The organism is Dietzia sp. IBK-p2-15D (assembly GCF_057773105.1).
In genome coordinates this window covers 57,672-283,422 of the sequence record NZ_JBYMTK010000001.1, presented here as the reverse complement: position 1 = coordinate 283,422, position 225,751 = coordinate 57,672, and the positions used below count along the sequence as shown (strand labels likewise).

The following is a 225,751-nucleotide window of genomic DNA, read 5'->3' as shown; positions in this document are numbered from 1 at the left end:
GACGTGGACCCGGTCACCGAGGACATCCTCATCGGCCAGACCGCGGAACTGGAGAAGTTCCAGTGGTTCGTGCGCGCACACCTGGAGAACGCCGCCGGCAGCCTGCCCACCGCTGACGACGCCTCGGAGAAGGCCGCCGCCAGGGACGCCTCCGCCTGAGCCGGGACACGCGCTGAGCCGCGACGCGCACCGAGCCGACGGGCCGGACCCCTCCCCGGGGTCCGGCCCGCTGGCGTCCCTGGACAGCCGGCGCCTCTGGACAGCCGGGGGATACTTGTGACGGACGTCACTCGTCCGGTGCGTCCTCCGGCGAAGCAGCGAGGTGCGCAGCCATGAAGGCAGTCGTGTTCGAGGGTTTCAAGACCTTCCCCGTACTCAAGGACGTCGATCGGCCCTCCCCCGGTCCCGGCGAGGTCCTGCTCAAGGTGGCCGGCTCCGGCGCGTGCCATTCCGACGTGGGCCTGTTCCACGACTTCCCCGGCGACCCCACGGGCTTTCTCACCCCGCCGTTCACCCTGGGCCACGAGGTGTCGGGCTGGGTGGAGGAGCTGGGCCCGGGCGTCACCGGGCTGACGAAGGGCGACGCCTACCTGGTCTACGGCCCGGTCGGCTGCGGCCGGTGCAAGCCGTGTTCGCGCGGACAGGACACCTACTGCCAGGACGTGCCGTCGGTCGGATACCTGGCCACCGGCCTGGGGCGCGACGGCGGCATGGCCGAATACATGACCACCTGCGCCCGCAACCTCGTCCCCCTCGGCGACGCCGACCCCGTGGCCGCGGCCCCGCTCGCCGACGCCGGCCTGACCCCGTACCACGCCATCAAACGCGCGCTGCCCCACCTGACCACGCCCGGAGCGAGCGCGCTGTGCATCGGCCTGGGTGGTCTGGGCCTGGTCGGGGTGCAGATCATCAAGGCGCTCACCGGGGCCACCGTCTACGCCACCGACACCAAGCCCGACGCGGTCGCCGCCGCGGAAGCCGATGGCGCGATCGGTGTCCCGACCGACGGCGCCGCCGAGAAGATCCGGGAGCTCACCGGCGGGCTCGGCGTCAACGCGGTGTTCGACTTCGTCGGCGCCGCCCCGACCCTCGAACTCGCCGCGGCCTGCGTGGCCCAGCAGGGCTCGCTGACGGTGGTGGGCCTGGCCGGCGACGACTTCGCTTGGAACGTCTTCAAGCTGCCCTACGAGGTCGACTTCTCCTCCACCTACTGGGGCACGCTCGAGGACCTCCACGAGGTGGTGGAGTTGTACCGGGCGGGCAGGATCTCACCGGAGGTCCACGTGTACCCGCTCGACCGGGCCCTGGAGGCCTACCAGCAGCTCGTCGACGGCCAGATCAGCGGGCGGGCGGTGATCGCGCCGCACGACACGTAGCCCCGCGAGGCGACCACGCCCACCCCGCCGAAGGAGCCAGCCGGCCCTAGCGGTTGTCCCGCTCGCAGGCGATGCCGTCGTTGTCGCCGTCCATCGACGGGTCGTAGTACTCGCTGCCGCGGTGGATAGGGGCCACTCCGAGGTCCCACGCCTCGCGGCACCCCGAAAGACGCCGGGCCGGCGTGGTCGCGGGCGCACTCTCGACCGGCGCGGGAATGATCTGCGGGGCCCAGACCAGCGGGAACGGCAGGAGCGGCAGGGCGGCGGCGTCGAATCCCATCGGGACCGGCACGACGATCGGCGCGATGTCCGGCACGGCGATGACCCCCGAACCGACGGTGATCTCGGCGGCGACGGCGGAGGGAGCGGCGCCGAGAGCGACGAGAGTCGCCAGGCCGAGAGCGGTGAGGGAACGACGGATCATGGTGAGAACCTCGAGGGGGAAGGCCATGGGAGTGGCGTTGAATAGTGAGCTCAGATTAACCGAGTCATGTTCACGTCGCTGACCGTTTCGCGCGGACGCATCACACGAGCATGCGCCGGGAATGCGACCGCGAGAGTTCGTAGGTCTTGACGATCCAGAACGTCGCGAAGGCGTAGAGCGCGGCGGTCTCGACCAGGAACAGCCACAGGGTGGAGTCCATCAGCCAGGCGATGAGCAGCGCGACGGCCGGGAAGAGCAGGACCAGCACCACGAGAATCCGATAGCCCAGGCGATAGCTACGCTGCAGCTCCGCGTTCGGAATGGAGGCGATCGTCTCCTGCCCGTAGAAGAAGATCGACAGTGCCGCCAGCACGAAGAAGGACGTGGCCGCCACCGCGTGGGTGATGCTCACCGCGTTCAGCCCGGGCAACACCGGGTCCTCGGTCGGGAACAGGGCGACGACGATCGCGAGCGTCCCGGCGGCGTTGAGCAGCCGGTTCTCACCGCGCGTGTAGCCGCGGTACGCCACCAGAGCGACCCCGATCGCCACCAGCGTTCCGACGAAAAGCCCGCGGGCCGGGGTGTAGTAGAAGGAGCTGAGCGAGTCCATCATCGCAAAATCGGGGTCGAGGGTCACCCACACCAGAAGAGCCACGGGCAGGCCGATGGCGGCGCCGGCGATCACCATCCGGAGTACGAAGTACGTCTCCACGATGTAGGCCGCCGGGGCCTCGCAGAAGGTCGCCCGATCGCCCGGGGCTTGCCGGTCGCTCTCTGACTGCTGCACGCGCACACCTCGAATCCGACTCGGCCCCCCGCGGTCTCAGCCTCGCAGTCGGGTGCCCGTCTTGGTGTAGATCCGGTTGAGGTGCCCCTCGACCGTCCGCTTGGACAGGTGCAGTTCGGCGGCGATCTCGGCGTTGGTCAGCCCCTGGCCGACCAGGTCGGCGATCTGGGATTCGCGGCGCGTCAACGAGACCCCGGCCGGGACCGAGACGGTCGGGGCACCGACGCGGGTGAGGCCGGCCAGTGGCCCGCCCAGCTCGGTGGTCGCGAGCATCCGCTCGGCCTGGGAGTGGAACTTCGATCCCGGCGACGCTGCGTCGCGGGCACGGTCCGCGGCGACCGCCGCCACCATGTGCAGCCCGTACGTCCGGGCCCGGCGGGCCGCGTCCAGCAACAGCCGGGGGTTGCGGGCAGACATCGCCACCGCCAGGTCGCGGACCAGCACCGGCACGTCGCCGGTGACGTCCACCTCGGCCAGTGCCCGGCAGATCTCCGGGTCCGCGGTGAGGACCCCGGCCAGGGCAGCGCGGGTGGCGGCACCGTTCAGCCCCTCGTCGATCAGCGACCGGACGACCTCGCCCGCCTCGTCGGGGCGGCCCAGGCAGACGAGCACCCCCGCCTCCACGCCGCGGATCTCGGGACCCACCGGCGAGTTGGCGTACCCCGGGATGGCGCGCATCCGCTGCAGGTACTCCTCCGCCGTGGCCGCCTGCCCGGACATCGCGGCGGCCAGCGCGTACAACGACAGCGCACGGGACAGGAAATCCTCGGGACCGTCCACCTCGACGATCGCCACCGCGTCGGACGCCGCACTGATCGCGGCCGGCAGGTCACCGGCGGCCAGTGAGATCTCGGCGTCGACCACCCGTCGCACGCCGTGATCGACGCGCACGGAATCGTCCTGCTCCACGGCGACGACCGGCGCCAACTCGGTGAGCAGCGCAGTGATCCCGAAGCCGTGCAGCGTCACCGACACCAGCGCCGCCAGGAACTCCTCCGACGCCCACGTCTGGTTGCCCATCGAGCGGGACCGGCGGGCCACGCGCCGGATGACCGCCAGGGCCGCATCGGACTGCCCCATGGCGTCCAGCGCGAGGGCGTGGATCGGCTCCAGGCGGCGCGCCCACTCGGCCGGAAGATCAGCGGTGAGCTCGCCGTAGGCGCGGGCCGCCTCGCGGTAACGGCCCGAGTAGCTCAGGTGCACCACGGCCAGCGCGTCGAGCACCGCGTGCCCCGGGTGGCCGGCGGGGAGCCACTGATGCGCTGAGGCGATCAGCGGCAGCGACTGCTCGGGGCCGCGGTCGCGGTAGTGCGCGAGGTCCGCGCGGGCCGTGACGTTCTCGATCAGCACCCGGGTGAACTCGGGCCCGCCGAGATCGCCCCGCAGACAGGTCAGCGACCGGTCGAGCATCGCGGCGGCCTCGGGCAGCCGGTCGAGCAACCGCAGGCACGAGCCCGCGATCAGCGACAGCTCGGCCTGCTGCAGCGGCGCGAGGGCGAGCCCCGCGCGATCGGTGGCGTCGTGGATCTCCACCCCGGTACGGTAGTCGTGGCTGTCGAGCGCGGCGCGGGCCGCGGCCAGCACGCAGCCGGCGGCCATCGGACGGGCGTTGGTCAGCGCCCAGGCCACGATCCGCGGATCCGGTTGGAACAGGGCTGGCAGGCCGGCGACGCCGTCGCGTGTCCCGTCACCGGCACGGTCACCCGCGCCTACACCCGCACCTGCGCCGTCCCCCTCATGGTGTCCCGCTCGTTCACCGGCGCGATCGAGGACGGCGTCGTAGACCTCGCGGCGCCGCCGGTGATCGGCGCCGGCCCGCAGCGTCCTGGCCAGGACCGGCGGCTGCACCGACAGCACCTCGATGCCGCCCTCGTGCCGCTCGAGCAGCATCCCGCGGGAGAGGAGGTCGCTCACCACGTCGGCATCGTGCAGCCGAACAAGGTCGTCGAGCGGGACACGTCGGGCGAGGGCCGCGGTGGTGAGGGGGCCGAGGTCCGCGGCGGCCGAGCGGGGGTCGATCCACAGGTGCGGGTCGACGGCCACGCCCGCGATCGCGGTCGCGGGATCCTCGACCAACTCCAGCCGATCGCGGGTGCGGCGGGTCAGCTTGCGGGCGGCCAGGTCGTCGTAGGTGGCGCGCAGCGCCGTGAGATTGCCGTGCGAGCACGCCCACAGCGCCTCGACCAGCCGCGCCGAGACGGGCATCCCGACGGCCGCCGAGACCACCTTCTCCGATTCGCCGCGCGTGAGCGGACGCAGCGGCAGCCGGGTGGTGCGGACGCTCACCTCGTCGTCGTATCCAGGGGGCAGTGCCGCGCCCACCCTTGCCGATGCCACCAGGACCGCACCATCGGGGACCTTGCGGGGCGGCGCACTCAGGCGATCCAGGTCGTCCCACACCACCACAGGGACCGCGGCGGCGCGAAGGCCTGCGGCGATGTCGGCCGCGCACCGGCTGGCGCCTGCGCCCGGAGGCCCCACCACGAGCACGCCGCGCCGCGTGTCGGCGCATCGCGCGGTCGCGCGTGCCACGGTGTCGGACCGCACCGCCGCACGGGACGTGTTCCACGCGGGCACGGGACCCTCCTCGCTGCGCCGGAAAAATCAGGTGTGACGCACTCTATCGACACCTGTCTGCGGCGGTACACGCTATAGGCAATCTGTTCCGTTCTCGTGGGGAGGTAACCGCATGACCCGCCCGTCGACCGTCACCGCCGCGTCGTGGATCTGGCTGTTCTGCGGCCTGTTCAGCACGCTCACCATCACAGGCGTGCTGGCGGCGACCGACCTGCTCGCGTTCGTCGTGCCGCTCGGCGGCACCGAGGACGCGTCGACCACCGCCCCGGGGGTCGCATGGATCGGCGCTCTCATCGCGATGGGCGTGGTGTCGGCGATAGCCCTGCAGGTGGTGTCGGCGGTGAAACTGCGCGACGGCGAGCGGTGGGCGCGGGCGCTGCTGACGATCGCGGCGGGCCTCACGCTGGTCACCGCGCTCTGGGACATCACCCTGTGGTCGGCGTGGGTGCTGCTCGGGGCCCACCTGGTGGCGTTCGTCCTGGCGTACACCGATTCCGCCACCGCGTACCTCGAGGTCCGGTCCCCCGACCCGGCGTGGGCGCCGGTCTACGCGTAACCCGGGCAACGAGGGCCGCTGGTCACACCGGCTGCCTACTGCTCACATTTCACGAGATCCGTCTCCTCCGTCGACATTCCCTCCGGGGTGAAGTGCGTGACCATCACTACCAGGTCCTCTGACCCCTCATTGACGGTCTCGTGCACGTACCGAGAGTCTTCGACGACCGAATCGCCGGCGCGGTAGACGTGGACGCCGCCGGGGTGGGCGTCGGCGTAGTGGGTGAGCTCGCCCTGCTCCACCACCACGACGAGTTGCCCGTGGTGGCAATGCGGGCCGGTGCCGACCCCGGGCGCGAGAGTGATCCTGCGATGCGTCACCTTCACCCCGTCGGCGCCGCCGTCCACGGCCAACTCGATGGGTTCGTCCTGCCGGCCTTCGACGATGTCAAGGGCGCGGATGGTATCCCGCTTCACTACAGGAGGCGCGGTCGATTGCGGGCTGCACGCGGCCGTCGCCAGCACGGGTACTGCGACGGCGAGTGCGACGCCGCCTCGGATCGATGGGCGCGTCATGGTCACTCCCCCGCGTCCGCTCGGACGGTCTCGACTCACAGGCTCGGCTCCACGCTAACGCACACCGAGCCCCGGGTGAAGGAACGATCACGAAAGGCGGTTGGGGACTGCCGGCCCTCGAGCTCTACCCCGTCCGCTGCCGCCCGGCGAGCTTGTGCCGGTCGAGTTCAGTCATCCCGCCCCAGACGCCGTAGAGCTCGCCCGCCTCGATCGCGAACTGCCGGCAGGTCTCGAGCACCGGGCAGGCGGCGCAGATCGCCTTGGCCGCTTCTTCCTTGCGACGACGCACACCCTTGGGCTCGTCCTCGGCGCTGTAGAAGAGGTCGGGGTCCCCGACGCACGCTCCGTCGTCCCTCCATGCCCAGTACTCCGATGTGGGTGTCAGATTCCTGAACCGTGGCACTCGTACTCCTGTCGCGGAAGGCGGAAGATCAACGACGAAGTGTCTCCCGGGACCACCCGGGCCCGCCTCACCCTTAGGGGTGTAAGCGCTAGCGCAGCCGATTGTCGTCCGTTGCTAGGCTCTGCCCATGCCGATCAGGGTCACAGTGGTCAATGACTACCTCGTCGTCGTCGCCGGGGTGAACGCCTTCCTGGCCCCCTACTCCGATCGGATCGAGATGGTGGAGAAGGAGATGGTCTCCAGCGGATCGGCCACCGTGGACGTGGCCCTGTACGACTCCTTCGCCTCGTCCCTGGGCAAGGACGACCGCCTCGAGACGCTCCTGCAGGATCCGACCATCGCGGCGGTCGCCGTCTATTCGTTCACCTCGGACCCCGCCGCGGTCCGCGACAGCCTCGACGCGGGCGCCCACGGGTTCCTGTCCAAGTCCCTGACCGCTCCCGAGCTGGTCAGCGGCATCGAGCAGATCGCCGCCGGCGAGCGCGTCACCCTCACGGGAACGGGCCCGCCGTTCATGGGTCCCGACAAGTGGCCCGCCAAGGAGGCCGGCCTCTCACCCCGTGAGGCGGAGGTAGTCAGCCTGATAGTGCAGGGGCTGTCCAATGAGCAGATCGCCGAGCAGTGCTACCTCTCGCTCAATACGGTCAAGACCTACGTGCGTTCGGCGTACCGGAAGATGAACGTGACCACGCGGGCGCAGGCTGTTGCGTGGGGCATCGAGAACGGCCTCAAGCCCGACCGGTAACCGTGGCTGCGAGGGCGACGACAAGAACGACGACGACGACGTCACCTGCCCGCCCCACCGGCGCAGACGCCGGGTTCGGCGCGAGAGCCGTCTATCTCACAAGTGACGGGACGGATCCATTCGCTGGTGCAGGACCTTCATGCCCACCCCGTGCCGAAGAAGTAGGCTCACCTGCCATGCACGATGTCGAGCCCGGCCTCTTCGACCTACCCGAACCCGACCCCGGGCCCGAGCGGCCGGTTCCGCCCAGCCGCCGCTGGAACAGTTGCCCTGGCTGATCTGGCCGACGCGCGGCCTGGAGGAGCTCCTCGAACAAGGCGCGTTCCGGGTTCTCGAGGTCGACAGCGCTGTGACCACCGAGACCGCCGGCCGGGGCACAATCACGAGGTGCATAGCTCGCTGAGTCCGCCATCGCTCAGGAGAGTTCGCACGTCGCGTGTCAACAACCCTGACCGGGCCGGCACAGTCCGGGAGGTCGTCAGCCTCCCGCACCTGGCAGCAGCCCCACAGTGCTCGGGTGTGGATGGCCTTCCGCGAGCTACCGGGGGACGAAGTTCAGATAGTCGGTGAACCGCCATATCGGGCCCGGGTTCGTTCGACGCACCTCCATGTCGCAGTAGTCCACCTGCCCGTTGCACGCGCATCACCGTATGCGCCCCGCCTACAAGCCGCTGGGCAACGACTCACCCATGGAGTTCGGCCACGTCATCGTGGGTTTTCTCGAGACCCAGGGGAAGCCAGCCGATTCGACCGCAGACCCGCCATCACTCCATGGGTGTTCGCCTTACCGAACAATTCCGCTTGTGTTAGCTATATCGAACGAATATGATCTGTTCGATACACCGAACATGGGAGCATCATGGCAGCGTTCGCCACTCGGGCCCGGACCCTTGCCGACATCGCGACGTCGGTCAGGGACGCCCGACTCGCTGCGGGGATGAATCAGGCTGATCTCGCGGCGGCAGCCCGCCTCAATCGATCATGGGTCAGCCTTTTCGAGAGCGGGCGCACTCCCAACGCGTCACTGAGCAAGGTGCTGGCGATGATGGACGTCCTGGGCATCACGATTCGGCTGTCGTACACCGTTCCTGACTCAGATCCCCTCGTACTCCACACAGCCCATCGCCCACGGCGCCCGCCAGAAGAACCCGAAGCGGTCGATGTCGAAGCACTCCCCGCTGCAAACGCGGCTCCGCTCAACGAGGGAGCGCTTGCGGCCGCTCGCGCCATCCGGGAATCCCACCGTGCCCGCGCCATTGCAGATGACCTCGACCGGCGATCGTCCAATGACTGACAAGGAGCTCGCCGTCCTACTGTCAGGCCAGCGACTGGGGACATTGACGGAGGACCGTCACGGCAAGCACTGGTTCTCCTACGATCTCGACGGCCCCGAACGGAATCTCTCGCTGTCCATGCCCAGACGCCGTCAGCCCTGGGACCCCGAGCGGGTCGAGCCCTTCCTCGACGGATTGTTGCCCGACAATCAGGGCGCGCGGGTCGAGATCGCCCGCCGTTACGGTGCCGTCGCCGGCAACACGTTTACCCTTCTCGCTGCCGTCGGTCGCGACTGCGCTGGCGCTGTTCAGTTCCTCCGCCCCGACGCGATGGACGAGCTCGACGAAGGCGCCCTCGTACCGATGTCCGACTCCGACATCGGCCAGAGACTCCAGGAGCTCATCACGAGCAGACAACCTTCCTGGCAGGCTCGCGGCGAGCACTGGTCGCTCGCGGGAGCTCAGGAGAAGGTCGCGCTCCACCGGCGAGAAGGCCAGTGGCACCAGGCGACCGGCGCGATCCCCACTTCGCACATCATCAAGCCCGGCGTTACTGATCTCCACTGCCAGGCGTACAACGAAGTCCTGTGCCTGGAAGCGGTCCGACTCCTCGGCGTGCCAACCGCCACCACGGACTACGTCGATTTCGCCGGCACTCCCGCTGTCGTCAGCCGCCGGTGGGACCGCTACGTCGCCGCGGACGGGTCCGTGACCCGCGTGCACCAGGAGGACCTCTGCCAAGCGCTAGCCGTTCATCCGGCGCAGAAGTATCAGGCCGACGGAGGCCCCACCCCCGGCGATATCATCGCCTTGCTGCGGTCGCTCCGCCTCGAAGAGGACATCTGGCTTTTCGTTCGAGCCCTCGCGATCAGCTTTCTCCTCGGCGCAACAGACGCCCATGCCAAGAACTACGCGATTCTCCACGCCGAGGACGCGCCACCCCGGCTCGCACCGCTCTACGACATCGCGTCGATCTACCCCTACTCGCCGGGACGAAGTCAGCGCAGACTCGCCATGAAGATCGGTAGTCGGTACGGCTACGACGAGATCACCCTCCGCCACTGGCTCACCTTCGCGGAAACCAACGACCTCGACCCGAGTGTCGTCACCGCGCAGCTCTACCTTGACGCTGACGAGCTGCCCGGGGCGCTCCGGTCCGCCATCGAGCTACATGCCCCGCGCACGGACGACGAACACCGGTTGGCCGGCACGCTCCTGGCCGAAGTCGAAGCTCAGTGTCGGCGGGTTCTCGCCTGGTTCGGGTGAGCTCTCCGGGTGGCGGCAACGACAACCGCCTCGAGACGCTCCTGGAGGATCCGACCATCGCGGCGGCCGCCGTCTACTCGTTCACCTCGGACCCGGCCGCGGTGCGCGACAGTCTCGAGGCGGGCGCCCACGGGTTCCTGTCCAAGTCCCTGACCGCTCCCGAGCTGGTGAGCGGCATCGAGCAGATCGCCGCCGGGAACCGCGTCACCCTCACGGGATCGGGCCTGCCGATCATGGGTCCCGACAAGTGGCCCGCCAAGGAGGCCGGCCTCTCGCCCCGTGAGGCGGAGGTGATCAGCCTGATCGTGCAGGGCCTGTCCAACGACCAGATCGCCGAGCAGAGCTACCTCTCGCTCAACACGGTCAAGACCTACGTGCGTTCGGCCTACCGGAAGATGGGCGTGACCACGCGCGCGCAGGCTGTCGCGTGGGGCATCGAGAACGGCCTCAAGCCCGACCGGTAGGCCTCGCTACGTCCCTGGGGACGAGGACGAGGACGACGACGGCAAGGGCCGCCTCTGCGAACCGGCCCGCGGGGGCGCAGTTGGCGGAACCGGCCAAGTAAGCCACAGAAATCGCTGGGCCCGTCGCCGACCACGCTGTCCCGCTAACCGCTGTTGCCCCTCTAGTTCGCCCGCCGTAAGACCGCTGCTATTGGTCTTCGGCAACCGAGTCCACAGCGAGCGCCGTGACAAGCAGGTCGGATGCGAGGTATGGGTTGTGGCTCGGAATCCACATCGATGGCTGCTTCGCCATCAAACGCTTGTTAAGAGCGTAAGCAAGGTCGAAGAGCTCGTTCTCATGGCGAAGGTGACGCTCGAAGATCGCCTCAAGTCGCGAATCTTCGGGGTCCGCGAGGACTTCTAGATCGAAGTTCCAACGCCACACGGTTTCGCTGCGGTAGGTCTTCACGGTGGCCTCGCAGATCGGGTACTCGATCTCAAGATCATCTAGAGTGCGGTCCTCCGGGACAGCGACGTTCATATAGACCCGGATCCGCGCGGCTTCAAGTGAGGGGCCCTCCAAGAGCGAATAGAGAATCTCCAAACCGCCCGCGTTCAGCGTAAGCAGCCGCGCATTGTCCCCTGTAGTGGGAAGCGCCGTACAGGTCCACATCGAACCTGCCGTCTCCTCTGGCGACGGCATCGCTTCGGAGAGGTACATACCGACGAACTTGGTAAGCAGCTCGGTCTCCGGTGCGTATGCGAACTCCATGTACCTGCGGAGTTTGCTGTTCTTCGGCGCGGCCTTGAGCCGTTGACGTTGGGCGCGATCGGCTGGAATCCGGATGGCGGACGTGCCGACCCTGCGGATCTCAAGGTCTCCGCGGCCTCCAGGCCAGTTCGTCAGACGCTTGTTGTGCAGTGTGACAGTCTGTTCGAGCTCAGCAACCATCAACTGTTCGGCCTTGTCGAGGTCCCCTTGATCACACGCCGCGAACTCGACCTTCTCGATTGCGATGTCCGGTAGTTTCCTGTTCCAATCGCGTGAGTGCTTGCTGAACCGGTTGACGACGTCGACGGTTTGACCGACGTAAGCGCTCCCGTTGACGAACCTCAGAACGTAAATCCCACACTTGATGGCGTCGCGCCCGAAGTACGGCGCCAAGCTCGACAGGTCAATCACGTCATAGCTCGTGAAGTTGAGCTTCACCCGACCGTTAGTCGCGGCGGTGGTGTCGGTCATCATGGCCTCCTCAGTAGTAGCGCCATGGCCCAACGCTGGGGCATCGATTGGCGTTCGACGCAGGACGCTACAGGGGCGATACGACGTAGCTGCGAGAAGCCAGACGTCGCCTGCAATCACAGGCTGTTGCCGATCTACTCAAAATCGAGCTCGCGTACCGAGTTGGCAAGTAACTCAGCGCCGGCCGCCGGGCGGCGCGGAACCGGCCCGGTCAGCCCGAAAGTCTGCGGAGCCAGCCGACGATCGCGCCGGCCAGCTCGTCCGGGGCCTCCACCGGCAGCATGTGTCCGGTCTCCGGGATCTCGACGTAAGTCACGGGACCATCCGCGTCACCGTTCGAGCCAGCACCAGCGCCAGCCCCGGCGCCGCTCGGCCCAGCCCCATTCGCCTCAGCCCACCGCCGCTGCTCCTCGGTGAGCACAACCTGGTCGTCCGACGCCCCCACGATCAGCACCGGGACACCAGCCTGCGCGGGGAACTCGCTGCGATCCGGCCGGGCGCCGATCGCCACCGAATGGGCAGCGAACCGCTCGGGCCCGTACACCCGCGCCGCGCGCAGCCGCTCGGCCCGGACCTGCGGATCGTGGCCGCGGTCTCCGTAGTACACCGCCTCCATGCCATCGAGCGCGATCTCCTCGTACGCCTCCGAACGCAGGCCTGCGGCGCGGTCGGCCCGCGCCTTCGCCGACTCCGGATCCTCGGCACCCACCGGGGCGGTGACCAGGACGAGCCCGGCCAGCAGCGAGGGGTGGCGCTCTGCGAGCTGCATGGCCACCACCCCGCCGAGGGAATGCCCCACGACGACGCTGCCGGGCACAACCCGCCCCGCCACTTCGTCGGCGAGTGCATCGAGGTCGGCCACGGCCGGAAGATCCAGCGGCGTGGCGTGGACGCCGTCCGGCAGTGCACGCATCACCGGCGCCCACGTCTGCGCGTCACCGTGGAGGCCAGGGAGGAGGACGAGGTCGGTCATGGCCGCGAGGTTACCTACCCGGAACGCGCTCCGCGGCCCGGTCTGTCGGGCGTTGCTCCCAGCCATGGACTCCGCGAGGACCGCGCCGGCGAGGCCTCAAGAGGTCGAAGCACTCCCCCGGTCAACCCTTGGGAACCGGCGACGACAAGGCTCGCCACCGCCCGGGTCGGCCCGCATTCTCCGAACAGCGCGGAACCGGCCCGGCCGGAACGTGTCGAGCGAGATGCCGTAGAGGCGGTCGTGGGGTAGACGCCGGCTGGGCCCTCTACGGGGCTCGTGCCGAACGACGCGGTGAACCGGTTCTTGACCGGCATAGCGACCATCCCTCGTTCCCAGCCTTTGTTCCTTTATACCCTTTGCGATTTTTGTCCAGGGGTTTCTCGCCCCGGAGATCCGTTCTTTGGCTCGTGGCGGGAGCGGTGAGCGCCGACCTGGACCTCACCGCCGTCACCGCGCTCGCCCACCGGGTGGGCGGCGTGGACCTGCGCCCGGGTACGTGGACGCCGCCGATGTGCCGGTGATGATCCGTTCCGCGCGGGTGGTGGTGACCCCGTACCTGCGCGACAGCCAGAGCGGGGTGATCCACCTGGCGTACACCCGCGCCCGCCCCGTGATGAGCACCGGCCTCGGCGACCTCGCCGAGGCGGTCCGCGACGGCGAGACCGGACTGCTCGTGCCCCCGGGCGCGGTGCTGGCGCTGGCGGGGGCGCTGGAGCGCCTGCTGCTGGACCCGGCCCTCGCCGCGCGCCTGGGCGCCCGGGGCCACGAGGAGCTGGCCGGGACCGGTGATGACGCGGCGCGGTTGGTGTCCGAGGCGCTGGACCGCTGCGTCGCCGCCGGGTCTGACCGATGACGACGACGAGGAGGTCCCGCTGGCGGGTCAGGGTGGCGGTGACCGCCCTCGCCCTCGCACTGGTGGCAGCACTCGCGGGGGTCGCGGCGATGTGGGCGGGTTCCGGTCCCGCCCACCGGGCGACGGCCGCGGAGCCGTTCGCCCCCGACAGCCCGTTCCGCACCCCGGTCCCCGCCGACACCCGGGTCGACCCCGCCAGCGACCTGGTGACCGCCCACCTCACGGGCGAGGGCCGGGTCTACGCCGGGCTGGTGGAGTTCGGCATCCCCGTCTACACCGCCACCGCCGACACCCCGCGGTACCGGGTGCAGTGCCTGCGGACCCAGTGGGGGCCCTGTCCCTTCGACGGGGTGGACACGCCGATCCCGGACGGGGCCCGGCCGCACACCGGCTCCGACGGCGCGATGGTCGTGGTGGACGAGGACGCACAACTGTCGTACGAGTTCTGGCAGGCCGCGCGGACCGTGCCGGGGTGGGTGGCCTCGTTCGGCGCGATCACCCCCCTGGCGGGCAGCGGCTGGGGTGGCGCGGCCACCGGAGCGGGCGCCTCCCGTTTGGCAGGCGTGGTGCGGGTGGCCGAGATCGAGCGCGGGGAGATCGAGCACGCCCTGGTCCTGCAGTCGGATAACACGTGCGCCCGCATGTACCGGGCGCCGGCGATCAAGACCGACGGCCGCTCGGACCGCCCGGACTGCGTACCGCAGGGCTCGCGGCTCCGGCTGGACCCGACCCTCGACCTGGACGCGCTCGGCCTGCCCGCCGCGCACCTCGCGGTGGCGCGGGCGATGCAGCGGTACGGCGGGTACGTGGTGGACCGGGGCGGGTCGCCGCTGAGCATCAGTTTCGAGCTCGCGCCGGACGCCGACGGTATCTACCCGGGCGCCGTGTACCGGCAGGCCGGCCTGGACTGGGACTACGACGGGCTCGAGCAGATCCCGTGGGACCGACTGCAGCTGCTGGAGGGGGAGACCCGATGAAGGTGCTCGTACTGATAGACGGGTTCCGGCTCGGCGGCGCGGAGACCCTGCTCATCCCGTTTGCCGCCGCCGCCCGCGAGGCCGGCGTGTAGGTGGACCTGGTGAGCCTCGTCCCGATGGAGGACGCCGCGCCCGGGTTGCTGGAGCAGTACCGGGCCGCGGGCCTGACGCCGCGCGCGGTGGGGATGCGTCGCCTGCTGCGCCCGGACGCCCTCCCGCGCCTGGTCCGGTTCATCCGCGCCGGAGGGTACGACGTGGTCCACGCCCACCTGGCGACGGCGATCACCCTCGGTGTGCCCGCCGCCCGCCTGGCCCGCCGGCCGGTGGTGACCACCTTCCACACCCTGGCCCCGGTGTTCGAGGGGCGCGCCCGGCTGAAGGAACGGCTGGCGGTCCTCACCGCCTCCCGGTCGGACGCCGCGCTGTTCGCCTCCCGCGCCTCCCTGGACACCTACGCCGACCTGCACTACGCGGGCCGACCGCCGGGGAACTGGCGGGTGGTGCACAACGGCATCGACGTCTCCGGCTACGAGCCCGGGCCGGCGGACCCGGCCGTGCGGGCGCAACTGAGCGCCGGCCGCGACGGGTTCCTGGCCGTGCTGCCCGCGGCGTTCCGGGAGCAGAAGGGCATCCCGCACGCGATCGCGGCATGGTCGCGCGTGGTCGCGGAGCAGCCGGGCGCGGTGCTCGCGCTGGTGGGCGGCGGCGACGAGGGGCCCGTGCTGCGGGCCGCGGTGCGCGAGCACGGTCTGGACGAGGAGGTGGTGTTCGCCGGCGTCCGCACGGACATGGCGGCGGTGTACCGCGCCGCGGACGTGGTGCTGTTGCCCTCGCTAGTGGAGAACCTGCCGACGGTGCTCATCGAGGCCGGCGCGACGTGCCGGCCGGTGGTGGCCACGACGGTGGGCGGTATCGGCGAGATCGTCGATGACGGCGTCACCGGCCTGCTGTGCCCGCCCGCCGACGCGGAGGCGATGGCCGAGCAGCTCCTGCGCCTGGCCCGCGACCCGCGGCTGCGGGAGGCGATGGGTGCGGCGGCCACGGAGCGGATCCGGTCCTCGTTCTCCGCCCGCGTGTGGGTCGAGCAGCTGGTGGAGATCTACCGTGAGGCCGCGCGATGACCCCGACCCGCATCGACTACCTGGTCTCGCGCTTCCCGCGCACCTCGGAGACGTTCATCGTCCGGGAGATCGACGCGCTCGCCAGTGCCGGTGACGGTGCCGGTGACGGTGCCGGTGCCAGTGCCGGGGCCGGGCCCCGATCGGCACCATCCGGTCCCTGTTCGCCTCCCCCGACACCACCGTGCACCCGGTGGCGGCCCGGTGGTCGGGCCGCGCGTGGCGGCCGGGGGCGCGCGACGTCGCCGCCGGCCTGGGATGGGCGCTGCTCCACCGGCCCGGGCCCCTGGCGCGGCTGCTGGGCGCGGTCGCGGTGGACTTCCGCCGCTCCCCCGCCATGCTGCTGCGCGCGCTCGCGACCCTGCTGGTGGCCACCGCGCACGCCCGGGATCTTTCGCGCACGAGCGGCGTCCACGTGCACGCGCACTACGCGACCTTCCCGCTGGTCGCCGCGTGGGCCTGCCACCGGCTGACCGGCGTCACCTACAGCGTCACCACCCACGCCCACGACATCTACGTGGACACCTCCGGGCTCGCCCGGCGCTGCGCCGGGGCGCAGTTCGTGGTGGCCATCTCCCGGCACAATCTGGACATGCTGCGCGGCCTGCTCGGCCCGGCCGCCCCGATCGAGTTGGTGCACTGCGGCATCGACACCACGGGCTACGAGTTCCGCCCGCGCCGGCTTCCCGAGACCGGCCCGATCCGCGCCCTGTGCGTGGCGTCCCTGCAGGAGTACAAGGGGCACCGGCACCTGTTCGAGGCGATGGCGGTGGCGGGCCCGGTGACGGCGCGCGTGGAGTTGGACCTCATCGGGGACGGTCCCCTGCGCGGCGAGTTGAGCGCCCTGGCCGGCGAGTTGGGTATCGCCGACCGGGTCCGGTTCCGGGACTCGTGCCCGGAGTCGGAGGTCGCCGGGGCGCTGGCAGCGGCGGACCTGTTCGTCCTGCCCAGCGTGGTGGCCGCGGACGGCCAGATGGAGGGATTACCCGTGGCCTTGATGGAATCGCTGGCGAGCGGGGTGCCCACCGTCTCCACCCGCCTGTCCGGCATCGGCGAGATCGTGGTGGACGGCCACACTGGGCTGCTGTGCGAGCCGGGCGATCCGGCGGACCTGGCTCGGGCCGTGGAGCAGCTCGCGGCCGATCCGGAGGCGACCCTGCGGATGAGCCGCGCCGGCCGGGAGCTCGTCGAGGAGCAGTTCGAGCTCCGGCGCAGCGCGGCGGCGCTCCTCGGGCTCCTCGACCGGGTCGACCCGCCGGCCGCCGCCCCTGCGGGTCCCGCCCCTGCGGTGGACGCCTTTCCCCCGCGGGACGCGCAGTGGTGGCGGCCGCGCGCCTGGGCGGTGTATCTCCTCGCGCTGGTCGGCCACTACCTGGGCGTGGACGAGCTGGTGCGTCGGCAGCAGGGCCCTGGTCTGGTGGTGCTCATGTTCCACCGGTTCAGCGAGGTGCCGGACCCGCACCCGATCACCGTCACGCCGCGGACGTTCCGGCGGATGGCGGCGTGGTGCCGGGACTGTGGGTTGCTGGTGGACCTGGACTCCGGCCTGCGTGCGCTGGACGAGGGTCGCGCCGGGACCCGGTACGCGATCACGGTGGACGACGGCTACCACGACAACCTCCAGGCACTCGCAGCCCTGGGGGCGCCGGTGCCCGCCACGCTGTACGTGACCACCGGCCACATCGGGGGCGCGACCCTGTGGCCGTATGCCCTGTCCGATGCGATCGCCCACAGCCGCCACGACTCGGTGGTGGTGGAGCTCCTCGGGCAGGACGCGCTGCTGCTGGACTCCCCCACTGCCCGGCAGCAGGCGCTCGAGCGTCTGGTCGCAGTGCTCAAGTCGGTGCCCTTCTCCGGGTTCGACTCCGCCCTGGCCGAGGTGCTGGCCGCGCTCGGCGCTGACGTGCCGGCGCGGGTCGGGGACATGCTGAGCTGGGATGATGTGCGGCGCCTGCACCGTTGGGGGGGTGGAGATCGGGGCCCACACGGTGCACCACCCGATCCTGGCCAACGCCGATGACGCCACGGCCGAGGCGGAGATCGTCGGCTCTCGGGACCGGATCGCCGCCGAACTGGGTGGCCGCCCCTGGCACTTCGCCTATCCCAACGGCGGGCCGACCGACTTCGGCGGGCGTGACGTCGCGACGGTCGTCGCCGCCGGCTTCTCCAGCGCCGTGACCACCATCGAGGGGATCAACCGCCCGGACACCGACCGGTTCCGGTTGTTGCGGTTCAACGTTCACGAGGACCGCTTCCGCGCCCCCACGGGCCTGCAGTCACGGGCGATGTTCTTCAGTTCCACGAACGGGCTGGTGTGGTGGCTGCGGGCGAGAGGTGGCCCGGACAGTCGGTGACGGGTGGGCGGCGCTTGACCTGCCCGGCCATACTCCTCGCACAGGCAGAACGGATGCCCCACCGGGTCGAGGTACACGACGAACCGCCCGTCGGGGCTGGGCCGGTGGTCGTGCCGGCGCGCGGAACGCGGGGACGGTCTGGCACGCTCGCCGGACGCCGTCGCCACACTTCTGTCGATGCGGCACCTCCCCGAGCACGGCCCGGGGCGCTCTTCCCCCACAGGGGAGTCACGCGGTGAGATCGACAAGCGAGGCGAGATCCGCCCGGTGCGCGTCCGGAGTACCGAGCGCCAACTGGTCGGATTTCGCCCTCTTGAGCCTGGTATGGACCCAGTGCTCCCAGGTCATGGCGATTCCGCCGTGCAGCTGCAGCGCTTCCTCGGCGGCACGGACCGCGACATCGGAGCACCACGATCCCGCGACGGCTTGAGCTATGCGCCCCTCGTCGTCGTCTTCCGCGAGACTTGCTGCAGCGTGACGCGCCGCGGCCTGCGCCTGGACGACCTGCAGGTAGAGGTCGGCCAAGCGGTGCTTGATCGCCTGGAACGACCCGATGGGCCGCGCGAACTGCACGCGGGTGCGGGTGTACTCGACGGTCCGCTGCAGGCACTCCCTGGCGAGGCCCACCTGCTCGGAGGCCAACAGCGCGGTCCCGGCAGCGAGTGCGGTATCAACGGCCTCGACCGCGGCGTCACCGGAGGCGAGGGGGCGGCCTTCCGCACGCACGGCGACGCGGGCGAGCGGCCTGCTCATGTCGAGGGAGGTGAGGCGCGTGATTTCCACATCACCGCGGCGAAGGAGGTTCAGCGAGACGGCCCCGTCACCGGAACCCACGGGAAGGAGGAAGTAGTCCGCCTCCAGAGCTCCGGCTACCGGCTCGATGACGGACTGCCCGGTCGGCCACGCGCCCCGGCGAGCGGTCCACGGGACCAGCAGAGCGGCCGTCGCCCGTCCCTCGGCCAGTTCCGGCAGGATCTCGCGGTCCCCGACACGGAGGAGGCACGTCGTCGCGATCACCGCACTCGTCAGGAACGGTACGGGAGCCGCCGTGCGACCCAGCTCCTCGAGCACCGTCGCCGCGTCGCGCGGGCCCGCGCCGGATCCTCCGAGCTCCTCCGGAATGAGGAGGCCAGCCAACCCCACCTGATCAGATAGAGCCCTCCACAGCGGGGAGGTGTCCGTGTCAGGGTCGTCGTAGATCTTGCTCACGAAGTCGTCGTCGATAAAGCGGTCGAGCGTCGAGCGGACACTGTCCCGAAGTGCCTCCTCCACGTCGCTGTACAACAGATCGGTCATCGGGGAACGTCCTTGAACGGGATGCCCTTGTCAGGGCGGTGGTCAGCAGGGAGCCCGAGCACACGCTCGGCGACGACGTTGCGCATGATCTCGCTCGTCCCTCCCTCGATGGAATTGCCTTTCGCTCGCAGGTACCGGAAGCCGGGTCCGCGGCCGAGGAACGACGGCCGCTCCGTGCGGGTCATGGTCCAGTCGTCGTACAACAACCCTTCCTCGGGCGCGAGTTCGAGCGCGAGTCCGCTGATCTCCTGAGCCTGTCGGGCGAACGCGAGTTTCATCGCGGAGCTCTCCGGCCCGGGAACCCCCGCCTCGAGCTGCTGGCGGAGCCGAAGTCCGGCGAGTCTCGTCACCTCCGTCTCGACCCACCAGGCGAGCAGTTCCGCCTGGGCGCCGGGTGTGCGTACCGAGGGATCACGACGCCAGCGGTCGGCGACGACCCCGATCTGGCCGGCTTCGCGCGCGGCCCCGGCGCCGATCGCGACGCGCTCGTTGTTCAGCGTGGCCGTCGCGACCTGCCACCCCTGCCCGACGTCTCCGATCCTGTCACTGTCCGGAACCCGGACACCGGACAGGAAGACCTCGTTGAACTCTGCCTCTCCGGTGATCTGTCGAAGGGGTCGGACCTCGACGCCCGGGTCGCTCATGTCCACGACGAAGTACGTCAGTCCGGCGTGCTTCGGGACCGAGGAGTCCGTGCGCGCGACGAGTATCGCCCGCTGCGCGTGGTGCGCGCCCGAGGTCCAGACCTTCTGCCCGTCGACGATCCACGTGTCGCCGTCCAGCCTGGCCCTGGTGGCGACGGCAGCGAGATCCGACCCCGCGCCGGGCTCGCTGAACAGCTGGCACCAGATGTCCTCGGAGGTGTAGATCCGGCGGAGGTAACGCTCCTGTTGGTCGGCGTCGCCGAAGGCGAGCAACGTCGGAGCCGCCATCCCCATGCCGATGGAGTTCCGGCCGACATCGGGTGCGGGTGCGCCGGCCGCGGCCAAGAGGGAATCCACTCGCTCCTGCTCACCGCGCGACACCCCCAGGCCGCCCCTGCCCCGGGGGAAGTGCACCCACGCGAGTCCCGCGTCGAACCGGGCCCCGAGGAACTCGGCCTCATCGGTGGTGGCCGGGTCATGGTGGGACAGTAGGTCGCGGACCTTGTCGTCAAGCTCCGGCATGGCTTCTCACCTTCCTGATCTCGTTCCGGGCGAGTGCGTTCTTGTGGACTTCGTCCGGTCCGTCGGCCAGGCGCAGAGTCCGGACCTGGGCGAACCATGCCGCCACGGGGAAGTCCTGGCTCACGCCTCCGGCACCGTGGATCTGTACGGCCTTGTCGAGGATCCACTCCACGGTGGCCGGTGCGGCGATCTTGATCGCCTGGATCTCCGTGTGGGCACCCTTGTTGCCGACGGTGTCCATCAGCCATGCGGCCTTGAGCGTGAGCAGCCGGATCTGTTCGATCCGCACCCGGGACTCGGCGATCCAGTCGCGGACGACGCCCTGATCGGCCAGCGATTTGCCGAACGCCTCCCGGCCGGAGGCACGCGTGACCATCAGTTCGAGGCTGCGTTCCGCGATACCGATGAGTCGCATGCAGTGGTGGATGCGCCCGGGGCCGAGTCGGGCCTGGGCGATCGCGAACCCGTCACCTTCCCGGGAGATCATGTTCTCCGCCGGTACGCGGGCGTCGGTGAAGACGATCTCGGCGTGCCCACCGTGGTCCCGGTGGTCGTAGCCGAAGACCTTCATCCCCCGGCGGATGTCCACGCCGGGTGTCTCCCGCGGGACGATGATCATCGACTGCTGGCGATGCCGGTCGGCATCCGGATCGCTCTTCCCCATCACGATGAGCAGTCGGGCATTCGGGTCCATCGCTCCGGAGATGTACCACTTGTGGCCGTTGATGACGTAGTGGTCTCCGTCCCGGACGATCGAGGTCTCCACGTTCGTCGCATCAGAACTGGCGACCGCCGGTTCCGTCATGGCGAAGGCCGACCGGATCGAGCCGTCGAGCAGCGGATCGAGCCACTCCTTCTTCTGCTCGGGCGTGCCGAACATGTGCAGCACTTCCATGTTGCCGGTATCCGGTGCCGCGCAGTTGGTCGCGAGCGGGGCGATGTGCGGGCTCCGGCCGAGGATCTCGCACAGCGGTGCGTACTGGAGGTTCGTCAGTCCGGCACCGGACTCCCCCGGAAGGAAGAGGTTCCACAGTCCCTGGCGTCGGGCCTCCTCTTTGAGCTCCTCCATGATCGGCGGTGGGTTCCAGCTGTCCGGCGTGCTGTCCAGCTGCTCCTCGAATCTCCTCTCCGCCGGATAGACATGAGTCTCCATGAAGGTGGTCAGTCGCTCTCTGAGTTCGAGCGTGGTCGGATCGAAGTCGAAGTCCATGTCGCTTCTCCTGATGTCGGGGCCAGTGCTTCTGTGACTTCTCGGTGGGGGTACCGCGCTCGGCTGGGCTGGGGCCCGGTGACGGTCAGTGCTCCGCGAGGGTGCGGGCGTACCGCTGCATGCCGCGAATCCACCGATCCGGGTCCTCGGACTTGCGTCTGGCGAACTCGCGGACCTCGGGGTGCGGCAGGATCAGGAACCTCTCTTCCGAGATCGCGACCAGCACGTCCTCGGCCACAGTGCGCGGGTCGAGGACGGCGCCTGCGCCGGTGACCGCACGGGCCGCCTGGCCGCCGCCCGGGGCGTCCTCCTGCAGACCTCCGTTGAGCAGGTCCGTGTCCACTCCCATCGGGCAGAGGCAACTCACGCCGATCCCCTTGTCGCCATAGGTGACGGCCAGCCACTCGGCGAACCCCACGGCGCCATGCTTGGTCACCGAGTACACCGCCGATCCGATCTGCGTGAGCAGACCCGCCGCGGAGGCGGTGGACACGAAGTACCCGCCACCGCGCTCGAGCCAGCCCGGCACCATCACGCGCGCGGCACGGACGTGCGCCAGCAGATTGACCTCGAGTCCCAGCCGCCACTGGTCCTCATCGGCTGCCAGACCCGCGGCTTCACCCACACCCGCGTTCGCCACGAAGATGTCCACCGGCCCGAGCTCACGCTCGGCAGCCGCCACCATCTCCGCGATCGTCCCGGGGTCCGCAGCATCTCCCGCGACCGCGGCGACGGTTCCGACGCCGGCGACCCGTTCCAGTCGCCCGGCGGTCGCGTGCAGCTTGTGGACATCGATATCAGAGACCAGCACGCGAGCACCGGCCTCCAGAAACCGATGCGTCAGTGCCTCCCCTATGCCCCCTGCGGCACCGGTAACGATGGCGACTGTGCCCCGGACCTCCATGAGTTGCTCCCGTCAGCCGATCGGCTCAATCGCACGGCGAGCCGGCGACGTAGATGACCTGCCCCGTCACGAAGCCCGCGCCTTCGCTGGCGAGGAACGAGGCGGTATGGGCGATGTCCTCCGGCTTTCCCGTCCGGCCCACGGCGGCCTTACCCGCGGCCGCCTTCTTCAGCTGGTCGAACTCGACACCGATCCGTTCGGCCGTCTCTGCCGTCATCTCGGTTTCGATGAACCCGGGGGCGATCGCGTTGGCGGTGACCCCGAACTTGCCGAGCTCGATGGCGAGCGTCTTGGTGAAGCCCTGCATGCCGGCCTTCGCTGCCGAGTAATTGACCTGACCCCTGTTTCCCTGCGCGGAGGTCGACGACAGATTGACGATGCGGCCGAACTTCTCCCGGGTCATGTACGCCTGGCAGGCCTTGGTCATGAGGAAGGCACCGCGGAGATGAACGTTCATCACGGCGTCCCACTCCGATACGTCCATCTTGAACAGGAGGTTGTCGCGGATGATCCCGGCGTTGTTGACGAGGACGGTCGGCGCGCCCAACTGCTCGGCGACCCGCTCGACCGCGGCGTCCACCTGGGCGGGGTCGGTGACGTCTGCTCCCACGCCGAGGGCTTCACCGCCGTCGCCGGCGATCCTCTCCGCGACGGCGCGGCAGGCGTCCTCGTCCAGGTCGAGCACCGCCACCGCCATCCCGTCCGCCGCCAGTCGCGTAGCGATTCCGGCGCCGATACCCCTGGCACCTCCGGTGACGATCGCGACTCGACGGCCCTGTTCGGGGTTCATGCTTCTCCTCGGGTGTGCGGGTGAGTTGGACCACACCGTAATTGAATCCGGGTTCGGTTTCAAGTAAATTCGCAACGGAGACCCCGACCCCGAGGAGTTCCGCCATGGCAAGCCCACAGCACCGTCCGTCGTCCGTTGAAGACCTCAAGAATCTCGTGGACGTGGAGATCGGCCCGACCGGCTGGCACGAGGTCGACCAGGCGGCGATCAACGCCTTCGCCGACGTCACGGGCGATCACCAGTGGATCCACGTCGACCGGGAGAAGGCGGCACAGAGCCCCTTCGGCACCACCATCGCCCACGGCCTCTACAGCCTCTCGCGGACGCCCGCACTGCTACAGGAACTGCTGGCCGTCGAGGGATTCGCGCACGCCCTCAACTACGGCTACGACCGCGTGCGCTTCATCCACCCGCTGCCGGTCGGTTCGCGGCTCCGGCTGCGGGCCCAGCTGACCGCTGTGGACGAGGTCGCACCCGGCCAGGTGCAGGTCGTCATCAGGCTCACGGTCGAGGGCGAGGGCATCGACAAGCCGATCCTCGTCGCCGACTCGATCAGCCGCTTCGGCAACTGACCGCGCTCCGGTGTCCGCGGGCGCCCGCGGACACCGGAGGATGCCGTCTTAGGTCAGCTCCTCACCCGGATCGTCCCGCTCAGCGGCGCCGGCCACGCCAGCGCATCATGGTCGCGGATGAGCGCATCGAGACGTTCGGCCGCCCCCGCCTCCCACTCGGACGTGCGTCGGCTCGTCAGATCCACGTGCGCCTCGAGCATCTCCAGAACGTTGACGACGGTGCCGGTGCGGTGGTTCACCACGAGCGATACCGCGTGGGCCACCTTCCTGCCCCGCGCGATCCACCGCACGTGAACGCTGACCCTGTCCCCCACGAGGACCTCACCCAGGAACCGGATGTGTTGCTCGATGCTGAACGTCCCGGCACCGGCATCACGGCGGTACTCGTCGTGCAGGTCCAGCGACCGGATCGACGCTTCGGCCGCGCGCAGATGCAGGGTGAAGTAGTGGCTGACGTTGACGTGGCCGTTGCCGTCCTCCCACTCGGGCGGAGCGACCTCGTCGACGAGGGCCGGGAGACCCGCGATCACCTGGTCGGCCGCGGGTAGGGTGGTCGGCTCGCTCATGGGACCAGGATCACCTTCCCCGTCACCTGGCGGGTGTCGAGTGACGTCAACGCCGCGCCGGCCTCACTCAGGGGGTAGGTGCCGCCGATGAGCGGCCTGAGCGCTCCACTACGCAGATGCGGTTCGAGTGCCTCCCATTCGGTGCGGATGTGGCCGGGACGACGGAGCGCGTAGGCGCCCCAACCGACACCGACCACCGTGACGTTGTTGAGCAGCAGGCGATTGACCTTGACGACCGGGATGTCGCCGGCGGTGAAGCCGATGACGAGGAGCCGGCCCTCCTCGCGCAACACCCGCAGCGAATCGGTGAAGCGGTCACCACCGACCGGATCGACGACGACGTCGATGCTGCGCCCCACGTCGTCGCGGAACCCGTCCGCGAACACGACCTCGTCGGCACCTGCCTGTCGGGCGATCTCCCCCTTGGCCTCCGTCGAGACCACCGCGACGACCCGGCCCGCACCGAACGCCTTGGCGACCTGGATCGACGCCGTCCCGATGCCGCCCGCCGCGCCGTGCACCAGGACGGACTCTCCTGCCCGCAGGCCACCGCGCTCGATCAGTGCGAAGTAGGCCGTGCAGTAGTTGAACAGGAACGCCGCCCCCTCCTCGAAGCCCACGTCGTCCGGGAGCCTGAAGGTCAGGTCCGGCCGTGCGAGGACCTTCTCGGCGAACCCACCGAGCATGCACAGTGACGCCACGCGGTCGCCCGGCGAGAGGTCGCAGCCCTCGGGCGCGCGGGTGACGACGCCGGCGACCTCGGCCCCCGGCACGAACGGGAGGTCCGGCTTCATCTGGTAGAGCCCCCGGGTCTGCAGTAGCTCCGGGAACGCGACGCCGGCCGCTCTGACATCGATGGCGACCTGATCGTCCGCCCCCGGGTCCGGCAGGTCGACCACTTCGACCGCGTCGGGCCCGTCAAGGGTCGAGATCTGAACAGCACGCATGGAGTCTCCTCTCTCTCTTTAGGTGAACCGGCTCAGACCTTGAGCAGGAGCTTGCCGGTGTTGACGCCCTCGAACAGGCCGAGCAGTGCCTCGGGAAAGGCCTCGACACCCCCGTCGAGAACGGTTTCGGTGGCGACCAACCGGCCCTCGTCGATGAGTCCGGCGATCGCGTCGACGGCTTCCCCGTAGCGGTCCCGGTAATCGAAGACCACGAAGCCCTCCATCCGCGCCCGGAAGACCAGGAGCGACATATAGCGCCGCGGACCTTCGGGCAGGGACTCCTCGTTGTACGCGGAAACCGCGCCGCACACGACCACGCGCGCACCGCGGGCGAGGTTCGCCAGCGCGGCGTCGAGGAGTTCTCCGCCCACATTGTCGAAGTAGATGTCCACGCCATCGGGAGCCGCTGTCCGTACCTGCTTGAGCAGATCTCCCTCGCGGCGGTCGATGACCGCATCGAGGCCGAGACCACGCAGCCATTCCGCCTTCTCCTGTCCACCGGCCACGCCGATGACCCGACACCCCCTGGCCTTGGCGAGCTGCGCCACGATGCTTCCGACCGCACCGGCGGCGGCGGACACCAACACGGTGTCACCGGGTGCGACGGCACCGACGTCGGTGAGCCCGAAGTACGCCGTCATCCCGGGCATCCCGAGCGCACCGAGCCACGTCTCCATGGGCGCGCGGTCGAGATCGAGCCGCGACACCCCGGCCCCGTCGGACACGGCGTACTCGCACACGCCGAACGTGCCGCTGACGACGTCGCCCACCGCGTAGCCGTCGTGCTTCGAGGCGGTCACCGTTCCGGCGGCGAGAGCGCGCATCACCTCACCGATCCCGACCGGCGGCACGTACGAACGAACATCGTTGAGCCAGCCCCGCATCGCCGGATCGAGCGAGATGAGCTCGACACGAACGACGAACTCGCCCGGTCCGGGCTCGGGCACCTCTACCTCGGCGACGTCCCAGGTGCTCCTATCCGGATAGCCCTCCGGGCGCTGCGCTAGTCGGACTTCCTTCGAGTACGTGGGCATGGCAACTCCTGGCGCTCCGGGGAAATGACTCTGACGACTGTCTCCACGGACGCTAACAAAGGACCCGAACCCGGATTCACATTATTGTTGAATCCGACTTCAGGTTCCGCTAGCGTCCGGAGTGTTGCGCGGCGCCGCGTCTGTCGAGCCGGTTGCCACCCCGACCCCAACCCCGACCCCAAGGACGGTTATGGATCCGAAAGCCCTGTTCTCGCTCGAAGGCCGCGTCGCGCTGGTGACCGGCGGCTCCCGGGGGATCGGTCGCATGATCGCCGAGGGATTGCTCGGACAGGGCGCACGGGTCTACATCTCAGCGCGGAAGGCCGAGGCCGCGGAGACCGCCGCGCGCGAACTGTCGGAGTTCGGGACCTGCGTCGCCCTCCCGGCCGACGTCTCCACCCTCGACGGAATGGAGGAACTGCTCTCCGCGTTCCGATCACACGAAGACCATCTCGACATCCTGGTCAACAACGCCGGGGCGGCGTGGGGTGCGCCGTTCGACGAGTTCCCCGAGTCCGGGTGGGACAAGGTCATGAACGTCAACGTCAAGGCGCCCTTCTTTCTCACGCAGAAGGCACACGACCTGCTTCTCGAGGCACACCGCCGAGGGGGCCACCTAGCGAAGGTCATCAACATCGCCTCGATCGACGGGATGTCCCTCAACCCCTGGGAAACGTACTCCTACCAGGCGAGCAAGGCCGGGGTCATCCATCTGACCAAGCGTATGGCCGTCAGACTCGCGCCCGAGGGGATCATCGTCAGCGCGATCTCGCCCGGCGCGTTTGCATCGGAGATGAACAAGAACGCCCGGGACAACGCCGACGAGGTGAGGACCGGTATCCCCTCCGGCCGCATCGGCAAACCCGAGGACATGGCGGGCGCGGCGATCTATCTCGCCTCCGATGCCGGCGACTATGTCGTCGGTAGCACCCTGGTGGTCGACGGCGGGGTCAACATCACCCGCTAGGACGCGACGCTCATTCCGGCTGCCTGGCGAGCTCGGGAGTGGTGAGGCCCAGCGCGTTGGTCCACAATCGCGTCGCGGTCTCGACCAACACACCGATATCGTGATCGGTACCGAAGACGAAGGCTTCGCTCGCGAGCCGACCCACCATGGCGGACAGCGAGATGGCGGCGAGCCTCGAATCGACCTTGAGGTCTGCCAGACCGCGCCTCTGCAGATCGGCGATCGCCCTCGCATTCCTCGACACGAACGCATCGGTGCGCGCTTTGCGCATCGCACGGAAGCGCGGGTCCACCGCGGCGACCTGCTGGAGCAGCTGGTTGAGCTTGGCGTTCCGCTTATACGCCTCGAAGTACGCCCTGTTGCTGGCGAGGATGATCGCGACCGGGTCGTCGGTCTCCTCGATCCTCCCGGTACCCGGGTGGAGCATATCGTTCTGCGCTTCGTGCAGGACGGCGGCAAAGATCTCTTCTTTACTGTCGAACCACGTGTAGAAGCTGCCGATCGAGCACTGTGCCTCGGTGACGATGTCGACGAGCCTGGACTCCACGAAGCCGTCGCGTTCGAACACGGTACGGGCACCCGAAATGAGACGGTCCCTCGTCCGTTTACCGCGAGCCGTCTGCGGCTGGTGTCCGAGCTTCTCGCTATCCACCAGCCCGGGAACCGCAAACTCGGCGTTGTCGTCGTCGAGCATGGTCACACCCTAGTACCGGCCGACCATGACGGCGTGGGCAGACCGACGGCATCGCCACGGTCACGCTTGAGGAGCTGGCCGGGTTCACCGGGCGATGAGGGGGTGCCCTGGGCTACCGGCCCGGCGCGCTCGGCGGACCGGACCGGTAGCGACAGGTGGATGGATGCCGCGGACCTCGGTCTTACTCTGCGGCTCCGGGGATGCCGTTGGCCGGCGGCGGGGCCTGTGGCGTGTCCACCTCCTCGATCGGGGCGTCGCCGATGTCCGTGATGTAGGTGGGTGTGATGGGCTCTGCGAATTCACCGCGGACCACCGAGATCGCCACGCCCGAGATGCCCAGGTGGGAGTCCTCGGAGTAGCGGAACGGTGCGAGCTGCGGGCCCTCGAACTCGCTGCCGCGCTCCTCCAGCACGTCGACGATGCCCTGTCGGGTGGGATCCGGGCCGGCGGCCTCAAGTGCCTGAACGAAGGTGTAGGCGTAGGACATCCCGTAGATGTGGTAGTTCGTCAGTTCGCCCTCGCCGTGCTCCGCCCACACGTCCTGCCACAACTGGGTCCACTCGTTGTCCGGCTCTTCGGTCGTCGGGAGGTAGTCGGCAGTGTAGGCGCCGTCGAGCATGGTCGAGCCGTCCTGGACCGCGCCCTCGGAGAACTCGGACAGCAGCTGGCCCACGAGCTGGGTATCGCCACCGATGGACGCGTAGAACCAGTCGGGGTCGTAATTGAGACGCTGAGCCGCGAGCTGACTGAGGGCGGAGTAGGCCGGCACGGTGAATCCGATGACGAAGTCCGCCCCGGAGGCCTTCAAGTTGGTCATCTGGGGCACGATGTCGGTGTTGCCCGAGGTGTAGCGCTCGACCGCGACGATCTGGTCGTCGATGAGCCGCCGGACTCCGGCCTCACCGTCGCGACCCATGTCGTCGTCCTGGACGAGCATGCCCACGCGGGCGTCCGGGTGGTTCTCCTTGATCCATTGGGCCGCGATCTTCGCCTCGACCTCATAGTCGGGTTGCCAGCCGAACGTCCAGGGGCGGTCCTCGGGTTGGTCGCCCCACTGCAGGGAGCCCGAGGAGACGAAGAGATCGGGCACCTCCTCGTCGTTGAGGAAGTCGACCACGGCGCCGTGCGTCGCGGTCCCGACGCCACCGACCATGGCGAAGACCTCGTCCTGGAGGACGAGCTCGTTGACGACCGAGCTGGTGTTGGTCGGATTGTAGGCATCGTCCCGGTAGAGGTAGTCGATCTGCCGACCGTGGACGCCGCCGTTGGCGTTGACGTAGTCGAAGTACGCGGTCGCTCCGACGGGGATCTCGCTGTAGCCGGGTGCGGCCACGCCGGTGAGGGGGAAGTGTCCGCCGATCTTGACAGACTCCTCGGTGATCCCGGTCTCGGCGGTCGCGCCGTCGCCGGCACCGTCGGCGGAACGCCCACCGGCCCCGCACGCGGTGACCATGCCTGCGGTCAGGACGAGGCTCGTCACGGTGGTGACGAGTCGATACTTACGTTTCATCGGACTTGTGCTCCTTGTGTGAGGGTTCGGAAGAGGTGTTCGAGTTGGACGGTGTCATCGGACGGTGTCATCGGACGATGTCGCGATCACGGGGTCAGGTCCGGGATCAGCGGGCGGCTGCGCGGCGTTCTCGCCCCGCCCGCAGGCGGGCACGGATCGACCCGACGATCCCGCGCGGCGCGAGGAGGATCACGATCATGAGGGTCAGGCCGTAGGCGAGAGTGGCCAGTTCCGCCGCCTGCAGGGCGGACAGTCCGAGACCGAGGCCTGCGTTGGTGGTCAGCTGGGGCAGGAACGTCAGAATGGCGGCGCCGACGAGCGCGCCGGTGAGCGAGCCCAACCCCCCGATGACCACGCCGGCCAGGAGGGCGAGCGAGAGGGTGAGGCCGAACCCGGCGGGTGCCGTGAGCCGGACCACCAGAGCCATGACACCGCCCGCCAGGCCCGCGCACCCGGTCGAGACCACGAAGGCGATCACCCGATCCCGACCGACGTTGATCCCGGCGAGTTCGGCGGCCACGCCGTCGTCACGGCCGGCCCGCCACCGCCGACCGGTCCGGCTGGCGGCCAGATTGGCCAGCAGGAAGAACACCCCGATGAGCGCGAACCAGCCGACATAGGCGACGTACTTGGAGGCTGTGATCTCCTGACCCGTGATGAAGAACATGACGCTGTCGAACCAGACCGGTACGTCCGGAACTCGGACGTTGAGGCCTTGGTCGCCACCGAGACTTTCAGAGAAGTAGAGGGCGATGCCCGGCACGGCGACCGCCAGGGCCAGCGTCACGCCGGCGACGTACGGACCGTGCAACCGGGCGGCGGCCACGCCGATCACCGCGCCCACGGCGATCGTGACAGCGGCTGCGATGAGGAGCACCAGCGGCAGCGGCAGCGCCCGGTCGGCGTCCTGGAGGAGCAGAGCAGTGGTGTACGCCCCGATCGCCATGAATGCGCCGTGGCCGAGGGAGAGCTGCCCGGACAGTCCGAGGAGCAGGCTCAGCCCGCCGGCCGCGATTCCGGTATAGGCCATGGTGGCCAGCTGAACCTGTCGGAATGAGCTGACGGACTCGATCACGAGGACCACCAGGAGCAGCCCGACGAGGGCCAGCAGCAGATGCCGCAGCAAGGGGGAGGCGCGCAGCCGATGCCGGGCGCGGCCTAGGACGGGCGTGAGGGCGGGGGTACGGGCTTTCAACATGTGTCAGACCCTCCTCGTGGCGGTGCGGGAGAAGATGCCGTCCGGCTTGAGCAGCAGGACGACGATGAGGACCGCGAAGGCGGTGAGCGGGAGCAGCTGACTGCCCACGTAGCCGGCCACGATGCTGAACACGATGCCCAGGGCGAGACCGCCGACCACGGAGCCGACGGGGCTGTCGAGTCCGCCGATCACGGCGGCGGCGAAGCCGTAGACGACGACGGCGTCCATATAGGCGGGGTGGATGAAGTTGCCGCCCGCGATGAGCACTCCCGAGAGCGCGCCGACCGCGCCGGCCAGTGCCCAACCGAGAGTGAGCATCCGCCCGACCCGCACTCCCAGCAGCCGGGCGACCTCCTGGTTGAAGGCGGAGGCGCGCATCCTCAGACCGAGCGTGGTGCGCTGGAAGAGGAACAGGAGCACAGCCATGACGGTGAGCACGGAGATGATCGTGAAGATCCCGAAGCCGGTCAGCGCGAAGGTCTGCTCCCCTATCTGGAAGCCCCGCATCCCGAAGGGTGCGGGGAAGGAGCGGAAGTCCGACCCGAAGACGATGGCCGCGAGAGCATGCAGTGCGGTGAAGAGGCCGAGGGTGAGGATGACGGCGTTGATGGGGGACTTGCCCTCCACCGGACGCACGATCACGCGCTCCACGACGGCACCCAGCACGAAGCCGGAGACCAGGGCCACCGCCAGGGCCAGCCAGTAGGAGCCCCCCGCCTCGATTACGGTCAGGGCGATGAAGGTGGAGACCATGGCCATGGGGGCCTGGGCGAAGTTGATGATCCGGGTCGCGCGGTAGATGAGGACCAGCGCGAGCGCGAAGGCCGCGTAGATCATCCCGAGCGACAATCCGTTCAGCACGATGTTCACGAACTGATGCACGTGAGGCTCCTGTCTTTCATGGTCGCTTCCGGCACGCTCGGTCAGAAACCGAGGTAGGCGTGGCGGAGCGTGCTGTCGGCGGCGAGGGCGGAGGCGTCGTCCTGAACCACGACGGAGCCGAGGTTGAGGACCACCCCGTGGTCGGCGATGGACAGCGCGGAGCGGGCGTTCTGCTCGACCAGCAGGACGGTGAGCCCCTCCTCGACGGACAACCGGCGCAGGGTCGCAAAGATCTGGGCGACGATGCGCGGCGCGAGCCCGAGCGATGGTTCGTCGAGCAGGAGCATCTTCGGGGTGGCCATCAGGGCGCGCCCGATGACGAGCATCTGACGCTCGCCTCCGGACAGGACGAGCGCCTGGGCGTCTCTGCGGTCGCTCAGCACGGGGAACATCCGGTAGATGCGCTCGATGTCCGCGGGCTTCGACCGGTCAGCGCGTCCCATCCCGCCGAGCCGGAGGTTTTCATCGACGGTCAGCTCCGTGATGACGCCGCGGCCCTCGGGGACCTGTGAGAGCCCACGCGGGGGCATGGCCTCGACCGGAAGCCTCGTGATGTCCTCTCCGTCCAGGGTGATCCGTCCGGATCGGGCGCGCACGAGCCCGGATATGGTGCGCAGAAGCGTCGTCTTGCCGGCGCCGTTGGCGCCGAGCACGGCGGTGATCCGGCCGCTCTCGGCAGTGAAGCCGACATCCCGCAGCGCGGTCGCGGGGCCGTAGTCGACTGTGAGGTCCTCGATGGTCAGCACTGCTCACTCACCGTCCTCTGGGGAGGATCCGGCGGCGTCCTCGTCCCCGACCGTCTCGCCCAGGTAGGCGGCGACGACGGCCGGGTCGTTCTGGACCTCCGCCGGGGTGCCGCGGGCGATCCGGCGGCCGAAGTCGAGCACGACGATCTCGTCGCACACGGCCATCACGAGGTCCATGTGGTGCTCGACGAGCATCACGGCCATCCGGTCGCTGAGTGCGCGGATGAGGTCGCCCAGCTCGTCCATCTCAGCGTTGGATAACCCGGAGGCGGGTTCGTCGAGTAGCAGCAACTCCGGTTCGACCGCGACCGCGCGGGCCAGCGCGACGCGCTTACAGATGGCATAGGGAAGCGACGACGGGAGCCGGTCGGCGTGGGCGTCGATCCCCAGTTCCTCGAGAATGCTCATGGCCCGTTCGCGCAGGGCCAGTTCCTCGCGGCTGCTGCGGCCGACGCCGAGCAGCCCCGCGAAGAACCCGGACCGGGCGTGCCGGTCCAGCCCGACCATGACGTTCTCGAGTACGGAGATGTTCTCGAACAGGCCCAGGCCCTGCAGTGTGCGGGAGATGCCGAGCCCTGCCAATTGATGTGGGCGGAGGCGGGCGAGCCGCTCCCCCTTCCAGGACAGCGACCCCTCCTGTGGCTGGATGAAGCCGCAGGCGACGTTGAACAAGGTGGTCTTGCCGGCGCCGTTGGGACCGATGACGCCCTGCACTGTCCGGGGTCGCACGTCGAGGGACACGCCGCTGAGGGCGCGGATCCCGCCGAAGCGCACGTCGATGTCGCTCATGCTGAACAGCGGGTCGTGGGCTGCGGTCCGGGGCAGGTCCGGTTCGGCGATCCTGGCGGTGTTCAATCGGCACTCCTGGTCGTTCGTGCTTCGTCGGGGGCCCGTCCGAGCTCTCGTTCTCGACAGCGAGAGGGCCGCCGCACCCCAGTATGTGCCGCAGATCACACCGACACTATGGGCCCCGTGCACAACAATGTTTGAGCACCCGGGGTGCCAGCGGCCCTGAAAGCGGCCTCTCCTGTGCGCCACGTGACATCCTGAGGAAATGGACGGGATGACGACGGGTGCTTTCGCCGAGTCGGGACAGGAGGACCGACTCAAGGCGGCATGGGCCGAGATGTTGGAGGATGCCGACCGCATCGCGGACGAGATCTCCGCCACGATGGTCGCCAAGGATGCGGGCTCCGGCTGGTCGACCCCGGAGTTGCAGGCCGTGCTGCGGCGTAGCATCCGCGAGCACGTCAGGCGGGGACTGAAGCGGCTCGGTGGCCAGGTCGACGACGCGGGCCGCGAGGTCAGGGTGGTCGATGTGTGGCGGGCGACGGGCATCGAGCGGGCGCGCCAGGGCGTCCCCCTGGAGGCGGTGCTGTCCGCGTACACCACCGGGAACCTGTCCCTGTGGGAGGCCATGACCGAGCGTGTGCGGGAGGGTCGGGCCGACGTCTCCACCGAGGAGCTGTTGGCCGCGGGCCGCCGGCTGTGGAGGGACCTCGGGATCCAGAGCGAGGTGATGAGCGAGGCCTACCGCCGTGAGGTGGCCAGGCAGGAGCTGCGGGACCTGCGTCGGCAGGAGAACTACCTCGCCGGCCTGCTCGAGGGCCGGGCCTCGAGTCCGGAGTTCGCCACGCAGGCCGAGGAGATACTGGGCATCCGCCCCAACGTCCCCCTCGCGTGCGTCGTCGCGATCCTGGAGGACACGCACAGCGAACCCCTGCGCCACCCCGAGGACCGCGTCGAGCGGATGGGCGGGACCTCCCGGTGGGGCGTGCGCGACGGCGCCCTCTACGGCGTGGTCACTCTCCAGGGCGTCGACGAGGCGTGGCTGACCGATGTGCTCCGCCCGGCGGTCGCGGGCCGGGTCGGCGTGGCCCTGGCGCGCCACGGTATGGCGGGGACCGCCGCCGCGTTCCGGCTCGCGGCGCGCGCGGCGGCCACGCTCCCGGCGGGCGAGCAGCGTCTCGTGTGGGCCTCGGCCCGGCTGCCGGAGCTATTGCTCGAGACGAGCCCCGAGGTCGGGGCGATGATCGAGGAACAGGTGCTCGGACCAGTACTGGCGTTGCCGGACCACCAGCGCACGACACTGCTGGAGACCCTCCGGGCGTTGTTGCGCCACGGCGGCTCGGCCACGTCCGCGGCCGGGGAGCTGTTCTGCCACCGCAACACCGTGATGTATCGCAGCCGTCAGCTGGTGGGGCTGACCGGCTGCGACCTGCAGGAGCCGCGCGGCAGACTGATGCTCGAGCTCGCGATCATCGCCCATGACCTCGCCGTGGCCTCCGGCAGGGGTGTGGCCTGACGCCCGGCGCGCTGCCGGCGATCCCGGTTCACCGGCAGCGCACCACGAGGTCAGTGGGCGAGCCGGGTCCGCAGCTCCCGCTTGAGGATCTTCTGGGAGGGCCCCATCGGGAGTTCCGGGAGGAAATGGACCACCCGGGGGTACTTGTGGTGGGCCAGGTGTTCCCTGGCCCAGGCGACGAACTGGTCGGAGTCGACGTCGCTCCCGGGCTTCGGGACGACGGCGGCGCAGACCTCCTCGCCCCGCTCGGGATCGGGGATACCGATGACGGCGACCTGGTCGACACCGGGATGACGGGCGAGCACCTCCTCGACCTCGCGCGGGTACACGTTGAACCCGCTACGGATGATGAGATCCTTGCTCCGGTCGACCACGGTGATGAAACCCTCGCGGTCCTTAGTGCCGATGTCGCCGGTGCGGAACCAGCCGTCGACCATGACCTCGGCGGTGGCGTCGGGCCGGTCGAGATAGCCGGCGAAGACGTTGTGCCCGCGGACGACGATCTCACCGAGCTCTCCGGGCGGCAACGGCTCGATCCGATCAGGGTCGGTCGGATCGGTGATCTCGACCTCGACCCCCCAGATCGCGTGCCCCACCGTGCCCGGCCGGGTACCGAAGATATCCTGGTTCAACGCACAGGTCGGGGAGGTCTCCGAGAGCCCGTAGCCCTCGTAGACGGGGGTGTCGAAGACCTTCTCGACCTGCTCCAGAACGGCCACCGGCATCGCGGCGCCGCCGGAGGTACACGACCTCAGCCGCGGCAGCTCGGTGGTTCCGTCGACAGCGCGGAGCAGTTGGATGAACATCGTCGGGACGCCGAGGAAACGGGTCACCCGCTCGCGCACCATGATCTCCAGCGCCGCGGCAGCGTCGAAGCGCGGCTGGAGGACCAGCGTCCCGCCGACGCGGAAGGTCGCGCCCATCACGGCGCTCTGCCCGAAGATGTGGAACAGCGGCAGCACTCCCATGACGACGTCGTCCGGCGACAGCCCGTTGCCGTCGAAGGCGTTGCTGGTCGCGTTCATCACCAGGTTGAGGTGGGTGAGCATGGCGCCCTTCGGCGCCCCCGTGGTTCCGCTGGTGTAGAAGATGACGGCGAGATCCTCGGCCTGCCGCGTGACGAAGGTCGGCAACGGCTCGCTGTCCCCGTGGAGCTCGTCGACGTCGTACGCCGTAGCACCGCTCGCCCGGGCGACGCCGGCCGCGGTGGCGGCGAGTGCTGCGTGGTAGACCACCACGTCGGCGCCGGAGTCGCGCACCAGGTGGGCGGCTTCGCCTTCCGTGAGGAGCGTCGGCACCGGCACCACGACCGCGCCGGCGGCCAGGATCCCGAAGTAGGTCCGCACGAAGCCGACCACGTTCGGGGCGAGCAGCGCCACGCGGTCACCGGGACGTACGCCCCGGTCCGCGAGGGCCGCCGCAACGCCTCGTGCGTCATGCCACAGCTCCGCGTACGTGACCCGGGTGTGCCCCTCGACGAGCGCGACATGGTCGGGTCGGCGACGGGCCGGTTCGGCGAGGACGGAAACTAGGGAGAGCGCCGTCATCACAGCCCCATGTTCTTGGCGATGATGGTCTTCATGACCTCGCTGGTGCCGCCGTAGATGCGGTTGACGCGGTTGTCCGAATACAGGCGCGCGATCGGGTACTCGTTCATGAATCCGTAGCCCCCGTGCAGCTGCAGGCACCGGTCGATCACCTCGCCCGCCACCTCGGTGCAGAACAGCTTTGCCGAAGCCGCCTCGGCGGCCGTCAGCTCTCCGGCGTCCAGCGCCTCGAGCGCCCGGTCGGCGACGGCCTGGGCGGCGTCGACCTTCGCCTGGCAGGCGGCGAGCTCGAACTTGGTGTTCTGGAACGAGGCCACCTCCTTACCGAAGACCGTGCGCTGCTGCGTGTACTCCTTGGCGAAGCGCACGGCGGCCGCGGCCTGGGCGTACGCACCGTAGGCGATGCCCCAACGCTCGGACGGCAGGTTCTGCCCCAGGTAGGAGAAGCCCTGGTTCTCCTCACCGAGCAGGTCCTCGATGGGGACCTTGACGTCGGTGAAGGACAGCTCGGCCGTGTCCGAGGTGCGCAGCCCCACCTTGTCGAGCTTGCGGCCCACTGCGTAGCCCTCGAGCTTCGTGTCTACGGCGAGCAACGAGATGCCGAAGCGACGGTCGTCCTCGCGGGGCGGCGCGGTGCGGGCACAGACGATGACGCGGTCGGCGTGGACGCCGCCGGTGATGAAGGTCTTCGCGCCGTTGAGGACGTAGTGCGAGCCGTCCTCGGAGAGCTTTGCGGAGGTCTTCATGCCCGCCAGGTCCGAGCCGGTACCCGGCTCGGTCATGGCCAGGGCCCACATCGCCTCGCCGGCGACGAACTTCGGCAGGTAGCGCTGCTTCTGCTCGTCGGTCGCGAACATCTTGAGGTAGGGCAGCGCGAGCAGCACGTGCACACCGGAGCCACCGAACGAGACGCCGGCACGCATGGTCTCCTCGTACTGGATGGCCTCGAACTTGTGCGACTCGAGCCCGGCGCCGCCGTACTCCTCGGGCACGTTGATGCCGAACAGTCCCAGGTCGGCCAGCTTGTAGTAGAACTCGCGCGGCACGATGCCGGCGTCGAACCACTCCTGGAAGTTCGGGACGACCTCGGCCTCGATGAAGCCTCGGAGGGTCTGGCGGAACGACTCGTGATCGTCGTCGAAAACGGTCCGGAGCATAGATTCCTCTCTTCCTGCCCGCGCCGTGCGGAGGGGCGGGCGCACAAACCAAACGGCGTTCGATTAAGGCCGACGGTACAGTAATGTGCTCTGGGTCACCGAGAAAAATGCGAAGGAGAGGGTGATGGGCCGACCGCACGTGGCGAAACTCGACCAGCCACGTATCCGCGCGGCCGCGCTCGCCCTCGTCGACGCCGAGGGGCTCGAGGGCATGAGCATGCGCCGGTTGGCTGCCGCGCTCGACGTCACGCCGGCCTCGTTGTACTTCCACTACGCGACCAAAGACGAGTTGCTCGACGCGGTCGCGGCCGAGGTGCTCGCCGACGTCGATACCTCCGGGTTCGACCTGGGATGGGAGGCCGGCCTCCGGTCGTGGACGCGCTCGTTGCGCGCGGCGCTCGCCGCTCATCCGCGGCTGGTGTCGGTGATCTCTCCGTCACCGGGGCGCCGGGCGGACTCGTTGCAGCGGGCGGAGGCGGTGCACGGCGGGTTGGTCGAGAACGGCTGGCCGCCTCGGGAAGCGACCATGATCGGTGCTGCGGGCAGGTACCTGGTGTTCGGTGCAGCGATGGGGTCGTTCGCATTGGGCTTCGCCGCCGACCCGCAGGTGTACGCCGACCGCTACCCGCACCTGGAATCGGCGCACAAGCTCGCCGACCGTGCCGCACAGATCGACCACGACAGTTTCGAGTTCGCACTCGACAACTTCGTCGTCGGCCTGCGCGAACGGTTCGAGCACGTAGCCGTGTCGTGACGCCGGGGGCCCGATCGCCTCGGGTCGGAGTGAGGCTCTGACCCCAGGAACGGATGACGAGGCTCTCGATCGAGAGGGCGCGCCCCGGCCTCACTCCTCACGCAGACAGAACGGATGCCTCACCGGGTCGAAGCACACCACGAAGCGCCCGTCGGGGCTGGGCTGGTGATCGTGCCGCCGCGCTCCGGCGGCGGAAGTTGGGGCGCTCCCCCGGTGCGCTCTGGGAATCGGCGACGACGACGAGGGCCCGCCGCCACTCGAACCGTTCCGCAGCCACCGGGCAAGGCTTATGAGCTTGGACTTATCACGCTAACCGCCCCATCAGGCCGACCGTCCACCCCGGCAGTGCCGCGAGAACTGAAGTTCGCACACCCTTTAGCTGCGAAAACAATCCCGGCTCGATCCCCAACCGCAACAACGAACTTTCATCCGATACCAACCAGTAACCATCCTCTCAACCCGTATACATCTTCGGGCGCGCCTCCCGGCGCCCGGCACACCGCCGAACCGTCCCCTAGAAGCCTCAGGAGTCCCATGCCCTCGAATCTCTCGCTGTCCCGTCGTCGCTTCCTGGCGAGTACCGGGCTGGCCACCGGCGCTGCAGCAGCTGCATCGCTGGTGTTGTCGTCGTCCTCGTCCGCCGCCCCGCTCCCCCACCGCGCGCTGGCCGACGACGACCGTCTCCCCGCCCTGGTGATCGGCAGCGGCTACGGCGGCGCCGTGGCGGCGCTGCGCCTGACGCAGGCGGGGATCGCGACCCACATCGTGGAGATGGGCCGCAGCTGGGACACGCCGGGCCCGGACGGCAAGATCTTCTCGGGGATGCTCAATCCGGACAAGCGCTCCACCTGGCTCGCGGACACCACCAGCCAGCCGGTAAGCAACTTCATGGGCTTCGGGATCGACAAGAAGGTGGAGCGCTACGTCGGGGCCCTCGACGCCGAGAAGTTCTCGGGGGTCAAGGTCTACCAGGGCCGCGGTGTGGGCGGCGGCTCGCTGGTCAACGGCGGCATGGCGGTCACGCCCAAGCGCAGCCACTTCGAACACATCCTCCCGAACGTCGACTCGGCCCAGATGTACCGCTCAAAAGCCACCGGATCGGCACCGAGGGACTAATGAGCTCAAGACGATTAAGTCGCCGGGGCCACGGAGGGGGAGCCCGCAGCCGCCGGCGACTCTGTCGCGCACGATGAAGGATCGCGACCAAACGCGGTCAGCGTAGTCCGCATCGTTGCGGAGCCGGCGACACCTCGAGGGGGGATAAGGCTACGCCACCGACTGCCAGCGACATTATCCGCAGAGTGGCTACTACACAACTGTCAAGTTTGTATGCATGCCTAACGAATCAAGGCCCGTCAGTGCGGGCCTCCGCCTCCCGCAGCGCGCACAGGCAGGCCCGGCCAACCTGTTGATTCATCAGCAGCGCGAGTCGATCGCGTCCTATTGTCAACCAACACCTCCGTATTCCCCTCACGAAGGACCGCCATGACCACGCAGACCATCGACATCCCGCACTTGGGCGGCTCGACCGTCGGCTACAAGTTCGGCCGCGACTACGACCCCTCACTGCCCACCCTGGTGATGGCCAACTCGTTCACCACGTCCGTGGAGCTGTACCGTCCGCAGTTCGCTGACGAGGCGCTCAGTTCCCGGATGAACCTGCTGGCGATCGAGCCGTACGGGCACGGCGCCACCCGCTCGCGGTACCGGCACTTCACCTACTGGGACAGCGCGATCGCCAACCTGCAGGTGCTCGACGCGTTGGGTATCGACACGGCATTCGCGCTGGGAACCTCGCAGGGCGGGTGGATCGTCACCCGGATGGCGTTGCTCGACCCCGACGCGATCCGCGGCATCGTCGTGGTCGGGACCTCGATGGACTACGAGAGCCAGGCCAGCATGGAGCGCGGCTGCTGGGACGGCTCCGACTTCTGCAGCCCGGCGATCGACGCACTCGCAGCGCCCGTCGGCGACGACTGGGTGGTCGACGACGACTTCGTCCTGGGCGTTCTCGCCGCCGGCCTCGGCGAGAACATCTCCGACGCGGAGAAGCAGTTCTGGCTCGACACCTACCGCACCAACTATCGCGGCGACGAGGGCCGGCATCGCCTGCGCACCGCCAGCATCAACCTCCGCGACCGCGACGGCCTCGAGGCCCGGCTCGACGGCGTCACCTGCCCGGCGCTGTGGCTCCAGGGCACGGCCGATCAGGTGTACTCCGTGGCCAACGCCGAGGACGGCATCACGCGCTTCACCAACTCCCCCTCCGCCGAACTGCAGATCGTCGACGGTGGCCAGCACTTCCTCACGGCATCAGATCCCGATACCGCCAACACCGCGACCCTGGCATTCGTCGAGAAGTGGAGCTGACGTCACCGGGCAGTGAGTGACTCCCCGATCGCCTGGACGTACGCGTACTCGTCGCCGAACAGCAGCTGATCGGCCTTCGCCCGCCGGAAGTAGTGGTGCAGCGGATGCTCCCAGGTGAACCCGATCCCCCCGTGCACCTGGATCGCCTCCTCCGCCGCCGTCATCGCCGCCCGCGAGGCCAACACCCGGGACGCCGCGGCGAGGTCGGCCACCTCCGCGGCGCTCGGCCCGTCAGAACCCTGCTCGGCGCCACCCGAGGCGTCCAGCACGGTGGCCTCGGCCAGCTCGATCGCGACGAGCAGGTCCACGAGCTTGTGCTTGATGCCCTGGAAGGAGCCGATCGTCCGCCCGAACTGCTGACGCGTCCCCGCGTACTCCACCGCCATCTCCAGGCACCTCCGCGCGAGGCCCACCTGCTCCGCGGCCGGCGCGATGAGGATGCGCGAGCGCACCCCCTCGAGACGAGACGCGACATCCGGCCCCGAGATACGGCGCGCCGTCACCCCGTCCAACTCGACGGTCGCGAGCTGGCGGGTGCCGTCCAGTTGCTCGCCGACCGTCCGCCGCACGCCGGGCGCCGAGCCCTCGACAAGGGCGAGCTCGTTCTCATCGAGGCCGTAGATCATGAACGAGACCCTCGGGCGGATCGTCGAGGCCCCATGGCCATGACGCCTTCCAATTCAGCTACGCCCTCCCTTCAACGCGCGATCTACGACGCTGTCAATCCCAGGCGGCTTATCCCGGTCGAGTCCCGCGAATAGCCCCTCGGATAACCCGGTTCCGTGCCTACTATCGCGAGGAGGTTGATCTCTTGCGCACGATCCCACCTAGAACAGAACGGACCTACCGTGACCTCTGCTGTCGCCAATATCGCCGCCTGGACCTTCGTCGCAGAGTGCCCGATTCCAGAAGATATCGGGCCTCTGCTCGTTCAAGGTGAGCAGCCGATCGCCGCGTACAAGACATTCCGTGACTCGGCGATCTTCACCACCAAGCGCCTCATCGTGCGGGACGCGCAGGGCCTGACAGGCAAGAAGGTCGAGATCTACTCCTTGCCGTACAACGCGATCAACATGTGGTCGTCCGAGAACGCGGGGCGAATGCTCGACTTTAACTCCGAACTCGAACTGTGGACACGGGCTGGCCACATCAAGATCAACCTGAACCGGGGCGTCGACATCCGGAAGCTCGACCACCTCATCGCGCACGTCGTACTGAATGGGTAGCCCATCGCAAGACCTTGCAGCTAGGCCGACTTCTTGGGCGGGGTCTTCCGCGCCGTGCTCTTCTTGGCGGTCGACTTTTTCGCAGTTGATTTCTTGGCCGGCTCCTTCTTCGCCGGCTCCTTCTTTGCCGCTGCCTTCTTGGCGGGAGCCTTCTTCGCCGCCGTCTTCTTGGCCGGGGTCTTCCTTGCCGAGCTCGAGCTGCGCTTCTTGGCCGACGACTTCTTCCCGGAGCCGGAGTCCTCGTCGTCGTCGTCTTCGTTGTCGCTGTCGTCTGCGTCGCCGCCGCGATCCTTCACACTCGCCCGCAGGGCGGCAAGCAGGTCGGCGACCTCGTCGTCACCGTCGTCGTCGCTCGCCTCCTCACGCTCCTCGACCGTGAACGCCTCTCCCCCGGCCGCCTTGGCCTCGATGAGCTCCTTGAGCTGAGTCTGGTAGTCGTCCTCGTACTTCTCCGGCTCAAAGTCCGCCGCCATCGTCTCGATCAGCGAGGCCGCCATCTTGACCTCCTGCGGCCGGACCTTCGCCTCCTTGTCCAGGCCCTCCAGGATCGCCGGGCGGATCTCATCCGGCCACAGCAACGTCTGCAACATCAGCACATCCTTGTACACCCGCAGCGCGCACAGGCGGGTCCGGTTTCGCAGGGTGAACGTGCAGATCGCCAACCGGTCCGTCGACTCGAGCGCCTCGCGCATCAGCACGTACGCCCGGTTCGACCGCGACGCCGGCTCGAGGAAGTAGGCGTTGTCGAAGGCCACCGGATCGACCTGGTCGGCCGGGACGAACTCGGTCACCTCGATCTCGTGGGACTGCTCCACCGGCAGACTCGCCAGATCCTCCTTGGTGAGGATGACCATCTCGCCGTCCTCCGACTCGTACGCCTTGGCGATGTCGGAGAACTCGACCTCCTCACCGTTGTCGTCCCGCACCTTCTTGTAGCGGATGCGCACGCCGTCCTTCTTATCGACCTGCCGCGCGTGCAAGTCGTGGTCCTCCGTCGCCGAATACACCTTGACCGGCACGTTCACCAGACCAAAGGAGACCTCGCCCTTCCAGATGGATCGCATGGGATGAGTATGCGATATCGGGGCGTGTGGCGCCGCCGGTCGCAGGCAGGCGCACCTGGAATGCTGTGGTGCATGCCCGCCGACGTCGGTCCTCTCCTCCTGCTGGTCGCGGCGGCGTCCGTCATCCTCGGCACGGTCCTGCAGCGGGTCAGCGGGATGGGCGTCGGGCTCGTGGTCTCGCCGACGTTGGCGCTGCTGCTGGGGCCCGTCGCCGGAGTGCTGCTGACCAACATCACGACCACCGTCTCCGCGGCCCTCATCGCGATCACGCTGTGGCGCGACATCGACTGGCGCCGCTACCTCCACCTGGCGCCGCTGATCGTCGTGGGGTCCGTGCCCGGCGCGCTCCTCGTGGGCGCTGCCGACCGCAGCTGGCTCGAGGTGGTGATCGGCGCCGCTCTGCTGGGCACGCTCGTCTTCACCGCTCTCGTGCGCATCCCGCCGGTGGGCGGTCGGTGGCCGGCCGCAGTCGCCGGGACGGCCGGAGGATTCCTCAACACCGCGGTGGGCGTGGCCGCGCCCGCGATGCTGGTCTACGCGCAGGCGACGGGGTGGAACCAGCGGTCCTTCGCCGCCACCCTGCAGCCAATCTTCTTCACCATGGGCGCGACGTCCGTCATCACCAAGGTCGGCCTCGGCGCCGCGCCGATCTCCGGACTGCCGCCGATCGGCGTGATCGGGCTCGTCGTGGCGATGGTTCCGGTCGGCATTCTCCTGGGCGGCATGGTGGCCACGCGAGTGTCCGCGATGGTGGGGCGACGGGTCGCCGTCGTCGTCGTCACCCTCGGGGCTCTCACCCTCCTCGGGCGAGGGATCGGGGGGTTGGCCGGGGTCCTCTGAACGGTGGGCCGACCTCGCCGTGACGGCCGACGCGCCGCGGGCCTGTTCGCGCCGAGGGGACACAATGGGGCCATGGCATCCCCGGAACAGCGCGCACAGTTCGAACGATTCGCCCCGCTCCTGGTCCGAGAGGGCGTCGACGTACAGACCGCGACCGTCGCCGACCTCCAGGCCGGCATGGAACGCGCGCAGCAGCGCCACAAGGCCGCCGTCGAGCAGGTCCGGGCCGTTCTCTACGCCCACGAACGGGGCGACACCTCTGCCGCCGGCGAGCTCCTCGAAGCCCTGGAGTTGACCGCCGAGGCCTCTCCCCCGCCGATCCCCGACGCCCTGACCGTGGCCTCCCGCTTCGCGCAGCTCGCTCAGTCGGTGGCGCCGGAGCTGCCCGCCGCCGTCATCGCCACGGTCCGCGACAGCGCACGGCTTCCCGACGCCCCGGACGGCATGGCAGGCCTGTGCGATGCGGTCCTGCTCGACTGCGACGCAACCTCCGGCATGCGCACCGTGATCGGCGAACACGGGCTGGCGTCCGCCCTCTACGCGGCCGCGGCCATGACCAGCGCGGCGTTCACCCTGTGGTCGAAGCAATCGGGGCGGTCGATGGACGACCTCATCAGTAGCCACGCCTGAGCGGCGGGGTGGCCACGCGGGTGTCCGCGACGGTCGCGCGACGGGTTGCCGTCGTCGTCGTCACCCTCGGGGCTCTCACCCTCCTGGGGCGAGGGACCGGGGGCCCGGCCGGAATGTTCTAGATGGGCGCGTGGTTACTCGGCGGGGAAGCAGTCACTCGTACCACCAATCCAGCGGAGCCGTCCGGACTCACGGGGACCGCGGGAAAGAGGAACAATGACCGTCTCAACCAGCACCGTCCGCGCCGTCGGAGTGACGACCTACGGGGGCCCAGACGCCCTGCAGGTCGTCGATGTCCCCACCCAGGAGCTCGGGCCGACCGACGTCCGCGTGCGCGTCACGGCCGCAACCATTAACCCCACCGACACCTACACGCGCAACGGTTCTCGTTCGAAGACCGGAACCCCGCGTGGAGCTGCAGACGTCCCGGGAATGGACATCGCGGGAACCCTCGTCGAGATCGGCGAGAACGCGCAGACCTCCCTGTCGGTCGGCGACCGGGTCATGGGGATCGTGGTTCCCCGCGACGAGCACGGTGCGTATCGCGAGGACATCGTCCTGCCTGCGCAGTCGATCGCCGCCGCGCCCCGCGATGCCGACGACGTCGCCGCGTCGACGCTCCCGATGAACGGGCTCACCGCTCGGCGCGCTCTCGACCTGCTGGGGTTGAAGCCCGGTGAGGTGCTGGCAGTCACCGGCGCGGCCGGATCGACCGGTGGATATGTGGTGCAGCTGGCCAAGCATGCCGGGCTGGTGGTTGTAGCCGACTCATCTGAGGCGGACGAGGAGCTGGTCCGGTCCCTCGGCGCCGATCAGATCGTCCGGCGGGGCGACGGCGTCGCCGACCGCATCCTCGAGCTCTACCCCGACGGCGTCGATGGGCTCTTCGACGGAGCCGTGCAGGACGCCGCCGTGCTCCCCGCGGTCAAGACCGGCGGCGGGGTCGCGACGGTGCGGTGGTACCAGGGCGACGGCAGCCGCGACCTCAAGGTCCACGCCGTGAGCGTGGCGGATATGGCCAAGGAGCAGGGCAAGCTCGACGAGCTGCGGCAGTTGGCGGAAGACGGCGTGGTCACCCTCCGTGTTGCGGACAGCTACGCGCCCGAGGACGCGTGGCGGGCGCACGAGCGGCTCGAAGCCGGCGGGACTCGGGGGCGGTTGGTTATCGACTTCACGCGGTGATGGTGGGGGCACGTTGCCTCGCGGATCGATGTCGCCTCGCGAATCAGTGATATGCACCGCGCCGCGCGGATGTTCATCTTGAGGGGACACAATGGAGCCATGGTTTCCTGGGAACAGCGCGCATAGTTCGAGCGTGTCGCGCCGCTCCTGGTCCGCGAGGGAGTCGATATGCGAACCGCGACCGTGGCCGACCTCGAGGCCCTGACCGTGACCTCCCGCTTCGCTCAACTCGCCCAGTCGGTTGCGCCGGAGCTGCCCGCTGCCGTCATCGCCAAGGTCCGCGACAGTGCCGGCGTTCCTGACGCCCCCGGAGGGCATGGCAGACCTGTGCGATGCGGTCCTGCTCGACTGCGACGCCTCCTCCGGCATGCGCACCGTGATCGGCGAGCACGGGCTGACGTCCGCCCTCTACGCGGCCGCGGCCATGACCAGCGCGGCGTTCGGCCTGTGGTCGAGGCACTTGGGGCAGTCGATGGACACACTCATCAGTAGCCACGCCTGACCTGACCGGAATGTGAAAATCCGGAACCTATGGAGACTGCGGCGCTCGCGGGGTGGACATATCTTGTCGTCGTCCCGCGCGCCCTACTAACCCCAGTGATTCACGGACCGTGAGGACTGCTGCTGCTGTGCGACCGCGGGGTTGATTTCGCGTGTGGGCGGGCGAGCGTGCCGGCTGGCGCTGCCGGTGGGCGGGTCTCCGGTGGTGCGGTCGAGGGCGGGCAGGTGAGATCAGGCGGGGCTGGGGGATCGCGGGGCGGTGACCTCATCAAGCGTGCGCCACACCGTCGGGGCCGACGCCACCGGACCCAGGACGCCGGATTGGTGGCGCATGAGAGTGGCACCCCACTGACGCCGGTCGACACCCCCAATGACGCCGATCGACACCCCCAATCCCGTCCGCTGAGTCGGCTGGGGGTCCCGCTGGCGCGCCGCTACTCCTAGCGTTTGTTCCATTCCGACGCCCCACTGTTCGACTTTCTCGTCGACGGCCCACCAAGGAGTAACTCCGATGCGTATTGCGCCTTTCCTTCTCCCAGCGACCCTCGCCGTGGTCATCGCGGGGGCGTCAGCCCCCATCGCGTCCGCTCAGGACCACAACCCGTTCAATAGCCCGTCCACCCTGACGCTCCTCGACGACACCGACCCCGACAAGGTGTTGTTCGAGTATCACAATCAAACTGACATGACGCTCACGTGCTGGGTTTACTTCTATAGCCCTGAGAGGGCCTCCGAACTACGGGACATCGTTAAGGACCTGACCGATCCCGTCGAGATCGCCTCGGCCTTCTCCACCTACGTGTCGTCGAACCTCCCCACTCCATCAAGTGTGGGGTTCGATGTTGCTGAGGGCGAAAAATACAACCGTGCCTTTTCAATCCGCAGCCCCCGCCCGGTCGCGTTGGCCTCGCGCTGCGGCGAATTGGGATATGTCGCCAGTCCTGAGCATTACCTCGAAGTCGAATTCGATACCACTACCGAATCGACCGACCCAGCGGAGACGGGACCCATCGGTTCACTTGACCTCGGTTCGGTAACAGCCCTGTTCGGCTCCTGACGCCGACACCAGAGCTTCACCTACCCCGGCCACGACCCGATGCCACCTAGAGTAAGGCGCTCACCTACTTCCGGAGGACTGAGACTGCAGTCTCCAACCTCGACCAACGTGCACTTGGCCTCCCGCCTCGCCACGCCTACGCTTAAGAAAAAGGTGAGCGTGGGCGGGGTGAGGCATGGCGCAGACGTCTGGCCGGGACTTCGTCTGGCCACTCATCGATCGCACAGAGATCTCGTCGGAGCTCACCCGGGCGCTGGAGTCGAGACGGACCATCGTTGTCTCCGGTCGCTCGGGCGTAGGCAAGACCCGGCTCGTAACTGATCTCACTGCGGAGCTCCCGGGGTTGGCGAGGATCGCGGGCACTCCCACATTCCCGGCGATCCCGGGAGCTGCGATCTCTGCATTGGTCCAGAGCCGGGACACCGTCTTCCCGACGGCGGGGCTTATTGCTGCGCTGAGTCAGATGGTTCTGCGTCGCAAGCTCGACACGATCGTCATCGACGATGCACACGACCTGGACGAGGTGTCCGCAACGGCTCTCCATCACTGCTCGGAGGTCCACGACCTGCGCATGGTCCTCGTAGTCAGGGAGGGGCGCACTCTTCCCGCGGCTTTCCAGTCTGCGATCCGCCGGGAGGGCACCGCGTGGATTCAGGTCCCCGACGCAACTCCGGACGAAGTCGAGGAAATCCTCCGGCGCGCGTTGGTCCCCGCCGTCAGCACTGCCGCCGTCGAACATCTGCGACGGGCCAGCGAAGGCAACCTCCTGTACCTGCGCCACCTCGTCGAAGGCTCCGTCCGCTCGGGGGCGCTGTCCGCGGACTACGACCTATGGTCCTTCCGACGCCCGCCCGAGGGCACGCCCCTACTCAAGAACATGCTGCGTCGGCGCTTCGCGTCTTTGTCCGCCGCGGCGCGGGAGCTCGCGGACCTCTTGGCCGTGGCCGGACCTGTGCCGCCTGACGTGCTCGCACTGCTTGGCCCGGAGGCTGCCGCGGAGGAACTCGAGGATGCCGAACTTCTGGCACCTCCGGACGACACCGACACCGTCAAGCTGGCGCATCCTGTGTATCGAGACTGGCTCGCCGCTGATCTCGGCGTGAGGCGTCGTCGCAGACTGCTCTCGACCCTCATCGACTCGGTGGAGTCCGGACCACGCGACGCCGGGACGGACCTTCGCCTAGCGGTCTGGCGCCGCGAGTCCGGCCGGCACACCCTGCCGGAAGAGGCACTGTCGGCTGCGAGCACCGCATTCGCCGGGCGACAGCCGCAACTCGCCGTCGAACTCGCCACTCACGCCTGGGAACAAGCCGACCCCGGGTGGGAGAATCGGGGCAGGGCGGGGCTTCTCGCGGCACGATGCCACGAACAGCTGGGGGACGCCCGCCGCGCCGTAGCCCTGTACCGGGACATCAAACGAGCAGACGTCCCAGCGATCATCAAAGCGAAGGCAGCTGCGCGCCGCGCGGAGTGCCTCCGGGCGCAACTCGGCGACCAGGCCTCGGCACAGCGCGTTCTTGCAGAGGCCGCTGCGGAGTTCACTGACAACCCCTCGGGCCACCTCCTGCAGACCCAGGTCGCGACCGGCCTGTTCTGCGACGGCGACCTGTCGGCGGCAACCGCAATCACTGCTCCGCTGCTCGACACAGTGACTGCCCCTGACGTGCAAGCGAGCGCCGCCGTGGTCGCCTCCCGTTGCCTCGTCCACCTCGACCGGCCCGGCGACGTCGTCAAGCTGTCCGCCCGGATGTCGGCACTGTTTGACGACCCCGACGTACTTGCCGTGACCACCCCGGAGATCGTCGTCCACGCAGAGGCGATGGCACTGGCCCGACTCGGACACCGAACCGCCGCCGACGAGATCATCGGCCGGCTGTCCCGGCTCGACCTCACGCTGTCGTCACCGATCGCCGGGGCGTTCGCCGACTTCGCGCGCGGGGCCGTCGCCCTGCTCACCGACCGACCGGCCGAGGCGGAGAAGGCCTTCACCCGCAGCGCCGCCGCCGCGTTCCACGAAGCGGAGCTCCCCGGGTACGCCGAATGGTGCGAGATCGCCGCACTGGTCGCCGCGACGGACCTTGGTCGCAGCGACCTCGAGGAGCGGCTCGCCCGCATCGTCGACCACCGGCAGCCCGACTTCAGCCTGTTCACACCGGAATTGCTGCGGGCCGAGGCACGCGTACGCTCCCTGGCCGGGGTCTCCGACGAGGCGAGACGCACGTGGCGTCGCGCGGCCGAAGTCGCGGCGTCGCGCCAGGACTGGTTGAGCGCAGTAGAGACGGGCTTGGATCTGCTCGGAGCCGGGCAGCTCGACGAGCTCGACAACGTACTACCTGCCCTTCCGCCGCCGACGTCGCCGTCGGCTCAGGCGCTGCGAGCCGGAGCCCGGGCCGCGCGGAGCGAGCCCACAGAGCTCGGACGAGTTGCAGACACGATCGCCCCATCACGACCGGCGCGGGCCGCGGATATGTGGGCGCTCGCCGCAAGGACCGCTTACTCGTGCGGCGATCCGGCCGCCGCTGCGTTCGGCGCCCGCGCCCGACGCCTCGCCGGGTCCGTCCCCGGACTCACCCGACCACGGTGCTGGCTGCCCGTGGTGCTCAGCGCCCGTGAGGAGGAGATCGCGGTACTGGCGGCGGAGGGGCTCAGCAACCCGGCCATCGCGCGCAAGCTCGGGCTCGCCACCAAGACCGTGGAGAATCACCTCGGCCACGCCTTCTCCAAGCTCGGTATCAGCGGTCGCGACGGCCTGGCCGAGACACTGGGCCTGGACGTCGGCTGCCTCACCCCGGACGGACAAATCCTTAGCAGGGCACCCATTAGCCCCGGTGATTCACGGACCGGGAGGACTGCTGCTGTTGTGCGACGGCGGGGTTGACTTCGCGTGTGGGCGTGCGAGAGTGCCGGCTGGCGCTGCCGGTGGGCGGGTCTCCGGTGGTGCGGTTGAGGGCGGGCAGGTGAGATCAGGCGGGCTGGGGGATCGCGGCGATCGTATTGAAGACGGCGACGATGGCGGTCGCCCCCGGCCACGTTTCGAGGATCTTCACAGCACGCCCGTCACTCACCGACGTACGGATTCGTCGCGGCGTGTCGACGCATCCGGGCGGGAACCACCATGAGCATCGCCACGACCAGCACGGCCATCACGGCAGCAGCCACGGACCCCAAACGGCTCCGAGGACCAACGTGAAGATCAGAGCCACCAGGCCGATCAACGCGATTGACAGGATCGCCAATCCGACGCGGGCGAGCGTCGCCGACAGTCGCAGGACCAGGTCCTTGCGGTGGGAGTGGAACACCGCGCGATGAATCATGACCGGCGCCAATAGGATCACGGTCGAGACCAGAGCGAGCGACAGGACCACCGGGTAGAGCACCCGGCCACCTCCGCCGATCTCGGAAAACCGCTCCTGGAAGGGCAGCACCAGCAGAAAGCCGGTCAGCACCTGGCCGCCGGTCTGGACGATGCGCAGTTCCTGGAGCAGCTCTATCCTGCGGTCGATCCGCTGAGCCTCGGTCTCGTTGCGTTCTCCGTCTGCCTCACCGTGCATGCCGGTCCTCTCACCGCGTGGCTGCCCTTTGTGGGATAGCTGATCGATTCCCTCGGCTGACCGCGGTGCGCTCGGCGCCCACGCAGAGACAACGGCGCAAAGCGCAAGGCTGCCGCAAATTTTAGATTGTTGGTAACCTCATCCACATTCGGCACGCGGCTTTTCTGGAGCTGAATTCGATCGCTCCCGTTCAAAGGAGTTTCATGGCTAATCGAGTGGACGGCGGCACCTTTACCGTCGAAATAGAACAAAAGGCCATGCAATGGTCTTCTACCCTGGTCAAAGCGACCTGGGCGATAATAGTGGTGGGCGTTATCGTGGGCGGCATCCTCTGGGTGACTATCGACGGTGCGACCGGGCAGGACGTAGGCGCGCTCGCCTGGGTAATCAGTTTCTCGGCCGCCATCGCCGTGATGTCCATCCGCCAGATTATTCTGGCAGAAAGGCAGTAGCGCGCCATGTTGATGCAAGGCATTACTTACAACACAACGATGGGCCTCGCGGTGGGCATCATCTTGATTCTCGCCGTGCTGTTCCTGCGCGTAATGCAGACAAACACCGGCCGGTCTGTGGCCGGTTTCGGCTGGGGATTCATCTTTTCCGGTGCATTCTTGGGGGCCACCGGCCTGCACATGACCCTGACCTGGCCACTCGAGCAGATCGACGGTGTCTTCTGCTGCGCAGTCGATAACGTCACCTTTGGCGAGCCGGCTGCCTTCTACGGGATACTGACATTGATCGCAGGCCTCGCCATCCTGCGCGCAGAAGACCGTGCGGACCGCGGTATCCGGGCAATGGACCTGGTCGGCACTCTCCGCCCCCTGCTTTACATTGCAGCCGTCGGTGGCTTTGGTCTGATCCTGTTCGGCATTGCTGGTCTGCACTTCGGTCAGTGGCGCCCGCCGGAGGTTGAGCCAATCGCCCGACTTCTCTCCGGTTCCCTGATCGAGCCGCTCATGGTCTTCTCCATGTACGTCTTCACCGGCATCGCGGCAATACTGTCGCCATTCGCGTTGACCAACAAGTTGGTCAGCCGCATCTTTATTGTGCTGGCCTGGGTGTTCGGCATGGCATGGATACTGCTCGGCCTGACGCTCTTTTACGGTCACGTCGGGTTCTTCCCGTACCCGTTCAATAATCCGGACGTCATGCACCCATAGCACAGATCAGGGTTCGCATTGCTCGTCGCGGTGCACTTCGGAACCGGAAGCGTCGTAAGCCATCCTCTGGCCGGTCGCCAGTGTCAGACCAAAGTGCCAGAGTGGACCCATGGCGAGCAAGGGTTCTAAGGAGTCGGTCGAGGTCGACGGGCGGACCATCCGGTTCACCCACGCCGACAAGGTGCTCTACGAGGCCACCGGCACCACCAAGGCCGATGTGCTGGAGTACTACCTGGCCGTCGCCCCGCTGCTCATGACGTACGCGGGGCGGCGGCCGGTGACGCGCAAGCGCTGGCCCGACGGCACCGATGACAAGTCCTTCTTCGAGAAGAACCTCCCCTCCCACGCGCCCGACTGGGTGCCGCGCGTGGCGATCGAGCACTCCTCGCGCACCGTCCGCTACCCGGTGCTCGACTCCCCCGCCACGCTCGCGTGGTTCGCGCAGCAGGCCGCGCTCGAGCTGCACGTGCCGCAGTGGACCCTGGAGAACGACGAACCGGGCCGGACGCGTCGGATCGTGATCGACCTCGATCCGGGCGAGGACGTGGATCTGGATACGACGGCGAAGGTGGCCCTCCGCGTCCGCGACCTGCTCTCTGCGGCTGGGCTCGACTCCTTCCCTGTCACCAGCGGGTCCAAGGGCATCCACCTCTACGCCCGCCTGGACAAGGCCGTCACCGCCGCCAGCGCCTCCAAGGTCGCCAAGCAGATCGCGCAGTCGCTCGCCAAGCAGACCCCCGACCTGGTCACCGCCACCATGAAGCGCTCCATCCGCGACGGCAAGGTGTTCGTCGACTGGAGCCAGAACAGCGGCGCCAAAACCACCGTCGCGCCGTACTCCCTGCGCGGCCGGGCCGAACCGTGGGTCGCCGCTCCCCGCTCGTGGGAGGAACTCGGCGACGGTGGCCTGGCGCATCTGCACTGGGACGAAGTCCTCAAGCGCCTGGACTCCGACGGCGACCTCCTCGACGGGCTCGAAGGCACAGCCCAGGAGAAGTCGACCTCCTCCACCGGTTCGGCATCGCGGGCGAAGAAATCGGGTGGCAGCAAGAAGGGCTCGTCGTCGTCGTCCGATGACGAGGACCCCGAGCCCGCCGACACCGATTCCACCGACGGCTCCGACGCCGCTCACTCCACGGACGTCGAGGGCTGCGACGCCGAACCCACCAGCGACGACGCCGTCGTCACCAGCCTGGCCGAGTACCGGCGCAAGCGGGATCGCCGCAACACGCCGGAGCCGTTCGAAGGCGAGGTCGAGACCGATCGCGACGACGTCGACGGACCGATCTTCGTGATCCAGGAGCACCACGCCCGCCGCCTGCACTTCGACCTGCGGCTGGAGCACCACGGGGTGCTGGCGTCGTGGGCCGTGCCCAAGAACCTGCCGACCGAGCCCAAGGACCGGCGGCTGGCCGTCAACACCGAGGACCACCCACTCGGCTACGAGACGTTCGAAGGCACCATCCCCAAAGGGGAGTATGGCGCCGGCCACATGACCATCTGGGACCGCGGCTGGTACGAGTGCGAGAAATGGCGCTCCGACGAGATCATCGTGTGGCTGCACGGCGAGAAGGTCTCCGGCCGCTACGTGCTCGTGCGCACCAGCGCGGAGAAGAACCAGTGGATCGTGCAGTACATGAAGGACCAGTCGCCGGACTCCTTCTACGGCGGGCGCGACAACCCGAAGTCGTCGTATCCCGAGGGCGATAAGCGGGCGCGGTCGGGCGGCTCGTCCCGCGGCTCGGGCAAGGCGTCGTCCCGCGACTCGGACAAGACGTCGTCCCGCGACTCGGACACGGCCGACCGCCCCGACGCTCCCCCGCTGCCGATGATCCCCACCGCCGCCACGGTGACCGAGCTGCCCGACGACAAGTGGGCGTTCGAGGGCAAGTGGGACGGCTACCGGGTAACCATCGCGACCAGCGGCGCCGGCGGGCAGGCACGCCTGGTCAGCCGCAACGGCAACTCGATGGACTGGCTGACCGACGGCTTCCCCGGGCTGGCCGACGCGCTCGAGCGGCCCGCGGTGATCGACGCCGAGCTGGTGATCCTGGGCTCCGACGGCGTCCCGGACTTCGCGTCGCTCGCCAAACAGGCCGCGGCGGAAGGGCAGGACTCGTCGCTGCCCGCCGTCGAGCTGTTCGTCTTTGACGTGCTGGAGGTCGACGGCGTGGACCTGCGGACGCAGGCGTGGGAGCGACGACGGGAGGTGCTGGACCTGCTCACCCCGGCGCTGACCGGCGTGGATCGGGTGCACGTCCCGGAGGTGCTTGACGGCCCCGGCGACCGCGCGCTGGCCGAGGCGGAGGAGTTCGGCTGGGAGGGCATCGTCGCCAAACGCCGGGACTCCCGCTACGAGTCGGGGCGGCGGTCCAAGGCGTGGCTCAAGGAGAAGCTGCTCACCACCACCGAGGCCGTGGTGGGCGGCTGGCGGCCGGGCAAGGGCGGGCGCTCCGGCTCACTGGGCTCGCTGCTGCTCGGCCTACCCGCCGAGACGGGCCTCACCTACATCGGCCGTGTGGGCACCGGCTTCTCCGACAAGCAGGCCCGCGCGCTGCTCGACGAGCTCGAGCCACTCAAGCGCAAGACCAGCCCGTTCGTCGAGCAACTGCCCGCCGACGCCCGCCGCGACGCCAACTGGGTTCTGCCCAAGCTCGTCGTGGAGGTCCGCCACCAGGGGTTCACCGAGGACGGCCACATGCGCCAGTCCTCCTGGCGCGACATCCGGCGCGACAAGCTGCCCGGGGATCTGTAAGGGCGCTGCGGGGGTTGGCGGAGGCGACCGGCCCTCGTCGTCATACCCGCGCGGTGATACCTGCGGCGCCGCCGATCGACGCTCCGGCCCGGAGATCGAGGTAGAGATCTGACTTGGCGTACCCTCCGCCGCTTGCCGAAGGCGACGCGACGCTCCTCCCCACGACGACGCCGGACCAAGCCGCAGATGCGCCAGCGGAGCACGGGGGGCCCACTTCTGGTACCGCTGACCAGTCAACAGGAGCCGCGATCACCGACCCCAGCGAGACCACCGAGCAGACCGCCGTGGCCGAGGGGCCGCAGGATCCCGAGTCGGTGCGCGTGGGGCGGGAGTTCGCAATCGTGAACCGCGACGGCGTCGAACTGGGCACCGCGAAGGTCGAGGACATCGTGCGGACGCCCGGCTGCGGAGTCGAGCTCACGCTGAGCATCACCACCTCCGCCGAAGCGGGCCCCGACAGGTGGACGTCCGTCGCCGCGGACGACTTCGCCGAGGTCCGCGCCGGCGGGTCCACCCGCGAGGCCACGACGCTCAACTCGGACTGCGAGCAGGCCGCCAACTCGACGACCACTCCCCTGTCACCGGGACGGGACTACGAGATCGTCATCGCCTTCCAACTCGACGACTCCGCGCAGCAGGCCATGCTCCGGCCCGACGGCACCGCCGGGTGGATCTTCGACCTGCCGCCGCTGACCACCGTCGCCGTGACGACGAGCCCGGCGGCGGCCCCCACCACCGGAGAGTCCGCCACCACGCCCACCGGCACCAAGCTGACGACCACCGACATCGCAGAGGCATAGACACCGTCGCGCGGGAAGCGGCCCCGGCCACGGGGGATCGTGGTCGGGGCCGCTCGTGCCCGCCGGTTCCGCACAGCGGGTGGGACGCTGGCGGTAGCTGGAGCTGACCTCGTCGTCGTCACAGTCTCTGTCAGTCCCACCCGCGTGCGGAACCGGCGCGCTTCACATCAGACGGTGATGACGCGGGGACCCACCGAGCCCGACTCGGGATACCCGAGCGAACCGCGCACGAACCTACTGAACTCCCAGAGCACCCGATCCCACCACCAGAACACCATCTCGGACATGGCCCTACCTCCTGCTCGGTGAGCCAGACGGCCTCCGGCCCGCTGGACCAAGTGTGTTCCGACATCCTGGGAATCGCCCCCGTGGCGGCCTGATAGTCCGATAGCAGAGTCCGAGGATCTCCTACCTCAGCTGTGCCCCCGCTGCCCCGGCGGGCGCCGTTCTGCGCTTCGGCCCCCAGGCCCGGCCAGGCCCGGCGTTCAGCCGGAGACGTACGGGTTCGTCGCGGCCTGGTGGCGGAGGCGGGCGGGGACCACGAAGAACATGACGACGACGAGCACCGCCATCACCGCCGCCGCCACGGCACCCCACACCGCACCCAGCACCAGCGTGAAGACGAGCGCGACCAGGCCGACCATCGCCACCGCCAGAATCGCCAGACCGACACGGGCGAGCGTCGCGGACACCCGGAGCACCCGGTCCTTGCGATGCGACCGGAACACCGCACGGTGGATCATCACCGGGGCCAACAAGATGACCGACGAGGTCAGCGCGAGTGACAAGACCACCAGGTAGAGGGCACGCGCGCCACCGCTGATCTCCACGAATCGGCCCTGGAAAGGCACCACCAGCAGGAAGCCGGTGAGCACCTGGCCGCCGGTCTGGACGATGCGCAACTCCTGCAGCAGCTCGATCCAGTTGCGGTCGATGCGCTGCGCCTCGGTTTCGTTGCGCTCAGCCCCGTTTCGCCCGGTTTCGTTGCGCTCAGCCCCGTTGGGTTCCCCGACTCCGTCGACGTGCATGACGCTCCTCTCGCCGAGTGTCCTCTCCCCGCGTGTACTCCATCGTGGTCGGCACGATGCGGCGGCGGGATCTATCCGGTAATTCACCCACCCTGCCGGTTCGGCTCAGCGGACACCGCAGCCGGGAACGCTTCCACCTCGCATCGCCGGGGAGCACGGCGAGCACCCAGCCACGCTGGTCAACGAGTCCCGGTCGTCGGATCCGGGGCACTGAGGAGGTCCGACTCAGGTCCGGACGTCGGCTGCGGGCCCGCCCGGGCCGCTGACCTGCGGTGCCCTGAACGGGGTCTGCAGGGCATCGCAGGTCAGCGCGGCTATCAGTTGTGGGACGCGAAACAGCGGCGTGGATCGGCGACCGCGGGCCCGGCGGTGCGGCACGATGAGGACATGGTCAAGCCGTCCAACACCGCCGCCATCGCCTCCGCCACCGGCCGCCCGTGGGTCGAGTGGGTCGAACTGCTCGAGCAGGCCGGGGCGCGGGAGAAGAACCACACCGCGATCGCCCAGCTGACGCTCGAGCACATGCCCGGGTCGGTGGAACGGGCCGAGTGGTGGGCGCAGGGCACGGCAATCGCCTACGAGCAGCACGCCGGCCTGCGGGTCCCGGGGCAGTCCTGCGACGGCGACTTCCAGCTCTCCACCTCGCGGACGGTCGCCGGGGACAAGGACTCGGCACTGCAGGCGTGGACCGAGCTCGTCGCCGGGCGCGAGGAGTTCGGCGGGATCCCGGTGGAGGGCGAGCCGTCGGTGACGCGGTCGGAGAAGTGGCGCTACTGGCGCGTCCCGCTGGCCGACGGCACACGCGTGGCGATCAACTTCAGCGACAAGGCCGGCGGCAGCTCCGGTAGCAAGGCCAGCGTGGGGCTGGCGCACACCAAGCTCGACTCGGCCGAGGCGATCGCCTACTGGCGGCCGGTGTGGAAGGAGCTGCTCGGACAGCTGTGACGAGTGCCGCTGCTACAGGTCAGCGGTACGCCTCGTGAGGCCGAGTCGGCCTGGCTCGAGCTCAGTGTCATCGCCGTCGTCATCGGTCAGTAGGTCCACGAGTGTTGTGGGATCCTTCAGGCGAGCCTGGCCGATAATTCTCTTGCTCTTCCGCCGCCATACCCACCTCCGATTCCGCACTCACGGTAACGCTCTGCGCCGCCGGGCGCGAGGTCGCGTTCACTCCCGTGGCCTGCCGACGCTACCGGTTCGGCCGGAGCGAGCGACTGCGTGCGGGGGCGGTGGCGGCCGTTGTCGTCGTCGTACTACCCCGATGGCCTCGCGCAGCCCACGGTGAGGTGCCCGCCCCCACACATGAACGCTCGCCCCGGCGAGTGCCGAGGCGAGCGTTCGTTATGGGGGGCGAGGCGGTCAGCCGGTGACCGCCGCCAACCGCTTCTCGTCGATGGTGCGGTCGAAGACGAACGCGTACAGCAGCCCCGCGCCGACGGCCGTGTAGGGCCAGACGAAGTAGACGATCACGCCCATCGCCATCGACAGGCCCCAGAGGGTGGAATCGCCGGCCTCGGAGAGCACCGACCACAGGACCAGCACGGCCAGTCCCGCGCAGTAGGCCACGATCGCCATCGAGGAGGCCTTGTCCCAGGTGCCGTTGGAGCGCAGTGAGCCCAGCAGCATGGTGGTCACGGCGAACAGCGGGACGGCGAGGAACACCATCTGCCACACGTCGAAGATCATGCCGAGCAGTGCGAAGGCGGCTACGCCGACGAACACGTGGATCAGGGTGCCGGCCCGCTTGTGCTCGGGCATGGGGACGCCGGCGCGGTCGAGTGCGGCGAGATCAGACATGGTCGGGCCTTTCGGTGGACGGGGCAGCCGGGCTGGTCGCGGGAGCCGAACTGGAGGCGGGAGCCGTGGCGGCGGCGGCGCCGGACGCGGGAGCAGCGGCGGTCGAGCCGGCGAGCGGACGGTCGGTGCCGGTGCCCGGGCCGCCGTAGAGGAACGCCAGGGTCGCGTCGGGGTGGCGGTTGGAGGTGACCAGCGAGACCACGTAGAACAGCAGGATCGACACGAGCAGCGAGATGCCGCCGACCTGCATGTACTCCGGCAGCGAGATGATGTCGCGGGCGGCCAGGGAGCTGATGATGAGGTTGCCGAGGATCGCAAAGACGACGGTCACGGTGGCGGCCGTCGCGGTGGCGCGCTCCCAGTAGATCGACATGACCACCGGGCCGACGATCGCCGCCGCGAACGCGGCCCAACCCAGCGCGCCGAGCAGGAACACCACCTGCGACAGGAACAGGGTGAGCAGCACCGAGAGCACGACCAGTGTCAGCGTGGCGATCCGGCTCCATAGCAGTTCACGGACCACGCGGACGCCGAACGCGGCGGGCAGGTCGCGCATCATCGACGAGGCGCCGATGGTGATGAAGCTGGAGGCCGAGGACATGATCGCGGCGAGTAGGCCGGTCAGCGCGATGCCGCCGACGATCGGGTGCGTGACCGAGTCGAGGAACCAGATGGCGGTGTCGTCGATGTTCTCCAGCTCGGGGGCGTCGCCGGTGATGGTCATCGAGCGGGTGGCCAGGCCGATGCCGACCGAGAACAGGGTGGTCACCGCGTAGGCGATGCCGGCGACCGCGGCGCCCCACTTGAGCTGCGTCATGTCACGGAGCATGAGGAACTTGGTGAGCAGCTGCGGCTGACCCACGGCGCCGACGAAGATCAACAGGCCGAAGGCGAAGATGTAGGTGGGCGACTTCACGCCCTCGATCGCCAGCATCTCGGCGCTGGTGGTGGAGATGGTGTCGAGCATGGGCACCCAGCCACCGGCCATCTGGACGGCGAAGAAGAACAGCCCGACGGACATGACCACCATGAGCACGCCCTGGATGAGGTCGGTCCACACGGCCGCGAGCATGCCTCCGGCCATCGTGTAGGCGGCCACGACGAGCGAGCCGATCCACGCGCTGGTCGACACCGACGTGCCCAGCAGCAGGGAGATGATCACGCCGATCGCCGTGACCTGCGCTGTCATGTAGGCGACCGAGGCGATGAACACCGCGGCCGACATGGTGGCGTGGGAGGTGCGGTCCTGGAAGCGGATACGGATGAGGTCGGGCACCGAGTAGACGCTGTGCTTCTTGCCGATCCAGTTCAGACGACTACCGAGGAGGAACCAGGCGACGGCGAAGCCGAACGGCGCGAACAGTCCGACGGCGATGAGTGCCTGGAAGCCCCACGCGTACGTCTGCCCGGTGCCGCCGACCATGCCCCAGCCGGACTGGATGGACGAGAAGCTGGCGATGGCCATCACGAAGAAGCCCAGCGACTGGCCCGCCACGAGGAATTCCTTGGCCGACTTCATCTTGGTGTTGGCCCAGGCGCCGATGGCGAACATGAGCACGAAATAGACGATGACCACGCCTATCACTACGGGATTGTTCATTTCGTGTCCTCTTCAGTGGGTGTCACGGAGTGCGCTGGATGACTAGCGCGCAGCTGCGCGCGGCGGATCTTGCCGGTGTTGGTGGTGGGGAGTTCGTCGAGGAAGACGACCTCCCGCGGGTATTGGTAGAAGGCCAGGCGCTGTTTGACGAAGGCCTGGATCTCGGCGGCGAGGTCGGCGGTGTGCTCGGCGGTGCGGTCGACTCCCTCCGCGGGGACGACGTACGCGACGATCGCCTCTCCGCGCAGCTCATCGGGCACGCCGATCACGGCCACCATCTCGACGGACGGGTGGCGCAGGATCTGGTCCTCGATCTCGCCGGGGCCCACGCGGTAGCCGGCCGACGAGATGAGGTCGTCGTTGCGGCCGGAGAACCAGAAGTTCCCCTCGTCGTCGACCTTCGCGAGGTCCCCGGTGTGCAGGACGCCGTCGGCGGTCTTCTCCGCGGTCTTCTCGGGCGCGTTCCAGTAGCGCAGGAAGGCGTTCGGGCTGGGCAGTCGCACGCAGATCTCGCCGACCTCCCCCGCCGCGACCGGCTCGCCGAGGTGCTTGCCAAGGCTGTCGAGCAGCACGAGGTCGAACCCGGGCGTGGGGCGACCCATCGAGCCGGGCGGGGTCGCGAACTCGGCGTGGCAGGTGCCCACGATGAGATTGCATTCGGTCTGGCCGTAGATCTCGTTGACCCGCACGCCCAGCGCCTCGCGCGCCCACTCGGCGACGGCCTCGCCCAGCGCCTCACCGCCGGAGAACGCGGCCCGCAGCCCGGTGCGCGAGTAGTCCACGTCGGACGCGCGCATCATCTTGAGGATGGTCGGCGGCAGGAACGAGCAGGTCACGCCGTGCCGCCGCAGGATGTGCTCGACGGCCTCGGGGCTGGGCCGCCGGGTCGACGCGACCACGGGCACCCCGCTGTAGAGGCTGGGCAGCAGCACGTCGAGCAGCCCGCCGGCCCACGCCCAGTCCGCGGGCGTCCAGAACACGTCGCCGGACTCGCCGGACTCGCCTGGCTCGGCGGGCTCGGCGTCCGCGGCGCCGCGCGGGAACCCGTCGAGCGCGCGGACCACGCCGGGCATGTGGCCCAGTACGACCCGGTGCCCGTGGAGCGCGCCCTTGGGCTGGCCGGTGGTCCCGGAGGTGTAGATGAGCAGCGCGGGGTCGTCGGGTCCGGTGTCCGCGACGACGACGGCGAGGTCCGCCTCCTCCGTCACCGCGAGCGGCAGCACGGTGAGCGCGCCGGTGCTCCCACCCGGGGCCGGAACCGCATCGCCGGTGACGAGCACGGTGCGCAGTTCGGGCAGCTCGGCGAGTTCGTCGGCCAGGCGGGCGTAGCAGTCGGCGTCGAACACGGCCGCGACCGCTCCGGAGTCGCCCATGCGGAACAGCGCCGCCTCGGGACCGAACTTCACCGACAGCGGCACCGCGATGGCGCCCATGAGGTACGCGGCCATGTGCGCGACGGCGGTCTCGGCGGACTGCGCGCACATCACGGCGACGCGGTCGCCCTCGCCGACCCCGCGCTTCCGCAGGAACGTGATGTGCCGGCGGGCGCGCTCGCCGAGTTCGCCGAAGGTGGTGATCTCCGGTGGGTCGTCGCCGCGGTCCACCACGATCGCGGGTGCGTTCTGGGGATGTGGGTCCATGCACGCGGCGCCGATGTTGAATCGTTCCGGGATCTCCCAGTGGAAGCCCTCGGGCCGCAGTGGCGGACTCCACGGGCGCCGCCTTGTGATCTCGTTCACGTCGTCTGGCATGCCCTGAACCGTAGGAGTGGTGTGGACCACATACAATGGAGATTTCCCCTAGCTTCGGAGTGTGCCCATGTCTGAATCTCCATCCACCCCGTCCACCTACGAGTTCCTCACGCTCGACGTCACCGACGGCATCGCGCTGATCACCCTGGGCCGGCCGCCGGTCAACGCCCTGTCCCGCGCGATGCAGGAGGAACTCCGCGCGGTGGCCGGCGAGGTCTCCGGCCGCGACGACGTCGACGCCGTGGTGTTCACCGGCAGCGAGCGCGTCTTCGCCGCCGGTGCCGACATCAAGGAGATGCGGAACATGCCGTATGCCCGGATGGTCGCCGAGGCCCGGGAGCTCCAGTCCGCGTTCACGGCCGTCGCCGCGATCCCCCAGCCCACCGTCGCCGCCATCACCGGCGCGGCCCTGGGCGGCGGCATGGAACTGGCCCTGTGCTGCGACCGGCGCATCGCCGAGGACAAGGCCAAGCTCGGCCAGCCCGAGATCCTGCTCGGCATCATCCCCGGCGCCGGCGGCACGCAGCGCCTCACCCGGCTCGTCGGCCCGGCCGTGGCCAAGGACCTCTGCCTCACCGGCCGCACGCTGACCGCCACCGAGGCCCTCGAGCTGCGCGCGGTCGAGGAGGTCGTGCCGGACGGGCAGGCCACCACCCGCGCCCTCGAGTGGGCCCGGCAGTTCGTCGGCGGACCCCGCATCGCGCTGCGGGCCGTCAAGGAGGCCGTCGACCGCGGTATCGAGGTGGACCTCGACACCGGCCTGGCCATCGAGCGCGCCCTGTTCGCCGGGCTCTTCGCCACCGAGGACCGCGAGATCGGCATGCAGTCGTTCATGGACTCGGGCCCCGGCAAGGCACAGTTCACCGGCCGCTGAACGCCGCTCGAGCCATGGCCGTCGACCTCGCCCTCGGGCTGCGCGACATCCTCGACGCCTCCGCCGAGCTCGCCTCGGCGGAGGACGAGGACGCCGTGCTGCACATCGCCATCCGCCGGGCCCGCCAACTCGTGGGCACCGACCTGGCGTACGTCATGTTGCTCGACCCCGAGCGAGGCGACACCTACATGCGGATGGCCGAGGGTGCCACCAGCCCCCGGTTCGACACCATCCGCCTGGGCATGGGCCTCGGGCTGGGCGGGCAGGTCGCCGAGGCCATGGCACCCCGCTGGACCCGCAACTACCTGGCCGACGAGCAGTACACCCACGTCATCGACCCGATCATCCGCGACGAGGGCGTCAAGGCGATCCTCGGCGTCCCCGTGCGCACCCACGGCCGGCTCACCGGGACACTGTTCACCTCCGACCGGCGCGAACGCGCCTTCTCCCAGGACGAGATCACCCTCGTCGCCCTGCTGGCCGACCAGGTCTCCGCCGCCCTCACCGCCGCCGAGCGCGCCTCCCGCCGCCAACGCGACCTCGACTCCACCCGCGACGCCCTCGACATCGCCCACGCCGAGACCGCGCGCCTGTCCGCCACCGTCGACCTGCACGAACGGCTCACCCGGCTGGTTATCGCCGGCACCACCGTCCCCGAGATCGTCGACCTCGTGGTGGACCTCGAGGGCGGCACCGCCGCCGTGTTCGACCTCGCTCACCGGGATATCGGCTCTGCCCGCTCCCCCGAGGGACCGCCCGCCGACCTGCTGCGGCAGGTGTTGGCCGAGGTCGGCACGGATTCCGAGCGATCGACCAGTGCGGTCACCCGGTCTGTGGACGGCCACCTCGTCGTCGTCACCCCTGTCGTCACCGGACCCGACCACCTCGGGTACGTCACGTTCGCCAGCCGCGGCTCCGTGCCCGCCATCCGGCCCGTCCTGGCGCGCGTGAGCTCGGTGATCGCGCTGATCCTGCTGGGGCACCGCGCGCGCGACGAGGCCGACAACCGCGTCCGCGGCGAGCTGCTCGCCGAGGTCCTGGCGCCCGGCGAGCACGACCTCGACGCCATCGCCCGGCGAGCCGCCCTGCTCGGGGTGGACGTGGACGCCGACCTCGTGGCGCTGGTGATCACGCCCGCCGAGGCCCGGATGACGCGGGCGCTGGAAACCGAGTGCCGCTCCCTCGCCCGCGCCGACGACGGGCTGGTCACCACCTACGGCGACCGCGGCGTGATGCTGCTCCCCGGCACCGACGCCGGTGCCACCGCCCGCGACGTCGCCGCCCGACTGGCCGCGCACCGGGCGACCGTCGGCGCCGCCGGACCGATCGCCGGCATCGCCGGGCTCGCGGAGGTGGGCGACCACGTCGAGCGGGCCGGACGCGCCGCACGACTGCTCATCGCGCTCGACCGGGCCGGCGACGGTGCCGCCACCGAGGAACTCGGGCTGTACGGGTTGCTGTTCAGCGAGGTCGACCGCGAGTTCGTCACGCAGTTCATCGAGCGCAACCTCGGCCCGGTGCGCGACTTCGACCGCACCCGCGGCACCGCGCTACTCGAGACGCTCGAGGCGTGGTTCGGCGCCGACGGCAGCCCCTCCGCCACCTCCGAGCGGCTGTTCGTGCACGTCAACACCGTGTACCAGCGGCTCGACCGACTGGACCACGTGCTGGGCACCGGCTGGCGCCGCGGCGACCGGGCGCTGGAGCTGCGGCTGGCGCTGCGATTGGCGGAGTTGCGGGGGGCGTGAACGCCGCGGGAGTACGAACCGCGCGGGGCGTGAGCAACACGCGTCCAGCTGCGGGTGCGCGTCCAGCTGCGGGTGCGCGTGCGGGTGCGGGTGCGGGTGCGCGTCGCGCAGCCCCGGCCGATGCCCAACTCGCACGCCCCTCGACGGTTGCGCGTCCTCTTCGCTCGAATTCGGCTGGGCCGCGCGCTGGGTTTGGTCCATTCAGGACGCGTAACCGCGGCCCGGCACGACCACCGGGCCGACTGCCGGGGAGTTGCTCTTCGCGTAGGTGGCGATCGATCGGATGGTCGCCGAGTCGGGTCCGCCCACCCGGTGCGCAGAACGCAGGGTCCGCGGGGCTGGGCCGGGTCGTGCACCTGCTGGCGGATCCCTCAGCCGACATTATCCACTCGCTCATTGAGAGCCGCTCCTCACCATGGCGTCTCGCGCGCACCTAGGTGCAGGCCAGACGCCATGGCGAGGAGCGCCGGCAGAGTGGGTGGTCAGGCGCGCCCGCGAGACGCCATCCGCGGGAGCGGGCCCGCGGCCGGGCCGGGCGGCAGCGGGACCCCGGCTCGGGCATCAGGGGTGGCCCGACCCGGGCGTCAGTTCAGCCCGGCGTAGGAGTGCAGGCCCGAGACCACGATGTTGATGAAAAACAGGTTGAACACCAGCACAGCGAAGCCGGCGATGTTGATCCACGCCGCCTTCTTGGGGCCCCAGCCGCTGGTCGCACGGGCGTGCAGGTAGCCCGCGTAGAGCACCCAGGAGATGAACGACACCGTCTCCTTGGGGTCCCAGCCCCAGAAGCGGCCCCACGCGCTCTCGGCCCACACGGCGCCGAGCAGGATGCCCACGCCGAAGACCGGGAAGCCGATGACCGTGGTGCGGTACGCGAGGCGGTCGAGGGTCTCGGCGGCCGGCAGTGGACGGGCCAGGCGGGCGCCCCACCCGTGCTCCTGCCCCTGCGGCTGCCACACGCGGATGAGGTACATGATCGACACGACACCGGGGATGAGCAGGATGCCCGAGCCCAGCGCGATGATCGACACGTGGATCGGCAGCCAGTACGAGCGCAGCGCCGGCACCACGGGAGCGGCGTCGGAGTACAGGTGCGTCCCGCCGAAGAACAGCAGCACCAGGATCGGCACCAACATGAACGGCCACACCACCTGCAGCGCGGGCTTGCGCAGCCAGATCAGCCCGGCCGCCATCGCCAACAGCGTGGAGCCAAGGATGAACTCGTACATGTTGCCCCACGGGAACCGCTCCGTGGACAGTCCGCGCAGCACGAGCGACGCGGCGTGGAACACGAACCCGAGCACCACGAACAGCTGCGCGATCCGCGCCCAGCGCACGTTTCCGGCCGAGGCCCGCTCCTCGTCGCCGGTGTCGGTGAGGGACCGCGACTCGGTCAGCCCGGTCCCGCCGGCCGTGACCAGCTCCTTCTCCGAGACCTTGGCCACGCGGAAACCCGCGTAGTAGATCAGCGACGCGATCAGCGCCAGTACGTAGATCCCGAAGGCCGTCCGGAACGCCAGGTCCGAGTAGGTGGCCAGCGTCTCGTCGATGGGCAGGCCCTGTGCGAGGGTCGAAGTGATCACCGGGTGTCGTCCTTCCGCGCAGCGTCGGCGGCGGTACCGCGACTAGTTGAAGTGTGGCCCGTGTCGGCCTCACCCGGCAACACGGGTGTGGCAGCCGCCGCCGAGACCAGCCGGTCCCGGAGCTCGTCGAACTCGCTCCCCCAGCCCGATCGGTCCGTCTTGGCCAGGCCACCCAGATCGACACGGGTGACCTCGTCGTCGTCGACACTCACCCGCGCCCAGATCCTCCGGCGCCGCACCATCAGGCTGAGCACCAGGCCCGCCATCATCACGGCGGCGGACACTCCGACCCAGATCTGCGTGGGGTCGGAGGAGACCTGGATGTTGACGAACTCCTCGGCGCCGTCGAACCGCACCTCGGTGCCGTCGGGGAGGGTGGTGGATTCGCCGGGCTTGAGGTTGACGCGGGCCTCGCGGTTGAGCGCGCCGGACTCGATGAGGTCCGGCTCGAGCGAGAAGACCGACTGCGGGCGGCCCGTGTCCAGGCCGGCGTCCCCGCGGTAGACGTCGATCGCCACCGCCGGGTCGTCCATGCGCGGGAACCGCGAGCTCAGCAGGGTGCCCTCGAACTGCGCGGTCGGCGCGAACAGGCCCTGGATGGCGATCTGCTGCGTCCGCCGCTCGGCCAGATCGGGGTACATGCCAGCGGGCGGGTCGAAGCGCATGATGCCCGAGGACAGGAACGTCTGCAGCTCGGTCGGTGACCAGTGCTGGGTGTCCGTGCGGGTCTCGCCGTTCGGGTACGTCACCGTGAACGTCGGCGCGAAGCCGTGACCCTGCAGGTAGACGCGGGTGGAACCGATGCGCAGCGGGTGGTTGACCCGCATCTCGAACGGCTCCCACGTGTCGGGGTCGGTCGTGGTGACCTCCTCCGTGTACCGCACGTTCGAGGTGAACATCTCGGCCTGACCGTTGGGCAGGTAGTCGGCGCGGAAGTCGGAGACCTTGATGCAGAACTGCTCGAGGTCCGTGCCGTCCACCAACAGTCCAGCGCGGAACGAGTCGTACGCGCTGGGCGTGGTGTTGCAGAACGCCGGCGACTCCTCGTTGGCGACGATGACGCGCATGCCCTCGGCGTAGACGAACTTGCCGGCCGCGAACATGACGAGCAGCGCCAGCAGGCCGAAGTGGAAGACGATGTTGCCGACCTCCCGCGAGTAGCCGCGCTCGGTGGACAGCTCGATGGTGCCGGGGACGCGACCGTCGCCGTCGTTGCGGCGGACCCGGCCCTTGAGCTCGCGACGGATCTGGGCCGCGGCCTGCTCCGGCGTGGCCGTGGTCCGGTACGCGGCGTGGTGCGGCAGGCGGGACAGGTTGCGCGGGGTCAGCGGCGGGGGCGTGCGCAGCTGGCGGACCAGCTCGAAGCAGCGCGGGGTGAGGCAGCCGACCAGCGAGACGAACAGCAGGACGTAGATGGCGGTGAACCACCAGCTGCTGAAGACGTCGAACAGTTGGAGCTTGTCGTAGGTCTCGCCCAGCCACCCGTTCTCGGCGATGTACTCATTGACGTTGCCCTCGTTGAGGCTGCGCTGTGGCAGGAGCGCGCCCGGGATGGCGGCGACGGCCAACAGGAACAGCAGGATCAGCGCCGTGCGCATGGCGGTGAGGGTGCGCCACGCGTTGCGGAGGAACGCGGTGACGGCAGCGGTTCTGGGCATGGGGTCCATCTGCGGGTCGCGGCGCGCCGAGGCGGCTCGGGGCCTGACTCGGCGCCGGTCGCACCCAGGCTAGTGGGGCGAACCTGAGCGGATCCTGGCAGGGTGTGGCCAACCACGGGGAGGTCGCGTCGGGTGTGGCGGGGGTCTCCGGCCGGCCGCCGGAGTCTCCCCCGCCGCGGGGGTTCCTGGTCGGTCGGGGCCGTCACCACCGATAGTCGAGAAACTTCCCGTCCAACGTGATCACCACCCGGTCGCCGTCGGGGTCGGCGCGACGGTTGATGTCGACCGTGAAGTTGATCGCGCTCATGATCCCGTCTCCGAACTCCTCGTGGATCAGCGCCTTGAGCGCCGGGCCGTACACCGACATCGCCTCGGTCAACCGATAGATCGTCGGATCGGCCATCACCTCTGCCGGCGTTCCGCGGCTCGGCTGCAGGGCGAGGCTCTCCGCCACGGTGTCGTCGAGGCCGAGGAGGTCGCACACCGACCGCGCCTGCTCGGTCGACAGCGGGTGCTGGCCGAGTAGCGCCGCGGTGGTCCACACCAGCGGGGTCGCCAGATGCTCGGCCAGGTCGGCCCAGGTGCGGCCCTGGCGGATGCGGGCGGAGTCCACGAGCGCCGCGGCCTCGTGCTTGGACATGATGGGGGTCATCGAACGGATCCTCTCGGTGGGCGGGTGGGCTGGCGGGTGGGCTGGCGGGCTGTCGGGCGTGCTCGCGGGCTGGCGGGCGGGCGTCCCTGCGGGGTCAGACTGCGGCGGGCTCGGTGGTCGTGCGCTCAGTTTTGGCGGTTCCGGTCGTCACGAGCTCGGTGTTGGCGCGCTCGGTGGTGGCTCGCTCGGTGGTGGCGGGCTCGCTGTCGGTGTCCGGAGCACCGACCGTTGCCGTGTCCGTGTCAGGGGACGACGTCCGCCGGGCCTTGGTGCGCGCGTGGGTGACGTAGAGGGTCAGGCCCACGAACAGCAGCCCGCCAACGAGGTTGCCGGCGACGGTCGGGATCTCGTTCCACACGAGGTAGTCGCCGAGGGAGAAGTCGCCGCCCAGCATCAGGCCGGTCGGGAACAGGAACATGTTGACCACAGAGTGCTCGAAGCCCATGTAGAAGAACAGCATCACGGGCATCCACATGGTCAGTGCCTTGCCGCTGACGCTGGTGGACATCATGGCGGCGACCACACCGGTGGAGACCATCCAGTTGCACAGCACGCCGCGGAAGAACAGTGTCAGCATCCCGGCTGCACCGTGCTCGGCGTAGCCCAGCGTCCGGGATTCACCGATCTCGCCGAGCCGCTGGCCCACCTCGTCCGGGGCGACGTTGAACCCGTAGGTGGTGATGAACGCGATGAGGAACGCCACGGTGAGAGCGCCGGCGAAGTTGCCGACGAAGACCAGTCCCCAGTTGCGCAGCATGCCCCCGACCGTGACGCCGCGGCGTCTGTCGAGCAGGGCCAGGGGCACGAGGGTGAACACGCCTGTGAGCAGGTCGAAGCCCAGCAGGTACAGGAGGATGAAGCCCACCGGGAAGAGCACCGCCCCGAGGAGTGCACTGCCGGTCTGGACGGTGACGGTGACGGCGAATGCCGCCGCGAGCGCGAGGATCGCGCCGGCCATGAATCCGCGGATGAGTGTGTCGCGGGTGGACATGTGGACCTTCTTCGCCCCGGCGTCGATCATCGCGCGGGTGAAGTCCTGGGGTTGGACGTAGGACACGGGTGCCTCCAGCTGTGCGGCGGTGGTGGTCGTACCGCGACAAGTCTGGGAGGTCTGTGTGTCTGGGCAGTGACCTCGTTGTGTGGGCTGGTTACCCTTTGCTCACCGCGCGGGGGATCGCCCGTGAGGCCGGCGCCGCCCGGCCGATGACGCAGGCCGGGCGGCGCCGATGTTCCCGGGTCGGCACACCGTGAAGGCTTCTCGTCTGCGCTCGCGTCGCCTAGTGCCGGTCCGCGCCTCCGCCGGTGTAGTCGCTGCCGATTACACGGCCTCGGAACGGCTCGGGCTGGTCCGACTGCCCGGCAGCAGTGGGGTCTTCTACGGGTCTGCGACCGAGCACCGCGGGCGCGACCTTGACCGGATCGCCGATGATCGCCGTGGTGTTGGTGGCGTTGGTCAGGTAGCTCGCGGGGGTGTGTCCGCGGCGGTCGTTGTTCTGCCCGGCCCCTGCCGCGCCCATCACTCCACCCATCGGCATTGCCCCAGCTCGCCCGGCCTGTGCCGCACTTGGTGACGACGACGAGAACGCCCCGGCGCCCGGTCCCGCGGCACCCGCGCCTGCCGAACCGGCTCCGGGGACTCCTCCCGACGGGCCGCCGGCACCGAATCCGGCCAGAGTGCCGGCGCCACCCATGCGTGATGCTCCTGCACCTGCGGCCGCAGCCCCGCCACCGCCGACCAGCCCGGCTGTCGAGCCGAACCCGCGATCCCGATTGCGGTTGCTGTCGCCGACGGTTCCGCCTCGGATCCCACGGATCCCGGCCGCGCCACCGGCCCCGCCGCCGGCCTGCTGACCGTGTGCACCCGGTATCGGCGCGAACGGCGCCCCAGCTGCGGTCGTCGTGGCGTTGACACCGCCTCCCGCCCCTGCCTGTCCCGCTGACGGCGCTGCCGCTGCTCCCCCGTCGGCCGCACCTGCCCTCGCAGCCAGGAGAGCCTGTTCAATGGCGGCATCTGTGGCCGAGGGGGGAGTGCTCGTCGTCGTCCCCGCCCCAGCGCCGCCCGCGGTCCCGGCGGCCACCGGCGCCTCGCTGCCCGCTCCGCTCGGACCACCTGTGATGGCGGCGATTGCGGCAGCATTCGGCGCCGCCGGCTGGGCCGGCCGCGGGATGCCCTCGGTGTTCCAGACGCGCGCCATGTCGATGCCGCTGGGCCCGCCCAGCGCCGAGGTCGACACCACCCGATAGGCGGCGGTGAAGTCGAGGTCATCGAGGTTGGCGTCCATGACTGCGGGGCTGTACTCGGTGTTGACGATCGCCCTGGCCTGCTCCTCCGCCGCCGCCATGCGGGCCCGCGACTCGGCAGCGGCGCTCAGCCCCGCAGGTCCGTGCTCCTGGCCGGAGAGCTGCGCGATCTTGGCTTGCACTGCCTGCTCGGCGACGTTGGTGCGGGTGGTGACGAACCCGTCGTGCGCGCGCCTGGCCTTGGCTGCGACCTGCTCCAACTCCCCTGACAAAGCGAACGCCGAGTTCACCAGGCCCGTCACCGAGTCCTGCGCACTCGACGCGAACTGCCCCTGCCAGCTGCTACCGAGGATGTTGTTGAGGTCGCTGTTGAGCTGTTCCGCAGCTGAGTTCAGTGCCTCCGAGACTCTGGTGGCCCGCTCATCGATGTCGCTGAACTGGCTCGGCTGCAGCCCTTCGGCACATTGTGCGATGCGCTCCAGCGGCGAATCCGACACATCCTCCGGCCCCACTCGCCCGTAGGCGCCCATGACGCACATGTCCTGGAGTGCGAAGACGTCCGATTCGCTTGCATGTATCAAGCCGAGGCTCTGCAACCCTGCCGGCTCCTCAGCCGCCTTCGACAACGCCCCCGCCAGCGCCTGATCCTGCGCCTCGATCAAACCTCCGGCGGCGGCGAACAGCATCGACATCGCCCGAGCTTGAGAGACGAAACCGTCAAGCAGTGTCCGTAGGTCTTCCGCAGCGAAGAGCGAGTACACCGCCCCCAATTGCCGAGCTGTATCGAAAGAACCGGCACCGACGGACTGCAATTGCCACAAGCGAAGCCTAGATGCCGACGAAATTTCATCGACGAACCGTTCACACGCACCGAAGCAAGCTTCAGCGACGCCCGGGTCAAGGTGAACCATCATTTGAAGTCTCCTTGTGGCAGGTACGGCATTACCGGGAGGATCGATTCATCCAGGGCGGCGCATGGGTCCGCGAAGTTGTTTCCCTTGTACGCGGATAGACCATGTATAAGGTCTACGCTCACAAAGAGTGTGCCCTTGTGCGTAAATAGAGTCCGCTGGCAGCCGTTTTCGCCCATGTCTGATTTGCTAACCAGTCTTAAACTCGGGCGACCTCGAATTTCGGACTCACTTGCATCAAATGATTGGTCTCGCAGATAATCGCTTCGCGACTTCCACGTCGACAGCACTCCGAAAATGACTTCGTCGTTCTTCCAACCGCAGGCAAGCAAGTCTCCGGGCTGATTAATTCGCAACTGCTCGTCCTGCCGCACAGGCGAGCCAACCCCCTCTTCGATAGCTTCGATCGGGATCTCGGCACACGGGTCAAACAGGGCAGGCCTCTGCTCGATCGGCAGATCCCAGGGATTGCCCGGCTCCCCGGCAGCGGCTGGGCTCGTCGTCGTCGACGTCTCTTCTCCCCCGTCAGCCGACGCGCACCCGGACAGCACCACACCGGCGGCCACCACCGCGGCTACGAACGCTCTACTTTTCCCCACAACCTGTACGACGGGCCGAGCCGCCGAACGGTTCCCCCGACCTGAGGTTCGCGGCGCCAAATCGCGTCGCCGCAGGTCGGAAGGGGCGTCGTCAGGTCGGTAGGCGCTCACGATCAGAGATCATCGCAGTCGTCGCCGGCCGACGGGTGGGTCATCACAGTGCCGGGCCCAGAGATTTCTGTGCCGGGTATGGAACCGAACGGTGGGCTCGCGACGTCGTACCTGGTGACGGACAAGCTGCAGGAAGGGCGAGGCGTGAGTTACACGATCGGGCTGATCAGTCGTTGGGACACCACCGCGCTGACCGCCGCCGGGGACGCCATTGCCACCCGTCGTGCCACTGCAGAAGGGTTACGGACATCCTTGGCCGACGGGCGGGACACGCTTTCCGAGGGCTGGTCCGGCGTCGCAGCAGACGCGGTCCTCGACGCGGCAGAGACCGAGAAGTCGCACGTCACAAAGCTCGTGGGCGGGCTCGAGGACCTCACCGACGCCCTGACCCGAGCCGAAGCAGCGCTGCAACCCGCAGTCCAATCGGTACGCGACCGAGTAAGGGACGCCGTCAGTGCCGGACTGGTCGTCGGCCAAGACTCCGTCGGCCCCGCACCAGGCCGCGACGACATCACCCAGGACACCGTCAACGCCCATGCCGAAACGATCCGCATGGCCCTGGACACCGTGCGGTCGCTCGACGAGCACTACGGTCGCGAGATCGACCTCGTGGCCACCCGGATCCACGATGCGATCCCGCCAGAAGTCGACCGGCGACCGATACCGGGAGGGTCACGAAACGGTTGGTTTGGCGCAGTCGACGCCGTGACCGGCGCGGCCGGCTACGGGTTCCCCATAGCGGCCGACGAGCTGGACCCCGAAACTCGTGGAAAACATAAGCTCAACCCTGTTGCGGACGCCCCCGGAAAGGCGTGGGCTGGCGTCCTACGCGGCCTCGGCAGAGCGGCCGGCCCTGCCGGCGCAGCCGTCACCATCTACGACGGCGTCGAGGGATACGCAAGGGGCGAAACCTCGGCTACTGAAGCGTCACTGGAGACAGTAAGCGCTCTCGCCGGTGGCGCCACAAGCGGTGCGGCGCTCGGGGCCATGACGGGCGGTGCTGTCGGCCCACTTGGCGCGATCCTCGGCGCTGGCGTCGGCGCAGCGGTCGGCAGCTACTTGGGAAAGAAGGGGGGAAGTGCGGTGTTCGACCGTTACTTCACCCCGTGACTAGGAGGAACCGAATGGACGACGACAAACCTGACGATGGCCGCAAAATTCGCTGGATCTGGTTAAGGCCGCCGACCTGGGCTGCATTCACTCACAACATCCGCCTAATAGTAGATAACGACCCCTCGGTTCTCGTTCGAATTTTCGGAGGCCTGGCGGTTATCGGCGGGGTGATCATCTGGGGCGAGTTCTTTGCCTAGTCTGGCCGGCAGCGGACAACATCGCTGGAATTGAAATTCCAGTCGCGAGATTCGGACCAGAGTCAGTCGTTGAGCAGATTCCTGCATTCTTCTTCAGCTGACTGCTAGGCGCGCTCCATCCGCTGGACCTGGTCGTCAAACCGGGGGTGCCGGGCTTCCCGCCCGACATAGTGTCGCCACCGGCAATTGTCACACGGGATCGCAACCCGCTGGTGCCAGCCGCCCTGCGGCCGATATCCGCTCGGATACAACTCTCGCCTAGTTGCCTTCTTGGTGGGAGGCCACTTGCACAAAACAGTTCGCGCAGTCCCCCGCAAGGCCAGCTGAGCCCGGAGGCAATCGGGCGAGTAGTCCGCGAGCACTCGGCGGTGATGGCATCGGCGTTCCTCTTTCGCCAGCGCGAACTGGGACGACGCGTTCGTGTCGTACCCGGGTGATCTAATCGAACACATGAGCGACACCGGGATGGGAGCCACGGCCAGCAGTGAGCTGAGCGCCATGCTGTCCGCGCTCGATTCCCACCTTGAGCGCGACTGGACGGGAGTGTCACCGGCGGAGCTGCATGCCGAACTGGTCGCCCTCGAACAGGCCCAACGCCGCATCCGCGCCTCCCAGGCCCGCGTCTTGGCCACCGCCCGCACCTCGGGTACCGCGCGGCAGATGGGATTCGTCAACGAGCGACAGATGCTCACCGGCGGCCTGGGCCTGGCCCCCGGGGAGGCGCGCGGCCGGCTCGATGACTCCGCCATCGCCGACACCGCCCGCATGCGCGCCACTGCCGAGGGCACCCTGTCCGCCGGACACCTCAAGATCATCAACACCGCCCTGGCCGCCCTGCCCGACGACTACGACGACGAGGCGCGCGCACACCTGGAAGCGCAGCTGATCGCCCTGGCCGCCGACCAGTGCACGACCCGCCGCCTCCAGGAACACGCGCACCAACTCCTGGACGCTGCCGATCCGGGGCGCACCGAGCGCGGCGCGCCCGAGCGAGCCCGCCGCCGCTCGGTCACGTGCGGCGGCCAGGGACTGGACCTGATGGCCCGCGCGGCGATGACCATGGACCCGCAACTGGCCGCGCTTATGCGCGAAGTCCACGCCCGCTGGGGCCAGCCCGGCCGCCTGTGGCCTGACCCCGAGGAGAAGGACACCCGCACCGACGGTCAACGCATGCACGACGCGCTCGTCCACGCCCTGACCCTGGCCCTGTCCGCAGATGCCGCCAAGACCGGCGCACCGGCGGCGATCGTGGTCCGCGTGGACCTCGACCAGCTCGCCACGCTCGCCGGCTGCGGCGAGACCGACGGCGGGATCCGCGTGCCCGTGCCGCAGGCGCTGGCCATTGCCCGCGGCAACCACTGGTTCCTGGCCCTGTGCGACAAGGAGATCGACCTGCGACTGTTCCGCAGTCGCCGCACCGCCTCCCGCTACCAACGCCTGGCCCTGTTCGCCGCGTACGGAGGCTGCACACACCCCGACTGCGACCAGGACGCCCGACACTGCGAAGCCCACCACGCGGGCAGACCCTGGGCCGCCGGAGGCCTCACCAACATCGATGAACTCGCCCTGGCCAGCGGCGACTGCCACACGATGATCCACGACACCGGCTGGTCCACCATCCCCGACCCGCACGCACCCCAGGGCGTCAGATGGATCCCACCCGCCGGAACCCCCCGCGCGGCCGACCCGCCACGGCCCAAACCCGGACCACCACCACCGTCACCACTCGAAGCGCCGATACTCCCGTTCGCGCTCCTCCACGACCTCGACGCCGCGATCACTCGACGCCATGACGCAGTCCGGGAGGCGGCGTGATGACGCCCGGCGTGGGTGGGTCAGATGGGCAGCGTGGTGTCCGAGATGGCGAAGTCGCGCAGCCAGTCGATAAACAGCGCCCACCCGCCGGACAGCAGCAGCAGGCCCACGATGATGAGCATGACGCCGCCGAACACCTGAATGGTCCGGGTGTGCTTCTGCAGCCAGCCGACGGTCCGCATCGCCCAGGTGGAACCGAACGCCACGATGATGAACGGGAGTCCCAAGCCGAGGCAGTAGGCGACGATCAGCAGCACTCCGCGCGCGGCGTCGACCCCGGTGCCCGCGGCGACCGAGAGCGCGGCGGCCAGCGTCGGCCCCAGGCACGGGGTCCAGCCGAGGGCGAACACGGCGCCGAGCATCGGGGCGCCGATCCAGGTGGACAGCGACTTGGGCTGCATGCGCGTGTCCCGCTGCAGGGTGGGAACGAGACCGATGAAGACGAGCCCCATGAGGATCGTCACCACGCCCCCGAGACGCTGCAGCAATTCCTGCTGGGGTGCCAGGTACTGCACTGTGCCCAACACCATCGCGCTGAGCATCACGAAGACCACGGTGAATCCGCCAACGAACAACAGCGACGCGCCCACCACTCGGGCTCGCGAGGATCGACGGGTGCGGCGCTCCTCAATCGTCAGGGTGGCGGTGGCAGCGCGTTGACGTTCGGCGGCGGCGGCGGTGACCGGCGGACGCTCGGCGCCCACGACGCTGGCGAGGTACGCCAGATAACCGGGCACCAGCGGGATGACGCACGGCGACGCGAACGACACGAGTCCTGCCAGGATGCACGCGCCCAATGCGAGCAGGATCGGGCCGCTGGCCACGGTCTGCTGGAACGTCTCCCCCACGCTCTGCGCGAGCAGGATCGCCTCCGGGTTCACGTCTGGTCGACCTCCTCGGCGAGGAGCTCGCTGACGGTCTCGCGCAGCTCGTCGTCGGTGATCTCGGCCAGGTACACGGCGGCCACCCGGTGCTGCTTGTCGAGGATGATCGTCGCCGGCACCACGGACGTCGGGAAGCCACGCAGCGCGGCGACCGCAGCATTACTGGGATCCCAGATCGAGGGGAACGTGATGCCGTTGTCCTTGACGAAGTCCACCGGCTTCTGCCGGTTGGGGTCGCGCAGGTTGATGCCGAACACGGTGGCACCCTGGGGCTCGAATTCCTCCTGCAGGCGCTGCAGGTCGTCGGACTCGGCCCGGCACGGTCCACACCACTGGCCCCACAGGTTGAGGATCACCACCTCACCGGCGAAGTCCTCCTGCACGGTGAGCGTGCGATCCGGGTCGAGCAGGTCGGGACCGGTGAGCGTGGCGACGGGCTTGCGCTCGGCCGGGGGGTCGTAGTGGATCTCGATCTGCCCGTCGGGGCTGACGAACTCGAACGTCTCCGGGCCCACCACCACGGCGTCGTCGCCGGTCGCACAGCCGCCGACGAGGGCGCCGGTCAACAGCAACGCGCCGAGGGCGGCCTTGGTCTTGCGCATGGTTCAGGCTCCAGTCTGCGACGGGTCGGACGCCCCCGCCGGTTCCGAGTAGACGATGTCGCGCAGCGTCGTACCCTCGAACACCAGCGAGGTGATCGAGGCCAGCGAGCACTGCCGCTTGCGCGGGTCGTGCCACAGGCGCCGCCCCTCGAGGAAGCGGCGCGTGGTGTAGACCGGCAGCTGGTGACTCACCAGCACGGCCTCGTGCCCGCGGGCGGTGTCGAGGGTGGAGTACACGGCGCCGATCATGCGGTGCGCGATCTGCAGGTAGGGCTCCCCCCACGACGGCCGCATCGGGTTGAGCAGGATCGGCCAGTACTGCGGGTCGCGCAGGGCGCCGCCGGGGCCGCCGACCTTGCGCCCCTCGAAGCGGTTGTCGGCTTCGATGATGTCGGCGTCGATCCCCACCGGGAGTCCCAGGGCCTCGGCGAGGGGGGCCGCGGTCTCCTGGGCACGCTGCAGCGGCGAGGCGACGATCGACACGATGTCGTGCCCCTGCCCCAGCACCCGGCCGACGGTCTCGGCCTGGCTCCGCCCCAGCTCGGACAGTCGGAACTCGGGCAGCCGCCCGTAGAGGATGCCCTCGGGATTGTGGACCTCACCGTGACGCACCAGGTGCACGATCGTCTGCGTCTCGCCGGCGCGAGCCGAGGTGTCGCGGGGGGTCGACGACGACGAGGTCGGCTGCCCCGGAGCGGCGATCGTCCCCGGCTCGGCCCCGTAGGCCGCGGACCCCTCCGGCTGCGACTCGAGGGGAGGCACAGCCGGGGCCGCGGTGGCCCCGGACCCGCCCAGCGACGGCGGCGCCACGGCGGGGGCGGGATGATCTCCCCGGAGGGGGATCGGCAGTGAGGTGGGTCCTGTCGACGGGACGGCGAGCCGCCCGCGCAGTCCTCGCCCGTTGCTGCTCATCGGCCCGTCTCCGGGGCGGACGCCGCGGCGGCCGCTTCCGCGGCCACCGGCAGTGCGTCGGAAATGTGCTGGAAGTCGTCGTCGGTGAGCGCGGTGGAGACGAACCAGGTCTCGAACGCGCTGGGCGGAGGGTAGATGCCGCGGTCGAGCAGCGTGTTGAAGAACGGCGCGTAGCGGAAGGTCTCGGCGGCCTTGGCCCCGGCGTAGTCGGTGACCTGATCCTCGGAGAAGAACACGCTGAGCATGGTGCCCGCCCGCTGGATGGTGTGCGCGACACCCGCGGCCTGCAGAGCGTTGCTGATCAGCGCCTCGAGCCGGTCGGCGTTGGTCTGCAGCGTGTAGTAGCAGGAGTGGTCGGCCAGCCGCAGGGAGGTCAGGCCCGCTGCCACGGCGACGGGGTTCCCGGACAGGGTGCCGGCCTGGTAGACGGGGCCGGCGGGGGCGAGGGCGGCCATGACGTCGGCGCGGCCACCGAACGCGGCGGCGGGCAGCCCTCCGGACATGACCTTGCCGAAGGTGGTCAGGTCGCCGGCGACACCGTCGATCCCCCACCAGCCGCGGTCCCCGGCGCGGAATCCGGTCATGACCTCGTCCATCACGAGCAGTGCCCCGTTGTCGGAGCACAGGGTGCGCAGTTCCTCGTTGAAGCCGGGCAGCGGCGGGACGGTGCCCATGTTGCCGGCGGCGGCCTCCGTGATCACGCAGGCGATCTCGTCGCCGTGGTTGGCGAAGACCAGCCTGACGGCGTCGGTGTCGTTGTACGGCAGGACGATCGTGTCGTGGGCGGTCGCGCCGGTGACGCCGGGCGAGTCCGGCAGCGCGAACGTGGCCAGGCCCGATCCGGCGTCGGCGAGCAGTGCGTCGACGTGTCCGTGGTAGCACCCGGAGAACTTGACGATCTTGGAGCGGCCGGTGAATCCGCGGGCCAGGCGCACGGCGCTCATGGTGGCCTCGGTGCCGGAGTTGACCAGGCGCACCTCGTCGACGGAGGTGCGGGCGACGATCTCGCGGGCGAGGTCGACCTCACCCTCGGTCGGGGTACCGAAGCTCAGTCCGCGGGTGGCGGCGTCGCGGACGGCGTCGACGATCTCGGGGTGGGCGTGCCCGTGGATCATGGGGCCCCAGGAGCAGACGAGGTCGATGTAGGTGTTGCCGTCGACGTCCGTCATGCGGGAACCCCGCGCTTCACGCATGAAACGCGGGGTTCCGCCGACGGAGTTGAAGGCACGGACCGGGGAGTTGACTCCGCCGGGGATCAGCACGCGGGCCTCGGCGAAGAGCTCGGCCGATCGGGTGGTGCCGGACATGCCGGACGGGGTCTTGAAGGCATCACTCGAAGAGGTCACCGGACCAGTGTCTCAAAGTCCGGCCGCGAGTACCCCCTCGCGGTCTCAGCCCTGCGGCGGAGCCGGCGGGGCGAGGGGGGCGAACAGCGACTTCGCGGCGGCGTCGACCTGTCCGGCGAAGTCGTGCACGGCCTTCTCCGCGTCGGCGACGGCCGTCTCCGCCTGCTGCTGCAGCTCCTGCGGCGTGGGCAGCGGTACGGGTGCGGGCGTCGGCGCGGCGACGGACCCCGAGGCGGGGGCGGGCGCGGCCGCGGAGCCGACCGCCGGGGCGCTGACGGACCCGGTCCCGGCCGCGTTCACGTCGCCGGTGCCGGCGTCGCGATGTGTGCCGTACCAGTCGTCAGCACCGTCGACGGGAGCGGACATGCCCTGCTGGGCGGCGGCGATGCGCTCGGCCTGGCCCCACTTCGGCAGGGGCTCCGGCGACGGCTTGCCCGCGACGTGGCCCGGCTCGGCGATCCCGGTCTCCAGGAACTCCATCACGAGCTTGTCGATGGCCTCGTTGCCCATGCGGAAGGTGCCGTGGTCGCCGCCACCGACGGTGACCAGTGCGCCACCCATGGCCTCGGCCACGCGGTGCGCGCCGGCGATGGGGGTGATGGCGTCGTCCTCGGAGTGCAGCACCAGCGGCTTCTCGTCGAGGGCGTCACCGTTGGGGCTGATGGTCTTGGCGACCGGCTGCCAGCCCACGCAGTCGTCGCCGGCGGCCTCGACGGCGGCGCGGGCGGTGAGGCGGTTGCCGCCGGTGTACTTGTCGGCCTTGGCCGCGATGACTCCCAGCTGGTCGGCCGGGGCAGCGGTCTCGTTGCAGGTGATGATCGAGTTCATCTCGATGTCGGTGCGGTACACCGGCGAGCGGTTCTCCTGCGCGGCCAGCATCAGGGCCACGGTCTCGTAGTCGGCACGCGCGATGGTGCCGCCGTCGTTGTAGTACTTGAGGACGTGGGCGAGCATCGGCCAGGCCTGCTCGGAGTAGGTGGCGCCGACCGTGGCGTCGTAGAGCCCGGTGGTGGCGTTGTTAGTCAGCCCCTGCAGCGCCGCGGCGCGGGCGAATCCCTCGACGCGTGCGCGGGCGGGGGCGGTCCCGTTGATCACGTCGAGCGCGGGCTTCTCGACGGCGCTGCCGCGGAGCTCCACGGGCAGGTCGCCGGTCTGCGCCGGCGGCGGGGTGAGGTTGGCGGGGCCGCCCACCTCCTGGTCGGTGACCCACTTCCAGGAGTGGAAGACCTTCAGCGGGGTGTCCCCGAGGCCGTAGTAGTCGTCGCGCTCGGCGATCCAGGCGAAGATGTCGTTGACCCGCTGCTCCTGGGCGAGCGCGCCCTGCTCTGCCTGTGTGTTCCAACGCCAGTCGGGGTGGGTGTTGGAGTCCAGCACCATGCGGCCGGTGGCCTCGGGGAACAGGGTGGCGAAGTCGGTGCCGATCGCGGTGCCGTAGGACACGCCCACGTAGTCGACCTCTGCGAGCTCGAGCGCCTCACGGACCGCGTTCATGTCGCGGGCGGCGTTCTCGGTGGTCATGGACTTCATGTACTCGGGGTCGGTTCCGTAGCACGCGTCGTGGAGCGGGTTGACCGTGTTCGGGCCCACATAGTCCACGTTGCAGACCATGGGGTTGGAGCCGTAGAGCCCGCGGGGCTGGACGGCCACGAGGTCGTGGTTCTCGTACAGGCCGGCCGGGTTGGCGCCGTCGAGGGCCGGGCTCCAGAAGTTCAGGGCGTAGTTGCCGGGCCCGCCGGGGTTGCCGAACACCGTGGAGCGCGCCTGACCGGAGGAGGCCTTGATGCGGGTGAGCGCGATCTGGGTCTTGGCGGCGTCCGGGGCGGTGTAGTCGACGGGGACCTCGACGGTTCCGCACTCGAGACCGGCGGGGACGTACTCGGCCTCGATGCCGAGCATCTCGGTACAGTCCTGCCATTCGACCTGGGCGGCCGAGGCCACTCCCGATCCCAGAAGTGCGATCGCTCCCACGACCGCGGTGGTGCCAACGAAAGTGCTGGAAGGCTGCACCGATCCCCGTTTCCCTGTGCTGTAGGCGTTACTCCGGCGAATCGGACGCATCGACTGCTCAATTTCACGAGCGTCACATGCGTCCGAACCGCCCCAAATGTAGCCTGTGGCCGACGCCACGACACACCGCCCCGGGCACACTCAGAAAACCGTCATCCGATCGTTACCGCGGCGTCCGCGTCGCCCGGAAAAGCCCTGGCAGAAGTAGATCTGTCAGGATCCGACCCGGGGGCGCGTCCGAGGACCGCGAGGGTGGTCAGGACCATCGTCAACCCCGCCAGGACCGTCGCGGCCAGGAGCAGCCGGGGATCGGTGTGGATGCGTTCGATGCTGCCCTCGACGGGCGGGTCGATGACCGGCGGCGCGCCCGTCACGATGTCCCTGGCGAACCACCACAGCACCACGGCGAGTACAGCGCAGGCGACCGCGGCCACGCCGAGGCGACGCGAGTTCACTCGGGTCCCGGCTCGCGCGGGAGACCGGCGACAGCGCCGGCCAGGGCGGCGTGCAGGGCCGCGGGGTTGCGGGACCAGGCGCGGACCTCGCCCCCGGTGTCGAGTCGCAGGCCCACGGCCGCCCGGCGGCGGGGCATCTCCCGCAGCTCGCCGAGGAGTCGGGCCGTCTCCCACGAGGCCTCGGAATCGTCGGCGGCGGGGAGGGGCAGCACCTCCTCGATCCGGCGCAGTTCGAGCTCCTCGGTGCCCTGGAGGTACACGTCTGGGGTCAGGCGGACGCGACCGTGGACGCGGGTGGCGCCGATCATCACGCCGTGGCAGAGGGCGGTCGCGATCGCGCAGACGGTGAGCATCAGCCAGTGCACCGGGGCGCCGGTGGCGAGCTCGAACCCTGCCGCGGCGGCGCAGAACGCGGGCGCCGCGAGGATCCAGGCCCAGCTCCAACCGTCCTCGGCGTACAGGATCGGTCCCTCGGGTTCGATTCCCGGCCGGGCGGCGGTGGGTTCACTTGCCGGCACGCGCGCCGCCTCCCGGGGTCGTGTACTGGATGGCCTCGGCCTTGTGCTGGCGCCACACGGCGGCTGCAGCGCACAGTCCGGCGAGGATCTGGAGTGCAATGACGACGAAGCTGATGACGTCTCCCCGCTCACCCGAGGTCGCGACTCCGCCGAACACACCGATCACCACGGACACGGCGTCGACGACGAGGAAGATGGCGACAATGTCGAGCATCGTGCGGGCCCACCCCTTGCCCGCTCGCAGCCGGAAGGCCAGCCACACGGTGACGGCGGCGACGATGAGCGCCAGCACCGCCCCGGCCGCCAGGGCGATGGAGAACATGCTCTCGACGGAGACGTCAGCGGACCCGGTGTTGGCGACCGCGTCGCGGAAGGCGTCCCGCGTGGCGGTGGGCAGGTCCCCGAAGCTGGCGGTCGCGGAATTGATCAGCATGCCGAGCAGTCCGAACGCGGCGGCGGCCAGCCACAGCACCCACGCGGTGTGGATCTCCTCCGGCGGCGGACCGGCCGGCTCGACGGGCGGGGCGATGCCGGGGTCGGTGGGCGGCTCGCCGGGCGCGGGGTTCCCACCCGCGGGGCCTCCCGCATCGGGGCCCGGTCCGGTCCGGGCGGGCGGGCGCCACGGCCCGCTGCCGCGGGTCACCGGGACCCCCACCCGTCGGCGAGGAGGCGCGCGGCGTGCAGGGCCCAGTAGGTCAGGACGATGTCCGCGCCCGCGCGGCGGATGGAGGTCAGCGATTCCATGACGGCCGGGTCGTGGTCGATCCAGCCGCGCTCGGCGGCGGCGGAGATCATCGCGTACTCGCCGGAGACCTGGTAGGCGGCCACCGGCACGTCGGAGATCTCGGCGGTCTGGCGCAGGACGTCGAGGTAGGACATGGCGGGCTTGACCATGACCATGTCGGCGCCCTCCTCGAGGTCGAGCTGCACCTCGCGCAGCGACTCGCGCAGGTTGGCCGGGTCCTGCTGGTAGGTGCGCCGGTCGCCGCGCAGGGACGAACCGACGGCCTCGCGGAACGGGCCGTAGAAGGCGCTGGCGTACTTGGCGCTGTAGGCCAACACCGCGACGTCCTGGTACCCCTCGCGGTCGAGGGCTTCGCGGATGGCGGCGATCTGGCCGTCCATCATCCCGCTGGGCCCCACGACGTGGGCTCCGGCGGCGGCCTGGGCGACGGCGAGGTCGTTGTATGCGGCGAGCGTGGCGTCGTTGTCGACGATCTGCTCGCCCCGCGGGTCGGTGCCGAGCACACCGCAGTGGCCGTGGTCGGTGAACTCGTCGAGGCAGGTGTCGGCCATGATCACGAGGTCGTCGCCGACCTCGGCGCGGACGGCGGACAGCGCGCGGTTGAGGATGCCGCCGGGGTCGGCGCCGCAGCTACCGGTGGCGTCCTTGTCCGCGTCGAGGGGCACGCCGAACAGCATGATGCCGCCCAGTCCCGCCTCGGCGGCGGCGACGGCCTCGCGCCGCAGCGAGTCGACGGTGTGCTGGACGACCCCGGGCAGCGACGAGATGTCGCGCGGGGCGTCGATCCCGTCGGCCACGAACGCGGGGAGCACCAGCTGTCGCGGGGCGAGCGTGGTCTCGGCGACGAGCCTGCGCATGGCCGGCGTCGAGCGGAGTCGACGCGGGCGCACCAGTGGCGCGGGAACGGACGTGGTCTCGTCAGGCGGTGTCGTCACGACCCCCACTGTACGAAAGTCGCCGGTGGTCGGGCGCGGCGCGGACCTTCGCTACGCCGCGACGCGGCCGCGCACGAGCTCGGCGCCCGGCCCGCCGAGGCGGTCGAGGTGCACTGTGCGGCCGGTGAGCGCCAGGAACAGGTCCCGCGTCGATCCGGTCACCTCGGGCCCGTCGCCGGCGGCCCAGGCGTGATCGTCGGCGACCATGCGCACCCCCTCGGTCGGCGGGGGGCGGAACACCTTGGCGTTACCCCGGCCGCCGTAGGACACGACTCGGTCGGCGGCCTCTGCGATCTCCTCGGCGGGGATCGGGATCTCGCGGCCCAGCGGGATGGTGATGTCCTGCGTGTGCCCCACCACGTCGATCAGCGCCTCGCGGCAGGTCAGGCCGGGGAACGGCCGGTGGTGTCCGATCATTCCGCGGAGGGCGGCGACGATCTGCTCGTCGGACATCCGTCGGGCCAGCGCGGCGGAGCCGTCGCGGATCATGCGGTTGGTGCTGCCCGGGTAGCGCAGGAACATCGGCACGAGGCGCCACCGCGGGAGCCCGGCGAGGGTGAGGTGCGCTGCGACCTCGCGGACGGTCCACGCCTCGCACAGCGAGGGCCGGTCCCAGTCGCCGGGCGGGAGCTCGTCGAGGCAGTCGGCGACCGCGCGGCGGCGCCGGTCGACGGCCGCCCAGACCTCGGTGTCGTCCATGACGACCCCTTCCTCCGGTGCGACCCGACCACCCGGGCCGCGACTAGTACCATGATAGGACTGTATTCGGTCGCCGGACCTGAGGAGTTGCCGTGGACCCCGAGACCCCGCCCGCCGGGCCGCCCGCGCCGACGAGCCTGCTCATGTGGCTGGGCTACCGCGCGGCGGAGGACCGGATCGCGGCGGCGCTGGACGCCGCCGGCTTCGGTGACATCACCCGCGCGCAGATCCGCCTGCTGGCGGGGATCGACGACGACGAGGGCACGCGACTCATCGTGTTGGCCGAGCGCGCCCGGATCGCCAAACAGACCGCGACCGCCCTGGTCGACAGGTTGGCGGCGGCGGGGTTCGTCCGGCGGGTGGCGGATCCGGATGACGGCCGGGCCCGGCTGGTCCGGCTCACGGCGCGGGGCCGGGAGCTCATCCCGGTCGCCCGGGCGGAAGAGCGACGCGTCGACGCCGAGTGGGAGGCACACCTCGGCGCAGAGCGGATGGCCGGGTTGCGGGCGGCGCTGGCCGAGCTCCGCGGGCTCGTCGACCCCTGAACACGCGCCTGCCCCGCGCGGCTGGTCGGCCGGGCGGGGCAGGCGGCGCTGGCGGTGCGGGTGGCGGGGCTGCGGCTCAGCGGCGCCGGGCGCGGCGGCGCGGGGGCGGCAGTTCGCCGGCCGCGCGCAGGTGGTCGGCGTGCGCGGCGAGGGCGTCGACCAGGTCGAGTACGGACGCGTTCTCGGGCTGGACGTCCACGCGCAGGCCGAACTCGGCGGCGGTCTCCGCGGTGCGCGGCCCGATGCAGGCGATGAGCGTGCGTGCGTGCGGCTTACCGGCGATGCCGACCAGGTTGCGGACGGTCGAGGAGCTGGTGAAGCACACGGCGTCGAACCCGCCGGTCTTGATCATCTCGCGGATCTCGGCGGCCGGCGGGGCGGCGCGGACGGTGCGGTACGCGGTGACGTCCTCGATCTCCCAGCCGCGGCCCGTGAGGCCCTCGGCGAGGGTCTCGGTGGCGATGTCGGCGCGCGGCAGCAGGACCCGGTTGACGGGGTCGAGCACGTCGTCGTAGGGCGGGAACACCTCGAGCAGGCCGAGGCTGGACTGCTCGCCGCTGGGCAGCAGCTCGGGCTGGATGCCCAGTTCGCGGACGCGGGCGGCGGTGCCCTCGCCGACGCAGGCGATCTTCACGCCCGAGAAGGCGCGGGCGTCGAGGCCGAACTCGACGAACTTCTCCCACACGGCGCGCACGGCGTTGGAGGAGGTGAACACGACCCACTGGTAGCGACCGTCGACGAGGCCCTTGACGGCGCGCTCCATCTGGGCGGGGCTGCGGGGCGGCTCGACGGCGATGGTGGGCACCTCGACGGGCACGGCGCCGTGCTCGGCGATGCGGTCGCTCATCTCGGCGGACTGCGCCTTGGTGCGGGGCACGAGCACGTTCCAGCCGAACATGGCGCGCGACTCCCACCACTGGTGGCGGTGACGCTCACCGGCGGACTTGCCAATGGTGACCACCAGGTCCCCGTCCATGTCGCGACCGACCTCGGCCATGGTGGCCAGGGTACCGTCGGCGGACTTCTGGGCACAGAGCGAACCGGAGCAGGTGACGGTCACCGGGGTGCCGGCGGCGAGGCCCTGCTCGGCGAGGCTGGAGGCGGCCTCGGCGAGGTGCCGGCCGGTGGTGCGCAGGACGATCGGGCCGGGCGAGCCGACGAGGGCGGCCCAGTCGACCTTGCCGCGGCCGTCGGCGAACACGTAGCCGGAACCGAGCGCGATGCCGGCGAAGGCGGGCACGGCGGTGGCCTCGGCGACGCCGGGGACGACCTCGAACGGCACGACGGTGCGGCCGACGGCGGCGATCTCGGTGACGGTGGCGTCGGTGGTCATGGGGTCGCCGGTGACGAGACGGACGACGTCGCGGCCCTTCTTGGCCTCGGCGACGAGCTGCTTGGCCACGGCGGCGGGCTCACCGAGCACGGGGCGGACGTCGGCGGCGGTGGGCGCGGGCAGGGCCTTGAGACGCTTGATCTCGGCCTTGTCCTCGGCGGCGACGGCGGCGTCCATCTCGGCCCGGCGCGCGTCGAGCAGTTCCTGCGGCACCGGGACCTCGGTGGCGACCAACGCCAGCACGTCGGCCGAGACGTCGGCGTCGGCGAACACCAGCGGGTTGCTGGTGAGGACCTCTTGGGCCCGGCAGGTGAGCATCCCCGCGTTGCCTGGACCGCCGCCGACGAAGCGGACGGTTCCGGGGCGGGTGGTGCGTGCTCGAGTCATTGTTCGTCTCTCCGTGGGGTGGGTGCCGCGCGCTGGCTGCGCGCGAGATGGGAGTTCGGGGATCAGGGGTCGGTGACGGTGGGTGGCGCCGTCGTGGATTCCCTCGGTACGAGTGGGGCGCGTTGCTCGGGCGATTCCCCGGCCATGAGGTCACGGGCGCCGCGGTCGAGCAGTTCGGCCGCGAGTCGGCGGCCCAGCTCGTCGGCGGCGGCGATCGGTCCGTCCGGGTGGTCTGCGGTGGCGGTGGTGCCGTGGGTGCGCAGGACGGTGGAGCCGTCGTGGGCGGCCGCCACCGCGTGCAGCGTCAGTTCGCCACCGCTGTCGAGTCCGGCGCCGTCGAGTTCGGCGCGCGCGCCGACGGGGGCTGTGCAGCCGGCCTCGAGGTCGCGCAGGAGCCTGCGCTCGGCGGTGATCCGGACCCGCGAGGGCAGGTGGTCGACGACGGTGAGGGCCTCGGCGGCCTCGGTGTCGTCGGCACGGCATTCGACGGCGAGGGCGCCCTGCGCGGGGGCGGGGAGCATCTCGTCGATGCCGAACCGGTGGGTGGCACGCTCTCCCACTCCGGTGCGGTCGAGGCCGGCCGCCGCCAGGACGACCGCGTCGAGATCGCCGCTGGTGACGTATCCCATCCGCGTGTCGATGTTCCCGCGCAGGGGGTGCAGGTCGAGGTCGGGGCGCAGGGCCGCGAGCTGGGAGCGCCGGCGCGGGGCCGAGGTCCCGACCCGGGCGCCCTCGGGCAGCGTGTCCATGGTGAGCCCGTCGCGGGCGATGAGCACGTCGGACGGGTCGACGCGCGGCGGCACGGCGATGGGGGCGAACCGGTCGTCGGGCGCGGTCGGCAGGTCCTTGTACGAGTGGACGGCGATGTCGCAGTCCCCGCGCTCGAGGGCGGCGCGCAGTTCGAGGGTGAACACGCCCACGCCGATGCGCTCGACCGGGGCCATCACCACGTCGCCGCGGGTCCGCACGATCACCAGTTCGGCCGGGTACCCGGCGGCGATGAGGGCGTCGCGGACGTGCCCGGCCTGGGTGGTGGCGAGGGTGCTGCCCCGCGTGCCCACCTTCAGGGTCCTGCTCATGACGCCTCCTCGCTTCTACCGTCCACGGTGTTGTCAAGGTCGAACAGTGTGCGTACGACCGCCGCGTAGTTCTCGCCGTCCGGTTGGGCGGCGAGTTCCCGGAACCGCACCGTGGGCGGGTGCAGAAGCTTGTCGACGACCCGGCGGACGGTGTTGGCGACCTCGTCGCGGACCTTCTCGTCCATGTCGGGCAGTCGGGACTCGAGCCGTCGCATCTCGGCCGCGACGACCTGCCCGCCGCGCCCGCGCAGCTGCCCGATGAGCGGCCCGACGCCGGCCATGCGCTCGGCCTGTGTGTACGCGGTGAGCTCGGCGTCGACGATCGTGCGGGCGGCGTCGGCGTCCGCGGCGGCGGCGGAGGTGGCGGGGTCGGCCTTGAGCGCCTCGATACCCAGGACGGTCACGCCGGGCAGGCCGGCGACGGCGGGGTCGACGTCGCGCGGCATGCCGAGGTCGCAGATGACGAGCGGGCCGCGGTCGCCGCGGCGGGCCAGCGCGGTGTGCACGTCGCCCAGGGTGACGACGGTGCCGACGGCCCCGGTGCAGGTGAAGAGGATGTCGGCGCGGGCGACGGCCTCGGCGAGCCCGTCGAGGGGGAAGGCCGTGGCCGGGGTGCCGGAGTCGCCGGCGATCTCGGCCAACCGGTCGGCGCGCTCCGGGGTGCGGTTGGTGATCTCGATGTGGGAGATCCCGCCGCGGCCGAGGTGGGCGACGGCCAGGCCGCCCATCGCGCCGGCCCCGAGCACGACCGCGCGGCGTCCGTCGAGACTGCGGCTGGCGCCGTCCGAGAGGATCTCCGCCGCGCGGTCCAGCGCGACGGACACGACCGACGCGCCGGCGGAGTCGATGCCGGTCTCGGTGTGCACACGCTTGCCCACGTGCAGCGCCTGCTGGGCGAGCCGGTGCAGGGTGGTGCCGGCCGCGCCGATCTCGGACGCCGACTGGTAGGCGGTGCGGATCTGGCCGATGATCTGCTGCTCGCCCACGACCATCGAGTCCAGCCCCGAGGCCACGGAGAACAGGTGCTCGGCGGCGGACTCGGAGTAGCGCACGTACAGGTGGCGGCTGAGTTCGTCGGCGCCCAGGCCGGAGTGGCGCGAGAGCAGGGTCACGACGTCGTCGAGCGCCGGGTGGAACGCGTCCACGGCGGAGTAGACCTCGACGCGGTTGCAGGTGGTGACGATCATCGCCTCGTCGACGTTCTCGCCGGCGATGAGTTCCTCGGTGAGCCCGTCACGCTCGGACTCGGAGACGGCGACCGCCTCGAGCAGTGACACCGGCGCACTGTGGTGGGACAGCCCCACCAGGAGAATGCTCACAACCGACCCCCGGACGCCAGGGCCTCGGGGGCCCATGCCAGAATGAATGCCAACTCGTCAACTCGGCGAGGAGACGGTCGGAGAACAGACGGGGCCCCGCAGGACGAACTCGCGGAACGCTGGTCCACAGTCGGTCGTCTCCCGTCGGTGTGCACGGCTGCGTACAAGGCGCTCCCATGCCGGAAACACCCTGCCGGGACGGCCGTGGCCTCAAGCCTGCGTACGACCCGTAACGGGCTCCACCGTAACCCGCCTGACACCCCGGGACAAAACCGTGACAGGGGCGGATGCTATATCCGGGCACCCTCCCGCGGGCGCCGTGAACAGCGCGGACCGCAGTACGGTGACATCCGTGCCCCCTCGCCGCAGGTCGTCGTCCACCATGTCCGCCGCGACCCGCGCCCGGTACGCGAAGCGTCGTCAGCGGCGTCTGTCCCGCGTCGACAACGACCTCACCGACCCGCAGTGGGCCCGGATCCTCGACGCGTGGAAAGCCTGCGCCTACTGCTCCGCGACTGGGCCCGCGCTGCAGAAGGACTGCGTCCAGCCCATCTCACGCGGCGGGCGCTACACCCTGGAGAACGTGGTCCCGGCCTGCGCGTCGTGCAACGCGAGCAAGCACAACAGCGAGGTCACCGGGTGGCTGCGGCGCAAGCAGCTCGACGAGGGCGCGTTCCTGCTCCGGCACGCGACCATCCTGCGAGACCTGCGCGACGCGCCGCAGGAGGGGTGACCGCCCACCGTCGCGGCCACCGCCGCGCGCACCCCCCGGCACCGCCCGCGCCCGTCGGCCGGTTCAGTCCCATCCCGGGAACGGGCCGGCCCCGGCGAGGGTGGTCAGCAGCTCGTCGTCGTCGACCTCCCAACACGAGTGCTCCGCGCCGTCGACCAACACCACCGGCAGGCGGTCGCCGTATTCGGCGGCGAGTTCGCGGTCCGCGGCGTGGTCGACGTCGGTCACCTCGAGCCGGGCGCCCGCACCCTCGCACAGTGGGATCAACTGGCCGTGGACGCGGACGCAGCTGCCGCAGCCCTCGCGGGTCAACAGGGTCACCGTGTGCACCATGGCTCGATAGTGCACCACCCCCTCGGGGCTGCCCTAGGATGGGGTCCCCGCGCCCTTCAGGAGGTCCCGCCCGGTGAACGACTCCCGCCCGGTGAACGACGACGCCGACGACAACGACGACGACAACGCGCCCACCCCCGGCGGCGAGGCCTCCGAGGACGCCGCCGAACCGGTGGAGTCCCACCGCTCCCGGTCCGGCCCGCGGCTTCCCGGTCGTGCCGATCTCGGCTCGGCTCTGGGTCGGCTGCTGTGGCGGCGCCGCGACGCGCGGATCCAGCGGCGCGCCGGTGAGGCCTCCGCCCAGCACGCCGTCAAACTCGAGCCCGGTGCCGAGCCCGGCCCGCCGCTGGCCGACTACGACCCCGCCGAGGGCGAGGGCGAGGGGTCCGGCGCGGGCGCGGGTGCCGGGACCGCCGTCGCCGACCGCCCCGCGGACGCCGTCGCGGAGCGTGCGGCAACCGACCGTGCCGCCGCCGACCGTGCCGCCGCCGAGACCGACGAGTCGCTCGAGCCGTTTGTGCCGGACCCGCAGGTCGCGGCGTTCTTCGACGTGGACAACACCCTCATCCAGGGCGCATCGATCATCCTGCTGGCCCGCGGGCTGGCCAAGCATCGCTTCTTCACCGCGCGCGACGTCGCCGGGTTGGCGTGGTCGCAGGCCAAGTTCCGGATCTCCGGGGAGGAGAACGCCGAGGACGTCGCCGCCGGCCGCGACAAGGCCCTGAGCTTCGTCAAGGGCCGCACCGTCGCCGAACTGACCGAACTGAGCGAGGAGGTCGTGGACACCTCGATGCTCGACCGCGTCTGGCCGGGCACGCGCTCGCTGGTGCAGATGCACCTGGACGCCGGGCAGCAGGTCTGGCTGGTCACCGCGACGCCGGTGATGCTGGCGCGCGTGATCGCCACCCGGCTGGGGTTGTCGGGGGCGTTGGGCACGGTCGCCGAGGAGGAATACGGCGTCTACACGGGCCGGCTCGTGGGCGACATCCTGCACGGGCCCGGCAAGGCGCACGCGATCTCCAAGCTCGCCGAGGCCGAGGGCTTCGACCTGACCAAGTGCTACGCGTACTCGGACAGCTTCAACGACATGCCGATGCTCACGATGGTGGGCAACCCGGTCGCCATCAACCCGGATTCCAAGCTGCGCAAGTACGCCTCGGAGAACGGCTGGAACATCAAGGACTTCCGCACCGTCCGCAAGGCCGCGAAGAAGGCGATGCCGGGCGTCCTCGCCGTCGGCGGGCTCGCGGGCGCCCGGGCGGCCGCGCGCTCGGACTACGCCAGCCGCGCGATGGACCGGGCACGCCGCATCTTCTGACGCGGGTCCGCGGCGGGGCGCTCCCCCGCCGCCGGCTCAGCCGAAGAAGACGCTGCCGCGGCGGGCGAGGTTGCGGAACAGCGTGTTCTGGATGGTCTCCCGGACCTGGTCGGTGATCTCGAAGACCACCATCGGGTCCTCTGCGGCGTCGGGCCCCAGGTGCGAGGTCTCGATCGGCTCGCCGAACTCGATCGTCCACTTGGTGGGCAGCGGGATGCCGCCGAGCGCGCCGAGGAGCGGGAACGCGGGCGTGACGGGCATGTACGGCAGGCCGAGCAGCCGCGCGAGCGCCGGGACCTCACCGATCTTGGGGTAGATCTCCTCGGAGCCGACCACCGAGCACGGGATGATCGGCGCACCCGCGGCCAGGGCGGTCGCCACGAACCCGCCGCGGCCGAAGCGCTGCAGACGGTAGCGGTCGGCGAACGGCTTGCCGAGCCCCTTGAAGCCCTCCGGCCACACGGCCACCACGTGACCGCTCTCCAGCAGGCGCTCGGCGTCGGCGGCACAGGCCAGGGTCGCCCCCGCCCGGCGGGCCAGCGGCGCGGACACCGGCAGCGACATGGCCAGGTCGGCGGCGAGCAGACGCAGGGCGCGTCCGGCGTGGTCGTGGACGGCGACGGTGGTCATCATCCCGTCGAGAGGCAGGACGCCGGCATGGTTGGAGACGATCAGCCCGGCGCCGTCGGCGGGGATGTTCTCGGCACCGATCACCTCGACCCGGAACCAGTGCTCGAACAGCGGCCGCCACAGGGGCAACCACACGTTGGTGTGGAAGTGCTCGTCGAACCCGAACTCGTCGACCTCGTACCCGCCGGTGACACGGGAGGCCAGGAGCTCGCCGGCGGCGTTGACGGCGTCCGCCAGGGTGGACAGGGCGCTGATGTCGCCGGTCGCGAGCATCGTGTCGACACCGCGGGTCAGTTCGCGGACTGGCGCCAGCACCTCGGCGTCGAGGGGCAGTGCGTCGACGACCTGCCCGAGCGAGCTGCGCAGGGAGGTGAGGAACCGGTCGACGATCCTGCCGAGCTCGGTGGCCGCGGCGTCGCTGCTGGTGGTCTCCCCGACGAAGCCCTCGCCGACCGCGCGGTCGCCGCGGGCGTCGCGTCGGCCCTCTCCCCAGCGGGGGCCGCCGAGTGGTTGGGACAGGTCGAATTCCGGGCCCTTCACGGCGCCCCCTCCTCGATCGGGTCGGGCTCGTTCGGTTCCGCCTCGTTCGGTTCCGGCACGCTCGGTTCCGGCAGGGCCCCTATCGACTCGAGCTCGCCGATGGTCGAGTTCACGCCCGCGCGCAGTCGGCTGGCCACCGGGCCGGGCAGTCTGCTGGCGATCTTGGCGGTCTTGCGCTCGAGTGCGGCGCGCGTGACGAGGGGCTCGGCCCCCGAGTCGACGAGGTAGGCGTGCAGCGCCTCCTCGGTGGTGTACCGGGGCGTGAACCCGAACCTGGTGCGCATCCGGGTGGTGTCCATGGTGCGGCCGTACCGCAGGTAGCGCAGCTGCGAGGGCCCGATGTCGCGCAGTCCCTGGCTGGAGAGCAACCGCGCCGCGAGTTTGAACGTCTGCGGCATCACCGGCAGCGGGATGTGGCCGGCGCGGCGGATGGCCTGCGTCAGGGTGAGGATGCCGTCGGCCGCGATGTTGTACGTCCCCGGGGGCGCGCCCGTCGCGGCGTGCAGCAGCGCATCGAGTGCGTCCTGCGGGTGCAGCAGCTGGATGCGCGGGTCGTATCCGGCCAGCACCGGTGCGACGGACGGCAGCAGCAGCTCCCCGACCACCGTGGGCTCGGGCAGCCCGAGGATGGCGGGGATGCGCAGGATCGTCACGTCGATGTCCGGACGCTTGCGGGACATCCCACGCACGTACCCCTCGACCGACAGGTGGTCGAGCGGGATGCCGCCACTGGGCTGACGCCGGGCGGCCATGTCCTCGGTGAACATCGCCGGGTCGACGCCCGAGGAGCCGTACACCGAGGTCGAGGAGATGAGCACGAATCGCTTGACCGTCGCGGCCCGCCCGCACGCGGCGATCACGTGCATGGAGCCCATGATGTTGGCCTCCTTGACGGCCGCGCGGCCGCCGGGGGCGAAGTCGGTGTGGTGCAGCCCGGCGTGCACGACCGTGTCGATGCCCGCCTCGCGCAGGATCCCCTGCAGGCGTGGGGACTGCGGGTCGAGGCGCACGAACTCGGCGTCGCGCATTCGTCGGCGGTGCTGCGGCGACGGCTTGACCGAGTCGATCGCCAGGACGCGCTCGACGGAGTCGTTGCGCAGCAGCATGCCGACCAGGTGGGCGCCGAGATACCGGCTGCCGCCCACGACCGCGACGGCGCGAGCCGGGCTACGGTCGGGCAGTTCGGTGTCCACCCGGCCGAGTCTAACTGCGGACCCCCCTGCCCATGTGCGCGGACCTCACAGCCCGCGCGATCCGGACGACGCCCCCCGCCCGAGTCGCTGCCCCGCCCAAGTCGCCGCCCCGCCCAAGTCGCCGCCCCGCCCCGCCCCGAAATACACCGATGCCCGCCACCACTGTCGGTGACGGGCATCTGCTACAGGCGTGAGTCCGGGCGCTACCGAGGCGCCGCCGGACTCACTTACCGAGTTTGCGACGCTGCACGCGGGTACGGCGGAGCATCTTGCGGTGCTTCTTCTTGGACATACGCTTGCGGCGCTTCTTGATCACAGAACCCATATCGGGGTCACCTACCTGTCGACTACTGGTCTGGGGCCTTACAGCCCGCGAAGGGCCTTGACTTGCGCTCCGGCGCCTGAGAGCGAGCTCGAAAGCCGGGACGGAACCCGTCCAGACTACCTCTCGCTCCCCGCGGCCACGAAAACGGGCCGGACACCGCCCCGCCGGGGCGGTTCAGTGCGTCAGCCCGCGGAGAAGTACGACGTGTCGAGGTACTCGTGCACGGCCTTGGAGTGGACCCGGAACGACCGCCCCACCCGCACGGCGGGCAGCTCACCCGAGTGCACGAGTCTGTAGACCGTCATCTTGGACACGCGCATCAGCGCGGCGACCTCGGCCACGGTGAGGAACTGCGAGCCCCCCGCCGCCTGTGCGCCGCTATCGGTCTTGTCGGTAGTCGCCATCGTCACAACCCTTCGTGGCACGCGTCGTGCCGCAGGCTTCCCCTCCTGCGGTACGGACACGCACGTGCTGGGTATGAGCCTAGCGTGAATGGTGTGATCAATGCGACGGGAGTGGGCGAATTACATCGACGACACGCCGCCCGATCCGCGCCTCACCCGCCCTGAACTGGGCTTGTGCTAAACGAGCGACCCGCCTGGTGGGTCACATCTCACCCGGCGGGTCGGTTCGGTACGCGCACACCCGGCCCGTTCGGTCGCGTCGGCGACGGGCCCGGGTGGCGGGTCAGTCGATCTCGTCGTCGTCGTCGCCATCGGTGGAGGCCAGTGCCAACGCCCGCGACCGCGACGCCGCCGCCTCGACCGCGTCCGCCACCGCCGAGCGCAGTCCCCCGGCCTCCAGCCTGCGGATCGCCGCCGCGGTGGTGCCGCCCGGGGAGCTGACGTTGTAGCGCAGTTCGGCGGGTCCCTCGCCACCGCCGGTGAGCATCGCGCCCGCGCCGAGCGCCGTGCCGGCCGCCAGCTTCAGCGCCACGTCGCGCGGCAGCCCGCGCTCCACGCCGGCGTCGACCATCGCCTCCGCCATGAGGAAGAAGTAGGCGGGGCCGGACCCGGACACCGCGGTCACCGCGTCCATCTGGGCCTCGGTGACGACGACGACGAGGCCCACGCTCTCCATGATCGTGGACACCTGCTCGAGATGCTCATCGCGCGCATAGCGGCCCTTGCAGAGCGCGGAGACGCCGTGCCCGACGAGCATCGCCGTGTTGGGCATGACCCGCACGACCGGCGAGCCGGCGCTGAGCTTGTTCTCCAGCACGGTCGTCGGCACGCCGGCCGCGAGCGAGACCACGATCGACTCGTGGACGCTGTCGGAGATGGCGTCGCCGATGCGGCCGACCACCGCCGGCACGTCCTGGGGCTTGACGGCAACCACGATCACGTCGGCGCCCTCGCAGCCGATGTCGAGGCTGGTGGACAGGATGTTGTACTTCTTGGCCAACTGGTCGGCGCGGGCCTCCACGGCCTCGATCACCACGATGTCCGACGGCTCGGTCCCGGCCTCACGGAGTCCCGCGATGAGGGCCTCGCCGATGCGTCCGCCACCGACCACTGCGATTCTCGTCATGCCCTTTACAGTGCCACACGCGTGTGCCGCCGCCCGCCGGCCGCGGGGGACGGGGCTGCCCGCTCGCGCCACCCATCGAATCGCGCCCGCCGCCACCGCCGCCTATTCGATGTCGCTCCACCTATCGCATCCGGTGGGTGGAGCGACATCGGATGGGCGGCGGGAGGGATTCGGTTGCCCGTCGCCGGGTCCCGCTCGCGCACCGCGGCTGAAACGGCCCCGCCCGCACCTGGAGCAGGCGCGGGCGGGGTGCGGGTCGTGGCCGGGATGCGGCTAGGAGACGAGTCTGAGCAGGAGTGGCCCGCACGTCACGCCCAGGCCGACGATCACCGCGAGGGCGATGCTGACGGAGTCGTTGCTCCTGCGCAGGACGCGGACCATGGCCACCAGTCCGACGATCACGACGATCGCCAGCGCAAAGGCCACCCACGGCAGGTCGCGCCAGAGCAATTGGAAGCCGATGAACAGTGCCGCGCCCGCGACCGCGGAGGCGAGCACCTGCGCGACGAGGATCAGCCACTGCGACGCCGGCGACCGCTCGGGCTCGGCCCCGCCGGGGGCGTAGTCGAAGTCGCGGTACTGCGAGCTGTCCGGCTCCGCCGGGGTCTGCTGCGACGCGGGTGCCGGGGTCGGGGCGTCGGCCCGGTCGGCGTCGGGCTGGTCTGTGCTCGTCCGGTCGGCGACGGGGGCGTCGGCCCGGGGCCGGGCGACCGGCTGCTGGCCCGCTGTCGTTGCGCCGGCCTTCGTCGCCTCGGCCTGCGTCGCGTCGGTCTGCGCCGCGTCGGACTTCGTCTCGTCGAGCTTCGGCCGCTCGGTTCCGGTGCCCGCGCCGGCCACTGCCGCGGCCATTCCCGCGACTCCCGCACCTCCGGCGGCGGCAGCGGTCGCCGCACCCAGGGCACCCCCGCGCGTGGCGGAGTCGGAATCGTCGGACTGCTCGGCGGTCGCCTCGGGGGCGCGGCGGGCGGTCGAGCCACTGCCCGACGGCACACCCCATGCGGAGGCATCGGCCCCTGCGGCGGGCTTGTCTGCGGCGGCGGGCTTGTCGGCCGCCGGAGCGGCGGAGGTCCCGGCGGGCTTGTCGGTGGTGCGCTTGTCTGCTGTGACGGCCGTGTCGGTGGCCCCGGAAGCCTTGCCGACCTCGGCAGAACCGGAGGTCGCGGCAGACTTGTCGGTACCGGACTTGCCGGTGGCGGGCTTGGCGGTGGCGGGCTTGGCGGTGGCGGGCTTGACCGCCGGGGCGGTGGACGAGGCCGGCGCGGCCTTGTCTCCGGTTCCGGCCGCTGCGGACGGAGCTGACTTGTCGCCCGAGCCCGGGGCTGCGGTGCCGGCGACACCGGCAGCAGCAGCGCCCGCAACACCTGCGGCCGCGGCGCCGGCGGGCCCCACGCCCCCACGATCAGCGGGCGTCGGGCGGGTGGCGGGAGCGTCGGACCCCGACTGCTCCGCATCCTTGCGCTTGCGGCCGAACAGCCCGCGCAGGCCGCCCTTCTTCACCTGCTGGGCCGCGTCATCGGAGGCGGAGCGCGACGGGGCGGGCGCGGACGGAGTCGCCGACGTCGGGGCCTGCTGCGGTGAGGCGGCCGGCATCCGCGTGGTGGCCTGCTGCGAAGCCGGCGGTGTGGTTGCCGACGGCGGGGTGGACGGCGTCGTGGTGGCCGTCGACGAGGCCGGCGGCGTGGTGGTGCCCGATGGCGTGGTGGCCTTCGCCGCGGACGACTTCTCGGCCGACCCGGCCGGCGTGGACGCGGGCGCCCCTGCCTCCGGGGCCCGCCGCCGTCCCGAGGGCCGCGGGGTCTGCGGGGCCTCAGAGGTGGACGACCTCGTCGTCGTCGTCCCCGGGGTCTCCCCGGCGCCCGTCGGGGCAGCACCGTCGGCACCCGACTCCGCGTCCCGCTCGGCGTCGCCACCGGCGGCCGCGGCCTCTTCGGCCTCCCGCGCCCGACGCCGCGCCGCGCGACCACTGAGCACGGTGTCGTCGGTGATCTTGGGGATCTCACCGGTGAGCTCGGAGACGCTGAGTCCGCCGCCCTCGTCGGCCCGGCGACGCCGACGCCCGGCCGGGGCGTCCTGCTGCTCCGCGCCCATGCGCTTGAGCAGCTCCGCCACGGTGATCTGCTGACCGTCTGAATCCTCGGCCATCGTCAGCTCCCCTTCCCGTCGCCGCCCACGTCCCGGTCGAGACGCTGCAGGATGAGCCCCTCTCGCAGAGCCCACGGACAGATTTTCACACTTTCCAGACCCAACGCACGCATGGACGCCTCCGCCACCAGCGCTCCCGCCACCACCTGATGCGAGCGGTCGGAGCTGATGCCCTCCAACTCTGCCCTGTCGGCGGCCGTCATGCGGGAGATAAACGCGATCACCTGCCGCAGACCGGCGGCTGTGAGCACCCGGTCCACCCGTGGGCCCTCCGACGACGGCGCCGCACCCGTGAGCCGGGCCAACATACGGAACGTCTTGGAGGTGGCGCACGCGAGGTCGGGCTCACCGGCCGCCCGGAGTTCCCGGGCCGGCCCGTCGAGCTCGGCGTCGATGTAGTCACGCAGCTGGTTGATGCGCTTGCGCTCCGGCGGGTCGGTCTTGAACCAGTCGTGGGTGAGCCGGCCGGCGCCCAGCTGCAGACTGAACGCCTGCTCGGGCAGCTCGTCCTCCCCGTGGGTCATTTCCAACGACCCACCACCGATGTCGAGGTTGATGATCCGCCCCGCGCTCCAGCCGTACCACCGACGCGCGGCGAGGAACGTCATGCGCGCCTCGTCCTCACCGGAGAGCACCCGCAGCTCGATGCCGGTCTCCTTCTCCACCTTGGCCAACACGTCGTCCGAGTTGGCCGCGTCGCGCACGGCGGAGGTGGCCAGCGCCATGACCTCGCGGCACTTGGTCGCCTCGGCGAGCTCGGCGGCCTCGTTGACCGCGTCGATGAGCCGGGCGATGCCGGTCTTGGAGATGTTGTTGTCGTCGTCCAGGTACTCGATCAGGCGTAGCCGGGTCTTGGAATCGTTCATGGGCGTGGGATGACCACCCCGGTGGGCATCGACCACCACGAAGTGGACCGTGTTACTTCCCACGTCCAGGACACCTAATCTCACACGACCACCCTAAACGGTCTACGGTCGCAGGTTGTGACCGCCACCGAACGCCCCCCGACCCCGGGCGCCCCTCAGCCCGAGGTCCCCCTCGACTTCCCGCGGGAGTGGTACACGTTCCCCGACCCCGCGAATGACGAACATCTGATCTCCGCCGACATGACCTGGCTGCTGTCGTCGTGGACGTGCGTCTTCGGCACGCCCGCCTGCCACGGCATCGACCGCGACCAGCCCGACTCCGGCTGCTGCACGCACGGCGCCTTCCTCTCCGACGACTCCGACCGGCAGCGGCTCGAGGCCAACGTCGCCCTGCTGCGTCCGGAGGAATGGCAGCACCGCGAGGCCGCCCACGCCGCCGCGACGGCGGAAGGGGCCGCGCAGGAGGCGTGGCTGGAGGAGGACGAACTGACCGGCGACGACGGCGAGATGGAGCCCGCTCTCAGGACGCGCCGCCTGGGCGGACGGTGCGTGTTCTTCAATGACGTCGGATGGCCGACCGGGTCGGGCTGCGCCCTGCACCACCTGGCCGGGCGGACCGGGCGGAGCCTGCCCGAGTCCAAGCCGGACGTGTGTTGGCAGCTGCCGATCCACGTGACCCGCGAATGGGAGACCCGTCCCGACGAGGTGGAGATCCTCCACACCCGCGTCGGCGAGTACGACCGCCGCGGCTGGGGCCCGGGCGGGCTGGACCTCGACTGGTACTGCACAGGCTCGCCCGAGGCTCACGTCGGCGTCGACCCCGTCTACATCTCCCTACGTGACGAGCTGGTCGAACTGCTGGGCGCCGAGTGCTACGAGGTGCTCGCCGCGGCGTGCCGGCGTCGGCGGCAGCTCGGGATCGTGGCCGTGCACCCGGCGACCGAGCGGGCGCAGACCCAACGAGCCAGCGAGACCTGACCGGGGCAGTCCGGAATCCGCTACCCTCCGTCCGGATCCGCTACCCGTGTAGGGGTAGCGGATCCGGACGGAGGGTAGCGGATTTCCAGCGGGGCGGTCAGCCCTCGAACTTGTAGCCCAGCCCGCGGACGGTCACCAGGTGCACCGGCTTGCCGGGATCGGACTCGATCTTCGAGCGCAGACGCTTGACGTGGACGTCGAGGGTCTTGGTGTCGCCGACGTAGTCCGACCCCCACACCCGGTCGATGAGCTGTCCGCGCGTGAGGACCCGGCCCGAGTTGCGCAGCAGGTACTCCAGCAGGTCAAACTCCTTGAGCGGCAGCGTGACGGCCGTGCCGCGGACCAGCACCGTGTGCCGCTCGATGTCCATCCGCACCGGCCCCGACTCCAGGACACCGATGTCGCTGACCGGCTCCGCCTCGGCCTCGGCGCCGCGGCGCAGCACCGCCCGGATGCGGGCGATGAGTTCGCGGGCCGAGTACGGCTTGGTCACGTAGTCGTCGGCGCCCAGCTCCAGGCCGACGACCTTGTCGATCTCACTGTCGCGGGCGGTCACCATGATCACCGGGACGGTCGACGTCGTCCGCAGTCGCTTGCACACATCGGTGCCGGACATCCCGGGGAGCATGAGGTCCAGCAGCACGATGTCCGCGCCCTCGGACTCGAAGTTCTCCAGCGCGGTCGGGCCGTCCCCCGCGACGGTGACCTCGAAGCCTTCCTTGCGGAGCAGGAACGCCAGCGGATCCGCCAGCGAGTCCTCGTCCTCCACGATCAGCACCCTGGTCACGGCACCTGGTCCTCTCCTTGGTCGGCGTGCTCGGCGCCGGGGGTCCCCCCGGCGCCACCCGGCTCCACATGAGCCGGAAGTTCGAGTGTGAAGGTCGACCCCGTACCGGGGCGGCTCCACAGGCTGACGGCGCCGTTGTGGTTCTGGGCGACGTGCTTGACGATCGCCAGACCCAATCCGGTCCCGCCGGTGGCGCGGGAACGGGCCTTGTCGACGCGGAAGAACCGCTCGAAGACGCGGGCCTGGTGCTCCGGGGCGATGCCGATCCCGCGGTCGGTGACCCGCAGCGTCACGGTGTCCCCGGTCGCGGACCGGGTGATCGACACCGGGGTGTGGTCGGGCGAGTAGTTGATGGCGTTCGAGATGAGGTTCGACACCGCCGTGACCAGGAGGGTCCAGTCCCCCTTGACCTCCAGCCCGGACGGCGCATCGGTGATGAGCTCGATCCCGGCCGCCTCCGCCGCCGACGCGGACCGACGCAGGGCCTCGGCCACCACGTCGTCCACGTCCACCGGTTCCGGGTCGCGGATCCGCTCGGCGCCCTGCAGGCGCGAGAGTTCGATGAGCTCGGAGACCATCTTGCCGAGCCGCTGGGCCTCGCTCACCACGCGTCCGCCGAAGTACTCGACCGACTCCGGGTCGTCCTTGGACTCCAGCAGCGCCTCGGCGAGCACCGCCATCGCCCCGACCGGGGTCTTGAGCTCGTGGGACACGTTGGCGACGAAGTCGCGGCGGGCCGCCTCCATACGACGGTGCTCGGAGTCGTCGTCGGCGAAGACCACGACGAACTGCTCACCGTTGCCCTCGAGGATCTCCCCGCGCCCGCTCACCGACGGGATGCGGCGGCGGCCGGGGGCCATCTTGGCGGGCAGGTCGAACCGGGTGGGGTGGCCGTCCGTGAACGTCGACCGGGCCGCGCGCCACACCGGCTCCACCAGCAGGCGGTCATCGACGATCCCCAACTCCGCCGCACGACGGTTGTAGAGGACCACGTCCTGGTGGCGATCCACGACCGCCAGTGCGTACGGCGCCTGTTGGTAGACGCCCCGCAGGACGTCCAGCCGGCTGGGTCCGGTCTGCTCCGCGCGCCGACGCTCACCGCGTCGGTTGAGCAGTGGGACGACGAAGCCGCCCACGAGGAAGCCGATGATCCCGGCGACGATCGCGAGGAAGATCCCCAGACTGACCTGCACGACCCCGATCCTACGGTGTGGAGTTTCGACGCCCGAATCGCCAAACCCCCGGCCACCTGCGCGAAGTTCGCAGGCTGCCGGGGGTTCGCGACCCGTTCACCGGGCCTTCACCTACTACTTGCCGCCCTGGTTGGCCACGGCGGCAGCACCCGCGGCGGCGGCCTCCGGATCGAGGTAGGTACCACCCGGGTTGGCGACCAGGCCGGTCTCGTCGAAGTGGTAGACCAGCGGGATCCCGGTGGGGATGTTCAGGCCGGCAATATCCTCGTCGGAGATGCCGTCGAGGTGCTTGACCAGGGCGCGCAGCGAGTTGCCGTGCGCGGCCACCATCACGGTCTTGCCCTCCGCGAGCTTGGGGGCGATCTCGGCGGCGTAGTACGGGATGAACCGGTCCACGACGTCCTTGAGGCACTCGGTCAACGGCACCTCCGGCAGGTCGGAGTAGCGCGTGTCGGAGGTCTGCGAGTACTCATTGTCCGGGTCGATCGGCGGCGGCGGGGTGTCGTAGCTGCGGCGCCAGAGCATGAACTGCTCGTCGCCGAACTGGTCCTTGATCTCCGCCTTGTTCAGGCCCTGGAGCTTGCCGTAGTGGCGCTCGTTGAGCTTCCAGTGCCGGATCACCGGCACCCAGTGGCGGTCACAGGCGTCCAGCGCGATGTTCGCGGTGGTGATCGCGCGACGCAGCAGCGAGGTGTACAGGATGTCCGGCAGGATCCCCGCCTCGGCGAGGAGCTTTCCGCCGCGGACCGCCTCCTCCCGCCCGAGATCGGTGAGGTCGACGTCGACCCAGCCCGTGAACTGGTTGGATGCGTTCCACGTGGACTGCCCGTGACGCAGGAGGACGAGAGTTCCGTAAGCCATAAGGCCATTATGACCCGCGTGCGGAGGACTACGGTGCAGACATGACCACACACGCCGGAGACACCCCCGAATCGACCGAGCGGCCGTGGACTGTCCACTACACGCCCGGGACCACGCAGGACCTCGACTACGGCACCACCACGCTGATCGACCAGTTCGACGACGCCGTCAGCACCTATTCGTCCCGGCCCGCCACCGAGTTCTTCGGCCGCCTGACGACCTACGCCGACCTCGGCCGGCACGTGCGCCGCGCCGCCGAGGGCCTGCGCCGCCTGGGTGTAGCGCCCGGCGACCGTGTCGCCGTGCTGCTGCCCAACTGTCCCCAGGGCGTCGCGGTGTTCTACGCGGCCCTGCGCATCGGCGCCATCGTCGTGGAGCACAACCCCCTCTACACGGCCGACGAGCTGGAGGGCCCCTTCTCCGACCACGGGGCGAAGGTGGTCGTGACCTGGAACGTCGTCGCGCCCGTGGTGCGGGACCTCGCCGACCGGCCCGGCACCGCGATCGAGCACATCATCTCGGTCGATCTGCTCGACGAGCTCCCCGCCGTCAAGCGACTGGCGCTGAAGCATCTTCCGGTGCCGTCCCTGCGCGCCTCCCGGGACAAGCTCTCCCGGCCGGCCCCCGGCACGCTGGACTGGGCGGACCTCGAGACGGGCGCCGAGCTGGACTTCTCGTACCCGCGGCCGGCGGCCGGCGACCCCGCGCTGATCCTCTACACCTCGGGTACGACCGGCACCCCGAAGGGCGCGGTGCTCACCCACGCCAACCTGGTGGCCAACGCGAAGATGGGCCGGGCGTGGGTGCCCGAACTCACGCCGGGCGAAGAGAAGTTCCTCGCCTCGCTGCCGATGTTCCACGCCTACGGCGTCACGCTGTGCGTGGTGTTCGGCATCGCCGAGGGCGCACGGCTCCAGCTGGTCCCGACCCCGGACATGGACCTCATCATGCCGATCCTGAAGAAGGACCTGCCGACCTTCATCCCGGCCGTCCCGCCGATCTACAGCAAGATCCTCGAGGAGGCCGACAGGCGGAAGATCTCCCTGCACGGCATCAGGCACTCGCTGTCCGGCGCCATGAGCCTGCCCGCCGAGCTCATCGAGAGGTGGGAGTCCGCCACCGGTGGACTGCTCGTGGAGGGGTACGGGATGACCGAGACCTCCCCCATCACCGTGGGCAACCCCATGTCGACGGCGAGGCGGGCCGGCTCCATCGGCGTCCCGTTCCCGGACACCGACATCCGCGTGGCCGACAAGGACGACCCCTCAGTCGACGCACCGGCCGGCGAGCCCGGTGAACTGTTGGTCAAGGGGCCGCAGGTGTTCCCGGGCTACTGGCGCAACGAGAAGGCGACCGCCGAGACCTTCCACGACGGCTGGATCCGCACCGGTGACGTCGTGGTCCAGGACGACGACGGCTTCCTGCACGTGGTGGACCGGATCAAGGAGATGATCGTCACCGGCGGGTTCAACGTCTACCCGTCGGAGGTCGAGGCGGTGCTGCGCACGGCCCCGGGCGTCGCGGACTGTGCCGTGGTGGGCCGCCCGAGTTCCGACGGCGGCGAGAAGGTCATCGCCGCGGTCGTACTGGAGCCCGGCGCCGCACTCGACCCCGACGCCCTGCGCGCGCACTGCAAGGGCTCGCTGGCCGGGTACAAGGTCCCGCGCGAGTTCGTCGAACTGGACGAACTGCCCACCAACCCCATGGGCAAGGTCCTGCGCAAGAAGGTCGCGCAACAGATCAACTCTTGACCGGCGCGCTCTCCGGGAGTCCGGTACTACTCGGGCTGGGGCAGGTCCTCGGTGAGGTGGCGGAACGCGTCGAGGTTGCGCAGCGGCTCGCCCCGGGACACCCGCCACTCCCACTCGCGGCGGATGGAGGTGTGGAAGCCCAGCTCGATGAGGACGTTGAAGTCGTGGTCGGCGGCCTCGAGCACCTGACCCAGCACGCGGTCGAGCTCCTCCTCGGTCACCGCGACCAGCGGCATCCGGCCGACGAGGTAGATGTCGCTGTTGTTGTCCAGCGTGTAGGCCACCTGGTAGAGCCGCCGGTTGCGCCGCAGCAGGTAGTTGTAGACCTTCTCGAAGTCCTCGTCGGGTCGGCGGCACACGAACGCCTCGATGCGCACGCTCTCCCGGTTCACCGTCAGGTGGCACGCGGTCTTCAGGCGCTTCTCCCCCGGCAGGATCACGACGAAGGTCCGGCCGTCGGCCAGCGTCGACTCGATCTCCCGTTCCACCAGGAAGTTGCGGATCCGCTCGACGGTGGGGGCGTCGACATCGTCCCGGTGCGGGGCCGGCCCGTCGTCGTCCATGCGCTTGCTCTCGGTGGGGTCGATCATCGTGACTCCTTCGGGGTGGTCGGCTGTGGCTTGTCGTCGGCGGGGACTTGCCGTCGGCGGGGACTTGCCGTCGGCTGTGGCTTGTCGTCGGCCGGTGCTCGGCGTCGACCGCGCCTCGTAGGCGATTCGACGCCGCGGCTCCCGCGGACGGGAGATCAGGACGCGGTGGCCTCCGCACGCCGGGCCCGGTATGCGGCCATCGTGCCCGCATACGAGGACAGCAGTCCGTCGGCCGTGGAGTCCCAGGAGAACCCGGAGGCGTGTACCGGGGCGGCCCGCGACATCGACAGGCGCAGCTCGTCGTCGTCCAACAATCCCGACAACACGCGCGCCCATTCCCGCGGATCGTGCCCGTCGACGGTGATCCCGGTCCGGCCGTCGGAGACGGCCGTCGGCAGCCCGCCCACCGCGGCCGCGACCACGGGGGTGCCGCACGCCTGCGCCTCGAGCGCCACCAACCCGAACGACTCCGAGTACGACGGCACCGCCACGATGTCGGCGGCGCGGTAGACGTCCACCAGCTCCGACGGCGGGCGCGGCGCCAGGAAGCACACGCGGTCGGCCACGCCCAGCTCCTCGGCCAGGTCCATCAGGGAGCGCGGCCTGGAGAGCCCCGACCCGCTGGGCCCACCGACGACCATCAGACGCACGTCGCGGCGGGGCTGGGCGCGCACCATCTCGGCCAGCGCCCGCACGATCACGTCGGGCGCCTTGAGCGGTTGGATCCGGCCGACGAAGGCGATCACCTCGGAATGCTGCCCCAGCCCGAGCGCGCGGCGGGCCCGCTCGGTCCCGCGTTGGGTGCCGGGGGTGTACTGCTCGAGGTCGGCGCCGGGCGGGACCACGTCGACGTGGGCCGGGTCGGCGTCGTAGTAGTCGACGAGTTCACGCAGTTCGCCGGTGGTATTGGCGACGAGCCGGTCGGCGGCGTCGACGATCTGCTGTTCACCGATGCGCCGGGACTCGGGCTCGGGGGTGTCCCCCTCGGCGAGGACCGCGTTCTTCACCGCCGCCAGGGTGTGCGCGGTGTGCACCAGTGGCACCCCCCAGTGCTCGGACGCGACGAGCCCGGCCTGGCCCGAGAGCCAGTAGTGGGAGTGGATGAGGTCGTAGTGGCCAGGCGCCTGCCCGGCCTCCGCCCGCATTACGCCGGCGACGAACGGGCACAGCTGCGTGGGCAGATCCTCCTTGCGCAGGCCCTCGAACGGTCCGGCCACGATGTTGCGGACCAGCACGCCGTCGCCCGCCTGCTCGACCGGCGGCTGCGATGAGTGGGTGGCGCGGGTGAAGATTTCGACCTCCACCCCGCGGCGGGCCAGGCGGCGTGCGGTCTGCAGGACGTAGACGTTGAGCCCACCCGCGTCGCCCGTGCCCGGCTGGGCGAGCGGCGAGGTGTGGAAGGACAGGACCGCGATGCGCCGGGGCAGGGGATGCGCGGCGCCGGGGTCGAGGTCGGTTACGGTCACCCGTCCGATTGTGCCCCCGCCCGCGCCGGGGTGCACGTCGCCCGTGCCCCCGCCCGCCCTGAGGCGACGACGACGAGGTGGGCTCCAGCGCGCCGGGCCCGCCCGCCACGAATGGCTACAGGGAGGCGGCGAACTCGTCGAGCTCGGCGAGGAAGCGCGGCGTCTCCTCGAGGAACGGCGCGTGTGCGGACTCGGCGAACTCCACGTAGCGGCCGCCGGGGATCATCTCGGCGTTCGCCTGCCCGGCCGACGGCAGCACCACCCCGTCGTGGGCACCGTGGATGACCAGCGCGGGGATCGACAGGCCGCGCAGGGTGTCGTCGTTGTCCACCTTGCGGGTGAGCAGCGACTGCCGGACCGCCGGCGGCGTGGACAGCGACAGTCCCAGGATCCGCTGCCCATCCGGGCCCGATCCCGAGCGCATCATGGCGTTGCCGAAGCTGGTGAACGCGGCCAGTGCGACCGACGGCTTCTCGTCGAACGCCCCGCCCGAGGTGACCTCCTTCATGGCCGGTCCGATCGCGCCGCCCGCCGAGCGGGAGAGGGAGGTGACCGCGCCGCACAGCACGATCCCGCCGACCCGGCCCTCACCGCGGGCGGCCAGGTAGTCCGCGACCACGACCCCGCCGTACGACCACCCCAGCAGGATCGCGCCCGAGCCCTCGGCGATCCCGGTGGAGTCGAGGACGGCCTCGACGTCGTCGGCCCACTGCGGCGCCGAGTCGTAGCCGCCGGCCGGGACGTCGGAGTACCCGTGGCCGCGCAGGTCGATCGCCACCACGCGGAAACGCCGGGCCAGGTCGTTCAGCACGTCCTGCCCCCAGCTCGCGCTCGACTGCGCCCAACCGTGGACGAGCACGAGCGGCCGGGCGGCGGGGTCACCGAGCACGCGGTACGCGATCGCGGTGCCGTCCGACGAGACGGCCGTGGCCAGGGCGGGCGCAGGGAGGGTGGGCGCGGGCGTCGAGGCGGCGGGGGCGTCGGTACGGGCGTCGGTCGGCGAGGCAGAGGGGGAGGCGGAGGTCATGAGCCTCATGGTGCCAGAGCCGATCGCCGCGATCCGACCCCCAGACGGCGCCCGCGGCGGTTACCGTTGCGCAATGGCAGCCACCAGTACCCGGACCGACCCCGATGTCGTGGTCCGCACGTTCTTCGACGCCCTGATGACCGGCTCCACCGCCACCGCCGCCGACCTGCTCAGTGAGGACGTCTGGTGGGCCAACATCGGCCTGCCGACCATCCGGGGCAAGCGCGCGGTCGTCGGCGCGATCTCCTCGATGAACCGCAGCATCCGCTTCGGCGTGGAGATCCACCACCTCGCGGTGTCGGCGCCCGCGGACCCGACCGACCCGGCGGCCCCCGTCGTGGTGCTCACCGAGCGCACCGATTACCTGGGGGTGGGGCGGTTCCGCGTCGGTTTCTGGGTGTGCGGCCGTCTCGAGGTCCGCGATGGCCGGGTGTGCGGTTGGCAGGACTACTTCTCCAAGGCCGACATGGCCAAGGGCGCCGTGCGCGGACTCGTCGAGATGGTCACCGGTCGGGGTCGCTGACCTCGTCGTCGTCCTCCCCCATCGACCGTGTCGGACCCGCCGCCTAGTCTCTAGGCCATGAGCATCGACCACTCCGCCACCCGTGAGCGGCTCGCCGCCCTGCCCGCCGAGACCCGCGTCGCGGTGGTGACGGGGGCGTCGTCCGGGATCGGTGAGGCGTCCGCGCGCGAGTTGGCCCGGCTGGGATTCCATGTGGTCGTCGGGGCGCGGCGGGTCGACCGACTGGAGGCGCTCGCGGCGGACATCGGCGGCACCGCGCTGCCCCTGGACGTCACCGACGCCGATTCGTGCGAGGCGTTCTGCGCGGCCATCCCCCGGCTGAACGTGCTGGTCAACAACGCCGGCGGCGCCAAGGGAACGACCAGTGTGATGGACGCCGACGAGGACCAGTGGCGCTGGATGTGGGAGACCAACGTCATCGGCACGCTGCGCATGGTCCGCGGTCTCATGCCGGTGCTGGTCGACACGGGCGACGGACTGGTCATCACCATCACCTCGGTCGCGGCCCTCGAGTCGTACGACAACGGCTCCGGTTACACCTCGGCCAAGCACGCTCAGGCGGTCCTGCACCGGACGTTGCGCGGGGAGCACCTGGGCCAGCCGGTGCGGTTCACCGAGATCGCGCCCGGCATGGTCGAGACCGAGTTCTCCCGCGTGAGGTTCGACGGCGACGACGACAAGGCGGCCGCCGTCTACCGTGGGCTCACCCCGATGGTGGCCGAGGATGTGGCGGAGATCGTCGGGTTCGTGGCGAGCAGGCCCTCGCACGTCAACCTGGACCAGATCGTGGTGAAGCCACGGGACCAGCACTCCGCGATGCGCGCCCACCGGGGCTGACCGGGGCCACCGGGGCAGGGCTCCAGCCGCGCTCGCCGGAGCCGCACCCGGTAGGTGAGGCTGGCCATGGTGTACCCAGGTTAGGCTTACTGACCTGGCAGAACGCCGCTGGCGGCCATAGGCTGACCCCCTACCGAAAGGGGCCTCCTCCATGGCCAGGAACAAGAACTCATTCGTCGAACTCCTCTCCGCTCAGGTCGGTCACGAGTTCGCCGCCAGTCAGCAGTACATCGCGATCGCCGTGTGGGCGGACGCGCAGGACCTGCCGCAGCTGGCGTCGCGCTTCTACTCGCACAGCCTGGGTGAGCGGAACCACGCGATGATGATGGTCCAGTACATGCTCGACCGGGAGATCGCCGTGACGATCCCGGCCGTGCCCGCGCCGGAGGCCCAGTTCCGCGGTCCCGCCGATGCGCTGCGCGCCGCGCTGGAGCAGGAGAAGCAGGTCACCCGGCAGATCGAAGCGATGTTCCAGGCCGCCCGCGCCGAGTCCGACCCGCTGGGCGAGCAGTTCATGCTGTGGTTCCTCCGCGAGCAGGTCGAGGAGGTCGCCAACATGAACACCCTGGTGACCATCGCCGAGCGCGCCGCCGACGACTGGTTCCGCATCGAGGAGTACCTGGCCCGCGAGACCGACTCCTCCACCAACACCGGAACCCCGCCCTCCGTGGCCGGCGGCGCCGTCTGACCCTGCGCCGGCTGCGCCACCGCGCCGCCGGGCCACCTGGCCACCGCGCCACCTGGCCACCGCGCCGTCGAGAAGAGTGTTTCGCGCGCCTCTACTCGACAGATACGCGCGAAACACTCTTCTCGACGGCGGTCCGGGGCGGCGCGGTGGCGGGGAGGCAGCGGCGCGGTGGGCGTTGCGGTCAGCCGCGGGAGAACTCCACGTAGCTCACCCCGCTCTCGAAGTCTCGACGCGTCCGACGGGTCAGCGCCAGCGGGAGCGCCCCGCCAGCCGCGCCCGGCCCGCCCGTCGCGCCCGGCCCGCCCGTCGCCCCCGCCACCAGCGGGATCCCCGCACCGAGGACGACCGGATTGACCTTGAGGCGGAATTCGTCGATCTCGTCGACCACCTGCCCGGCCAGCGCCCCGCCGCCGCACAGCCAGATATCCAGCGGTGAGTCCTCGGCCTTGAGCCGTCGGACCAGCGTCACCGGGTCCTCGTCGGACGCGGTCAGCCCCTCCTCGGCGGGTAGCTCGTCCGGCCGGTGGGTCACGACGTACTGGCGCAGGTGCGGGTACCCGCTGGCCAGTCCCTCGTCCACTGCCACCTGATGGGTGGTGCGGCCCATGATCACCGTGTCGAACACCCGGTGTGGGGTCCGCGCCAGCCCGAGCGGCTCGCGCAGGTGGCCGGGGATCGTCTCCGGATAGTGCTCGATGATCCAGGGCATGTGGTCGCCCTCGACGAGGAAGTCGTCGAAACCGCCGTGGGGGTCAGCGATGAAGCCGTCGACGCTCACGGCCACGTAGTAGATGAGTTTGCGCATGGTGGGTCCTCTCTCGGGGATGGGTGTGTTCGCGTGCGTCCACCCCGCCGGAGCGGGGTCAGCCGAGGATGATCACGTCGTCCACCCCCACCCGATCGCAGAAGCCGTCGTCGTGACTGACCAACAGCAGCGCACCGCGCCACTGCGAGAGCGCGTCGGCGAGCACCTCTACACCGTCGAGGTCGAGGTTGTTGGTCGGCTCGTCCAGGACCAGCAACTGCGGGACCGGGCGGGCGAACAGCCGCGCCGCCAGCGCCGCACGGAGTCGCTCGCCACCCGACAGGTCGCCGAGTCGGCGGAACCCGGCCCGGCCGGTGAACAGCAGCCGCGCCGCGTGGGCGTGGGCCTCCTCCGCCGACGCGGCGGGGCGGACGGCTCGGATCGCGTCGATGACCGACCACTCCGGATGCTCGACGCGCAGATCCTGCGGCAGCAGGGCAAACGGGACGTGGACCACCTCGTCGTCGAACCCATCGTCATCGAACCCATCGTCGTCGAACCCCTCGTCGACGCCGCCGGCACGGTCCGGACCGCGAGCGCCGAGGAGGCGTCGCAGCAGCGTCGTCTTGCCGCTGCCGTTCGGCCCGGCCAGGCGCACGCGCGCGGGCCCCGCGAGATGGACCCGGCCCGCGACGGGGTCGGCGACATCCAGCACCACCCGGCCGGCCGGCAACCCGGGGTCGGGCAGCTCGACCCGCAGCCGCTCCTCGCGCCGGACCGCGGCATCGGCTGCGCGCATCCGCTCCCGCGCCTGCTCGACGCCGTGGTCGTGGACCGCCCGCAACCGGCCGGCCGATTCCTGAGCCGACGCGCGACGGGCGTTCATGAGGATCTTGGGCATTCCGCCCGCCGCCTGCACCCGCCGCCCCTGCGCGACCCGCCGGCTCGCCTTCTCGACCCCCTCGACCCTGTCCCGCCTCTCGGCGCGCAGGTCGTTCCGCGCCCCGGTCAGCGACTGCACCGCGGCGGCCTGCTCGGTCTCGATCACCTCGCGGTAGTGCGCATACTGCCCGCCGAACACCCGGCAGCGGCCGGCCCGCAGCTCGACCGTCCTGCCGGCACGGTCCAACAGCTCGAGATCGTGGCTCACCACCAGCACCACACGATCGCCGCCGCCGACGAACCCGCCGATCGCCGCGAACAGCCGCTCCCGCGCCCGCCCGTCGAGATTGTTGGTGGGTTCGTCCAGCAGCAGGACACGAGGTTGCCCGAGCAGCCGACCCGCCACCGCGGCCAGAGTGCGCTCCCCGCCGGACAGCGCCACCACGGGCCGGTCCAACTCGGTCGGCAGGCCCAGGTCGTCGAGCAGCGCGATCGTGCGCTCGGCCACGGCCCAGTCATCGCCGACGAGCCCGAAGTCGTCGTCGTCGCCCTCCCCCGCCTCGATCCGCGCCAGCGCCGCCAGTCGCCCGCCCACGCCGAGCTCATCGGCGAGGGTGCGCTCCGCCGGGGCGTCGGCGAGCAGTTGCGGCAGGTATCCCACGGTGGGCGGGTCGGCCGGATCACCGTCGACGGTGATCGACCCGCGCGTCGGCCGACGTTCGCCCGCGATGAGGCGGAGCAGGGTGCTCTTACCGGCACCGTTGCGGCCGACGAGGGAGGTCAGTCCGGGACCGACGGCGAGGTCGAGCCCGTTGAAGAGTGGGGTGTCGTCGGGAAACGCGTACGCGACGTCCGACAGGACGAGGGAAGACATGCGTGCTCCAGGAGAGGTGGCGTGTGGCCGGGACTCACCTGTGGTTCAGCACTGTCCTTCGATCTCCTCGTCTCGTTCTCCTCGGCTCCGCGCCCCTCGCGGCCCCGGGTCTCCCCGGAGTCGCGCCGTGCGCCCGACCGACGTTCACGCTGAAGCTACACCGCGGTCCCGGCGGCGGCAAGAGCCGGATTCTGCACGAGCCCGCGCCCGTTCACCACGACCCCGCGCCCGTTCACGGAGTTCCGGCGCCTCCGAGGGCGGGTCGGTCGATGCGGCAGATCGCGTGGAGGGGCGTGTCACCGGGGTTGTCGGGCGTGAGCTCCGCGTCCGGCAGCCGCCGGAACCCGGCCCGGAGCAGGGCACCCCAGGATCGCGGGTTCTCGATGTTCACGGGCACGATCACGCAGCTCGCGTCGGGGTGGCGAACCCAGATCTCGGACACCGAGCGCGCCGCCAGTGCCGCACCTGCTCCCCTGCCGCGGGCTGCCGGTTCGGCGATCAGGTAGTCCATGCTCCACGCACCGTCGGGCACCTCGATCCCGGCCCTCGCGAGCTCGTCCACGCCCGAGGGCTCCGCCGCGATCGGGTACCTCATCAGCATCCCGACGTCCTCGCCGTCCACGATGACCACCAGGCATTCCGTCTGTGCGTCATCGAGGTAGGGGCCGAAGTCCTGCTCGACCCGGTCCGGCGAGTTCTCCGACCACCACCGCGCGACGAGCGGCTCGGCCAGCCAGCGCGCGAGCGTCGGCAGGTCGTCGCGGGTGAGGGGACGGAACGTCACCTCGGGAGCGGCGGTCTCCACGGCTCCAGCGTAGACCCGGCCGGGGCTCCTGCCGAGGGTGTGACGGCCCGGGTGTGACGGCGGGGGCTACATGAACGCGCTGGGCGGCAGGCCCTCGCGGCTGCTCATAGGCAGTTCCTTCTCGAGCCGCTCCATGAAAAAGTGCGACTGCACCGCGGTCCAGATGTTGTTGGTGAGCCAGTACAGGCCGATCGCGATGGGGAAGTTGAAGAAGTACGCGCCCACGATCGGGAAGAACGGGAACAGGTACATCATGATCTTCATCGACTGGTTCATCGACTCGGTCATGGACTCGGCCATCGACTGGAAGTCCTGCGGCTTGGCCGCCGCACCAGTGCCCGTACCAGTCGCGCCGGCAGCGCCCGCGGTGGCGGGAGTGCCCGGGGTTCCGGCCGCGCCATCGCGGCGGTCGGGCGCAGTGGAGCCGCTCTCCGACCCGGCGTCGGCGTCGGCCGCGGTGGCGGGCTTCTCGCCGTCGATCTCCACCACCTCGCCGTCGACGAACGGCCCGCCCGCGCGATCCTCGGCCTCGACCTGCGCGACTGCCGCCTGCTCGGCCGCCTTGGCCGCCTTCTGCCGGCGGAAGGAGTTCCACATGTTGATGAACGTGGCGATGCCGGCCAGGACGAACAGCGGCACGGCCAGCATGAGGATGTCGCTCTGCTGCAGCCCCGGATGCAGCGAGTCCATGACCTCCTGCGGCATCCGGATGTAGGAGGCCAGGGGCACCCCGAAGATCTCGGCGTTGAGGAAGGAGGCGACCTGCTCGGGCTGGAACGCCCCGTTGGTCATGGTCGACGCCTCTTCGATCGAGACCCCGCGCGGCGAGAAGTTGAGCAGCACGTAGTACAGGCCAAGGAACACCGGGATCTGCACCAGTAGCGGCAGGCACCCGGCGGCGGGGTTGACGCCGGCGCCGGAGTACAGCTCCTGCATCTCCTTGGCCTGCGCCTGGCGGTCCTCGGGGGACTTGCGGTCCTTGTACTTGAGCTGCAGCTCCTTCATCTTGGGAGCGAGTTGCGCCATCTTGCGCATCGAGTACTGCTGCCGCCACATGGACCGCATGAGCAGCAGCCGCACGGTCACCACCAGCAGCAACACCGAGCCGACCCACGCGATGCCGGAGTCCGGGTCCACGACGAAGCTCAACGCCCAGTGCCAGAACTTCATGACGAGTGACACCGGATACGCGAACAGGTCCACGGGCTTCTCCAACGACGAGCGGCGCCGGATCGGGCGCACGGGGCGGGACAGACCACAAAGGTCGGACTCCAGCGTGCCAGGGTGGGCGGCGCAGGGGGGAATCAGGGTCAGCCGCCGGAGGTGGGTGCCGGGGCCCGACGCCCTACGGTCCGCGCCTCCGATGTCGATGCACCCCCGGGGCCCGCAGCGCGAGTCGCATTCCGAGGGGCGGATCGTGGCGGGGTGGCCCGTAGTCCGAGGGGCGGATCGTGGCGACGACACGGGCGCCGGGCAGCCCGGGTCAGATGTGGCAGCCCACCCAGACCGGCTCGGGGTGCAGCTCCACGCCGAACGCCTCCCGCACGCCGTCACGCACCTCGCGCGCCAGCGCGATCACGTCGTCCGCCGTGGCCGCACCCCTGTTGGTCAGTGCCAACGTGTGTTTGGTGGACAGGCGGGCGGGGGACGACGACGAGGGATGGCCCTTGGCGAAACCGGCCCGCTCGATGAGCCATCCCGCCGAGAGTTTGACGCCACCGTCGGCGGAGAAGGCGGGCATCTGCTCGGCCTGCTCGGGTCCGAGCGTGGCCGCCACCCGGGATCGCACCGTGGGGAGTTCGTCCCGGGGTATCACCGGGTTGGTGAAGAACGATCCCGCGGACCAGGTGTCCTCGTCGTCGTCGTCGAGCACCATCCCCTTGCCGCGCCGCAACTCCAGCACGGTGCGCCGCACGACGGCGGGGTCGGCCCGCTCCCCCGGTGCCACGCCGAGGCGGCCGGCGAGTTCGGCGTAACGGATCGGTTCGCTGCGCCCGGCGGGGTCGAGGCGGAACTCCACCTCGAGGACCACGGCGCGGTCGGTGTTCTTGAGCACCGACGTCCGGTATTCGAGGCCGAGGGCGTCGGGGGTGACCCATTCGTCGACGCCGGTGGCGCGGTCAAACCAGCGCACGCGGTGCAGGATCTGGGCGACCTCCACCCCGTAGGCGCCGACGTTCTGCACGGGCGTCGCGCCCACGGATCCGGGGATGCCGGACAGACACTCGAGGCCGCCGTACCCGCGCCCGACCGTGTCGGCCACCAGATCGTCCCAGGTCAGGCCCGCGCCCGCGCGAACGACGAGCAGGTCGTCACCGCTGCCGGTGAGGTAGTCGATCTCCCGGTTGCGCACCGCCACCGCCACCAGGTCGAGGTCGCCGCCGGCCACCACCAGGTTCGAACCACCGCCCAACACGAGCACCGGCACGTCCGCCGCGTCCAGGGCGCGGACCGCCGCGACGACCGCGTCCGGGGTCGCGCACTCCAGCAGCGCACGGGGGCGGCCGCCGATGCGCAGGGTGGTCAGGTTTGCGAGGCGGGCACCGGGCGCCACGTCGATGCCGCTGATGTGGGACAGTCCGGCGACGACCGGGTCGGCGGGGTGCGGCGCGGTGCCGGCATGGTGCGGATGGGTGCCCGCGGGGGTCGGCGCGGTGCCGGCGGGGTCGGGCGACGACGGGTTCACACGACCGAGGGTAACCGGCGGCTTGTAGGGTCTGACCCCATGGCGACCCGCTTCTCCCACACCGCACGCATCGACACGCACGTCGAGAACGTGTTCACCTCCTACGGCGACGAGGCCTTCTGGCGCGACCGCATCGCCGCCGTCGGCAGTCCCGAGGACACCCTCGACGACTTCTCCGCCACCGGCGACACGGTCACCGTCACCGTCACCCAGCACATCCCCGACTCCGACATCCCCGACCTGGCGCGCAAGGTCCTGCCCGGGCAGCTGGTGATCGTCCGGACCAGCACCTTCGGCGACTTCGACGGCGAGCGGTTCACCGGATCGGCCCGCGCCGAGGCCGCCGGTGGGCTCGGGATGATCGACGGCGGCGCCGAGGCCGTCCACCGGGACGGGGCGGCCCACGAATCCGTCTCCGGTCAGGTCAAGGTGTCGGTGCCGCTGCTCGGCGGCAAGCTCGAGAAGCTCGTCGTGGGGCACCTGGACCGACTGTTCGAGGCCGAGTACCAGCACCTGCGCCGCTGGACCGCCGCCCGCTGACCTGCGGCGGGGACGTGGGCACTGCACGACCGGCCCGGATCGGTGACAATCGGACGAATGCAGCAGCCGCACGACACCCAGCGACTCCCCGCCTACGACCGGCCCGGCGTCCAGCACGCCGAGACGCAGCAATTCGCCGCAGCCTCCGGAACCGGCTCGCAGGGCCCCGGCGCCTCCGACACGGGTGGACCCTGGACGGCCGAGCGCGGCCCGGGCGGGCCCGGCTCGGGCGGATCCGGCGCTGACGGCGGGAGCCGGCGGGGACGCGGGCCGCTGATCGCGCTCATCGCGGCGCTTCTCGCCGTGGGCCTCGTCGCGGCCCTGGTCGGTCTCGAGTTCGGCATGCGCAACGCCATCAAGAACCGCATGAGCGACGAGGTGACCGCCAGCCTGGGGTCGCCCGCCCAGGTCGAACTCGGTGCGCGCCCGGTGATCCTGTCCTACATCGACGGCAATCTCGGGTCCGTTCGCATCACCACCGACGGCTCGGCGGCCGAAGGCGCGACCGGCCCGGCACCGCAGATCGACATCCGGGCCGACGGCGTGCGCACCGAAGGCGACCTGACCTACGTGGACTCGCTGACCGGGACCGCGTTCGTCTCCGAGCAGACCATGTCCGCCGCCGCCCAGTCCGAGGGCGCGGGCGGCGACACCCTGCTCGGCGGGCTGATCCAGGTCCAGGAGATCATCGCCGACCCCGCCGCCGGCACCCTGCGCGTCTCGATCAGCGGCCTGGCCGAGGCGGTCGTGACGCCGCGGCTCATCGGTGGCGACCTCGAGATGCAGCCGGAGCAGGCGTCGATTCTCGGCTTCTCGCTGCCCTCCGAGCTCCTCGGCGGGACCGTCTCGATGATGGACTCGGCGCTGGCCGAACTGCCGGAGGGTGTCCAGTTGACCGGCGTCCGGGTGGTGCCGGGCGGCATGACCGTCGACATCGCCGGGCAGGATGTCGTGCTCGAGGCGACCGAGTGACCCCTGCGCCTCACGCGGACGGCAGGGTCTCGAGCGGCAGGGGCACCGGCGGCAGGGGCACGGGCGGCAGGGGCACCGGCGGCAGTGACGCCGGCACCCGCCTGCTTCTCATCGCCGACACCCACGTCCCCACGCGGGCCCGCGACCTGCCCGAGCGGGTGTGGGACGAGGTCGACGCCGCGGACATCGTGATCCACGCGGGCGACTGGATGGACGTGGGGCTTCTCGACTCGTTGGAGGAACGCTCGGCTCGACTCATCGCCTGCTGGGGCAACAACGACGGCCCGGACCTGCGCGAGCGCCTGCCCGAGGTGGCACGCGAGACGATCGACGGCGTGCGTCTGGTGGTGACGCACGAGGCCGGCGCGTCCGCGGGCCGCGACACACGCATGGCCAAGGCCTACCCGGACACCGACGTCCTGGTGTTCGGGCACTCGCACATCCCGTGGGACACCACCGCGCCGAGGGCGTCCGGCCAGGGCGGCCTGCGGCTGCTCAACCCGGGCTCCCCGACCGACCGGCGTCGCCAACCGCACTGCACCTACATGACCGCGACCATCGACGGCGGCGCGCTGGGTGACGTCGAGCTGCACCGGCTCTGACGTCGCCCCGCCGCTTTGCGCCCGACCGGCGACCGCGGAATCTGCCTACCCTGGGTCCATGAGCAACGACACCACCATGCGCGCCGTGCACCAGGACACCCTCGGGGAGCCGGACGTCCTCACCGTCGTCGACCTCCCCCGCCCCACCCCGCGCACCAACGAGGTCCTCGTCCGCGTCGAGGCCGCCAGCGTCAACCCCACCGACTGGAAGCACCGTGAGAACGGCGGCTTCCTCGGCAAGCCCCCCTTCGTGCTCGGCTGGGACCTGTCCGGTGTGGTCGAGGAGGTGGGCATCGGCGTTGCGCGCTTCTCCCCCGGCGACGAGGTGTTCGGGATGCTCTCGTACCCGTTCGGGCATGGAGCCCACGCCGAGTACGTCGCCGCCCCCGCGGCCTGGTTCGCCCCCAAGCCCGCCTCACTCGACCACGTGCAGGCCGCCGCCCTGCCGCTCGTGTCGCTGACCGCATGGCAGGCGCTCGTCGAGTACGCCGACATCCAGCCGGGCCAGCGGGTGCTCATCCACGCCGCCGCCGGCGGGGTCGGGCACGTGGCCGTCCAGATCGCCAAGGCCCGCGGCGCATACGTGATCGGCACCGCCAGCGCCGCCAAGCACGACTTCCTGCGCGAGCTCGGCGTCGACGAGGCGATCGACTACCACGACGTCGACATCGCCGAGGCGGTCAGCGACGTGGACGCCGTGCTCGACACGATCGGCGGTCAGACGTCCCTCGACTCCCTGCGGACGCTGCGCCCCGGCGGGATCGTGGTGTCGATCCTGCCCGTGGGGTCCGGCGACTTCTTCCGGGAGGCCGAGGAGCTGGGGGTGCGTGCGGTCCGGATGCTCGTGGATTCCTCGCGCCACGACCTGGTCTCGATCACCGAGCTCGTCGAACAGGGTGCGCTCCGGGCGACGATCGCCGAGGTCTTCCCGTTGGAGCAGGCCGCCGAGGCGCATCGTCGCGGCCAGACCGGTCGGACCGCCGGCAAGATGGTGCTGACCACGGGCTGATCCCAGGCGGTCGGCAGTCGGACGGTCGGCAGTCGGGCGACGGGCGACGCGGCTATTCGGGGAAGCCCTCCAGCACCGCGCGGGAGCCCGACAGCCCGAGGCGGGTCGCGCCGGCGGCAATCATCGCGCGGGCGGCATCCGCGTCACGGATCCCGCCCGAGGCCTTGATGCCCAGCCGGCCGCCCACCGCCCGGTGCATGGCCTCGACCGCGCGCACGCTGGCGCCGCCGGCAGGGTGGAAACCGGTGGAGGTCTTGACGAAATCGGCCCCCGCCCGGGCGACGGCATGGCAGAGGGCCTCGATTCGTTCGTCGCCCGCCTCCTCGCCCAGCGCCTTGTGGATGGCCGCGGTCTCGAGGATCACCTTGATGACCACTGGCGGCGGCACGGCATCCCGCATGGCCAGCACATCGGCCATGACCTCGTCGACCAGTCCGGCGATGGCGGCGCCCACGTCGATCACCATGTCCACCTCACGGGCCCCCTGGTCCACCGCGAGCCGGCCCTCCATCGCCTTGACCAGCGAGTGGTGCTTGCCGGAGGGGAAACCGGCCACCGTGGCGACGACGAGCTCCTCACCCCGCACCGGGAGCATGGCCGGGCTCACGCACACGGCCTTGACTCCCAACTCGCGGGCCTCGTCGACGCAGGCCCGGACGTCGTCGCGGGAGGCGTCGGGGGAGAGCAGGGTGTGGTCGATCATGGCGGCGACCCGGGCGCGGGTCAGCTCGTTCGTCGCAGTGGCGTCCATGCCGGCCAGCCTAGCGGGGGCGCCCGTCATCCCTGCTGGCACAATGGGCACTCATGTCACGTCGCTTCGTCCTCACCCTGGGTTGCCCGGACCGCATCGGTATCGTCGCCCGGATCGCCACCTTCCTCGCCGAGCTGGGCGGGACGATCACGGAAGCGGCCTACCACGCGGACGAGGACTCGAACTGGTTCTTCACCCGCCAGTCCGTGAGCGCCGAGTCGATCGGCATGGAGATCGACGAACTGCGGCGCCGCTTCGAGCGGGTGGCAGCCGAACTGGGCCCGGAGACCGACTGGCACATCTCGGACTCCTCCGAGCCCAAGGACGTCGTCATCCTGGTCTCCAAGGAGGGGCACTGCCTCCACGACCTGCTGGGTCGGGTGGAGAGCGGTGACTACCCTGCGCGGGTCCGGGCCGTGATCGGCAACCACGAGAACCTGCGCGGCATGGCCGAGTCGCACGGTGCGCCCTTTCACCACGTGCCGTTCCCGGCCGACCCCGCCGAGCGGGGCCCGGCGTTCGCGGAGGTCGCCGCGATCGTCGACGAGATCGACCCGCACGCGATCGTGCTGGCCCGCTTCATGCAGGTCCTGCCGGACGAGCTCTGCACGAAGTGGGCAGGGCGTGCCCTCAACATTCACCACAGCTTCCTGCCCAGCTTCGTGGGCGCCCGCCCCTACCACCAGGCGCATGTCCGTGGCGTGAAACTGATCGGGGCGACCTGCCACTACGTGACCGCCGACCTCGACGAGGGGCCGATCATCGAGCAGGACGTCATCCGCGTGGACCACACGGCGACGGTGAAGGACATGGTCCGGCAGGGACGCGACGCCGAGAAGCTGGTCCTGGCCAAGGGTCTGCGCTGGCACCTCGAGGACCGGGTGCTGGTCCACGGCGGACGCACCGTCGTGTTCACCTAGGTCCGCTCCCGGGGAGGTCAGCCCTTGGGGAAGCCGTGCCGCTCGCTGAGCAGGGTCTCGGCCGCCGAGAGGAAGATCAGGCGGGCGGCGGCGCCGGCCCGGGGCATGATCCCCGTGACCCTCTTGATGATGACGGACTGGTCCATCCCGGCGTCGCGCATCGTCTCCACCAGGATGTCGAGCGCCTCGGCCGAGGTGCTCTGTCCCTCGAGGAACAGGCGACCGATCTTGTCGATCCCCTCCTCGCCGACCCCCAGGACGATGAGTTCGCGGAACAGCTCGTACATGTAGCGGTCCGCGAAGAAATGGTCGGCAGCACTCGGCTCACTGACCAGGCCGATGGCCGATCCCTGGTCGAGGAGTTCCTCGGCGAACTCGAAGCCCGCGACGGCTTCCACGCCGCCGCGGGGGAGTCGGCGCCGGGTGCCGGTCGAGCGGCGCTCCGGTAGGACGGCTTCCGAGTTCAGAAGCTCGGAGAGCGTGAAGCCGTGGCGCTCCGCGATGAACAGCTCCTCGATGGTGGCGAACGTGTAGCCACGGTCGAGCAGCCGGAGGATCTGGTTCAGTCGGTTCTTGTGGTCGGGCCCGTAGAACGCGGTGCGGCCCCTGCGGACGGGGGCCGGGAGCAGTCCCCGCTCCTGGTAGACGCGGATGTTGCGCACCGTGGTGCCGGAGTCCTCGGCCAGCTCCTCGATCCGCTGGAACCCGTCGGCCTCCGGTGGAGTCACCTGCGCCGTCCCCCGACAGCGGGCCGGACGTCGGCGAAGAACACACCCACTGCCACCATCGCGATGATGCTGAGGAAGCCGAACGGCCGGATCGCGAACATGAGGGCGGCCACGGCGCAGATGCCGATCCAGGCGGGCTTGGGCCACTTGCCCTCGATCGAGTACGCCGACGCGGGCGGGAGGACTGCCAGCACCAGTCCCGCCAGGGCCCACACGACGAGCGCGCCCTGGATAGCCAGCTGGACCATGCCCCACGTCCCGGGGAGAGTGTCAATCACGCGGCCCAGTGTAGTCGGCACTCATGTCACCGCGGTGTGACCATGTTCACGGCGTCCAGATCCCGGCCCGGTCCCCGCCCGGTCCCCGCCCGGTCCCCGCCCGGCCGCCACCTGTCCCCCGGCTGGGCCCGGCCCCTGCGGCGGACCGCAACGCACGACGCCCCGGCCCCTCCGGAGAAGGAGGGCCGGGGCGTCAGGTGCCGCTGTATCAGACGCGGTCGGTGCCGGCGGGGGGCAACGGGGTGTCCGCGGTGGTCAGCGCGGGATCGTTGTCCGCGAGCTCCATCGGCGTGGGGGCGTCCGAATCGCCCCCGGCCGATGCGGCGGCCGGCTTGCCAGCAGTCGACTTGGCAGCAGTCGACTTGGTGGCGGCGGGCTTGGACGCCGCGGGCTTACCGGCGGCCGGCTTGGTCGCGGCCGGCTTGTCGGCGGTCGCCGCACCCGTCGACGACGGGGTGGCCGTGGCCTTGGTGGTCGTCGACTTCGCGGCGGCCTTCTTGGCGGGCGCCTTCTTGGCCGGGGCCTTCTTGGCGGCAGCCTTCTTCGCCGGTGCCTTCTTGGCCGTGCGGGCCTCGACCTCGGCGGTGCCGCGAGCGACCTCGGCGGACGCCTTGGAGGCGGCCTGGTCGACGCGGTCGGCGGCCTTGTCAGCAGCCTTGTCGACGTTGTCGGCGGCCTTGCCCGCCGTCTTGTCGACGCGCTCGGCCACCTCGTCGACCCGCTCGGCCGCAGAGTCGGCGGCGTCGCCGGCGGTCTCGGCCGCCTGGCGGGCGCTCTTGGAGACGCGGCCGGCCGCCTTCACACCGATCGTGCGGGTCTGGCGGGCGACGGTACCGAGGGCGTCCTCGCCCAGCTCGACCTGCTCCTCGACCGCGCCGGCGGCGCGGGCCACCTGCTCGTTGACTCGGGCCAGGCCGGCCTCGAGCTGCGGGTTCTCCTCGCGGAGCCGGCTCACGACGTCCTCGCCGCGGGCGGCGAGGCCGCCGTAGATCCCGGCCGCGACCTGGACGTACGCGTCGGCGACCTTACGCAGCTCCTCCGGGCGGAAGCGGGTGACGAGCTCCTCGACCTCGGCCGGCAGGGCCTGGACGCGCTCGGGGACCTCGTTCACGCGGTGCTGGACCTCGGTGACGCGGGTCTGCGCCCCGGCCACGCGCTCGTTGATGCGGTTCTGCGCCTCGGCCACGCGCTCGGTGACCTTGGACTGCGCTTCGGTGACGGCCTCCTCGGCGCGACGGCGCAGGTCCGCGACCATGCCGGAGACGGCCTGGATGGCGAGGTCGTTGACCCCGACGTAGGCGTAGACCGGGGTGCGCACGGCGGCGATGGCCTGACCGAGCGGGCCCTCCAGGGCCTGCTCCTTGACGGCCTCGCCCTTGGCCTGCTGCTCGGCGGCCTCGGCGGCGCTCTTCTTGGAAGTGGGCTTCTTGTCGGCCATTTTGACTCCTCGGTGGTGTCGTGCGGGTGTTCTCTTGTGCGGTGTCACGTGGCCCTGCGGGCCGTCGTCCGGAGTTCCCTCAGGGAACGTTGACGACCTGGGCGGCTGCCGTTGCGTTGTTCGCTCGGAACGACTCGTAGATTTCCACGAGCACCTCCCTCTGTCGCTCTGTGAGGTCCGGGGCGGTGAGGATCGCATCCCTCACCGGACTCCCCTGCTTGAGTTCGAGGATCCCCGCGCGGGCGTAGAGCACCTCGGCGGACAACCTCAGACCTCGGGCGATCTGACCCAGGACCTCGGCGGACGGCTTGCGCAGCCCGCGTTCGATCTGGCTCAGATACGGGTTGGAGACGCCGGCACGCTCCGCGAGCTGCCGGATGGACACCTCGGCGGCCTCCCGCTGGGCGCGGATGAACGACCCGATGTCCTGCGACTCGGACGAACGCTTGTCGTCCTCACCGTGCGAGGTGAGGTCGCTGTGACGCGGCACCTCACCCGTCGGCTTGTTGCGACGCGCGAGGGTCGCGGCGGTCGGTTCATCGACCTGTGCTCCGGTGCTCTCCGCAGCCTCGTCGTGTGTGTGTCCACTCTGTGCGGCCATGGAGTCACCTCCCTCCGGCGTCCGTCTCTCATCGCCTGACCCCAACGCTAGCAACGAGTGCTTGCTACAGCAAGCGCTATGTGTACGGCGATGCGGTGCGATGGGTCACACAGGCCGGTCGGGATCAGGCTCGGGCCGGGATCAGAAGATGAGCTCAGTGGTGGTGTGGATGACGAGCCCCGCCAGGGCCCCCACGACCGTGCCGTTGATGCGGATGAACTGCAGGTCCTTGCCCGCGAGCAGCTCGATCTTGTCGGACGCCTCGTCGGCGTCCCACCGTTCGACGGTCTCGGAGATGATCGAGGTGACCTCGCCGGCGTAGTTCTCGGCGACGTAGCGGGCGGTGCGGGTCATGTAGTCGTCGAGCCGCGCCCGCATCTTCTCGTCGCCGACGAGCATGTCGGCCAGGCGGCCGAGGAGATCGTCGATCTTCACCCGCAGAGTGGACGAGGAGTCCTCGGTGGCCTCGACGATCATGCGCTTGGCGGCCGCCCACGCCGATCCGGCGGCGCGTCGCACCTCGTCGCGGCCCATGACCTCGTGCTTGAACGTCTCGAGCTTGGCCATGGTCGACGGGTCGTGCTGGAGGTCCCGGGCGAAGTCCTCGACGAACCCGATCAGCGCCACCCGCACGGGATGCTGCTTGTCGACCTTGATCTGCCAGGTCCACTCGCGCAGCTCGCGGTAGGCACGCTCGGAGAGCAGTTCGTTGACGAACTGTGGCGCCCACGTGGGCGCCTTCTCACGGACCCAGCGGTCGATGGTCTCGGGGTTGGCCTCCACCCAGCCGTGGGCGCGGTCGGCCATGAGGTCCATCAGCGGCAGATGGCGTCCCTCGTCGAGGAGCTCGGCGAGGATCCGACCGGCCGGCGGCCCCCATTCCGGCTCGGCGATGCGGGCGACGATCGTGCGTTCGATGATCGCGACGGCGTCGTCGTCGCGGAGCACGGCCAGAACGGCACGGATGGCCTTGGCGGCCTGGTCCGAGGCCATCGCGCGGTGGTCGTCCTCGGCCAGCCACTCACCGGCGCGTTCGGGGATGCGGGCGCCGCGGACCTTCTCGCTCACCATCTCGGGGTCGAGGAAGTTCTCCCCCACGAAGCCGCCGAGGGAGGTGCCCAGCTGGTCCTTCTTCTTACGGATGAGTGCGGTGTGCGGGATGGGGATGCCCAGCGGGTGCTTGAACAGGGCGGTGACGGCGAACCAGTCGGCCAGCCCGCCGACCATCCCGGCTTCGGCGGCGGCGCGGACGTAACCCACCCAGGGGTCGGCGCCGTTGTGTAGCGCGTACTCCGCGACCAGGTAGACCAGTCCGGCCACGACGAGGAACCCCGTCGCGACCATCTTCATACGACGGAGGGCTGACCTCCGCTCGGCGTCGGTCGCCGGGTCGCCCGCCCTGAGGGCGGGCGCGCCGGCACCCACGACCGGGTCGACCGTCAGTGTGCGTCCTCGCGGCCGTGCTTACGGAAGCCGTACATGCAGATGAACAGCCCGATGAGGAAGACGACGGTGGTCGCCACGACCGCCGCGATGACCAGCCCCAGGGAGACCCCGGCGTTCTCCGTGTAGTACCCGATGGCGGTGATGGGCAGGCCCAGCATGCTCATGCTCAGCAGGAGGATGACAGACCCCACGTAGATCGAGGTCGAGTACAGCGGGTACGTGGGGGCGACCTCCGTCGCGTACGGCGGGTAGTACTCCTCGACGATGGCGGCACCAGTGTGCTCGAGCGTCTGACCGGCCATGATGTCGTCCTCTTCTCTCAACTACCGATCCCGGGCCCGTGACCCGGGACTTGTTCTGTGTCCGATCTTATTGGAACCCCGTGGATCCGGGGCAACCGCCCGTCGGATCCGCCTCGACCGCGCACCGAATCCGGGTCGACCGCCCGTCGGATCCGCCGCGCGGCGGCGACCAGATTGCGCAGGCTCGGCTCCAACTGCCAGGTGTAACGGCTCTTGAGCCCCCCGTCCGGCACCGCCCACACGCGGTCCACCCCCACCGCGTCCACCGCCCGGAGCAGCCTCGAGTGCAGCAGGTCGATGTCCGGGACGAACCCCGACCGGGACTCGTACACCCCGGGCGCGACCTGCCGGGTCAGTGTGTGGTCCTCCAGGGCCTCCAGTACCCACTCGATCGACCGCGTCGCGACGATCGCGGTGACGTCGGCGTCGAGTCCCTCGATCGCCGCCTTCATCTCCTGCAACGACGAGTAGTTGAGGTGCGTGTGGATCTGGGTGTCCGGTCGCGCCCCGGCCGAGGCCAGCCGGAAGGTGCCCACCGCCCAGTCGAGGTACGCGCGCCGGTCCGCGCCGCGGCGCGGCAGGAGCTCCCGGATGGCGGGTTCGTCGATCTGGATGATCGCCGTCCCCGCCGCCTCCAGGTCCGCCACCTCGTCGCGCACCACCAGTGCGAGCTGCGTGGCGACCTCGGGCAGCGCCAGGTCCGTGCGGCAGAAGGACCGCGCGAGCATCGTCACCGGGCCGGTGACCATCCCCTTGACCGGCCGGTCGGTCAGCGACTGCGCGTACCCGGTCCACTCCACGGTCATCGGCGCGGGCCGGGCCACGTCGCCGTACAGGATGGGTGGCCGCACGCACCGCGAGCCGTAGGACTGCACCCAGCCGCTGCGGGTGGCGGCGAACCCGTCGAGCAGTTCGGCGAAGTACTGCACCATGTCGTTGCGTTCGACCTCGCCGTGCACCAGCACGTCCAGACCGATGTCCTCCTGCAGCCGGATCACCGAGGCGATCTCGGCGCGCAGGTAGTCGCAGTACCTGTCGTAGTCGATCCGCCCGTCCGCCAGGTCCCTGCGGGCACGCCGGATCTCCCGCGTCTGCGGGAACGAACCCAGGGTCGCCGTTGGCAGCGTGGGCAGTCCGAGCCGGTCGGCCTGCCGGGCAGCCCGCTCGGCGTAGGGGACGCGGACCTTGTCGTCGTCGTCGACCCGGGCGGTCCTCGCCCGCACGTCGTCGCGGCGCGCGCTGGGCAGTACCGGCAACCGGCGCCAGCGCGGTGTGGGGCCGTCGACCAGTGCGTGCGCGAGCGAGACCACCTCGGCGACCTTCTGCTCGGCGAACGCCAGCGAGTCCGCGAGCTCGGCGGGCAGGTCGGGCTCGGCGTTCACGTCGTACGGCACGTGCAGCAGCGTGCACGAGGTCGACACCACCACGTCCGGGAAGACGGCCCGCAGGTCACGCAGGTAGTCCAGGGTGGCGAACTTGTCGGTGCGCCACACGTTCTGGCCGTCCACCACGCCGGCGTAGAGGCGCTTGCCGCGCAGTCCCGGCACGTCCGCGAGGTCCGCCGCCGACCGCCGCCCGTACACGAGGTCCAGGCCGATCGCCTCGATGCCGGTCGCGGCCAGCGCCGACAGCGCCTCCCCCAGGTCGCCGTACTGCCCCGTCACCAGGATGCGCGGTCGCGTCGTCACGGCCGCCAGCCGGTCGTAGGCACGGCGCAACGCCGTGATCTCGTCGGCGGTGCGTTCCATCGTCATGCACGGCTCGTCGAACTGCACGCACGTCACCCCGGCGTCGGCCAGGACTCCCAGCAGCGCCTCGTACTCCGTGAGCAGGCGGTCGAGCAGGTCGATCGGCGCGAATCCCGGCGCGGCGTCGGGCGCCGCCTTGCTCAGCAGCAGCAGCGAGACCGGGCCGGTGACGACGGGCCTGATCTCGAACCCCTGCTCCCGCGCCCGCGCCACCTCCGCGAGCAGCTCGTCCGGCCGCAGCCCCAGCTCGGAGGCCTCGTCGAACTCCGGCTGGCGGTACAGGTAGGAGGTGCCCTGCAGCGGGACCAGTTCGAGCGGCGGCACGTCGGCGCGGCCGCGGGCGAGCGCGAAGACGGTGTCGAGCGGGCCCAGCCCCCGGACGAGCTCGCGGAACCGCGCGGGGACCGCGCCCATGAGCAGGGCGTCGTCGAGGATGTGGTCGTAGAAGGAGAAGGTGTTGCCGGGGATCTGCGTGATGCCCGCGGCGCGCAGGTCGTGCCACGTGGCGTCGCGGAGTCTGCGGCCGGTGGCGAGCAGCTCGGCCCGGGTCCCGTCACCGTGCCAGTACCGTTCGAGGGCGCGTTTGAGCTCGCGGCGCGGGCCGATGCGCGGGTACCCGAGGACCGACGAGGCGCGGGCGGGTTCGAGGTGCGGCGGCGTGGGTGCGGGGTCGCCCGCGGTATCGCTGCGGGGGGTCGGCGGCGGTGACTGTGACTGTGCCGGCGGCGACGACGACGACATGGTCTCAGCGCGCGGCGCGTGCCATCGCCCGCGGCGCGTCATAGCGGTAGAAGCCGTGGCCGCTCTTCTTGCCGAGCCTGCCCGCCTCCACCATCCGCAGCAGCAGCGGCGGCGGCGAGTACAGCGGCTCGGCGAACTCGGTGTACATCGAGTCGGCGATCGCCTTGATGGTGTCCAGACCGACGAGGTCAGCCAGGGTGAGCGGCCCCATGGGGTGGGCGCAGCCCAGGACCATGGCCTTGTCGATGTCCTCCGGGGTGGCGAACCCGGACTCGGCCATCCGGATGGCGGAGAGCAGGTACGGCACGAGCAGCGCGTTGACCACGGCCCCGGCACGGTCGGCGGAGTGGACGACCTGTTTGCCCAGGACCTGCTCGGCGAACGCCTGTGCCCGGTCGCGGGCCGCGGCGCCGGTCTCGAGGGTGCTCACCAGCTCGACCAGCGGGAGCACGGGGACCGGGTGGAAGAAGTGCATGCCGATCACGCGCGCGGGCCGGGCGGTGCACGTGCCGAGCTTCATGATGGGGATCGACGAGGTGGTGGACGCCAGGACGGCGTCGGGGTCGGTGACGACCGCGTCGAGTTCGCGGAACACGGCGGTCTTGGCATCGGTGTCCTCGACGATCGCCTCGATGACCAGCTGCCGGTCGACGAAGTCGCCGAGGTCGGTGGTGAAACGCAACCGCAGGGCGGCCTGCTCGCGCTCGCGGGCGGTGATCTTGCCGGAGGACACTCCCCTGTCCAGGGAGTCGAGGATGCGGGCGCGGCCGCTGGTGGTCAGCTCCCGGGTGGACTCCCAGACGAGGACGTCGAGATGCGCGCGGGCGCACACCTCGGCGATGCCGGCGCCCATCTGCCCGGCACCCACCACACCGACGCGAGTGATCCGCCCCGGGTCGGCGCCGTCGCGGGAGCTGTTCATCTGTTCTGGGTCCTTCGGAAGGAGAAAACTCTGGGGTGGAGACACCACCGGGGGCCGGGCCGCCTCGTCGAGACGGCCGCGGCCCCCGGTGTGTTCACGCTGTTACTGCGTCGACCTCGTGTGGTCGACCAGTGGTCAGTGGAACTGACCCTCCTCGGTGGAGCCCTTCAGCGCCGCGGTGGACGTGGTGGGGTCGACCGTGGTGGCGATGCGGTCGAAGTAGCCGGCGCCGACCTCGCGCTGGTGCTTGACAGCGGTGAAGCCACGCTCCTCGGCGGCCTTGAACTCGCGCTGCTGCAGCTCGACGAACGCCGTCATCTGGTTGCGGGCGTAGCCGTGGGCCAGATCGAACATGCCGTAGTTGAGCGAGTGGAAGCCGGCCAGGGTGATGAACTGGAACTTGAAGCCCATCGCGCCGAGCTCCTTCTGGAACTTGGCGATGGTCTCGTCGTCCAGGTTCGCCTTCCAGTTGAAGGAGGGCGAGCAGTTGTAGGCCAGGAGCTGGTCCGGGTACTCGGCCTTGACGCCCTCGGCGAACTTCTTGGCGTACTCGAGATCCGGGGTGCCGGTCTCCATCCAGATCATGTCGGCGAACGGGGCGTAGGCCTTCGCACGCTCGATGCACGGCTCGATGCCGTTCTTGACGTGGTAGAAGCCCTCGGCGGTGCGCTCACCGGTGATGAACGGGCGGTCACGCTCGTCCACATCGGAGGTGATGAGGGTCGCGGCCTCGGCGTCGGTGCGCGCGATGATCACGGACGGCACGTTGGCGACGTCCGAGGCGAGGCGGGCCGAGGTCAGGGTGCGGATGTGCTGGTTGGTCGGGATCAGCACCTTGCCACCGAGGTGGCCGCACTTCTTCTCCGACGCGAGCTGGTCCTCCCAGTGCACACCGGCGGCACCGGCGTTGATCATGGCCTTCTGCAGCTCGTAGGCGTTCAGGGCGCCACCGAAGCCGGCCTCGGCGTCGGCCACGATCGGGGCGAGCCAGTTCTCGACCGAGGTGTCGCCCTCGATGCGGGCGATCTCGTCGGCACGCAGCAGTGCGTTGTTGATGCGGCGGACGACGGTCGGGACCGAGTTGGCCGGGTACAGCGACTGGTCCGGGTAGGTGTGGCCCGAGAGGTTGGCGTCGCCGGCGACCTGCCAGCCGGAGAGGTACACGGCCTCGAGGCCGGCACGGATCTGCTGGACGGCCTGGTTACCCGTCAGGGCGCCGAGGGAGTTGACGAAGTCCTTGTTGTTGACCTTGTCCCAGAGGATCTCCGCGCCACGACGGGCGAGGGTGTGCTCCTCGACGACGGTGCCCTGCAGCTCCGCGACCTGCTCGGCCGTGTAGTTGCGGGTGATGCCCTTCCAGCGGGGGTTGGTGTCCCAGTCCTGCTGGATCTCTTCAGCGGTACGTGCCTTGCCGATGTTCGACATCGCGACTCTTTTCTGTCTCGGGGGCGGGTCCGGATTCGCACTCTTGCGAGTTACGGCCCCTTACGGGAGACACAATGCCACATGGCAGGCAGCGCGTCTACCTGCGACAAGTGCGAATGTGGCGAGTTTCTTTGCCTTCTTTGCAAAGTTTGCGAAGATTGTGGGGCTCGCCACGGACCTCGGAGGGAAAGCCGATGACGGCCTCACATATGGGATCGCGACTCCGCCGACTGCGCGAGGAGAACGGCCTGACCCAGGCCGCCTTCGCGCAGTCGCTCGGCTTGTCGTCGTCGTACCTCAACCAACTCGAGAAGGACGCCCGCCCCGTCACCTCCCGGGTCCTGGTGAAGATCTCCGAGGTCTACGGCGTGGACTCCGCGTTCTTCGCCTCGGATTCGGACACCCGGCTCATCGCGGCGGTCACCGAGGCGCTCACCGACACGCAGCTCTCCGCCGAGGTCCCGGCCGCCGAGGTGGTCGACCTCGTCCGCGCGCACCCCGCGCTCGCCCGTGCCTTCATGCTCCTGCACCAGCGCTACCGCAACTCCGCGGACCTGCTCGCCGCGCTGACCGAGACCCGCAACGTCCCGGACAGCTCGGTCGACCGCTCGGTGCTGTCCATGCCGCACGAGGAGGTGCGGGACTACTTCTACCAACGGCAGAACTACATCGACTCCCTCGACACCGCCGCCGAGGACCTCACCACCCGCATCCGGCTCAACCGTGGCGACGTCCGCGCCGAGCTCGAACACCGCCTGTCGGAGGCCCACGGGGTCCGCATCGCCCGCCGCGTCGACCTACCCGACGGGCTGTGGCACCGCTATTCCACCGAGGACCGCCGTCTCGACCTGTCCGCCCACCTCACGCCCGGTCAGCAGGCGTTCCGCGTGGCCTCCGAGCTGGCCTTCCTCGAGCACCGCGACCTGCTCGACAGCCTCGTCGAGGAGGGCTCGTTCGGCTCCCCCGCCGCCGTCGCGCTCGCGCTGCGCGGCCTGGCCAGCTACTTCGCCGCCGCCGTGCTCATGCCCTACCAGCGCTTCCTCGACACCGCCGAGGACTTCCGCTACGACGTGGAGCGGCTCATGGCCTTCCACGCGACCGGCTACGAGACGGTGTGTCACCGCCTGTCGACCCTGCAGCGGCCGGGCGCGGCCGGGGTGCCGTTCAGCTTCGTGCGCGTCGACCGCGCCGGCAACATGTCCAAGCGTCAGTCCGCGACCGGGTTCCACTTCACGACCTCCGGTGGCACGTGCCCGCTGTGGAACATCTACGAGTCGTTCTCGTTCCCCGGCAAGATCATGCGGCAGGTCGCGGAGATGCCCGACGGCCGCCTCCACCTGTGGGTCTCGCGCACCGTCACCACCCGTCCGATGCGTTTCGGCCAGCCGCGCAAGACGTTCGCCATCGGCCTGGGCTGCGAGGCCCGCCACGCCCACCGGACCGTGTACGCGCAGGGCCTCGACCTCGACGACGTCGACGCCGCCACCAAGATCGGCTCCGGCTGCCGCATGTGCGACCGCCCCGCGTGCCCGCAGCGGGCCTTCCCGCCGCTCAACCACGCGCTGCGGGTGGACGCCCACCGGTCCTCGCTCTCGCCGTATCTCCTCGACCAACCGTCCGCCCCCGGCGGGACCGCTGGCCTACCCTGACGGCCATGAGCCAGCCCCACGAGAGCAGCGACAGCCACGACGGCACCGCCGCGCAGGTCCCCCGCATCCGGCCCGGCGGCTTCCGGGAGCTCGGCCCGTTCGGCTGGGCCGTCAACCGGCTCGGTGCACGCGTCACCGGCTCGCGCGACGTGAACCTCTTCGCCACCCTCGGCCACGCCCGCCGGCTCTTCCCCGCGTGGCTCGCCTACTCCGGGATGATGATGCCGTTCGGAGTCCTCGACCGCCGCACCACCGAGCTGGTCATCCTGCGCGTCGCGCACCTGCGGGGCAGCGCGTACGAGCGGGCCCACCACGAGCGGATCGGCGCGGGCGTGGGTCTCGACGACGACGAGATCACCCGCACGACAGCCGACCCCGCCACCGCCGGGTGGCCGAACCGGCTGCGTGTGCTGTTGACCGCAGTCGACGAGCTGGTGCTGACCAAGGACATCTCCGCCGACACGTGGGCCGGGCTCTCGTCGCACCTCGGCTCGTCCGAACTGGTGGGGCTGGTGCAGTTGGTGGCGCAGTACGACGGGTTGGCCACGTCGCTGCACGCCCTCCGGGTCCAGCCGGACCGCCCCCGCTGACCCGCCGCGCCTGACCCCGCCGCGGCCTGCCCCACCCCGCGGCCTGTTCCACCCCGCGGCTCCCGCGATCCGCTCATCTCCCGCGATCCGCCCCCCCGGATCACGGTTCGCCCTCCGGCCCCGGAACGCGGGTTGGATTCCGAGGGGCGGATCGGGCCTCAGCCGAGTGCAGCGGGTTCGGCCGAGTACAGCGGGCTCCGTCCGGTCGGCTCCGGCGGGCTCGGCGGGGTTCGTGCGCCCGCCGGGCCGGATCGGCGGGGCGGCTCAGCCCGCGTCGACGCAGGGCAGGCAGACGCTGGCCCGGGCATCGAGCTCCATGGACATCGTCCGCCCCGCCGGCACGGTCACCGGCTGGCCCTGGACCGAGCACGCGAAATCGGCGCCGTTGAGGTTCTCGATGGTGATCTCCGTGTGCGTGCACCGCACCCGCACGTGCGTACCCCGCACCGTCAGCCGGAAGGTCAGTCCCGTCCACTCCGCGGGTACCCGCGGGTCGAACGAGATCTCGCCCCGATAGTCGCGCATCCCGCCGAACCCGCTGACGAGGGCCGACCACACCCCGCCTGTGGAGGCCACGTGGATGCCGTCGGCGGCGTTGCCGTGCACGTCCGCCAGATCCACCACGAGCGCCTTGGAGAAGTGCTCGAAGGCCTCGTCGCAGTAGCCGATCTCGGCGGCGATGATCGACTGGACCACGGCGGACAGCGTCGAGTCGCCGGTGGTCAACGGGTCGTAGTACTCGAAGTTCGCCCGCTTCTCCTCCTCGGTGAACTCGTCTCCGCGCAGGAACATCGCCAGCACCACGTCCGCCTGCTTGAGGACCTGGTGCCGGTAGATCACCAGCGGGTGGAAGTGCAGGAGCAGCGGGCGGCGGGGATCCTCGAGGTCCTGGTCCCACACCTCCTTCGCGAGGAAGTCCTGGTCCTGAGGATGGACCTTCAGATCCTCGTCGAACGCGATCACCATGTTGTCGGCGGCACGCCGCCATTCGCTGGTCTCGTCGTCGCGCAGCTTGAGCCGCCGGCAGACGGCCTCCCACTGGCCGTCACCCAACGCCGCGATCCGCTTGCAGGCGATCGCGGCGGCCACGAGGTTGAACCGGGCCATGGCGTTGGTGAACAGGTTGTTGTCCACGACGGTCGTGTACTCGTCCGGCCCGGTCACGCCGTGGATGTGGAACATGCCGTCGCCGTCGAAGAAGCCGAGCGAGACCCACATCCGCGCGGTCTCGACCAGCACGTCCACGCCCTCGCGGATCATGAAGTCCTGGTCCTCGGTGGCCCACATGTACTTGACCATGGCGTGCGCGATGTCCGCGTTGATGTGGTACTGGGCGGTGCCGGCCTCGTAGTAGGCCGACGCCTCCTCGCCGTTGATGGTCCGCCACGGGTAGAGGGCGCCCTTCACGGAGAGGTATTTGGCCCGGTTCCGCGCCTTGTCGAGCATGTTGTAGCGGAAGCGCAGGGCGTTCCGCGCGAACCGCGGCATGGTGTACGTCAGGAACGGCAGGACGTACGTCTCGGTGTCCCAGAAGTAGTGACCGGAGTAGCCGCTACCGGTGACGCCCTTGGCGGCGATGCCGTTGTACTCGGCCCGCGCCGAGGCCTGGGCCAGCTGGAAGAGGTTGAACCGGATGGCCTGCTGCGTCTCCGCGGGGCCCTCCACCTCGACGTCGGCGCGATCCCAGAAGTGGTCGTACCAGTCCCGCTGGGTGCGGTGCAGGTCCTCGACCCCGCGCACGCGGGCCCGTCCCAGGGTGCGCGAGCACCGGTCCGCCAGTTCGCTCGCGGGAACCACCTCGGAGGTGTGGTACGCGGCCAGTTTGGTCAGCTTGAGTACCCGTCCCGGCGTGACGTGGGCGTGGTAGACGATCTTCGAGGAGTCGTCGTCGATCTCGTGGCTCATGGCCACGTCGTCCTCGGTCTCGAGCAGGTGGTCCACGGCGACGGCGATCGTCATGCCCGAGTTGGTGCACCGGTAGCCGTGCACGTGGTATCCGCCCTGGTCCTCGGTGACCTGGGGGTCGAGTACCCGGTGCTCGAGCCCCTCGGCGCGGCGGGGGTCGAAGCCCTCTGCCGGGGCGCCGTCGTCCGTGGCGGAACTGTATTCGTTCTCGCCGTCCTGCCTGTTGAGGACCTGCGAGGAGATCACCACGGGGGCGGGCTCGTCCGGGAGCTCGATCTCGTAGGTCATCACCGCGAGGTGCTTCTCCACCATCGACACCATGCGGCTGGTGCGGATGACGACCTTCTTCCCGGCGGGGGTGCGCCACACGATCTCCCGACGCAGCACCCCGTCCCGGAAGTCGATGCTGCGCTCGTAGTGTTCGAGGTCGGCCACGGATAGCCGGAGCGGTTCGTCGTCGACGTAGATGCGGATGGTCTTGGTGTCGGGGGCCTGGATCATCGTCTGGCCCTCGCGGGCGAGCCCGTAGGCGTCCTCGGCGTGCTGGATGTGCCACGTCTCGTGGAAGCCGTTGACGAAGGTGCCGTGCTGGGCGGAGTCGCGTCCCTCCTCCGGGTTGCCGCGCATACCCAGGTAGCCGTTCGCCACCGCGAACTGCGTCTCGGACACCCCGAGCGGCGACGCGTTGGGGCGGGTCTCGACCCAACGCCACGGGTCGGCGGGGTGGGTGGAGCGGTTGATCTCGGGGACCTCGAGGTGGCTCCGGAGGTTCACGCCGTAGGTGGTGCGGATGTTGCCGGGCACGGACTGGCCGACGGTGTCGTGGACCGGTCCTCGGGAGAAGGGGATACGGGTCACCGGTTCGCCTCCGTCAGTCCGGGGATGAGCTCGGCGAGGTCGACGACGACGAGGTCGGCGCCCTCCGCGAGCAGGGTCTCACGCCCGGCTCCGCGGTCCACACCGACCACGCGCGCGAACCCGCCGGCAGCGCCGGCCTGCACGCCGGAGACGGCGTCCTCGATCACCACGCAGCGGTCCGCGGGCACACCGAGCAGCTCGGCGCCCCGCAGGTACGTGTCGGGGCGGGGCTTGCCGGGGATCGAATCGGCGGCGGCGACGAGGCCGTCGACGATCACCTCGAACCGGTCCCGCAGTCCGGCCGCGGTGAGCACGGCCTCGGCGTTCTTGGAGCTGGAGACCACGCAGGAGGCGATGCCGGCGGCGTCGATGGCGTCGAGGTAGGCCACCGACCCGGGGTAGGCCTCGATGCCCTCGTCGAGAAGCTCACGGAAGATCACGTTCTTGCGCAGACCGAGCCCGTGGATCGTGTCCGCGTCCGGGTCGTTGTCGTCGTCGTCGCCCTCGGGCAGGGTGAGGCCCCGCGCGGCGAGCATCGACGCGATGCCCTCCACCCGCGGCTTGCCGTCTATGTACCGGAAGTAGTCCTCATCCGTGTACGGGTCGATCCCCCGGGCGTCGAAGTAGGTGGTGAACATCCGATTCCACGCCTGCATGTGCTTCTCGGCCGTCGGGGTGATGACCCCGTCGAGGTCGAAGAGCACGGCGTCCACACCGTCATGGTCCATAGCGTTGTCCTATTTCCGGGTAGGTTTCCGGGTCGGGGTGGTCGTCCGGGTGCCGATCGGGCTCGTCCGGTGACGGACCAAGGCTAGTCCCACCCGGCGATTTCCACTGCTTCCCCCCGCCCGACCGCCGCCCCCGACTTCGGGCCCCCTGGGCGGTCGGCGCCGAGTACGGGCGGCGGCGCGCGCGGGCAGAATGCACAGAACCTCGGGGCCCGGTGGCACTATGAGGGGTAACCGAAAGACAAAGGAGAGAGATGCGCCTGCGCACCCGCACCCCCCGCCGCGTCGCGATCGCCGGTCTCGCGCTGGCCACCGCGGCTGCTCTCACGGCCTGTTCGTCGGACGAGGAGAACGCCCAGGGCGGCGAGCCCACGAGCGAGACCCAGACCTCGGAGACCGTGGCTCAGTCCGCGCCGCAGGCGCCCGTGGAGGAACTCGTCCTGTCGGAGGGCGAGGCGCCCGGTGGTGGCGTCGTCCAGGTCGTCGACCGTCAGCTGCTGCAGGAGGCGGTGGACAAGCTCGTCGCCGACCAGGGCCGCCAGCTCATGGAGGACCCGGCGTGCGACAAGGTCTCGCGCCTGGAGACCGTCTCCAACCACGCCACCACCGACGGGGTGACCGCCGCCGTCCGCTACAAGCAGTCGGAGGAGGACGAGACCGAGCACCGCTTCGGCATCGGCATGGTGGGCGAGCGGCTCGACGAGTTCATGGACCGCTCCCTCTACGAGGCGTGCACCACCTCGCGCAGCGCCGCCAACCCGAACGTCGAGCTGAACATGACGGTCACCGACGCCCCGGCCATCGACGGCACCGAGGGTTTCCGGGTCACCAGCGACTTCATCACGACGCGGCCGGACGGCACGCGCGCACTGAGCCGGGCCATCGCCATCCACGGTTTCGCCCGCGACACCACCGTGAGTGTCGAGTACGCGGCCCGCGGTGACGACCCGGCGGCGGACCCCGTCCTGCCGACCGCGGCCGGCGCCCTGGACGCGATCTACGTCGCGCAGATGGAGAAGATCCTCAACGCCGAGTAGTCGCCCGGCACACTGCGGCGGGCCTCCGTCGGGTGGCCCCCCGACGAGAAGACCGTTCCGCGCACGTCCCCCGAGAGGGAGGTGTGCGGAACGGTCTTCTCGTTGCGGGGACGGGCCCGGGGCCGGGGGCCGGCGGACCCGGTGCCGGGCCCGCCGCAGGCTGTCAGAGGTTGATCATGTGGCCGCCGACGCCCTCGACGGCCTCCTTCATGGCCTCGGACAGGGTCGGGTGCGTGTGCACGTTGCGGGCGATGTCCTCGGCGGTGAGGTCCCACATCTGCGCCAGGGTCAGCTCGGGCAGCAGTTCGGAGACGTCGGGGCCGATGAGGTGGGCGCCCAGCAGCTCACCGTGCGTGCCATCGGCGACGACCTTGACGAATCCGGTCGCGTGGCCGAGCCCGTGCGCCTTGCCGTTGGCCGAGAACGGGAACTTCCCGACCTTGACGTCGTAGCCCTCGTCCTTCGCCTGGGCCTCGGTCAGCCCGAACGAGGCGACCTGCGGCTGGCAGAAGGTGGCGCGCGGCATCATGCGGTAGTCGCCCAGCGTCTGGGTCTCGGCGCCGGCCATGGTCTCAGCCGCCACCACGCCCTGCGCCTCGGCGACGTGGGCCAGCTGCAGCTTGGCGGTGACGTCACCGAGCGCGTAGATGCCGTCGACGTTGGTCCGCATGTTGTCGTCGATGTCAATCGCGCCGCGGTCGGTCAGCTCGACGCCGGTGTTCTCCAGCCCGAAGCCCTCGACGCGCGGGGCAAACCCGACGGCCATGAGCACCTTGTCGACGGTGACGGTCCGGGTGTCCTCGCCATCCTTGGACTCGATCTCCACCTCGACCGAATCGCCGTTGTCGCTGATCGAGGTGGTCTTGTGGCCGGTGAGGAGCGTGATGCCGAGCTTCTTGTAGTGCTTGGCGATCTCCTTGGAGACCTCCTCGTCCTCGTTCGGCAGCAGCCGGTCCATGAACTCGACGATCGTCACGTCGACGCCGTAGGCGTTCATGACGTACGCGAACTCCATGCCGATCGCCCCCGCGCCGACGACGACGATCGAGTCGGGCAGGTCGCGCGTGAGGATCTGCTCCTCGTAGCCCACCACGTTCTCGCTGAACTCGATCCCGGGAAGCGTCTTGACCACGGAACCGGTCGCGATGATGCAGTTGTCGAAGGTGTACTCCGTGCCGTCGACCTCGATCGTCTTGGCGTCGGTGAACTTCCCGTAGCCGTCGATCTCCGTGATCTTGTTCTTCTTCATGAGGAAGTGGACGCCCTTGACGATGCTGTCCGACACCTTGCGACTGCGGTCGAACGCGGCGCCGTAGTCGAAGCTCACGTCCCCGGAGATGCCGAACAGCTTGCCGTCGCGCTGGACGGTGTTGGCCAGCTCCGCGTTGCGCAGGAGGGCCTTGGAGGGGATACATCCCACGTTGAGGCATACGCCGCCCCAGTACTTCTCCTCGACGACGGCCACCTTGAGGCCGAGCTGCGAGGCGCGGATGGCGGCGACGTAGCCACCGGGGCCCGCGCCGAGGACGATGAGATCGTAATGAGTGTCAGCCACGACACTCAGGATAGCGCTACCGGCGGCACCGGAACGGCGGAGCGGGCCGGAACTGCACCCGAAATGACCGACGCCGCCCCCTCCGTGTGGAGAAGGCGGCGCGGCCGCTCGCGTGAGCGAGGATCAGGACAGGTTGCCCAGGACCGACTTGAGGGTGGTCTCGACCACTCCGGCGATCGCCTCGGCGATGGTGTCGGTGATGTTGGCGGTGGCGCTGCCGCCGCTGAGGGAGCCGGACTCGCCGGAACCGGAGCTGAGGAGGTCGGTGATGGAACCCATTGTGTGTATCTCCGTTTATTGAAATGCACTCCCGACCTGATCGGGAATGGCCGGGTCAGTCGACCCGCAGCTATAGAAGATGGTACTGACCTCACGAACGAGTAACAAGAGCCTGTGAACATCTGAGGTGGGTTTCGGTCTGTTCGCTTGATCACGTGCATCATCGAGGACATGACCGACACCTCGATCTCCGACCCGTTCCTCCACCTCGAAGCCGTCGACTCCTACGAGGCGCTCGGATGGGTGCGCGAGTGCAGCGACCGGACGATCGCCGATCTCGCCGCCGGAGATCATGCCGAAGCCGCGCATTCCCGCGCCCTGGAGATCCTCGACGCCACCGACCGGATCGCGTGGCCGGTCCTGCGCGGCCGCTACGCCTACACGCTATGGAAGGACGGTGACCACCCCCGCGGGCTGTGGCGCCGGGTGCCGTGGACCGTACTGGCCGACGGGGCACCGGGAGTGGACCACCCGGACTGGGAGACGCTCGTGGACGTCGGGGCCCTCGCCGACGAGGAGGGCGTCAACTGGGTGTACTCCGGCACGGTCGTGCGTCGTCCCGTGGACGACCGGGCACTCCTGCGGTTGTCCCGCGGGGGCGCGGACGCCGTGGAGGTCCGGGAGTTCGACCTGACCGAGCGCCGCTTCGTCACCACCGGGGAGGGGGCGTTCCACCTGCCCGAGGCCAAATGCTCGGTGTCCTGGGTGGACCGCGACACCGTGCTGCTCACCGCGCCGCTGGACCCGGACGGCTCCGACGCCACCGACTCGGGGTACGCGCGTGTGGTGCGACTCTGGCGTCGCGGGACCGATCCCGCCCAGGCCCCGGTGATCTTCGAGGGACGCCGTGACGACGTCGCGGTGGGCGCCTCGCACGACCCCGTCACCGGGCGGTTCCTGGCCAGCCGGGCGCCCGACTTCCACACCTCGCAGGAGGTGTTCTGGACCCCGGGCACCGACCCCGCCTCCACCACCCCGCTCGCGGTGCCCGTGCCCGAGGACTGTGACGTCACCTCGTGCGGCGACTGGCTCATGCTGCGCCCCCGCACCGATCTGGAGATCGCCGGTCGCTCCCACCCCGGCGGGTCAGTGCTCGTGGTGCCGTGGGCCGCCGTCGACGCCGAGCCGGGTCGGCTGCCGGAGCCGGTCGTGCTGTTCTCCCCCACCCCGTCCACGACCGTCGAGGACGTCACCTGGGGCCGCGGCCGGATCCTGCTCACCGTCCTCGAGGACACCGAGTCGCGGATCGACGCGTTCTCCATCCCCGACACCGCCGACGGCGAGTGGACCCCGCTGCCCGTCGAGGGCCTGCCGGACCACGTCTCGGTCGACGTACTGTCCTGCGACCGGCTGTCCGGGATGGACGACGCCGCCGTTTCGGGTGCGGCGCCCGGCTCAACCGCACCCAGCTCAGCCGCACCTACCTACGCGGGCGAGCGCCCACACCCCGACGACGCGGTGCTCGCGGTCTCCGGGCCGGTCGTCCCGCCGTCGCTGGTCCTGCTCCGGGCGGACGGCAGCACCACCACCCTCGGCTCGACGCCGCACCGGTTCGACTCCTCCGGGATCGAGGTCACCCGCCACACCGCCGTGAGTGACGACGGCACCGAGGTGCCCTACACGGTCATGCGCGGGCCCGGCCCCGCCGGACCACGTCCGACCATCCTCTACGGCTACGGCGGGTTCGAGGTGTCCATGCGCCCCGCCTACGCCGCCCTGCGCGGCGCGCTGTGGCTCGAGGAGGGCGGGGTGTACGTCGTGGCGGGGATCCGCGGCGGCGGCGAGTACGGCCCGTCGTGGCACCGCGCCGCCGTACGGGAGAAGCGTCCCCGGGCGTTCGAGGACTTCGCGTCCGTGGCCCGCGCCCTCGTCGAGGAGGGCGTGACGACCCGCGATCAGCTCGGGGCGACCGGCGGGTCCAACGGCGGCCTGCTCATGGGCGTCATGCTCACCCGCTATCCGGAGCTCTTCGGTGCCCTCGCGATCGCCGTGCCCCTGCTGGACATGAAGCGCTACCACCTGCTCCTGGCCGGAGCGTCGTGGATGGCCGAGTACGGGGACCCGGACACCGCCGACTGGGACGACTTCCTGGGTGCCTACTCCCCGTACCAGCACATCCGGCCCGCCTCGGAGGTCCGCTACCCGCCGGTCCTCATGACCACCTCGACCCGGGACGATCGCGTCCATCCGGGCCACGCCCGCAAGATGACCGCCGCCCTGGAGGACGCGGGACACGAGGTCCAGTACTACGAGAACATCGAGGGCGGGCACGCCGGCGCCGCCGACAACTCCCAGGAGGCCCGGAAGGCGGTCCTCACGTACGAGTTCTTCAGGCGCCGACTACCTCGTCGTCGTCCCCACCAGGGGTGACGGCACCCAGCTCGCGGTCGATCCACGACAGCACCCGGGCGACCACCTCGGCGGGGCGGCGGGCCCACGCGTTGTGGCCCAGCGCCTCCGGCTCCAGCTCCAGCGTCGTCCGCGCCGAGGGAAGCATGGCCAGGAGGTTCCGCGCCGCGCCGGCCGGGGCCAGTGGGTCGTCGGCGATCGCCACCGCCAGCGCCGGCACGGTGACCCGCGCGAGGCCTGCCGGGTAGTCGAGGTCCGCCCGGGCCGGCTGCATGACGCCGCGCCCGGCGAGCCGGGACCAGTCGCGGACCCGGTCGGCCGGGATTCTCCCCTGCGCCCCGAAGAACTGGCCCGGCACATGCCCGGACAGCCAGGCCAGCGTCGGGAGGATGACCGACGCGGCGCGAAGCTTGTGCCCGAAGGAGCCCGGGAAACCCCGGTGGAACGGTGACTGGGCGGCCACGGCGATCAGGCCCACGACCCGCGGGTCGTGGCGGGCGAGGTGGTAGACGCCGATCTGCGCGCCCATGCTGTGGCCCAGCAGCACGACGGACCGCGCGCCGAGACGCTGCTCCATCGCGTCCAACGCGAGCGGGACGTCCTCGGCGGCGCTCTCGTGGTAGCCGGCCGGGCCGCTGCGACGCCCGATGCGGTAGGTGCTCTCACCCTGACCGCGGAGCTCGGTGATGGCGACGTCGACGCCCTCGGCCGCCAACGCGCGGGCGAGGGGGAGGTAGTACCGGGCGCCGACGGCGATGCCCGGCAGCACCAGGATCGCCGGCCGGCTCTCGTCCCGCCGAGCCGTCTCGACGATCAGCAGCGGACTCGTGCTGCCGTCCGAGTGCTGCAGCTCCACCCGCTGCGGGTCCTCCATCGTGGTCATGTGTACAGGATGCCGGACTGCACTCCGGTCTGCGCGGTCACCCCTGGATACGACGAACCCCGCACCACCGGTCGTCGGTGGTGCGGGGTTCGTGGAGGTCCGGGGCGGCGCGTGCGCCGCTCGGCATCAGGGGATCAGGCTCAGCCCCAGCTGGCACCCATGGCGCGACCCATCATCGGCCAGGACTGCTTGAGGTCGTCCTCCCAGTAGCCCCACGAGTGCGTGCCGTTGGGCGCGAAGTCGAAGTGGGCCGGGATGCCGAGCTCGCCGAAGCGGCGGGCGAGGTTGGCGGTGCAGTACTGGGTGGCCGCCTCGATGACGCCGCCGACGATCGCCTGGTTGGCCAGCGCCGGGATGCTGTTGCGCAGACGCCAGTTCTCGAGCGACTCGTGCGGCCCGGGCAGGCCGTTGCCGGTGGAGATGAACATGGCGGGGAGCTGATTGTTCTTCATCTGCTCCTGGAAGCGGAAGGCACCCCAGACCGGGTCGTTGTCGAACCAGTTGTTGGTCCCGGTGCGGGGCTCACCCGGGAAGGGGCCCCACATGTTGTCGAGGTTCGCGCCGCCACGGAGACCGGTGACGATGTTGATGAACTCGTGACCGATCGGGGTGGACGTCTCGGCACAACCCGAGTACGAGCCGATGGCCTGGAACCTGCCCGGGTGCTTCTGGGCGATCGTCAAGACCGAGGTGGCGGTCATGGAGATCGCGGCGAGGCCACGCTTGCGGCCCTCGTAATTGCCACCGTAGCGACCCTCGAAGAGGTTCGGGAGCTCCTCGGCGAGGAAGGTCTCGAACGCCATCGGGCGGTCGGTCTCGCGGGCGAAGCGGGTCTGGACGTTGGGATCGTGCCGCTGCCAGTCCGTGTAGTACGAGAAGGCGCCGCCGATCGGGGTGACGGTCCACGCGTCCTTGTCGGACATGAACTTCTTCACGTCGGACTGCGCCTGCCAGGTGGCCGAGTCCTCGCCGCCGCCGGCGCCGTTGATCAGGTACAGCACCGGGGCCCCGGCGTTACCGTTACGCGGCGGCTGGACGATGTTGGGGACCTCGATCGCCATCTTGTCCGACCACACCGAGACGATCAAGCGGCCGTCGGGCAGCTTGGTCTCGACGACCTTGTTGGCGGCCGTGGCCTTGGTGTACTGGATGTTTCCGCCCTGGGCCTGGGCCGTGCCCGTGGCGACGACGGGGACCATGGCCGCAGCGAGGGCCGCTGTCGCGACCTTCGTGCCGAACCGCTTCACTGAACGCATATTTCGACGCCTTACATTCTCGTTGTTCACAGACGGACCCGGGCATTCCTGCGGGAACGCTAACCCGATTCCCAGTAGTCACACAAGTCCCACTAGACACAGTAGTACCACTATTGCGTCCGCAGGTCGTGCGTATTGCATCCGCGGGGCACGCTCCGAGGCTCCCACAGTCAGGTGGACCGAGGGAAACCGCGGAGCCGGCCGGCGCGGCTCACGTCAACATTATCGACGACAACCAGGCCCGCGTTACGACTATGAGCATTTTCCCACCCCCGGAACGTCCGCGAGACCGGCCGCGTCGTCGCAGCCATCTCGACGTCCGCACACGCATCGAGGGCGCCGGAGCCACTCCGACGCCCTCGACGACCGCGCTTGAGGCGGTGCTTCTTACTTCATGAAGCCGGTGGCCATGTCGGCAGCGAAGCCGCCGCCGATGAAGTAGGCGGCAGCCTTCGCGCCGGCCGCCAGAGCGCCGACGAAGTCGCCGCCGAGCTTGCTCAGGGCAGCGATCGCGCCCAGTGCCTCAGAACCCATGATGATCTCCTTGATTGTTGGTGTCGCCGCACACTAGATCGCACGGCGGACGAGATGAGGGGACGGCTGCCGAGATGTGACGGCAGACCGAGTGCGGCGAACCGCGGACGGCGAACACACAGCTGGAAGGGCGTGTCCGCCCGAACGGGACGATCAGTTGGTCGCCTCGGGGGCGGCAGAGCTGCCGCCGAGGAGCCCCTCGATGAGGGCAGGCGCGCCATCCTCCCCGCCGAAGCCCGCGAGGGAACCGGTGGTCCCGGCGATGAAGTCGAAGATGCTCTTCACGTTGCCGAGCAGGCCGGCGATCGCTCCGAAGTCAGGCATGTATTTCTCCCTTGTACTGTGATGTCGCCCCGGCTGAGGGGGCACTGAGTTAGGATAACCTAAGTCGCATCGGTGTCAATTGTGACATGCGTCTCAGTTCAATCCTGCGGCGCTGGCCGGTCACCGTGCGGCGGGTCTGTGCCCTGAGTCACTCTAAACTACGAAGCCTTAAGAAGTCTCATTAATGCGCGTTCTTTGCCAGAAGTTCGCCTGCGGCTCGAGCAGTGTCCATGAGTGACCGGTCAGAGATTCACCACCGTCGCCTGCCGTACACCTCGAGGTGGCGAAGGAGGTGTCCCACGCCACTGCCCTGATCGACGCGAAGCGGCCCGCGCGAGGGAGAGTCGCGCGGGCCGCATTCGGATCCGTCAGGGGCGGTCATCGCCCCGGACGGGGCTCGTGTCACTGCAGGAAGCCCCCCGTCAGGGCCTCCTGGAAGTCACCTCCGGTGAAGTACGCGAGGCCGGAGAACATGTCTCCGAACGCGCCGAGGAAGTCGTTGAGAAAGCCCAGTGCGCCACTGACGCCGGCAAGGGATCCGAACTCGGGGAAAGTCATCGTCTACTCCTGGAGGTGTTCTGGTGTGTCGTGGGTGGGTCGTGACGGCTATTCGGCGCTGATGCTCGTGATCGCGCCGATGAAGTCGTTGACCCCACCCTCGCCACCCAGGGACCCGGTGAAGAAGACGACGGCGCCGAGGATGTCGGTGATTCCGCCGAAGAGGTCGGACAGTTGACCGAAGTTGGGCATGGAGGTCTCCGTTCTCAGTGTGTACCGGCGCCCTCCGGGGCGCCTGACACAGACATTAGGGCGGCCGTTCAGCAGCCACCAGAGACGAAACCGTTCCTTAACCGCAGGTCACAGACGTTTTACGCGGGACGACCCACGTGACGATCGTGTTACGCGACCCGACGCCCCAGGAGAGCCCGACAAAGGCCGTGGCCCGCACCGGATCTCCGGTGCGGGCCACGGCCGCGTGCTGGGATGGGCTACATCAGAAGCCCATGCCGCCCATCTCGTCGCCACCCGGCATGGCGGGCGCGGCGGGCTCGGGCTTATCGGCCACGACGGCCTCGGTGGTGAGGAACAGCGCGGCGATCGACGCGGCGTTCTGCAGCGCCGAGCGGGTCACCTTGACCGGGTCGTTGATGCCGGCCTTGAGCAGGTCCTCGTATCCGCCGGTGGCGGCGTTCAGGCCCTCGGCGCCCGGCAGGTTGCGGACCTTCTCGGCCACGACGCCCGGCTCGAGGCCGGCGTTGTGGGCGATCTGCTTGAGCGGGGCGCTGAGCGCGAACTTGACGATGTTCGCGCCGGTGGCCTCCTCGCCCTCGAGGGACAGACCATCGATAGCGACCTCGGACTTGACCAGGGCGACGCCGCCGCCGGCGACGATGCCCTCCTCGACGGCCGCCTTGGCGTTGCGCACGGCGTCCTCGATGCGGTGCTTGCGCTCCTTGAGCTCGACCTCGGTGGCCGCGCCCGCCTTGATGACGGCGACGCCGCCGGCGAGCTTGGCGAGGCGCTCCTGGAGCTTCTCGCGGTCGTAGTCGGAGTCCGAGTTCTCGATCTCGGCGCGGATCTGGTTGACCCGACCCTCGATCTGACCCTGGTCCCCGGCACCCTCGACGATGGTGGTCTCGTCCTTGGTCACGACGACCTTGCGGGCCTTGCCGAGCATGGAGATGTCGGCGGTCTCGAGCGAGAGGCCGACCTCCTCGGAGATGACCTGGCCACCGGTGAGGATGGCGATGTCCTGCAGCATGGCCTTGCGGCGGTCACCGAAGCCCGGGGCCTTGACGGCGACGGACTTGAAGGTGCCGCGGATCTTGTTCACGACCAGGGTCGACAGGGCCTCGCCCTCGACGTCCTCGGCGATGATGAGCAGCGACTTGTTCTCGCCGATGACCTTCTCCAGCAGCGGGAGCAGGTCCTTGACGGTGGAGACCTTGCCGGAGACCAGCAGGACGTACGGATCCTCCATGACCGCCTCCTGGCGCTCCGGATCCGTCTGGAAGTACTGCGAGATGTAGCCCTTGTCGAAGCGCATGCCCTCGGTGAGCTCGAGGTCCAGACCGAAGGTCTGGGACTCCTCGACCGTGATCACGCCCTCCTTGCCGACCTTGTCCATGGCCTGGGCGATGAGCTCGCCGATGGCCGGGTCGCCGGCGGAGATCCCCGCGGTGGCGGCGATCTGCTCCTTGGTCTCGATCTCCGTGGCGGAGTCGATCAGGTGCTTGGTGACGGCCTCGACGGCCTTCTCGATGCCGCGCTTGATGCCCATGGGGTTGGCACCGGCGGCGACGTTGCGCAGGCCCTCGCGCACGAGGGCCTGGGCGAGAACGGTGGCGGTGGTGGTTCCGTCGCCGGCGACGTCGTCGGTCTTCTTGGCGACCTCCTTGACCAGCTCGGCGCCGATCTTCTCGTACGGCTCCTCGAGCTCGATCTCCTTGGCGATGGAGACGCCGTCGTTGGTGATCGTGGGGGCGCCCCACTTCTTCTCCAGCACGACGTTGCGGCCCTTGGGGCCGAGCGTGACCTTGACGGCGTCGGCGAGCTGGTTGAGACCGCTCTCCAGGCCGCGCCGGGCCTCTTCGTCGAACGCGATCATCTTTGCCATGGGGTGAATCATCCTCCGGGTATGGGGTGACACGCGTGTGGTCAGCGTCGGTGCCCGCGACGGACGGTGCGGACCGTGTCGGATCCGCGCCTCACCTTGCGACCTCGGTTCTCAGATCTTGCTGGCACTCAGGGTAGCCGAGTGCCAATCGCTTTTCTAGCACTCGCCCCCGACGAGTGCAAAGGCCCGGACGGCTGATTCGCGCTCGGCGAACGACCCTCATGCCGCCCGGCCCTGCCCTACCATCGAGACGCCGTCCCACCCGTTCGCCCGAAAGGCTCGTCAATGCCCACCGAACCCGCCGCAGCAGGCGCCATCGAGAGCTCCATCGAGATCGACGCCCCGCCGGCCCGGGTCTGGGAGGTCATCTCCGAGGTCCGCAACGCCACCCAGTGGAGCAGCCAGGCCTGGAAGATCTTCCCCCTCGGCGGCCGCACCGCCAAGGGCACGTGGGCACTGAACCTCAACAAGCGCGGGCCGCTCCTGTGGCCCACGACCAGCCGTGTGGTGGAGTTCGAGCCCGGCCGCCGGTTCGCCAACCGCATCACCGAGAACACCACCATCTGGGTCTTCGACCTCGAGCCGACCCCCGCCGGCGGCACCCTCCTCACCGAGCGCAGGGAGGTCCCGGACGGGCTGACCTTCATCTCCCGATTCCTCACCGACAAGGTGTTCGGAGGACAGAAGTCGTTCACCAGCGAGCTGGACCGGGGCGTGTCCACCTCCCTGCAGCGGATCAAGGCGCTCGCCGAGCGGGGCTGAGGCCGGCATGGCCCGGGCCGCCGCGGCCCTCATCGCGGGCTCGCTCGTCGCGTCGCTCTCCGGCTGCGCCCTGTGGTCGGGCGGCGGCGACGACACCGACGAGCCCACCCGTGAGCAGCCCGGGCCCACCCTGGCCGCCGGCCCCCCGCCGGCGGACTGGCAGGACGTCCGCAGCCCCACCGGGCTCGTGTACTCGGTTCCGCCGGGGTGGGAGGTCGGGGACCCGTCCGGGGTCGACGACGACGCCGGCGACCCCGGATCGGACTGGGGATCGGGCTACGTCACCACCGCCAACGCCATCGCCGACCGTGGCTACTGCCGGCTCGGGGGCCTGAGCTTCCGGACCCTGGTCGGCATCAGCGCGACGGCACTGCCGGGCGAGGCGCGTGAACAAGCCGAATCGGCGTCCCGGGCCATGGCGGACTCGATCGACCGACGGTTCACCCAGGCCGGTGCCGACGTCCCCGTCCCCGATGCCCGCAGGATCGGGGTCTCGGGGGTGCCCGCCTGGTACGTCTCGCTGCGCGGCGAGGTGCGTCCCCCGCGCAACGACTGCACCCCGCCGACCATCCGCTTCGACACCATCGCGGTGTCCACGCGGGGCCCGGACGGCGCGCCGGCCTCACTGGTGTTCGTGCTCATGTCCGACGAGGGCGAGGCCGGCGTGCAGCCCACGGAGACGATCGACGCCGTGGTGGCGTCCCTGCGCTACGACATCTCGGTGTGACGCCACCCGGGCGCGGCCACCCGGTTCAGGCCGCGGTGGCGGAGTCGCGGCCGCCCGTCGCGGGATCGCCCCCGGCGGGCTCCGCGACCACGTCATCTGTCCGCGCATCCTCCGTCCGCGCGTCACGCGGCAGGAATTCCGCCCACCACTGATCGCAGCGAGCCCAGGCCCAGCCGGCGTCCGCCGCGGCGTCGGCCGCGTCGACCGGGACGGTCCATAGGCGCACGGGGACGTCCGGCCCGTCCTTCGCGTGGATGATCAGGGACTCGCCACACCGCTCGAAGCGGAAGCAGCGTTCGCCGTCGACCTCCAGCTCCAACCGGTCGCCGTCGATCAGGAGCTTGCCGATCAGCTGGCCCAGGAGCTCGTGGGTGACCCACGGCAGCGTGCCGCGGGGCCGGCCGCGCACCGCGTGGTCGGCGATCCCCGCGCCCACCATGGTCGGCCGGCGGTGGACGTCGACATCAATGCGCTCGCGCGGGTCGGCCACCAGCCCCAGCTCGGGCGAGGTCACGCGGAGCTGGCGCGGGGCGGCGTACCGCATGACGGCGTTGACCACGAGTGGGCGGGTGATCACCTCGGGCCGGATGACCACGCCGACGCCCTCGATCACCGGGCGCGAGCACAGAGCGCCGGTCTCGCCGATCGCCTCGGCCTCCGGGAACCGCTTCGACACCTCGTCGCACAGCGACTCGAGGTCTGCGCGCACGTGTGCGGGCAACTCGTCGACGGAGGTGAGCTCGCGGAGCTCCTTCTCGGCAGGGGTGACGACGATCACAAAGCTACTCATGTGGACACTATACTTCATGCTGCGTTCACTTTCCGTTCATGTTGCCGGGTCGTGTCGGAGCGGGCAACTACTCTGTGCGCATGGCCGACTCCCCCGCGTTCGCTGACCCCCACCCCGATCTCGCCCCGCTCGCCGCCGCGGTCGCCGCCCAGCTCGACCGAGCCCGCTCCGATCTCGCCGATCTCGTCGCCCTGCCGTCGGTGCACGATGCCGAGCCGGGCGCCTGCGAGCAGGCCTGCGACCTCGTCCGCACCCTGCTCTCGGACCTGCCGATCCCGGGCCTGGGCGCGGATTCGGTCGAGGTGATCGAGACGTCCGACGGGTCGCGCGCGGTGTTCGCCCACCGCCCGGCCGCACCCGGCCGCCCCACGGTGCTGCTCTACAGCCACTACGACGTCCAGCCCTCCGGGGACCCGGGCGAGTGGACGTCCTCGCCGTGGGAACTGACCGAGCGCGATGGCCGGTGGTACGGCCGCGGCGCCGCGGACTGCAAGGGAAACCTCGTCGTGCACCTCGCCGCCCTGCGCGCGCTCGCCGCCCTGGGTGACGACGACGAGGTCGGCGCGCCCGGAACGGACCCGCTGGACGGCCTGGGGATCCGACTCGTCGTGGAGGGCTCCGAGGAGACCGGCGGAGGAGGCCTGGACGATCTCGTGGCGTCGCGGCCCGACCTGGTGGCGGCGGAGGCGATCCTCATCGCCGACTCCGGGAACGTCTCGGTCGGCACCCCCACGCTCACGACCAGCCTCCGGGGGATCGCGAACCTCGTCGTCGTCGTCGACACCATGGAGGCCGGGGTCCACTCCGGACAGTTCGGGGGCGCGGCGCCCGACGCGCTCGCCGCCCTCATCTCGATCCTCGCCTCGCTGCGCGACCCCGCCACCGGCGCCACGACCGTCGACGGCCTGGACTTCACCGGCGAGTGGGACGGGCAGCCCTACCCCGAGGAGACGTTCCGCGCCGACGCCGGGATCCTCGACGGGGTGGAGGTCTCCACGGCGGCGCCGCTCGCGGACCTGGTGTGGTCACGGCCCGCGGTGACCGTGCTGGGGATCGACTGCCCTCCGGTCGAGGGCGCGATCGCCGCCGTCCAGCCCCGAGCCCGCGCCCTGGTCAACCTGCGCGTTCCGCCCGGGATCGACCCGGTGGAGGCGCAACGGCTACTCACCGAGCACATCGAGCGGCGCAGGCCGTGGAACGCCCGGGTGAGCGTGGAACCCGAGGCCGTCGGCCACCCGTTCCGCTCGGTGCCGGCGGGCGGCTCGGACCCGGTCCACGACCTGCTCTCGCAGTGTCTGGCGCAGGCCTACGGCGCGGACGAGGTCGCCGTGGTCGGCTCCGGCGGATCGATCCCGCTGTGCACCGCGCTGCAGCGCGCCCATCCCGACGCGAGCATCGCACTGTTCGGCGTCGAGGACCCCGCGGCCGCGATCCACTCCCCCGACGAGAGCGTCGACCCGCGGGAGATCGAGCGCATCGCACTGGCGGAGGCGGCGTTCCTGCAGCGCTACCGCTGAGCCCCCCGCTCGGCGAACCGGTAACAGTGTGATGCCCCTGGGCCGATACTGTCACCAGTGGCGGTTCGACCAGGTCTCGGCTGCCCGGAAGAAGGAGCCGCCATGCCCGTGCCCGCACTCGCCCACCGCGTCACCCGCGCAGGCCGCGCCCTCCTCGCGACCGCTGCCGCCGCCGCACTGACGGTGGGGTTGCTCCCCGCCCCGGCGCAGGCGCAGGGGCTACCGGGGTCGATCAGTCCGGAGCAGATCGCCAACGGTGCACTCGGCACCATCTCGCCGGAGAGCCTCAGCCAGCTCCTCTACTTCGGCAACCTGCCGGGCTCGTCCGGGTCATCGATGATGGGCATCGCCAACCGGCTCGGATTCTCCCCCAACATGTTCGCCGGACCCCCGCCGCCGGCACCCCAGCCCAACCCGAACATCACCAAGACGCGTGTCGTGAGCAAGGAGATCGACGGACGCTACGAGCGATGGCTCATCGACTCGGCCGACATGAAGCGGGGGATCACCGTCGAGGTCTACCGCGCGCCCGACGGTAATCAGAACGCGCCGTTCCTCTACCTCCTCGACGGCGTCGGCTCCGAACTCCCCAGCGGCTTCATGCAGTGGGGCGCGGCCGAGCAGTTCGCGGACGAGAACGTCAACCTCATCATCCCGACCGGCGGCCAGGGTTCGATGTGGGCGGACTGGAACGAGCCCGACCCGGTGCTGGGCATCAGCAAGTGGGAGGCCTTCATCACCCGCGACCTGCCCGCCCTGGTCGAGCCCGAGGTCAGCACCAGCCGCAGCCGCGCGATCGGCGGGATCTCGATGGGCGCCGGCGCGGCCGTGACCATCGCCACCCGCCACCCCGATCTCTACCGGGCCGTCTTCGGCGTCTCGGGCTGCTACTCCACCGGCACGCTCGGTCAGATCCTCACCCGCTACACCGTGGAGAGCCGCGGCGCCACGCTGACCAACATGTGGGGCGAGCCGGGCAACGCTCAGTGGGCGGACCACGACGCGCTGATCAACGCGGAGGAGTTGCGCGGAAAGGCGATCTACCTCTCGTCCGGCACGGGCGTGGCCAACCCGGGCGACTGGGAGGACTACAACAACGACGCCGCCAACTTCGTCGCCGGCATGGCGCTGGAGCAGGCGACCGGGCAGTGCACACGCGCGGCGGACCGTCGCCTGCGCGAACTGCGCATCCCGGCGACGATCGACCACCTGCCCACCGGGCTGCACAACTGGTCCTACTACTCGCGTCAGATCCCCGTCGCCTGGAACGCCATCCGCGGCGCGCTGTGACCCCGCCGGGGCCGGAGGGGGTCCTGCGCTCGCCGCGATACGCTCACCTCCGTGAACTCCCGCCCGGATCTTGACCTGACCCTGCGTCTGTCGGCGTCCGCGGCCGATTCCCGACGGGGGATCGTCCGCGCACACCCGGAGGTGATCCTCGCGCTGGGGATGCGCGAGTGGGATGCCATCGAGATCATCGGCGCCCGCACCACGGGCGCCGTGGTCGCCGCCGCGGCCACGGGCGCGCCGAGCGGCGTGCTGGTGGTCGACGAGGTGGTGGCCGCCAACTGCGGCCTGGGCGAGGACGCGCGGGTGACCGTGCGGGCCGCGCAGGTGACGGGCGCGCAGTCCGTCGAGGTCCAGGGCCTCCCGCCGGCGGGCCGCGGTGTCGCCGAGCGTGTGCTGCGGTCGGCGCTGCTGGGCAAGGTGGTGCGGGTCGGGGACTCGGTCACGCTGATGCCGCGCGATCTCGGCCCCGACTTCCCCACCTCCGACACCACCCGAACCCTGCGCAACACCATGGGCGCGGCATGGAGCACCGAACTGCTCACCGTCATCGCGACCGTGCCCGGCGGGACCGTCTCCGTGCAGCCCACCACGGCGATCGTGACCGGCGTGGGCACCGGGGGCACGGGGGCCGCGAGTACGGGAACGACGACGAGCCCCCGCACCACGCCGGCTCCTGCCGTCACCGGCGTGCACGGCCCGGGTTCGGCCATCACGGCCGTCGCGGGGGAAGACCTCGTCGGGGTCGCCGACCGGGCCGAGGTGCTGGAGCAATGGCTCTCCCTCGCGCTGGACCGCTCGGAGTTGTTGCGGACGCTGGGCGCGTCGCCGCACCTCGGGGTGCTGGTGGCGGGACCTCCGGGCGTCGGCAAGGCGACGCTGGTCCGCTCGGTCGCCGGCCACCGGCGGCTCGAGGTGGTCGACGGGCCCTCGGTCGGAGCGCTCGACCCCGCCTCACGACTCGAGGCGGTACGTGCCGCCGCCGAGCGGGCCCGCGAGAATGGCGGGATCCTGCTGGTCACCGACGTCGACGCACTGCTCCCCGCCCAGCCCGAGCCGGTGTCCACGCTGGTCCTCGACCGACTGCGGTCGGTGGTGGCGTCCCCAGGATCGGTGCTGGTGGCGACCTGCGTGCGCCCAGAGGACGCCGACGCCCGGCTCCGCGAGCCCGACCTCTGCGACCGCGTCCTCGACCTGCCCCTGCCCGACGCGGCCGACCGCGCCGCGCTGCTGGAGGTCATGCTCAGAAACGTGCCCACCGGGACGCTGGACCTGCGCGCCGTCGCCGAGCGCACCCCCGGGTACGTCGCCGGCGACATGAGGGCACTGACCCGGGAGGCGGCCCTGCGGGCGGCCGGGCGGGCCGCGGGCAACGGCGTCACCGACCGGCCCGCGCCCGGCGACCCCGCGCCAAATCTCCCCGCGCCCGACCACCCCGCGCCCGACCACCCCGCGCCCGACCACCCCGTCGCCCGTCTGGAGCAGGACGACCTCCTGGGCGCGATCAGCGTGATCCGGCCGCTGTCCCGGTCCGGCACCGAGGAGCTGAGCCTGGGATCGATCACCCTCGACGACGTCGGGGACATGGAGGAGGTGCGTCAGGCGCTCACCGAGACGGTGCTGTGGCCACTGCAGCACCGCGACTCCTTCGAACGGCTGGGGGTCCAGCCGCCACGGGGCGTGCTGTTGTACGGTCCCCCGGGCTGCGGGAAGACATTCGTCGTGCGGGCCCTCGCCGCGAGCGGGCGGCTGACAGTGCACATGGTCAAGGGTGCCGAGCTCATGGACAAGTGGGTCGGGTCCTCGGAGAAGGCCGTCCGCGACCTGTTCCGCAAGGCGCGTGACTCGGCGCCGTCGCTGGTGTTCCTCGACGAGATCGACGCGCTCGCCCCGCGCCGGGGCCAGTCGGGCGACTCGGGCGTCGGCGATCGGGTGGTGGCGGCCCTGCTCACCGAACTCGACGGTGCGGAGCCACTGGGTGATGTGGTCATCCTCGGCGCCACCAACCGGCCCGAACTCATCGACCCCGCCCTGCTGCGTCCGGGGCGGCTCGAACGCCTGGTGTTCGTCCCCCCGCCGGACGCCGAGGCCCGCGCCGACATCCTCCGGGCCGCCGGCCGGGACGTCCCGCTGGCCGAGGACGTCGACCTGGCCGAGCTCGCGACCGACCTGAACGGGTATTCCGCAGCGGACTGCGCCGCCCTGCTCCGGGAGTCGGCGCTGACCGCGATGCGTCGCGACATCGACGCGGCCGAGGTCACCGCAGAGGACGTGGCGCGCGCCCGCCGCGCGGTCAGACCCTCTCTCGACCCCGTGCAGGTGGAGGACCTCCGGCAGTACGCCGAGCGTCGCGAGAGCTGAGCAGCGCGAGGGTGCCGCGCGCGGGGGCGGGGCGCCACGGGCTTGCCGGGATTCACGCCGGCGGCCTAGAGTGTCTGACCATGCGGAAGATTCTCGTAGTAACCGGACGTAACGGGGCCTGACAGACCGGCACCCCCGTTGCGTGGTTGCTCCTTCTGACGTCGGTCATCTCACCGACGCACCAGAAGCGAGAACTCCATGACCCCCACGGCGAATCCCACGTTCGGCGGACCCCACGCGACCACCGGCTCTCCCATCTGCCCCTTCGCGGATCGATTCGGCCGCCGGCTGCCACGAGGGTTCGCCTCCGAGGCCGCGGGCCTGGACTGGCGCACGCTGCTCGACACCTACGCCCCGTCCTCCGACCGCTTTCATCTGGCCGATTTCTCCCGCCGCCCGCTGGGTCGGGGCATCACCGCCTACGAGGCGATCCTGGCCACCCGTGCCGCAGGGGACGCGCCCGGCGAGTTCACCGCCCGCCGCCTGACCACCGAGTCCTGCGGTGACGTCACCGCGATGTCCGACATGCTGGGCCAGGTCGGCGCGCGTGCGGAGATCGAGCAGTTCCACCAGTACGAGGGCCACCGGCACGGCGGCCACGCCTTCGGCGAGGCCGGATCGTGGTGCACGATCCTGCGCGCCAGCTGTGGTCGCCGCGAGACGTGGGCGCTCGGGTTCGGGCAGACCTCCACCGAGGCCTCGATCGCGGCGCTGCTCAGCGCCGCGACCCGTCTCCACCTGCGGTGAAGTCGGCTCAGAAACACCGTTCTGTAAAGTGATCACAGGAACCACGCCCCGGTCGACCACCGACTCCCCGCCGCCTCGCGGCGGATACGTCCGCATGTCGTCGTCCGTTCGACGCAAGGAAAGGAGCCGCCGGTGATCGTGATCCTCGCGGCCCATGCCGTGGCCGCCCTGATCGCGATCCCGTTGGTGTCCAGGTTCGGACGCCGCGCCTTCCCGCTCCTGGCGTTGGTCCCCGCCGCCGGCGCGGTCTGGGTGGCCGCGAACCTCGACCGGGTACCCACGGAGTCCATCCAGTGGGCTCCCGGCATCCACCTGGCGCTCGACCTGCGGATGGACGCCCTGTCCGCGCTGATGTCCCTCATCGCACTGGGCGTCGGTGCGTTGGTGCTGTTCTACTGCACCTGGTACTTCGACGACTCCGAACCGCGACTCCACCTGTTCGCCGCGGAGCTCGTCGCCTTCGCGGGCGTCATGTTCGGCCTGGTCGTGGCCGACAACATGATCCTGCTGTACATCTTCTGGGAGATCACCTCCGTTCTGAGCTTCCTGCTGGTCGGCCACTACGCCGAGCGGGCCTCGTCCCGGCGTGCCGCCACCCAGGCACTGCTGGTGACCACCCTCGGCGGCCTGGCGATGCTCGTCGGCATGATCATCCTGGCGCAGGAAGCCGGGTCGTACCTGCTCAGCGAGATCATCGCGGCCCCACCGTCGGGGCCCCTCGTCCACTGGGCTCTCGCCCTGGTCATCATCGGCGCGGCGAGCAAGTCCGCCATCGCTCCCCTGCACTTCTGGCTACCGGGGGCGATGACCGCCCCCACCCCGGTGAGCGCGTACCTGCACTCCGCGGCCATGGTCAAGGCCGGCGTCTTCCTCGTCGCGGCGTTCAGTCCCGGATTGTCCGGCTCGTCCACCTGGCAGCTGCCACTCATCGCCCTGGGCCTGGTCTCCCTGCTCATGGCCGGGTGGCGGGCGCTACGCGAGACGGACCTCAAGCTGGTGCTGGCCTTCGGCACCGTGTCCCAGCTGGGTTTCCTGCTCGTGCTGGTGGGCATCGGCTCCCGGGACACCATGCTCGCCGGGCTCACCATGCTGCTCGCGCACTCGCTGTTCAAGTCGTCCCTGTTCATGGCGGTCGGCGTGATCGACAAGACGACCGGCACCCGTGAGATCCGCGAGCTGTCGGGCCTCGGCCGCTCGCGGCCCGCACTGGCGGTGTTCTTCACCCTCGCCGCCGCCTCGATGGCCGGGCTCCCGCCCTTCCTCGGATTCATCGGCAAGGAGTCCGCGTTCGCCACCGTGCTGACCGAGGGCCGACTACACGGGATGCCCGCGATCGTCGTCACCGCGGGCCTCGTACTGGGCTCGGTGCTCACCTTCTCGTACACCGCCCGCCTGGTCATGGGCGCATTCCGGGACAAGCCGACCTTCCCCGACGGGATCAGTCCCGCGGTCGCCGACTCGAAGCCCGTCAACCCGATGTTCCTCTCGGTGCCCGCGGTCCTCGCCGTCGCCGGCCTGGTGCTCGGCCTGTGGTCGGCGCCCGTCGAGAACCTCCTCGTCCGGTTCGTCGATGTCGCGTTCCCGCCCGGCAGCCCGTGGCGCGGAGACGAGGCCTACCACCTGGGACTGTGGCACGGCGTCGGCATCCCGTTGGCGCTCACGGCGGTCGTGTACGTGCTCGGAACCATGCTCTATGTCGCCCAGCGGACCGTCGAGCGGATGCAATTCGAGTCGCCCGCGCTGGGTAACGCCGACCGCATCTACGACGCCGTCCTGCGCTTCTTCGACCTCCTGTCGCTGCGCCTGACCGCGAGCATCCAGCGCGGCTCCCTCCCGCTGACGCTCGGCATCATCCTGTTCACCCTCGTGCTGTTCCCGTTCGCGTCCCTCATGGTCGGCACCCGCGAGGGCCTGCGGATGGAGCTGGCGGGCAACCCGGTCGTGCTGTTCGTCATGATCCCCATGACCGTCGCCGCGATCGCCGCCACCGTCCTGCGCAACCGCCTCGCCGCGGTGATCAGCATGTCCGTCACCGGCTACGGCGTCGCCATCATCTTCGCCTTCCACGGCGCCCCGGACCTGGCCCTCACCCAGGTGTTGGTGGAGACGCTGCTGATGGTCGCGTTCGTCCTGGTGCTGCGCACGATGCCCGCCGAGGTCCCGTTGTCGGACGGCTTCCGCCGGACCCGCGCCTGGCTCGGCATCGGGGTGGGCCTGCTCGTGGTGATCGTCGGCGCCTACGCGATCAACGCCCGCCAGCGGCCCGCCGTGTCCACCGTCTTCCCGGACCTCGCCTACGACATCGGCAACGGTGCCAACGCCGTCAACGTCACCCTGGTCGACATCCGCGCCTGGGACACCCTCGGTGAGATCACGGTGCTGCTCGTCGCCGCCACCGGTGTGGCCAGCCTGGTCTTCCGCAACCGCCGCTACGGCTCGGGGCCCCGCCTCGCCGACGCCGGCAAGACGCGCTCCGGCCGACGGGGCATCGAGGCCGCCCGCATCGTCGTCGAGGCTCCCGGCGCCTCCCCCGGCCGCTGGCTGGTCGGGGCGACCGTCCGCGATCCGCGCGCCCGCTCCCTCGTCCTCGAGGTCACCACCAGGCTCATCTTCCCCACCATGATGATCCTGAGCCTGTTCTTCTTCTTCGCGGGACACAACAATCCCGGAGGCGGCTTCGCGGGCGGTCTCGTGGCGGGCCTGGCCCTCGTACTGCGGTACGTCGCCGGCGGCCGTTACGAGCTCGGGGAGGCCATCCCGATCGACGCCGGCCGGATCCTCGGATTCGGGCTCCTGCTGGCCGCCGGCACGGCCACCGCGTCCATGTTCTTCGGGGCGCCTCCCCTGTCCAGCGCCACCTTCGAGGGGACGCTCCCCGTGTTCGGGGACGTCAAGTTCGTCACGGCACTGTTCTTCGACGCGGGGGTGTACCTCATCGTCGTCGGTCTCGTCCTCGACATCCTCCGCAGCCTCGGCGCCCGACTCGACCTGGACGCCGAGGACCTCGAGGAACTCCGCGCCGTCTACGTCGACGCCACCGACTCGCCGTCCACCGCCTCCCTGCGCCGCGTCCCCGGCGTCGACGGCGCCGCACCGCGGTCCGATCTGGCCGCCCGCCGCGCCGCACGCCTGAAGGCCGCCGAGAACCAGGGCACGACGTCCCGGGGGATGCCATGACCGCCGACTTCGCACTGCTGCTCCTAGCCGGCATCCTCAGCGCCGCCGGCGTCTACCTGCTGCTCGAGCGGGCCATCATCAAGATCCTGCTGGGCATCATGATCCTGTCCAACGGCGTCAACCTGCTGCTGCTGGCGGCGGGCGGCGCGCCCGGGAACCCGCCCATCCGCGACCGGACCTGGGGCGGCAACGCCACCGACTCCGATCCGCTCGCCCAGGCGATGATCCTCACCGCCATCGTCATCACCGCCGGTGTCGGGGCGTTCATCCTCGCGCTGGCCTACCGCTCGTACCAGTTCACCACCGTGGACGAGGTCGCGGACGACGTCGAGGACACCAAGATCGCCCGACGCTCCCCCACCGACGCCTGGTCCGCTCCCGACCGTGACGCCTCCGACGACCACGCCACCGGTCAGCCCACCGAACTCGGTGACCACGTCGACTACGACGACGAGGACCTCGAGGAGGCCGAAGCCGAGGCCGCCGCCGAAGCCCGCGCGGAGGCCCGGGCCAGAGCCGAGGCCGACGCTCGCGCGGAGGCACGGGCCCGCGCCGAGGCGGAGGCCCGACGTATCGATCGACGCGTGAAGCGCAACAAGGACGCCGGAAAGGAGGAGGACCTGTGATCTCCCCCGAACTCTTCGGCTACCTCATCCCGTCGGTCGTCCTCGCCCCGATGCTGGCGGCCGCCCTCTGTCTGGTGGTCTCCCGCCGACCGCGGGTGCAGAACGTCATCACGATCGCCACCCTGACCGGGGTGTTGGTCATCTCCGGCATCCTGCTGGTGCTGACCGAACAACACGGGATGCACACCGTCCAGGTGGGAGGCTGGGACGCCCCGGTCGGCATCACCCTGGTCGCGGACCGGCTCAGCGCGCTGATGCTGTGCGTATCCGCCGTGATCCTGCTGACGGTCATCATCTACGCCGTCGGCCAGGGTGTCCGCGACGGTGACGGCGACCAGCCGACCTCGGTCTTCCTGCCCACCTACCTCGCGCTGGCCGCCGGCCTGAACGCGGCGTTCATCGCCGGCGACCTGTTCAACCTGTTCGTCGGGTTCGAGATGCTGCTGGCCGCGTCGTACGTGCTGCTCACGCTGGGTGCCAGTCAGGAACGTGTGCGCGCGGGCGTGTCGTACACCGTTGTGTCGATGGTGTCCTCGATGGTCTTCCTGCTGGGCATCGCGCTGACCTATTCCGCCGTCGGAACGCTCAACCTGGCGCAGGTCGCCACCCGGATGGCCGAGGTCCCGGACGGCCTGCGGCACACCATCTTCGCCGTGTTCCTCGTGGCGTTCGGCATCAAGGCCGCCGTGTTCCCGCTGTCCACGTGGCTGCCCGACTCGTACCCGACCGCGCCCGCCCCGGTCACCGCCGTGTTCGCCGGTCTGCTCACCAAGGTCGGCGTCTACGCGATCATCCGCTTCCACACCCTGGTGTTCCCCGGGGGCAGCATGGACGGCGTCCTCCTGGTGGCCGGCCTGTTGACGATGGTCGTGGGGATCCTCGGTGCGATCGCCCAGTCGGACATCAAGCGGATATTGTCGTTCACCCTGGTCAGCCACATCGGCTACATGATCTTCGGGGTCGCCCTGTCCACCGAGTCCGGGCTGAGCGCCGCGATCTACTACGTCGGCCACCACATCGTCGTGCAGACCACACTGTTCCTGGTCGTGGGCCTCATCGAACGGCAGGCGGGGTCGTCCTCCCTCCGGCGGCTGGGGTCCCTCGGCGTCGTCAGCCCGGTCCTCGCCGTCACGTTTCTCATCCCGGCGCTCAACCTGGGCGGGATCCCGCCGTTCTCCGGCTTCGTCGGCAAGCTCGCCGTGGTCCAGGCCGGCGCAGAGGTCGGCGGGGTCCTCATGTGGGTGCTCGTCGCCGGCGCCATGGTCACCAGCCTGCTGACGCTGTACGTGGTCGTGCGCGTGTGGTCCAAGGCGTTCTGGCGGCCCCGGGCGGACGCCCCCGAGGGCGCGATCGCGCTGGCCAAGCCGCTCGCACTGCTGCCGTCCGACGAGTACGTCGAGTTCGACGAGCGCGACGAGGTCGGGCGGATGCCGTGGAGCATGCTGGCCCCGACGTGGGCGCTCATCGTCGTCTCGCTTCTCATGACCGTCTTCGCCGGCCCGCTGCTCGCGGTCACCGACGGCGCCGCCGAGAGTCTGCGGGAGCGTGTCGAGTACCTCGTGACCGTCCCCACCGACGCCACACCCGAACGCTTCGTCGACTCCGTGACGGGGGTGCGCTGACATGGCCCGGAAGATGACGTTGGAGCCGCGGGTGCTCGGCGCCCGCCTGTTCATGACCCTGTGGCTGGCATTCGCCTGGGTCCTGCTGTGGGGCAGCATCGACATCGGCACCATCGCCGCCGGACTCATCGTCGCGACCGTGGTGATGGCCGTCCTCCCGCTCCCCCGCGTCCCCGTCGAGGGTCTGCTGCGGCCGGTGTCGATGGTGTGGCTGGTGCTCGTGGTGGCCTACTACCTGGTCCGCTCGTCGTTCGCCGTCGCCTGGCTGTCGGTCCGGCCCCAGGCTCCCCCACGCTCCGCCGTGCTGCGCGCCCCGATGCGGCTGAAGTCCGACTTCACCCTGGCCCTGGCCGTCAACACCCTCAACCTCATGCCGGGCGGCATCGTCGTCCGCGTCGATCCCGCGGCCCGCTACGTCTACATCCACGTACTGAACACCGGAACCGACGACGCCGTGGAGCATTTCCGATCCCAGACCGCGCACATCGAGACGCTCTACCAGCGCGCCTTCGAGCGCGACGAGGACTGGAAGCCGAGCCCGGAGCACTACTCCGCACCCGCCGACAGCGCCCCGACGACCGTGGGCACCGCGGACTCCGCGGAATCCGCACCCCACGCCGCTAACCAAGCCGCGCCAGCTCACGCCGCCGCAGACCACCCCGCCGCAGACCACACCGACGCAGACGAGCCCGGAGCTGCACGAGTCGAAGCAGAGCAGGCCGAAACAGAGCAGGCCGAAGCAGAGCACTCGGCCCACCACGCGGACGACGCCGACGGCCCCGGCCCGGGAAAGGAGGCCCCCCGGTGAACATCATCTCGCTCGTCCTCTGGAGCCTGGCCGTCATCGCGCTGACGGCCGCGCTGTTCGCCACCATGATCCGGCTCGTCGGCGGCCCCAACACCCTCGACCGTCTGATCTCCCTGGATGCGCTCGTCGCGGTGGCCCAGGGCGGCATCGGTGTCTACATCGCCTGGTCCAAGGACACCACCCCCGCCGCCGCGCTCGTCGCGCTCGCCCTCGTGGCGTTCCTCGGGTCGGTGTCCGTGGCCCGTTTCCGCGTGAACGACACCGTCGGATCGCCCGAGGAGGCCCTCCCATGACCAACGACCTGGTGGAGATCATCTCCGCACTGTTCGTCCTCGCCGGCGCGCTGCTGACACTGGCCAGCGCGATCGGCCTCGTCCGCTTCCGCGACACCCTCAGCCGCATGCACCCGGCCGCCAAGCCGCAGGTCCTCGGCCTCGTGCTGATCCTGCTCGGCGCCGGGATCCGGATCTTCCCGGACATCGACCTGGGCATGCTCGTGCTGGCCGCGATCGTCGCCGTGTGCACGGCGCCGGTGATCGCGAACCGCGTGGGCAACCTCGCCTACCGGGAGAGCGTCGAGGACGGCACCATCACCCACGAGGCCCCCGTGCTGGAGAAGTTCACCGGGTCGGGCCTCGACGGCAGCGCCGCCAACTGACCCGTCGCGCGGCCGGGGCCGGCCGCCGGCTCAACGAGAAGAGCGTCCCGCACCTGTCCCTCTCGGGGAACGTGTACGGGACGCTCTTCTCGTCGTCCGGGGGTGGTGCCGACCCGTCAGGTCAGGGGCGGACTGCTCAGGGGGCGGGCTGCGCCGGGGCGTTGCCGGCCTGCTGCCCGGCTCCCGGGACGACCACGCCGTCGTCGGTGGTGGCCTGGCCGCCGCCCTCGTCGCCGCCCTCGCCACCGGGAGTGCCCGTCTCCGTCACGCCGGGCTCGAAGTCGCCGGCACCCTCGGGCACGTCGGTCTCCTGCGTCTCCGGGATCGAGCTCGTCGGCGCGGCGTCCTCGGTGTAGCTGGGCAGCGTGTACGGCGCGTCGGCCTCGGCCGGCTGCTCGTTGGGCGGGCTGCACGCGGCCACGGCGAACGCGAGGGCGAGTGCGGGAGCCGCGACCAGGAGGCGGCGGGCGGTCTGACGCGGGGCCATGGGGGCTCCTTCGATCTCGGGAAGCTGCAAGTCGCTAGTGAGCACGCAACCCGCGGAACGGAATGCGTGGGCTCATCATATCCTCAGGGGTCAGCGGTCGAGATCCTGGGTGACGATCACGATCACCCCTGGCGCCTCGTCCGCGAGATCCGCCGGCCGCGGCTTGGCGGTGATGCCCAACTGGGAGGCGATCGCCTGTGCAGCCTGCTGTTCGCCGGGGCCGGAGCCGTAGAAGGCGGTCGACTCCGCCACGACGCCGCGGTTGGACGGCATGTTGGCCACCTCACCCACGGCGTACCCGTTCTCGCGCAGCGTCTCACCGGTGCGGCCGGCCAGCCCGGTCACGGTGCTGTTGTTGAAGATCTGCACGGGCACGGACGTCACGTCCGGCACCGCTCCGCCGGGGACCTGCCCGGCGGGCTGGCCCGGGGCGGGCGCCGCGGGGTCGCCCGACTGCGGGTCCTGCCCGTCGGCTCCTCCGCCGGGCGCACCGTCCGCGCCGCCGGCACCGTCCTGACCGGCCCCGGCGTCGCCCGGGGCAGTGGCAGCGCCGGCGCCGTCGGTTCCGGTCTGACCATCGGCACCCTGTCCGGCCGAGGCGTCCTGCTCGACCTGGGAGGTGGTGTCGTCGGCGGTGGGCGTCGCCTCGTCCTCGTCACCGCCGAACAGCTGGACCAGTCCGACGCCGACCGCCAGCACGACCGCGGCCAGCAGCACCATCGCGATTGCGCGGTACGGCGGGCCGGTCGGCTCGTCCATGGCCGGGCCGTCGCCCTGCGTGTAGGGGTCGTCGGCGCCGTGCGCGCCGCCGTACTCGGGATCGCCGTACTCGGCATCGCCGGGCTGCGGGCTGTCGTACTGCGGGTTTCCGGACTGGGAGCTCACGCCGCCGAGTCTAGGTCAGTCGAGCCGCATTCCCAGGTTGCGCGCCGCGCGTGCCTTCTGTCGGCTGGAACGCATCCGGCGCAGCCGCTTGACGAGGAGCGGATCCGCGGCCAGGGCCTCGGGGCGGTCGATGAGATCGTTGAGGATCTGGAAGTAGCGCGTACCGGACATGTCGAACTGCTGCCGGATCGCCTCCTCCTTGGAGCCGGCGAACTTCCACCACTGCCGCTCGAACTCGAGCATGGCCCGGTCTCGTTCGGACAGGACGGGGTCGGCGGCGTGGAGCTCGGCCGCCCCCTGCGCGCGGTCCTTCTCGCCCTGCACCTCGCGTGCCGCGGTGGCTGACCGACCCATGTGCCTGCCTCCTGACCGTGATGACCTCTGTTGACCACTGATGATCACTACCCGGATCACCGTGCAGATGAAATACCGTGCGGGTGAAATACACCCTTGTGATTCCCCCGTAGTGAACCACACGCCTCCGACACGTCGCCATGTCCGGCGCTCTAGAATCGACCACCATGGCCGTCCGTCCCATCGTCATCCTCGGCGATCCCGCGCTCCACGCCCCCACCGAGCCCGTCACCGAGTCCCCCGAAGAACTCGCGGCGCTGGTGCAGGACCTCTACGACACCATGGACGCCGCCAACGGGGTGGGCCTGGCCGCCAACCAGATCGGCGTGCGCAAGCGGCTGTTCGTCTACGACTGCCCCGACCTGGACACCGAGGACGGCGAGGGCGTGACCCGCGAGGAGGTCGAGGCGCGCGGCGGCTGGCTCAACCGGCGCGGATGCGTGGTCAACCCAATACTCGAGACGTCCGAGATCCCGGAGACCATGCCGGATCCGGAGGACGACCTCGAGGGCTGCCTGTCCGTCCCGGCGGTCAACTTCCCGCGCGGTCGCGCCTGGTGGGCGCGGGTGACGGGCACCGACGAGCACGGCGAGCCCGTCTCGGTGGAGGGGTACGGACTGTTCGCCCGCTGCCTGCAGCACGAGGTCGGCCACCTCGACGGCTTCCTCTACACCGACGGCCTCATCGGACGGAACCGGAAGGCCGCAAAGCGCCACATCCGTGACGCCGGGTGGGGCGTACCCGGCCTGAGCTGGGATCCGGCCTCCGACCCGGACCCGTTCGCCGATGAAGACGATGACGACCACGACAACGACAATGACTACGACGACGAGGTCGGCACCGACCATGGCTGAGCAGGACCGGGGCCTGTCGGAACGGTCCCGGTGGAACGCCGGCCGCCGGGTGGCGGTGGGCGATCGCGTGGTGGTGCGTCGCCACCTGGAGGCGGGCCAGACCTCGCACCTGTACACCGACGTCATCGGTCGCGTGGTGGAGCTCGAGCCGGAACTGGTCGTGGCCCGCGAGTCCGGTGAGCAGGTGCGGATCGCGGACGCCGACATCGCGGTGCTCAAGGTGATCCCGCCGCGGCCGGTGCGGGCCCGCGACATCCGGGCGCACGAGTACGCCGGTGCCCTGGCGTGGCCCGGACCGGAGTACGAGGTGGTCGACGGCTGGTTCTGCCGCGCCGGCGACGACTGGTCCTACCGCGGGAACTCGGCGGTGCCCGTCCTGCCGTGGGCCGACTGCGAAGACCTGGACGGGGTGCGTTCCTGGTACGCCGCCCGCGGCCTGCCGCTGCGACTCGTGGACGTGGACCGGCTGGTGAAATCCGACCGGATGAGGCTCGGCGGCGCCCCGGTGGACGACTCGCGGATCCATGCCGACCGCGACCTCCTGCTGTGCACCGCCGGCAGCCGCGACCTGCTCGCGGTGGTCGACGAGGCGTTCCCCGCCCCCACCAGGCCGGCGGTCACCCTGGCCGAGCGCCCCGACGACGACTGGCTGGCGCTCTACCACGCCACCGCCGACCTCGACCCCGAGCGAGTCCGGCCGGCGATGCTCGCCACCGCGGGGCTCGTCGCCTCCGGACCGGACGCCGGCGAACCCGGCCCCGGCGGCCACGCGGTGTTCGCTCGGCTCGAGGAGGACGGGGACCTGGCCGCGATCGCCCGCGGCGCCGTCACCGCCGGACCCGACGGACACCCGCGGATCGCGGTGTCCTGCGTGCAGACCGCGGACGCCCACCGCCGCCGCGGCCTGGCCGAGGTGGTCACCGGCTCGCTCGTGGAGTGGGGACTGGGCCTCGGCGCGCAGGAATGTCACCTGCACGTGTTCGCGGACAACTCCGCCGGGCGCGGCCTGTGGGCCAAGCTCGGACTGCAGCCGCACCATTCGCTGCGCCACCTCGTCGTCGTCGACTGACACCGGCTCCGCTCCCACGGTGACACCGCCGCGCGGAGGGCAATACACTCGGGCGCATGCGTCTGGCCACCTGGAATGTGAACTCGATCCGCGCCCGGAAAGACCGCGTGCTCGCGTGGCTCGAACGCTCCGACGTCGACGTCCTGGCGATGCAGGAGACCAAGTGCAAGGACGAGCAGTTCCCCGAAGACGCGTTCCGTGAGCTCGGGTACGAGGTGGCCCACCACGGGTTGAGCCAGTGGAACGGCGTCGCCGTGGCCTCCCGGGTCGGGCTCGAGGACGTGCGTCTGGGCTTCGACGACATGCCCGGTTTCCACAAGGACCCCGAGGTCTCGCAGGACCCTGAGGCCCGCGCCATCTCGGCGGTCTGCGACGGCGTCCGCGTGTACAGCCTCTACGTCCCCAACGGCCGTGAGCTGGGCGACCCGCACTACACGTACAAGCTGGAGTGGCTGGCCCGCCTGCGTGACCACGCCGCCGCCGAGTTGGCCGCCGACTCCGCCGCCCAGATCGCCCTCGTGGGTGACTGGAACGTCGCGCCGCTCGACGAGGACGTGTGGGACCCGGAGGTCTTCGAGGGCAAGACCCACACCTCCGGACCCGAGCGGCTCGCGTTCGCCGCGTTCGACGGCGCCGGCTTCCGCGAGGTCACCCGCGAACACACCCCCGGGCCCGGCGTCTACACCTACTGGGACTACACCGGACTCAGCTTCCCCAAGCGCAAGGGCATGCGGATCGACTTCCAGCTGCACTCCCCCGCCCTGGCCGCCCGCGTGACCGGGGCGTCCATCGACCGCGAGGAGCGCAAGGGCAAGGGCGCCTCCGACCACGCGCCCGTCGTCGTGGACCTCGACTGAGCCATGTCCACGTTCCAGCTTCGGCGCTACATCGACCGCCTGCGCGCCGAGGGGTTCACGGTCCGCGACGACCACGGCGAGGACCCGGATCTCATCGACATCCACGGCCGGGCCGTCGACACCTGGCGGGAGAACTACCCGTACGACGAGCGACTGGACCGCAACCAGTACGAGGTCGAGAAGTACCTGCTGCAGATCGAGCTGCTGAAGTTCCAGAACTGGCAGGCCGAGACCGGGCACCGGCAGGTGATCGTGTTCGAGGGCCGCGACGCCGCCGGCAAGGGCGGGACGATCAAGCGGTTCAGCGAGTACATCAACGTCCGGCAGGCCCGGGTCGTCGCGCTGGTCAAGCCGACCGAGACCGAGATGTACCAGTGGTACTTCCAGCGGTACGTGGCCCATCTGCCCAGCCGCGGCGAGCTCGTGCTGTTCGACCGCTCCTGGTACAACCGCGCCGGCGTGGAGCGGGTGATGGGCTTCTGCACCGATTCCCAGTACGAGACGTTCATGGAGCAGGCGCCCATGTTCGAGAAGATGCTGGTCGAGTCCGGGGTCGGTCTGACCAAGTTCTGGTTCTCGGTCACCCGCGAGGAGCAGAAGACCCGGTTCGCGATCCGGCAACTTGACCCGGTCCGTCGGTGGAAGCTCTCGCCCATGGATCTGCAGTCCCTCGGCAAGTGGGACGAGTACACGGAGGCCAAGGAGGAGATGTTCCGTCGGACGGACACCGAATGGGCCCCGTGGATCACCATCAAGTCCAACGACAAGAAGCGGGCCCGCATCAACGCGATGCGCTACTTCCTGAACCAGTTCGACTACCCGGACAAGGACCCCCAGGTGGTGTTCGACCCGGACCCGCAGATCGTCCGACGCGGCAAGGACGCCGTCGGGGACTGACTGAGCCTGCTCAGGAGGGCCCCGCGCACAGGCCTGGCGGAGCCGCGCCGGGAATGTCTGGGCGACGGCGGGCCTTGCACTGGGTATGAGCCATACCAACGACCCCGCCGTCATCAAGCGCCTGCTCACCGAGAAGGGCCGCTGGGCCGTCGCCGGCCTGTCCAGCAACTCCGCGCGCACCGCGTACGGGATCGCCGCCTACGTCCGCGACCTGGGGCACGAGATCGTTCCGGTCCATCCCAAGGCCGAGACCGTGCACGGTCAGCAGGGCTACCCGGATCTCGCGTCCGTTCCCGGCGAGGTCGATGTGGTCGACGTGTTCGTCAACTCGCAGCTCGCGGGCGGCGTGGTGGACGATGCGATCGCCAAGGGAGCCAAGGCTGTGTGGCTGCAGCTGGGCGTCATCGACGAGGCCGCGGCGCAGCGGGCGAAGGATGCCGGGCTGGACGTGGTGATGGACGCGTGCCCCGCGATCGAAGCCCCTCGTCTGGGCCTGGCGTGAACCGAGGGCCCGGCTGGGTCTAGAAGCCGCTCGAGGCCAGTCCCACCATCGCGAAGATGAAGATGAAGTACAGCACGATGAGGACTGCCACGATCGCCAGCGAGATCATGCCGAGCTTCTTGGCGGTCGCACTGGCGGCCTCGGCTTCGGCGTGGCGACCGGCGGCCCACAGCGGGTAGACCTCGAGGGCGCGGGTCATCGCGACGAACGACAGCGGCCAGAAGAAGAGGATCGACGCGACCGCCCAGCCGACGTTCGACGGCGGGCCGGGGCGAGCTCCCGAGGTGGTCCCGTACCCGCCCGCCACGGCGAAGGACGGAGTCTGCGCGCCGTAACCGGTCGGGGTCTGCGCGCCGTAACCGGTCGGGGTCTGCGCGCCGTAACCGGTCGGGGTCTGCGCGCCGTAACCGGTCTGCCCGTACGAGCCCTGGCCGTACGGACTCTGTCCGTATGTGCCCTGTCCGTATGTGCCCTGGCTGTAGGTGCCCTGCCCGTACGGGTTCTGGCTGTAGGAGCCCCGACTCGCATCGTCGCCACCGGTCGAGTCGCCGTCGGCAGTGTTCCCCTGGAGCGGGTAGGTCATGGGAGTCCTCCGGGTAGCTGGTCGTCTGGGGTCAGACTACGTCCCGCTCCCCCGGCCCCTTCTCAGCCGCTCGTCGGCCGGCTGACAATGGTCACCGCGGGCCACGGTCACCGACCCGCGTCTGTCACGGCTGGGCGACCAGGAGCTGATATTCCGGGAAGCGAACAAGGAACCGCCGCACGTAGCTGCAGACCGGCCGGATCTTGAGCTCGTCGAGCCGCATGCGGGTGAGCACCAGGCTGACCAGCAATCGCGCGATCCCCTGCTGTCCGTACCGCTCCTCGATCACGGTGTGGAGCAGGATGTAGACGTCGCCGTCCTTCTCGTAACCGACGAGACCCATGAAGGTCTCGCTGTCCCACAGTTCGAAGCGGTCTCTATCGGTGTTGTGGACCAGCTTGAGCGACGTTACAGGGGACATCAGAACTCCTTCTTCAGGGCGTGTTCCACCCGCGATGCTACTCGTCGGGCTACGCTCGCCCCGGCACAATCACATACTCATCCACACGGGAGTCCGCTTCGACGCGCGGGCTGAGAGGACGACCAGCCGGGTCGTCGACCGTAGAACCTGTCCGGATCATGCCGGCGTAGGGAGATCAGGAAACACCATGGGCACAGCTCTATTCACCGACGGCGCCGACGGCCCCGATTCCACCCCGATCGACGCCGTGACGTGCGGCCCCATCCATTCCAGCGGCAAGGCTCACCTCGAGGTACCCGGCGAATCGGGTGACGCCCAGCGCGTGCCCGTGCGCCGGATCGCGCTCACCAACGGCACGACGTTCGACGTCTACGACACCTCCGGCCCGTATACCGCCTACGCGCGTGCGGCCGACTGCCATGACCTGGGCGCGGGACTCCCGCCCACCCGCCGTGAGTGGTCCCACCCCGGGGCCGTCCCCGCCTCGCCGGGCAAGCACACCCTTGTCCGGACGCAGTTGGCCTGGGCGCGGGCGGGGCTGACGACCCCCGAGATGCGGTTCATCGCCGTGCGGGAGGGGATCGACGTCGAGGTGGTGCGTTCGGAGGTCGCCGCCGGCCGGGCGGTCATCCCGGCCAACCACCTCCATCCGGAGAGCGAGCCGATGATCATCGGCAAGCGCTTCCGAACCAAGATCAACGCCAACATCGGCAACTCGGCGGTCACCAGTTCGATCGCCGAGGAGGTCGAGAAGATGGTGTGGGCTGCCCGCTGGGGCGCGGACACCATCATGGACCTGTCCACCGGCCGGGACATCCACGAGACGCGGGAGTGGATCCTGCGCAACTCCCCCGTCCCCGTGGGCACCGTGCCCATCTACCAGGCGCTGGAGAAGGTGGGCGGCGACCCGGCCCGTCTGACCTGGGAGTTGTACCGCGATACCGTCATCGAACAGTGCGAACAGGGCGTGGACTACATGACCGTCCATGCCGGTGTGCTGCTGCGCTATGTCCCGCTGGCGGCCAAGCGGGTCACCGGGATCGTGTCGCGTGGCGGATCGATCATGGCGGCGTGGTGCCTGGCGCACCACCGCGAGTCGTTCCTCTACACCCACTTCGAGGAACTGTGCGAGATCCTCGCCCGCTACGACGTGACGTTCTCCCTCGGCGACGGTCTGCGGCCGGGGTCGATCGCCGATGCCAACGACGAGGCGCAGTTCGCCGAACTGCGCACGCTCGGGGAGCTCACCGGGATCGCCAAGAGCCACGGCGTGCAGGTGATGATCGAGGGACCCGGTCACGTGCCGATGGACAAGATCGTGGAGAACGTGCGCCTCGAGGAGGAGTGGTGCGAGGAGGCCCCGTTCTACACGCTGGGCCCACTCGCCACGGACATCGCGCCGGGCTATGACCACATCACGTCCGCGATCGGTGCAGCCCGCATCGCCGAGGCGGGCACGGCGATGCTGTGTTACGTCACGCCCAAGGAACACTTGGGCCTGCCCGACCGGGACGACGTCAAGACCGGAGTGATCACCTACAAAATCGCCGCGCACTCGGCCGATCTGGCGAAGGGTCACCCGGGCGCGCAGGCCCGCGATGACGCGCTGAGTACCGCCCGGTTCGAGTTCCGCTGGCGGGACCAGTTCGCCCTCGCCCTCGACCCGGACACCGCGCTGGCGTACCACGACGCGACGCTGCCCGCGGAGCCGGCGAAGACAGCCCACTTCTGCTCGATGTGCGGTCCGAAGTTCTGCTCGATGCGCATCTCCCAGGACATCCGCGACTACGCCGCGGAGCACGGGATGGAAACGGTGGCGGCGATCGAGGCGGGGATGGCGGAGAAGTCGGCCGAGTTCACCGACGGGGGCGGCCGCGTCTACCTGCCGATCACCGGTCGATAACCGCTCCGGCCAGGCGAGTCGCCCGGCAGGTCGCACTGGTGGAGCGACGGGTCGACCTCGTCGTCGTCACCGACCGCGCCGCCACCCACCAGTCCCTCGACGGGGCGAGCCCCGGTGCGACGTCGGATCGGGAGCCCGGACTCAAGCGTCTCGGCGCAGCGTCATCAGCACCCCGATGACCCAGAGGGCCACGCACACGGACGCGAACCAGGCGAACGCCGGCCACTCGCCCCACGTGATGTACCCGCGGACGCTCTCTCCCTGGGTCCAGAAGTCACCGTTGGCGAACGGCATCCAGGCGGCGATGTCCTCGCCGACCCGCGGGATCAACGAGACCATGCCCTCGAGGGCCAGTATCCACACGAGGAACAGAGAGATCGTGCCGGCGGCGTTGCGCATGATGTACGCCAGGCCCGTGACCGCGATCGTCCCCAGTGCGGCGTAGACGGGGAAGCGCCACAGGTAGGTCAGCCCGTCTCCGGAGAACGGGGTCCAGCCCTCGTTGCCGGAGAGCGCCCCGGCGACGAGGAGCGCCAGGATCACCGCGATGGCTGTGACCACCATCGACAGCACCGTGAACAGGGCGGTCTTGGCCAGGATGGCAGGCCAGCGCGACGGCGTCGTCAGGAACGTGGCCTTGATGGTGTGATATCGGTACTCGCCGGTCACGCCGACGATCGCGGCGATCCACGCCAGCAGGACGGTGAACGCACTGACGCCGAGGATCGCGAACAGCGGGTCACTGCCGCCGCCGGGCGCACCGGCCATCGGGTCCCCTGTGGCGGGCTGCTCGAACTGGCCGATCACCACTGCGAGTACCACCGCCAGGCCGATGCCGATCGCGTACAGCCAGTAGGCGCTCTTGGTGGTGGTGACCTTGATCCACTCGGACTTCAGCTGGTTCATCGGGTGGACTCCTGACCGTGGTACTCGACGTCCTGGTCGGTGAGGGCCATGAAGGCCTCCTCCAGCGACGCCCGCTTCTCGTGCAGTTCGTGGACGGTGATCCCCAGGCTGGCGGCGACATCGCCGACCTGCGGCGCGCGGAGGTTCTGGATGAGGAAGACACCCTGTTCCGCGTCGAACGTGGCCTCGATGCCCTCGTCGCGCGCGGCGGCGGTGAACTCGTCGACGTGCGGGGTGCGCAACACCACCGAGGATGTGGCGGCGTCCAGGAACTCCTCGACGGAGGTCTGCGCGCGCAGCTTGCCGCGGCCGATCACGACGAGATCCTGGGCGGTCTGCGCCATCTCCGACAGCAGGTGCGAGGAGACGAGCACGGTGCGGCCCTCTGCGGCGCGCGCGTGCATGAAACGGCGGATCCACAGGATCCCCTCGGGGTCGAGTCCGTTGACGGGCTCGTCGAACAGCAGGACCTCGGGGTCGCCGAGCATGGCGGTGGCCAGACCGAGTCGCTGGCGCATGCCGAGCGAGTATCCGCCGACCTTGCGGCCGGCGACGTCGGTGAGGCCGACCAGGCCGAGCACCTCGTCGACGCGGCCCGGGGCCACCCCGCCCGCCGCGGCGACCATCCTCAGGTGCGCGCCGGCGGAGCGGTTGGCGTGGGTCCAGGACGCGTCGAGCAGACAGCCCACCTTGTGGGCGGGGCGATCCAACTCGCGGTACGGGGTGCCGTTGATCAGTGCCTGCCCGGACGTGGGGGTGTCGAGACCGACCATCATCCGCATCGTCGTGGACTTCCCGGCGCCGTTCGGGCCGAGGAATCCGGTGACGACGCCGGGACGGACCTCGAAGCTGAGGTCGTCCACGGCGGTGGAGGCGCCGAAGCGCTTGGTGAGATTCCGTACCTCGATCATGGTCCCAGTCTGCCTGCCGGGGCGCGGGCAGCGTGCGTCCACCTACTCAGCCCGCGTACAGGTAGTGCAGTACTAGGCTCGTGACCATGGATGACGCCACGCCCGAGCCGGATCGCCATCTGCCGTCGGTCCGCGCCTCCGACGCCGAGCGCGACGCCACCGCCAAGCTCCTCCAGGAGTCCTTCTCGGAGGGGAGGCTCACGCTCGCCGAATTCGATGACCGGACCTCGCGGGCGTACGCCGCACGCTTCCGGTCCGAGCTCATCGAGCTGACGCACGACCTGCCGATCGCCCACCACGAGCACGACTCGACGCCCGCGACCCGGCCGCACGGGGCCCCGGCGCGTCGCGTCACCGGGGCCAGCGGGCCCGCCTCCTCGCTGGCGATCATGGGAGGCGTCGAGCGGGCGGGGGCGTGGACCCTTCCCTCCGTGCACACCGCGTTCGCGCTGATGGGCGGCATCGAGATCGACCTGCGTGGCGCCTCGTTGCAGTCCCACGAGACGACGATCCGGGCGTTCGCGATCATGGGCGGCATCGACATCTACGTCCCCGACGACATCCATGTGGAGATCGAGGGCCTGGGGCTGATGGGGGGCTTCGGCGAGGAGTCCGGGAACTGGAAGCCCGATCCGCGACCGGTCCGCCAGGCCCCGCCCGGAGCCCCGGTCATCAGGGTCACGGGACTGGCGCTCATGGGCGGGATCGGCGTGCGGCGGGTGCCGCGCACCGAGGACTGACCGTCGGCGGGCTGGCGGACAGGTCGCGCGCATGCCGTCGGGCGGCCGGTAGGGCCTCAGTCGACCGGAGGGCTGGACGCCTGCGCCCAGAAGCGTTTCGGGATGCGGCCGGCGAGGCGGGCGGCGTGCCCGGCCCGGACGGCCTCGCGCATCGCGGCGGCCATGAGCGGCGGGTTCTCCGCCCGGGTGACGGCGGTGGCGAGTAGGACGCCGTCGCAGCCGAGTTCCATGGCAAGTGCGGCGTCGGAGGCAGTGCCGATCCCCGCGTCGCAGATCACCGGAACTCCGGCGCGCTCGACGATCATCTCCAGGTTGTGCGGGTTGCAGATCCCGAGCCCGGTGCCGATCGGTGCGCCCAGGGGCATGACCGCGGCGCAGCCCACGTCCTCCAGGCGGCGGGCCAGGACGGGGTCGTCGGTGGTGTAGGGAAGGACGACGAAACCGTCGTCGACGAGGTCTTCTGCGGCCTCTACCAGTTCCACCCCGTCGGGCAGGAGCGTGCGCTCGTCGGCGATCACCTCGAGCTTCACCCAGTCGGTGCCGAGCGCCTCGCGGGCGAGCCGGGCGGTCTTGACGGCCTCGGTGGCGGACCTGCAGCCGGCGGTGTTGGGCAGCGGGCGGATGTCGAGCTCTTTCAGCATCCCGAGCAGCCCGAGTCCGCCGGCGCCGTCCATGCCCAGCCGCAGGTCGACCTTGCGGATCGACACGGTGGTCAACGCGGTCCCCGAGGCGATCAGCGCCTCGCGCAGGACCTCCTGGTTACCGGCGCCGCCGGTGCCCGTGATGAGCCGCGAGGAGATCTCCTCGCCCGCGATCACCAGGGGTGAGTCCAGCACCGCGGCAACGTCGGACGGGTACGCGGACGGCCCTGCGACGCCGTGAACCGGGGTCGCGGTCGGGTCAGCCACCCTGGACCGCCGTGAGGACGTCGATCTCCGCGCCCGCACCGAGCGGGGCGTCGTCCCAGCCCGAGCTGGGCACCACCACGCCGTCGACGGCGATGGCGACGCCCTCGTCGGGCAGGTCCAGCTCGGTGACGAGTGCGCGGACGGTCGCGCCGTCGGCCAGGGTGCGGTCCTCCCCGTTCACCGTGACGATCATGGGCCCTCCTAGTTCCGGGTCGCGGCTGTACGTCTCCACCGTAGTCGCCTGCGCGGGGTGCCCGTAGTCGCCGGCGCGGGGCCCCGGCGACGTCGATGCGGTGGGCCCACAGCGACCGGCACCCGGGCCCCACGGCGACCGCACCCGGGGCTCACCCGCGGGTGAAGCGGTCGGGAGCGGCCGCACGCGCCGCCGCCGGACCGCGCACCGCGTGCAGTGTCGCCCAGACCGCCGCGACGGTCACCGGGGTGAGCGCGATGCCGTTGCGTCCGTGCCCGGTGGCGTGGATGACGCGCGGGTCCGTCGGGTCGGCGCCGAGGAACGGCAGGTTGTCCGGCGACATCGGCCGGAGCCCGGCGGTCGCCTCGGCCAACTCGTACTCACCGATCCCGGGGAAGATCGTCTCGGCGTCGGCGAGCAGGTCGCGCACCCCGCCGACGGTCACCTGCCGGTCGTCGCCGTGTTCGTACTGCGTGGCGCCCACGACCAGACCACCGTCGCGCGGGACCAGGTACAGCGGTCGCCCGCGGACGAACGCCCGCACCACTCCCCTGGGCGGGTCCTCGCACCCGGGCCGGGCGCGCAGCCGGAGCACCTCGCCCTTGACCGGGCGCACGGGCAGCCCCGCCAGTTCGGCGGACCCGGAACCCGCAGCCAGGACGATGCGGTCCGCGTCGACGTCGTCGAGCGAGGTCACCGCGCTGCGCACCCACCTCACGCCCTCGGCGCGGCAGGCGCGGGTCAGGGCGGCCAGCAGGACGCGGTTGTCGACGGCTCCCTCGGAGTCCATGCGGTAGGCGGCGCGGGCGATTCGGGCCACGGACGGCTCGGCCTCGCGCAGCTCGCGCCGGGTGACGCGGCGCACGTCGGCGTCGGTGATCCCGGAGGCCGGGCCGGTGTCGGCGGGGTCGGGCTGGCGGGCGGCCCACTCCATGGCCATGTCGAGGTCGCGGGCGTCGGCCTCGTCCACGGCCAGCATGTGCGTGTGGGTGGCGGTGCGGACCGGCGGGCCGGGAGGGACGTACGGCTCGAGTGCGCTCAGCATGTCCGGCCACCGCCGCAGGGAGTCCACCCCGAGCGCGAACACGGCCTCCTCCCCCGGCCAGGCCTCGCTGAACGGGGCGAGCATGCCACCGGCCACCCACGCCGCGGCCGAGGCGGGCACTCCGTCGGGGCCGGAGTCATCGGGCTCGTAGATCACCACTTCCGTGGCCAGCTCGGTCCTGGCGGCCGACCAGGCGCAGGCCAGTCCGATCACCGAACCGCCGATCACGGCCAGCCGGCGGGCCCCGATACGCGCGACACCGGTGTCCGCGGCCTCCCGGGCCGCGGCGGCGGCACCGGCACCGGCACCGGGGCGGAGTCCGTCGTCGGCGGCGGCGCGGGAGGTCATGACGCCCAGCCTAGTGGGGCCCTGGCCTACGGTTGTGACCATGACCTCCCGCGCCGACCGCCTCCGTGCCCGCCTCGCCGATGCCCGTCTCTACCTCTGCATCGACGCGCGTCGACACCTCGACGAGCAGGCGCGCCAGCAGGGGTGGTCGGGGGACTTCCCGGCGCTGCGCAGGGACGTCACCGCGGCGCTGGCGGGCGGCGTCGACATCGTGCAGCTGCGGGACAAGAACTCTGCCGGCGAACGCGACCACGGGCCACTCGAGGCCGGGCACGAACTGCGGGCCCTGGCGGTGATGCGCGAGGTGTGCGATTCCCACGGGGCGCTGCTGTCGGTGAACGACCGCGCCGACGTCGCCGTGGCGTCCGGGGCGGACGTGCTGCACGTCGGGCAGGACGACCTGCCGGTGGAGTGGGCGCGCCGGATCGTCGGAGACGACGTGGTGCTCGGCCTGTCCTGCCACGCGGTGGACGAGGTCGACAGGGCCGCGGCGAACCCGCTGGTCGACTACTTCTGCACGGGCCCCGTGTGGCCCACCCCGACCAAGCCGGGCCGCGTCGCGCCGGGCCCGGACCTCGTGCGCCACGCGGCAGGGACCACCGCGGGGTCGGGGTCGGCTGCGGGGTCGGCTGCCGGGTCAGGGTCGGCTGCGGGGTCGGCCGGGACGCCGTGGTTCGCCATCGGCGGGATCGACGCGACGAACCTGCCGGAGGTGCTGGCGGCGGGTGCGACCCGGGTGGTGGTGGTCCGCGCCATCACCGGCGCCGCCGACCCCACCACCGCCGCCCGCGAACTCCGCGCGGCCCTGACCTAGCCGGTCGGCGGTGTCGGTCTAGCGCGCGGCCTCGGTCCGGACAGCCCCACTCGGACCAGCCCCGCCCCGGAGAGCCCCGCCCCGGTCCGCGTCCGTCCGGTCGGCCGTTGCCCGCGGAGACAGGCCCTCCCCCGTCAACTCCTTGCTCAGCGTCCTGCGCAACACCTGCCGGGGCTTACGGTCCAGCGAATCGCCCTCTCGCCGTCGTCGTCGTCCCCACGACTCCGGCGCCAACCCGGGCACCAGGGTGAGGACCTTGCCCAGGCCGCGCGCGGGCCACTCGACGGCGGCGTGATCGACCTGCACCGTGGCGCGGCGGCCCCGCAGCACGAGGGTCATCACCCCGTTATCGAACCAGAGTCCGTCGGTGACCCGCCACCGCGCCTCGGGCTCCCGAACCCCGACCGCCCGGGCCAGCCGTCGCGTCAGGGCGGGCACGGGCTCGCGGACCGACAGTCGGTTCACCGCCCGGATCGACTTCTGTAGAGGATTGCGGAACGGAGACATCACCAGCTGGTGGACGCGGGTGGGTGAGTCCGCCACCCGCTCCGCGGTGAGGTCGACCTCCTCCAGGTACGAGCAGTGCACGTCGCCGCCCAGCAGGAGGATCGACGCGGGCGCGGGCCCGTGATCGCCCGCGGCCACCTCGGTGAGCAGGCCGACCAGGTCGTCGAAGCTGTTCCGGAACGCCGCCCAGTGCTCGAGGTCCACGGTGAGGCGGATCCACTCGCCGACCCGCGCGGTGGCCGGCTTGTCGGGCTGGTCGCGGGACACCGCCTCGTTCCAGCCCTCGAGGTTGTGCAGGGCCGGCAGCATGAACGCCGGGAGGGACGAGCCGATCACCAGGTGGTCCACGTCCGCGTCCAGGCAGGACTCGCGCGTCCACTCCCATTCGTTGGCATCCATCACGCGGCGGTTCCCGGGCTCGAGGTGCCGCGAGGCCCGAACGTCGAGCATCACCACCCGCACCCGCCCGAAGTCGCGCTTGAAGCTCCACTGCTCGGTGCGGCGCTCGGAATCGGTGGACAGCGCGAAGTCGTCCAGTAGCGACTCCCTCTCCGCGTCCGAACCGGCGGACCGCAACGCCCGGTACATCTCGTTGCGCTCCAGCTCGTCGGGGGCGAGGTTGCCCAGGTGCTGGTAGACGAAGTAGCTGCCGAACGCCCCGATCACCCGGTCGCTCCACCACGGCTGAGCGGTCATCTCGCGACGCCACGCGTGGGAGGAGTTCCAGTCGTCGCGCAGGTCGTGGTCGTCGAGGATCATGCAGCTCGGCACGGTCGACAGCAACCAGCGCACATCCGCGTCACGCCACGACTCGTGGTACAGCCAGGAGTACTCCTCGAAATCGCAGATCTCGTCGGAGACGTCGCGGTCTCCCCCGGCGCCGGCCGAGTCCCGCACCGACTGCGGGCCACCGCCCGCGCGCCGACGCTCGGCCAGCCGCTCGGAGATCTCCCGGCTGGGGATGTCGGCATACACCTGGTCGCCGAGCAGCAGCATCGCGTCCGGCCACTCCTCCCGCGGGGTGTGCGCCATGCGGTGCGCCAGGGCGACCAACGCGTCGGCACCGATCCGGCGCAGCGCCACCGGGGTCTGGCTCTCCCCACGACGGCACGACCCGAACGCCAGCCGCACCGTGTCGTCGGCGCGCGGCGTGCGAATCACGCTGGGCCGACCCGGGTCGACGGGCCAGGCGAGCCGGTCGTCGAGCGACACCTCGTACGGCGTCATCTCCCCCTCCGGCAGCCGGCACAGGTGCAGTACCGCGAAGTGGTGGCCGTGCACGCCCCACGAACGCTCGGTGACCATCTCGTCGCCGGCACGGATGGTCACCTCGCACGGTGCCGACACCTCCACCCACACCGTGGCGTCCGTGCTGTCGACGTAGCGCAGCATCGGGCCGACGAGGATCTCCGGGGGCAGGGTCATGCGTTCCAGTGTGCACCCGTGGGGCGGTGCGGCGCGCGGATCCGACCCGTCAGGTCGGGTGGACCCGGTGAACCGGGCCGGGACCGGGGCGGGGCCGGGGTCGGACCGGGGCGGGGCGGGGCCGGGGCGGGACCGGGGTGGGACCGGGCCGGCGTGCGCGCGTGCTACCCGAGGAGGGCGCGGGGTCCGACGACGACGACGTCGCCCGGCAACCTGTCCCGCAGTCCCCGGTCGGCCGTCACCACCACCACCCGGCGGGGCCCGCCATCCAGCTCGGTGGCCAGGTCGACGATCGCGTCGTCGCCGGACCCGGGCGCGCGGTGGACGACGAACGGGCCCTCGTGCTCGGCGGCCTTGGCGGCGCCCTCGATGACGGCGTGCGCGCGGGCGACCCAGCCGAACCCCCCCGGCAGTTCGAGGGTGCGGGGCATCCCGGCACCCAGGTCGTCGAGCAGTCGCGAGGTGGAGCCGGCCCGGTCCTTCCACCAGCCGTCGGGACGGGAGCCGAGCACATTGGCCACGTCCACCACCAGCTCGACGGGGTCGGTGCGCAGCCCGTTCGCCCAGGCGTGGGCGAACGCGGGCATGAGCGGCAACTCGGCCACCAGCGTCTCGGGCACCCAGCGGAGTTCGAGACTCTCGTTGTTGGGCACGGTCTCCAGCGCGCGCGGGGCGTCCGCGATGACGGTGGTGTACGTCCACTCCACCGCGTCGGGCGACTCCTGGACCAGCGGCGGGATGGTGCGGGGGCGGGCGGAGCCGGACGGCTGGCCCGACGGGTCCTCGGGAAGCTCGTCGTGGCGCTGGTCGGGCCGCAGCCGGCTCAGCAGCTCGGCCGCGTGCCGCAGGTCGAGTCCGGGCCGGTGCCACACGGTCCCGGGCATGCGGGAGGTCACGACCTGCGCGCGGACCACCACGTCGGCGGGCCGGATCTCGGCCTCCTCCTCCGTCTCGCGCAGCGCCGCCACGGGCGCGTCCTCGTACGAGTCCCGCGCACCGCCCGGCAGTGCCCACGTGTCGCCCGAGGCCGTCCACACGGCGCGGTGCTGCAGCAACACGAGCGGGGTGTCGGGATCGGACGGGTCCGCAGCCCGCAGGAGCAGCCCGGCGGCGCCGAACCGACCCCACCGGCGATCGCCCTCGTCGGACACCACCCAGCCGTTGCCGTCACCTTCGCTCGCCACCACCGGTCGTCCACCTCCCCTGGACCCGTCCACCCCCGGATCGGGCGGAACCTTGAGTCCTCGTCGACCAGTCTGCCCGACGCCGCGCCGCCACTTCACTAACCTGGGAGACACTCCCGTCGGATCGTCGGCTCGGCGGGCGGAGACCGGGGAGGTGAGCGAGCAGATGCGCGCCCGAACCTTCTCGCTACGCCGCGCCCGCGGTGCGGCCGCCGACACGCCCGCACCCGGCGACGCACCGGTGGGCGGCGCCCCGGCCGGGTCGACATCGGCACCCACGCCCGCGGCGCCCGCCGCCGGGGCCGCGCCTGCGCCTGCGTCCGCGTCCCAGCCCGGCTCCGCCTCCCAGTCCGGCCCCGCGTCCCGACCCGACTCTGCATCCCAGCCCGGGTCCGCGCAGTCCAGTGCCGCGTCACCGGCCGGCTCCGCTCCCCGGGCCGGCGCCTCACCCGCCTCCGGCTCCCGGCCCGGCTCCGCCTCCACGCTCACACCAACGTCCGGCTCGGGTGGCGAGTCGTCATCCACCCTCCAACCCCGCAGGCCGGTCCGTCGTCGCGCCGCCCGCTTCTGGAACGACGTGCTCACCACGCCGGGCCGCATGTCCGTCTTCGCGTTGCTCGCGATCATCACGGTGCTCACGGGCGGGATCGTGGCGTCCTCGACGATCACCCAGCGGCAGAGCTACCACGAGACGCTGCTGGCCGAGGTCGAGCCCGTCGCCAACGCGTCGCAGACGTTGTACAGCTCCCTGACGATCGCGGACTCCGCGGCGAACACCGCGTTCATTACCGGCGGTATCGAGCCTGCGGAACTGCGCGAACGCTACCTCCAGGCGATCGCGACCTCGTCGTCGTCGATCATCGCCGCCTCCCAGGGCCTCGACCGCACCGACACCGAGTCCATCGAACAGCTCGCCCTCATCAACGCCCAGCTGGCCACCTACACCGGCCTGGTGGAGACGGCGCGCACCAACAACCGCGTGGCCAATCCGGTCGGCTCGGCGTATCTGGCGTCGGCGTCGACGCTGATGCAGGACACAATCCTGCCCGCCGCCGCGGACCTGTACGACCGGCAGTCCACGTCGGTGGGACAGTCGGACAGGGAGTGGTCGTCGCCGCCATGGGGGTCGTTCTTCCTGCTGGGGCTGGCGATCGCGGTGCTGTTGCTGTTGCAACAGTGGCTGTGGCGACTCACCGGGCGGCGGTTCAACCCGGCGCTCGCCCTGGGCTCGCTGCTCATGGTGGCGACGTTCCTGCTCACGATGATCGCCGGGTTCCTCGCGGCCAATGACAACGCCAAGGGCCTGTCCGAGGGCGCGGCACCGATGAACGAGCTCACCCGCCAGCGCATCAACGCCCAGAAGGTGCGCGCGCAGGAGACGCTCAACCTGGTGCGGCGCACCGATCCGGAAGGGTCGGCCGCCGAGCGGGCGACCACCCTGGGCAACGTGCGTGACACCCTGACCGTCTACCTCGACGACGAGGACGACGCGGACTCCTCCGGGCGCATCAACCTCGACTCGCAGGGTGCGGTGACGGACGCGATCGAGGCGCTCGACGCCTGGATGGCCGCCCAGAACCGCGCCGACTCCCTGTACCAACAGGGCGACTACCAGGGCGCGATCACCATCTCCTCCGGCCAGAGCGAGGGCGACTCGGGGGCCGCGTTCGAGGAGTTCGACGAGTCCATGCAGGACGCCATCGAGGAGGCCCGCGACACCCTGCGTACGCGCATCGACAACGCCCGCCGCACCTCCTCCAACGGGCCCGATCTCATCATCGCGCTGTCCACCCTGGCCGCGTTCGCCGTGGTCGTGGGCATCGCGCCGAGGATCAGGGAGTACCTGTGACGGCGGGGGTGCGGACCGGGTCGGGCGCGCGGGGACACGGCGCGCGGCGCCGGGCGAGGCGGGTCGCGCTCGGGGGCGTGTTGGTGGCGGCCCTGGCGTTCGGGTCGGCGTGTGGGGTCGACGACGACGAGGGCGGCCCCGGCGCCGGCGGGCCGGAACGAGACGCGACCGCGGAGTCGGCCGGAATACCCGGGGCGGGGATCCCGCAGATTGACGCGGTGATGCCGCTTCCCGCCGGCGCGGTGATCAGCACGGACGTCCCCGCCGGCCTGCCCGACGAGAACGACGAGAGCTGCGACCCCCTGCCCAGTCTGCGGCCGAACGACGCCACCCCCGCGGAGAGAGTGCCGCGGATCCTCGAGCGGGGTCGACTGATCGTGGGACTGGACCAGGGCTCCAACCTGTTCTCCTTCCGCGACCCTGCCAGCGGCCAACTCACCGGCTTCGACGTGGACCTGGCGCGCGAGATCGCCGCGGACATCTTCGGCGATCCGCGACAGGTGGAGTTCCGGTCGCTGACGTCGTCGAACCGGCTCGAGGCGCTGGAGAACGACCAGGTGGACGTGGTGATCCGGTCGATGTCCATCACGTGCGCACGGCGCGAGCGGGTGACGTTCTCGGTGCCGTACTACCAGGCCTACCAGCGGGTCCTGGCGGTGCGCGGGTCGGGGATCACGGAGATCGAGCACCTCGAGGGCAAGCGCGTGTGCGTGGCCGCCGGGACGACGTCGGCGTCGCGGTTGTGGGAGGAGTTGGATCGGATCACGGTGCTGTCGGTGAACACGTGGGCGGACTGCCTCGTGGCCATCCAGCAGAACCAGGTGGACGCGATCACCACCGACGACGCGATCCTCGTGGGAATCACCGCGCAGGACCCGTACCTGGAGATCGTGGGGCCGCAGCTCGACGCGGAGCCGTACGGGGTGGGCATCGCCAAGTCCACGCCGGGCGACAACACCGACGGGCTGGTCCGTCAGGTCAACTCCACGCTCGAACGGATCCGCGCGGACGGCACGTGGAACCGCATGTACTCGACGTGGTTGTCCGGGCTGGGGCCCAACCCCGGGATGCCGGTGCCGAGGTACGTGCCGGAGGAGCAGCGATGAGTTACCGGAAGTGGGACGACCCGCTCGAGGAGGGCGAACCCAGCGTCGGCACGCAGGCCACGATGCGGACCGAGGCGGTGGCCGTAACGGAGGCCGCCACGGCGACCGGTCTGACCGAGGCGACGGGCGCGATGGAGGCCACGGGCGCCATGGAAGCCACCGGGGCCATGGGGGCGACCGGGCAGCTCGAGGCCACGGGCCCGCACGTCCATTCGGGAAGCATGGCGGAGACCGGGGCGGTCGAGGCCACCGGCGCGGCGTCGATGACCGGGTTCCTCGCGGAGACCGACCCCGGTGGCGCGACCGATCCGGGCGCGGCGGGCGCGGCGGGCGCGGGGCGGAGTCATGATCCCGAGTCCCGCACCGAGTCCGTCCCCGGCGCGCGGTCCTCCGCCCGGACCGGCGAGGTGATTACCGGCGACCGGTCGACCTCGGCACCGTTCCGCATGCGGCACCCCGACAAGCCGGAGGACCGCCCGAGCCAGGCCGCCGAGGGTCTGGTCGATCTGCCGTACATCATCCCCGTCGACCCCACCTCGGCCATGTTGGAGCCGGAGGACATCGAGGCCGAGTGCGCGGCCTCCGACGGCAGGCTGCCGCGGCCCGAACTGTGGCCCGGAGACATCGTCGCCGACCAGTACGAGGTCCGCGGTGCGCTCGCCCATGGCGGGATGGGCTGGATCTACCTGGCGGTCGACCACAACGTGTCCGACCGCTGGGTCGTCCTCAAAGGCCTGCTCCACGCCGACCAGGCCGAGGCCCAGGAGGTCGCCGTCGCCGAGCGGGAGATCCTGGCCGAACTGTCCCACCCGTCGATCGTGCGAATCTACAACTTCATCCACGACGACTGGGCCACGTCGCCCACCCATGGCGGGTACATCGTCATGGAGTACGTCGGCGGCCCCAGCCTGCGCGACGTCCGACGAGCGGCACCCGGGCGGGTGCTGCCGGTGGAGAAGGCCATCGCCTACGTGCTCGAGGTCCTGCAGGCGCTCTCCTACCTGCACTCGGTGGGACTGGTCTACAACGACCTCAAACCCGAGAACATCATGCTCACCGAGGACCACGTCAAACTGATCGACATGGGCGCGGTGTCCGGCGTCGGGGACTACGGGCACATCTACGGCACCCCCGGTTTCCAGGCCCCGGAGATCCCCCGGACCGGGCCCACCATCGCCTCCGACCTGTACACCGTCGGTCGCACCCTCGCCTCGCTCATCGTGCGGCTTCCCGTGGTCGACGGCCGCTACGCCGACGGCATCCCCTCCCCGATGGAGGAGCCGGTGTTCAGCCGGTACGACTCGCTGTACCGGTTCCTCCTGCGCTCGACCCACGAGGAACCCGACTCGCGGTTCCGCAGTGCCAACGGGATGGCCAACCAGCTCATGGGCGTCCTGCGGGAGGTACTCGCGCTGCGCACCGGGGTCCCGCACCCGGCGTTCTCCTCGGTGTTCTCACCCCAGCGATCGACCTTCGGCACGCTGTTCACCGTTGAGCCGACCGACTTCCTCGTCGACGGCCGCGCCCGCGACACGACGCTCACCGGGTCCGAACTGGTCGACGCCCTGCCGGTGCCGCTCATGGAGGCCTCCGACCCCGCCAGCCGCATTCTCGCCGCGACCTCGTACACCTCGGTCGAGCAGCGGATCGACACCCTCCTCGAACTGTATTCCGACACCGAGTCCGAGGCCCACGAGAGCGTCGGCGTAATCATGTCACTCACCCGCGCCTACCTCGAGAGCGACGATCTCGCCGCGGCCGAGGCGCTGCTGGAGGAGAACGCGCACCGGATGCCCGCCGAATGGCGGCTGGTCTGGTACGACGGCGTGACCGACCTGCTCAAGGGCGACCCCGTCGGGGCGTATCCCAAGTTCCAGAGGGTGCTCTCGGCCATGCCCGGCGAGAACGGCCCCAAGCTGGCCCTGGCCGCGACGGCGGAACTGATCCTCGACGTGTGCCCCGAGAGCGACCGGGCCCGCTGGGCACGCTCGAGCGAACACTTCTACCGCACGGTGTGGTCGGTCGACCGGTCGGTGATCAGTTCCGCGTTCGGGCTGGCGCGCCAACTGCAGCGTCGTGGCGAGGTCAAGTCCGCCATCGAGGAGCTCGACCGCGTCCCGCCCAACTCCCGGTACTCGGCGCTGGCCAACCTCACCGCGATCCTCCTGCTGTGCCAGGGCCGCCCGCTCGACGAGACCGAGGAGTCCCACCTCCGCGAGGCCGCCCGCCGTGTGACCAATCTGTCCGCCGGTGAACACCGCGCGTTCCAGATCCGGCTCACCGTGCTCACCACCGCACTCGCCTGGGTGCAGCTGCCGGGCAACGAGCCGTCCCCGTCCCCCCTCATGCGCGGCGTGCCGTTCACCGAGTTCGGGCTGCGCTCCGGCGCGGAGACCGTCCTGCGGACCCTCGCGCGGTCCACGGAGACCCGTCAGCAGCGGTTCCGGCTCGTCGACCAGGCCAACAGCATCCGTCCACGCACCCTGTTCTGAGTCCGCGGGGGTTCCACCGGCCTCGGGCGCTCCCACCGGGCCGGGCGGCTCAGCCCTCGCGGTCGAGAGCGTGGTCGAGAGCGGGGTCGGTGGCGAGGGCCGGGTCATCGTGGCGGCGGCGTCGCCGGGCGAACAGGATGAGCGTCGCGCCGGCCGCCGCCGCGGTGAGCGCCCACAGCACGAGCTCGGCCCCGCTGACGCCGGTGGTGGCCAACGACCCGCGGACCTCCGAATTGGCGCGGATCCACGCGTCCGACGGCGCCCCCTCGCGCGGTGTCACCGCACTCTCGGCGACCCGGCCGGTGGCGCCACCCTCGTCGGTGGCGGGGTCCGCGTCAGGCGTGGTGGCCGCGGTCGCGGGGGCGGTGGGGGCAGAGGCGGTGGGGGCGGTGGTGCCCGCCAGCGAGTCCGAACCGGCGGAGCTACCGGGGCCACCGGGGCCACCGGGGCCACCGGGGCCACCTGAACCGGATGAACCGGACGAGTCGGACGACCCACCGAGCGAACCGGCCAGGGAGCCCAGGGCGGGGCCGACGACACCGATCACCACACCGATGACGCCCCCTACGATGACCGGCGAGACGACGTCCGGCAGGTCCGTCGAACCGCCGCCGGAGGCGGGGTGGACCACCACGCGCCGGACAGAGGTGTAGGTGGCCCCTCCGGGCATGGTGACCGAGAACGAGACGTCGTAGGTGCCGGCGCGGGTGGGAGTACCGTTCAGGGCCCCGTCCTCGAGTCGCATGCCGGGCGGCAACGTGTCGGTGACCACGTCGGGCACGGTGCCCTCGGGCGGGGTCGGGAGAAACGGCTCGGGCCCGTACTCCTGTCCAGCGGTCACGTCGGGCAGCCGGTTGAGCGGGTCGGACGGATCGGTGCCGATCAGGTCCTCGGTGGTGTCGGGCAGTCCGTCGCCGTCGCGGTCGAGGCCGTCGACGTCGGAGAACGACACCCACATCCTCGGGCTGACACTCTGCCGCTGCGCACTGTTGGGGACGTCGAGCGGAACGGAGACCTCGTCCACCACTCGCGCCGACTCCCCCGGCCCCAGTTCCAGGGCGGCCACCGTGGCACCGCGGGCCGGAGAGCCCCCGGCCTGCCCGGTTCCCGCGCCGTACGGCATCACGGTCCCCGAGTCGGCGGCCGTCGCGCCGGTGATGCTCGAGCGCACCTCGAACTCGGCGCCCTCCGACACCACGAAGTCACCGACTCCGACCGCATACCGGCCGGTGCGGCCGGAGTCGGCCGCATTGCGGACGTGATAGGTGCGGTCGACGGATTCGCCGGGGAGCATCGCGCACGGGTCCACGTCGGGGATGCTGGCGCTCGCCCCGGGCGGAGCGGGGCTTGCGGGCGGAGCGGAACCCCCGGGCCCACCGGCCGGGTCGCAACCCCACGAACCGAGAGCGAGATCCGGGGCGTCCGTCCAGATGGAACCGTCCAGCGAGAACTCCAGATCGGCGCGGGCATCGAGGGCCGGCACCGTCACCTCCTGAGCCACGGACGCCCCGCCCAGGACCAGGGTGGCGACCGCCGCCAGGATGAGCGGCACGATCCCGCGACTCCTGGGCCAACCCTGCGTCGGGCCGGGAGGCGGCCCGTGCTCGGGCCGGTCGTCCGGAGAGGAGGGTGAGGCGTGGGGCATCGTCCGACTTCGTCCAGCCCGGGCTCGGATGCCGGGGATCACCTCGCAATCTATAACTAAAGTTGTTCTTAGCAAATATGGACGGGGTTATCTCCCAGGCCCAGCACCTCGTCGCACGCCCGCGCGATCGCCAGTTCCTCGTCGGTGGGCACCACGAGCACCGTCACGCGACTGCCGGGGGTGGAGATGACCCGCTCGCCGGTGCCGTTCTCGTTGGCCTCGGCGTCGATCTCCACTCCCCAGCCGCGCATGGTCGACAGCGCATCGGCCCGCAGGCGCGCGACGTTCTCTCCCACCCCTGCCGTGAACGTGATCGCGTCCACGTCGCCGAGGACCGCCCAGTAGCCGCCGATGTAGCGACGCAGGCGATGGATCACCACGTCGTAGGCCAGCGTGGCGTCCTCGTCGCCATCGTCGACCCGCGTCAGGAGTTCGCGGAAGTCGCGCGCCCCCGACAACCCCTCCAGCCCCGACCGGCGGTTGAGCAGAGTGGAGACATCCTCGGGCGACATGCCCCGGTCACGGATGAGGTGGATGATCAGGCCGGGGTCGAGGTCTCCGGGTCGTGTACCCATGACCAGTCCCTCGAGGGGCGTCAGACCCATGGACGTATCCATGGCGCGGCCACCTTCGATAGCGGACGCCGACGCCCCGTTGCCCAGGTGCAGGACGATCTGGTTGAGCTCGCCGTACGGGCGGCCCAGGACGTCGGCGGTGCGGCGGGAGACGAACTCATGGCTCGTGCCGTGGAAGCCGTACCTGCGCAGGTCCCACTCGCGTGCCGTCTCGCGATCGATGGCGTAGGTGTGGGCGGCGGCGGGCAGGGTGTGGAAGAACCCGGTGTCGAACACGGCCACGTGCGGCAGCCCCGGCAGCAGGTCGCGGGCCACCCGGATGCCACGCAGGTTGGCCGGGTTGTGCAGAGGGGCGAGCACCTCGAGCTTCTCGATGTCGGCCTCCACCTCCGGCGTCACCTCGACCGGCTCGTGGAAGGCCGGCCCGCCGTGGACCACACGGTGGCCGATCGCCTCGACCCCCAGGTCGGTGGGATGGACGTGCAGCTCCTTCGCCAACTCCAGTACGTGACCGAGCGCGGCGGTGTGGTCCGGGAACTCCGCCTCCGCGGTGCGTTCTTCCGCACCGGCACCGGCCAGGTCGCTGCGGCGCACGGTCAGCGTGCCCACGGGCTCACCGATCCGCTCGACCAGCGCCCAGGCCAACTCACCCTCGACGGCGGTGTCGAGGATCTGCAGCTTCAGGGAGGAGGAGCCGGAGTTGATGACGAGCACGCGGGTCATGAGTCGCTTCCCTGGAGGTCTCCGACGCCCTGCGCCTGGACTGCGGTGATGGCGACCGTGTTGACGATGTCCTCCACGAGCGCACCGCGGGACAGATCGTTGATCGGCTTGCGCAGCCCCTGGAGGACCGGGCCGATCGCGACCGCGCCCGCGGTCCGCTGTACGGCCTTGTAGGTGTTGTTGCCCGTGTTGAGGTCGGGGAACACCAGGACGGTGGCCCGGCCGGCGACCGGGGAGTCGGGCATCTTCTTGGTCGCGACGGTGGGGTCGACTGCGGCGTCGAACTGCAGGGGCCCGTCCACGACGAGGCCGGCAGCCGGATCACCCTCGGTCGCCTCGGCGATCCGCGACCGCACGAGTGCGGTCGCCTCGCGCACCTTGTCGACGTCGGCCCCACTGCCGGAGTCCCCGGTGGAGTAGGAGAGCAGTGCCACACGCGGGTCGATCCCGAACCGCGAGGCGGTCTCGGCGGACGACACCGCGATGTCGGCGAGCTGCTGGGCGGTGGGGTCGGGCACCACCGCGCAGTCCCCGAACGCCAGTACGTGGTCGGCCAGGCACATGAGGAACACGCTCGAGACCGTCTTCACGCCGGGGCGGGTCCGGATGATCTCCAGGGCGGGGCGGATGGTGTGCGCGGTGGTGTGGGCTGCGCCGGAGACCATGCCGTCGGCGAGCCCGGTGTGCACCATCATCGTGGCGAAGTAGGAGATGTCGAGGATGCGGTCACGGGCCACGTCCGGGGTCATGCCCTTGTGCTTGCGCAGCTCGACATACTCATCGGCGAACCGATCGGCGTGCTCGCTCGTCCGCGGGTCCAGCAGTGTCGCGCCGCTCAGGTCGATGCCCAGCTCGTCGGCACGCCGACGGATCGCCTCGGGGTCACCGAGGATCGTCAGGTCGGCCACGTCGCGCCGCAGGAGTCGGCCGGCGGCGTGCAGGATGCGGTCGTCGTCGCCCTCGGGGAGCACGATGTGGCGCTTGTCGGCGCGGGCACGCTCGAGGAGCTGGTGCTCGAACATCTGCGGCGTCATCACGTCGGGCGCGTCGACCCGCAGCGGCGCGAGCAGTTCCTCGGTGTCGACGTGCTTCTCCATCAGGCTGAGCGCGGTCTCCACCTTGCGCCCCGAGCCCGAGAAGACGCGCCCGCGGGTCTCGGCGGCCAGACGGGCGGTGTCGTAGGTGCCGTGACCCGTGCAGATGATGGGGAGGGTGGAGCGCATCCCGCGGACGAGCCTGTCCAACGCCGCGTTCGGCCTGACCCCGCCGTTCCAGACCATCCCGGCCAGCGAGGGGAAGCCTTCGGCGGCGTGTGCGGCGAGGATCGCCAGGACCGCGTCGGTGCGGTCGGCGGGGACGATGACGACCATCCCGTCGACCAGTCGCTCCAGGATCCGGTCACCGGTCATGCCGCCGACCATCACGGCCATCGCCTCGCGGTCGAGCAGGGCCGGGTCGCCGGAGTAGAGCTCGCCGTCGACCGCCTCCATGAGCTCACCCATCGTGGGCGCGGTGAGCAGCGACTGGGAGGGCAGCGTCCAGGCCGGCACGTCCAGCGATCCGAGCTCGGCCCGGATCTCCTCCAGCGCGTCGGGATCGCACCGGTTCACGACGACTCCCACGGGGTGGGCGTGCTCGACACGCAGCTCCTCGAGGGTGAGCCGGGCGTTGGTGGCGATCTCGGCCGGGGTGCGGTCGGATCCGCGGAGCACCAGCAGGACGGGGGCGCCGAGGTTCACGGCGATCGTGGCGTTGAAGTCGAACTCGGTGGGGCTGGGCACCCCGGTGTAGTCGGTGCCGACGATCACGACGACATCGCACTGCCGGGCCACCGCCTCATATCGGTGCACGATCTCGCTCAGGGCGGCGTCGCGGTCGGAGTGCACGCGCATGTTGGTCACGCCGATGCAGTCCTCGTAGTCGAGGTCCACGGTGGTGTGCTGCAGCAGCATCTCCACGATGCGGTCGCGTACCGGTTCCTCGTCCTCGACGCCGGGACCGGCGGGGCGGGGCGCGACCGTGACGGGGCGGAACACCCCGACCCGCTGGACGGTCCCGGCCAAGATGCGCAGCAGCCCCAACGCGACGGTCGACTTGCCCGTGTCGCCCTCGGGGGCCACGACGTAGACCGCGGACGAGGAGAGCGGCGCACCGTCCGACTGGGACGGGATCGAGAGTGCGGCGACGTCGGAGTCGGACAACTCGGCCCCGGTGGGATCGCCTGACCCCGAGGCGCGGGGTTCGGACGCGAGGGTGTCGGACGCTACGGACTCGGGAGGAAGGGATTCGGGCACGGGGGCATTGTGACAGCGCCGGCGGCGCAGCACACCTTGTACACACCCGACGGCCCGATCCCCCACCCCGGTCCGGGGCGGGTCGTCACACATCAGTGAGCCTGTCGACGCCGGGAGGCAGCCACGTGCACAGGCCGGGCGAGGCGGCGTTCACCACGGTTGTCCACCCTCCGGGGCCGTCGCCGACGAACCCGTGGTGGACGGGACAGCCGAGTGCCCCGTTGGCGACCGTCGTCGGCCCGCCCCTGGACCATTCCCTCACGTGGTGGAACTGACTTCGCCTGGCCGGGGCGGTGCACCCGGGGAAGGTGCACCCTCCGTGGGCGGCGTAGAGGACCAACCGCTGGATCGCCGACGCCAGGCGCCGGTCGGGGTGTGCGTCCACGTCGATCCGGTGCAGCTCCTCCCGGCCGTCGCGCAGCAGGGAGACGAACCACGGCATCGTTCCGGCCATGGAGACCGCCTGCCGCACGCTGAGCTGGGTGCCGGCGTCGGTCTGCACTAGCGTCTTGGGGTCCTCGAGCTGCTCCGGTGTCACCCGCACGACGATGGTCGCGATGCCCTTGGGGCGGGCGGGGTCGACGGTCGAGCCGAGGGCCCACTGGTGCACCAGGGCGTCGTGGGCGCGCTGTTCGGGGGCACGCTCGTCGGACCCGGGTTCACACTCCACGGCGCCGCCGGGCCCGCCGAAGTCACACAGTGCCCTCTCGACCAGGGCGCGGCCGCGGGGCGTCAGGGTCATCGTCAGGGTGCTGGTGCCGTCGGACCGAACCGCGCCGAGCCGCGCCGAGCGCTGACGTTCCTGGTGCTCCTCGCGGTCCCGTCCGCGGTCCGGGCACAGGGCGGCGACCCGGCGGGCGGCCTCGGCCCGCAGGTCGGCGGGCGCCGCCGTGCGGGCGAACTCCGTGAGCTCCTCGGCGAAACACACCTTGGCGTCGCCGCCCATCGTTCCGGGCAGACCGGAGACGGCTCGGGCGATGATCCGCTCGTGCTCGCCGGTGATCTCCCCGTTCGCGGCCGCCCGCCCGGCCGGGGTGGCCTGACGTCCTCCGGCGTCGATCCGACCGTGCACCGTGCCCTTCGCCAGTCCCAGCTTCTCGGCGAGGAGCGCGGCGACGCCACCGGCGGTGCGTCCCTTCTGACGGTGCAGCGCGGCCAACTCCGCAGTGGCCCGGGAGCCACTGGCGTCCAGCCGCCGGGCCACGACCTCCACGCGACCCACCGCGTGGGCGAGCGCGTCCGCGTCGTGCTCGGCCCAGTCGACCGCGCACAGCGTCTCCACCGACGCCTCCAGGAACGCGAGAACGTCGGTCAGCGGGGCCGGCTCGTCCCGCTCACCGCCCCGCCCCTCCGCATCCCATACTCCCTGTTCCATACCCCGAAGCATAGAACACACGTACGACACGAACCGGTCCGGAAGCGCATCGTCGCAGGTCGGCCCGCGTCACCCCCGCGAGGTCATGAGGCGGAACTTGAGCTCGTCGAGCATCGCGCCGATCTCCGTGCTCACCAGCGCGCGATCCAGTGCGACGAGCCGGGGCAGGACGGCGTCGGCGGCGTCCCACCGGCGGCGGTCGAGGTGCTGCGACGCGCGCGAGTACAGCAGTTCGAACTCGGCGAAATCCCGAACGCGGTCCGTCGCCAGCTCTCCCAACCACATACCTTCGCGGCCCCGACTGTCCGCCGCCTCGATGACCCGCCGAACGGAGACGAGGGTCGCCCGCGGCCCGGCCCCGCCGTCGGCGGCGCCTCGCCCGCCGCCGTCGGCCCGGTCGAGCTCGGCGACGAGCCGATCCGCTACCCGGGCGATCACGTCCAGCTCGTCGAGCAAGCCGCTCACCAGGTCCCGCTCGGCCGCGACGTGCGCCCCGCTCCGGGCGGCCTCGGCCCGGGTGCCGGCGCGCGCGACCTCCCCGCCCAGCCGGAACAGTTCAGCCGCCGCCGAGTCGACGGCGGCTCCGGCCGCGCGGGCCTCCCCGAGAAGGCCGCGGGCCCGATCGGCGAGATCCGGGGCGCCCCGGGGGGTCACGGTGTACCCCTAGTCGACGACGACGAGGACCAGCCCGAAGTCCCCGGCGTCGTCGGTCCACACGGTCGGACCGACGTAGCCGTGGCCCGCGAGGTCGTCGGCGAGTGCGTCCGGCTCGAACTTCCGAGCGATCTCGGTGCGGATGCCCTCCCCCGCGGCGACGGTTCGCGAGCGCCCCAGCGTCGGGAAGTCGACGTGCACGTCGCGGACCGCCCGCAACCACATCTCGATCCTGCTCTCGGCGGCGTTCCACACGGCCTCGTGGCGGAAATCGCGCCTGTCCAGCCCGGTGCACTCGACGGTCCGGGCGATCACGTCGAGCATGTTGAGGTTGAATTCGGCGGTGACGCCGTCGGCGTCGTCGTAGGCCGCGACCAGCCGCTCGGGGCTCTTGACGAGGTCGAAGCCGAGCGCCAGCCGGTCGCCCGGGTCCATGACGCCGCGCAGCATCGCGAGGAAGTCCGCTCGCTGGGCCTCGCTGAAATTGCCGATCGTGCCGCCGAGGAAGAGCACCAGCCGCCCGCCCGGCTCGCCCGGTAGCGGGCCGTCGAGGGCGGTGAGGTCACCGACGACCGGGACGACACGCAATCCGGGGTACTCGGCCGTGAGCGCACGGGCGGAACCGAAGAGCATCTCGGTACTGATGTCGACCGGAACGAACAGCGGGCCGGTTGGATCAGTGGCGCCGGCCGGGCGGGAGGCGAGGACGTCGAGCAGCACCCGCGTCTTCTCGCAGGTCCCGGCCCCGAGCTCGACGAGTGTGTCGGCATCGCCGACGATGTCGACGGCCCGCGACCGCAGAATTTCCGCCTCCGCGCGGGTGGGGTAGTACTCCGCGAGCCGGGTGATCCGGTCGAAGAGCAGGCTGCCCTTCTCGTCGTAGAACCAGCGGGGCGGCACGGTCGGCGGGTCGTCGAAGAACCCGGCGCGCAGATCCGATTCGAGCGCGGCGGTGTCGGGATCGGCGGTGCTCGTCGTCGTCGTTGTCATCGTTGTTGTCGTCGTCGTTGTCTTTGCTGTTGTTGCACCGGGGACGTCGGGCCCGGCGGCACCGCACTGGGCGGCCACCTCGCGCGCGCCGGTCACCGGGCGAGCCTCAGTCCGGCGGCCGCCCACCTCGAGGCTGCGGGATAGAAGTTCCGGTACGTGTGCCGCGTGTGGCCCGCGGGCGTGAACGCACTGCCACCGCGGAGGACATGCTGGTCGGACATGAACTTGCCGTTGTACTCGCCGGCCGCGCCCTCCTCGGTGACGAACCCCGGATACGGCAGGTAGGCGCTGGCGGTCCACTCCCACACGCCGCCGATCGCCCGCTCCGCGGCGGGCCGCGGGTGGCAGCGGTCAGGGTCGAGCTCGTCGCGGATCTCCCAGCCGGTGGTGGCGACCTCCCATTCGAACTCGGTGGGCAGCCGTGCGCCGGCCCAGCGGGCGTAGGCGTCGGCCTCGTAGAAGGACACGTGGATGACGGGCTCGGCGTCGACGACCGGCCGCCGGCCGCTCAGCGTGAAGGTGGTCCACTGGCTGTCGTCCTCGCGCCGCCAGTACCCGGGCGCATCCCAGCCCTCGGCCTGGACCGTGGCCCAGCCGTCGGACAACCACAGTTCGGGCCGGGAGTAACCGCCGTCGGCCATGAACTGCTTCCACTCGCCGACGGTGACCTGGCGGGTGGCGACCTCACCGCCGGGGATCCACACCCGGTGGCGGGGACGCTCGTTGTCATAGGAGAACGCGGGGCCTGCGGCGGTGGCGGGGCTTGCGGCGGTGGCGCCCGAGCCGTCCCCGACGTCGGAGTCGCCGGGAGCCGGGGCGCCGACCTGCGCGACCCCCTCGGCGACGGCGAGCCACTCGGTCTCCCCCGGCGCCGCTCCTGCCGGGTCCGCCGCCCTGTGGACGTAGACCGGGTCGGTCGGGTTGTGCGAGAAGAGGTGCTTGATGTCCATGAGCAGCAACTCCTGGTGCTGTTGCTCGTGATGGCAGCCCAGCTCCAGCAGTTCGAGGCCACGCTCGTCGACCCGGCCCGCCTCGAGGGCGTCGACGACGGCCTCGTCGATGCGGGCGCGGAAGTCCCCGATCTCCGCCACCGACGGGCGGGTGATGAGCCCGCGCTGCGGCCGCGGCTGCCGTGGGCCGACCGCCTCGTAGTACGAGTTGAACAGGAAGCGGAACACCGGCTCCGGCGAGGTGTAGCCCGGCAGCCGACCCAGCACGAACTCCTCGAAGAACCACGTGGTGTGCGCCCGGTGCCACGCTGCGGGGCTGGCCGCGGTCATCGACTGGGGGATCTGGTCCTCCGGGCTGAGCCGGGACGCGAGCAGGTCGGTGAGCCCCCGGACCCGCTGGAACTTCTCGACCACGCTCTCGGCGCGGGCAGTGGTGGCGACGGTTCCGGCTGTCATGGCTTCCCCCGTGGGTTGTGGTCGACGGCAGGCGGTCCGCGCCGGCGGACCCCTCGGCCCCCGACGCTGATCGCCACCCTAACCACGGTGTGGCCGCCGTCCCACCGATCCGGCCGTGCCCTGATGAACCGCAGTGACGCCTACCGGAACGGGAGCGGACCGGGCTTTCCTGCGCGCTCGGCGGCGATGTTGCGTCGCTCGTGCTCGAGCAGCCGCAGCCGGTACTCGGGGCAGTTCCCCATTCCGCCGTCGGCGCGGATCACCCGGTGGACGGGGATGACGAACGGCACCGGCACCAGCGTGCACAGCCGGCCGACGCGACGGGCGTTGCGTGGCCGGCCGGCGTCGATGCTGACCTGGCCGTAGCTGGAGGTCTCGCCGTAGGGGATGTGCTGGATCTCGCGGTAGACCTCACGTGAGAATTCGTCGTGGACCCCGGCCGCCGCCCAGTCCAGCGGGACGTCGAACCCGCGGAGCTTCCCGGCCAGGTAATCCTCCACCTGTTCCGCGAGGCGGGCGAGGTGCTCCGCCGCGGCGCCGGGCTCGGGATCGCGGCCCTCGTCGTCGTCGTCATGTTTCACGTTGAACCAGGTCGCGGCGGCATCCCTGTGGTCGAGCTGGTCTGCGTCGAGCTGGTCCGCGTCCACCTGGACGAGGCGCGCGATGCCGTCGGGGGTGGCCTCGACGAGCATCAGCCCGGCCAAGGTGGCGAGTACGCGCGTCACGCCGCCGGGCGTCCGGGGCGCGGACGCGCTCACACGGGTCCCACTCACACCAGGCCCACTCACACTGGGCCCACTCACACCACGCTCGGGCGGTCCGGGTTGGTGACGTCGGCGTCGGCGGTGTCGAGCTTCTCGAACAGGGCGTCGGCGCCGTCGCGACCGATGGCGGACATCTCCGCGGTGGTGATCGGCACGGCCTGCAGCCGCGTGAGCAGGGGGCCGGTGCCGTCGGGGCCGCCGGTCTCGTCGACCACCTGCAGGTCCGGCCACAGGAACGGCGGCGTGAGGACCAGGTGCTCGCACGTGCGGCCGGGATCGACCAGCCCGACCGCGTTGGGGATCACCGCGCCGGGCGCCACGTGGATGGAACCGGTGGCCACCGCGAGCGCGCACGCGTCCAGGACGTCGGCCATGGCGCGGTGACCGGTGCGGCCGACGGTGACGAACTCGGAGCGGATGTGTCGCCCCTCGGGCGTGGTGACGTTGGTGGGGAGCTCGCGGGCGCCCACGGTGGCGTAGGTGGAGAAGCCGGGCGCGGGAACGTCGTCGACGACGACGATGTCGCAATGCCACTCCGTTGTCTGACCCTCCTCATCCGGCTCGGTCTCGTGCGGATAGCGCAGGACACGGACCGATTCCTTGTGGCCGAGGATGCCCTCGAGGCCGGAGAGATCGGCCGTGTCCGGGCCGGGGAGGTTGTTCTCGTTACTCATGCAAGGGCTCGCAGTCGCGGTTCGAGGTCGGAATTGAAGAGGTCGAGGAAGCGTTTCTGATCGTGGCCGGGGGCGTGGAAGACCAGGTGATTCAGGCCCGCGTCGACGTATTTTTTGACCTGCTCGACGGCCTCGTCGGGGTCCGAGGCGACGATCCACCGCTTGGCGACCTGCTCGATCGGCAACTCATCCGCGAGGCGCTCCATCTCGCGCGGGGAGTCCACCGAGTGCTTCTGCTCCGGTGTCAACGACAGCGGCGCCCAGAAGCGGCAGTTCTCCAACGCGGCGGCCGGGTCGGGGTCGTAGCTGATCTTGATCTCGATCATCCGGTCGATCTTCGCCGAATCGCGCTCGTTGATTCCCGCGCCCTCCTCGACGGCCGGGAGCAGCTTGTCGGTGTAGAGCTCCATCCCCTTGCCGGAGGTGCAGATGAACCCGTCGCCCACCCGGCCGGCGTACTTGGCCACCACCGGACCACCCGCCGCCACGTACACCGGCACACCCCCCTCGGGCACGTCGTAGAGGAACGCATCCTTGGTCGAGTAGTAGTCGCCCTCGAAGTTCGTCGTCTCACCGGTCCACAGCTCGCGCATGAGACGGACCGACTCACGCAGGCGCGCGAACCGCTCCTTGAACTCCGGCCACTGGCCCTGATGCCCGGTGGCGATCTCATTGAGCGCCTCACCCGTGCCCACCCCGAGGAAGATGCGGCCCGGGTACAGGCACGCCATCGTCGCGAACGCCTGGGCGAGCACCGCCGGGTTGTAGCGGAACGTCGGCGTGAGCACCGAGGTGCCCAGCTGCAGCCGCTCGGTGCGCTCCCCCACCGCCGTCATCCACGCCAACGAGAACGGCGCATGACCACCGTCGTGACGCCAGGGCTGGAAATGATCCGACACCGTCGCCGAATCCATCCCCGCCCGCTCCGCCATCACGGCGAACTCCACCAGATCACGCGGACCGAACTGCTCGGCCGACGCCTTGTAACCGAGCTTCAGGGACGGGGTGTCGGGCATCGGCTTCTCCTGCAGGTAGGCATGTGACCAGATTCACCTCTGGCGCGCGCGGGGCACGGGGCCGAGTATGCCAACAGGGCCGGGCAGGGGTGCACGTGTTGACAAGCGCCACCCCTGCGACGCGTTGAGCTCGATAAGCAGGACGCCGCATTCCGATTCAGACTCACAGCCACGGCCAGTGTCATCCGCGTTCCCCGATAGTCAGGAACACCATCCCCACCGACGCCCAGCAGGGGCTTGCGGCGCTCGCGATCTGGCTGGGCGGCAGCGACCCCGGCGCAGCGTGGGCCACCTTCACCTCGGACGACCCCGCCGCGCACGGCTGGCGCTGGGCCGCCATCAACCAGGAGACCGGAACCGTGGTCTACATCCGCTGACGACCGGTCGACACGCCGCAGCGAGAGTGATATCGGACACACCCAGGGGCGCTGTAACGATGGTTCGGCCGCGAGCCATAAACTAGTTGAAACGGCGATCACTGCGGCCCCGCCCGCACCAGAGCCCCCTCCTCTGGACCGATCTCCACCAGACGGCCCCTCGGAGGAGTCATGCGCATCCGGCACGCGGCGACCACGCTGGTCGCACTCGGTGCCGCCTCCGTCTGCGCACTCGGCGCGACGGTGATCGTCCAGGACCGCGACGAGCAGACCCGCGAGTCCGAACTGCGCAGCTCGGCGTGGTCCGTCCAGGCGTCCACCGACTTCGGTACGACCTGGACCGCGCCCATCTCCTCCTACGGCGGCCACTTCCCCGTCCGCGTGGACACCGCAGGCCTGCGCAATCGCTCCGCCTACCAGCCCCTGACACTGCGCACCACCGTCGACTCCCGGTCCGACGCCCACGTCGACATCGGCGAGGGCGCCCTCGTCGAAGGCGACCCCGAGACCGCGTCCCACGTGCGGGTCCGGGCCGTCTCGGCCCGCGGCGGAGCATGCGCCGCGCCAGCGTTCGACCTCGACTCGCCCAGCATCCTCGCCGGCGACAGTGACCGCCCGGTGCCACTCGACGCGCCGACGGTCGACGAACCGCTGGTCCTGCCCGGCGCCACCCGCACCACGCCCGGATCCCCGGTCACCGTGTGTCTCGAGCTGAGCATGGACGCGGCCGCCCCGGCCACCGACTCGATGCTCACGCTGGCCTGGCCGGTCGACATCGCCCGCGGCGACGCCGACTCCTAGCCGGCCCGGCGCAGCCCCCAGCCCGGCCCGGCCGAGCGCAGCCACCACCCCACCGCGCGCCGGCCCGACCCCAGCCGCTCAGCGGCGCCCGGCGGCCTCGGAATAGATCCGCGCATGGGCCGCGATGACGCTCGCCGGATCAGCTCCCTCGACCCGCGGCGGGACGGCCCGCGGATTCTCCAACGCCGCCCGGACCGCCACCGCCGCGGCGGACGGGTCGCCGGGATCGTAGATCTCCCCGGAATGATCGCCCGGATCACAACGGTCGAACCACTGCTCCCGCAGGAATCCCACCGCGGGGAACACCGGCGAGACGCCCAGATCGCGGCACAACTCCAACCAGGTGGAATGGGTGGCGAACCGGTACGGCAACACGCACACGTCGAGAGCGGCGAACTCGGGCAGCACCGGCGCCAGGTCCAGCGACTCGTACCTCACCAACCGCACCGACTCCCAACCACCCTCGGCCGCCAGCTCCGCAACCAGGTGGTGCCCGCCGGCCTCGCGGTCCTCGCCGCACGCGTCCCGCCACGCCTGCGCCTCCACGACGATCCGCAGGTGTGAGCCCCGCCGCCCCTGCGCGACGGGCGCGAGCTGGTCCAATAGCTCCGGGCCGTCGATGTTCTCGCCCATCCGCTCGAGCAACACCCCCACCACCAGCGGGTCGCCGGGGCCGCGCAGGTGCTTCCCGGCGCGGATGGCGGAGGAGATCTCGTCCTCGTCCAGCAGCCGCGGGTGCGGCACGACCACCGGTTCGACGCCCCACCGCACCCACAGTTCGTGCGCCGCCACCTCGGTCAGCGTGATCACCGCGGCGGCGGCCTCGACCAACGTGCCGGTGTGATCGCGGTGCGGCAGCTCGTCCTCGTGGGACGGGTAGACGATGTCGTGGACGGTGAGCACCATCGGCACCTCGGCCCGCGACAGGTGCTCCACCACCCCGTCCACGCTCTCCGGCTCGAGGTAGTCGTAACCGAAGTGCACGTGCGCCAGGTCGACGCCGCCCAGCGGGTCCCCGTCGCGCTGAATCTCGCCCGACGCCTCATGTCCGGGATCGAACTCCGCGGGAGTCACCGCATCGGGCGGGGTCTGCCCGTTCACCACCCCGGGCCGGACGGGCACCAGCTCCACATGGCCCAGCCCGTCCAGGCCGGTGATCCGGCGAACCGCGGGGTGGGCGGCGGGCAGGACCGCTACCCGGGTCCGGGAATGTTCACCCCGATCAGACATACGATCAATCTAGACCGTCACCCCAGACCGCGACGCAGGTCCTCGATGAGGTCTCCGGCGAACTCGAGCCCCACCGACAGTCGGACCACGTTGTCGCCGATGCCCACCGCGGCGCGGGCCTCCGGCTCCATGGACGCGTGGGTAGTGGTCGCGGGATGGGTCACCAGCGTCTTGGCGTCGCCCAGGTTGTTGGAGATGTCGATGACCTCCAACGAGTTGAGCAGGGAGAAGCACTCCTTCTTGCCGCGGCCGCCGTTGTCGTCGTCGTCGCGGCCACCGTCACCACCGTCGTCGTCGTACTTCAACCCGAACGTCACCACCGACCCGCCGCCGGACATCTGCGCCCGCGCCAACTCGTACTGGGGGTGCGACTCGAGCATCGGGTATGTCACCCGCTCCACGGCCGGGTGCGACTCCAGGAACCGCGCCACCTCCAGCGCGTTGGCACTCATCCGCTCGACGCGCAGGCTCATGGTCTCCAGGCCCTTGAGCAGGACCCACGCGTTGAACGCGCTCATCCCGAACCCGGCGTGGCGCATGAGGTTCTGCACCGGCCCGGAGATGTACTCCTCGGTGCCCAGCACGGCGCCGCCGAGCACGCGGCCCTGGCCGTCGATGTGCTTGGTGGTGGAGTACACGACGATGTCCGCGCCCAGCTCGAGCGGCTTCTGGTGCAGGACGGTGGCGAAGACGTTGTCCACCACGACCTGCGCGCCGGCGGCGTGGGCGAGATCGCACACCGCGCGAACGTCGACCAGCTCCTGCATGGGGTTGGAGGGGGTCTCAAAGAAGACTGCGTCGGTGGGCTCGCTGAGCGCCTCGCGCCACTGGTCGAGGTCGGCGCCGTCGACGAACACCGTCTCCACACCCCACCGCGGCAGGATTTCGGCACAGATCACGTAACAGGAACCGAACAGCGCGCGCGAGGCCACCAGGCGCGACCCGTTCCCACACAGCGCGGCCAGGGCCACGAATACCGCGGACATGCCGGAGGAGGTGGCAAAGCACGCCTCGGCGCCCTCGATCTGCCGCAGCCGTTCCTGGAACATCGCGACCGTCGGGTTGCCGTAGCGGGAGTAGACGAACCGCTGCTTCTCGCCGTTGAACGACGCCTCGGCCGCCTCCGCGGACTCGTAGACGTAGCCGGAGTTGAGGAACATCGGCTCTGTGGTCTCCTCGAAGCCGGTGCGCATCTGCCCGGCCCGCACGCCCAGGGTGTCGGGGTGGAGACCGTCGGGGAGCTCGTTGTTTCTCATCGCTGCTTTCTTGTGTGTGGTGCGTGGGTGATGCGGCGGGGCGAGGGGCGTACGGGCGTGGCGGGCTGGCCGTGGTGGCCCGGTCAGGACTGGCGCCAGGCCAGGCCCGCGACCTTCCACCCGTTGACGGTGCCGCGGTGTCCGGCGGCGTCCGGGTCGCCCTCGAACCCCTCGGCCACGTTGTAGGCGGTGCGGTATCCGGCGGCGGTGGCCAGGCTCGCGGCGGCGGCGGACCGGCCACCACTGCGGCACAGGAACAACACCGGTGTCTCCGCGGCGACACCGGCCTCGCCGAGGTGCTCGACGAACCGCTCGTTGCGGTGGCCCGACGAGGTCACCCACTCGATGCCCAGCGTGCGCTTGCCCAGCACCGACAGATCGGCGCCGCCGACCCACTGCCACTCGGCGCTGGTACGGACGTCCACCAGGACCGCGTCGGGATCGGAGGCGAGCAGATCCCAGGCCTGGCGGGGCGATAGGTCCCCGGCGTAGTCGCTCATGGGTGTCGATTATGCTCCCCCGACGGCAGATCGACTGGGTCGAGGTACCCCGCTCGCCTTTCTGTGCGACGATCGCGGACATGACGCCTGTCACAGATTCCCCGTTCCGGGTGGCCGTAGTGGGGTCCGGCCCGGCGGGGGTGTACGCCAGCGAGGCCCTGCTGGACTGGAGTGACAACCGGGATCCCTCCGGACGCGGGATCGTGGTGGACCTCATCGACCGGCTCCCGGTCCCCTACGGTCTGCTGCGGCACGGCGTGGCCCCCGACCACCCCCGCATCAAGGGCATCGCCCGCACGCTGGAGGGCATCGCCGCCGATCCGCGCATCCGGTTCCTCGGCAACGTCGAGTTCGGCCGCGACCTCACCCTGGACGACGTGCACCGCTTCTATCACGCGGTCGTCTTCTCCACCGGCGCGCTCGCGGACCGTCGGCTCGGCATCCCGGGCGAGGATCTCAAGGGCTCGTACGGGGCCGCCGAATTCGTGACCTGGTACGACGGCCACCCGGATGCGCACCCCGAGTGGGCGCTGACCGCGGAGCGCGCGGCCGTGGTGGGCGTGGGCAACGTCGCCCTGGACGTGGCGCGCATGCTGGTGCGCAGCCCCGAGCAGCTCGAGCCCACCGACATCCCCGAGCACGTCCGCACCGGGTTCGGCACCAACACGACCCGGGCGGTGTCGGTGATCGGCCGCCGCGGCCCCGTGCACGCCAAGTTCACGCCCCTGGAGCTGCGGGAGATGGCCAAGGTGGAGGGCGTCACCGTCGTGGTGGACCCGGCCGACCTGGAGTACGACGACGACGAGGCTCGCACCCTCCGCGACAGCGATCGCCGGGTCGGTCAGGTGTGCACGCAACTCGAGAAATGGGCCGGGGCACAGCGTGAGGCCGGTCTGGGGACGGCGGACGAGGCCGAGGCCGCCGCCCTCGCGGCCGGCGAACGGGTGGTGCGGTTCCGCTTCCACCGGTCCCCGGTCGAGATCCTGGGGTCCGACGGCCGGGTGTCCGGGCTGCGCCTGGCGGTGACCGAGCCGGCCGGTGCCGGCGGGCGGGTCCGCAGCAGCGGCCGGACGGAGGACCTGCAGGTCGAGGCGGTCTATCGCGCGGTCGGCTACCGTTCGGCCGCCCTGGAGGGTGTGCCCTTCGACCACGACTCGGCGACCATCCCCAACGACTCCGGCCGGATTCTCGACTCGCCGGGCGGGGAGCACCTGCCGGGTCTGTTCACCGCGGGCTGGGTCAAGCGCGGGCCGTCCGGGGTGATCGGCACCAACCGTTCCTGCGCGGTGGAGACCGTGGGGCAGCTGGCCACCGAGCTCGAGTCCGGCGCCCTGCCCGAGCCCGCCGAGCCGGACCCGCAGGCCGTGCGCGACCTGCTCACCGACCGCGGCGTGGACCTCGTCGACGGCGACGCCTGGCTGGAGATCGACGCTCACGAGCGTGGGCTCGGCGAGGCGGCGGGCCGCGAACGCACCAAGCTGCCGGGCCGCGCGGAGATGCTGGAGGTCGCTCGCGCCTCCCGCACCTCCCCCACCTCCCCCACGGCCCCCACGGCCCGGACCCCCTGAGATCCGCTACCGTCCCTCGGGATCGGCTGGTCCGATTCGACCAGCCGATCCGAATTCCGGATAGCGGATCGTGAGGGCTTAGCGGATCGTGGGGGCTTAGCGGATCGTGGGGGCTTAGCAGGTCTCGGGGTCAGTCGGTCTCGGCGATGAGCCGGCCGATCTCGTCCAGCGACACCGTGCCCGGGTCGAAGTAGCGGGAGTGGGCGCTGCGCACCGAGTCGGCGCCCGAGTCCGGCTCCGTGACGTCCACCGCGAGTCCGCCGAACTCCCCGGTGCCCGGGCGGCCGCCGAGTACGCCGGTGATCGACCACCACGGCACCGGATCCCAGCGCGAGGCGACGCCGACCACCTCGTCCTGCCCCGCCGCCCGAGCGACGCCGACCTCGTCGACCCGTTGCCCGGCGATCGAGTCGACGCCCGCGCCGGGACTGCCGACGTGGATCATCCGGTCGGCTGCCAGCCCTCCCGGGTCCTCGGCTGCCGCCCCCAGGACCGCGGACCCGTAGCTGTACCCGACCGCGACATGGGGAGCGTCGTCGCCGTCCCTGCGTTCCACCGCGTCCAACCCTGCCGCGAAGGTCCGCAGGTCTGCGGCATGCGCTCGCGCGGGTGCCGTCGAGGAGCCGGCGGTCGCGACGTCGGCGGGCGCGTCGTAGCCCTGCCACGACACCGCGACGCAGGACTCGACGGCCGCGTCGGGTTTCCAACCGGCCGCACCGGGATTAGAGGCGGCCCCTTCGAGACCCGAGCCTGCTGCCTCGCACATCGCGTCCACCCGCTCGCCGGTGCGGTCGAGCGTTTCCAGCGACGATCCCGTTCCCGGGATGAGCGTGACCACCCGGTCGGCGGCGTCGGGATCGGCGCTCGCGACCACCGCGCGACCGTCCGGGTGCAGGTCGAGCAGATGCCGTCGCGGGTCGGCCTCGAGATGCGCGGCCAACGCCGACAGGGCCGGTGCGACACCGGCGAGCCCGTCTCCGCCGGCGCCGGTATCGGCCGCGTCGAGCAGTCGGCGCAATCGGGTCCGGTTGATCGCATCCCGCGTGGCCGACGACAGGCCGTCCACCGAGCCCAGCTCAGGGTGATCACGAGCCAGCCTGGCCCGATCGGCGGGCCCCAGGCCGTGCCACAGTTCGGCGACCGCCCGGGGATCGTCGTCAGTCGATCCCGACAGGTCGATGCATGGCCGCGTCGCCGGATCCGTGTGCCCGGTGAGATGGTCGGCAGCTTCGCGCAGCCGCTTCGCCAGGCCGCGATCCGCCTCCCCCACCGCCATGGTGTCCCCGGTGCCGGGCGCGGCGAGTTCGTCGTCGCTCCAGCTGATCACCGCCCGCGCCAGCCGCGCCCCCTCGGCCCGCAGGACGTCGGCCACATAGAGGCAGTTGCCGGAGACCATCCTGGCCTCGGCGGCAGCGTCAGCAGCGCGGCTGCGCGCCCGGGCCCCCGCATGGCCGGACCACCCGCCCTCGTCGGCCATTCCACCGACCGCCGCGCCGCTGCCTATCCCGTCACCGGCCACCGCGCCGCCCAGTCGGCGGGCGACCATGTCGAGGTCCTCGGCCGACTCGGCGATCCGCCGACCCACCGCCGCCGCCCGCGATTCGGCGTGGTCGATCGCCACCACCAGCGCCTCAGCCCGCTGTCCCGGTGACACCGCGGGCCACCTCCTCATCCGCCTCCGCCAGCAGTCCGGCGGCCCGGGCCATCGCCTCCGCGATCCGCCGGCTCTGCGCCTCGTGCTCCCGGGCCCGCCGGGCGAGCAGGTCCGCGCACTCGGCGAGCGCGGGACCGGTGAGCAGCGCCCCCGCACCTCCGGCCGCCATGCCGGCAGCCGCCGCCGACGCCTCCTCCAGCGCCGCGACCAGATCCGCCGCACTGGCGGCCGTGTCCACGCCCGCGTCGCGGACCCGGGCCGCCTCGGCCGTCACCGCCGTCTGCTCGAACGCCAGGAGCACGGCCCCCAGCGGGCCCGCCTCGGCCGTGGCGCCCGGCGCGGCGACCCCGCCACCGGCTCGCTCCCCCTGCTCCGCCATCGTCCCCGCTCCCCTCCGGCCCGGGCATCCGGGCCGTTCGAGAGGTCACGCTATGGGCGGAGTACGACGCACAGGGCCCGCCAGCGGGGGCCTGTGGATGAGGTCGACGACCATTCACAGGCCCGGGCGAGCCGGTCCGTCTCTCAGCGCAGGTCGGGCTGTTCGGCGTACCGCCCGCCGACAAACATGCGAGCGAGCACCGCTCCCAGCCCGACGATGAAGACCACCAGGGCACCCGGAAGCGCCCACCCCTGCATCTGATCGGTCCCGGACCGGGCAGCCATCACGATGCCCACCTGTCCCGCCACCAGCAGCGCGAGCGTCAACGCGGTGATGAGCCACAGGTCCTCACGCAGCAACCTCTCGAACCTGCGCAGTCGGGCTCCGGAGGCAGTCCACCACTGCTTGTTGGGGGCGTTGATGAACTCGGGAGCCGACACCACCAGCCTCGACATGAGCGGCATCGGCAGGACGACCACCAGCGGCAGTAGCGCGGAGAACGCCAACGCGCCGTTCCTGCTCGACCAACCGTCGGCCTCGCCGCCCGCGCCGAAGTGCGTCGGCACCCGATCCGGCAGGACGGCCACCTGCCAGGCCAGCACGCCGAGCCACACCAGGATCACTGCCACGGACAGCGTCAGGATCCACGGCGCCGTCGGCTCCTTCGGCAGATCGCGTGCGTCGTCTGCCGCGGACCTCGTCGTCGTCATCTCGCGGCGCCCTCCCAACCCACGATCACCGGCCGCACCTACCTCACCACCGTCACACGCGACGCGGCCTCGCGGGCGCGCTCACGCGCGATCTCGACGTCCTCGGCGGTCGCGACGGCCACGCCCATCCGGCGGAACTCACTGGCGGACGGCTTGCCGAACAGACGGACATCGGACTCCGGCACGGCCAACGCCCGGGCGACGCCCTCGAAGCCGACTCCCTCGACGGTCCCGCCGTCCTCGGCGATTCCCGTGCCGCCGTAGATCACCGCGGACGCGCCCGGACTGGCCATGGTGGTGACCACCGGCAGACCGAGGACGGCGCGCGCGTGCATCTCGAACTCACTGAGCACCTGGCTGCGCAACGTCACGAGCCCGGTGTCGTGGGGACGGGGGCTGACCTCGGAGAAGTAGACGTCGACGCCCTTGACGAACAGCTCCACGCCGAACACTCCGACCCCGCCGAGCGCGCCCGTCACCCGCGCCGCCACCGACCGCGCCGAGTCGTAGGCGTCGCGGGTCATGGCCTGCGGCTGCCACGACTCGACGTAGTCGCCGCGCTCCTGGCGGTGGCCGATCGGCTCGCAGAAGTCGGTGCGGATCTGCCCCGTCTCCGGGTCGACGCTCCGAACGGTGAGCAGCGTGATCTCGTATTCGAAGTCGACGAACGACTCCACGATCACGCGCGCCCCCGCGACGCGGGCACCGGACTGCGCGTGGTTCCACGCCGTTTCCACGTCCTCGGGACCGTGGAGGGACGACTGTCCCTTGCCCGACGACGACATGGTGGGCTTGACCAGGCACGGGAACCCGATCCGGGAGCACACCTCCTGCAGCTCCTCCAGCGAGGACGCGAACGCGAAGCGGCTCGTGGGCAGGCCCAGCTCCTCGGCGGCGAGGCGGCGGATGCCCTCGCGGTCCATCGTCAGCTGCACAGCGCGGGCGGTGGGCGCGACGCGGGCGACGCCGTCCTGTTCGATCTGCGCGAGCGCGGCCGTGGCGATGGCCTCGATCTCCGGCAGGATCACCGCGGGCTTCTCCAGCTCGACGACCCGGCGCACCTCGTCGGCGTCGGTCATGTCGATGGTGTGCGAGCGGTGTGCGACCTGGTGCGCCGGGGCTCCGTCGTAGCGATCAACCGCGATGACCTCGACACCGAGACGCTGCAGCGCGATCGTCACCTCTTTGCCCAGCTCGCCCGAGCCGAGCAGCATCACGCGGGTCGCGGTCGGCGCACCCGGCGTGCCGAAGCGGTCCACGGTGGGCGGGGCGAGGGGATCGTGGGGGTCGGTCATGTCGACCACGCTAGTAGACCTGCGACGACGGCCGAAGTGCGGCTGAACAGACTATCGGGCCCGGCACCGTGAGGTGCCGGGCCCGACCGGTCGAACATTGTGGTGCGTTGCGATCACTCCGCCGGTTCAAGCGGGGGGAGGTCGTCGGTGTCGTCTCCACCGCTGCCGGCCTCGCTGAACCCGGAACTCATGAACGAGCTGCCCTCGCCCTCTCCGTCCTCCGAGCTGGCCGCAGCGAGCGAACCGAGGACGTTCGCACCCGTCGCGACACTGCCGCCGGAAATGGATCCGGCGGAGACGGGCTCCACAGAACCTCCGGGGATCCTGCCGTTGATCTGGTCCGCGACGACCTGCGGGTCGATACCGAAGTTGGTCTCCAACCCTCCGAGCGTGCCGTCCTCGTTCACGGGGACACAGAGGACGATGCCGACCGCCGGGGTCTCCGGCGACAACGCGGTCCAGCTGACATCCGCCCCGGCCTCGACCAGGACAGAGCGGCCCGGCTGACCGAACACGAACGGGAGAACGTTCTGAACGACGTTGTTCTCGACCACGGGATCGTCGAGCTCCACTGCCGGAGCCCCCTCGTCGTCGGCGAGGAGGTGGGTCAGCCCACCGCCGGCCTCGATGGCAGTGATGAGCGCGATGCCAGCCGCGAGGTCGCCCTCCGGGTAGTCGGTCTCGAGGTCGTTGTCTTCGATCGTCGAGTACGGGGCGGTGGCCCCCAGGCAGCGCTGATCAACGTCGGACTGGTTGGAGTAGGTGACAGTCGGGCCACCCTCCTCGTTGGGCGTGACCGTGACGGGGCCGCTGAGAGCCTCGGCGGCGGTCTCGAGATCACCGGCGATCTCGCCGAGGTTAATCGAGCTACTGCCGAGCGAACCCGTCGACTCGTCATCCTGGGCGGAGGCGATGCCGGCACCCGCGAAGGTGGTTCCGGCAGCGAGGGCGACGGCCGATGCTCCGGCCAGGAATCGGTTACGAACGAACATGAATGCTCCTTGCAGTGAGGGAAAGTCACCACATCGAGGACCGCGGTGACACTCGCAGACGCTCCGGTGAACGCCTTCGCTGAGCGTGGCATAGATCACACCTACAGCGGTCGTAAGCGGCGCAAACTTTAGGGTTCTATAACTAGATGTTAACTTTCTTATCATCACTGGCCACAGGCGCAACAGCAGTACCGGCCACCTGCCTCTAACCCGCTCGACGGTTAGGCGATAATGTGTGTTCAAAGCCACACGAAAGGGCACACCTGTGACCAGTTCCTCTTCCGGCCCCCTCGCCGGCATCCGCGTCGTCGAACTCAACGGCATCGGCCCCGGCCCCCACGCCTGCATGATGCTGGCGGACCTGGGCGCCGACGTCGTCACGGTCATGCGCCCCGGAGAGCTCGCCACCCAGGTCGGCGGCTGGGCACACATCACCCGCCGCGGCCGCACCGTGGTGGAGGCCAACCTCAAGAGCGACGAGGGCCTGTCGCAGGTGCGCGGACTCATCGCCAAGGCGGACGTGCTGGTCGAGGGCTACCGCCCCGGGGTCACCGAGCGCATGGGGCTGGGCCCCGACGAGTGCCTCGAGTTCAATCCGCGCCTGGTCTACGCCCGTATGACCGGCTGGGGCCAGCACGGCCCGCTCGCCCACACCGCCGGCCACGACCTCAACTACATCTCGCTCACCGGCCACCTCAATGCGATCGCCCGTAAGGGCGAGCGCCCCGTGCCGCCGCTCAACCTCGTCGGTGACTTCGGCGGCGGTTCGATGTTCCTCATCCAGGGCATCCTCGCGGCGATCATCGAGCGCGCCACCTCCGGCCAGGGGCAGGTCATCGACGCCGCCATGACCGACGGCGCCTCGGTGCTGGGCCAGTTCCAGTGGGCGATGCGCGCCAGGGGCCAGTGGTCGGACGCCGCCGGGACCAACATGCTCGACACCGGGTACCCGTTCTACGACGTCTACACCTGCTCCGACGGCAAGTACATGGCCGTCGGGTGCCTCGAGCCGCAGTTCTTCGCCGAGTTCGCCCGACTGTTGGGTATCGACGGCGAAGGCATGCCCGGCCAGTTCGACATGGACCGCTGGGAGGAACTGCGCGAGATCATCGCCGGCAAGTTCGCCGAGAAGACCCGTGACGAGTGGGCCGAGCTGTTCTACGGCACCGACGCCTGCACCACGCCGGTGCTGACCTACACCGAGGCGCTCGACCATCCGCACAACGTGGCGCGCGAGACGTTCGTCGAGGTCGCCGGCGATGCCGGGCCCGCGCCCGCGCCGCGCTTCTCTCGCACTCCGGCCCCCGCGGTGCCGGTCGTGCCCCCGACCGAGGCCGCCGCGATCGACCAGGTGTGGGCCTGAGCATGACCGATCCGGGGGCCGCGCCTCGATCGGCGAACGATAGCCCTCCGGCTGGTGGTTCCCGCGTGGCCGGGGTCGTCCTGATCGTCGATCCCGCGTCGTCCGACCCGCCGTTCCGTCAGCTCAAGGGCCAAATCGTCGAGGCGGTCTCACGCGGGAAACTCACGGCGGGAACCCGCATGCCCGCTGTGAGGAAGCTGGCCGAAGAGGTGGGTGTCTCCACCGCCACCGCTGCCAAGGTATACCGCGAACTCGAGGAGGCCGGCGTGCTCGAGGGGCGCGGCCGATCGGGCACATTCGTCTCCGCCGCCGACGTGGCCGACGCAGCGTTGGCCCGGGCCGCAGAGGAGTTCGCCGAGCGTGCCTCGGGGACGGGTTTCGGCGTCGATGAGGCCGTGAACGCTGTCCGTAACGCGTTCAAGAACCTAGCCTGACGACCCGGCCTGCGCCGCACGGATGCAGAACGCCCCGCCACCGTTTCCGGTGGCGGGGCGGTGCGCTCTGGCGCTTTGGTTATCAGCTACCGAGCGAGCCAAAAACGTCGAGCGAGCCCAGGCTCAGCGACCCGGTGCCCTCGTCCTCGGTCTCACAGCCGGTCACAGCGACGTCGTACTCGCCGCCTCGGTGATCACCTTCGGGGCCGGCGGCGATACGGTAATTGACCACGTACGCACCATCATCCGCAGGCGGCAGACCGGCGACGTCGTTCAGGTTGACGACCACGTTAGTGGTCAGCGGAACGTCGTAGTCAGACCGGTAAGAGGCCTCCGGAACGGCCGGCTCGTAGTTTCGGGTGTCGATGAGCTGGCCGGTATTGCCGAGCCCGAGGTCGTCACCCTCTCGTTCCTGTCCCTCGACCCACCAGTCGAGGGGGTACACGCCATTGGTCGAGTTCAAGACCGTGAACTCGACCTCACACTGGTCGTTGCCAGCGGCCCAGAACTGGACCGGCCCGTCCAGGTTCTGCGCGCTCGCCACTGGCGAGGCCATTCCGACCGCAAGCGCTGCTGCGGCAAAGCCTCCGGCAATCGTGGTTCCTCGTCGGAATTTTGTAGTCATGCTACCTCCCGGGTTGACTCCCCCCGACGTGTCGAACGAGTGGGAGACGCGGATGTCATCGCCCTGAACTTCAGGACGACGGAGGCGAAACTAGCAGCTAATTTCGAGATATGTAACCACCGTTTACAGAATCGTTATCCGACACCACCCAGGGAAGCGTGCGGCTTGAGCGGGGGCACCGAGGGGGGAGTCGCCGGTCTGTAATGCTCCGAGCCCCACGACGATGAGTGAGTCATGACCATGAACAACACCCGAAGTGCCACGACCGCCGCCGCGGCGATTGCCCTGGCTGCCGCCACCTCCGTGACCGCCGCCCCCGCCCAGGCCGCGCCGGTCGACACCACCGCGGTGCACTATGTCGCGCAGGCCTCGGGCAGCGCGGACGGGGGCTCACTGGAGAACCCGGTCGTGGGGGCCGGCCTGGTCCTTCTGGCGGGCGTCGGCGTGTCGATCGCCCTGGCGGTCAGCGCCGGTGTGGCCGGTGGCGCGTTCGAGCTACCCCGGATCCCAGGCCTCTGACCGCCACCGCCGCCTGACGGAACTCGTCACCGCCGGCGCCGTTCAGCCGCCGGGGGTGAAGGGTGTGTGCGGTCGTAACCCTCGCGGGTAGACGGCGGAAGCCGCGTCCTGCGACTGTCAGATCCCGAGCGAGCCCGTGGTCTGGGCAACGGAGCCCGAGCTACCGATCCCCGCGAGCGCTGCGTCCAGCGATCCGAGGCCGGCTGGGACGCCGGCACCTGCGGAGATCTCGACCTCCACGTACTGCTCATCTGTGGCCTGCGCGACGCACACCACGACGGCCGCCGGCGAGAACGAGTCATCGGTGAGCACGCCGTCAACGAGTCCCGAACCGGCACTGGCGCTCAGCTGCGTCGGCGAGATCCTCGAGCCAGGTCGGAGGCAAGGCACTGTCGACGTCGGCGGACTTCATGTAGTCGTAGAGGTCAGTGATGAGGCGCCCCTTGCCGGCGAACCCGCTGCGAGATCGTGCTCGGAATTATTTGCCTAGGTCACCTCGGTGGCCTCGCCCTTGCCGCTCACGCTCACACTGCTGGGGCTGTTGAACACGGGATCGACGTCCTGGGCGCCGGCCACACCGGCTCCGGCGAGGGCGGTGGCTGAGGCGATGGCGGTGGCCGCGGCGGCGACGCCGAGGCGGGTGAGGGAACGCATGTGGTGCTCCGATCGGAAGGGAACGCGACCGGTCGGCCGCTTCCCTGGAGTCCACCCGATGCGCTGTCACCGCACTGGCGGCCGTTCATACGACATGTGTCGTACGTTCACACCCGATTCGGCCCCACCTGACCCGCACGCACCAACGGACTCACCCGTCACACGAGCGGGCTCACCTCATCACCCCAGGATGTCGCGCCGCACCACGTTCTGGTCCCGGCCCGGGCCCACGCCGATGTACGACATGTGGCAGCCGGCGAGCTCCTCGAGCCGCAGCACGTAGTCGCGGGCGGCGGGCGGCAGGTCGCTGAACTCGCGCGCCCCGGTGATGTCCTCGTCCCAGCCGGGCATGGTCTCGTAGATCGGCGTGGCGTGGTGGAAGTCGGTCTGCGTCATCGGCATCTCGTCGTGCCGGACGCCGTCCACGTCGTAGGCCACACAGATCGGGATCTCGCCGATGCCGGTGAGCACGTCGAGCTTGGTGAGGAAGTAGTCAGTGAACCCGTTGACGCGCGCGGCGTAGCGGGCGATCACGGCGTCGTACCAGCCACAGCGGCGGGTGCGGCCGGTGTTGACGCCCACCTCACCGCCGGTGACCTGCAGGTACTCGCCCCACTTATCGAACAGTTCGGTGGGGAACGGCCCGGCGCCCACGCGGGTGGTGTAGGCCTTGACGATGCCCAGCGAGTGCGTGATCCGGGTGGGGCCGACGCCCGCGCCCACGCAGGCGCCGCCGGCGGTGGGGTTGGACGAGGTGACGAACGGGTACGTGCCGTGGTCGACGTCGAGCATGGTGGCCTGCCCGCCCTCCATGAGGACGGATTCGCCGCGGTCCAGCGCCTGGTTGAGCATGAGGGTGGCGTCGCAGACCATGGGCCGCAGCCGGTCGGCGTAGGAGAGGAAGTACTCGACCATCTCCTCGACCTCGACCGCTCGACGGTTGTAGATCTTCACCAGGATCTGGTTCTTGAGGTGCAGCGAGCCCTCGATCTTCTGGCGCAGGATCGACTCGTCGAAGATGTCCTGCACGCGGATGCCCACGCGGGAGACCTTGTCGGCGTAGGTGGGCCCGATGCCGCGGCCGGTGGTGCCGATGGCCTTCTTGCCCAGGAAGCGCTCGGTCACCTTGTCCAGCGCCTGGTGATACGGCGCGACGAGGTGGGCGTCGGCCGAGATGCGCAGCCGGGAGGTGTCGGCGCCGCGGGCCTCGAGGCCGTCGATCTCCTCGAACAGCGCCTCGAGGTTGACCACCACGCCGTTGCCGATCACCGGAGTGGCCGTGGGCGACAGGATGCCGGCGGGGAGGAGCTTGAGCTCGTACTTCTCGCCGCCCACCACCACGGTGTGGCCCGCGTTGTTCCCGCCGTTGGGCTTGACCACGTACTCGACGCGGCCGCCCAGGATGTCGGTGGCCTTACCCTTGCCCTCGTCGCCCCACTGGGCGCCGATCAGAACGATCGCTGGCATGGTTCGCTTTCACCTCGGATTGAGTCGTCTACACGGTGAGGGACGGCCACAGTCTCGTGATTCCGCGCACACCAGCGCTCCAGAATAGTCGCATCAGCGCTCTCACCCTAGTCGCCAGCCCCCCGCAGCCTGCGCAGTCGCACGGGCGTTCCGGGCAGGAGCTGCGAGATCCTGTCGGCCGAGCGGGCGGTGAGCACGCCGATCACCGGGTAGCCGCCGGTGACGGGGTGGTCGGGCCCGAACACCACGGGTGAGCCGTCGGCGGGGATCTGCACCGCGCCGCGCACCATGCCCTCGCTGGGGATCTCGCGCGCGTCGAGTCGCGGGACGGGCCGGGCGGGGTCGATGCGGACGCCCACCCTGTCGGCGTGCCCGCTGACGTGCCCGGTCGCGGCGAGCACGTCCCACGCGGCGGGCGGGAACAGGTCGTCGCGCGGCCCGGGGATGACGTCCAGCTCCACGGATTCCCTGGCGCCGGTGACCGCGCCCCCGCCGACCACACCCCGGCCGGCGGAGACCTGCCACCCGTCTGCCCACGGCCCCACCACGGCGTCGCCGACGTCCAGCACATCGCCGGCCACGACGGGCGGTGGACCCAGCCCTGCCAGGGTGTCGCGCGATCGACTGCCCAGCACCGCCGGCACGTCGATCCCCCCGCGGACGCCCACGTAGCTGCGCACCCCGGCGACGGGCCGGCCGATCTCCAGCGTCGACCCGGCGTCCAGTCGGAGGACCTCGCCGGTGGCGACGGTCCGTCGGGAACCGTCGGGGGTGACGACGACGACGAGGGCCTCCGCTCCCGTGATCGCCACGATCGCGGGCTCATCCGTCCTGACCGTCAGCCCGCCGAGCAGCACCTCGAGCACGGCGGCCGCCGGGTCGGTGCCGACGGCCCGCAGGGCGGTGGCCGCGGCGGCGCGATCGGCGGCCCCGGAGGCGGTCACCCCGACCGAGGCGTGACCGGGGCGGCCGAGGTCCTGCACGAGCGCGGACGGTCCGGCCCGCAGTACGAGCAGGCTCATCGGGGCGCGTCCGGGCTCATCGGCGCTCGGCCGAGCGCCCGCGGTCGTCCCCGGATCGCCCGCCCACCTCGCGGAACCGGACGGTCATCCCGGGGGCGAGCAGGGCCGGGTCGGGCCGGTCGAGGTCCCACAGCCGGGCGTCGGTGGTGCCGAGCAGCTGCCACCCGCCGGGCGAGGCCCCGGGGTAGACGGCGCAGAAGCGGTCCGCCAGGCCGACAGACCCGGCCGGGACCCGCGCCCGCGGCGAGTCCAGCCGCGGCACCGCAGGCAGGGCGGATTCCGTCGACGGCCCCCCGGCCGCCTCGCTCGCACCCGCCCCGCCCGCATCCGCCCCGCCCGCGTCCAGCTCCCGCGCGTCGACGAGGTAGAAGAAGCCCGGCGCGAACCCGCCGAACGCGGCCCGCCACGTGATCGAGGAGTGCGTGCGGACCAGCGCTTCGGTGGACATCCCGGCGAGGTCGGCGACCGCGGCAAGGTCGGGCCCGTCGTAGCGGACGTCGATCGTCACTCCTGCCACCCCGCCTTCCGCACCTGCCCCCGAGCCCGCTTTCGGGCCCGCATCAGCGCCTGCATCCCCGCCTGCACTCGCGCCCGCATCCCCGAAATCCGCTACTCCCCCTACGGATCCGCTATTCGGATCAGAAGCGCCGATCCGGAATCCGGATAGCCGATTTGAGGAGGGCCGATTTCGGAAGGGCAGATTGCCGGAGGGTGGCGGAACGACGGGCTGATCAGCGTGGTCCGCGAGCAGGGCCTCCAGTCGCCGCCGCAGCTCGGGCAACGCAGCGGCCTCGCGCACGGTCACCAGCACCGTGCGGGTCGCCGCCACCACGTCGAGGGCGTCCGGTCGCCACTGCTCGATCCTCGCGGCCAACGAGACCGCCTCGGCCAGATCGGCACAGTCGAGCAACAGCGCGGCCTCCCCGCAGCGGCGGATCCTCGTCGTCGTCATCCCGGGCCGGCCTCCCCCACCGGCCCGTCCCCCACCGCATCACGCCCGGACCCGTCCCCCACCGGGCCGCGCGGCGGGACGTGAGGCGCGGCGAACGGCGCCACCTCCACCCCGGCCTCCTCGAGCGACGCGCGCACGCGTCGCGCCAGGTCGACGGCGCCGGGCGTGTCCCCGTGCACACACACCGAGGCGGCGGCCACCACGACCCGCGATCCCTCGGCGGTGGTGATCGACTGCCCGGTCGCCATGGCCACGACCCGCTCGGCGACCTCGTCGACATCGGTGATCACCGCGCTCGGCTCGCCGCGGGGCACGAGTGTGCCGTCGGGCCGGTACCCGCGGTCGGCGAACGCCTCCGTCACCGTGGGAACGCCGACGGCCGCGGCGTGGGACAGCACCACCGCACCCGGCAGGCCGAGGATCGGCAACGGCTCCTCATGCGCGAGTTCGGCGTACCGCATCACGGCGTCCACGACACCCGCGGCTTGCTCCGGGTCGCGGACGATACGGTTGTAGAGCGCGCCGTGTGGCTTGAGGTACCGCACCCGCGTCCCGTGCCGTCGCGCGGCCATGTCGAGCTCGACGAGCTGGAACTCCACGAGACGGGCGACCTCCTCGCGGTCGAGGTCGTGCTCGATACGCCCGAAGTTGGCGCCGTCCCGGTACGAGGGGTGGGCACCCAGGGCGACCCCGCGCTCGGCGGCGGCGACGGCCGTGGCGATCATGGTGGGCCGGTTGCCGGCGTGGAAGCCGCACGCGACGTTGGCGGACGTCACCACGTCCAACAGTGCGGCGTCGTCGGGATCCGGCCCGGCGCCGGGTGCGAGCGACGCGGGCCACCGCGGCGTCCCCCGACGGGCCTCGCCGAGGTCGCAGTTCAGATCGATCCTGCGCGCCTGTCCAACCACGCTTCCATCCTGCCCCAGGTTCGCCCCCGCCATCAGCTGCGGTCATGATGGAGGTCATGATCGTCATCCGCTGCGGCTCGGCCCCGGTCCCGACGGTTCTCGGTGAGCGCCCCCGCATCCAGGTCAGCGAGGTGCCGACCAAGGACGAGGTCAACCGTGCATTGGCCGAGGTGGGCCCGGGGCGTCGACTGGTCCTCTGCGGCACCGACGCCGCGTTGGCCGCGGTGCTCACCCGCCTGCTGCGGACCGAGAACCTCGACGCGGAGATCGCCTACGTCGCCGACGAGCCCACCCCCGCCACCCGCGCCTACGGGCTGCCGACAGGGTCGGAGGCGGCCAAGCTCGGCATCCGCGGCACGTCGCGTGAGGTGCCGCTCGTCCGCGACGAGACCGGGACCGCCCTCGTCGGCGAGGCCCTCGTACGCGGCGCCGAGGGCGACCGACTCGTGGGCGAGGCCTACGCCGACGACACCGTGGTCTTCTCCGGCGAGACGCACACCCTCACCGTCCGGCCCACACCCGAGCTGCCCGGCGTCCGGGCCACCGCCGCGCGGCCCCGCAGGTTGCGTCGCCGTCAGTGGGTGGCGGCCCGGGCGGTGCAACTGGGCACCGAGGCCGGCCTGCTCACCCGGGACGGACTCACCGGTCGGCGGGCCATCAAGAGGACGACTTTCTATCGTCATACCGAGCCATGGAGGCTCGTGTCGCCCTGAGCGGCGGCATCACCGGCGCCGGTCGGTCCGGCGCGTCCGGCCACTCCTCCGTCAGTTCCGGTTCGACGGCGGGATTGCGGACGGTCGGCGGCAGCGTGGCGAGGGCCGAGATCTTGCTCAGCCCCGCGACCTGCATCATGTCCACCAGGATCGAGCGCAGCTGGGCCAGCATGACGGTCTCGGTCAGGCCCGACCCCGTGATCAGCTCCCGCTTGGCGCGCGACGCGACCGCCCGCAACTCGCGGTGGACCTCAGCGTCCGTGGGTGCGTCGGAGTCCGCGGCCACCCGCCGGGTGAGCACCTCCAGAGCCCCGGCCAGCGCCGCGATCAACGAACTCAGCGCGGGCGGTACGTCCACCTGATCGTCCGCCGCCACGATCGCCCGGCGCGCGAGGACACGGATGTTGCGGATGCCGTTGTCCAGCGGGTTGAGCATCGCCGTGAGGACGATCTCCTCCGGACGCCGCCGCCGGTAGAACGGGGAGATCCGCACCAGTTCCCGCGCCCCCGCGAGCTGCTCGGAAATCGCATCGACGGCCGGCTGCGTGTCACGGGCCTCCTGCAGGGCGGAGCGGATGAGCTCCGAGTCGCGCCGCTCCAACCCGTCCGCGACCTCGGCGAGCACCGACGACGCCACGCCCAGCAGCGACGCCGCCTCCCGGCGGGCGCGGCGCAGGGGATGGACGGGCATGAGCGCCATCGCGGCCAGCGCCACCACCCCGCCCACCGCCGCGTCGAGCATCCGCTCGTAGCCGCCCGCGCTGCCCGGCGGCAGGATCGTCGCCACGAGGATCGCCGAGGAGGCCGCCTGGGTGCCGGTGATCGCCCCCCGGTCGACGAACACCGCCGCCGACATCGCCAGGATCACCACCAGCGCGATCTGCCACGCCCCGGAGCCGATCTCCCGGATCAGCAGGTCACCGAACCCGACGCCGACGATGACGCCGAGCACCAGCTCGACACCCCTCCGGACGCGACGCCCCATACCGGTGCCGAGGGCGATGGCGGCCGCGATGGGAGCGAAGAAGGGTGCCGAGTGGTGCAGCACGTCGTGCGCGAGGAACCAGGCCAGTCCCGCGGCGAGACCGCACTGCAGGATCGGCAGGAACGCGTAACCGAGTCGCCGTGCGCGCGCCCTCAGCGGGCCCGGCAGCGCGGCGTAGACGCCCAGCGCGCGGGCGTCCAGTCGGTCACGCCAGGCCGAGAGACGCGGCGGCGTGCGGGTCTGACTCATTGACCAGGTCCAGACAACGGATGTACTCGTCCTCCTCACCGATCGACTGCGCGGCGCGGGCCAGCGCGGCGACGCAACGGAGGAAGCCGCGGTTGGGTTTGTGGTCGTACGGCACCGGCCCGAAGCCCTTCCAGCCGTGGCGCCGCAGCTGGTCCAGCCCGCGGTGATACCCGGTGCGGGCGAACGCGTAGGCGCTGATCACCTCGCCGGAGTCGAGCGCACGCTCCGCGAGCTCGGCCCACGCGATCGAGGCGGTGGGATGGGAGGCCGCCACGGTGCGGGGATCCTCCCCGGCGGCGACGGCGGCCTCCGCCTCCGGGTCACCGGTGAGACGGGTGGGCGGGGGGCCGAGGAGATCTCCGAACTGGGTCATGCCCCCATTGTCCACTAATCCGCCGCATCGCCTCCCCTGCCCCCATTTGCTAAGGTCGAGGGCATGCGGCGCCCCGGACGGGGCGCCGTGCGCTCGTCGCGGGCAGTGGTTTCACGCCCCTTCGGAGTGATAGTGGTCCCGGTGTCGAGGCCCCGTTACGCGGACTCATCCAGTCCCCGCGTCGGACGAGCTTCCACCGGCACCAGTCGGAGCGAACGAACAGGTCGAACGTGGGCCGGAAGGAAGACTGTGTCTAGACAGCGTATTGCGATCATCGGAGCCGGGCCGAGCGGAATGGCCGCCCTCAGGGCGTTCGAATCGGCCCAGCGGTCCGGGGCCAAGATCCCCGAGATCGTGGCCTACGAGAAGCAGGACGACTGGGGCGGCCAGTGGAACTACAACTGGCGGTCCGGCACTGACAAGTACGGCGAGCCGGTCCACTCCTCCATGTACCGCAACCTCTGGTCGAACGGCCCCAAGGAGGCGCTCGAGTTCGCCGAGTACACGTTCGACGAGCACTTCGGCAGGCCCATCTCGTCGTATCCGCCGCGTGAGGTCCTGTGGGACTACATCGACGGCCGGGTCCAGGGGTCCGACGTCAAGAACAAGGTCCAGTTCTCCACGGCCGTCCGTTGGGTGGACTACGACCGCGATCTGGACACCTTCACCGTCACCGTGGAGAACCTCAGGTCCGGCAAGACCACCTCGTCGGAGTTCGACCGGATCATCGTCGCCACCGGCCACTTCTCCTACCCCAACCTCCCGGACTTCAAGGGCATCGAGACGTTCCCCGGGTCGATCCGCCACGCCCACGACTTCCGCGGAGCGGAGAAGCTTGCGGACAAGCGCGTGCTGCTGATCGGCGCCTCCTACTCCGCCGAGGACATCGGCGTGCAGGCCTTCAAGATGGGCGCCCGGTCGGTGACGATCTCCTATCGCACCGCCCCCATGGGCTACGACTGGCCGGACGGGATGGAGGAACTGCCGCTGGTCCAGCGGTTCGACGGCGAGACCGTCCACTTCACCGGCGGCCAGACCCGCGAGTTCGACGCCGTGATCCTGTGCACCGGCTACCTCCACAAGTACCCGTTCCTGCCGGCGGACCTGGCCCTGCAGTCGCCCAACAACATCTACCCCGCGGGGCTGTACCGCGGCGTCGTGTGGCAGAAGAACCCCAAGGTCTACTACCTGGGCGCCCAGGACCAGTGGTTCACCTTCAACATGTTCGACGCCCAGGCCTGGTATGTCCGCGACCTCATCCTGGGCCGGGCCAAGTTGCCGTCCGCCGAGGATCGGGTCGCCCACATGCGGGCCTGGCGGAACCGCTTCCAGGAGTTGGACGGTGACGCCGACGACGTGCGCTTCCAGGCCGATTACGTCCGCGATCTCATCGAGGCCACGGACTACCCGATGTTCGACCTCGACGAGGTGGTCGAGATCTTCCTCGCCTGGAAGAAGGACAAGAAGAAGAACATCCTGACCTACCGGGACAAGCCGTACCGCTCCGTCCTCACCGGCACCATGGCGACCGTCCACCACACCCCGTGGCTCCAGGAGCTGGACGATTCGCGCGAGCGGTACCTCTCGACGCCGGAGAAGACCGAGATCGAGGAGCTCGTGGTGGGCGCCGACACCACGCCGGGACAGGACGCGCAGGTCGCCGGCGAGTGAACCGTCGGTGACGTCTGGGGCGAATCCGCTCCCGGACGTCACCCGAGGGGACAGACTTGAACGCGTGACCGCGTCTCCCGCCCCCTCGCCCGAGTCTCCCGGGTCGGCCCACATCGCCGGAACCGCCCGCATCGCCGATTCCCATCCCACCGGTGGCATCGGCAGGCGCTCCCTCCTCCGGGCCGGAGCGCTGGCCGGTGCCGCCGTCGGGACCGGTGCCCTGGCCGGACGCACCGCCGTCGCCGGGGCCGCGGCTGCCGGGGGCACAGGAGGTGGCGGGGCCCCGGCCGGAGCCGTCTTCCGGCACGGCGTCGCCTCGGGCGACCCCATGGCGGACCGCGTCATCCTGTGGACGCGGGTGACGCCCACCCCGCAGGCGAGCCCCGGTTCGGGGATCGGTGACCCCGTCGTCGTCGCCTGGGAGGTCGCCACCGACCCGGGGTTCACCTCCCTCGTCCGCACTGGCTCCGTCGTCACCGACGCCGGCCGCGACCACACGGTCAAGCTCGACTGCACCGGACTTGCGCCGGACCGCTGGTACCACTACCGCTTCCGCGCGCTCGGTCAGGTCTCGCGGACCGGGCGCACCCGTACCGCGCCCGCCGACGGCGCCATGCCCGCCACCGGCCGCTGGCGCGTCGGCGTGGTGTCGTGTTCCAACTGGGAGGCCGGCTTCTTCTCCGGTTACCGCCACCTCGAGGCGCGCGGGGACCTGGACGCGATCATCGAGCTCGGTGACTACATCTACGAGTACGGCCGCGGCGAGTACACCGCCGCCATCGGGGCGATACGCCCGCACGAACCACCGCACGAGATCGTCACCCTGGCCGACTATCGGATCCGGCTGGCGCAGTACCACACCGATCCCGACCTGCAGTCCCTGCACGCGCACGTGCCGTGGATCTGCACGTGGGACGATCACGAGCTGGCCAACGACTCGTGGGAGCACGGCGCCGAGAACCACCAGCCGCACGAGGGCCCGTTCTCCGACCGCAAGGCCGCGTCCTCGCAGGCGTACTTCGAGTGGATGCCGGTCCGGCCGGAGGCGCTACGCGACGGCGGGCACCTCTACCGGCGCCTGCGGTGGGGGTCGTTGGCCGAGATCAGTATGTTGGATCTACGCTCGTACCGTTCCGAGAGCCCCGATCGGTTCAACGGGCCGGCGATCGACCAGACCAACACGATGACCGGCGCCGAGCAGTTCGACTGGCTGGCCCGCGGGCTGCAGTCGTCGACCGCCCGCTGGAACGTCATCGGCAATTCGGTCATGGTTTCGCCCGTGCTCATCCCGCCGTTGGATGCGCGCACGACCGGCGCGCTCACCGAACTCCTGGGGGTCCCGCGGGAGGGCATCACATACAACTCGGACCAGTGGGACGGGTACGCCGGGGAGCGTCGCCGCCTGTTCGAGGTCATCCGCGCCACCGGCAACCGCAACCACGTCTTCCTCACCGGCGACATCCACACGTCCTGGGCCAACGAGGTGCCGTTCGACCCGGCCGACTACCCCGGGGCCGGCACCGGGGCGGTCGAGTTCGTCACCCCGTCCATCACGAGCAACAACATCAACGACATGGTGGGCGGACTACCAGAGGGCAACCCGCTCTCGCAGGCCGCCCAGGGCGCGCTGACCGCCGCGAACCGGCACGTCCTCTGGGCCGATCTCGACCGCCACGGCTTCACGGTGGTCGAGTTCACCAGCGATTACGCCCACGCCGACTACTGGGCGCTCGTGGCCCGTGAGGATCCGAACAGTGGCGCCTACCCGATGGCGAGCTGGCGGACCCGGCACGGCACCGACCGCCTGGAGCCCGCGGGCCCGCTCCCCTGATCCGGCAGGGTGGGTAGGCCCCGGGGCCGGTGAGGCGAGCCGGGGGCCGGTGGGGTGGGCCCGGTACCGGCGACGGCGCCCGTCAGTACGCGGGGTCGAGCGATCCCGCGTCCGTGCCGAGCGATCCCGCCGCGGACGCCGCGGACCCCGCGGCGCTCCCCCACGGTGACGCCGGGTCGCCGAGGCTCGCGGTCGCGCCGCCCGTGGCGCGGGAGTCGGGGAACTCCTCGAGCGGGACGAAGTAGACGTTCCGGCTCTGGCTGGGGACCACCAGGGTGTCGTCGACGAGGATCGGCCCGGCCGGGGCCAACGGCCCCTCCAGCTCGAGGACGCCGGTGATCGCGCCGGTGCGGACGTCGAGGCGGTACACGTTCCCGGCGGTGGTCGAGAAGTAGGCACCACCCGCGTGGATCACCGGGGCACCCTTGATCGCGCCGACAGGGTTACGCCACAGTCGCTCGCCGGAGTGCAGGTCATACGCATAGGCGGCGCCCGTGGTGGGACTGCCCACGAAGACGGTGCCGTCGTGGATGGTCGGCGCACCGGACCGGTTGTTGGTCGGGGCGGGCCCGTCGCCGATCACGTCCCGCCACACCACCTCGCCGGACTGCTGGTCCATCGCGATGATCGTGTGCTCCTCGCGCGCGCCGGCGATCCCGGGCAGCAGGGCGCGGTTGGCCGTGGTGACGACGATCCCCTCGTCGACGGCCGGCGGGACGTCGTCCAGGCCGTGGGTGAACTCGGGGAACTCCCGCTGCCAGGCGAACTCACCGGCCACGGTGTCGTAGGCGAAGAACGTGTACGGCCGGGGCGCGCCGCCGCCGAAGTACAGCACCCCGCCCTGTTCCGACGGCGAGGACATGCTCACCACGTGGCCGGTCTCCACCACCTCGAGCGCCTCACCGGTCGCCGGGTCGAGCTTATACAGGCGCCGGTCCCCGGTGACCGCCCAGACCGCTCCGCCCGTCACGGCGGGTGTCGGCATGACCTCGCCTGCGGTGTCGTGGCGCCACAGGATCGCACCGGTGTCGGGGTCCAGACCCAGGACGCCGGACTCCCCGGTGCCGCGGTAGCCGCCCGGCCCGTCCTGGAAGAAGCGGTTCCCGAATCCCACGAACAGCCGCCCGTCGGAATGGATCATCTCCGAATGCACCCAGTTCGGCGCCTGCGCCTGCCACAACAGTTCGCCCGTCGCCAGGTCGAACGCCTGCAGCTCCCCGGAGCCGTGACTGCCGACGAACACCTTGCCGTCGGCCACCACCGGGGTCGCCCGTACCTCGTTCGCGGTGGGGATGGTGCCGGAGAAGATCTGGGCTCCACCGGTGACGACGTGGGTGTTGTTGGTGGGGGTCGCGCGGTACTGGCTCCAGTCGCCGGGGTCAGCGTGGGCCGGGCCGATGCCGGACAGCAGGAGCGCCGAGACGGCCATGCCGCTGGTGAGGACACGGACAGAGCTGAGACGGAGCCTGGGCATACCTGAAGGCTAACTGGCGATCTCGTGTGTAATTCCCGTGGCCTGACGGGAGCGGAGTCCGCGCCGGTGTGGTCGGCGCCCCTGAAGCCCCGGAATCACAGGTAGGTCCGCTACGGTGGCGGGTCGACGCGGCCCGTCCGGGGCCGGCGACGCGCACCGGGAGTAGTAGATGACGACGACGAGCCAGCAGCCGGCCGCCGGGGAGCCGAACCCCGCGGGACAGCCGGGCGGGGGCCCGGAGGGTGGGGCACGTCCGGGCAGCGGCCGGCAAGGCGGTCGCGGCGGGCGGAGCGGCGTGGCCGTCGCGGCGGCCGTCGTCGTGGCGCTCCTCGTGATCGCAGCGCTCGCGTGGCTCTTCCTCGCGGGCCCGCTGTCGTCGTCCGCTCGGGCCGAGCGGGACGTCGAGCAGACGCTGGAGAGCATGAGTTCGGCGGAGTCGTTCGCCGAGTTCAACGGGCACATGTGCGCGGAGAACCGCGTCCCGCAGGAGCTCGTGGACACGATCACCGCGTCGAGCGAGGCGACGGGTTCGGACCTCGACTCGATGTTCCGCGAGTCGATCGCGGGTTCGTTCCCCCAGGATCTCGAGGTGCTCGGGGTGGAGATCAGTGACAACGGCGCCGAGGCGACCGCGACCGTGGAGTCGGAGTCCGATGGGACGGGCCCGGAGCAGATTCACATGCGCGACGAGGATGGCGCCTGGAAGATGTGCCAGCCCGGAGTCGGAATGGGCGCGGTCCCGCAGGACCAGCAGCCGGGCTGACCCGACCCGTCGAGGGCGATCCGACCCGCCAACGGTCAGGCGGGCCGGGTCTGCCGCTGGCAGTCAGGCCGGCCGGGAACCGTCTCGGCCGGTGCGGTTGTCCCGCTCGATGCCGGGCGGATTGGTGAGGTGGCCGTCGTCGGCGATGAGACGGTCGACGTGTTGTCGCCATCGGTGGTCGAGAATCCTGTCGCGCGCCTGGGCCAGCGGCCCGTGTGGTGTGGTGCGGTGTTCGTGACCGGTCTCGGTGATGATGGTCAGCTCACCGAGCGGTCCGGGCCGGTAGGCGCAGTGCCCGAAGGTCTTCTCCCGATGATGCTTGCGACAGAGGCACACGAGGTTCCACTCGGCGGTGGGTCCGCCCAGTTCAGGTCGCTGATGATCGAAGGCGATGACATGGTCGATCTCACAGTCGTGGGCGTCGACCGTGCACCCCGGGTGGCGGCACGTGCCGTCGCGGAGCCGGATTCGCTCGGCCAGCGCCGGGGTGATGAAGTACTTGAGCACCGCGTCCGGTCTGTCCTGGACACCCGGCTGCGGGTCGAGCAGTTCGAACCGGACCTTGGAGTCCCCGCCGGACAGGAGCTCCTCGCACAGCCAGTCAAAGCTCGAATAGGCGCCGTTCACGAACTGCACGCGGTTGGGCAGACCCTGGGCGACGCTGTCGATGATCGAGATCCGGATGGGCTGTTCGGTGCCCCACGACGCTCCCAGCGGGGGCCTGTCGGCGCCTGCGCCGGCGCGGGTGCCGGCAGTGGCATCGCCCGCGCCCGCCGACTCTTCCGCGTCGTACAGGCTCGTGCCGATGTCGTTGGTCGTGGGGTCCCCGAGTGCGCACAGGGCGTCGGCGCGCAGTTGGTCGCGCGTGCGGGGGTGGCCCGACTCCGAGGCAGCGCGGGCGGCGGAGTCGATCCGGCGGCGGAGCTTCTCGGCGTCCCCGCTGGGCAGCGAGGCCCACATGCTGGTCATGCCGTCGCGTGCCGGGCGGAACCGCACTGTTCGCTGCTCGACCGCGGCGTCCACGGCGTCGCCGGCGGCCTGTGGGTCATGACGCTCCCGGGACCCGTCGACCGCGGAGTCCAGGTCGGGGCGACTGGGGCGGTGGCCCCCGTCGAGGTCTCGGGTCAGGGCGCCGACGACGTCCGATTCCACCGCGCCGATGATCGTGTCGGACACTTCTGCCAGACGGCAGGCGGCGTCGATGGCCAGCTGCTCGGGGAACAGTCCGCGTTCTACAGCCTTGCGCAGACGCGGCAGGCGAGTGTGGATCTGCACACCGGCAGTGACCAGGCGGGCAGCGTGCCACCCGGTCAGCGACATGGCCGCGGCCAGGTGGTTGCGCGCACGCTCAGTGGGTTCGAGCCGGGAGTAGGCGGGACGGGAGTCCCCGAACGGCGGCGTATCGGCTGGCCCCGGGGAGCCCCTGTCGACACTCCCCATCGCCTGGACCAACAGGTGGGCCGCCTGCAGCCGGGTCGCCGCCGCCAGGTTCTGCGCCAGCGTCGCCGAGCGCGCCACCTCGCTCAGGGCCTCGGCGCCCAGGGTGTCGAGGGGCTCCGGCACCGCGCGGAGCGCCCCGGCGAAAGCCGACCTCGTCGTCGTCGTCCCCGTTTCCTCGCTCACCACCGCACCCCCCTTCAGCGTCGCGCCCGACTCGAACATACAGGCGATCTTACCGGCACCCTCCGCGTAGCACAAGGGTTCGATTCCGCGGCGAGTGGTCCACACACGACAGCGGCGCCCCTCCGGGTGGAGGAGCGCCGCTGATGGGGCGGTGTCAGGCCGCGATGAGATCCGACCGTCAGGCAAGCTGACCAGCCCGGCTGATCAGGCCGTGCTCGGTCAGGCCCGTTCGATCAAGCAGCGTTCACTCAAGCAGCGTTCACTCAAGCAGCGGCACCCTTGGACTTGCCGGCCGACTTCAGGTCGTTGCACGCCTCGACGACGCGCTCGGACATGGCCTGCTCGGCCTTCTTCAGGTAGGAACGCGGGTCGTAGACCTTCTTGTTGCCGACCTCGCCGTCGACCTTGAGGACGCCGTCGTAGTTGCCGAACATGTGCGCGGCGATCGGCCGGGTGAACGCGTACTGGGTGTCGGTGTCGACGTTCATCTTGATGACGCCGTAGGACAGCGCCTCCTCGATCTCGCTCTTGGCCGAGCCCGAGCCGCCGTGGAAGACGAAGTCGAACGGCAGATCACCGGCGTTGAGGCCCAGCTTCTCGACCGCGACGTCCTGGCCCATCTTCAGCACCTCGGGCTTGAGCTTGACGTTGCCCGGCTTGTACACGCCGTGGACGTTGCCGAAGGTCGCGGCCAGCAGGTAGCGCTGCCCGGTGTTGCCGGCACCGAGCGCGTCGATGGTGGCCTCGAAGTCCTCACGGGAGGTGTAGAGCTTCTCGTTGATCTCGTTCTCGACGCCGTCCTCCTCGCCGCCGACGACGCCGATCTCGATCTCGAGGATCTGCTTGGCGTTGGCCGTCTTCTCGAGCAGCTCCTTGGCGATCTCGAGGTTGCGGTCGAGCGGGGTGGCCGAGCCGTCCCACATGTGCGA

Annotated in this window: 216 protein-coding genes (2 of these 216 only partly in view); 84 read left to right on the top strand and 132 right to left on the bottom strand. The window is 70.6% G+C overall.

The window, feature by feature from the left end:
• Together AC3DEV_RS01315 and AC3DEV_RS01310 are read left to right on the top strand one after the other, a co-directional pair.
• Nucleotides 1–159: the 3' portion of a Dps family protein gene (locus tag AC3DEV_RS01315; RefSeq protein WP_317468881.1), read on the top strand. The gene continues 384 nt to the left of window position 1, outside the view; 159 of the gene's 543 nt are visible here — the last part of the coding sequence; its start codon lies beyond the left edge, outside the window; the stop codon is at nt 157–159.
• Between the two features lie 173 nt (nt 160–332).
• The gene (locus tag AC3DEV_RS01310; RefSeq protein WP_488371055.1) at nt 333–1,376 is read left to right on the top strand and encodes an alcohol dehydrogenase catalytic domain-containing protein; all 1,044 of its coding nucleotides are present in this window, start codon (nt 333–335) and stop codon (nt 1,374–1,376) included.
• Nucleotides 1,377–1,422: 46 nt separating this feature from the next.
• On the opposite strand, the gene AC3DEV_RS01305 is transcribed toward AC3DEV_RS01310, so the two are convergent.
• The 3 genes from AC3DEV_RS01305 to AC3DEV_RS01295 form a co-directional block, all read right to left on the bottom strand.
• Nucleotides 1,423–1,827: an excalibur calcium-binding domain-containing protein gene (locus tag AC3DEV_RS01305; protein ID WP_488371054.1), complete on the bottom strand. Its 405-nt coding sequence runs from the start codon at nt 1,825–1,827 to the stop codon at nt 1,423–1,425.
• A 73-nt stretch (nt 1,828–1,900) separates the two neighbouring features.
• Nucleotides 1,901–2,587 carry a hypothetical protein gene (locus AC3DEV_RS01300; RefSeq protein WP_488371053.1) on the bottom strand — a complete coding sequence of 229 codons (687 nt, stop codon included), beginning with the start codon at nt 2,585–2,587 and terminating at the stop codon, nt 1,901–1,903.
• A 36-nt stretch (nt 2,588–2,623) separates the two neighbouring features.
• Nucleotides 2,624–5,164, bottom strand: a complete 2,541-nt coding sequence (locus AC3DEV_RS01295) for a helix-turn-helix transcriptional regulator (protein ID WP_488371052.1) — start codon at nt 5,162–5,164, stop codon at nt 2,624–2,626.
• A 112-nt stretch (nt 5,165–5,276) separates the two neighbouring features.
• On the opposite strand from AC3DEV_RS01295, the gene AC3DEV_RS01290 reads away from it, so the two are divergent.
• Nucleotides 5,277–5,720: a hypothetical protein gene (locus AC3DEV_RS01290; RefSeq protein WP_396444204.1), complete on the top strand. Its 444-nt coding sequence runs from the start codon at nt 5,277–5,279 to the stop codon at nt 5,718–5,720.
• Nucleotides 5,721–5,755: 35 nt separating this feature from the next.
• Here AC3DEV_RS01290 and AC3DEV_RS01285 read toward each other — a convergent pair whose 3' ends face one another.
• Both AC3DEV_RS01285 and AC3DEV_RS01280 read right to left on the bottom strand, forming a co-directional pair.
• Nucleotides 5,756–6,235, bottom strand: coding sequence for a cupin domain-containing protein (locus tag AC3DEV_RS01285; protein WP_488371231.1), 480 nt, complete (start codon nt 6,233–6,235; stop codon nt 5,756–5,758).
• Nucleotides 6,236–6,359: 124 nt separating this feature from the next.
• A complete protein-coding gene (locus AC3DEV_RS01280; protein WP_488371051.1) occupies nt 6,360–6,638 on the bottom strand; it encodes a WhiB family transcriptional regulator in 279 nt (92 codons plus the stop codon).
• 127 nt (nt 6,639–6,765) lie between these two features.
• Between AC3DEV_RS01280 and AC3DEV_RS01275 the strand changes: the two genes are divergently transcribed.
• The 4 genes from AC3DEV_RS01275 to AC3DEV_RS01260 all read left to right on the top strand — a co-directional run bounded on the left by AC3DEV_RS01275 (nt 6,766) and on the right by AC3DEV_RS01260 (nt 10,387).
• Nucleotides 6,766–7,383, top strand: a complete 618-nt coding sequence (locus AC3DEV_RS01275) for a LuxR C-terminal-related transcriptional regulator (RefSeq protein WP_488371050.1) — start codon at nt 6,766–6,768, stop codon at nt 7,381–7,383.
• Nucleotides 7,384–8,242: 859 nt separating this feature from the next.
• Nucleotides 8,243–8,677 (top strand): helix-turn-helix domain-containing protein, encoded by a 435-nt coding sequence (locus AC3DEV_RS01270; protein ID WP_488371049.1) that lies wholly within the window; start codon nt 8,243–8,245, stop codon nt 8,675–8,677.
• Complete coding sequence (locus AC3DEV_RS01265; RefSeq protein ID WP_488371048.1) at nt 8,646–9,923, top strand: type II toxin-antitoxin system HipA family toxin; 1,278 nt, start codon at nt 8,646–8,648, stop codon at nt 9,921–9,923. The genes AC3DEV_RS01270 and AC3DEV_RS01265 overlap by 32 nt, the downstream gene beginning before the upstream one ends.
• The gene (locus AC3DEV_RS01260) at nt 9,920–10,387 is read left to right on the top strand and encodes a LuxR C-terminal-related transcriptional regulator (protein WP_488371047.1); all 468 of its coding nucleotides are present in this window, start codon (nt 9,920–9,922) and stop codon (nt 10,385–10,387) included. The genes AC3DEV_RS01265 and AC3DEV_RS01260 overlap by 4 nt, the downstream gene beginning before the upstream one ends.
• 187 nt (nt 10,388–10,574) lie before the next feature.
• Here the strand turns inward: AC3DEV_RS01260 and AC3DEV_RS01255 are convergent, their stop codons facing one another.
• Both AC3DEV_RS01255 and AC3DEV_RS01250 read right to left on the bottom strand, forming a co-directional pair.
• Nucleotides 10,575–11,609 carry a GIY-YIG nuclease family protein gene (locus tag AC3DEV_RS01255; protein ID WP_472981778.1) on the bottom strand — a complete coding sequence of 345 codons (1,035 nt, stop codon included), beginning with the start codon at nt 11,607–11,609 and terminating at the stop codon, nt 10,575–10,577.
• Between the two features lie 211 nt (nt 11,610–11,820).
• Entirely contained in the window at nt 11,821–12,582 is a 762-nt protein-coding gene (locus AC3DEV_RS01250; protein ID WP_488371046.1) for an alpha/beta fold hydrolase, read from the bottom strand.
• Between the two features lie 520 nt (nt 12,583–13,102).
• On the opposite strand from AC3DEV_RS01250, the gene AC3DEV_RS01245 reads away from it, so the two are divergent.
• From AC3DEV_RS01245 to AC3DEV_RS01225, 5 genes are all read left to right on the top strand, one after another.
• On the top strand, nt 13,103–13,435 hold the full coding sequence (locus AC3DEV_RS01245) for a glycosyltransferase (protein ID WP_488371045.1): 333 nt from the start codon (nt 13,103–13,105) through the stop codon (nt 13,433–13,435).
• Complete coding sequence (locus AC3DEV_RS01240) at nt 13,432–14,412, top strand: hypothetical protein (protein WP_488371044.1); 981 nt, start codon at nt 13,432–13,434, stop codon at nt 14,410–14,412. Before AC3DEV_RS01245 ends, AC3DEV_RS01240 begins: the two co-directional genes overlap by 4 nt.
• A gap of 101 nt (nt 14,413–14,513) precedes the next feature.
• Entirely contained in the window at nt 14,514–15,533 is a 1,020-nt protein-coding gene (locus AC3DEV_RS01235) for a glycosyltransferase (RefSeq protein WP_488371043.1), read from the top strand.
• Between the two features lie 190 nt (nt 15,534–15,723).
• Entirely contained in the window at nt 15,724–17,550 is a 1,827-nt protein-coding gene (locus AC3DEV_RS01230; RefSeq protein WP_488371042.1) for a glycosyltransferase, read from the top strand.
• Complete coding sequence (locus AC3DEV_RS01225; protein ID WP_488371041.1) at nt 17,498–17,884, top strand: polysaccharide deacetylase family protein; 387 nt, start codon at nt 17,498–17,500, stop codon at nt 17,882–17,884. Before AC3DEV_RS01230 ends, AC3DEV_RS01225 begins: the two co-directional genes overlap by 53 nt.
• 228 nt (nt 17,885–18,112) lie before the next feature.
• Here AC3DEV_RS01225 and AC3DEV_RS01220 read toward each other — a convergent pair whose 3' ends face one another.
• The 5 genes from AC3DEV_RS01220 to AC3DEV_RS01200 all read right to left on the bottom strand — a co-directional run bounded on the left by AC3DEV_RS01220 (nt 18,113) and on the right by AC3DEV_RS01200 (nt 23,250).
• Entirely contained in the window at nt 18,113–19,180 is a 1,068-nt protein-coding gene (locus tag AC3DEV_RS01220) for an acyl-CoA dehydrogenase family protein (protein WP_488371040.1), read from the bottom strand.
• Entirely contained in the window at nt 19,177–20,346 is a 1,170-nt protein-coding gene (locus tag AC3DEV_RS01215; protein WP_488371039.1) for an acyl-CoA dehydrogenase family protein, read from the bottom strand. The genes AC3DEV_RS01220 and AC3DEV_RS01215 overlap by 4 nt, the downstream gene beginning before the upstream one ends.
• A complete protein-coding gene (locus AC3DEV_RS01210) occupies nt 20,333–21,556 on the bottom strand; it encodes an acyl-CoA dehydrogenase family protein (protein ID WP_488371038.1) in 1,224 nt (407 codons plus the stop codon). The genes AC3DEV_RS01215 and AC3DEV_RS01210 overlap by 14 nt, the downstream gene beginning before the upstream one ends.
• An 85-nt stretch (nt 21,557–21,641) precedes the next feature.
• A complete protein-coding gene (locus AC3DEV_RS01205) occupies nt 21,642–22,460 on the bottom strand; it encodes an SDR family oxidoreductase (protein WP_325768968.1) in 819 nt (272 codons plus the stop codon).
• A gap of 25 nt (nt 22,461–22,485) precedes the next feature.
• On the bottom strand, nt 22,486–23,250 hold the full coding sequence (locus AC3DEV_RS01200; protein ID WP_488371037.1) for an SDR family oxidoreductase: 765 nt from the start codon (nt 23,248–23,250) through the stop codon (nt 22,486–22,488).
• 104 nt (nt 23,251–23,354) lie between these two features.
• Between AC3DEV_RS01200 and AC3DEV_RS01195 the strand changes: the two genes are divergently transcribed.
• Nucleotides 23,355–23,822, top strand: a complete 468-nt coding sequence (locus tag AC3DEV_RS01195; RefSeq protein WP_325768965.1) for a MaoC family dehydratase — start codon at nt 23,355–23,357, stop codon at nt 23,820–23,822.
• 53 nt (nt 23,823–23,875) lie between these two features.
• Here the strand turns inward: AC3DEV_RS01195 and AC3DEV_RS01190 are convergent, their stop codons facing one another.
• Genes AC3DEV_RS01190 through AC3DEV_RS01180 form a run of 3 tightly spaced genes read right to left on the bottom strand, consistent with a single transcriptional unit; the run spans nt 23,876 to nt 26,369 of the window.
• Entirely contained in the window at nt 23,876–24,388 is a 513-nt protein-coding gene (locus AC3DEV_RS01190) for a thioesterase family protein (protein WP_488371036.1), read from the bottom strand.
• Nucleotides 24,385–25,335: an NADPH:quinone oxidoreductase family protein gene (locus tag AC3DEV_RS01185; RefSeq protein WP_325768962.1), complete on the bottom strand. Its 951-nt coding sequence runs from the start codon at nt 25,333–25,335 to the stop codon at nt 24,385–24,387. Before AC3DEV_RS01185 ends, AC3DEV_RS01190 begins: the two co-directional genes overlap by 4 nt.
• Nucleotides 25,336–25,367: 32 nt before the next feature.
• Nucleotides 25,368–26,369: an NADP-dependent oxidoreductase gene (locus tag AC3DEV_RS01180; protein WP_472981762.1), complete on the bottom strand. Its 1,002-nt coding sequence runs from the start codon at nt 26,367–26,369 to the stop codon at nt 25,368–25,370.
• Nucleotides 26,370–26,559: 190 nt separating this feature from the next.
• Here AC3DEV_RS01180 and AC3DEV_RS01175 point away from each other — a divergent pair, with 190 nt between their 5' ends.
• Nucleotides 26,560–27,336 carry a glucose 1-dehydrogenase gene (locus tag AC3DEV_RS01175; protein ID WP_325768960.1) on the top strand — a complete coding sequence of 259 codons (777 nt, stop codon included), beginning with the start codon at nt 26,560–26,562 and terminating at the stop codon, nt 27,334–27,336.
• A 10-nt stretch (nt 27,337–27,346) separates the two neighbouring features.
• Here AC3DEV_RS01175 and AC3DEV_RS01170 read toward each other — a convergent pair whose 3' ends face one another.
• The 6 genes from AC3DEV_RS01170 to AC3DEV_RS01145 all read right to left on the bottom strand — a co-directional run bounded on the left by AC3DEV_RS01170 (nt 27,347) and on the right by AC3DEV_RS01145 (nt 33,221).
• The gene (locus AC3DEV_RS01170; RefSeq protein WP_488371035.1) at nt 27,347–28,030 is read right to left on the bottom strand and encodes a TetR/AcrR family transcriptional regulator; all 684 of its coding nucleotides are present in this window, start codon (nt 28,028–28,030) and stop codon (nt 27,347–27,349) included.
• A gap of 181 nt (nt 28,031–28,211) precedes the next feature.
• A complete protein-coding gene (locus AC3DEV_RS01165) occupies nt 28,212–29,540 on the bottom strand; it encodes an ABC transporter substrate-binding protein (protein ID WP_325768957.1) in 1,329 nt (442 codons plus the stop codon).
• A 106-nt stretch (nt 29,541–29,646) separates the two neighbouring features.
• A complete protein-coding gene (locus AC3DEV_RS01160) occupies nt 29,647–30,738 on the bottom strand; it encodes a branched-chain amino acid ABC transporter permease (protein ID WP_488371034.1) in 1,092 nt (363 codons plus the stop codon).
• A 3-nt stretch (nt 30,739–30,741) separates the two neighbouring features.
• Entirely contained in the window at nt 30,742–31,620 is an 879-nt protein-coding gene (locus tag AC3DEV_RS01155) for a branched-chain amino acid ABC transporter permease (protein WP_325768953.1), read from the bottom strand.
• 41 nt (nt 31,621–31,661) lie between these two features.
• Entirely contained in the window at nt 31,662–32,366 is a 705-nt protein-coding gene (locus AC3DEV_RS01150; protein ID WP_325768952.1) for an ABC transporter ATP-binding protein, read from the bottom strand.
• Nucleotides 32,367–32,369: 3 nt separating this feature from the next.
• Entirely contained in the window at nt 32,370–33,221 is an 852-nt protein-coding gene (locus AC3DEV_RS01145) for an ABC transporter ATP-binding protein (protein ID WP_488371033.1), read from the bottom strand.
• A gap of 199 nt (nt 33,222–33,420) precedes the next feature.
• Here AC3DEV_RS01145 and AC3DEV_RS01140 point away from each other — a divergent pair, with 199 nt between their 5' ends.
• Complete coding sequence (locus AC3DEV_RS01140; protein ID WP_325768947.1) at nt 33,421–34,671, top strand: RsbRD N-terminal domain-containing protein; 1,251 nt, start codon at nt 33,421–33,423, stop codon at nt 34,669–34,671.
• 50 nt (nt 34,672–34,721) lie between these two features.
• On the opposite strand, the gene AC3DEV_RS01135 is transcribed toward AC3DEV_RS01140, so the two are convergent.
• Entirely contained in the window at nt 34,722–36,218 is a 1,497-nt protein-coding gene (locus AC3DEV_RS01135; protein WP_488371032.1) for a long-chain-fatty-acid--CoA ligase, read from the bottom strand.
• On the bottom strand, nt 36,218–37,375 hold the full coding sequence (locus AC3DEV_RS01130) for an acyl-CoA dehydrogenase family protein (RefSeq protein ID WP_488371031.1): 1,158 nt from the start codon (nt 37,373–37,375) through the stop codon (nt 36,218–36,220). The genes AC3DEV_RS01135 and AC3DEV_RS01130 overlap by 1 nt, the downstream gene beginning before the upstream one ends.
• 124 nt (nt 37,376–37,499) lie before the next feature.
• Here AC3DEV_RS01130 and AC3DEV_RS01125 point away from each other — a divergent pair, with 124 nt between their 5' ends.
• The 3 genes from AC3DEV_RS01125 (at nt 37,500) to AC3DEV_RS01115 (ending at nt 40,499) form a co-directional block, all read left to right on the top strand.
• Nucleotides 37,500–38,129, top strand: a complete 630-nt coding sequence (locus AC3DEV_RS01125) for a TetR/AcrR family transcriptional regulator (RefSeq protein WP_407334922.1) — start codon at nt 37,500–37,502, stop codon at nt 38,127–38,129.
• A 534-nt stretch (nt 38,130–38,663) separates the two neighbouring features.
• The gene (locus AC3DEV_RS01120) at nt 38,664–39,245 is read left to right on the top strand and encodes a twin-arginine translocation signal domain-containing protein (RefSeq protein ID WP_488371030.1); all 582 of its coding nucleotides are present in this window, start codon (nt 38,664–38,666) and stop codon (nt 39,243–39,245) included.
• A gap of 369 nt (nt 39,246–39,614) precedes the next feature.
• A complete protein-coding gene (locus AC3DEV_RS01115; RefSeq protein WP_488371029.1) occupies nt 39,615–40,499 on the top strand; it encodes an alpha/beta fold hydrolase in 885 nt (294 codons plus the stop codon).
• Nucleotides 40,500–40,501: 2 nt separating this feature from the next.
• Here AC3DEV_RS01115 and AC3DEV_RS01110 read toward each other — a convergent pair whose 3' ends face one another.
• Entirely contained in the window at nt 40,502–41,125 is a 624-nt protein-coding gene (locus AC3DEV_RS01110; protein WP_488371028.1) for an acyl-CoA dehydrogenase family protein, read from the bottom strand.
• A 222-nt stretch (nt 41,126–41,347) separates the two neighbouring features.
• Here AC3DEV_RS01110 and AC3DEV_RS01105 point away from each other — a divergent pair, with 222 nt between their 5' ends.
• A complete protein-coding gene (locus AC3DEV_RS01105; protein WP_096906852.1) occupies nt 41,348–41,725 on the top strand; it encodes a PH domain-containing protein in 378 nt (125 codons plus the stop codon).
• A gap of 20 nt (nt 41,726–41,745) precedes the next feature.
• Here the strand turns inward: AC3DEV_RS01105 and ku are convergent, their stop codons facing one another.
• Nucleotides 41,746–42,789, bottom strand: coding sequence for a non-homologous end joining protein Ku (gene ku, locus AC3DEV_RS01100; protein ID WP_488371027.1), 1,044 nt, complete (start codon nt 42,787–42,789; stop codon nt 41,746–41,748).
• 72 nt (nt 42,790–42,861) lie between these two features.
• On the opposite strand from ku, the gene AC3DEV_RS01095 reads away from it, so the two are divergent.
• The 6 genes from AC3DEV_RS01095 to AC3DEV_RS01070 all read left to right on the top strand — a co-directional run bounded on the left by AC3DEV_RS01095 (nt 42,862) and on the right by AC3DEV_RS01070 (nt 49,877).
• Nucleotides 42,862–43,629: a TSUP family transporter gene (locus AC3DEV_RS01095; RefSeq protein WP_488371026.1), complete on the top strand. Its 768-nt coding sequence runs from the start codon at nt 42,862–42,864 to the stop codon at nt 43,627–43,629.
• A 72-nt stretch (nt 43,630–43,701) separates the two neighbouring features.
• Nucleotides 43,702–44,259 carry a hypothetical protein gene (locus AC3DEV_RS01090; RefSeq protein WP_488371025.1) on the top strand — a complete coding sequence of 186 codons (558 nt, stop codon included), beginning with the start codon at nt 43,702–43,704 and terminating at the stop codon, nt 44,257–44,259.
• A 216-nt stretch (nt 44,260–44,475) separates the two neighbouring features.
• Nucleotides 44,476–45,441, top strand: coding sequence for an NADP-dependent oxidoreductase (locus AC3DEV_RS01085; protein WP_488371024.1), 966 nt, complete (start codon nt 44,476–44,478; stop codon nt 45,439–45,441).
• Nucleotides 45,442–45,727: 286 nt separating this feature from the next.
• The gene (locus AC3DEV_RS01080; RefSeq protein WP_472981710.1) at nt 45,728–45,943 is read left to right on the top strand and encodes a hypothetical protein; all 216 of its coding nucleotides are present in this window, start codon (nt 45,728–45,730) and stop codon (nt 45,941–45,943) included.
• Nucleotides 45,944–46,453: 510 nt separating this feature from the next.
• Nucleotides 46,454–46,999: a hypothetical protein gene (locus AC3DEV_RS01075; RefSeq protein ID WP_488371023.1), complete on the top strand. Its 546-nt coding sequence runs from the start codon at nt 46,454–46,456 to the stop codon at nt 46,997–46,999.
• Between the two features lie 175 nt (nt 47,000–47,174).
• Nucleotides 47,175–49,877 carry a LuxR C-terminal-related transcriptional regulator gene (locus AC3DEV_RS01070; protein ID WP_488371022.1) on the top strand — a complete coding sequence of 901 codons (2,703 nt, stop codon included), beginning with the start codon at nt 47,175–47,177 and terminating at the stop codon, nt 49,875–49,877.
• Nucleotides 49,878–50,142: 265 nt separating this feature from the next.
• Here AC3DEV_RS01070 and AC3DEV_RS01065 read toward each other — a convergent pair whose 3' ends face one another.
• A complete protein-coding gene (locus tag AC3DEV_RS01065) occupies nt 50,143–50,550 on the bottom strand; it encodes a DUF6328 family protein (RefSeq protein ID WP_241729324.1) in 408 nt (135 codons plus the stop codon).
• A 203-nt stretch (nt 50,551–50,753) separates the two neighbouring features.
• Here AC3DEV_RS01065 and AC3DEV_RS01060 point away from each other — a divergent pair, with 203 nt between their 5' ends.
• The 4 genes from AC3DEV_RS01060 (at nt 50,754) to AC3DEV_RS01045 (ending at nt 55,265) form a co-directional block, all read left to right on the top strand.
• Complete coding sequence (locus AC3DEV_RS01060) at nt 50,754–51,002, top strand: hypothetical protein (protein ID WP_488371021.1); 249 nt, start codon at nt 50,754–50,756, stop codon at nt 51,000–51,002.
• A gap of 6 nt (nt 51,003–51,008) precedes the next feature.
• Entirely contained in the window at nt 51,009–51,710 is a 702-nt protein-coding gene (locus tag AC3DEV_RS01055; protein ID WP_488371020.1) for a DUF981 family protein, read from the top strand.
• Nucleotides 51,711–51,819: 109 nt separating this feature from the next.
• On the top strand, nt 51,820–54,465 hold the full coding sequence (locus AC3DEV_RS01050) for an ATP-dependent DNA ligase (protein ID WP_488371019.1): 2,646 nt from the start codon (nt 51,820–51,822) through the stop codon (nt 54,463–54,465).
• A gap of 113 nt (nt 54,466–54,578) precedes the next feature.
• On the top strand, nt 54,579–55,265 hold the full coding sequence (locus AC3DEV_RS01045; protein ID WP_488371018.1) for a hypothetical protein: 687 nt from the start codon (nt 54,579–54,581) through the stop codon (nt 55,263–55,265).
• A 485-nt stretch (nt 55,266–55,750) separates the two neighbouring features.
• Here the strand turns inward: AC3DEV_RS01045 and AC3DEV_RS01040 are convergent, their stop codons facing one another.
• Nucleotides 55,751–56,293, bottom strand: coding sequence for a DUF6328 family protein (locus tag AC3DEV_RS01040; protein ID WP_488371017.1), 543 nt, complete (start codon nt 56,291–56,293; stop codon nt 55,751–55,753).
• 387 nt (nt 56,294–56,680) lie between these two features.
• Here AC3DEV_RS01040 and AC3DEV_RS01035 point away from each other — a divergent pair, with 387 nt between their 5' ends.
• A complete protein-coding gene (locus tag AC3DEV_RS01035; RefSeq protein WP_488371016.1) occupies nt 56,681–57,238 on the top strand; it encodes a hypothetical protein in 558 nt (185 codons plus the stop codon).
• A gap of 411 nt (nt 57,239–57,649) precedes the next feature.
• Here the strand turns inward: AC3DEV_RS01035 and AC3DEV_RS01030 are convergent, their stop codons facing one another.
• From AC3DEV_RS01030 to AC3DEV_RS01020, 3 genes are read right to left on the bottom strand one after another with little or no spacing between them, the layout of a single operon-like run.
• Complete coding sequence (locus AC3DEV_RS01030) at nt 57,650–58,087, bottom strand: hypothetical protein (protein ID WP_120286010.1); 438 nt, start codon at nt 58,085–58,087, stop codon at nt 57,650–57,652.
• Nucleotides 58,080–59,687, bottom strand: coding sequence for a sodium:solute symporter family transporter (locus AC3DEV_RS01025; protein WP_488371015.1), 1,608 nt, complete (start codon nt 59,685–59,687; stop codon nt 58,080–58,082). The genes AC3DEV_RS01030 and AC3DEV_RS01025 overlap by 8 nt, the downstream gene beginning before the upstream one ends.
• Entirely contained in the window at nt 59,684–61,438 is a 1,755-nt protein-coding gene (locus tag AC3DEV_RS01020) for an AMP-binding protein (RefSeq protein WP_488371014.1), read from the bottom strand. Before AC3DEV_RS01020 ends, AC3DEV_RS01025 begins: the two co-directional genes overlap by 4 nt.
• Nucleotides 61,439–61,505: 67 nt before the next feature.
• Between AC3DEV_RS01020 and AC3DEV_RS01015 the strand changes: the two genes are divergently transcribed.
• Nucleotides 61,506–62,312 carry an enoyl-CoA hydratase/isomerase family protein gene (locus AC3DEV_RS01015; protein ID WP_488371013.1) on the top strand — a complete coding sequence of 269 codons (807 nt, stop codon included), beginning with the start codon at nt 61,506–61,508 and terminating at the stop codon, nt 62,310–62,312.
• Between the two features lie 14 nt (nt 62,313–62,326).
• Nucleotides 62,327–64,060 carry a helix-turn-helix domain-containing protein gene (locus AC3DEV_RS01010; RefSeq protein ID WP_488371012.1) on the top strand — a complete coding sequence of 578 codons (1,734 nt, stop codon included), beginning with the start codon at nt 62,327–62,329 and terminating at the stop codon, nt 64,058–64,060.
• 584 nt (nt 64,061–64,644) lie between these two features.
• On the opposite strand, the gene ccsB is transcribed toward AC3DEV_RS01010, so the two are convergent.
• From ccsB to AC3DEV_RS00980, 6 genes are all read right to left on the bottom strand, one after another.
• A complete protein-coding gene (ccsB, locus tag AC3DEV_RS01005) occupies nt 64,645–65,643 on the bottom strand; it encodes a c-type cytochrome biogenesis protein CcsB (RefSeq protein WP_488371011.1) in 999 nt (332 codons plus the stop codon).
• Entirely contained in the window at nt 65,640–67,301 is a 1,662-nt protein-coding gene (gene resB / locus AC3DEV_RS01000; protein ID WP_488371010.1) for a cytochrome c biogenesis protein ResB, read from the bottom strand. Before resB ends, ccsB begins: the two co-directional genes overlap by 4 nt.
• A gap of 202 nt (nt 67,302–67,503) precedes the next feature.
• Nucleotides 67,504–67,953 (bottom strand): cyanase, encoded by a 450-nt coding sequence (gene cynS / locus AC3DEV_RS00995; protein WP_488371009.1) that lies wholly within the window; start codon nt 67,951–67,953, stop codon nt 67,504–67,506.
• Between the two features lie 94 nt (nt 67,954–68,047).
• Complete coding sequence (locus AC3DEV_RS00990; protein WP_488371008.1) at nt 68,048–69,010, bottom strand: formate/nitrite transporter family protein; 963 nt, start codon at nt 69,008–69,010, stop codon at nt 68,048–68,050.
• A gap of 220 nt (nt 69,011–69,230) precedes the next feature.
• Complete coding sequence (locus AC3DEV_RS00985; protein WP_488371007.1) at nt 69,231–70,886, bottom strand: PPE domain-containing protein; 1,656 nt, start codon at nt 70,884–70,886, stop codon at nt 69,231–69,233.
• 218 nt (nt 70,887–71,104) lie between these two features.
• The gene (locus AC3DEV_RS00980; protein WP_488371006.1) at nt 71,105–71,671 is read right to left on the bottom strand and encodes a DUF3558 family protein; all 567 of its coding nucleotides are present in this window, start codon (nt 71,669–71,671) and stop codon (nt 71,105–71,107) included.
• Between the two features lie 222 nt (nt 71,672–71,893).
• On the opposite strand from AC3DEV_RS00980, the gene AC3DEV_RS00975 reads away from it, so the two are divergent.
• The 3 genes from AC3DEV_RS00975 to AC3DEV_RS00965 all read left to right on the top strand — a co-directional run bounded on the left by AC3DEV_RS00975 (nt 71,894) and on the right by AC3DEV_RS00965 (nt 74,940).
• Entirely contained in the window at nt 71,894–72,925 is a 1,032-nt protein-coding gene (locus tag AC3DEV_RS00975) for a WXG100 family type VII secretion target (protein WP_488371005.1), read from the top strand.
• 14 nt (nt 72,926–72,939) lie between these two features.
• Nucleotides 72,940–73,125, top strand: a complete 186-nt coding sequence (locus AC3DEV_RS00970; RefSeq protein ID WP_488371004.1) for a hypothetical protein — start codon at nt 72,940–72,942, stop codon at nt 73,123–73,125.
• 450 nt (nt 73,126–73,575) lie between these two features.
• Nucleotides 73,576–74,940 (top strand): HNH endonuclease signature motif containing protein, encoded by a 1,365-nt coding sequence (locus AC3DEV_RS00965; RefSeq protein WP_488371003.1) that lies wholly within the window; start codon nt 73,576–73,578, stop codon nt 74,938–74,940.
• Nucleotides 74,941–74,960: 20 nt separating this feature from the next.
• Here the strand turns inward: AC3DEV_RS00965 and AC3DEV_RS00960 are convergent, their stop codons facing one another.
• From AC3DEV_RS00960 to AC3DEV_RS00915, 10 genes are all read right to left on the bottom strand, one after another.
• A complete protein-coding gene (locus AC3DEV_RS00960) occupies nt 74,961–75,821 on the bottom strand; it encodes a cytochrome c biogenesis CcdA family protein (protein WP_488371002.1) in 861 nt (286 codons plus the stop codon).
• Entirely contained in the window at nt 75,818–76,426 is a 609-nt protein-coding gene (locus AC3DEV_RS00955) for a TlpA family protein disulfide reductase (protein WP_159148824.1), read from the bottom strand. Before AC3DEV_RS00955 ends, AC3DEV_RS00960 begins: the two co-directional genes overlap by 4 nt.
• A gap of 3 nt (nt 76,427–76,429) precedes the next feature.
• Nucleotides 76,430–77,338, bottom strand: a complete 909-nt coding sequence (locus AC3DEV_RS00950) for a histidine phosphatase family protein (RefSeq protein ID WP_488371001.1) — start codon at nt 77,336–77,338, stop codon at nt 76,430–76,432.
• The gene (gene hemL, locus AC3DEV_RS00945; protein WP_488371230.1) at nt 77,335–78,645 is read right to left on the bottom strand and encodes a glutamate-1-semialdehyde 2,1-aminomutase; all 1,311 of its coding nucleotides are present in this window, start codon (nt 78,643–78,645) and stop codon (nt 77,335–77,337) included. Before hemL ends, AC3DEV_RS00950 begins: the two co-directional genes overlap by 4 nt.
• A gap of 84 nt (nt 78,646–78,729) precedes the next feature.
• On the bottom strand, nt 78,730–80,652 hold the full coding sequence (locus AC3DEV_RS00940; RefSeq protein ID WP_488371000.1) for an alpha/beta fold hydrolase: 1,923 nt from the start codon (nt 80,650–80,652) through the stop codon (nt 78,730–78,732).
• A gap of 191 nt (nt 80,653–80,843) precedes the next feature.
• On the bottom strand, nt 80,844–81,146 hold the full coding sequence (locus AC3DEV_RS00935; protein WP_488370999.1) for a hypothetical protein: 303 nt from the start codon (nt 81,144–81,146) through the stop codon (nt 80,844–80,846).
• Nucleotides 81,143–81,664 carry a hypothetical protein gene (locus AC3DEV_RS00930; protein ID WP_163376366.1) on the bottom strand — a complete coding sequence of 174 codons (522 nt, stop codon included), beginning with the start codon at nt 81,662–81,664 and terminating at the stop codon, nt 81,143–81,145. Before AC3DEV_RS00930 ends, AC3DEV_RS00935 begins: the two co-directional genes overlap by 4 nt.
• A complete protein-coding gene (locus AC3DEV_RS00925) occupies nt 81,651–82,307 on the bottom strand; it encodes a hypothetical protein (protein WP_488370998.1) in 657 nt (218 codons plus the stop codon). The genes AC3DEV_RS00930 and AC3DEV_RS00925 overlap by 14 nt, the downstream gene beginning before the upstream one ends.
• Nucleotides 82,304–83,344, bottom strand: a complete 1,041-nt coding sequence (hemB, locus tag AC3DEV_RS00920; RefSeq protein WP_308202022.1) for a porphobilinogen synthase — start codon at nt 83,342–83,344, stop codon at nt 82,304–82,306. Before hemB ends, AC3DEV_RS00925 begins: the two co-directional genes overlap by 4 nt.
• A gap of 51 nt (nt 83,345–83,395) precedes the next feature.
• Nucleotides 83,396–84,043 carry a maleylpyruvate isomerase family mycothiol-dependent enzyme gene (locus AC3DEV_RS00915; RefSeq protein ID WP_488370997.1) on the bottom strand — a complete coding sequence of 216 codons (648 nt, stop codon included), beginning with the start codon at nt 84,041–84,043 and terminating at the stop codon, nt 83,396–83,398.
• Nucleotides 84,044–84,135: 92 nt separating this feature from the next.
• Between AC3DEV_RS00915 and AC3DEV_RS00910 the strand changes: the two genes are divergently transcribed.
• Complete coding sequence (locus AC3DEV_RS00910) at nt 84,136–84,588, top strand: MarR family winged helix-turn-helix transcriptional regulator (RefSeq protein ID WP_341254428.1); 453 nt, start codon at nt 84,136–84,138, stop codon at nt 84,586–84,588.
• Nucleotides 84,589–84,664: 76 nt separating this feature from the next.
• On the opposite strand, the gene AC3DEV_RS00905 is transcribed toward AC3DEV_RS00910, so the two are convergent.
• The 3 genes from AC3DEV_RS00905 to AC3DEV_RS00895 all read right to left on the bottom strand — a co-directional run bounded on the left by AC3DEV_RS00905 (nt 84,665) and on the right by AC3DEV_RS00895 (nt 88,706).
• Nucleotides 84,665–86,308, bottom strand: a complete 1,644-nt coding sequence (locus AC3DEV_RS00905; protein ID WP_488370996.1) for a bifunctional uroporphyrinogen-III C-methyltransferase/uroporphyrinogen-III synthase — start codon at nt 86,306–86,308, stop codon at nt 84,665–84,667.
• A gap of 62 nt (nt 86,309–86,370) precedes the next feature.
• Nucleotides 86,371–87,387: a hydroxymethylbilane synthase gene (hemC, locus tag AC3DEV_RS00900; protein WP_335672811.1), complete on the bottom strand. Its 1,017-nt coding sequence runs from the start codon at nt 87,385–87,387 to the stop codon at nt 86,371–86,373.
• Complete coding sequence (locus AC3DEV_RS00895) at nt 87,384–88,706, bottom strand: glutamyl-tRNA reductase (RefSeq protein WP_268092566.1); 1,323 nt, start codon at nt 88,704–88,706, stop codon at nt 87,384–87,386. The genes hemC and AC3DEV_RS00895 overlap by 4 nt, the downstream gene beginning before the upstream one ends.
• A 382-nt stretch (nt 88,707–89,088) precedes the next feature.
• Between AC3DEV_RS00895 and AC3DEV_RS00890 the strand changes: the two genes are divergently transcribed.
• Entirely contained in the window at nt 89,089–89,439 is a 351-nt protein-coding gene (locus AC3DEV_RS00890; RefSeq protein ID WP_488371229.1) for an HNH endonuclease, read from the top strand.
• A gap of 63 nt (nt 89,440–89,502) precedes the next feature.
• Here AC3DEV_RS00890 and AC3DEV_RS00885 read toward each other — a convergent pair whose 3' ends face one another.
• A complete protein-coding gene (locus AC3DEV_RS00885; RefSeq protein WP_488370995.1) occupies nt 89,503–89,772 on the bottom strand; it encodes a glutaredoxin family protein in 270 nt (89 codons plus the stop codon).
• A gap of 73 nt (nt 89,773–89,845) precedes the next feature.
• On the opposite strand from AC3DEV_RS00885, the gene AC3DEV_RS00880 reads away from it, so the two are divergent.
• A complete protein-coding gene (locus tag AC3DEV_RS00880) occupies nt 89,846–91,090 on the top strand; it encodes an HAD family hydrolase (RefSeq protein WP_488370994.1) in 1,245 nt (414 codons plus the stop codon).
• A gap of 36 nt (nt 91,091–91,126) precedes the next feature.
• Here AC3DEV_RS00880 and AC3DEV_RS00875 read toward each other — a convergent pair whose 3' ends face one another.
• The 7 genes from AC3DEV_RS00875 to AC3DEV_RS00845 form a co-directional block, all read right to left on the bottom strand.
• Complete coding sequence (locus AC3DEV_RS00875) at nt 91,127–92,260, bottom strand: lysophospholipid acyltransferase family protein (RefSeq protein WP_163376360.1); 1,134 nt, start codon at nt 92,258–92,260, stop codon at nt 91,127–91,129.
• Nucleotides 92,257–93,453 (bottom strand): NAD-dependent epimerase/dehydratase family protein, encoded by a 1,197-nt coding sequence (locus tag AC3DEV_RS00870; RefSeq protein WP_256821169.1) that lies wholly within the window; start codon nt 93,451–93,453, stop codon nt 92,257–92,259. Before AC3DEV_RS00870 ends, AC3DEV_RS00875 begins: the two co-directional genes overlap by 4 nt.
• Nucleotides 93,454–93,676: 223 nt before the next feature.
• Nucleotides 93,677–93,778, bottom strand: coding sequence for a 30S ribosomal protein bS22 (locus tag AC3DEV_RS00865; protein ID WP_003855542.1), 102 nt, complete (start codon nt 93,776–93,778; stop codon nt 93,677–93,679).
• 182 nt (nt 93,779–93,960) lie between these two features.
• Entirely contained in the window at nt 93,961–94,182 is a 222-nt protein-coding gene (locus AC3DEV_RS00860) for a helix-turn-helix domain-containing protein (protein ID WP_067718677.1), read from the bottom strand.
• Nucleotides 94,183–94,465: 283 nt separating this feature from the next.
• The gene (gene proC, locus AC3DEV_RS00855; protein ID WP_256821159.1) at nt 94,466–95,308 is read right to left on the bottom strand and encodes a pyrroline-5-carboxylate reductase; all 843 of its coding nucleotides are present in this window, start codon (nt 95,306–95,308) and stop codon (nt 94,466–94,468) included.
• Between the two features lie 273 nt (nt 95,309–95,581).
• Entirely contained in the window at nt 95,582–97,450 is a 1,869-nt protein-coding gene (locus tag AC3DEV_RS00850; RefSeq protein ID WP_488370993.1) for a DNA polymerase III subunit gamma/tau domain-containing protein, read from the bottom strand.
• Between the two features lie 2 nt (nt 97,451–97,452).
• Nucleotides 97,453–98,400 (bottom strand): Ppx/GppA family phosphatase, encoded by a 948-nt coding sequence (locus AC3DEV_RS00845; protein ID WP_172812179.1) that lies wholly within the window; start codon nt 98,398–98,400, stop codon nt 97,453–97,455.
• Nucleotides 98,401–98,433: 33 nt separating this feature from the next.
• Here AC3DEV_RS00845 and AC3DEV_RS00840 point away from each other — a divergent pair, with 33 nt between their 5' ends.
• Nucleotides 98,434–99,294, top strand: a complete 861-nt coding sequence (locus AC3DEV_RS00840) for a DUF3109 family protein (protein ID WP_488370992.1) — start codon at nt 98,434–98,436, stop codon at nt 99,292–99,294.
• Between the two features lie 97 nt (nt 99,295–99,391).
• On the opposite strand, the gene AC3DEV_RS00835 is transcribed toward AC3DEV_RS00840, so the two are convergent.
• The 3 genes from AC3DEV_RS00835 to AC3DEV_RS00825 all read right to left on the bottom strand — a co-directional run bounded on the left by AC3DEV_RS00835 (nt 99,392) and on the right by AC3DEV_RS00825 (nt 102,135).
• Nucleotides 99,392–100,081 carry a response regulator transcription factor gene (locus tag AC3DEV_RS00835; protein ID WP_067717069.1) on the bottom strand — a complete coding sequence of 230 codons (690 nt, stop codon included), beginning with the start codon at nt 100,079–100,081 and terminating at the stop codon, nt 99,392–99,394.
• Nucleotides 100,078–101,274 (bottom strand): sensor histidine kinase, encoded by a 1,197-nt coding sequence (locus AC3DEV_RS00830; protein WP_488370991.1) that lies wholly within the window; start codon nt 101,272–101,274, stop codon nt 100,078–100,080. The genes AC3DEV_RS00835 and AC3DEV_RS00830 overlap by 4 nt, the downstream gene beginning before the upstream one ends.
• A 114-nt stretch (nt 101,275–101,388) precedes the next feature.
• Nucleotides 101,389–102,135, bottom strand: a complete 747-nt coding sequence (locus AC3DEV_RS00825; RefSeq protein WP_163376355.1) for a phosphoglyceromutase — start codon at nt 102,133–102,135, stop codon at nt 101,389–101,391.
• Nucleotides 102,136–102,176: 41 nt separating this feature from the next.
• Between AC3DEV_RS00825 and AC3DEV_RS00820 the strand changes: the two genes are divergently transcribed.
• Nucleotides 102,177–103,886, top strand: coding sequence for a long-chain-fatty-acid--CoA ligase (locus AC3DEV_RS00820; protein ID WP_488370990.1), 1,710 nt, complete (start codon nt 102,177–102,179; stop codon nt 103,884–103,886).
• 26 nt (nt 103,887–103,912) lie between these two features.
• On the opposite strand, the gene AC3DEV_RS00815 is transcribed toward AC3DEV_RS00820, so the two are convergent.
• The 3 genes from AC3DEV_RS00815 to AC3DEV_RS00805 all read right to left on the bottom strand — a co-directional run bounded on the left by AC3DEV_RS00815 (nt 103,913) and on the right by AC3DEV_RS00805 (nt 106,969).
• Nucleotides 103,913–104,476 (bottom strand): type III secretion system chaperone family protein, encoded by a 564-nt coding sequence (locus AC3DEV_RS00815; RefSeq protein ID WP_069389592.1) that lies wholly within the window; start codon nt 104,474–104,476, stop codon nt 103,913–103,915.
• Between the two features lie 155 nt (nt 104,477–104,631).
• Complete coding sequence (gene mshA / locus AC3DEV_RS00810; protein ID WP_488370989.1) at nt 104,632–105,942, bottom strand: D-inositol-3-phosphate glycosyltransferase; 1,311 nt, start codon at nt 105,940–105,942, stop codon at nt 104,632–104,634.
• 115 nt (nt 105,943–106,057) lie between these two features.
• Nucleotides 106,058–106,969: an alpha/beta fold hydrolase gene (locus AC3DEV_RS00805; RefSeq protein ID WP_488370988.1), complete on the bottom strand. Its 912-nt coding sequence runs from the start codon at nt 106,967–106,969 to the stop codon at nt 106,058–106,060.
• Nucleotides 106,970–107,042: 73 nt separating this feature from the next.
• On the opposite strand from AC3DEV_RS00805, the gene AC3DEV_RS00800 reads away from it, so the two are divergent.
• The 3 genes from AC3DEV_RS00800 (at nt 107,043) to AC3DEV_RS00790 (ending at nt 109,017) form a co-directional block, all read left to right on the top strand.
• Nucleotides 107,043–107,492, top strand: coding sequence for a limonene-1,2-epoxide hydrolase family protein (locus tag AC3DEV_RS00800; protein WP_253002429.1), 450 nt, complete (start codon nt 107,043–107,045; stop codon nt 107,490–107,492).
• Nucleotides 107,493–107,549: 57 nt separating this feature from the next.
• Nucleotides 107,550–108,329 carry an SDR family oxidoreductase gene (locus AC3DEV_RS00795; protein ID WP_488370987.1) on the top strand — a complete coding sequence of 260 codons (780 nt, stop codon included), beginning with the start codon at nt 107,550–107,552 and terminating at the stop codon, nt 108,327–108,329.
• Between the two features lie 151 nt (nt 108,330–108,480).
• Nucleotides 108,481–109,017, top strand: coding sequence for a ferritin (locus AC3DEV_RS00790; protein WP_067717088.1), 537 nt, complete (start codon nt 108,481–108,483; stop codon nt 109,015–109,017).
• A 181-nt stretch (nt 109,018–109,198) separates the two neighbouring features.
• On the opposite strand, the gene AC3DEV_RS00785 is transcribed toward AC3DEV_RS00790, so the two are convergent.
• From AC3DEV_RS00785 to AC3DEV_RS00765, 5 genes are all read right to left on the bottom strand, one after another.
• Entirely contained in the window at nt 109,199–109,822 is a 624-nt protein-coding gene (locus AC3DEV_RS00785; protein ID WP_488370986.1) for a dihydrofolate reductase family protein, read from the bottom strand.
• A gap of 58 nt (nt 109,823–109,880) precedes the next feature.
• Nucleotides 109,881–111,518, bottom strand: coding sequence for an ATP-binding cassette domain-containing protein (locus AC3DEV_RS00780; protein ID WP_488370985.1), 1,638 nt, complete (start codon nt 111,516–111,518; stop codon nt 109,881–109,883).
• Nucleotides 111,519–111,750: 232 nt separating this feature from the next.
• Nucleotides 111,751–112,323, bottom strand: a complete 573-nt coding sequence (locus tag AC3DEV_RS00775; protein WP_256821142.1) for a GNAT family N-acetyltransferase — start codon at nt 112,321–112,323, stop codon at nt 111,751–111,753.
• 66 nt (nt 112,324–112,389) lie between these two features.
• Nucleotides 112,390–113,565, bottom strand: coding sequence for a membrane protein insertase YidC (yidC, locus tag AC3DEV_RS00770; protein WP_488370984.1), 1,176 nt, complete (start codon nt 113,563–113,565; stop codon nt 112,390–112,392).
• Nucleotides 113,566–113,806: 241 nt separating this feature from the next.
• Complete coding sequence (locus AC3DEV_RS00765) at nt 113,807–114,892, bottom strand: UDP-N-acetylmuramate dehydrogenase (RefSeq protein WP_488371228.1); 1,086 nt, start codon at nt 114,890–114,892, stop codon at nt 113,807–113,809.
• 156 nt (nt 114,893–115,048) lie between these two features.
• Between AC3DEV_RS00765 and AC3DEV_RS00760 the strand changes: the two genes are divergently transcribed.
• The 4 genes from AC3DEV_RS00760 to AC3DEV_RS00745 all read left to right on the top strand — a co-directional run bounded on the left by AC3DEV_RS00760 (nt 115,049) and on the right by AC3DEV_RS00745 (nt 118,132).
• Nucleotides 115,049–115,549 carry a DUF2505 domain-containing protein gene (locus tag AC3DEV_RS00760; protein WP_488370983.1) on the top strand — a complete coding sequence of 167 codons (501 nt, stop codon included), beginning with the start codon at nt 115,049–115,051 and terminating at the stop codon, nt 115,547–115,549.
• A 57-nt stretch (nt 115,550–115,606) separates the two neighbouring features.
• Complete coding sequence (locus AC3DEV_RS00755; protein WP_488370982.1) at nt 115,607–116,521, top strand: LmeA family phospholipid-binding protein; 915 nt, start codon at nt 115,607–115,609, stop codon at nt 116,519–116,521.
• 101 nt (nt 116,522–116,622) lie between these two features.
• Entirely contained in the window at nt 116,623–117,123 is a 501-nt protein-coding gene (locus AC3DEV_RS00750; RefSeq protein WP_069389706.1) for a metallophosphoesterase family protein, read from the top strand.
• 58 nt (nt 117,124–117,181) lie between these two features.
• Nucleotides 117,182–118,132, top strand: coding sequence for an NADP-dependent oxidoreductase (locus AC3DEV_RS00745; protein ID WP_488370981.1), 951 nt, complete (start codon nt 117,182–117,184; stop codon nt 118,130–118,132).
• Nucleotides 118,133–118,184: 52 nt separating this feature from the next.
• Here AC3DEV_RS00745 and deoC read toward each other — a convergent pair whose 3' ends face one another.
• Nucleotides 118,185–118,883, bottom strand: coding sequence for a deoxyribose-phosphate aldolase (gene deoC / locus AC3DEV_RS00740; protein ID WP_159147909.1), 699 nt, complete (start codon nt 118,881–118,883; stop codon nt 118,185–118,187).
• Between the two features lie 53 nt (nt 118,884–118,936).
• On the opposite strand from deoC, the gene purU reads away from it, so the two are divergent.
• A complete protein-coding gene (gene purU, locus AC3DEV_RS00735; protein WP_067717112.1) occupies nt 118,937–119,803 on the top strand; it encodes a formyltetrahydrofolate deformylase in 867 nt (288 codons plus the stop codon).
• A 17-nt stretch (nt 119,804–119,820) separates the two neighbouring features.
• On the opposite strand, the gene AC3DEV_RS00730 is transcribed toward purU, so the two are convergent.
• From AC3DEV_RS00730 to aceA, 9 genes are all read right to left on the bottom strand, one after another.
• Nucleotides 119,821–120,531 carry a MerR family transcriptional regulator gene (locus AC3DEV_RS00730; protein WP_488370980.1) on the bottom strand — a complete coding sequence of 237 codons (711 nt, stop codon included), beginning with the start codon at nt 120,529–120,531 and terminating at the stop codon, nt 119,821–119,823.
• Nucleotides 120,528–120,809, bottom strand: coding sequence for a DUF2516 family protein (locus tag AC3DEV_RS00725; protein WP_067717117.1), 282 nt, complete (start codon nt 120,807–120,809; stop codon nt 120,528–120,530). Before AC3DEV_RS00725 ends, AC3DEV_RS00730 begins: the two co-directional genes overlap by 4 nt.
• A 208-nt stretch (nt 120,810–121,017) precedes the next feature.
• The gene (locus tag AC3DEV_RS00720; RefSeq protein ID WP_488370979.1) at nt 121,018–122,247 is read right to left on the bottom strand and encodes a hypothetical protein; all 1,230 of its coding nucleotides are present in this window, start codon (nt 122,245–122,247) and stop codon (nt 121,018–121,020) included.
• 79 nt (nt 122,248–122,326) lie between these two features.
• Complete coding sequence (locus tag AC3DEV_RS00715) at nt 122,327–122,848, bottom strand: helix-turn-helix domain-containing protein (RefSeq protein WP_096906772.1); 522 nt, start codon at nt 122,846–122,848, stop codon at nt 122,327–122,329.
• A gap of 141 nt (nt 122,849–122,989) precedes the next feature.
• Nucleotides 122,990–124,273, bottom strand: coding sequence for a DUF445 domain-containing protein (locus tag AC3DEV_RS00710; protein ID WP_472981642.1), 1,284 nt, complete (start codon nt 124,271–124,273; stop codon nt 122,990–122,992).
• Nucleotides 124,274–124,287: 14 nt separating this feature from the next.
• Complete coding sequence (locus AC3DEV_RS00705) at nt 124,288–124,596, bottom strand: hypothetical protein (RefSeq protein ID WP_159148705.1); 309 nt, start codon at nt 124,594–124,596, stop codon at nt 124,288–124,290.
• Nucleotides 124,597–124,613: 17 nt separating this feature from the next.
• A complete protein-coding gene (gene metE / locus AC3DEV_RS00700; protein WP_488370978.1) occupies nt 124,614–127,085 on the bottom strand; it encodes a 5-methyltetrahydropteroyltriglutamate--homocysteine S-methyltransferase in 2,472 nt (823 codons plus the stop codon).
• Nucleotides 127,086–127,089: 4 nt separating this feature from the next.
• Nucleotides 127,090–128,007, bottom strand: a complete 918-nt coding sequence (locus AC3DEV_RS00695) for a 3-hydroxybutyryl-CoA dehydrogenase (protein WP_488370977.1) — start codon at nt 128,005–128,007, stop codon at nt 127,090–127,092.
• A 135-nt stretch (nt 128,008–128,142) separates the two neighbouring features.
• A complete protein-coding gene (gene aceA, locus AC3DEV_RS00690) occupies nt 128,143–129,432 on the bottom strand; it encodes an isocitrate lyase (protein WP_488370976.1) in 1,290 nt (429 codons plus the stop codon).
• 194 nt (nt 129,433–129,626) lie between these two features.
• Between aceA and ramB the strand changes: the two genes are divergently transcribed.
• Together ramB and AC3DEV_RS00680 are read left to right on the top strand one after the other, a co-directional pair.
• On the top strand, nt 129,627–131,081 hold the full coding sequence (ramB, locus tag AC3DEV_RS00685) for an acetate metabolism transcriptional regulator RamB (protein WP_488370975.1): 1,455 nt from the start codon (nt 129,627–129,629) through the stop codon (nt 131,079–131,081).
• 5 nt (nt 131,082–131,086) lie between these two features.
• Nucleotides 131,087–131,671 carry a carboxymuconolactone decarboxylase family protein gene (locus AC3DEV_RS00680; protein WP_182634014.1) on the top strand — a complete coding sequence of 195 codons (585 nt, stop codon included), beginning with the start codon at nt 131,087–131,089 and terminating at the stop codon, nt 131,669–131,671.
• 264 nt (nt 131,672–131,935) lie between these two features.
• Here AC3DEV_RS00680 and AC3DEV_RS00675 read toward each other — a convergent pair whose 3' ends face one another.
• Nucleotides 131,936–134,434 carry a glycoside hydrolase family 65 protein gene (locus AC3DEV_RS00675; RefSeq protein WP_488370974.1) on the bottom strand — a complete coding sequence of 833 codons (2,499 nt, stop codon included), beginning with the start codon at nt 134,432–134,434 and terminating at the stop codon, nt 131,936–131,938.
• The gene (locus tag AC3DEV_RS00670; RefSeq protein WP_488370973.1) at nt 134,431–135,162 is read right to left on the bottom strand and encodes an HAD family hydrolase; all 732 of its coding nucleotides are present in this window, start codon (nt 135,160–135,162) and stop codon (nt 134,431–134,433) included. Before AC3DEV_RS00670 ends, AC3DEV_RS00675 begins: the two co-directional genes overlap by 4 nt.
• A gap of 254 nt (nt 135,163–135,416) precedes the next feature.
• Between AC3DEV_RS00670 and AC3DEV_RS00665 the strand changes: the two genes are divergently transcribed.
• Entirely contained in the window at nt 135,417–136,199 is a 783-nt protein-coding gene (locus AC3DEV_RS00665) for a hypothetical protein (protein ID WP_488370972.1), read from the top strand.
• A 163-nt stretch (nt 136,200–136,362) separates the two neighbouring features.
• Here the strand turns inward: AC3DEV_RS00665 and lpdA are convergent, their stop codons facing one another.
• Nucleotides 136,363–137,754 (bottom strand): dihydrolipoyl dehydrogenase, encoded by a 1,392-nt coding sequence (gene lpdA, locus AC3DEV_RS00660; RefSeq protein WP_413956788.1) that lies wholly within the window; start codon nt 137,752–137,754, stop codon nt 136,363–136,365.
• A gap of 123 nt (nt 137,755–137,877) precedes the next feature.
• Entirely contained in the window at nt 137,878–138,033 is a 156-nt protein-coding gene (locus AC3DEV_RS00655) for a hypothetical protein (protein ID WP_488370971.1), read from the bottom strand.
• Nucleotides 138,034–138,204: 171 nt separating this feature from the next.
• On the opposite strand from AC3DEV_RS00655, the gene AC3DEV_RS00650 reads away from it, so the two are divergent.
• Nucleotides 138,205–140,403, top strand: coding sequence for a prolyl oligopeptidase family serine peptidase (locus AC3DEV_RS00650; RefSeq protein WP_488370970.1), 2,199 nt, complete (start codon nt 138,205–138,207; stop codon nt 140,401–140,403).
• Here the strand turns inward: AC3DEV_RS00650 and AC3DEV_RS00645 are convergent.
• From AC3DEV_RS00645 to groL, 7 genes are all read right to left on the bottom strand, one after another.
• Nucleotides 140,363–141,265 (bottom strand): alpha/beta fold hydrolase, encoded by a 903-nt coding sequence (locus AC3DEV_RS00645; protein WP_488370969.1) that lies wholly within the window; start codon nt 141,263–141,265, stop codon nt 140,363–140,365. The genes AC3DEV_RS00650 and AC3DEV_RS00645 overlap by 41 nt on opposite strands.
• A 140-nt stretch (nt 141,266–141,405) precedes the next feature.
• On the bottom strand, nt 141,406–142,521 hold the full coding sequence (locus tag AC3DEV_RS00640) for an alpha/beta hydrolase (RefSeq protein WP_488370968.1): 1,116 nt from the start codon (nt 142,519–142,521) through the stop codon (nt 141,406–141,408).
• A gap of 387 nt (nt 142,522–142,908) precedes the next feature.
• Nucleotides 142,909–143,055, bottom strand: coding sequence for a hypothetical protein (locus tag AC3DEV_RS00635; RefSeq protein WP_488370967.1), 147 nt, complete (start codon nt 143,053–143,055; stop codon nt 142,909–142,911).
• A 153-nt stretch (nt 143,056–143,208) separates the two neighbouring features.
• Complete coding sequence (locus AC3DEV_RS00630) at nt 143,209–143,379, bottom strand: hypothetical protein (RefSeq protein WP_488370966.1); 171 nt, start codon at nt 143,377–143,379, stop codon at nt 143,209–143,211.
• A 402-nt stretch (nt 143,380–143,781) separates the two neighbouring features.
• Nucleotides 143,782–143,937 carry a hypothetical protein gene (locus tag AC3DEV_RS00625; protein ID WP_167507209.1) on the bottom strand — a complete coding sequence of 52 codons (156 nt, stop codon included), beginning with the start codon at nt 143,935–143,937 and terminating at the stop codon, nt 143,782–143,784.
• Nucleotides 143,938–143,985: 48 nt separating this feature from the next.
• Entirely contained in the window at nt 143,986–144,129 is a 144-nt protein-coding gene (locus AC3DEV_RS00620; RefSeq protein ID WP_167457909.1) for a hypothetical protein, read from the bottom strand.
• Nucleotides 144,130–144,373: 244 nt separating this feature from the next.
• Nucleotides 144,374–145,996 (bottom strand): chaperonin GroEL, encoded by a 1,623-nt coding sequence (groL, locus tag AC3DEV_RS00615; RefSeq protein ID WP_120286075.1) that lies wholly within the window; start codon nt 145,994–145,996, stop codon nt 144,374–144,376.
• A gap of 285 nt (nt 145,997–146,281) precedes the next feature.
• On the opposite strand from groL, the gene AC3DEV_RS00610 reads away from it, so the two are divergent.
• A complete protein-coding gene (locus AC3DEV_RS00610) occupies nt 146,282–146,758 on the top strand; it encodes an SRPBCC family protein (RefSeq protein ID WP_313312319.1) in 477 nt (158 codons plus the stop codon).
• Between the two features lie 7 nt (nt 146,759–146,765).
• Nucleotides 146,766–147,485, top strand: a complete 720-nt coding sequence (locus tag AC3DEV_RS00605) for a DUF8017 domain-containing protein (RefSeq protein WP_472985990.1) — start codon at nt 146,766–146,768, stop codon at nt 147,483–147,485.
• Between the two features lie 25 nt (nt 147,486–147,510).
• Here the strand turns inward: AC3DEV_RS00605 and AC3DEV_RS00600 are convergent, their stop codons facing one another.
• Nucleotides 147,511–148,275, bottom strand: coding sequence for a hypothetical protein (locus AC3DEV_RS00600; protein ID WP_488370965.1), 765 nt, complete (start codon nt 148,273–148,275; stop codon nt 147,511–147,513).
• A gap of 80 nt (nt 148,276–148,355) precedes the next feature.
• Between AC3DEV_RS00600 and AC3DEV_RS00595 the strand changes: the two genes are divergently transcribed.
• From AC3DEV_RS00595 to AC3DEV_RS00550, 10 genes are all read left to right on the top strand, one after another.
• Nucleotides 148,356–149,792, top strand: coding sequence for a M20/M25/M40 family metallo-hydrolase (locus AC3DEV_RS00595; protein ID WP_488370964.1), 1,437 nt, complete (start codon nt 148,356–148,358; stop codon nt 149,790–149,792).
• A gap of 102 nt (nt 149,793–149,894) precedes the next feature.
• Complete coding sequence (locus AC3DEV_RS00590; RefSeq protein ID WP_488370963.1) at nt 149,895–151,082, top strand: alpha/beta hydrolase; 1,188 nt, start codon at nt 149,895–149,897, stop codon at nt 151,080–151,082.
• 51 nt (nt 151,083–151,133) lie between these two features.
• Nucleotides 151,134–153,440 carry an AAA family ATPase gene (locus AC3DEV_RS00585; protein ID WP_488370962.1) on the top strand — a complete coding sequence of 769 codons (2,307 nt, stop codon included), beginning with the start codon at nt 151,134–151,136 and terminating at the stop codon, nt 153,438–153,440.
• A 198-nt stretch (nt 153,441–153,638) separates the two neighbouring features.
• On the top strand, nt 153,639–154,187 hold the full coding sequence (locus AC3DEV_RS00580; RefSeq protein ID WP_182634788.1) for a hypothetical protein: 549 nt from the start codon (nt 153,639–153,641) through the stop codon (nt 154,185–154,187).
• Between the two features lie 132 nt (nt 154,188–154,319).
• On the top strand, nt 154,320–157,364 hold the full coding sequence (locus tag AC3DEV_RS00575) for a Na+/H+ antiporter subunit A (protein WP_120286081.1): 3,045 nt from the start codon (nt 154,320–154,322) through the stop codon (nt 157,362–157,364).
• Nucleotides 157,361–157,990 (top strand): Na(+)/H(+) antiporter subunit C, encoded by a 630-nt coding sequence (locus tag AC3DEV_RS00570; protein WP_067719286.1) that lies wholly within the window; start codon nt 157,361–157,363, stop codon nt 157,988–157,990. The genes AC3DEV_RS00575 and AC3DEV_RS00570 overlap by 4 nt, the downstream gene beginning before the upstream one ends.
• Entirely contained in the window at nt 157,987–159,612 is a 1,626-nt protein-coding gene (locus tag AC3DEV_RS00565; protein ID WP_067719289.1) for a Na+/H+ antiporter subunit D, read from the top strand. Before AC3DEV_RS00570 ends, AC3DEV_RS00565 begins: the two co-directional genes overlap by 4 nt.
• A gap of 1 nt (nt 159,613) precedes the next feature.
• Nucleotides 159,614–160,420, top strand: coding sequence for a Na+/H+ antiporter subunit E (locus tag AC3DEV_RS00560; RefSeq protein WP_488370961.1), 807 nt, complete (start codon nt 159,614–159,616; stop codon nt 160,418–160,420).
• Between the two features lie 65 nt (nt 160,421–160,485).
• The gene (locus AC3DEV_RS00555) at nt 160,486–160,713 is read left to right on the top strand and encodes a monovalent cation/H+ antiporter complex subunit F (protein WP_067719517.1); all 228 of its coding nucleotides are present in this window, start codon (nt 160,486–160,488) and stop codon (nt 160,711–160,713) included.
• Nucleotides 160,710–161,078: a monovalent cation/H(+) antiporter subunit G gene (locus AC3DEV_RS00550; RefSeq protein WP_067719292.1), complete on the top strand. Its 369-nt coding sequence runs from the start codon at nt 160,710–160,712 to the stop codon at nt 161,076–161,078. The genes AC3DEV_RS00555 and AC3DEV_RS00550 overlap by 4 nt, the downstream gene beginning before the upstream one ends.
• Nucleotides 161,079–161,214: 136 nt before the next feature.
• On the opposite strand, the gene AC3DEV_RS00545 is transcribed toward AC3DEV_RS00550, so the two are convergent.
• From AC3DEV_RS00545 to napA, 3 genes are all read right to left on the bottom strand, one after another.
• The gene (locus tag AC3DEV_RS00545; protein ID WP_253002456.1) at nt 161,215–161,565 is read right to left on the bottom strand and encodes a hypothetical protein; all 351 of its coding nucleotides are present in this window, start codon (nt 161,563–161,565) and stop codon (nt 161,215–161,217) included.
• A 90-nt stretch (nt 161,566–161,655) separates the two neighbouring features.
• A complete protein-coding gene (locus AC3DEV_RS00540; protein WP_244200877.1) occupies nt 161,656–162,450 on the bottom strand; it encodes a LytR C-terminal domain-containing protein in 795 nt (264 codons plus the stop codon).
• 15 nt (nt 162,451–162,465) lie between these two features.
• On the bottom strand, nt 162,466–162,804 hold the full coding sequence (gene napA, locus AC3DEV_RS00535; protein ID WP_083249858.1) for a nucleoid-associated protein NapA: 339 nt from the start codon (nt 162,802–162,804) through the stop codon (nt 162,466–162,468).
• A 167-nt stretch (nt 162,805–162,971) separates the two neighbouring features.
• Here napA and AC3DEV_RS00530 point away from each other — a divergent pair, with 167 nt between their 5' ends.
• The 5 genes from AC3DEV_RS00530 (at nt 162,972) to AC3DEV_RS00510 (ending at nt 166,983) form a co-directional block, all read left to right on the top strand.
• A complete protein-coding gene (locus tag AC3DEV_RS00530; protein ID WP_472981629.1) occupies nt 162,972–163,658 on the top strand; it encodes a peptide deformylase in 687 nt (228 codons plus the stop codon).
• Complete coding sequence (locus tag AC3DEV_RS00525) at nt 163,651–164,727, top strand: GNAT family N-acetyltransferase (RefSeq protein ID WP_206472813.1); 1,077 nt, start codon at nt 163,651–163,653, stop codon at nt 164,725–164,727. The genes AC3DEV_RS00530 and AC3DEV_RS00525 overlap by 8 nt, the downstream gene beginning before the upstream one ends.
• A 56-nt stretch (nt 164,728–164,783) precedes the next feature.
• On the top strand, nt 164,784–165,584 hold the full coding sequence (locus tag AC3DEV_RS00520) for an exodeoxyribonuclease III (RefSeq protein ID WP_119192770.1): 801 nt from the start codon (nt 164,784–164,786) through the stop codon (nt 165,582–165,584).
• A 3-nt stretch (nt 165,585–165,587) separates the two neighbouring features.
• Entirely contained in the window at nt 165,588–166,481 is an 894-nt protein-coding gene (gene ppk2 / locus AC3DEV_RS00515; RefSeq protein WP_488370960.1) for a polyphosphate kinase 2, read from the top strand.
• A gap of 85 nt (nt 166,482–166,566) precedes the next feature.
• Nucleotides 166,567–166,983, top strand: coding sequence for a CoA-binding protein (locus tag AC3DEV_RS00510; protein ID WP_488370959.1), 417 nt, complete (start codon nt 166,567–166,569; stop codon nt 166,981–166,983).
• A 19-nt stretch (nt 166,984–167,002) separates the two neighbouring features.
• Here the strand turns inward: AC3DEV_RS00510 and AC3DEV_RS00505 are convergent, their stop codons facing one another.
• Both AC3DEV_RS00505 and AC3DEV_RS00500 read right to left on the bottom strand, forming a co-directional pair.
• On the bottom strand, nt 167,003–167,566 hold the full coding sequence (locus tag AC3DEV_RS00505) for a CD225/dispanin family protein (RefSeq protein ID WP_488370958.1): 564 nt from the start codon (nt 167,564–167,566) through the stop codon (nt 167,003–167,005).
• Nucleotides 167,567–167,690: 124 nt separating this feature from the next.
• Nucleotides 167,691–167,987: a GNAT family N-acetyltransferase gene (locus AC3DEV_RS00500; RefSeq protein ID WP_067719316.1), complete on the bottom strand. Its 297-nt coding sequence runs from the start codon at nt 167,985–167,987 to the stop codon at nt 167,691–167,693.
• Between the two features lie 187 nt (nt 167,988–168,174).
• Here AC3DEV_RS00500 and thiC point away from each other — a divergent pair, with 187 nt between their 5' ends.
• On the top strand, nt 168,175–169,890 hold the full coding sequence (gene thiC / locus AC3DEV_RS00495; protein WP_488370957.1) for a phosphomethylpyrimidine synthase ThiC: 1,716 nt from the start codon (nt 168,175–168,177) through the stop codon (nt 169,888–169,890).
• A 141-nt stretch (nt 169,891–170,031) separates the two neighbouring features.
• Here the strand turns inward: thiC and AC3DEV_RS00490 are convergent, their stop codons facing one another.
• Nucleotides 170,032–170,796 carry an ABC transporter permease gene (locus AC3DEV_RS00490; RefSeq protein WP_488370956.1) on the bottom strand — a complete coding sequence of 255 codons (765 nt, stop codon included), beginning with the start codon at nt 170,794–170,796 and terminating at the stop codon, nt 170,032–170,034.
• Complete coding sequence (locus AC3DEV_RS00485; RefSeq protein ID WP_061227928.1) at nt 170,793–171,707, bottom strand: ABC transporter ATP-binding protein; 915 nt, start codon at nt 171,705–171,707, stop codon at nt 170,793–170,795. Before AC3DEV_RS00485 ends, AC3DEV_RS00490 begins: the two co-directional genes overlap by 4 nt.
• A gap of 86 nt (nt 171,708–171,793) precedes the next feature.
• Between AC3DEV_RS00485 and AC3DEV_RS00480 the strand changes: the two genes are divergently transcribed.
• Nucleotides 171,794–172,447 carry a DUF1707 SHOCT-like domain-containing protein gene (locus tag AC3DEV_RS00480; RefSeq protein WP_132062492.1) on the top strand — a complete coding sequence of 218 codons (654 nt, stop codon included), beginning with the start codon at nt 171,794–171,796 and terminating at the stop codon, nt 172,445–172,447.
• A gap of 56 nt (nt 172,448–172,503) precedes the next feature.
• On the opposite strand, the gene thiG is transcribed toward AC3DEV_RS00480, so the two are convergent.
• From thiG to thiO, 3 genes are all read right to left on the bottom strand, one after another.
• Nucleotides 172,504–173,283, bottom strand: a complete 780-nt coding sequence (gene thiG / locus AC3DEV_RS00475; protein WP_206473203.1) for a thiazole synthase — start codon at nt 173,281–173,283, stop codon at nt 172,504–172,506.
• 64 nt (nt 173,284–173,347) lie between these two features.
• Nucleotides 173,348–173,548, bottom strand: coding sequence for a sulfur carrier protein ThiS (thiS, locus tag AC3DEV_RS00470; protein WP_017836465.1), 201 nt, complete (start codon nt 173,546–173,548; stop codon nt 173,348–173,350).
• 151 nt (nt 173,549–173,699) lie between these two features.
• On the bottom strand, nt 173,700–174,941 hold the full coding sequence (gene thiO, locus AC3DEV_RS00465; RefSeq protein ID WP_488370955.1) for a glycine oxidase ThiO: 1,242 nt from the start codon (nt 174,939–174,941) through the stop codon (nt 173,700–173,702).
• 40 nt (nt 174,942–174,981) lie between these two features.
• On the opposite strand from thiO, the gene thiE reads away from it, so the two are divergent.
• Nucleotides 174,982–175,755: a thiamine phosphate synthase gene (thiE, locus tag AC3DEV_RS00460; RefSeq protein ID WP_488370954.1), complete on the top strand. Its 774-nt coding sequence runs from the start codon at nt 174,982–174,984 to the stop codon at nt 175,753–175,755.
• 18 nt (nt 175,756–175,773) lie between these two features.
• Here the strand turns inward: thiE and AC3DEV_RS00455 are convergent, their stop codons facing one another.
• Both AC3DEV_RS00455 and AC3DEV_RS00450 read right to left on the bottom strand, forming a co-directional pair.
• Entirely contained in the window at nt 175,774–177,687 is a 1,914-nt protein-coding gene (locus AC3DEV_RS00455) for an alkaline phosphatase D family protein (RefSeq protein ID WP_488370953.1), read from the bottom strand.
• Between the two features lie 164 nt (nt 177,688–177,851).
• Nucleotides 177,852–178,874, bottom strand: a complete 1,023-nt coding sequence (locus AC3DEV_RS00450) for an NUDIX domain-containing protein (protein ID WP_488370952.1) — start codon at nt 178,872–178,874, stop codon at nt 177,852–177,854.
• Between the two features lie 151 nt (nt 178,875–179,025).
• Here AC3DEV_RS00450 and AC3DEV_RS00445 point away from each other — a divergent pair, with 151 nt between their 5' ends.
• The 3 genes from AC3DEV_RS00445 to AC3DEV_RS00435 are packed head-to-tail and all read left to right on the top strand — an operon-like array spanning nt 179,026 to nt 184,318.
• The gene (locus AC3DEV_RS00445; protein WP_488370951.1) at nt 179,026–180,720 is read left to right on the top strand and encodes a hypothetical protein; all 1,695 of its coding nucleotides are present in this window, start codon (nt 179,026–179,028) and stop codon (nt 180,718–180,720) included.
• Nucleotides 180,717–181,826, top strand: coding sequence for a glutamate ABC transporter substrate-binding protein (locus tag AC3DEV_RS00440; RefSeq protein WP_488370950.1), 1,110 nt, complete (start codon nt 180,717–180,719; stop codon nt 181,824–181,826). The genes AC3DEV_RS00445 and AC3DEV_RS00440 overlap by 4 nt, the downstream gene beginning before the upstream one ends.
• The gene (locus AC3DEV_RS00435) at nt 181,823–184,318 is read left to right on the top strand and encodes a serine/threonine protein kinase (protein ID WP_488370949.1); all 2,496 of its coding nucleotides are present in this window, start codon (nt 181,823–181,825) and stop codon (nt 184,316–184,318) included. The genes AC3DEV_RS00440 and AC3DEV_RS00435 overlap by 4 nt, the downstream gene beginning before the upstream one ends.
• A gap of 49 nt (nt 184,319–184,367) precedes the next feature.
• Here AC3DEV_RS00435 and AC3DEV_RS00430 read toward each other — a convergent pair whose 3' ends face one another.
• The 10 genes from AC3DEV_RS00430 to fgd form a co-directional block, all read right to left on the bottom strand.
• The gene (locus AC3DEV_RS00430) at nt 184,368–185,870 is read right to left on the bottom strand and encodes a thrombospondin type 3 repeat-containing protein (protein ID WP_488370948.1); all 1,503 of its coding nucleotides are present in this window, start codon (nt 185,868–185,870) and stop codon (nt 184,368–184,370) included.
• A gap of 161 nt (nt 185,871–186,031) precedes the next feature.
• On the bottom strand, nt 186,032–187,261 hold the full coding sequence (locus tag AC3DEV_RS00425; RefSeq protein ID WP_488370947.1) for an acetate/propionate family kinase: 1,230 nt from the start codon (nt 187,259–187,261) through the stop codon (nt 186,032–186,034).
• Nucleotides 187,258–189,555 carry a phosphate acetyltransferase gene (gene pta, locus AC3DEV_RS00420; protein ID WP_488370946.1) on the bottom strand — a complete coding sequence of 766 codons (2,298 nt, stop codon included), beginning with the start codon at nt 189,553–189,555 and terminating at the stop codon, nt 187,258–187,260. The genes AC3DEV_RS00425 and pta overlap by 4 nt, the downstream gene beginning before the upstream one ends.
• 85 nt (nt 189,556–189,640) lie before the next feature.
• Nucleotides 189,641–190,930 (bottom strand): HNH endonuclease signature motif containing protein, encoded by a 1,290-nt coding sequence (locus AC3DEV_RS00415; RefSeq protein WP_488370945.1) that lies wholly within the window; start codon nt 190,928–190,930, stop codon nt 189,641–189,643.
• 69 nt (nt 190,931–190,999) lie between these two features.
• Nucleotides 191,000–191,584, bottom strand: a complete 585-nt coding sequence (locus AC3DEV_RS00410) for a hypothetical protein (RefSeq protein WP_132062474.1) — start codon at nt 191,582–191,584, stop codon at nt 191,000–191,002.
• Between the two features lie 9 nt (nt 191,585–191,593).
• A complete protein-coding gene (gene egtD, locus AC3DEV_RS00405; RefSeq protein WP_488370944.1) occupies nt 191,594–192,574 on the bottom strand; it encodes an L-histidine N(alpha)-methyltransferase in 981 nt (326 codons plus the stop codon).
• Between the two features lie 92 nt (nt 192,575–192,666).
• Complete coding sequence (egtB, locus tag AC3DEV_RS00400; protein ID WP_488370943.1) at nt 192,667–193,980, bottom strand: ergothioneine biosynthesis protein EgtB; 1,314 nt, start codon at nt 193,978–193,980, stop codon at nt 192,667–192,669.
• Between the two features lie 140 nt (nt 193,981–194,120).
• The gene (locus AC3DEV_RS00395; RefSeq protein WP_488370942.1) at nt 194,121–194,705 is read right to left on the bottom strand and encodes a methylated-DNA--[protein]-cysteine S-methyltransferase; all 585 of its coding nucleotides are present in this window, start codon (nt 194,703–194,705) and stop codon (nt 194,121–194,123) included.
• 74 nt (nt 194,706–194,779) lie between these two features.
• Nucleotides 194,780–195,418 (bottom strand): suppressor of fused domain protein, encoded by a 639-nt coding sequence (locus tag AC3DEV_RS00390; protein WP_163376327.1) that lies wholly within the window; start codon nt 195,416–195,418, stop codon nt 194,780–194,782.
• Nucleotides 195,415–196,434, bottom strand: coding sequence for a glucose-6-phosphate dehydrogenase (coenzyme-F420) (gene fgd / locus AC3DEV_RS00385; protein WP_259820670.1), 1,020 nt, complete (start codon nt 196,432–196,434; stop codon nt 195,415–195,417). Before fgd ends, AC3DEV_RS00390 begins: the two co-directional genes overlap by 4 nt.
• 548 nt (nt 196,435–196,982) lie before the next feature.
• Here fgd and AC3DEV_RS00380 point away from each other — a divergent pair.
• A complete protein-coding gene (locus tag AC3DEV_RS00380; protein ID WP_120286399.1) occupies nt 196,983–197,612 on the top strand; it encodes a hypothetical protein in 630 nt (209 codons plus the stop codon).
• 78 nt (nt 197,613–197,690) lie between these two features.
• Here AC3DEV_RS00380 and AC3DEV_RS00375 read toward each other — a convergent pair whose 3' ends face one another.
• The 3 genes from AC3DEV_RS00375 to AC3DEV_RS00365 are packed head-to-tail and all read right to left on the bottom strand — an operon-like array spanning nt 197,691 to nt 200,598.
• Nucleotides 197,691–198,842 carry a glycosyltransferase family protein gene (locus tag AC3DEV_RS00375; RefSeq protein WP_154829773.1) on the bottom strand — a complete coding sequence of 384 codons (1,152 nt, stop codon included), beginning with the start codon at nt 198,840–198,842 and terminating at the stop codon, nt 197,691–197,693.
• A 17-nt stretch (nt 198,843–198,859) separates the two neighbouring features.
• Nucleotides 198,860–200,218, bottom strand: coding sequence for an O-succinylhomoserine sulfhydrylase (locus tag AC3DEV_RS00370; protein WP_256385632.1), 1,359 nt, complete (start codon nt 200,216–200,218; stop codon nt 198,860–198,862).
• Nucleotides 200,182–200,598, bottom strand: a complete 417-nt coding sequence (locus AC3DEV_RS00365; protein WP_488370941.1) for a rhodanese-like domain-containing protein — start codon at nt 200,596–200,598, stop codon at nt 200,182–200,184. Before AC3DEV_RS00365 ends, AC3DEV_RS00370 begins: the two co-directional genes overlap by 37 nt.
• Before the next feature lie 80 nt (nt 200,599–200,678).
• Here AC3DEV_RS00365 and AC3DEV_RS00360 point away from each other — a divergent pair, with 80 nt between their 5' ends.
• Nucleotides 200,679–202,166 carry an FAD-dependent oxidoreductase gene (locus AC3DEV_RS00360; RefSeq protein WP_488370940.1) on the top strand — a complete coding sequence of 496 codons (1,488 nt, stop codon included), beginning with the start codon at nt 200,679–200,681 and terminating at the stop codon, nt 202,164–202,166.
• Nucleotides 202,167–202,296: 130 nt separating this feature from the next.
• On the opposite strand, the gene AC3DEV_RS00355 is transcribed toward AC3DEV_RS00360, so the two are convergent.
• The 5 genes from AC3DEV_RS00355 to AC3DEV_RS00335 all read right to left on the bottom strand — a co-directional run bounded on the left by AC3DEV_RS00355 (nt 202,297) and on the right by AC3DEV_RS00335 (nt 207,196).
• Nucleotides 202,297–203,820 (bottom strand): alpha/beta hydrolase, encoded by a 1,524-nt coding sequence (locus AC3DEV_RS00355; RefSeq protein WP_488370939.1) that lies wholly within the window; start codon nt 203,818–203,820, stop codon nt 202,297–202,299.
• Nucleotides 203,798–204,199 (bottom strand): hypothetical protein, encoded by a 402-nt coding sequence (locus tag AC3DEV_RS00350; protein ID WP_154829769.1) that lies wholly within the window; start codon nt 204,197–204,199, stop codon nt 203,798–203,800. The genes AC3DEV_RS00355 and AC3DEV_RS00350 overlap by 23 nt, the downstream gene beginning before the upstream one ends.
• A 143-nt stretch (nt 204,200–204,342) precedes the next feature.
• The gene (locus AC3DEV_RS00345; protein ID WP_069389201.1) at nt 204,343–204,909 is read right to left on the bottom strand and encodes a DUF1648 domain-containing protein; all 567 of its coding nucleotides are present in this window, start codon (nt 204,907–204,909) and stop codon (nt 204,343–204,345) included.
• 38 nt (nt 204,910–204,947) lie between these two features.
• Nucleotides 204,948–206,204, bottom strand: a complete 1,257-nt coding sequence (gene purT, locus AC3DEV_RS00340; RefSeq protein ID WP_488370938.1) for a formate-dependent phosphoribosylglycinamide formyltransferase — start codon at nt 206,202–206,204, stop codon at nt 204,948–204,950.
• Between the two features lie 113 nt (nt 206,205–206,317).
• Entirely contained in the window at nt 206,318–207,196 is an 879-nt protein-coding gene (locus AC3DEV_RS00335; protein ID WP_488370937.1) for a hypothetical protein, read from the bottom strand.
• A gap of 265 nt (nt 207,197–207,461) precedes the next feature.
• Between AC3DEV_RS00335 and AC3DEV_RS00330 the strand changes: the two genes are divergently transcribed.
• Together AC3DEV_RS00330 and AC3DEV_RS00325 are read left to right on the top strand one after the other, a co-directional pair.
• Nucleotides 207,462–208,559, top strand: a complete 1,098-nt coding sequence (locus AC3DEV_RS00330; protein WP_488370936.1) for a CaiB/BaiF CoA transferase family protein — start codon at nt 207,462–207,464, stop codon at nt 208,557–208,559.
• Nucleotides 208,560–208,624: 65 nt separating this feature from the next.
• Complete coding sequence (locus AC3DEV_RS00325) at nt 208,625–208,993, top strand: GntR family transcriptional regulator (RefSeq protein ID WP_488370935.1); 369 nt, start codon at nt 208,625–208,627, stop codon at nt 208,991–208,993.
• A gap of 82 nt (nt 208,994–209,075) precedes the next feature.
• Here the strand turns inward: AC3DEV_RS00325 and AC3DEV_RS00320 are convergent, their stop codons facing one another.
• Complete coding sequence (locus AC3DEV_RS00320; protein WP_488370934.1) at nt 209,076–209,618, bottom strand: hypothetical protein; 543 nt, start codon at nt 209,616–209,618, stop codon at nt 209,076–209,078.
• A gap of 234 nt (nt 209,619–209,852) precedes the next feature.
• Between AC3DEV_RS00320 and AC3DEV_RS00315 the strand changes: the two genes are divergently transcribed.
• Nucleotides 209,853–210,137: a hypothetical protein gene (locus tag AC3DEV_RS00315; RefSeq protein WP_488370933.1), complete on the top strand. Its 285-nt coding sequence runs from the start codon at nt 209,853–209,855 to the stop codon at nt 210,135–210,137.
• Between the two features lie 117 nt (nt 210,138–210,254).
• Here the strand turns inward: AC3DEV_RS00315 and AC3DEV_RS00310 are convergent, their stop codons facing one another.
• The 6 genes from AC3DEV_RS00310 to AC3DEV_RS00285 all read right to left on the bottom strand — a co-directional run bounded on the left by AC3DEV_RS00310 (nt 210,255) and on the right by AC3DEV_RS00285 (nt 215,140).
• A complete protein-coding gene (locus tag AC3DEV_RS00310; protein WP_488370932.1) occupies nt 210,255–210,449 on the bottom strand; it encodes a hypothetical protein in 195 nt (64 codons plus the stop codon).
• Nucleotides 210,450–210,623: 174 nt separating this feature from the next.
• Nucleotides 210,624–210,791, bottom strand: a complete 168-nt coding sequence (locus tag AC3DEV_RS00305; protein WP_488370931.1) for a hypothetical protein — start codon at nt 210,789–210,791, stop codon at nt 210,624–210,626.
• A 180-nt stretch (nt 210,792–210,971) separates the two neighbouring features.
• A complete protein-coding gene (locus AC3DEV_RS00300) occupies nt 210,972–212,258 on the bottom strand; it encodes an adenylosuccinate synthase (protein ID WP_488370930.1) in 1,287 nt (428 codons plus the stop codon).
• 107 nt (nt 212,259–212,365) lie between these two features.
• Complete coding sequence (locus AC3DEV_RS00295) at nt 212,366–213,280, bottom strand: 5-oxoprolinase subunit C family protein (protein WP_488370929.1); 915 nt, start codon at nt 213,278–213,280, stop codon at nt 212,366–212,368.
• Between the two features lie 16 nt (nt 213,281–213,296).
• Nucleotides 213,297–214,232 carry a 5-oxoprolinase subunit B family protein gene (locus tag AC3DEV_RS00290; RefSeq protein WP_488370928.1) on the bottom strand — a complete coding sequence of 312 codons (936 nt, stop codon included), beginning with the start codon at nt 214,230–214,232 and terminating at the stop codon, nt 213,297–213,299.
• The gene (locus AC3DEV_RS00285; RefSeq protein ID WP_488370927.1) at nt 214,229–215,140 is read right to left on the bottom strand and encodes a LamB/YcsF family protein; all 912 of its coding nucleotides are present in this window, start codon (nt 215,138–215,140) and stop codon (nt 214,229–214,231) included. The genes AC3DEV_RS00290 and AC3DEV_RS00285 overlap by 4 nt, the downstream gene beginning before the upstream one ends.
• 56 nt (nt 215,141–215,196) lie before the next feature.
• Between AC3DEV_RS00285 and AC3DEV_RS00280 the strand changes: the two genes are divergently transcribed.
• The gene (locus tag AC3DEV_RS00280) at nt 215,197–215,853 is read left to right on the top strand and encodes a hypothetical protein (protein WP_096907465.1); all 657 of its coding nucleotides are present in this window, start codon (nt 215,197–215,199) and stop codon (nt 215,851–215,853) included.
• On the opposite strand, the gene AC3DEV_RS00275 is transcribed toward AC3DEV_RS00280, so the two are convergent.
• Nucleotides 215,798–217,087, bottom strand: coding sequence for an FUSC family protein (locus tag AC3DEV_RS00275; protein WP_096906724.1), 1,290 nt, complete (start codon nt 217,085–217,087; stop codon nt 215,798–215,800). The genes AC3DEV_RS00280 and AC3DEV_RS00275 overlap by 56 nt on opposite strands.
• Nucleotides 217,044–217,460: a DUF3151 domain-containing protein gene (locus tag AC3DEV_RS00270; RefSeq protein WP_488370926.1), complete on the bottom strand. Its 417-nt coding sequence runs from the start codon at nt 217,458–217,460 to the stop codon at nt 217,044–217,046. The genes AC3DEV_RS00275 and AC3DEV_RS00270 overlap by 44 nt, the downstream gene beginning before the upstream one ends.
• A gap of 249 nt (nt 217,461–217,709) precedes the next feature.
• Between AC3DEV_RS00270 and AC3DEV_RS00265 the strand changes: the two genes are divergently transcribed.
• Both AC3DEV_RS00265 and AC3DEV_RS00260 read left to right on the top strand, forming a co-directional pair.
• Complete coding sequence (locus AC3DEV_RS00265) at nt 217,710–219,131, top strand: trimethylamine monooxygenase (RefSeq protein WP_488370925.1); 1,422 nt, start codon at nt 217,710–217,712, stop codon at nt 219,129–219,131.
• 112 nt (nt 219,132–219,243) lie between these two features.
• On the top strand, nt 219,244–220,962 hold the full coding sequence (locus AC3DEV_RS00260) for an alkaline phosphatase D family protein (RefSeq protein ID WP_488371227.1): 1,719 nt from the start codon (nt 219,244–219,246) through the stop codon (nt 220,960–220,962).
• Nucleotides 220,963–221,044: 82 nt separating this feature from the next.
• On the opposite strand, the gene AC3DEV_RS00255 is transcribed toward AC3DEV_RS00260, so the two are convergent.
• A complete protein-coding gene (locus AC3DEV_RS00255; RefSeq protein ID WP_488370924.1) occupies nt 221,045–222,436 on the bottom strand; it encodes an outer membrane protein assembly factor BamB family protein in 1,392 nt (463 codons plus the stop codon).
• A gap of 169 nt (nt 222,437–222,605) precedes the next feature.
• On the opposite strand from AC3DEV_RS00255, the gene AC3DEV_RS00250 reads away from it, so the two are divergent.
• Entirely contained in the window at nt 222,606–223,199 is a 594-nt protein-coding gene (locus AC3DEV_RS00250) for an Rv0361 family membrane protein (RefSeq protein ID WP_488370923.1), read from the top strand.
• A gap of 63 nt (nt 223,200–223,262) precedes the next feature.
• On the opposite strand, the gene AC3DEV_RS00245 is transcribed toward AC3DEV_RS00250, so the two are convergent.
• Nucleotides 223,263–224,861 carry an HNH endonuclease signature motif containing protein gene (locus tag AC3DEV_RS00245; RefSeq protein ID WP_488370922.1) on the bottom strand — a complete coding sequence of 533 codons (1,599 nt, stop codon included), beginning with the start codon at nt 224,859–224,861 and terminating at the stop codon, nt 223,263–223,265.
• 224 nt (nt 224,862–225,085) lie between these two features.
• Nucleotides 225,086–225,751, bottom strand: the 3' portion of a protein-coding gene (gene fbaA / locus AC3DEV_RS00240) for a class II fructose-bisphosphate aldolase (protein ID WP_159148996.1). 378 nt of this gene lie beyond the right edge of the window; the window shows 666 of its 1,044 coding nt (coding positions 379–1,044); the start codon falls outside the window, past its right edge; the stop codon is at nt 225,086–225,088.

Excerpts from the sequence above, each read along its gene's own strand:
- AC3DEV_RS01310 (WP_488371055.1), top strand. The coding sequence starts at position 333 with ATGAAGGCAGTCGTGTTCGAGGGTTTCAAGACCTTCCCCGTACTCAAG.
- AC3DEV_RS01305 (WP_488371054.1), bottom strand. The coding sequence starts at position 1,827 with ATGGCCTTCCCCCTCGAGGTTCTCACCATGATCCGTCGTTCCCTCACC.
- AC3DEV_RS01290 (WP_396444204.1), top strand. The coding sequence starts at position 5,277 with ATGACCCGCCCGTCGACCGTCACCGCCGCGTCGTGGATCTGGCTGTTC.
- AC3DEV_RS01285 (WP_488371231.1), bottom strand. The coding sequence starts at position 6,235 with ATGACGCGCCCATCGATCCGAGGCGGCGTCGCACTCGCCGTCGCAGTA.
- AC3DEV_RS01275 (WP_488371050.1), top strand. The coding sequence starts at position 6,766 with ATGCCGATCAGGGTCACAGTGGTCAATGACTACCTCGTCGTCGTCGCC.
- AC3DEV_RS01270 (WP_488371049.1), top strand. The coding sequence starts at position 8,243 with ATGGCAGCGTTCGCCACTCGGGCCCGGACCCTTGCCGACATCGCGACG.
- AC3DEV_RS01265 (WP_488371048.1), top strand. The coding sequence starts at position 8,646 with ATGACCTCGACCGGCGATCGTCCAATGACTGACAAGGAGCTCGCCGTC.
- AC3DEV_RS01255 (WP_472981778.1), bottom strand. The coding sequence starts at position 11,609 with ATGACCGACACCACCGCCGCGACTAACGGTCGGGTGAAGCTCAACTTC.
- AC3DEV_RS01250 (WP_488371046.1), bottom strand. The coding sequence starts at position 12,582 with ATGACCGACCTCGTCCTCCTCCCTGGCCTCCACGGTGACGCGCAGACG.
- AC3DEV_RS01245 (WP_488371045.1), top strand. The coding sequence starts at position 13,103 with ATGATCCGTTCCGCGCGGGTGGTGGTGACCCCGTACCTGCGCGACAGC.
- AC3DEV_RS01240 (WP_488371044.1), top strand. The coding sequence starts at position 13,432 with ATGACGACGACGAGGAGGTCCCGCTGGCGGGTCAGGGTGGCGGTGACC.
- AC3DEV_RS01220 (WP_488371040.1), bottom strand. The coding sequence starts at position 19,180 with ATGACCGATCTGTTGTACAGCGACGTGGAGGAGGCACTTCGGGACAGT.
- AC3DEV_RS01215 (WP_488371039.1), bottom strand. The coding sequence starts at position 20,346 with ATGCCGGAGCTTGACGACAAGGTCCGCGACCTACTGTCCCACCATGAC.
- AC3DEV_RS01210 (WP_488371038.1), bottom strand. The coding sequence starts at position 21,556 with ATGGACTTCGACTTCGATCCGACCACGCTCGAACTCAGAGAGCGACTG.
- AC3DEV_RS01205 (WP_325768968.1), bottom strand. The coding sequence starts at position 22,460 with ATGGAGGTCCGGGGCACAGTCGCCATCGTTACCGGTGCCGCAGGGGGC.
- AC3DEV_RS01200 (WP_488371037.1), bottom strand. The coding sequence starts at position 23,250 with ATGAACCCCGAACAGGGCCGTCGAGTCGCGATCGTCACCGGAGGTGCC.
- AC3DEV_RS01195 (WP_325768965.1), top strand. The coding sequence starts at position 23,355 with ATGGCAAGCCCACAGCACCGTCCGTCGTCCGTTGAAGACCTCAAGAAT.
- AC3DEV_RS01190 (WP_488371036.1), bottom strand. The coding sequence starts at position 24,388 with ATGAGCGAGCCGACCACCCTACCCGCGGCCGACCAGGTGATCGCGGGT.
- AC3DEV_RS01185 (WP_325768962.1), bottom strand. The coding sequence starts at position 25,335 with ATGCGTGCTGTTCAGATCTCGACCCTTGACGGGCCCGACGCGGTCGAA.
- AC3DEV_RS01180 (WP_472981762.1), bottom strand. The coding sequence starts at position 26,369 with ATGCCCACGTACTCGAAGGAAGTCCGACTAGCGCAGCGCCCGGAGGGC.
- AC3DEV_RS01175 (WP_325768960.1), top strand. The coding sequence starts at position 26,560 with ATGGATCCGAAAGCCCTGTTCTCGCTCGAAGGCCGCGTCGCGCTGGTG.
- AC3DEV_RS01170 (WP_488371035.1), bottom strand. The coding sequence starts at position 28,030 with ATGCTCGACGACGACAACGCCGAGTTTGCGGTTCCCGGGCTGGTGGAT.
- AC3DEV_RS01165 (WP_325768957.1), bottom strand. The coding sequence starts at position 29,540 with ATGAAACGTAAGTATCGACTCGTCACCACCGTGACGAGCCTCGTCCTG.
- AC3DEV_RS01160 (WP_488371034.1), bottom strand. The coding sequence starts at position 30,738 with ATGTTGAAAGCCCGTACCCCCGCCCTCACGCCCGTCCTAGGCCGCGCC.
- AC3DEV_RS01140 (WP_325768947.1), top strand. The coding sequence starts at position 33,421 with ATGGACGGGATGACGACGGGTGCTTTCGCCGAGTCGGGACAGGAGGAC.
- AC3DEV_RS01135 (WP_488371032.1), bottom strand. The coding sequence starts at position 36,218 with ATGACGGCGCTCTCCCTAGTTTCCGTCCTCGCCGAACCGGCCCGTCGC.
- AC3DEV_RS01130 (WP_488371031.1), bottom strand. The coding sequence starts at position 37,375 with ATGCTCCGGACCGTTTTCGACGACGATCACGAGTCGTTCCGCCAGACC.
- AC3DEV_RS01125 (WP_407334922.1), top strand. The coding sequence starts at position 37,500 with ATGGGCCGACCGCACGTGGCGAAACTCGACCAGCCACGTATCCGCGCG.
- AC3DEV_RS01120 (WP_488371030.1), top strand. The coding sequence starts at position 38,664 with ATGCCCTCGAATCTCTCGCTGTCCCGTCGTCGCTTCCTGGCGAGTACC.
- AC3DEV_RS01115 (WP_488371029.1), top strand. The coding sequence starts at position 39,615 with ATGACCACGCAGACCATCGACATCCCGCACTTGGGCGGCTCGACCGTC.
- AC3DEV_RS01110 (WP_488371028.1), bottom strand. The coding sequence starts at position 41,125 with ATGATCTACGGCCTCGATGAGAACGAGCTCGCCCTTGTCGAGGGCTCG.
- ku (WP_488371027.1), bottom strand. The coding sequence starts at position 42,789 with ATGCGATCCATCTGGAAGGGCGAGGTCTCCTTTGGTCTGGTGAACGTG.
- AC3DEV_RS01095 (WP_488371026.1), top strand. The coding sequence starts at position 42,862 with ATGCCCGCCGACGTCGGTCCTCTCCTCCTGCTGGTCGCGGCGGCGTCC.
- AC3DEV_RS01090 (WP_488371025.1), top strand. The coding sequence starts at position 43,702 with ATGGCATCCCCGGAACAGCGCGCACAGTTCGAACGATTCGCCCCGCTC.
- AC3DEV_RS01085 (WP_488371024.1), top strand. The coding sequence starts at position 44,476 with ATGACCGTCTCAACCAGCACCGTCCGCGCCGTCGGAGTGACGACCTAC.
- AC3DEV_RS01075 (WP_488371023.1), top strand. The coding sequence starts at position 46,454 with ATGCGTATTGCGCCTTTCCTTCTCCCAGCGACCCTCGCCGTGGTCATC.
- AC3DEV_RS01070 (WP_488371022.1), top strand. The coding sequence starts at position 47,175 with ATGGCGCAGACGTCTGGCCGGGACTTCGTCTGGCCACTCATCGATCGC.
- AC3DEV_RS01065 (WP_241729324.1), bottom strand. The coding sequence starts at position 50,550 with ATGCACGGTGAGGCAGACGGAGAACGCAACGAGACCGAGGCTCAGCGG.
- AC3DEV_RS01060 (WP_488371021.1), top strand. The coding sequence starts at position 50,754 with ATGGCTAATCGAGTGGACGGCGGCACCTTTACCGTCGAAATAGAACAA.
- AC3DEV_RS01055 (WP_488371020.1), top strand. The coding sequence starts at position 51,009 with ATGTTGATGCAAGGCATTACTTACAACACAACGATGGGCCTCGCGGTG.
- AC3DEV_RS01050 (WP_488371019.1), top strand. The coding sequence starts at position 51,820 with ATGGCGAGCAAGGGTTCTAAGGAGTCGGTCGAGGTCGACGGGCGGACC.
- AC3DEV_RS01040 (WP_488371017.1), bottom strand. The coding sequence starts at position 56,293 with ATGCACGTCGACGGAGTCGGGGAACCCAACGGGGCTGAGCGCAACGAA.
- AC3DEV_RS01035 (WP_488371016.1), top strand. The coding sequence starts at position 56,681 with ATGGTCAAGCCGTCCAACACCGCCGCCATCGCCTCCGCCACCGGCCGC.
- AC3DEV_RS01030 (WP_120286010.1), bottom strand. The coding sequence starts at position 58,087 with ATGTCTGATCTCGCCGCACTCGACCGCGCCGGCGTCCCCATGCCCGAG.
- AC3DEV_RS01025 (WP_488371015.1), bottom strand. The coding sequence starts at position 59,687 with ATGAACAATCCCGTAGTGATAGGCGTGGTCATCGTCTATTTCGTGCTC.
- AC3DEV_RS01020 (WP_488371014.1), bottom strand. The coding sequence starts at position 61,438 with ATGCCAGACGACGTGAACGAGATCACAAGGCGGCGCCCGTGGAGTCCG.
- AC3DEV_RS01015 (WP_488371013.1), top strand. The coding sequence starts at position 61,506 with ATGTCTGAATCTCCATCCACCCCGTCCACCTACGAGTTCCTCACGCTC.
- AC3DEV_RS01010 (WP_488371012.1), top strand. The coding sequence starts at position 62,327 with ATGGCCGTCGACCTCGCCCTCGGGCTGCGCGACATCCTCGACGCCTCC.
- resB (WP_488371010.1), bottom strand. The coding sequence starts at position 67,301 with ATGCCCAGAACCGCTGCCGTCACCGCGTTCCTCCGCAACGCGTGGCGC.
- cynS (WP_488371009.1), bottom strand. The coding sequence starts at position 67,953 with ATGACCCCCATCATGTCCAAGCACGAGGCCGCGGCGCTCGTGGACTCC.
- AC3DEV_RS00985 (WP_488371007.1), bottom strand. The coding sequence starts at position 70,886 with ATGTCGATGCTGTTCGCCGCCGCCGGAGGTTTGATCGAGGCGCAGGAT.
- AC3DEV_RS00975 (WP_488371005.1), top strand. The coding sequence starts at position 71,894 with ATGGAACCGAACGGTGGGCTCGCGACGTCGTACCTGGTGACGGACAAG.
- AC3DEV_RS00970 (WP_488371004.1), top strand. The coding sequence starts at position 72,940 with ATGGACGACGACAAACCTGACGATGGCCGCAAAATTCGCTGGATCTGG.
- AC3DEV_RS00965 (WP_488371003.1), top strand. The coding sequence starts at position 73,576 with ATGAGCGACACCGGGATGGGAGCCACGGCCAGCAGTGAGCTGAGCGCC.
- AC3DEV_RS00955 (WP_159148824.1), bottom strand. The coding sequence starts at position 76,426 with ATGCGCAAGACCAAGGCCGCCCTCGGCGCGTTGCTGTTGACCGGCGCC.
- AC3DEV_RS00950 (WP_488371001.1), bottom strand. The coding sequence starts at position 77,338 with ATGAGCAGCAACGGGCGAGGACTGCGCGGGCGGCTCGCCGTCCCGTCG.
- hemL (WP_488371230.1), bottom strand. The coding sequence starts at position 78,645 with ATGTCCGGCACCACCCGATCGGCCGAGCTCTTCGCCGAGGCCCGCGTG.
- AC3DEV_RS00915 (WP_488370997.1), bottom strand. The coding sequence starts at position 84,043 with ATGGACGACACCGAGGTCTGGGCGGCCGTCGACCGGCGCCGCCGCGCG.
- AC3DEV_RS00905 (WP_488370996.1), bottom strand. The coding sequence starts at position 86,308 with ATGACTCGAGCACGCACCACCCGCCCCGGAACCGTCCGCTTCGTCGGC.
- hemC (WP_335672811.1), bottom strand. The coding sequence starts at position 87,387 with ATGAGCAGGACCCTGAAGGTGGGCACGCGGGGCAGCACCCTCGCCACC.
- AC3DEV_RS00890 (WP_488371229.1), top strand. The coding sequence starts at position 89,089 with ATGTCCGCCGCGACCCGCGCCCGGTACGCGAAGCGTCGTCAGCGGCGT.
- AC3DEV_RS00885 (WP_488370995.1), bottom strand. The coding sequence starts at position 89,772 with ATGGTGCACACGGTGACCCTGTTGACCCGCGAGGGCTGCGGCAGCTGC.
- AC3DEV_RS00865 (WP_003855542.1), bottom strand. The coding sequence starts at position 93,778 with ATGGGTTCTGTGATCAAGAAGCGCCGCAAGCGTATGTCCAAGAAGAAG.
- AC3DEV_RS00860 (WP_067718677.1), bottom strand. The coding sequence starts at position 94,182 with ATGGCGACTACCGACAAGACCGATAGCGGCGCACAGGCGGCGGGGGGC.
- proC (WP_256821159.1), bottom strand. The coding sequence starts at position 95,308 with ATGACGAGAATCGCAGTGGTCGGTGGCGGACGCATCGGCGAGGCCCTC.
- AC3DEV_RS00850 (WP_488370993.1), bottom strand. The coding sequence starts at position 97,450 with ATGGCCGAGGATTCAGACGGTCAGCAGATCACCGTGGCGGAGCTGCTC.
- AC3DEV_RS00825 (WP_163376355.1), bottom strand. The coding sequence starts at position 102,135 with ATGGCTTACGGAACTCTCGTCCTCCTGCGTCACGGGCAGTCCACGTGG.
- AC3DEV_RS00820 (WP_488370990.1), top strand. The coding sequence starts at position 102,177 with ATGACCACACACGCCGGAGACACCCCCGAATCGACCGAGCGGCCGTGG.
- AC3DEV_RS00815 (WP_069389592.1), bottom strand. The coding sequence starts at position 104,476 with ATGATCGACCCCACCGAGAGCAAGCGCATGGACGACGACGGGCCGGCC.
- AC3DEV_RS00805 (WP_488370988.1), bottom strand. The coding sequence starts at position 106,969 with ATGACCTCCGCCTCCCCCTCTGCCTCGCCGACCGACGCCCGTACCGAC.
- AC3DEV_RS00800 (WP_253002429.1), top strand. The coding sequence starts at position 107,043 with ATGGCAGCCACCAGTACCCGGACCGACCCCGATGTCGTGGTCCGCACG.
- AC3DEV_RS00795 (WP_488370987.1), top strand. The coding sequence starts at position 107,550 with ATGAGCATCGACCACTCCGCCACCCGTGAGCGGCTCGCCGCCCTGCCC.
- AC3DEV_RS00790 (WP_067717088.1), top strand. The coding sequence starts at position 108,481 with ATGGCCAGGAACAAGAACTCATTCGTCGAACTCCTCTCCGCTCAGGTC.
- AC3DEV_RS00785 (WP_488370986.1), bottom strand. The coding sequence starts at position 109,822 with ATGCGCAAACTCATCTACTACGTGGCCGTGAGCGTCGACGGCTTCATC.
- AC3DEV_RS00780 (WP_488370985.1), bottom strand. The coding sequence starts at position 111,518 with ATGTCTTCCCTCGTCCTGTCGGACGTCGCGTACGCGTTTCCCGACGAC.
- AC3DEV_RS00760 (WP_488370983.1), top strand. The coding sequence starts at position 115,049 with ATGGCGACCCGCTTCTCCCACACCGCACGCATCGACACGCACGTCGAG.
- AC3DEV_RS00755 (WP_488370982.1), top strand. The coding sequence starts at position 115,607 with ATGCAGCAGCCGCACGACACCCAGCGACTCCCCGCCTACGACCGGCCC.
- AC3DEV_RS00745 (WP_488370981.1), top strand. The coding sequence starts at position 117,182 with ATGAGCAACGACACCACCATGCGCGCCGTGCACCAGGACACCCTCGGG.
- deoC (WP_159147909.1), bottom strand. The coding sequence starts at position 118,883 with ATGGACGCCACTGCGACGAACGAGCTGACCCGCGCCCGGGTCGCCGCC.
- purU (WP_067717112.1), top strand. The coding sequence starts at position 118,937 with ATGTCACGTCGCTTCGTCCTCACCCTGGGTTGCCCGGACCGCATCGGT.
- AC3DEV_RS00720 (WP_488370979.1), bottom strand. The coding sequence starts at position 122,247 with ATGGCCGACAAGAAGCCCACTTCCAAGAAGAGCGCCGCCGAGGCCGCC.
- AC3DEV_RS00715 (WP_096906772.1), bottom strand. The coding sequence starts at position 122,848 with ATGGCCGCACAGAGTGGACACACACACGACGAGGCTGCGGAGAGCACC.
- AC3DEV_RS00705 (WP_159148705.1), bottom strand. The coding sequence starts at position 124,596 with ATGGCCGGTCAGACGCTCGAGCACACTGGTGCCGCCATCGTCGAGGAG.
- metE (WP_488370978.1), bottom strand. The coding sequence starts at position 127,085 with ATGTCGTCGTCGTCGCCGCCGGCACAGTCACAGTCACCGCCGCCGACC.
- AC3DEV_RS00695 (WP_488370977.1), bottom strand. The coding sequence starts at position 128,007 with ATGAACAGCTCCCGCGACGGCGCCGACCCGGGGCGGATCACTCGCGTC.
- aceA (WP_488370976.1), bottom strand. The coding sequence starts at position 129,432 with ATGTCGAACATCGGCAAGGCACGTACCGCTGAAGAGATCCAGCAGGAC.
- ramB (WP_488370975.1), top strand. The coding sequence starts at position 129,627 with ATGACGGCCTCACATATGGGATCGCGACTCCGCCGACTGCGCGAGGAG.
- AC3DEV_RS00680 (WP_182634014.1), top strand. The coding sequence starts at position 131,087 with ATGAGCCAGCCCCACGAGAGCAGCGACAGCCACGACGGCACCGCCGCG.
- AC3DEV_RS00670 (WP_488370973.1), bottom strand. The coding sequence starts at position 135,162 with ATGGACCATGACGGTGTGGACGCCGTGCTCTTCGACCTCGACGGGGTC.
- AC3DEV_RS00665 (WP_488370972.1), top strand. The coding sequence starts at position 135,417 with ATGCGCCTGCGCACCCGCACCCCCCGCCGCGTCGCGATCGCCGGTCTC.
- AC3DEV_RS00655 (WP_488370971.1), bottom strand. The coding sequence starts at position 138,033 with ATGGGTTCCATCACCGACCTCCTCAGCTCCGGTTCCGGCGAGTCCGGC.
- AC3DEV_RS00650 (WP_488370970.1), top strand. The coding sequence starts at position 138,205 with ATGACCGACACCTCGATCTCCGACCCGTTCCTCCACCTCGAAGCCGTC.
- AC3DEV_RS00645 (WP_488370969.1), bottom strand. The coding sequence starts at position 141,265 with ATGACCACGATGGAGGACCCGCAGCGGGTGGAGCTGCAGCACTCGGAC.
- AC3DEV_RS00640 (WP_488370968.1), bottom strand. The coding sequence starts at position 142,521 with ATGCGTTCAGTGAAGCGGTTCGGCACGAAGGTCGCGACAGCGGCCCTC.
- AC3DEV_RS00635 (WP_488370967.1), bottom strand. The coding sequence starts at position 143,055 with ATGGGTTCTGAGGCACTGGGCGCGATCGCTGCCCTGAGCAAGCTCGGC.
- AC3DEV_RS00630 (WP_488370966.1), bottom strand. The coding sequence starts at position 143,379 with ATGCCTGACTTCGGAGCGATCGCCGGCCTGCTCGGCAACGTGAAGAGC.
- AC3DEV_RS00625 (WP_167507209.1), bottom strand. The coding sequence starts at position 143,937 with ATGACTTTCCCCGAGTTCGGATCCCTTGCCGGCGTCAGTGGCGCACTG.
- AC3DEV_RS00620 (WP_167457909.1), bottom strand. The coding sequence starts at position 144,129 with ATGCCCAACTTCGGTCAACTGTCCGACCTCTTCGGCGGAATCACCGAC.
- groL (WP_120286075.1), bottom strand. The coding sequence starts at position 145,996 with ATGGCAAAGATGATCGCGTTCGACGAAGAGGCCCGGCGCGGCCTGGAG.
- AC3DEV_RS00610 (WP_313312319.1), top strand. The coding sequence starts at position 146,282 with ATGCCCACCGAACCCGCCGCAGCAGGCGCCATCGAGAGCTCCATCGAG.
- AC3DEV_RS00605 (WP_472985990.1), top strand. The coding sequence starts at position 146,766 with ATGGCCCGGGCCGCCGCGGCCCTCATCGCGGGCTCGCTCGTCGCGTCG.
- AC3DEV_RS00600 (WP_488370965.1), bottom strand. The coding sequence starts at position 148,275 with ATGAGTAGCTTTGTGATCGTCGTCACCCCTGCCGAGAAGGAGCTCCGC.
- AC3DEV_RS00595 (WP_488370964.1), top strand. The coding sequence starts at position 148,356 with ATGGCCGACTCCCCCGCGTTCGCTGACCCCCACCCCGATCTCGCCCCG.
- AC3DEV_RS00590 (WP_488370963.1), top strand. The coding sequence starts at position 149,895 with ATGCCCGTGCCCGCACTCGCCCACCGCGTCACCCGCGCAGGCCGCGCC.
- AC3DEV_RS00580 (WP_182634788.1), top strand. The coding sequence starts at position 153,639 with ATGACCCCCACGGCGAATCCCACGTTCGGCGGACCCCACGCGACCACC.
- AC3DEV_RS00570 (WP_067719286.1), top strand. The coding sequence starts at position 157,361 with ATGACCGCCGACTTCGCACTGCTGCTCCTAGCCGGCATCCTCAGCGCC.
- AC3DEV_RS00560 (WP_488370961.1), top strand. The coding sequence starts at position 159,614 with ATGGCCCGGAAGATGACGTTGGAGCCGCGGGTGCTCGGCGCCCGCCTG.
- AC3DEV_RS00555 (WP_067719517.1), top strand. The coding sequence starts at position 160,486 with ATGATCCGGCTCGTCGGCGGCCCCAACACCCTCGACCGTCTGATCTCC.
- AC3DEV_RS00550 (WP_067719292.1), top strand. The coding sequence starts at position 160,710 with ATGACCAACGACCTGGTGGAGATCATCTCCGCACTGTTCGTCCTCGCC.
- AC3DEV_RS00545 (WP_253002456.1), bottom strand. The coding sequence starts at position 161,565 with ATGGCCCCGCGTCAGACCGCCCGCCGCCTCCTGGTCGCGGCTCCCGCA.
- napA (WP_083249858.1), bottom strand. The coding sequence starts at position 162,804 with ATGGGTCGGTCAGCCACCGCGGCACGCGAGGTGCAGGGCGAGAAGGAC.
- AC3DEV_RS00530 (WP_472981629.1), top strand. The coding sequence starts at position 162,972 with ATGGCCGTCCGTCCCATCGTCATCCTCGGCGATCCCGCGCTCCACGCC.
- AC3DEV_RS00525 (WP_206472813.1), top strand. The coding sequence starts at position 163,651 with ATGGCTGAGCAGGACCGGGGCCTGTCGGAACGGTCCCGGTGGAACGCC.
- AC3DEV_RS00520 (WP_119192770.1), top strand. The coding sequence starts at position 164,784 with ATGCGTCTGGCCACCTGGAATGTGAACTCGATCCGCGCCCGGAAAGAC.
- ppk2 (WP_488370960.1), top strand. The coding sequence starts at position 165,588 with ATGTCCACGTTCCAGCTTCGGCGCTACATCGACCGCCTGCGCGCCGAG.
- AC3DEV_RS00510 (WP_488370959.1), top strand. The coding sequence starts at position 166,567 with ATGAGCCATACCAACGACCCCGCCGTCATCAAGCGCCTGCTCACCGAG.
- AC3DEV_RS00505 (WP_488370958.1), bottom strand. The coding sequence starts at position 167,566 with ATGACCTACCCGCTCCAGGGGAACACTGCCGACGGCGACTCGACCGGT.
- AC3DEV_RS00500 (WP_067719316.1), bottom strand. The coding sequence starts at position 167,987 with ATGTCCCCTGTAACGTCGCTCAAGCTGGTCCACAACACCGATAGAGAC.
- thiC (WP_488370957.1), top strand. The coding sequence starts at position 168,175 with ATGGGCACAGCTCTATTCACCGACGGCGCCGACGGCCCCGATTCCACC.
- AC3DEV_RS00490 (WP_488370956.1), bottom strand. The coding sequence starts at position 170,796 with ATGAACCAGCTGAAGTCCGAGTGGATCAAGGTCACCACCACCAAGAGC.
- AC3DEV_RS00485 (WP_061227928.1), bottom strand. The coding sequence starts at position 171,707 with ATGATCGAGGTACGGAATCTCACCAAGCGCTTCGGCGCCTCCACCGCC.
- AC3DEV_RS00480 (WP_132062492.1), top strand. The coding sequence starts at position 171,794 with ATGGATGACGCCACGCCCGAGCCGGATCGCCATCTGCCGTCGGTCCGC.
- thiS (WP_017836465.1), bottom strand. The coding sequence starts at position 173,548 with ATGATCGTCACGGTGAACGGGGAGGACCGCACCCTGGCCGACGGCGCG.
- thiO (WP_488370955.1), bottom strand. The coding sequence starts at position 174,941 with ATGACCTCCCGCGCCGCCGCCGACGACGGACTCCGCCCCGGTGCCGGT.
- thiE (WP_488370954.1), top strand. The coding sequence starts at position 174,982 with ATGACCTCCCGCGCCGACCGCCTCCGTGCCCGCCTCGCCGATGCCCGT.
- AC3DEV_RS00455 (WP_488370953.1), bottom strand. The coding sequence starts at position 177,687 with ATGACCCTGCCCCCGGAGATCCTCGTCGGCCCGATGCTGCGCTACGTC.
- AC3DEV_RS00435 (WP_488370949.1), top strand. The coding sequence starts at position 181,823 with ATGAGTTACCGGAAGTGGGACGACCCGCTCGAGGAGGGCGAACCCAGC.
- AC3DEV_RS00425 (WP_488370947.1), bottom strand. The coding sequence starts at position 187,261 with ATGACCCGCGTGCTCGTCATCAACTCCGGCTCCTCCTCCCTGAAGCTG.
- AC3DEV_RS00415 (WP_488370945.1), bottom strand. The coding sequence starts at position 190,930 with ATGGAACAGGGAGTATGGGATGCGGAGGGGCGGGGCGGTGAGCGGGAC.
- egtD (WP_488370944.1), bottom strand. The coding sequence starts at position 192,574 with ATGACAACGACGACGACGAGCACCGCCGATCCCGACACCGCCGCGCTC.
- egtB (WP_488370943.1), bottom strand. The coding sequence starts at position 193,980 with ATGACAGCCGGAACCGTCGCCACCACTGCCCGCGCCGAGAGCGTGGTC.
- AC3DEV_RS00390 (WP_163376327.1), bottom strand. The coding sequence starts at position 195,418 with ATGAGTAACGAGAACAACCTCCCCGGCCCGGACACGGCCGATCTCTCC.
- fgd (WP_259820670.1), bottom strand. The coding sequence starts at position 196,434 with ATGCCCGACACCCCGTCCCTGAAGCTCGGTTACAAGGCGTCGGCCGAG.
- AC3DEV_RS00380 (WP_120286399.1), top strand. The coding sequence starts at position 196,983 with ATGCGCATCCGGCACGCGGCGACCACGCTGGTCGCACTCGGTGCCGCC.
- AC3DEV_RS00375 (WP_154829773.1), bottom strand. The coding sequence starts at position 198,842 with ATGTCTGATCGGGGTGAACATTCCCGGACCCGGGTAGCGGTCCTGCCC.
- AC3DEV_RS00365 (WP_488370941.1), bottom strand. The coding sequence starts at position 200,598 with ATGAGCGACTACGCCGGGGACCTATCGCCCCGCCAGGCCTGGGATCTG.
- AC3DEV_RS00360 (WP_488370940.1), top strand. The coding sequence starts at position 200,679 with ATGACGCCTGTCACAGATTCCCCGTTCCGGGTGGCCGTAGTGGGGTCC.
- AC3DEV_RS00350 (WP_154829769.1), bottom strand. The coding sequence starts at position 204,199 with ATGGCGGAGCAGGGGGAGCGAGCCGGTGGCGGGGTCGCCGCGCCGGGC.
- AC3DEV_RS00345 (WP_069389201.1), bottom strand. The coding sequence starts at position 204,909 with ATGACGACGACGAGGTCCGCGGCAGACGACGCACGCGATCTGCCGAAG.
- purT (WP_488370938.1), bottom strand. The coding sequence starts at position 206,204 with ATGACCGACCCCCACGATCCCCTCGCCCCGCCCACCGTGGACCGCTTC.
- AC3DEV_RS00335 (WP_488370937.1), bottom strand. The coding sequence starts at position 207,196 with ATGTTCGTTCGTAACCGATTCCTGGCCGGAGCATCGGCCGTCGCCCTC.
- AC3DEV_RS00320 (WP_488370934.1), bottom strand. The coding sequence starts at position 209,618 with ATGACTACAAAATTCCGACGAGGAACCACGATTGCCGGAGGCTTTGCC.
- AC3DEV_RS00315 (WP_488370933.1), top strand. The coding sequence starts at position 209,853 with ATGACCATGAACAACACCCGAAGTGCCACGACCGCCGCCGCGGCGATT.
- AC3DEV_RS00305 (WP_488370931.1), bottom strand. The coding sequence starts at position 210,791 with ATGCGTTCCCTCACCCGCCTCGGCGTCGCCGCCGCGGCCACCGCCATC.
- AC3DEV_RS00300 (WP_488370930.1), bottom strand. The coding sequence starts at position 212,258 with ATGCCAGCGATCGTTCTGATCGGCGCCCAGTGGGGCGACGAGGGCAAG.
- AC3DEV_RS00295 (WP_488370929.1), bottom strand. The coding sequence starts at position 213,280 with ATGAGCCTGCTCGTACTGCGGGCCGGACCGTCCGCGCTCGTGCAGGAC.
- AC3DEV_RS00290 (WP_488370928.1), bottom strand. The coding sequence starts at position 214,232 with ATGACGACGACGAGGATCCGCCGCTGCGGGGAGGCCGCGCTGTTGCTC.
- AC3DEV_RS00280 (WP_096907465.1), top strand. The coding sequence starts at position 215,197 with ATGATCGTCATCCGCTGCGGCTCGGCCCCGGTCCCGACGGTTCTCGGT.
- AC3DEV_RS00275 (WP_096906724.1), bottom strand. The coding sequence starts at position 217,087 with ATGAGTCAGACCCGCACGCCGCCGCGTCTCTCGGCCTGGCGTGACCGA.
- AC3DEV_RS00270 (WP_488370926.1), bottom strand. The coding sequence starts at position 217,460 with ATGACCCAGTTCGGAGATCTCCTCGGCCCCCCGCCCACCCGTCTCACC.
- AC3DEV_RS00255 (WP_488370924.1), bottom strand. The coding sequence starts at position 222,436 with ATGCCCAGGCTCCGTCTCAGCTCTGTCCGTGTCCTCACCAGCGGCATG.
- AC3DEV_RS00250 (WP_488370923.1), top strand. The coding sequence starts at position 222,606 with ATGACGACGACGAGCCAGCAGCCGGCCGCCGGGGAGCCGAACCCCGCG.
- AC3DEV_RS00245 (WP_488370922.1), bottom strand. The coding sequence starts at position 224,861 with ATGTTCGAGTCGGGCGCGACGCTGAAGGGGGGTGCGGTGGTGAGCGAG.